General features: G+C 54.5%; 212 protein-coding genes, 8 tRNA genes, 1 other RNA gene, 1 pseudogene and 1 riboswitch (2 of these 223 cut by a window edge). Of the genes and pseudogenes, 113 read left to right on the forward strand and 109 right to left on the reverse strand.

Translation table 11 applies throughout. The features are described from left to right. From tssH to tssB, 16 genes are all read right to left on the reverse strand, one after another. Positions 1–1,711 carry the 5' portion of a type VI secretion system ATPase TssH gene (gene tssH / locus AAIE02_RS01570; protein WP_498531861.1) on the reverse strand. 815 nt of this gene lie to the left of the window's left edge, so the window shows 1,711 of its 2,526 coding nt (coding positions 1–1,711); the start codon lies at positions 1,709–1,711; its stop codon lies beyond the left edge, outside the window. A gap of 18 nt (positions 1,712–1,729) precedes the next feature. Further along, positions 1,730–3,232 (reverse strand): hypothetical protein, encoded by a 1,503-nt coding sequence (locus AAIE02_RS01575; protein ID WP_498531862.1) that lies wholly within the window; start codon positions 3,230–3,232, stop codon positions 1,730–1,732. 132 nt (positions 3,233–3,364) lie between these two features. Further along, positions 3,365–5,140, reverse strand: a complete 1,776-nt coding sequence (locus tag AAIE02_RS01580) for a type VI secretion system protein (protein WP_498531863.1) — start codon at positions 5,138–5,140, stop codon at positions 3,365–3,367. A 5-nt stretch (positions 5,141–5,145) separates the two neighbouring features. Then, positions 5,146–5,757, reverse strand: coding sequence for a DotU/TssL family secretion system protein (locus tag AAIE02_RS01585; protein WP_166994490.1), 612 nt, complete (start codon positions 5,755–5,757; stop codon positions 5,146–5,148). After that, a complete protein-coding gene (gene tssK / locus AAIE02_RS01590; protein ID WP_034808123.1) occupies positions 5,757–7,109 on the reverse strand; it encodes a type VI secretion system baseplate subunit TssK in 1,353 nt (450 codons plus the stop codon). Before tssK ends, AAIE02_RS01585 begins: the two co-directional genes overlap by 1 nt. Position 7,110: 1 nt before the next feature. Then, a complete protein-coding gene (tssJ, locus tag AAIE02_RS01595; protein WP_336818536.1) occupies positions 7,111–7,722 on the reverse strand; it encodes a type VI secretion system lipoprotein TssJ in 612 nt (203 codons plus the stop codon). Further along, positions 7,722–8,780, reverse strand: a complete 1,059-nt coding sequence (gene tssA, locus AAIE02_RS01600) for a type VI secretion system protein TssA (RefSeq protein WP_498531864.1) — start codon at positions 8,778–8,780, stop codon at positions 7,722–7,724. Before tssA ends, tssJ begins: the two co-directional genes overlap by 1 nt. A gap of 12 nt (positions 8,781–8,792) precedes the next feature. Next, positions 8,793–9,092, reverse strand: coding sequence for a PAAR domain-containing protein (locus AAIE02_RS01605; RefSeq protein WP_166875959.1), 300 nt, complete (start codon positions 9,090–9,092; stop codon positions 8,793–8,795). Beyond that, the gene (locus AAIE02_RS01610; protein WP_498531865.1) at positions 9,092–9,541 is read right to left on the reverse strand and encodes a DUF6931 family protein; all 450 of its coding nucleotides are present in this window, start codon (positions 9,539–9,541) and stop codon (positions 9,092–9,094) included. The genes AAIE02_RS01605 and AAIE02_RS01610 overlap by 1 nt, the downstream gene beginning before the upstream one ends. 9 nt (positions 9,542–9,550) lie before the next feature. Beyond that, a complete protein-coding gene (locus AAIE02_RS01615; protein ID WP_498531866.1) occupies positions 9,551–11,530 on the reverse strand; it encodes a type VI secretion system Vgr family protein in 1,980 nt (659 codons plus the stop codon). Further along, the gene (gene tssG, locus AAIE02_RS01620) at positions 11,524–12,486 is read right to left on the reverse strand and encodes a type VI secretion system baseplate subunit TssG (RefSeq protein ID WP_336982198.1); all 963 of its coding nucleotides are present in this window, start codon (positions 12,484–12,486) and stop codon (positions 11,524–11,526) included. Before tssG ends, AAIE02_RS01615 begins: the two co-directional genes overlap by 7 nt. After that, positions 12,477–14,276, reverse strand: coding sequence for a type VI secretion system baseplate subunit TssF (gene tssF / locus AAIE02_RS01625; RefSeq protein WP_498531867.1), 1,800 nt, complete (start codon positions 14,274–14,276; stop codon positions 12,477–12,479). Before tssF ends, tssG begins: the two co-directional genes overlap by 10 nt. Further along, positions 14,269–14,691, reverse strand: a complete 423-nt coding sequence (locus AAIE02_RS01630) for a GPW/gp25 family protein (protein ID WP_336708373.1) — start codon at positions 14,689–14,691, stop codon at positions 14,269–14,271. The genes tssF and AAIE02_RS01630 overlap by 8 nt, the downstream gene beginning before the upstream one ends. Positions 14,692–14,737: 46 nt before the next feature. Further along, positions 14,738–15,220 (reverse strand): hypothetical protein, encoded by a 483-nt coding sequence (locus AAIE02_RS01635; protein WP_336818541.1) that lies wholly within the window; start codon positions 15,218–15,220, stop codon positions 14,738–14,740. A 41-nt stretch (positions 15,221–15,261) separates the two neighbouring features. Continuing rightward, positions 15,262–16,725 (reverse strand): type VI secretion system contractile sheath large subunit, encoded by a 1,464-nt coding sequence (tssC, locus tag AAIE02_RS01640; protein WP_498532643.1) that lies wholly within the window; start codon positions 16,723–16,725, stop codon positions 15,262–15,264. An 11-nt stretch (positions 16,726–16,736) separates the two neighbouring features. Continuing rightward, positions 16,737–17,225, reverse strand: coding sequence for a type VI secretion system contractile sheath small subunit (gene tssB / locus AAIE02_RS01645; protein ID WP_166994513.1), 489 nt, complete (start codon positions 17,223–17,225; stop codon positions 16,737–16,739). A 549-nt stretch (positions 17,226–17,774) separates the two neighbouring features. On the opposite strand from tssB, the gene AAIE02_RS01650 reads away from it, so the two are divergent. After that, positions 17,775–18,599, forward strand: coding sequence for a winged helix-turn-helix domain-containing protein (locus tag AAIE02_RS01650; protein WP_498531868.1), 825 nt, complete (start codon positions 17,775–17,777; stop codon positions 18,597–18,599). Between the two features lie 3 nt (positions 18,600–18,602). Further along, the gene (locus AAIE02_RS01655) at positions 18,603–19,064 is read left to right on the forward strand and encodes a YqeJ family protein (RefSeq protein ID WP_498531869.1); all 462 of its coding nucleotides are present in this window, start codon (positions 18,603–18,605) and stop codon (positions 19,062–19,064) included. Positions 19,065–19,275: 211 nt separating this feature from the next. Here AAIE02_RS01655 and AAIE02_RS01660 read toward each other — a convergent pair whose 3' ends face one another. Beyond that, positions 19,276–19,977 (reverse strand): EAL domain-containing protein, encoded by a 702-nt coding sequence (locus tag AAIE02_RS01660; protein ID WP_498531870.1) that lies wholly within the window; start codon positions 19,975–19,977, stop codon positions 19,276–19,278. Positions 19,978–20,470: 493 nt separating this feature from the next. Between AAIE02_RS01660 and ebgR the strand changes: the two genes are divergently transcribed. From ebgR to AAIE02_RS01685, 5 genes are all read left to right on the forward strand, one after another. Further along, positions 20,471–21,454, forward strand: coding sequence for a transcriptional regulator EbgR (gene ebgR, locus AAIE02_RS01665; RefSeq protein WP_166994518.1), 984 nt, complete (start codon positions 20,471–20,473; stop codon positions 21,452–21,454). A 176-nt stretch (positions 21,455–21,630) separates the two neighbouring features. Further along, positions 21,631–24,723: a beta-galactosidase subunit alpha gene (ebgA, locus tag AAIE02_RS01670; RefSeq protein ID WP_498531871.1), complete on the forward strand. Its 3,093-nt coding sequence runs from the start codon at positions 21,631–21,633 to the stop codon at positions 24,721–24,723. Continuing rightward, complete coding sequence (locus AAIE02_RS01675; protein WP_166875917.1) at positions 24,720–25,169, forward strand: beta-galactosidase subunit beta; 450 nt, start codon at positions 24,720–24,722, stop codon at positions 25,167–25,169. The genes ebgA and AAIE02_RS01675 overlap by 4 nt, the downstream gene beginning before the upstream one ends. Positions 25,170–25,262: 93 nt before the next feature. Beyond that, positions 25,263–26,696, forward strand: coding sequence for an amino acid permease (locus AAIE02_RS01680; RefSeq protein ID WP_498531872.1), 1,434 nt, complete (start codon positions 25,263–25,265; stop codon positions 26,694–26,696). A 182-nt stretch (positions 26,697–26,878) separates the two neighbouring features. After that, positions 26,879–28,312: an amino acid permease gene (locus tag AAIE02_RS01685; RefSeq protein WP_498531873.1), complete on the forward strand. Its 1,434-nt coding sequence runs from the start codon at positions 26,879–26,881 to the stop codon at positions 28,310–28,312. A gap of 605 nt (positions 28,313–28,917) precedes the next feature. On the opposite strand, the gene AAIE02_RS01690 is transcribed toward AAIE02_RS01685, so the two are convergent. Continuing rightward, positions 28,918–28,994, reverse strand: a tRNA-Arg gene (locus AAIE02_RS01690). A gap of 196 nt (positions 28,995–29,190) precedes the next feature. On the opposite strand from AAIE02_RS01690, the gene folD reads away from it, so the two are divergent. The 5 genes from folD to AAIE02_RS01715 all read left to right on the forward strand — a co-directional run bounded on the left by folD (position 29,191) and on the right by AAIE02_RS01715 (position 34,332). Continuing rightward, the gene (gene folD, locus AAIE02_RS01695) at positions 29,191–30,057 is read left to right on the forward strand and encodes a bifunctional methylenetetrahydrofolate dehydrogenase/methenyltetrahydrofolate cyclohydrolase FolD (RefSeq protein ID WP_008455989.1); all 867 of its coding nucleotides are present in this window, start codon (positions 29,191–29,193) and stop codon (positions 30,055–30,057) included. A 2-nt stretch (positions 30,058–30,059) separates the two neighbouring features. Then, a complete protein-coding gene (gene ybcJ, locus AAIE02_RS01700; RefSeq protein ID WP_008455991.1) occupies positions 30,060–30,272 on the forward strand; it encodes a ribosome-associated protein YbcJ in 213 nt (70 codons plus the stop codon). Between the two features lie 298 nt (positions 30,273–30,570). Then, positions 30,571–32,070 carry a PTS transporter subunit EIIC gene (locus tag AAIE02_RS01705; RefSeq protein WP_498531874.1) on the forward strand — a complete coding sequence of 500 codons (1,500 nt, stop codon included), beginning with the start codon at positions 30,571–30,573 and terminating at the stop codon, positions 32,068–32,070. A gap of 70 nt (positions 32,071–32,140) precedes the next feature. Further along, the gene (gene malI, locus AAIE02_RS01710; protein WP_008455994.1) at positions 32,141–33,157 is read left to right on the forward strand and encodes a Mal regulon transcriptional regulator MalI; all 1,017 of its coding nucleotides are present in this window, start codon (positions 32,141–32,143) and stop codon (positions 33,155–33,157) included. Between the two features lie 182 nt (positions 33,158–33,339). Then, positions 33,340–34,332 carry a lysozyme inhibitor LprI family protein gene (locus AAIE02_RS01715; RefSeq protein WP_498531875.1) on the forward strand — a complete coding sequence of 331 codons (993 nt, stop codon included), beginning with the start codon at positions 33,340–33,342 and terminating at the stop codon, positions 34,330–34,332. Between the two features lie 91 nt (positions 34,333–34,423). On the opposite strand, the pseudogene AAIE02_RS01720 reads toward AAIE02_RS01715, so the two are convergent. After that, positions 34,424–36,133 (reverse strand): annotated as a pseudogene (locus AAIE02_RS01720) (flagellar biosynthesis protein FlhA); the annotation flags it as partial. Between AAIE02_RS01720 and AAIE02_RS01725 the strand changes: the two are divergent. Together AAIE02_RS01725 and AAIE02_RS01730 are read left to right on the forward strand one after the other, a co-directional pair. Then, complete coding sequence (locus AAIE02_RS01725) at positions 36,132–36,935, forward strand: OmpA family protein (RefSeq protein WP_336708392.1); 804 nt, start codon at positions 36,132–36,134, stop codon at positions 36,933–36,935. The pseudogene AAIE02_RS01720 and the gene AAIE02_RS01725 overlap by 2 nt on opposite strands. 17 nt (positions 36,936–36,952) lie before the next feature. After that, positions 36,953–37,789, forward strand: a complete 837-nt coding sequence (locus AAIE02_RS01730) for an NlpC/P60 family protein (RefSeq protein WP_166994522.1) — start codon at positions 36,953–36,955, stop codon at positions 37,787–37,789. An 89-nt stretch (positions 37,790–37,878) separates the two neighbouring features. On the opposite strand, the gene rnk is transcribed toward AAIE02_RS01730, so the two are convergent. The 5 genes from rnk to dcuC all read right to left on the reverse strand — a co-directional run bounded on the left by rnk (position 37,879) and on the right by dcuC (position 42,629). Continuing rightward, the gene (gene rnk / locus AAIE02_RS01735) at positions 37,879–38,289 is read right to left on the reverse strand and encodes a nucleoside diphosphate kinase regulator (RefSeq protein WP_008456004.1); all 411 of its coding nucleotides are present in this window, start codon (positions 38,287–38,289) and stop codon (positions 37,879–37,881) included. Positions 38,290–38,450: 161 nt separating this feature from the next. Next, the gene (locus tag AAIE02_RS01740) at positions 38,451–39,827 is read right to left on the reverse strand and encodes a GntP family permease (RefSeq protein WP_008456007.1); all 1,377 of its coding nucleotides are present in this window, start codon (positions 39,825–39,827) and stop codon (positions 38,451–38,453) included. A 281-nt stretch (positions 39,828–40,108) separates the two neighbouring features. Continuing rightward, positions 40,109–40,267 carry a hypothetical protein gene (locus AAIE02_RS01745; RefSeq protein WP_157141387.1) on the reverse strand — a complete coding sequence of 53 codons (159 nt, stop codon included), beginning with the start codon at positions 40,265–40,267 and terminating at the stop codon, positions 40,109–40,111. A gap of 91 nt (positions 40,268–40,358) precedes the next feature. Beyond that, positions 40,359–41,165 (reverse strand): ribonuclease I, encoded by an 807-nt coding sequence (rna, locus tag AAIE02_RS01750; protein WP_498531876.1) that lies wholly within the window; start codon positions 41,163–41,165, stop codon positions 40,359–40,361. Positions 41,166–41,252: 87 nt separating this feature from the next. Then, positions 41,253–42,629, reverse strand: coding sequence for an anaerobic C4-dicarboxylate transporter DcuC (gene dcuC, locus AAIE02_RS01755; protein ID WP_008456010.1), 1,377 nt, complete (start codon positions 42,627–42,629; stop codon positions 41,253–41,255). 407 nt (positions 42,630–43,036) lie between these two features. On the opposite strand from dcuC, the gene AAIE02_RS01760 reads away from it, so the two are divergent. The 7 genes from AAIE02_RS01760 (at position 43,037) to cspE (ending at position 50,913) form a co-directional block, all read left to right on the forward strand. Then, positions 43,037–43,450 carry a DUF2946 domain-containing protein gene (locus AAIE02_RS01760; RefSeq protein ID WP_498531877.1) on the forward strand — a complete coding sequence of 138 codons (414 nt, stop codon included), beginning with the start codon at positions 43,037–43,039 and terminating at the stop codon, positions 43,448–43,450. Between the two features lie 66 nt (positions 43,451–43,516). Beyond that, complete coding sequence (locus tag AAIE02_RS01765; protein WP_166994523.1) at positions 43,517–43,894, forward strand: copper-binding protein; 378 nt, start codon at positions 43,517–43,519, stop codon at positions 43,892–43,894. Between the two features lie 11 nt (positions 43,895–43,905). Further along, positions 43,906–45,162 carry a TolC family protein gene (locus AAIE02_RS01770; protein WP_008456017.1) on the forward strand — a complete coding sequence of 419 codons (1,257 nt, stop codon included), beginning with the start codon at positions 43,906–43,908 and terminating at the stop codon, positions 45,160–45,162. Next, positions 45,159–46,625, forward strand: a complete 1,467-nt coding sequence (locus AAIE02_RS01775) for an efflux RND transporter periplasmic adaptor subunit (RefSeq protein ID WP_336982220.1) — start codon at positions 45,159–45,161, stop codon at positions 46,623–46,625. The genes AAIE02_RS01770 and AAIE02_RS01775 overlap by 4 nt, the downstream gene beginning before the upstream one ends. Next, positions 46,622–49,741 carry an efflux RND transporter permease subunit gene (locus AAIE02_RS01780; protein WP_498531878.1) on the forward strand — a complete coding sequence of 1,040 codons (3,120 nt, stop codon included), beginning with the start codon at positions 46,622–46,624 and terminating at the stop codon, positions 49,739–49,741. The genes AAIE02_RS01775 and AAIE02_RS01780 overlap by 4 nt, the downstream gene beginning before the upstream one ends. A gap of 197 nt (positions 49,742–49,938) precedes the next feature. Next, positions 49,939–50,508 (forward strand): lipid IV(A) palmitoyltransferase PagP, encoded by a 570-nt coding sequence (pagP, locus tag AAIE02_RS01785; protein ID WP_166994526.1) that lies wholly within the window; start codon positions 49,939–49,941, stop codon positions 50,506–50,508. 195 nt (positions 50,509–50,703) lie between these two features. Further along, positions 50,704–50,913, forward strand: a complete 210-nt coding sequence (gene cspE, locus AAIE02_RS01790; protein ID WP_004100146.1) for a transcription antiterminator/RNA stability regulator CspE — start codon at positions 50,704–50,706, stop codon at positions 50,911–50,913. 215 nt (positions 50,914–51,128) lie between these two features. On the opposite strand, the gene crcB is transcribed toward cspE, so the two are convergent. After that, a complete protein-coding gene (crcB, locus tag AAIE02_RS01795) occupies positions 51,129–51,512 on the reverse strand; it encodes a fluoride efflux transporter CrcB (RefSeq protein WP_166875870.1) in 384 nt (127 codons plus the stop codon). Between the two features lie 103 nt (positions 51,513–51,615). Here crcB and AAIE02_RS01800 point away from each other — a divergent pair, with 103 nt between their 5' ends. Together AAIE02_RS01800 and tatE are read left to right on the forward strand one after the other, a co-directional pair. Further along, the gene (locus tag AAIE02_RS01800) at positions 51,616–52,404 is read left to right on the forward strand and encodes a deaminated glutathione amidase (RefSeq protein ID WP_008456033.1); all 789 of its coding nucleotides are present in this window, start codon (positions 51,616–51,618) and stop codon (positions 52,402–52,404) included. A gap of 129 nt (positions 52,405–52,533) precedes the next feature. Next, positions 52,534–52,740, forward strand: coding sequence for a twin-arginine translocase subunit TatE (gene tatE / locus AAIE02_RS01805; RefSeq protein WP_498531879.1), 207 nt, complete (start codon positions 52,534–52,536; stop codon positions 52,738–52,740). 86 nt (positions 52,741–52,826) lie between these two features. Here the strand turns inward: tatE and lipA are convergent, their stop codons facing one another. From lipA to leuS, 14 genes are all read right to left on the reverse strand, one after another. Next, on the reverse strand, positions 52,827–53,792 hold the full coding sequence (gene lipA, locus AAIE02_RS01810) for a lipoyl synthase (RefSeq protein ID WP_008456035.1): 966 nt from the start codon (positions 53,790–53,792) through the stop codon (positions 52,827–52,829). 239 nt (positions 53,793–54,031) lie between these two features. Continuing rightward, positions 54,032–54,988: a YbeF family transcriptional regulator gene (locus AAIE02_RS01815; protein ID WP_008456036.1), complete on the reverse strand. Its 957-nt coding sequence runs from the start codon at positions 54,986–54,988 to the stop codon at positions 54,032–54,034. A gap of 245 nt (positions 54,989–55,233) precedes the next feature. Continuing rightward, complete coding sequence (gene lipB, locus AAIE02_RS01820) at positions 55,234–55,878, reverse strand: lipoyl(octanoyl) transferase LipB (RefSeq protein WP_008456039.1); 645 nt, start codon at positions 55,876–55,878, stop codon at positions 55,234–55,236. A 74-nt stretch (positions 55,879–55,952) separates the two neighbouring features. Next, positions 55,953–56,216 carry a DUF493 family protein YbeD gene (gene ybeD / locus AAIE02_RS01825; RefSeq protein ID WP_008456041.1) on the reverse strand — a complete coding sequence of 88 codons (264 nt, stop codon included), beginning with the start codon at positions 56,214–56,216 and terminating at the stop codon, positions 55,953–55,955. Between the two features lie 109 nt (positions 56,217–56,325). Beyond that, the gene (dacA, locus tag AAIE02_RS01830; protein ID WP_008456045.1) at positions 56,326–57,537 is read right to left on the reverse strand and encodes a D-alanyl-D-alanine carboxypeptidase DacA; all 1,212 of its coding nucleotides are present in this window, start codon (positions 57,535–57,537) and stop codon (positions 56,326–56,328) included. Positions 57,538–57,680: 143 nt separating this feature from the next. Beyond that, positions 57,681–58,910 (reverse strand): endolytic peptidoglycan transglycosylase RlpA, encoded by a 1,230-nt coding sequence (rlpA, locus tag AAIE02_RS01835; RefSeq protein WP_498531880.1) that lies wholly within the window; start codon positions 58,908–58,910, stop codon positions 57,681–57,683. 16 nt (positions 58,911–58,926) lie between these two features. Beyond that, positions 58,927–60,039 carry a peptidoglycan glycosyltransferase MrdB gene (gene mrdB, locus AAIE02_RS01840; RefSeq protein ID WP_008456051.1) on the reverse strand — a complete coding sequence of 371 codons (1,113 nt, stop codon included), beginning with the start codon at positions 60,037–60,039 and terminating at the stop codon, positions 58,927–58,929. Positions 60,040–60,041: 2 nt separating this feature from the next. Continuing rightward, positions 60,042–61,943: a peptidoglycan DD-transpeptidase MrdA gene (gene mrdA / locus AAIE02_RS01845; protein WP_008456052.1), complete on the reverse strand. Its 1,902-nt coding sequence runs from the start codon at positions 61,941–61,943 to the stop codon at positions 60,042–60,044. A 27-nt stretch (positions 61,944–61,970) separates the two neighbouring features. Then, complete coding sequence (gene rlmH, locus AAIE02_RS01850) at positions 61,971–62,441, reverse strand: 23S rRNA (pseudouridine(1915)-N(3))-methyltransferase RlmH (RefSeq protein WP_008456055.1); 471 nt, start codon at positions 62,439–62,441, stop codon at positions 61,971–61,973. 3 nt (positions 62,442–62,444) lie between these two features. Then, positions 62,445–62,762 carry a ribosome silencing factor gene (rsfS, locus tag AAIE02_RS01855; protein WP_008456058.1) on the reverse strand — a complete coding sequence of 106 codons (318 nt, stop codon included), beginning with the start codon at positions 62,760–62,762 and terminating at the stop codon, positions 62,445–62,447. Positions 62,763–63,074: 312 nt separating this feature from the next. Further along, positions 63,075–63,722 (reverse strand): nicotinate-nucleotide adenylyltransferase, encoded by a 648-nt coding sequence (nadD, locus tag AAIE02_RS01860; protein WP_008456059.1) that lies wholly within the window; start codon positions 63,720–63,722, stop codon positions 63,075–63,077. Beyond that, positions 63,715–64,746, reverse strand: coding sequence for a DNA polymerase III subunit delta (gene holA, locus AAIE02_RS01865; RefSeq protein ID WP_498531881.1), 1,032 nt, complete (start codon positions 64,744–64,746; stop codon positions 63,715–63,717). Before holA ends, nadD begins: the two co-directional genes overlap by 8 nt. Continuing rightward, on the reverse strand, positions 64,743–65,354 hold the full coding sequence (lptE, locus tag AAIE02_RS01870) for an LPS assembly lipoprotein LptE (protein ID WP_336982224.1): 612 nt from the start codon (positions 65,352–65,354) through the stop codon (positions 64,743–64,745). The genes holA and lptE overlap by 4 nt, the downstream gene beginning before the upstream one ends. A 14-nt stretch (positions 65,355–65,368) precedes the next feature. After that, positions 65,369–67,951, reverse strand: coding sequence for a leucine--tRNA ligase (leuS, locus tag AAIE02_RS01875; RefSeq protein ID WP_336708414.1), 2,583 nt, complete (start codon positions 67,949–67,951; stop codon positions 65,369–65,371). A 264-nt stretch (positions 67,952–68,215) separates the two neighbouring features. Here leuS and AAIE02_RS01880 point away from each other — a divergent pair, with 264 nt between their 5' ends. After that, positions 68,216–68,698, forward strand: coding sequence for a zinc ribbon-containing protein (locus tag AAIE02_RS01880; RefSeq protein ID WP_008456066.1), 483 nt, complete (start codon positions 68,216–68,218; stop codon positions 68,696–68,698). Between the two features lie 208 nt (positions 68,699–68,906). Here the strand turns inward: AAIE02_RS01880 and AAIE02_RS01885 are convergent, their stop codons facing one another. The 4 genes from AAIE02_RS01885 to AAIE02_RS01900 form a co-directional block, all read right to left on the reverse strand. Next, the gene (locus AAIE02_RS01885) at positions 68,907–69,632 is read right to left on the reverse strand and encodes an amino acid ABC transporter ATP-binding protein (protein ID WP_008456069.1); all 726 of its coding nucleotides are present in this window, start codon (positions 69,630–69,632) and stop codon (positions 68,907–68,909) included. Next, positions 69,632–70,306 carry a glutamate/aspartate ABC transporter permease GltK gene (gene gltK / locus AAIE02_RS01890; protein WP_166994531.1) on the reverse strand — a complete coding sequence of 225 codons (675 nt, stop codon included), beginning with the start codon at positions 70,304–70,306 and terminating at the stop codon, positions 69,632–69,634. The genes AAIE02_RS01885 and gltK overlap by 1 nt, the downstream gene beginning before the upstream one ends. Next, the gene (locus tag AAIE02_RS01895) at positions 70,306–71,046 is read right to left on the reverse strand and encodes an amino acid ABC transporter permease (protein ID WP_008456073.1); all 741 of its coding nucleotides are present in this window, start codon (positions 71,044–71,046) and stop codon (positions 70,306–70,308) included. The genes gltK and AAIE02_RS01895 overlap by 1 nt, the downstream gene beginning before the upstream one ends. 199 nt (positions 71,047–71,245) lie before the next feature. Then, positions 71,246–72,151 (reverse strand): amino acid ABC transporter substrate-binding protein, encoded by a 906-nt coding sequence (locus AAIE02_RS01900; protein ID WP_008456075.1) that lies wholly within the window; start codon positions 72,149–72,151, stop codon positions 71,246–71,248. A gap of 46 nt (positions 72,152–72,197) precedes the next feature. Between AAIE02_RS01900 and AAIE02_RS01905 the strand changes: the two genes are divergently transcribed. Further along, positions 72,198–72,449, forward strand: coding sequence for a hypothetical protein (locus AAIE02_RS01905; protein ID WP_336982226.1), 252 nt, complete (start codon positions 72,198–72,200; stop codon positions 72,447–72,449). An 86-nt stretch (positions 72,450–72,535) separates the two neighbouring features. On the opposite strand, the gene lnt is transcribed toward AAIE02_RS01905, so the two are convergent. The 5 genes from lnt to miaB form a co-directional block, all read right to left on the reverse strand. Further along, positions 72,536–74,077 (reverse strand): apolipoprotein N-acyltransferase, encoded by a 1,542-nt coding sequence (gene lnt, locus AAIE02_RS01910; RefSeq protein WP_336708418.1) that lies wholly within the window; start codon positions 74,075–74,077, stop codon positions 72,536–72,538. Positions 74,078–74,084: 7 nt separating this feature from the next. After that, complete coding sequence (gene corC, locus AAIE02_RS01915; protein ID WP_008456079.1) at positions 74,085–74,963, reverse strand: CNNM family magnesium/cobalt transport protein CorC; 879 nt, start codon at positions 74,961–74,963, stop codon at positions 74,085–74,087. Positions 74,964–75,062: 99 nt separating this feature from the next. Next, positions 75,063–75,530 carry an rRNA maturation RNase YbeY gene (gene ybeY / locus AAIE02_RS01920; protein WP_498531882.1) on the reverse strand — a complete coding sequence of 156 codons (468 nt, stop codon included), beginning with the start codon at positions 75,528–75,530 and terminating at the stop codon, positions 75,063–75,065. After that, positions 75,527–76,588, reverse strand: coding sequence for a PhoH family protein (locus AAIE02_RS01925; RefSeq protein WP_008456082.1), 1,062 nt, complete (start codon positions 76,586–76,588; stop codon positions 75,527–75,529). The genes ybeY and AAIE02_RS01925 overlap by 4 nt, the downstream gene beginning before the upstream one ends. A gap of 210 nt (positions 76,589–76,798) precedes the next feature. Continuing rightward, entirely contained in the window at positions 76,799–78,223 is a 1,425-nt protein-coding gene (gene miaB / locus AAIE02_RS01930; RefSeq protein WP_008456083.1) for a tRNA (N6-isopentenyl adenosine(37)-C2)-methylthiotransferase MiaB, read from the reverse strand. 123 nt (positions 78,224–78,346) lie between these two features. On the opposite strand from miaB, the gene ubiF reads away from it, so the two are divergent. Beyond that, positions 78,347–79,522 (forward strand): 3-demethoxyubiquinol 3-hydroxylase, encoded by a 1,176-nt coding sequence (gene ubiF, locus AAIE02_RS01935; RefSeq protein WP_498531883.1) that lies wholly within the window; start codon positions 78,347–78,349, stop codon positions 79,520–79,522. An 88-nt stretch (positions 79,523–79,610) separates the two neighbouring features. On the opposite strand, the gene AAIE02_RS01940 is transcribed toward ubiF, so the two are convergent. From AAIE02_RS01940 to nagB, 10 genes are all read right to left on the reverse strand, one after another. Beyond that, positions 79,611–79,685, reverse strand: a tRNA-Gln gene (locus AAIE02_RS01940). 45 nt (positions 79,686–79,730) lie between these two features. Further along, positions 79,731–79,807 (reverse strand) — tRNA-Met (locus tag AAIE02_RS01945). Between the two features lie 21 nt (positions 79,808–79,828). Next, a tRNA-Gln gene (locus tag AAIE02_RS01950) sits at positions 79,829–79,903 on the reverse strand. 22 nt (positions 79,904–79,925) lie between these two features. Then, positions 79,926–80,010 (reverse strand) — tRNA-Leu (locus tag AAIE02_RS01955). Positions 80,011–80,020: 10 nt separating this feature from the next. Then, positions 80,021–80,097, reverse strand: a tRNA-Met gene (locus AAIE02_RS01960). Between the two features lie 252 nt (positions 80,098–80,349). Then, positions 80,350–82,011 (reverse strand): asparagine synthase B, encoded by a 1,662-nt coding sequence (gene asnB, locus AAIE02_RS01965; RefSeq protein ID WP_166875832.1) that lies wholly within the window; start codon positions 82,009–82,011, stop codon positions 80,350–80,352. 307 nt (positions 82,012–82,318) lie between these two features. Next, positions 82,319–83,074 carry an HAD-IIA family hydrolase gene (locus AAIE02_RS01970; RefSeq protein ID WP_008456091.1) on the reverse strand — a complete coding sequence of 252 codons (756 nt, stop codon included), beginning with the start codon at positions 83,072–83,074 and terminating at the stop codon, positions 82,319–82,321. A 62-nt stretch (positions 83,075–83,136) separates the two neighbouring features. Further along, positions 83,137–84,357 carry a DNA-binding transcriptional regulator NagC gene (gene nagC / locus AAIE02_RS01975; RefSeq protein ID WP_008456092.1) on the reverse strand — a complete coding sequence of 407 codons (1,221 nt, stop codon included), beginning with the start codon at positions 84,355–84,357 and terminating at the stop codon, positions 83,137–83,139. A gap of 5 nt (positions 84,358–84,362) precedes the next feature. Beyond that, positions 84,363–85,511, reverse strand: a complete 1,149-nt coding sequence (nagA, locus tag AAIE02_RS01980; protein WP_498531884.1) for an N-acetylglucosamine-6-phosphate deacetylase — start codon at positions 85,509–85,511, stop codon at positions 84,363–84,365. A gap of 175 nt (positions 85,512–85,686) precedes the next feature. Then, positions 85,687–86,487, reverse strand: a complete 801-nt coding sequence (nagB, locus tag AAIE02_RS01985) for a glucosamine-6-phosphate deaminase (protein WP_008456097.1) — start codon at positions 86,485–86,487, stop codon at positions 85,687–85,689. A 334-nt stretch (positions 86,488–86,821) separates the two neighbouring features. On the opposite strand from nagB, the gene nagE reads away from it, so the two are divergent. From nagE to AAIE02_RS02005, 4 genes are all read left to right on the forward strand, one after another. Next, positions 86,822–88,846, forward strand: a complete 2,025-nt coding sequence (gene nagE / locus AAIE02_RS01990) for an N-acetylglucosamine-specific PTS transporter subunit IIBC (RefSeq protein ID WP_336982233.1) — start codon at positions 86,822–86,824, stop codon at positions 88,844–88,846. Between the two features lie 177 nt (positions 88,847–89,023). Continuing rightward, positions 89,024–90,691, forward strand: a complete 1,668-nt coding sequence (gene glnS, locus AAIE02_RS01995; RefSeq protein ID WP_498531885.1) for a glutamine--tRNA ligase — start codon at positions 89,024–89,026, stop codon at positions 90,689–90,691. A 464-nt stretch (positions 90,692–91,155) separates the two neighbouring features. Next, positions 91,156–92,562, forward strand: a complete 1,407-nt coding sequence (chiP, locus tag AAIE02_RS02000) for a chitoporin ChiP (protein WP_008456102.1) — start codon at positions 91,156–91,158, stop codon at positions 92,560–92,562. Between the two features lie 47 nt (positions 92,563–92,609). Continuing rightward, entirely contained in the window at positions 92,610–92,936 is a 327-nt protein-coding gene (locus tag AAIE02_RS02005; protein WP_008456104.1) for a ChiQ/YbfN family lipoprotein, read from the forward strand. 94 nt (positions 92,937–93,030) lie between these two features. On the opposite strand, the gene fur is transcribed toward AAIE02_RS02005, so the two are convergent. From fur to ybfF, 4 genes are all read right to left on the reverse strand, one after another. Further along, the gene (fur, locus tag AAIE02_RS02010) at positions 93,031–93,477 is read right to left on the reverse strand and encodes a ferric iron uptake transcriptional regulator (RefSeq protein ID WP_008456106.1); all 447 of its coding nucleotides are present in this window, start codon (positions 93,475–93,477) and stop codon (positions 93,031–93,033) included. Positions 93,478–93,756: 279 nt separating this feature from the next. Next, positions 93,757–94,287: a flavodoxin FldA gene (gene fldA / locus AAIE02_RS02015; RefSeq protein WP_039291198.1), complete on the reverse strand. Its 531-nt coding sequence runs from the start codon at positions 94,285–94,287 to the stop codon at positions 93,757–93,759. 179 nt (positions 94,288–94,466) lie between these two features. Beyond that, the gene (ybfE, locus tag AAIE02_RS02020; protein ID WP_498531886.1) at positions 94,467–94,745 is read right to left on the reverse strand and encodes a LexA regulated protein; all 279 of its coding nucleotides are present in this window, start codon (positions 94,743–94,745) and stop codon (positions 94,467–94,469) included. 141 nt (positions 94,746–94,886) lie between these two features. Further along, complete coding sequence (ybfF, locus tag AAIE02_RS02025; RefSeq protein ID WP_498531887.1) at positions 94,887–95,654, reverse strand: esterase; 768 nt, start codon at positions 95,652–95,654, stop codon at positions 94,887–94,889. Positions 95,655–95,828: 174 nt separating this feature from the next. Between ybfF and seqA the strand changes: the two genes are divergently transcribed. Then, positions 95,829–96,377, forward strand: coding sequence for a replication initiation negative regulator SeqA (gene seqA / locus AAIE02_RS02030; protein WP_008456114.1), 549 nt, complete (start codon positions 95,829–95,831; stop codon positions 96,375–96,377). A gap of 27 nt (positions 96,378–96,404) precedes the next feature. Continuing rightward, positions 96,405–98,048, forward strand: coding sequence for a phosphoglucomutase (alpha-D-glucose-1,6-bisphosphate-dependent) (gene pgm / locus AAIE02_RS02035; RefSeq protein ID WP_498531888.1), 1,644 nt, complete (start codon positions 96,405–96,407; stop codon positions 98,046–98,048). 34 nt (positions 98,049–98,082) lie between these two features. Here the strand turns inward: pgm and AAIE02_RS02040 are convergent, their stop codons facing one another. The 7 genes from AAIE02_RS02040 to kdpF are packed head-to-tail and all read right to left on the reverse strand — an operon-like array spanning position 98,083 to position 106,346. After that, positions 98,083–98,511 (reverse strand): EamA family transporter, encoded by a 429-nt coding sequence (locus AAIE02_RS02040; RefSeq protein ID WP_008456117.1) that lies wholly within the window; start codon positions 98,509–98,511, stop codon positions 98,083–98,085. A gap of 36 nt (positions 98,512–98,547) precedes the next feature. Continuing rightward, the gene (gene kdpE / locus AAIE02_RS02045; RefSeq protein WP_498531889.1) at positions 98,548–99,225 is read right to left on the reverse strand and encodes a two-component system response regulator KdpE; all 678 of its coding nucleotides are present in this window, start codon (positions 99,223–99,225) and stop codon (positions 98,548–98,550) included. Further along, complete coding sequence (gene kdpD, locus AAIE02_RS02050) at positions 99,222–101,909, reverse strand: two-component system sensor histidine kinase KdpD (protein WP_008456121.1); 2,688 nt, start codon at positions 101,907–101,909, stop codon at positions 99,222–99,224. Before kdpD ends, kdpE begins: the two co-directional genes overlap by 4 nt. A gap of 12 nt (positions 101,910–101,921) precedes the next feature. Then, positions 101,922–102,497, reverse strand: coding sequence for a potassium-transporting ATPase subunit KdpC (kdpC, locus tag AAIE02_RS02055; RefSeq protein WP_166994551.1), 576 nt, complete (start codon positions 102,495–102,497; stop codon positions 101,922–101,924). Positions 102,498–102,509: 12 nt separating this feature from the next. Then, positions 102,510–104,558, reverse strand: a complete 2,049-nt coding sequence (kdpB, locus tag AAIE02_RS02060) for a potassium-transporting ATPase subunit KdpB (protein ID WP_498531890.1) — start codon at positions 104,556–104,558, stop codon at positions 102,510–102,512. 13 nt (positions 104,559–104,571) lie between these two features. Beyond that, entirely contained in the window at positions 104,572–106,257 is a 1,686-nt protein-coding gene (kdpA, locus tag AAIE02_RS02065) for a potassium-transporting ATPase subunit KdpA (protein WP_498531891.1), read from the reverse strand. Beyond that, on the reverse strand, positions 106,257–106,346 hold the full coding sequence (gene kdpF, locus AAIE02_RS02070; RefSeq protein ID WP_008456132.1) for a K(+)-transporting ATPase subunit F: 90 nt from the start codon (positions 106,344–106,346) through the stop codon (positions 106,257–106,259). Before kdpF ends, kdpA begins: the two co-directional genes overlap by 1 nt. Positions 106,347–106,659: 313 nt before the next feature. On the opposite strand from kdpF, the gene AAIE02_RS02075 reads away from it, so the two are divergent. The 6 genes from AAIE02_RS02075 (at position 106,660) to nei (ending at position 111,648) form a co-directional block, all read left to right on the forward strand. Further along, complete coding sequence (locus AAIE02_RS02075; RefSeq protein ID WP_498531892.1) at positions 106,660–106,866, forward strand: YbfA family protein; 207 nt, start codon at positions 106,660–106,662, stop codon at positions 106,864–106,866. Positions 106,867–107,073: 207 nt separating this feature from the next. After that, positions 107,074–108,483 (forward strand): deoxyribodipyrimidine photo-lyase, encoded by a 1,410-nt coding sequence (gene phrB / locus AAIE02_RS02080; protein WP_166994555.1) that lies wholly within the window; start codon positions 107,074–107,076, stop codon positions 108,481–108,483. Between the two features lie 15 nt (positions 108,484–108,498). Next, a complete protein-coding gene (locus tag AAIE02_RS02085; RefSeq protein WP_498532644.1) occupies positions 108,499–109,242 on the forward strand; it encodes a type 2 GTP cyclohydrolase I in 744 nt (247 codons plus the stop codon). Between the two features lie 13 nt (positions 109,243–109,255). After that, positions 109,256–109,912 (forward strand): 5-oxoprolinase subunit PxpB, encoded by a 657-nt coding sequence (gene pxpB / locus AAIE02_RS02090; RefSeq protein WP_498531893.1) that lies wholly within the window; start codon positions 109,256–109,258, stop codon positions 109,910–109,912. After that, a complete protein-coding gene (gene pxpC, locus AAIE02_RS02095) occupies positions 109,906–110,838 on the forward strand; it encodes a 5-oxoprolinase subunit PxpC (RefSeq protein WP_336818607.1) in 933 nt (310 codons plus the stop codon). Before pxpB ends, pxpC begins: the two co-directional genes overlap by 7 nt. Before the next feature lie 18 nt (positions 110,839–110,856). Beyond that, entirely contained in the window at positions 110,857–111,648 is a 792-nt protein-coding gene (gene nei, locus AAIE02_RS02100) for an endonuclease VIII (RefSeq protein WP_166994561.1), read from the forward strand. A 46-nt stretch (positions 111,649–111,694) separates the two neighbouring features. Here nei and AAIE02_RS02105 read toward each other — a convergent pair whose 3' ends face one another. Then, complete coding sequence (locus AAIE02_RS02105; RefSeq protein WP_008456139.1) at positions 111,695–112,981, reverse strand: citrate synthase; 1,287 nt, start codon at positions 112,979–112,981, stop codon at positions 111,695–111,697. A 645-nt stretch (positions 112,982–113,626) separates the two neighbouring features. Here AAIE02_RS02105 and sdhC point away from each other — a divergent pair. The 24 genes from sdhC (at position 113,627) to pnuC (ending at position 135,756) form a co-directional block, all read left to right on the forward strand. After that, positions 113,627–114,031, forward strand: a complete 405-nt coding sequence (gene sdhC, locus AAIE02_RS02110; protein WP_034808195.1) for a succinate dehydrogenase cytochrome b556 subunit — start codon at positions 113,627–113,629, stop codon at positions 114,029–114,031. Further along, entirely contained in the window at positions 114,025–114,372 is a 348-nt protein-coding gene (sdhD, locus tag AAIE02_RS02115; RefSeq protein WP_008456141.1) for a succinate dehydrogenase membrane anchor subunit, read from the forward strand. Before sdhC ends, sdhD begins: the two co-directional genes overlap by 7 nt. Beyond that, on the forward strand, positions 114,372–116,138 hold the full coding sequence (gene sdhA, locus AAIE02_RS02120) for a succinate dehydrogenase flavoprotein subunit (RefSeq protein ID WP_008456142.1): 1,767 nt from the start codon (positions 114,372–114,374) through the stop codon (positions 116,136–116,138). Before sdhD ends, sdhA begins: the two co-directional genes overlap by 1 nt. A 15-nt stretch (positions 116,139–116,153) precedes the next feature. After that, positions 116,154–116,870 carry a succinate dehydrogenase iron-sulfur subunit SdhB gene (sdhB, locus tag AAIE02_RS02125; RefSeq protein WP_085541216.1) on the forward strand — a complete coding sequence of 239 codons (717 nt, stop codon included), beginning with the start codon at positions 116,154–116,156 and terminating at the stop codon, positions 116,868–116,870. Between the two features lie 262 nt (positions 116,871–117,132). Beyond that, positions 117,133–119,940: a 2-oxoglutarate dehydrogenase E1 component gene (sucA, locus tag AAIE02_RS02130; protein WP_166875785.1), complete on the forward strand. Its 2,808-nt coding sequence runs from the start codon at positions 117,133–117,135 to the stop codon at positions 119,938–119,940. 15 nt (positions 119,941–119,955) lie between these two features. After that, positions 119,956–121,182 carry a 2-oxoglutarate dehydrogenase complex dihydrolipoyllysine-residue succinyltransferase gene (gene odhB / locus AAIE02_RS02135; RefSeq protein ID WP_008456145.1) on the forward strand — a complete coding sequence of 409 codons (1,227 nt, stop codon included), beginning with the start codon at positions 119,956–119,958 and terminating at the stop codon, positions 121,180–121,182. Between the two features lie 98 nt (positions 121,183–121,280). Next, on the forward strand, positions 121,281–122,447 hold the full coding sequence (gene sucC, locus AAIE02_RS02140; RefSeq protein ID WP_008456146.1) for an ADP-forming succinate--CoA ligase subunit beta: 1,167 nt from the start codon (positions 121,281–121,283) through the stop codon (positions 122,445–122,447). Next, positions 122,447–123,319: a succinate--CoA ligase subunit alpha gene (gene sucD, locus AAIE02_RS02145; protein ID WP_008456147.1), complete on the forward strand. Its 873-nt coding sequence runs from the start codon at positions 122,447–122,449 to the stop codon at positions 123,317–123,319. The genes sucC and sucD overlap by 1 nt, the downstream gene beginning before the upstream one ends. Positions 123,320–124,139: 820 nt before the next feature. After that, on the forward strand, positions 124,140–125,708 hold the full coding sequence (gene cydA / locus AAIE02_RS02150; protein ID WP_039291231.1) for a cytochrome ubiquinol oxidase subunit I: 1,569 nt from the start codon (positions 124,140–124,142) through the stop codon (positions 125,706–125,708). 15 nt (positions 125,709–125,723) lie between these two features. Continuing rightward, a complete protein-coding gene (gene cydB / locus AAIE02_RS02155) occupies positions 125,724–126,863 on the forward strand; it encodes a cytochrome d ubiquinol oxidase subunit II (protein ID WP_008456151.1) in 1,140 nt (379 codons plus the stop codon). A 13-nt stretch (positions 126,864–126,876) separates the two neighbouring features. Next, entirely contained in the window at positions 126,877–126,990 is a 114-nt protein-coding gene (gene cydX / locus AAIE02_RS02160; RefSeq protein WP_008456153.1) for a cytochrome bd-I oxidase subunit CydX, read from the forward strand. Then, positions 126,990–127,283, forward strand: a complete 294-nt coding sequence (gene ybgE, locus AAIE02_RS02165) for a cyd operon protein YbgE (RefSeq protein ID WP_008456154.1) — start codon at positions 126,990–126,992, stop codon at positions 127,281–127,283. The genes cydX and ybgE overlap by 1 nt, the downstream gene beginning before the upstream one ends. A 148-nt stretch (positions 127,284–127,431) precedes the next feature. Then, complete coding sequence (gene ybgC, locus AAIE02_RS02170; protein WP_008456156.1) at positions 127,432–127,836, forward strand: tol-pal system-associated acyl-CoA thioesterase; 405 nt, start codon at positions 127,432–127,434, stop codon at positions 127,834–127,836. Next, the gene (gene tolQ / locus AAIE02_RS02175) at positions 127,833–128,519 is read left to right on the forward strand and encodes a Tol-Pal system protein TolQ (RefSeq protein WP_008456164.1); all 687 of its coding nucleotides are present in this window, start codon (positions 127,833–127,835) and stop codon (positions 128,517–128,519) included. Before ybgC ends, tolQ begins: the two co-directional genes overlap by 4 nt. Before the next feature lie 13 nt (positions 128,520–128,532). Further along, positions 128,533–128,958, forward strand: a complete 426-nt coding sequence (tolR, locus tag AAIE02_RS02180) for a colicin uptake protein TolR (RefSeq protein ID WP_008456166.1) — start codon at positions 128,533–128,535, stop codon at positions 128,956–128,958. A gap of 32 nt (positions 128,959–128,990) precedes the next feature. Beyond that, positions 128,991–130,310, forward strand: a complete 1,320-nt coding sequence (gene tolA / locus AAIE02_RS02185; protein ID WP_039291240.1) for a cell envelope integrity protein TolA — start codon at positions 128,991–128,993, stop codon at positions 130,308–130,310. A gap of 131 nt (positions 130,311–130,441) precedes the next feature. Then, on the forward strand, positions 130,442–131,734 hold the full coding sequence (gene tolB, locus AAIE02_RS02190; protein ID WP_008456170.1) for a Tol-Pal system beta propeller repeat protein TolB: 1,293 nt from the start codon (positions 130,442–130,444) through the stop codon (positions 131,732–131,734). A 31-nt stretch (positions 131,735–131,765) separates the two neighbouring features. Next, on the forward strand, positions 131,766–132,287 hold the full coding sequence (gene pal, locus AAIE02_RS02195) for a peptidoglycan-associated lipoprotein Pal (protein WP_008456172.1): 522 nt from the start codon (positions 131,766–131,768) through the stop codon (positions 132,285–132,287). A 9-nt stretch (positions 132,288–132,296) separates the two neighbouring features. Continuing rightward, positions 132,297–133,082: a cell division protein CpoB gene (gene cpoB, locus AAIE02_RS02200; protein ID WP_008456174.1), complete on the forward strand. Its 786-nt coding sequence runs from the start codon at positions 132,297–132,299 to the stop codon at positions 133,080–133,082. 164 nt (positions 133,083–133,246) lie between these two features. Then, positions 133,247–133,322 (forward strand) — tRNA-Lys (locus tag AAIE02_RS02205). A gap of 13 nt (positions 133,323–133,335) precedes the next feature. Further along, positions 133,336–133,451, forward strand: a non-coding RNA gene (locus AAIE02_RS02210) — RtT sRNA. Between the two features lie 47 nt (positions 133,452–133,498). Further along, positions 133,499–133,574: transfer RNA gene (locus AAIE02_RS02215), tRNA-Lys, on the forward strand. 380 nt (positions 133,575–133,954) lie between these two features. Further along, positions 133,955–135,016, forward strand: a complete 1,062-nt coding sequence (gene nadA, locus AAIE02_RS02220) for a quinolinate synthase NadA (protein WP_498532645.1) — start codon at positions 133,955–133,957, stop codon at positions 135,014–135,016. A gap of 23 nt (positions 135,017–135,039) precedes the next feature. Beyond that, complete coding sequence (gene pnuC / locus AAIE02_RS02225; RefSeq protein ID WP_166875773.1) at positions 135,040–135,756, forward strand: nicotinamide riboside transporter PnuC; 717 nt, start codon at positions 135,040–135,042, stop codon at positions 135,754–135,756. Here pnuC and zitB read toward each other — a convergent pair whose 3' ends face one another. Next, positions 135,757–136,692, reverse strand: coding sequence for a CDF family zinc transporter ZitB (gene zitB / locus AAIE02_RS02230; protein ID WP_498531894.1), 936 nt, complete (start codon positions 136,690–136,692; stop codon positions 135,757–135,759). It lies immediately after the preceding gene. Positions 136,693–137,024: 332 nt separating this feature from the next. Between zitB and aroG the strand changes: the two genes are divergently transcribed. Next, entirely contained in the window at positions 137,025–138,077 is a 1,053-nt protein-coding gene (gene aroG / locus AAIE02_RS02235; RefSeq protein ID WP_008456184.1) for a 3-deoxy-7-phosphoheptulonate synthase AroG, read from the forward strand. 224 nt (positions 138,078–138,301) lie between these two features. Here the strand turns inward: aroG and gpmA are convergent, their stop codons facing one another. From gpmA to modE, 7 genes are all read right to left on the reverse strand, one after another. Further along, positions 138,302–139,054 carry a 2,3-diphosphoglycerate-dependent phosphoglycerate mutase gene (gpmA, locus tag AAIE02_RS02240; RefSeq protein WP_008456186.1) on the reverse strand — a complete coding sequence of 251 codons (753 nt, stop codon included), beginning with the start codon at positions 139,052–139,054 and terminating at the stop codon, positions 138,302–138,304. Positions 139,055–139,263: 209 nt separating this feature from the next. Then, positions 139,264–140,304, reverse strand: a complete 1,041-nt coding sequence (galM, locus tag AAIE02_RS02245; RefSeq protein WP_336709353.1) for a galactose-1-epimerase — start codon at positions 140,302–140,304, stop codon at positions 139,264–139,266. Continuing rightward, positions 140,298–141,446, reverse strand: coding sequence for a galactokinase (galK, locus tag AAIE02_RS02250; protein WP_336982244.1), 1,149 nt, complete (start codon positions 141,444–141,446; stop codon positions 140,298–140,300). Before galK ends, galM begins: the two co-directional genes overlap by 7 nt. Further along, positions 141,443–142,495, reverse strand: coding sequence for a galactose-1-phosphate uridylyltransferase (gene galT / locus AAIE02_RS02255; RefSeq protein ID WP_166995318.1), 1,053 nt, complete (start codon positions 142,493–142,495; stop codon positions 141,443–141,445). Before galT ends, galK begins: the two co-directional genes overlap by 4 nt. Before the next feature lie 9 nt (positions 142,496–142,504). After that, the gene (galE, locus tag AAIE02_RS02260) at positions 142,505–143,521 is read right to left on the reverse strand and encodes a UDP-glucose 4-epimerase GalE (protein ID WP_008456192.1); all 1,017 of its coding nucleotides are present in this window, start codon (positions 143,519–143,521) and stop codon (positions 142,505–142,507) included. 209 nt (positions 143,522–143,730) lie between these two features. Next, complete coding sequence (gene modF, locus AAIE02_RS02265) at positions 143,731–145,209, reverse strand: molybdate ABC transporter ATP-binding protein ModF (protein ID WP_008456204.1); 1,479 nt, start codon at positions 145,207–145,209, stop codon at positions 143,731–143,733. A gap of 77 nt (positions 145,210–145,286) precedes the next feature. Continuing rightward, positions 145,287–146,078 (reverse strand): molybdenum-dependent transcriptional regulator, encoded by a 792-nt coding sequence (modE, locus tag AAIE02_RS02270; protein WP_166995320.1) that lies wholly within the window; start codon positions 146,076–146,078, stop codon positions 145,287–145,289. A gap of 299 nt (positions 146,079–146,377) precedes the next feature. Here modE and AAIE02_RS02275 point away from each other — a divergent pair, with 299 nt between their 5' ends. From AAIE02_RS02275 to modC, 5 genes are all read left to right on the forward strand, one after another. After that, a complete protein-coding gene (locus AAIE02_RS02275) occupies positions 146,378–147,940 on the forward strand; it encodes an AbgT family transporter (RefSeq protein ID WP_498531895.1) in 1,563 nt (520 codons plus the stop codon). 91 nt (positions 147,941–148,031) lie between these two features. Continuing rightward, a complete protein-coding gene (locus AAIE02_RS02280) occupies positions 148,032–148,184 on the forward strand; it encodes an AcrZ family multidrug efflux pump-associated protein (RefSeq protein WP_008456213.1) in 153 nt (50 codons plus the stop codon). A 187-nt stretch (positions 148,185–148,371) separates the two neighbouring features. After that, positions 148,372–149,148: a molybdate ABC transporter substrate-binding protein gene (modA, locus tag AAIE02_RS02285; protein WP_166995326.1), complete on the forward strand. Its 777-nt coding sequence runs from the start codon at positions 148,372–148,374 to the stop codon at positions 149,146–149,148. After that, positions 149,145–149,837: a molybdate ABC transporter permease subunit gene (gene modB / locus AAIE02_RS02290; protein WP_008456216.1), complete on the forward strand. Its 693-nt coding sequence runs from the start codon at positions 149,145–149,147 to the stop codon at positions 149,835–149,837. The genes modA and modB overlap by 4 nt, the downstream gene beginning before the upstream one ends. Beyond that, positions 149,837–150,895 (forward strand): molybdenum ABC transporter ATP-binding protein ModC, encoded by a 1,059-nt coding sequence (gene modC / locus AAIE02_RS02295; RefSeq protein WP_336709390.1) that lies wholly within the window; start codon positions 149,837–149,839, stop codon positions 150,893–150,895. Before modB ends, modC begins: the two co-directional genes overlap by 1 nt. Here the strand turns inward: modC and AAIE02_RS02300 are convergent, their stop codons facing one another. After that, on the reverse strand, positions 150,896–151,726 hold the full coding sequence (locus AAIE02_RS02300) for a pyridoxal phosphatase (RefSeq protein ID WP_498531896.1): 831 nt from the start codon (positions 151,724–151,726) through the stop codon (positions 150,896–150,898). A gap of 128 nt (positions 151,727–151,854) precedes the next feature. On the opposite strand from AAIE02_RS02300, the gene pgl reads away from it, so the two are divergent. Continuing rightward, the gene (gene pgl, locus AAIE02_RS02305) at positions 151,855–152,853 is read left to right on the forward strand and encodes a 6-phosphogluconolactonase (RefSeq protein ID WP_498531897.1); all 999 of its coding nucleotides are present in this window, start codon (positions 151,855–151,857) and stop codon (positions 152,851–152,853) included. Between the two features lie 56 nt (positions 152,854–152,909). Here the strand turns inward: pgl and AAIE02_RS02310 are convergent, their stop codons facing one another. The 3 genes from AAIE02_RS02310 to bioA form a co-directional block, all read right to left on the reverse strand. After that, positions 152,910–154,178, reverse strand: a complete 1,269-nt coding sequence (locus tag AAIE02_RS02310) for a putative acyl-CoA thioester hydrolase (protein ID WP_008456229.1) — start codon at positions 154,176–154,178, stop codon at positions 152,910–152,912. Between the two features lie 145 nt (positions 154,179–154,323). After that, positions 154,324–154,563, reverse strand: a complete 240-nt coding sequence (locus AAIE02_RS02315) for a hypothetical protein (RefSeq protein ID WP_498531898.1) — start codon at positions 154,561–154,563, stop codon at positions 154,324–154,326. Positions 154,564–154,726: 163 nt separating this feature from the next. Then, the gene (gene bioA, locus AAIE02_RS02320; RefSeq protein WP_498531899.1) at positions 154,727–156,013 is read right to left on the reverse strand and encodes an adenosylmethionine--8-amino-7-oxononanoate transaminase; all 1,287 of its coding nucleotides are present in this window, start codon (positions 156,011–156,013) and stop codon (positions 154,727–154,729) included. Between the two features lie 89 nt (positions 156,014–156,102). On the opposite strand from bioA, the gene bioB reads away from it, so the two are divergent. The 6 genes from bioB (at position 156,103) to AAIE02_RS02350 (ending at position 160,681) form a co-directional block, all read left to right on the forward strand. Next, positions 156,103–157,143: a biotin synthase BioB gene (gene bioB / locus AAIE02_RS02325; RefSeq protein WP_008456235.1), complete on the forward strand. Its 1,041-nt coding sequence runs from the start codon at positions 156,103–156,105 to the stop codon at positions 157,141–157,143. Continuing rightward, positions 157,140–158,291 (forward strand): 8-amino-7-oxononanoate synthase, encoded by a 1,152-nt coding sequence (bioF, locus tag AAIE02_RS02330; protein WP_498531900.1) that lies wholly within the window; start codon positions 157,140–157,142, stop codon positions 158,289–158,291. Before bioB ends, bioF begins: the two co-directional genes overlap by 4 nt. Continuing rightward, positions 158,275–159,033, forward strand: a complete 759-nt coding sequence (bioC, locus tag AAIE02_RS02335) for a malonyl-ACP O-methyltransferase BioC (RefSeq protein ID WP_166875736.1) — start codon at positions 158,275–158,277, stop codon at positions 159,031–159,033. The genes bioF and bioC overlap by 17 nt, the downstream gene beginning before the upstream one ends. Then, a complete protein-coding gene (gene bioD / locus AAIE02_RS02340) occupies positions 159,026–159,709 on the forward strand; it encodes a dethiobiotin synthase (protein ID WP_008456251.1) in 684 nt (227 codons plus the stop codon). Before bioC ends, bioD begins: the two co-directional genes overlap by 8 nt. Before the next feature lie 177 nt (positions 159,710–159,886). After that, complete coding sequence (locus AAIE02_RS02345; protein WP_071530474.1) at positions 159,887–160,147, forward strand: hypothetical protein; 261 nt, start codon at positions 159,887–159,889, stop codon at positions 160,145–160,147. A gap of 15 nt (positions 160,148–160,162) precedes the next feature. Next, the gene (locus AAIE02_RS02350) at positions 160,163–160,681 is read left to right on the forward strand and encodes a helix-turn-helix domain-containing protein (RefSeq protein WP_166995342.1); all 519 of its coding nucleotides are present in this window, start codon (positions 160,163–160,165) and stop codon (positions 160,679–160,681) included. Between the two features lie 12 nt (positions 160,682–160,693). On the opposite strand, the gene AAIE02_RS02355 is transcribed toward AAIE02_RS02350, so the two are convergent. Then, positions 160,694–161,404: an ABC transporter ATP-binding protein gene (locus AAIE02_RS02355; RefSeq protein ID WP_166995344.1), complete on the reverse strand. Its 711-nt coding sequence runs from the start codon at positions 161,402–161,404 to the stop codon at positions 160,694–160,696. Positions 161,405–162,195: 791 nt separating this feature from the next. On the opposite strand from AAIE02_RS02355, the gene uvrB reads away from it, so the two are divergent. Then, a complete protein-coding gene (gene uvrB, locus AAIE02_RS02360) occupies positions 162,196–164,211 on the forward strand; it encodes an excinuclease ABC subunit UvrB (protein ID WP_166995346.1) in 2,016 nt (671 codons plus the stop codon). 10 nt (positions 164,212–164,221) lie between these two features. On the opposite strand, the gene yvcK is transcribed toward uvrB, so the two are convergent. After that, positions 164,222–165,130, reverse strand: coding sequence for a uridine diphosphate-N-acetylglucosamine-binding protein YvcK (yvcK, locus tag AAIE02_RS02365; protein ID WP_498531901.1), 909 nt, complete (start codon positions 165,128–165,130; stop codon positions 164,222–164,224). 208 nt (positions 165,131–165,338) lie between these two features. Further along, positions 165,339–165,473, forward strand: a riboswitch (molybdenum cofactor riboswitch). On the opposite strand from yvcK, the gene moaA reads away from it, so the two are divergent. The 7 genes from moaA (at position 165,429) to AAIE02_RS02400 (ending at position 169,563) form a co-directional block, all read left to right on the forward strand. Then, positions 165,429–166,451 (forward strand): GTP 3',8-cyclase MoaA, encoded by a 1,023-nt coding sequence (gene moaA, locus AAIE02_RS02370; RefSeq protein ID WP_498531902.1) that lies wholly within the window; start codon positions 165,429–165,431, stop codon positions 166,449–166,451. Its footprint overlaps the riboswitch before it by 45 nt. Positions 166,452–166,475: 24 nt before the next feature. Next, positions 166,476–166,988, forward strand: coding sequence for a molybdenum cofactor biosynthesis protein B (gene moaB, locus AAIE02_RS02375; protein ID WP_498531903.1), 513 nt, complete (start codon positions 166,476–166,478; stop codon positions 166,986–166,988). 3 nt (positions 166,989–166,991) lie between these two features. After that, positions 166,992–167,477: a cyclic pyranopterin monophosphate synthase MoaC gene (gene moaC / locus AAIE02_RS02380; RefSeq protein ID WP_498531904.1), complete on the forward strand. Its 486-nt coding sequence runs from the start codon at positions 166,992–166,994 to the stop codon at positions 167,475–167,477. Beyond that, positions 167,470–167,715 (forward strand): molybdopterin synthase sulfur carrier subunit, encoded by a 246-nt coding sequence (gene moaD, locus AAIE02_RS02385; RefSeq protein ID WP_008456269.1) that lies wholly within the window; start codon positions 167,470–167,472, stop codon positions 167,713–167,715. Before moaC ends, moaD begins: the two co-directional genes overlap by 8 nt. Further along, positions 167,716–168,168, forward strand: a complete 453-nt coding sequence (gene moaE / locus AAIE02_RS02390; protein WP_336982254.1) for a molybdopterin synthase catalytic subunit MoaE — start codon at positions 167,716–167,718, stop codon at positions 168,166–168,168. A gap of 90 nt (positions 168,169–168,258) precedes the next feature. Then, positions 168,259–168,969 carry a Bax inhibitor-1/YccA family protein gene (locus tag AAIE02_RS02395; RefSeq protein WP_498531905.1) on the forward strand — a complete coding sequence of 237 codons (711 nt, stop codon included), beginning with the start codon at positions 168,259–168,261 and terminating at the stop codon, positions 168,967–168,969. Positions 168,970–169,155: 186 nt separating this feature from the next. Then, positions 169,156–169,563, forward strand: a complete 408-nt coding sequence (locus tag AAIE02_RS02400; protein WP_008456275.1) for a YbhQ family protein — start codon at positions 169,156–169,158, stop codon at positions 169,561–169,563. On the opposite strand, the gene AAIE02_RS02405 is transcribed toward AAIE02_RS02400, so the two are convergent. Genes AAIE02_RS02405 through cecR form a run of 5 tightly spaced genes read right to left on the reverse strand, consistent with a single transcriptional unit; the run spans position 169,525 to position 175,194 of the window. Next, positions 169,525–170,631, reverse strand: a complete 1,107-nt coding sequence (locus tag AAIE02_RS02405; protein WP_166875710.1) for an ABC transporter permease — start codon at positions 170,629–170,631, stop codon at positions 169,525–169,527. The two genes, AAIE02_RS02400 and AAIE02_RS02405, sit on opposite strands and share 39 nt — an antisense overlap. Positions 170,632–170,640: 9 nt before the next feature. Next, the gene (locus AAIE02_RS02410) at positions 170,641–171,780 is read right to left on the reverse strand and encodes an ABC transporter permease (RefSeq protein ID WP_498531906.1); all 1,140 of its coding nucleotides are present in this window, start codon (positions 171,778–171,780) and stop codon (positions 170,641–170,643) included. Beyond that, positions 171,767–173,515 (reverse strand): ATP-binding cassette domain-containing protein, encoded by a 1,749-nt coding sequence (locus tag AAIE02_RS02415; RefSeq protein ID WP_336982257.1) that lies wholly within the window; start codon positions 173,513–173,515, stop codon positions 171,767–171,769. The genes AAIE02_RS02410 and AAIE02_RS02415 overlap by 14 nt, the downstream gene beginning before the upstream one ends. Beyond that, on the reverse strand, positions 173,502–174,509 hold the full coding sequence (gene hlyD, locus AAIE02_RS02420) for a secretion protein HlyD (RefSeq protein WP_166995356.1): 1,008 nt from the start codon (positions 174,507–174,509) through the stop codon (positions 173,502–173,504). The genes AAIE02_RS02415 and hlyD overlap by 14 nt, the downstream gene beginning before the upstream one ends. Continuing rightward, complete coding sequence (gene cecR, locus AAIE02_RS02425; protein WP_166995357.1) at positions 174,499–175,194, reverse strand: transcriptional regulator CecR; 696 nt, start codon at positions 175,192–175,194, stop codon at positions 174,499–174,501. Before cecR ends, hlyD begins: the two co-directional genes overlap by 11 nt. A gap of 253 nt (positions 175,195–175,447) precedes the next feature. On the opposite strand from cecR, the gene rhlE reads away from it, so the two are divergent. From rhlE to AAIE02_RS02460, 7 genes are all read left to right on the forward strand, one after another. Beyond that, positions 175,448–176,845, forward strand: coding sequence for an ATP-dependent RNA helicase RhlE (gene rhlE / locus AAIE02_RS02430; RefSeq protein WP_166995359.1), 1,398 nt, complete (start codon positions 175,448–175,450; stop codon positions 176,843–176,845). Between the two features lie 162 nt (positions 176,846–177,007). Beyond that, the gene (gene dusC, locus AAIE02_RS02435; RefSeq protein ID WP_166995361.1) at positions 177,008–177,943 is read left to right on the forward strand and encodes a tRNA dihydrouridine(16) synthase DusC; all 936 of its coding nucleotides are present in this window, start codon (positions 177,008–177,010) and stop codon (positions 177,941–177,943) included. 279 nt (positions 177,944–178,222) lie between these two features. Then, on the forward strand, positions 178,223–179,551 hold the full coding sequence (locus AAIE02_RS02440; RefSeq protein ID WP_498531907.1) for an OprD family outer membrane porin: 1,329 nt from the start codon (positions 178,223–178,225) through the stop codon (positions 179,549–179,551). A 24-nt stretch (positions 179,552–179,575) separates the two neighbouring features. After that, a complete protein-coding gene (surE, locus tag AAIE02_RS02445) occupies positions 179,576–180,466 on the forward strand; it encodes a 5'/3'-nucleotidase SurE (RefSeq protein WP_008456293.1) in 891 nt (296 codons plus the stop codon). Positions 180,467–180,627: 161 nt separating this feature from the next. Next, positions 180,628–181,467 (forward strand): BglG family transcription antiterminator LicT, encoded by an 840-nt coding sequence (gene licT, locus AAIE02_RS02450; protein ID WP_008456295.1) that lies wholly within the window; start codon positions 180,628–180,630, stop codon positions 181,465–181,467. 136 nt (positions 181,468–181,603) lie between these two features. Further along, on the forward strand, positions 181,604–183,451 hold the full coding sequence (bglF, locus tag AAIE02_RS02455; protein ID WP_498531908.1) for a PTS beta-glucoside transporter subunit IIABC: 1,848 nt from the start codon (positions 181,604–181,606) through the stop codon (positions 183,449–183,451). Between the two features lie 15 nt (positions 183,452–183,466). Then, the gene (locus AAIE02_RS02460) at positions 183,467–184,861 is read left to right on the forward strand and encodes a glycoside hydrolase family 1 protein (RefSeq protein WP_498531909.1); all 1,395 of its coding nucleotides are present in this window, start codon (positions 183,467–183,469) and stop codon (positions 184,859–184,861) included. 75 nt (positions 184,862–184,936) lie between these two features. On the opposite strand, the gene AAIE02_RS02465 is transcribed toward AAIE02_RS02460, so the two are convergent. After that, positions 184,937–185,857 carry a LysR family transcriptional regulator gene (locus AAIE02_RS02465; RefSeq protein ID WP_498532646.1) on the reverse strand — a complete coding sequence of 307 codons (921 nt, stop codon included), beginning with the start codon at positions 185,855–185,857 and terminating at the stop codon, positions 184,937–184,939. A gap of 78 nt (positions 185,858–185,935) precedes the next feature. On the opposite strand from AAIE02_RS02465, the gene AAIE02_RS02470 reads away from it, so the two are divergent. Then, positions 185,936–186,889, forward strand: a complete 954-nt coding sequence (locus AAIE02_RS02470; protein WP_336982261.1) for an MBL fold metallo-hydrolase — start codon at positions 185,936–185,938, stop codon at positions 186,887–186,889. A gap of 38 nt (positions 186,890–186,927) precedes the next feature. Here the strand turns inward: AAIE02_RS02470 and yohP are convergent, their stop codons facing one another. The 3 genes from yohP to AAIE02_RS02485 all read right to left on the reverse strand — a co-directional run bounded on the left by yohP (position 186,928) and on the right by AAIE02_RS02485 (position 188,419). After that, positions 186,928–187,011, reverse strand: a complete 84-nt coding sequence (gene yohP, locus AAIE02_RS02475) for a small membrane protein YohP (protein ID WP_498532647.1) — start codon at positions 187,009–187,011, stop codon at positions 186,928–186,930. A gap of 111 nt (positions 187,012–187,122) precedes the next feature. Further along, positions 187,123–187,860: a class I SAM-dependent methyltransferase gene (locus AAIE02_RS02480; protein ID WP_336982262.1), complete on the reverse strand. Its 738-nt coding sequence runs from the start codon at positions 187,858–187,860 to the stop codon at positions 187,123–187,125. Between the two features lie 91 nt (positions 187,861–187,951). Beyond that, entirely contained in the window at positions 187,952–188,419 is a 468-nt protein-coding gene (locus AAIE02_RS02485) for a nuclear transport factor 2 family protein (RefSeq protein ID WP_336982263.1), read from the reverse strand. 105 nt (positions 188,420–188,524) lie between these two features. Between AAIE02_RS02485 and AAIE02_RS02490 the strand changes: the two genes are divergently transcribed. Further along, positions 188,525–189,094: a TetR/AcrR family transcriptional regulator gene (locus tag AAIE02_RS02490; protein WP_498531910.1), complete on the forward strand. Its 570-nt coding sequence runs from the start codon at positions 188,525–188,527 to the stop codon at positions 189,092–189,094. Here AAIE02_RS02490 and AAIE02_RS02495 read toward each other — a convergent pair. Beyond that, the gene (locus AAIE02_RS02495) at positions 189,091–189,654 is read right to left on the reverse strand and encodes a DedA family protein (RefSeq protein ID WP_008456314.1); all 564 of its coding nucleotides are present in this window, start codon (positions 189,652–189,654) and stop codon (positions 189,091–189,093) included. The two genes, AAIE02_RS02490 and AAIE02_RS02495, sit on opposite strands and share 4 nt — an antisense overlap. A 356-nt stretch (positions 189,655–190,010) precedes the next feature. Between AAIE02_RS02495 and AAIE02_RS02500 the strand changes: the two genes are divergently transcribed. Together AAIE02_RS02500 and pbpG are read left to right on the forward strand one after the other, a co-directional pair. Next, positions 190,011–190,598 carry a Yip1 family protein gene (locus AAIE02_RS02500; protein WP_008456316.1) on the forward strand — a complete coding sequence of 196 codons (588 nt, stop codon included), beginning with the start codon at positions 190,011–190,013 and terminating at the stop codon, positions 190,596–190,598. A gap of 161 nt (positions 190,599–190,759) precedes the next feature. Continuing rightward, a complete protein-coding gene (gene pbpG / locus AAIE02_RS02505; RefSeq protein ID WP_166866045.1) occupies positions 190,760–191,701 on the forward strand; it encodes a D-alanyl-D-alanine endopeptidase in 942 nt (313 codons plus the stop codon). On the opposite strand, the gene AAIE02_RS02510 is transcribed toward pbpG, so the two are convergent. Beyond that, positions 191,702–192,256: a GNAT family N-acetyltransferase gene (locus AAIE02_RS02510; RefSeq protein ID WP_336709380.1), complete on the reverse strand. Its 555-nt coding sequence runs from the start codon at positions 192,254–192,256 to the stop codon at positions 191,702–191,704. Positions 192,257–192,369: 113 nt separating this feature from the next. Beyond that, complete coding sequence (dld, locus tag AAIE02_RS02515) at positions 192,370–194,103, reverse strand: D-lactate dehydrogenase (protein WP_498531911.1); 1,734 nt, start codon at positions 194,101–194,103, stop codon at positions 192,370–192,372. Between the two features lie 176 nt (positions 194,104–194,279). Here dld and bglX point away from each other — a divergent pair, with 176 nt between their 5' ends. After that, positions 194,280–196,577: a beta-glucosidase BglX gene (bglX, locus tag AAIE02_RS02520; RefSeq protein ID WP_498531912.1), complete on the forward strand. Its 2,298-nt coding sequence runs from the start codon at positions 194,280–194,282 to the stop codon at positions 196,575–196,577. A 75-nt stretch (positions 196,578–196,652) separates the two neighbouring features. On the opposite strand, the gene folC is transcribed toward bglX, so the two are convergent. Next, positions 196,653–197,936 carry a bifunctional tetrahydrofolate synthase/dihydrofolate synthase gene (gene folC / locus AAIE02_RS02525; RefSeq protein WP_498531913.1) on the reverse strand — a complete coding sequence of 428 codons (1,284 nt, stop codon included), beginning with the start codon at positions 197,934–197,936 and terminating at the stop codon, positions 196,653–196,655. Positions 197,937–198,215: 279 nt separating this feature from the next. Here folC and AAIE02_RS02530 point away from each other — a divergent pair, with 279 nt between their 5' ends. Further along, positions 198,216–198,782, forward strand: a complete 567-nt coding sequence (locus AAIE02_RS02530) for a YceI family protein (RefSeq protein WP_498531914.1) — start codon at positions 198,216–198,218, stop codon at positions 198,780–198,782. A 718-nt stretch (positions 198,783–199,500) separates the two neighbouring features. Here the strand turns inward: AAIE02_RS02530 and AAIE02_RS02535 are convergent. Both AAIE02_RS02535 and AAIE02_RS02540 read right to left on the reverse strand, forming a co-directional pair. Continuing rightward, complete coding sequence (locus AAIE02_RS02535; RefSeq protein WP_498531915.1) at positions 199,501–200,922, reverse strand: alpha,alpha-trehalose-phosphate synthase (UDP-forming); 1,422 nt, start codon at positions 200,920–200,922, stop codon at positions 199,501–199,503. 42 nt (positions 200,923–200,964) lie between these two features. Further along, positions 200,965–202,383: a glutamine synthetase family protein gene (locus AAIE02_RS02540; RefSeq protein WP_336708603.1), complete on the reverse strand. Its 1,419-nt coding sequence runs from the start codon at positions 202,381–202,383 to the stop codon at positions 200,965–200,967. A gap of 260 nt (positions 202,384–202,643) precedes the next feature. Between AAIE02_RS02540 and osmF the strand changes: the two genes are divergently transcribed. The 4 genes from osmF to AAIE02_RS02560 all read left to right on the forward strand — a co-directional run bounded on the left by osmF (position 202,644) and on the right by AAIE02_RS02560 (position 206,487). Continuing rightward, positions 202,644–203,555 carry a glycine betaine ABC transporter substrate-binding protein OsmF gene (osmF, locus tag AAIE02_RS02545; protein WP_166995391.1) on the forward strand — a complete coding sequence of 304 codons (912 nt, stop codon included), beginning with the start codon at positions 202,644–202,646 and terminating at the stop codon, positions 203,553–203,555. 118 nt (positions 203,556–203,673) lie between these two features. After that, entirely contained in the window at positions 203,674–204,825 is a 1,152-nt protein-coding gene (locus tag AAIE02_RS02550) for an ABC transporter permease (protein ID WP_286180333.1), read from the forward strand. Next, the gene (locus AAIE02_RS02555; protein WP_008455617.1) at positions 204,825–205,772 is read left to right on the forward strand and encodes an ABC transporter ATP-binding protein; all 948 of its coding nucleotides are present in this window, start codon (positions 204,825–204,827) and stop codon (positions 205,770–205,772) included. The genes AAIE02_RS02550 and AAIE02_RS02555 overlap by 1 nt, the downstream gene beginning before the upstream one ends. Then, the gene (locus AAIE02_RS02560) at positions 205,756–206,487 is read left to right on the forward strand and encodes an ABC transporter permease (protein WP_039291356.1); all 732 of its coding nucleotides are present in this window, start codon (positions 205,756–205,758) and stop codon (positions 206,485–206,487) included. Before AAIE02_RS02555 ends, AAIE02_RS02560 begins: the two co-directional genes overlap by 17 nt. Here AAIE02_RS02560 and AAIE02_RS02565 read toward each other — a convergent pair. The 3 genes from AAIE02_RS02565 to AAIE02_RS02575 all read right to left on the reverse strand — a co-directional run bounded on the left by AAIE02_RS02565 (position 206,468) and on the right by AAIE02_RS02575 (position 209,345). Next, positions 206,468–206,560 carry a YohO family small membrane protein gene (locus tag AAIE02_RS02565; protein WP_409335219.1) on the reverse strand — a complete coding sequence of 31 codons (93 nt, stop codon included), beginning with the start codon at positions 206,558–206,560 and terminating at the stop codon, positions 206,468–206,470. The genes AAIE02_RS02560 and AAIE02_RS02565 overlap by 20 nt on opposite strands. 122 nt (positions 206,561–206,682) lie before the next feature. Beyond that, complete coding sequence (locus tag AAIE02_RS02570) at positions 206,683–207,438, reverse strand: MerR family transcriptional regulator (RefSeq protein ID WP_498531916.1); 756 nt, start codon at positions 207,436–207,438, stop codon at positions 206,683–206,685. A 785-nt stretch (positions 207,439–208,223) separates the two neighbouring features. Next, entirely contained in the window at positions 208,224–209,345 is a 1,122-nt protein-coding gene (locus AAIE02_RS02575; RefSeq protein ID WP_008460962.1) for a ribosomal protein uL16 3-hydroxylase, read from the reverse strand. A 288-nt stretch (positions 209,346–209,633) separates the two neighbouring features. On the opposite strand from AAIE02_RS02575, the gene AAIE02_RS02580 reads away from it, so the two are divergent. Next, positions 209,634–215,120 carry an AvrE-family type 3 secretion system effector gene (locus AAIE02_RS02580; RefSeq protein WP_498531917.1) on the forward strand — a complete coding sequence of 1,829 codons (5,487 nt, stop codon included), beginning with the start codon at positions 209,634–209,636 and terminating at the stop codon, positions 215,118–215,120. A gap of 4 nt (positions 215,121–215,124) precedes the next feature. Continuing rightward, on the forward strand, positions 215,125–215,550 hold the full coding sequence (locus AAIE02_RS02585) for a type III secretion system chaperone (protein ID WP_336982274.1): 426 nt from the start codon (positions 215,125–215,127) through the stop codon (positions 215,548–215,550). Between the two features lie 39 nt (positions 215,551–215,589). Here AAIE02_RS02585 and AAIE02_RS02590 read toward each other — a convergent pair whose 3' ends face one another. Beyond that, positions 215,590–216,090: a lytic transglycosylase domain-containing protein gene (locus AAIE02_RS02590; protein ID WP_336982275.1), complete on the reverse strand. Its 501-nt coding sequence runs from the start codon at positions 216,088–216,090 to the stop codon at positions 215,590–215,592. 198 nt (positions 216,091–216,288) lie between these two features. Here AAIE02_RS02590 and AAIE02_RS02595 point away from each other — a divergent pair, with 198 nt between their 5' ends. The 11 genes from AAIE02_RS02595 to AAIE02_RS02645 all read left to right on the forward strand — a co-directional run bounded on the left by AAIE02_RS02595 (position 216,289) and on the right by AAIE02_RS02645 (position 225,782). Further along, the gene (locus AAIE02_RS02595) at positions 216,289–217,308 is read left to right on the forward strand and encodes a transglycosylase SLT domain-containing protein (RefSeq protein ID WP_498531918.1); all 1,020 of its coding nucleotides are present in this window, start codon (positions 216,289–216,291) and stop codon (positions 217,306–217,308) included. A gap of 805 nt (positions 217,309–218,113) precedes the next feature. Beyond that, entirely contained in the window at positions 218,114–219,088 is a 975-nt protein-coding gene (locus AAIE02_RS02600; RefSeq protein ID WP_498531919.1) for a sigma 54-interacting transcriptional regulator, read from the forward strand. 94 nt (positions 219,089–219,182) lie between these two features. Next, positions 219,183–219,392, forward strand: a complete 210-nt coding sequence (locus tag AAIE02_RS02605) for a hypothetical protein (protein ID WP_008460970.1) — start codon at positions 219,183–219,185, stop codon at positions 219,390–219,392. 65 nt (positions 219,393–219,457) lie between these two features. Then, positions 219,458–219,871 carry an EscF/YscF/HrpA family type III secretion system needle major subunit gene (locus AAIE02_RS02610; protein WP_498531920.1) on the forward strand — a complete coding sequence of 138 codons (414 nt, stop codon included), beginning with the start codon at positions 219,458–219,460 and terminating at the stop codon, positions 219,869–219,871. A gap of 6 nt (positions 219,872–219,877) precedes the next feature. After that, entirely contained in the window at positions 219,878–220,678 is an 801-nt protein-coding gene (gene sctJ, locus AAIE02_RS02615) for a type III secretion system inner membrane ring lipoprotein SctJ (RefSeq protein ID WP_008460974.1), read from the forward strand. A 5-nt stretch (positions 220,679–220,683) separates the two neighbouring features. Beyond that, positions 220,684–221,298 carry a type III secretion protein HrpD gene (locus AAIE02_RS02620; protein WP_498531921.1) on the forward strand — a complete coding sequence of 205 codons (615 nt, stop codon included), beginning with the start codon at positions 220,684–220,686 and terminating at the stop codon, positions 221,296–221,298. 3 nt (positions 221,299–221,301) lie between these two features. Next, the gene (locus AAIE02_RS02625) at positions 221,302–221,922 is read left to right on the forward strand and encodes an HrpE/YscL family type III secretion apparatus protein (protein ID WP_498531922.1); all 621 of its coding nucleotides are present in this window, start codon (positions 221,302–221,304) and stop codon (positions 221,920–221,922) included. Between the two features lie 103 nt (positions 221,923–222,025). After that, a complete protein-coding gene (locus AAIE02_RS02630) occupies positions 222,026–222,256 on the forward strand; it encodes a hypothetical protein (protein WP_008460979.1) in 231 nt (76 codons plus the stop codon). A 135-nt stretch (positions 222,257–222,391) separates the two neighbouring features. Then, entirely contained in the window at positions 222,392–224,461 is a 2,070-nt protein-coding gene (gene sctC, locus AAIE02_RS02635) for a type III secretion system outer membrane ring subunit SctC (protein ID WP_498532648.1), read from the forward strand. A 9-nt stretch (positions 224,462–224,470) separates the two neighbouring features. Then, the gene (gene hrpT, locus AAIE02_RS02640; RefSeq protein WP_008460981.1) at positions 224,471–224,656 is read left to right on the forward strand and encodes an HrpT family type III secretion system protein; all 186 of its coding nucleotides are present in this window, start codon (positions 224,471–224,473) and stop codon (positions 224,654–224,656) included. Positions 224,657–224,834: 178 nt separating this feature from the next. Continuing rightward, the gene (locus AAIE02_RS02645) at positions 224,835–225,782 is read left to right on the forward strand and encodes a type III secretion protein (RefSeq protein WP_498531923.1); all 948 of its coding nucleotides are present in this window, start codon (positions 224,835–224,837) and stop codon (positions 225,780–225,782) included. Positions 225,783–226,619: 837 nt separating this feature from the next. Here AAIE02_RS02645 and sctU read toward each other — a convergent pair. The 6 genes in view from sctU to AAIE02_RS02675 are tightly spaced (at most 24 nt apart) and all read right to left on the reverse strand, a layout consistent with a single transcriptional unit that may run on beyond the window. Beyond that, a complete protein-coding gene (gene sctU / locus AAIE02_RS02650) occupies positions 226,620–227,702 on the reverse strand; it encodes a type III secretion system export apparatus subunit SctU (RefSeq protein WP_166995409.1) in 1,083 nt (360 codons plus the stop codon). A gap of 24 nt (positions 227,703–227,726) precedes the next feature. After that, complete coding sequence (gene sctT, locus AAIE02_RS02655) at positions 227,727–228,536, reverse strand: type III secretion system export apparatus subunit SctT (RefSeq protein WP_008460984.1); 810 nt, start codon at positions 228,534–228,536, stop codon at positions 227,727–227,729. Then, on the reverse strand, positions 228,533–228,799 hold the full coding sequence (gene sctS, locus AAIE02_RS02660; protein WP_039291380.1) for a type III secretion system export apparatus subunit SctS: 267 nt from the start codon (positions 228,797–228,799) through the stop codon (positions 228,533–228,535). Before sctS ends, sctT begins: the two co-directional genes overlap by 4 nt. Before the next feature lie 7 nt (positions 228,800–228,806). Further along, on the reverse strand, positions 228,807–229,472 hold the full coding sequence (sctR, locus tag AAIE02_RS02665) for a type III secretion system export apparatus subunit SctR (RefSeq protein ID WP_498531924.1): 666 nt from the start codon (positions 229,470–229,472) through the stop codon (positions 228,807–228,809). Then, the gene (locus AAIE02_RS02670; protein WP_498531925.1) at positions 229,472–230,524 is read right to left on the reverse strand and encodes a FliM/FliN family flagellar motor switch protein; all 1,053 of its coding nucleotides are present in this window, start codon (positions 230,522–230,524) and stop codon (positions 229,472–229,474) included. The genes sctR and AAIE02_RS02670 overlap by 1 nt, the downstream gene beginning before the upstream one ends. Then, on the reverse strand, positions 230,521–230,686 hold the end of the coding sequence (locus tag AAIE02_RS02675) for a type III secretion system HrpP C-terminal domain-containing protein (RefSeq protein ID WP_498531926.1). 458 nt of this gene lie beyond the right edge of the window; 166 of the gene's 624 nt are visible here — the last part of the coding sequence; the start codon falls outside the window, past its right edge; it ends in the stop codon at positions 230,521–230,523. Before AAIE02_RS02675 ends, AAIE02_RS02670 begins: the two co-directional genes overlap by 4 nt.

Raw genomic sequence — 230,686 nt, forward strand, 5'->3', positions numbered from 1 at the left:
GGTCCCCCATACCTGCCCGGCTGATTCGTACCTGCTGCGCGATCTGTTTGAGAGCGTGATCCTGACCAATCACTCTTCCGGCCAGTCGCTCAAATAAAGCATCGATTTGCTGATGCTCTTTCTCCAGCATTCGCCCTAGTGGAATGCCCGTCCAGTCGGCCACTACATCTGCAATGCAGGTCGCATCGACACATTCAAATACCATGGCATGTTGCTGATGTCGGGCCGACAGTCTCTCCCGGCCGTGGGAAATAAATGCGGCATCTTTGCTGTTCAGCAATTGCTGAACCAGGTCATTTTGTTCCCTCCATTCCTTGGTAAGGGCTTCAAGCTTTTGCGTTAACTCTGTGGTTTGCCGCGTCAATATTTCAAGGCGCTTTGGCGCTGTGTCTTCTCGTCTCAGGGCTTCACATTCACTGCTAATCGCCCGTAGCTGGACGTTAATCGCTTCAATTTCTTTGGGTTCGTGGGTTTGAGACACGGCGACTCGGGCACAGGCCGTATCCAACAGACTGACGCACTTGTCCGGCATTTGCCGCCCGGCGATATAGCGATTGGAAAGAGTAACCGCCGCATGGATCGCGCTTTCTAATACGGGCACACCGTGGTGTTGCTCCATTGCCGGAGACATTGCTCTGAGCATGGTTGTCGCATTTTCGATATCAGGTTCTGCGACTTTGACAACCTGGAAGCGGCGGGTCAATGCGGCATCTTTTTCGAAGTACTTTTTATATTCAGCCCAGGTAGTGGCGGCAATCACGCGCAGTTCGCCGCGAGCCAGGGCGGGTTTCAGGAGATTGGCCGCGTCGTTCTGACCCGCCTGGCCACCGGCGCCAATCAGCATATGGGCTTCATCAATAAACAAAATAATGGGTTTGGGGGCACGCGTGATTTCTTTTAGCAATGCCTGAAGACGGTTTTCAAATTCTCCTTTTACGCTGGCTCCGGCCTGCAGCAACCCAAGATCCAGGGTCAGAACTTCCATCGCTCTCAGTTCAGGCGGCACCGTGCCCTCGGCAATCCGTAGCGCCAGCCCTTCGGCGATAGCCGTTTTACCCACGCCCGGTTCGCCCGTCAAAATCGGGTTGTTTTGCCGGCGTCGCAGCAGGATATCGACCATTTGCCTTATTTCAGATTCACGTCCGAGCACGGGATCCAGGGCACCTTTTTGGGCCAATTCGCTCAGATTGCGGGTATATTTTTTCAGTGAAGACTGCGTGACAAGGTGGTCATTATTTGGCTGGGAACTGGCTGGCGAAGAAGCACGAAGAAGTTCATTAACTTTGTCCGATTCGCAGTGCAGGGCATCCTGAACCTGTTTAGTGAAAAGCGGTTTAACTATATCGCTGAAAGCGCTGGCAATTAGCGCTTCAGGCGTTAGTGAGCCGCTTCCCCACCGTGCGCTGGCCAGCATCCACCCATTCGTTAACCACTCTACCAGCTCGGTGGAAAATACCGGCGTGGGCACCTGCGCTTTATTCGCCTGGGTCAGCGCATGTTGCAGCGCACTGAATAACTGGCTGACGGGCAAACCTGTTTGCAAACTTAGCGTTTCAAATAAGGTGCTTTGCTGCTGAATGATAGCCAGCAGCAGGTGCTCTGGCGTCACCTCCGTATGCTGCTGGGAGGCTGCATGACTAACGGCAGTATCGAGCGCGGCTCGGGTATCGGTATTAAGTCTGCTGATAATAGATTTTAAATAATGGTTCATCACTTTTTCCATCGGGTATTAATTGCACTGAGCGATATCGCCGGGCAGCGCTGAAATAGGGTTGCTAAGTTGTGTTTCTGAACGAAAGGCAAGGTCGGCAATTTGCGTGTTAAGACTGTCGATGTTTTGCGCCAGGGCATCCCAGCTTTGCCAGGCCGTTTCCAGTTGGTTCGTGTCGGAGAGGGCAAAACGCACCAGCAGGTGTTTGATTCCGGTCTGTTTGAGCAAGTCTTCATCGTCGCCAAATTCATCGCTTTGGAATAATGCTTCGCCGGAATTAAAGCGGCGAATGAAGGCCGGCCAGGCGTCTTCGCCATAAAGGCGATGGTGGACGGTGAACCCAGGGAAAATGACGCTGACAGTGACGTCGGTACACTGGCCGGGCTGCCAGCTAAAGTCATGTTTGTCGGCAAAGTTCATGCTGAGAAATTTCTGTTCACCCTTCTGGCAGCTCAGCGTTAGCTGCGTACCGGTAGGCACTAGCTGTGCGCCACCTGGCACGGAGGCTGGCATACTGGCGACATTGAGCTTCCAGATTTTTTTCGACAGCGTGGTTTGTTCGCCTTCCAGGGTGGCCACTTTTGCCACCAACGCCGCCATTTGGTCTCCGTCTCGCGTTGATTGCCGGTCCTGAACTTCCAGAAGCTTTTCTGCCGAAAAATTGTGCCTGACGAGATGAATAAACTCCTCTGTCAGAGGAGCCTGTATGCCGGTAAAACTGACTGCCCCCAGGCCGTTTTTAGCTTTTGCGAGGAAAGGGCTGGCGGGGCCACGCAAAAAATCGCCTACCAGCTGTTGGCTTAGCGCCTGCTGCTGTTCGTAGTCACGGGTTTCGTTATTTTTCCCCAGGGGCCAGATGACAGATCGTTTCCATTGTTCATTAAGCCAGCAGGCGCTCTGATGGATGGCATTCGCCGCTAAGCGGCGGGCATCATTTTGATAAAACAGCCATACGGCGTTGATTCCTGCGTCGGTATTCTGAGGTGTCAGGTGTTCCTGAAGCGCGGTGAGAGCCGGTAATAAATCGGTTAGCGGATTACCGTCACCGTTATCATTTTTTGCAAAAAGGGCTCGGGTCAGGTGTGCGTCAGGGATCCCCTGTGATACGGCCTCTTTGACGGCTTTGTTTCGAACGTCCTGCCAGTGAAGCCATGCCCGATCGGCGGGCGCGGAACTGCCGGGGATGTTGTTATCTTTTCTGCCTTGTAGCCAGGCGATAAAAGACTGGCGAACCTGCCTGTCTATTTGCCTGGTACGGCGTACCATGGCACTGGTGTTTGCATCGGCTGACAGTTGGTGAAGCTGGCGAAGCGTTTGCAGCCATGGCTGCGCCTGGGCAGCCGTTATGCCATGAAGTTCGTTCAGTGTGCGGTGCATAAATTGCATCGCCGCACTTTTATTTTGCCCCATTGCGATGAGATGCGGATGCGACACCTTTGAGGGCGTTGTAGGAGACAAATGGGCGCTCACCTCAATCAGATATCGCTGCCAGGCATCCTGTCGCCGTGCCGGCCATCGCATTTTTTCCTGCGTAAGAATAGGCAGGGGATGAGCGACCGCTTTTTCCAGGGTATTTATCCACCCGAAATAGGTTTTTTCGCCCTCGAGTGTCCAGAGACTTGAGAGCGCTATCGAATCGGAGAGCGACGGCCACTAGGCCGCTGCCTGAAGTGGGGATGGCATAGCGCCAGGTGCAACGAGCCACTGCAGAGCAGGATCGTGATTCACTAAACTCTCCAGCAGCCGTTGGGCCGTATGCAGCCACTTTTCGCCGTCCGGGCTGCGCATGAAGTGGCGTTCTATCGCCATAACAGTCAGCGGAGAGAGCGTTTGTGGGTAATCACGCTGCAGCAAGGCTTCTTTTACCGATGCGTTTTTTTGCAGTTCATCAAGCGTGGCGCCAGCCCGCATTTGCTGCCAGGTAATTACCGCATTGGCCAGGGAGAGGATAAGATCTCGCTGCTCTTCAGGGGCCGCACGTAATACCAGCCATTGATAGGCATCCAGAGCAGCCTCTGGTTGACGTTTACTGGATGGCGACTGCACTAAACGTGTTTCTGCTTTCTCTCGCCGCTGCTCAAGTAAAGGCAAAAACGGCAGATAGCGAGGGGAAAGAGAATGTCGCGCTTCATCTTTGGCTAAAAATGCTGCCAGGCTATCGGGGGACTGTTGGGGGGCTTTGGCGTTTAGATAGTCAAAGCTTAGCCACGCGCTGGCCGTGATCCAAACTGCGATAAATGCGATTGCAACGGAGCATATTTTTCTGGCATGGGAGCGCTGGAACCAGTGTTGATTGCCCCGACGCAGGCCAAGATCTTTTAAATGGTGGGCCAGTAGATGATGAATAAAAAGCCCCGTCCGGCGGCTGCGATTTTCCTCTAAAGGTTCCGTCGCACAGAACCATATGCTGCTGAGAGTTGTGTGTCGAAAATACGCGTTGGGTTCGCACAAAGACGCCACGGTATAGCAAAGTGAAGGCTCCAGCCGGGAGAACGCTTCCGGGAAGTCGAGTAGCGTGGCGTATTCAGTTGCCGTGAGACCGTCAGAGCGCCCCATGCTGAGCCTGATGTGTGACATACCCTGTCTTAACGCTGAAAACAGCGGTTGCAGGATCTGCTCATCTTGCCCATCTATATGCGGGGGTTGGCTCCATGTGTAGCCCAACGGCTGTAGGCGTTGCTCAGAGGAGAGCTGCTGAGCCCAAAGGCTGAAGCCGGGAAAACGATCGCATTGGGTGATTAAAATATGCAGCGGCAGTTGTTCACCAAAACGACGAACCAGCGGCTCGAGAAGCGCTCTTTGCTGGCGGATAAGTGAATGTAATGCGCTAATATCCTGGTTTAGCAGCGAAGTTACCGGAATCGCAATAATCACGCCTGCGGGGGCTGGCATGCTTGTGCACCATTGCACCAGCCTTTTCCATGCCTGGGCGATAGCTGGTGAACCGGAGAGAAAATTACTGGAGACGTCCAGGACGCAAAGTTGGCGGAAGAACCACCAGCGCAGCGTTCTGGTTGGTCTTATTTCGGTATCATCGGCGCTATTATAAAATGTTGGCAAACCAGCGCTGGCCAACAGCGTGCTCTTTCCGCAGCGATCGCCCAATATCAAATATAGCGGGACTGTCTCTCGCTGACGGCGTGCCCCTTTGATAATGCTGGCCCCGGTTTTCCAGTGCGCTTTCAGCACAAATTCACGGCGGGAAAGACGATATTTTTCAAAGAGGCGTCGCCCTTTTTTGCCCTTTATTATCAGAACAAGGCCATGCCCAGCGCACCATAACAAGACGGTAATGAGCAGCATTGACAGGCAAAAGACCAGTATTGAGGTTGTACTCCAGTTTTGCCATAAGCCGAGGGTAAAGCTAAATAAAACCGAGAAACAAAGAACCAGCAGCCAGCCGGTAAAACACGCTAATTTTTTAAGCATAGTATTCAGGACATATCGTAAAGGGCGAAAAAGAGAATCGAATAAAGCAGGAATACGCCCAGCGCGGCCAAAAGAAGCGGGCGCAGCCGCTGGGAGATGGAGGTGGATTTTGGCATTCGTTCCGGCATGATTTCCGCCTCATTCGGCCATTTTTGCCATTTTTCGGGCAAGCAAAGTTTTCGCTGTTCTTCGATCACGATATGAAGAGGCTGTTTGTCTTCAGACGTGCTGTACTGGCCCTGAAAACCTTGCTGCAGGCAAAAGAGAAACACTTTGCGTGCCTGGCTATACGCGGGGTTAAGCTTCTCAAGCTGAGTAAAAAAAAGTTCTCCTGCCGTTGTGATATTTAAATACTTCCGCTGCAGCAGCTCACTTCTCCAGTGATGCCGCCAGGGAATGTCAGAACTGAGAATGGCTTCATCCAGCCAGGCGATAACGGCGATACGTGCCGCTTCTTTTTCATCCCCGCAGGTATCCTGTAACGCAGCGTCCTGTTCTGCTTTTTCGAACAGCTTGATGCAGAGCTGACGGCTTTGCTCATAGTCGGTCAGCTCGTTTCCCCCCGTGATATGTAATACCTGCTTGAATACCGGAAGATAGCTGTCAAGGAGCTGCATTATTCCGCCCCCATAAAAATCACCTGAACCACAAGATCGTCGGGTGCGTCATCCCAGTAAAAAACAATATTTTTTTGATTTTCAATGCTTTTCCATAGGTCATCTTGCTTTTGTATCATGAAGTAGAAAGCATCTTTACGGTTGGGTACGCCTCGTGGGGTTGGCGTTAGCCGGGAAACTGGAATGCCCGGTAGGGCATGCTGAATCAAGGTGTGAATGGCCGATTTTGCGGCAACTTTAAAGTTTGAACTGTCCGGGTTGGACGCGGTTTCTGAACTCAGCATTAAGAGAACATTGCCGGTTTTTTCCCACGGTAATGCCTGCAAATCGCCGTAAAAAACACGCTGCTCGTCTGCGACTAACGACACCCAGGTGTTGTCTTCTAACGTCAGGTTATTCAGAAGGGCAAGAATGAATTTTCTGGCGCTGGTGAAGCAGGCGCAGAGGTTGAAATGGTCGTACGGCAGTAAAGGGGTTTCACCTTCCCACTCACCGTTGAAAGAACACTGCTCGCTAAAGCTGGAGAGCTCACCGATAAGCTGCAACAGCTGCCCATAAATGTGCCATGGATGCATGGAGGATACGCGGCAGCAATGCTGTAACAGAGGAAGAGCGCGGTTTAATGAACGCATGACCAGCAGTTGGGTCATGTCCCCCGAGCTGGCATTTTTGAGCTGATCCGAACGTTTGTACTCCGCTAGCTGGTGCGCGCGATTAGCCAGTTCAGCATACAAACCGTCCAGGAGCGTTTTTAGCGCCGGCGACCCATTCAGCGTGATTACGGGAGGCGCAAAGTTTGGATCGATGACTACCCTGTCATTTTCATAGCGAAGCCTTAATAAAGGTAAAAATTCACAGTCGACGACGGAGGCTTTTTCATCGTCACTAAGGATCTGAACATTATATAAAATTCGGGATACGCTACATTCCGGGCCGTTGAAGTAAACGTCTTTCATGACATCTTCCTGGCGAGGTTTTAGCCATCGACTGTTGGGGGAGTCCCCAACATTGGCATGGCCTGGATCGAACCGGCGTAAAGCTAGCCAAAGCGTGAAGGGCTTTTCAATTTGCTTCCAGGCTTCACGGAACATGCGAGGCTGTAAAAAGCAATTTCCGGGATATTCGAGATAATCACCGGACGGCAATATAGCCTGCAATCGGTCTATCTTGAGGGTGAAGTCCACCAGTGTTTCAGGATTGAAATCACAGTGAATAAGGCCGGTGTTCCAGGGTTGCGACAGCTGGCGATGCCGCGCCAACATATAGTTGTGGTGTAAATCGACCGACTGTAGATGCTGCGGCTGAAGGTACACGCCGGAGTACCAGTAGATCTGTTGAAGTTCTGGATACACGTTATTCTCCTGTGTCCGTTGGCGCGGTGTTATTGAGCGTGAAGGGGGCTTTTTCTGCCCCGGAGAACTGGCTAATACTGTCGCTGCCAAGCCGAATATTCAGCGTGACGGGGGTCAGATGTGCTTGCCAGCCAGGCCGCAACCAGCCTGATTTTGTGCTGGTGACGGGCACGGGTACGAGGGCCATATGCTGACTCTGTGGAAAGGGGTAATACCCCGCCACGACGGCAAAAAAGCGCGTATTCTCGCTGCGGTCTATATGCAGAGTGGCGTTTTGCCCCGGCATGGCGGCGTAGCGATCTATCTTGAGAATGTCGTTATGGCTGCCGGCGGCACGGAACAGGTTTTTCAGCGTCAGGGGCGTTGAAAATAGCTGTGTTAGCGTCTCAGCCTTGTTTGCCTGAATAATCAAAACGGTGCAGCTGTTTGCAATCCCATTCAGAGAATTGAGATCCGGATCCGCCTGAAGTTGCACCGTGATGGCCCCGGATGAAAAAGGTGCTTTAACCTGCTCTATAGCCAGTTTTTCAGATGCCTGTGAGTCGGCATCGGCAGCGCAGCCGCTTAGTAACACGACGGAGAGGAGCGCGATTAACATGGTTGCTCTGCGCATCAGTCCACTTTTCCTGTCAGTACATTATTGATTTCCCTGATACTGCCGCTGTCTTCGATCATTTCCTGCAGCCAGTCAGTTAGCGTCATGTTTGCCCAGCGTGCGGCTCTTTCCATCAGGAAGGGAACCGGGCTGGAGGGTTCTGACTGGCGAAAATAGGCCGCGATCGCCAACATTTGGCTGATGGCAAGCTCACGGCTCATTGCCTGTGGTGAATGGCGCACTGGCGCTTCTGTTGACTGCGGCGGAGAGTCTTCAAGAACTTGGGTAAGCGTGAGGGCTTCATCAGGAAGTGGGATCGCACGCTGTGTCAGGCGCTGAAGGTAGTCTCTAAGATCGCTCAGCGTTTGGCGGGTTAGGGTAAATAATTCCCCCTCCTGATCCTGGCTCAGCGAGGTATAGCGACTTTCCAGCGATTTCAATAGGGTGGTGATTTGTTCTACCCGAGCGGCCTGCTGACTGATTTCAATGGAGGAAAATGCCGCGGCCTGTTTGTCAAAGGTCGCCATCGTCAGGTCCCCTTCTTGCTCTATCAGCGCATCAAGGGACTCCGGGTTGCTATTGATTTTGTGTTCAAAGGCGAGGATTTGCCGCCATTTTGCCAAGGTGGTGTTGGTCTGGCGCAGCATCGGCTGGGTTAATAAAATTTGATTGAGCTCGCGATCCAACCGTATCAGCTTGCTACGGCGGATGGTGAGACCTTCTTCTTCCAGCGACGGCCAGCATTGATACCAAAAGCGAGCCATGAACTCACTCAGAAAATCAATACTGCCCAGCAGGCCTTCCAGCCCTTTCAGGTGGCATGTTGCTTCGACAAACCAGCACGCAAGCTGCAGGTCTTTACTTTGTTCCGCCAGCGCTTGTTCACTCAAGGATTGAACAAGATGCCAGTTCGCCTGGCGAGGCTCGCTTACGGCCCAATCACCTTGGGGAAGATCGTCCTCATCGCTTTCTCGCGCCTCGCGGATTTGGTCGAAGACGGGTTCATACTCGAGGTGTTTTCCCATAGGGTTGTCGAGCGATATTGGTGCCAGCAGAGTTGAAAAATCTGACTGCATAGAGAACCTCAATTATCCAATTAATACTTTGGGACATCCGGCCACGATGGTGCCGCCGTGGGCGCAGCTATCGCCCATACGCGCTGCTGGTTTTTTGCCGATCAGCACCTTTGTGCTGCCCATCACAATGGAGTCGACCGGGCCTACGCAGGTTGCCATTGAACCTACCGTCGCCGCGGGTAACCCACCGATCAACACGGTGGGAGCGCCGGGGGGTAAAATGGGGCCGCCTACATGAGGCAAAGGCGGGAGACCCGGAGCGACCATCGGGCAGACATGCATGTCAGAGACGCGGGCTGCAGGTTGAGCCATCAGGAAGCCTCCTTAGTCAGGCATCGCTGTATAAGGTGACGAGCGCCTTCAACGGGAGTTTCTCCCAGCTCGACGGCCAGCATAACGAGCGCGCACTCAAGCATCCGGGAGGAAAGCTGCGGCTCGGGATACACCGGGGGCAGATCGTCTGGGCTCATGCTACCGTTGGCCCAAAACAGCGAAAGTGCCAGGGCACCTGTGGGGGAGTTAAGATCCTGGCTTTGAGCCTGTTCAAAAATATGCCACCTGCGCGCGTTATCGTACTGGCTAAACTGCTGATTCATCTCGCTAAGGAGTGGATGTAAGCTCGGCGGAACGGCTTCGCGAAGCAATGCGACGAGCTGCGAACCGAGTCGATTGGCGGGCAGGGAATGTGCCCAGCATGTTAGAGCCTCCTCCCACCGACCTTCCTCCAGCAGCTTGTCTGGATTGAATTCGTTCTGTGTCATGGTTTGTTTTTATCCAATGTTGATAATGCCGCCAGAGATAGTGGTCATGCCGCTGCCAGAAACGGTGGCCATCGCGCCTTTAAGTTCGACGGTTCCACTGCCTTCAACTTTCACCATGGCGCCTTTCAATTCAGCGCCAGCGCTGCTTTCAACCTTGAATGCTGTACCGTTGATGGTGATGCCACTGGTTGAAATGGCTATCTTGTTGTTGCCGACTTTTAGTTCGATAGACTGTGTGGATTCAATGCTTAGCGCTTTCTCCACTTTGACGCTGCCACTGCCGCCTGCGACGTCCAGGATGTAGTGGCCATTTTTAATTTTGGTGGTGATGTTCCCGCTGATTTCCTGTTGCCAGTTCCCTTTTTCCAGGGTGAGGTTCAAATTTCCCTCTTTCAGCAGCAGCAGGTCATTACCTTTGGTGAGTTCGGTGCTGCGGTTGGCTGCGATGGTGCTGGTAACATCATTTTTAACGGTCAGCTCGAGATCCTTCTGAGCGACAATGGTCATTAACTCTTCGCCCTTTTTGTCGTCGAAGCTCAGGCGGTGCCCGTCTTCGACGCTGCCTTTTGTTGCACTGCGGGTCACGAATCCGCTCTGTGTTTTTTGCGCCGGCAGGTCGAAAGGTGGTTTGTTTTGACCGTTGTAGACCGTACCGGTGACCAGGGGATAATCGGGATTTCCCTGGATAAAGCTCACCAGAACTTCGCTACCGACTCTGGGAATAAACTGCGCCCCAAACTTCCCACCGGCCCAGGTTTGCGCCACGCGCACCCAACAGGAGCTGGCATCGTCGTTTTTGTTTTCTTTATCCCAGGGGAACTGGATTTTGATACGGCCATACTCATCGGTGTGGATCTCTTCCGAGTCGGGGCCGACGACGGTGGCCGTCAGAATGCCTGGGATTTGAGGCTGCTGGTGGAGAAAAGGGGGATGCCAGGGCTTGTCGGCGTGGGTGGCTTCAATCTGGCATTGGCTACTGCTGCTGCCATCAAAATCATTGCTTACCACAATGCTTATCGCGTGGATAAGGTATGCCTGGTCTCCGGCGGGATGTTCTTTAAGATCAAACGTTTCCCCTGCATTTAACCAGTGAGCCTGCACTGTTGCAGAAAAGAACTGATTATTGGCTTCATAGGCCGCAAGGGTGTTTTTGGCTTCCTGAGTAATCAGCGCGCGTTCACCCTGCGGGGTGATGTCGACAAACATGACGGACTCGTTGTTAGCCGCTTTGCCGCTGGTTTTTTGTAGATCTTCAATTGCAGCAGACTGCTGCATATTGACGCCATGCAGCGCCACGCCTCCAGGAAGCAGCGTTGCCGAGGACTCAAGTTTGGTGATGGTGCCCTCAGAAATCACATCGCCATGATGGTGCCAGAGTAACGCTTTTCCAGGCGTCGGCTTATGGCCGGCTGCGTGATCGGTCAGGACTAAGGTGTGCCCGCTTTCACTGTGTTTGAAGTAGTAGTAGATCCCTTCGTCTTGCAAAAGCCGCTGAATAAAGTCAAAGGCCGATTCGCGGTATTGCACGCAATATTCGCGTTTGTCATACGTGCCGTTGAGCTGAAGGTCTAGCTGGCTAATCTTGTGTTCATTGAGCAAGTCATGAACCAGATCCGGTACGCTGATATTTTGCCAGACGCGCATTCCCCGGCCGTGTTTCAGCTGAGAAAATGCAGGCTCCAGCGTCAGGATGCATTCGCCTTCTTCAGATGTGCGTTGGGCATAGCGAATCCGGGTCACAACGCCATGGAAAACGCGCTGGGGGAGTTCATTACCGCCGCCCCCTATCTGGCAGGAAACTTCCTGCCCGTGCCAGCGCAGTAATTCCGCTTCCTTTTTATGCGTCAACGAATGGAGTTCGTATTCATAAGGAACGAACAACGACTCCTTTCCAGCCAGAGAAACGAGGCGCAGGTCGTTGGCAATATCCCCATTCCACCGAATGAAGTGGTTTTCCTGATCCGTTTTAAGTTGATTGCTATTTAACATGAAGTACATCCTGATGAGAGGACAGGGGCAGGGAGCCGTACCAGATGCAAGTGCGACTCGTTATTTTGTCCAACGCAGAGATCTAACCCTAAGGCACTCATACCAAGCCCACGCGGCGCCAGGTTGGCGCTACTGATTACCAGAGAGACAGAGAAATCCACCACGGGACCGACATAGTCCCGGATGCAAGACCAGACGGCCTCTCTGGCCTGGCCTGAAGAGGCAAACTGGCGTGATACTTCTGGTGACATGGGGCCAAGTATCACGTCGAAATGGGAATGGACTTCGAGGCGCGCGCTTCCAATCATTGGCGCCGTGGATAATGTTTGGGTTGGGTTATTCAGTTGGCAGCGCTCTTCTTTTTTCACTTCGCGCCATCCGCCAGTGAAGGGCACGATGCTGGCCTCAACGCCAAATCTTTGGCTAAGCCAGCGCTCAAGATTCACCATTGATCTCACGGGGGATGAAAAAAGAGGGGCATGCATTGTTAGCGCCTGCGCGTTAGCTTCAGCCAGCAGGCCTGTTAGCGATAGCAGCGCAAGCTGCAGCGGTTTTTCCTCTTGAGATTCTGCCTGGGCGCAAAGGTGATGCTTTTGCCATGCCAGGTAATCAAGGCAGTAAAGGCGGTGCCCGAAGAGATCGATAAAGGCTTTAGCGCTGAGATCGCTGTAACGGTACTGGCGTTCAATCATCCATTCCGTATACGCCGTTGGAAGTGCACCCATTGCACCCGTTAATCCGTTGATCCAGGTACTAACTGCGATGGGGGCATCATGAGAGGCCTGACTCAGGGCTTCGACTTGCCCATCGGGTGCATCCATCGAAAGTGTGGATGTTATTCGCAGTTTTTCATCAAGCAGCTTTTCATCAGGAATATTGCCCTTTCTCAGCTTACGTAGCAGCAAGCGGATCTGCTGGTACCAGTTGAATTTGCTGATAACGGGGATCATAGCCATGACAGTCTCCCCGCTCTCACGGGCCAGATGCGCGTGGTTTGTGATTCTTGTTCAATGACGGTTGTCAGGCGGGTGAAGCTGTTGACCGGTGCGTAAAGCGCCAACAGGCGATCGAGTAAGCAGCAAAGCAGGTAATAATCGGGTTCTCCCAACGCATCGTGGCAAAACGTCAGGGATATTGATATTCCCCGTGCAAGCGAGTGAGGATCGTTGCTAATCAGCCTGGCCGTCACGGGTTCACAGGATAAGTGCTTTATCATATTGACCAGGCGGGCTTTTTCGGTGTCTCCTGCAATATTGTAAAGTGCCAGCATATCTTTCAGGCGTTGAGCCCCATGCGCGCCATCCAGCAACTGATGATTGAGTGAAAGCTGTGAAAGGAAACGCCAGCGCAGAGCGCTTTTTTCCAGTGGGCTTATCGGGCTGGTAGGGTGCGTGAGGCAGGTAATCTTCAATCCTGCAATAGGGGCTGAGGAGTCAAAATCGCCCTCATGATGACCATACTGCAGTTGATGTGGCAGCCCGTGGTTAGTACAGGTCGTGTTGATGGTAATAATTTCTGGGCTTTCAGAAGGTTGACGCGTTTTGTGTTCGCTAAATGCGATAAAATGTTTTAATTCCAGACTGTTTCCGGTGGGGAGTTCACGACGTAATACCTGCCAGCTAAGTCCAGCGTCCTGCTCGTTGGCGGAGGCAACGTGGCTCTCTAAGAGAGGCTGCACGGGCAGATGTTCAATAGTGTTATTCACTTTCCGCTGCAGGGAAACTTGATGCACTGCCCACACATGAATCTGATTTTGATGACGAGCATCGGGCACAATGGGATAGTCTGGCTGGCTATTGGTCAGCGTGATCGGTTCTGCTCGCTGCGGAAATAGATTAATGGCTGGCGTGCAGTTGAGGCGGAAAAAGTTTTTGTCGACTAATTCGGCCAGTTTTTCCAGACGTTCAGTTAATGCATTCCGTTTTATTACTGCCTGTAATTCAAATACCCCATTGCTCTGTACGCTGAAGCCATCAGGAAGCTGAATGTCGATAAAAGAGAACTTCTGTGGAAACCAAAAATAATCCATTAATAAGATATGAATGGGGGCGATCCGGGGATCTGGCGTGAGCAGCGCTTCACCAGCATCAAATCCCACTGAGGACAATACATGGGGCTCTAAAGATATGCTGATATCATTTTGGCGGAGAAATAACCTTTCAACCTCAGAGCAGAGTAAAGTGTAAAGCGTATTTACGGCATTAACAGGACCATGCAGATAAATACGCACTCGCTCGTTAGCCAGTTTTGCTCCAGGCCAAACCTGGAAAAGTAATTGTAGTTTCCAGCTTAACGCATCGCTGTCAAAACTAAGCTTTGCCTCGTTAACAGACAAAGGTAACAACGTTACCGGATAGATTGTTTGAAATTGATAAGGTAGCTCTGGGCTTTGTCGTGTAAAAAGAGACGTACCTGCATCAAACCTATTTTTGTCAGTAATTCCGGAACGCAAAATATCCGGCGTGATCGTTACAATACACGTTGACGGTAATGTCCGTAGAAATTGAGGTGCAAGGGTGTTGAGTAATGCATCAACAACTTCGGGGATGTCATCATCCAGCCGTTGATGGATGCGGGATGTTAATAGTGCAAAAGACTCAATGAGGCGACTGATATGAGGGTCTTCTGACTCACCTTCAACAAATCCGAGACGACGCGCGATTTTCGGAAAACGGTATGCAAAAACCTTTCCGTGTTCCTTTAAAAACCGAAGTTCTTTCTGATAATAAGAAAGTAATTTATTCATGGAGATAAAATCTTCCGTTACAGTCGTCCCATTCCAGCTCGAAGAGCACAGGGGATTGATCGTAATATCCTTGCAGCGTGAAAATAATGTTTTGGTTATTGCCCGTATGGCTTGCTACCGAAATGCTTGTCAGACGGGGTTCAAATCTGTCAATAGTATTCATTAAGCGTTTTTCTATTGTTGATTTACGCGTATTTACTTCATGTACTCTGCTGAATGATTCGTCTATGCCATAATTTAATATCGATGCGTTAACATACTGGACCGTTTCAATGTCCGGAGTGCGTGAGCGGGAAGTCAGCAGCATCATCAACTCTTTTAATAATGTATCCTCTGGCCTTTCTTCACAGTAGTAATCATCCTCAAGTTCAAAAGGATGATTATCACTGAGTCTGGAAAGAAGCGAAGGTATCATTATGGCGTTCCTGTTCCCACCCATAGGGACTATGGGCGGGAGATTTTTATTTCAGCACTTTTTCTGGAATGCTATATTTAATCGGTCCAATCTTATCGAGGCCTGATTCTGTAGCATTGGCAACGTTAAAGACAACTTCAACCATTCCTTCAAATGAGAAGGTCAGGTTAATGAAAAGTTGGTCACGCATTTCAAAGCTAAGGCTTTGAATTGTACAAGTGGAATATACGGCGCGCTGTATTTCATAGTCTGCGTCAAATTTATCAGAGCCACGGTGTACAATGGTGATCGTAACGTCTTTGTGACCTCTTTTTAGATAGTTTTCAAATATTTTGCTGGTTTCTTTCGTTACCAGAATAGACATCTGAACGGAGTCAAAATAGGTTCCATCAGGGCCAGAAAAAGTATTCAGGCCAGCAGGGGCGTAGCCCTCCATCCATTTGCTGTATTTCTTCTCTTCTGAAGAGCCTGCAATGGTTTTTCCATCAATCTTAACTTCAATAAATTGGCAGTCTTGCAATTTAGCCATAAAAAACTTCCTCTAGTGGTGATATTAACAACATGAAATAATTAGCCCGCAGCAGATGGCAATTCAGCTACCAGGCGTAGAGACATACTTAATCCCTCAAGTTGGAAATGAGGTTTTAACCATGCAATTGCTTTGTAGGTACCCGGTAATCCTGGTACTTCTACAACATTAATTTGGGCTTCACGGAGTGGAAAACGTGCTTTGGTTTCAGGGCCTGCATTATCTGAGGCGACGACATATTGCATGATCCACTTCTGCAAATATTCCTCACATTCACTGCGGGACATAAAGCTACCAACTTTGTCCCTGACGATAGATTTGAGGTAATGCGCAAAACGGGATGTCGCAAGCAAATAAGGTAGCTGGCTTGATAAGCGAGCGTTGGCATTTGCTTCATCGGAATTGTAAAGACGTGGTTTATTAAAAGACTGTACGGCAAAAAAGGCTGCATAGTCGGTGCCTTTACAATGTACTAAGGGAATAAAACCAAGATCGGACAGTTCTTTTTCGCGACGATCGGAAATGGCTACCTGCGTTGGGCACTGCAAAGTACGCTCTCCGCTTTCAGAAACATAGGTATAAGCCGGCAGTGACTTGACCAGTCCGCCGCCTTCTACACCACGAATGGATGCACACCAGCCATATTCTTCAAATGATTCAACAATACGACCCGCGAGTTCCCACGCGGAGTTAATCCAGAGGTAATCCTGTCCTGCGGCGTCTTCCTTGATGGACTCTTCAAAAGTGAAAGTTTCCGCCGGAATTGTTTTTGTACCGTAAGGGAGTCGGCCAAGGACGCGAGGCAGCGTAAGGCCAATATAGCGACTGTCGTCATTTTGACGGAAAGAACGCCAGCGGGCGTAGTCGGTGGTGTCGAACATTTTTGCAAGATCGCGCGGGCGTGGGATCTCCGAGAAATCATTCATTGACAGCATGCCAGGGGCTACGGCGCTAAGGAACGGTGCATGTGCCGCAGCGGCAACGTGCGAAATTTGCTCCAGTAAAGAGATGTCCTGAGGGGTATTGTCGAACTGGAAATCACCGACAAAGGCAGAAAAAGGTGTGCCACCAAATGTGCCATACTCACTTTCGTAAACACACTTAAAGAGCATCGACTGGTCAAAATCACTGGCGGATTTAAAATCTTTAATCAGATCCTGCTTGGTACATTGCAGCAAGCGAACCTGCGTATTTTCAGTTACGCTGGATTGGATGAGTTTATGCAAACCGCGCCAGGAAGATTCTTTTTTCTGAAACTCTGGAGCATGAATAATTTGGCTCACTTGTTCAGACAGCAGGGCGTCAATAGCGGCAATTCGCTGTTCAATACTGCCAATCAGATCGCTGGAGATAACAACTTCGCCGGAAAGGACTTCGGACAGGAAATTATTCAGCTGAGACTTCATACGGTCGCGGTCGGACTCACGACGAATAGCCTGGGTATTATCGATAACCTGATTAAGATAATCATCGTTAAACGAGGATTCTACCACTGCTTCCTGCATTTGTTCGGTGCTCATTCTTGATCGTCCCCACCTATCTCAGTTTTACCTGCTAAGGTATTTTGCTCTGTAGCCATTTCCAGGAGTTGTTCTTTTAGACGTTCATTACTTGCAGCCCGATTTTTAAGATCGCTAAGCTGCTCACGTAAATCCATGAGCTTTTTAAGCGGTTCTACCTGGCGTACAACATTGTCTGGAGAAAAATCATCAATGCTATTGAAGGTCAGCGAAACGGCCAGTTTTCCATCCGTACCTGTAAGCGTGTTATCCACCAAAAACTCAGCTTCAGGTTTCATTGAACGCATAACCTCATTAAAGTTGTCTTTATCAACATTAATGAATTTACGATCTTTCAATGTATCGGAACTTTGGGTGAAATCACCCATCACACCCACAACCAAAGGGAGTTCCTTTGCCGTTTGTGCATCACCTATTTCAACATCATAGGTAATTTGTACTCGCGGTGGGCGAGCTTTATCCAGTTTATGTTGTGTATTGCTCATGAGTTTATCCATTAAATAAAAGATTGAGTGTTAAAACATTATTTAGCAAAAAAAAAGCCATGCAGTTAGCGTCAAGGCCGTTGGAAGCCATTTCTTAAATGCGGTGTTATGAAAGAAAACACCGATGACAAACAAATATTTAACAACTCTACTGAGGTTTTTATAGCTAAATCCTCAGAATCAGAATCAGAATCAGAATCAGAATCATGAAATGATATTGCTATGATCCTTATTTATCATGTCTGTGACCGGCAAGTGTAATCGCCATTATCCGTTAGTTGGGAAATTAGACAGGAAGGTGTATTTCTTAGCAATGAAAATGTTATTAATTAATCATTATTAATCAAAACAGTAAAAATGAATGTGTAGGAAATTAAATTTCCGCTCTTAATTAAGATGGGCCTTAACTTGTTTAGCTTTTTGTCTTTGTGTTAAGATCATTATTTGGGTATGGTCCTTTCTCCGGTACTGTTGCCTATTGTGGTTTCTCATAATTGAATAGTACACGGAGTTGAATACATGCCTATTGGAGACTAAGGATAAGTGGAAATGGAGCAGTGTAGCTCAAGTGGTTCATATAACTATATGATAAATGATGAGATAATCTTCAATCCTGATAAGCGAGTTTTGTATCGTGTGGATGACGAAGCCAATGTTGAAACTCTTAATACCCCCACAACAAAATGCTTTCTTTTGCTAATATCACGCAACGGAATCGTTGACCAGGCAACTATATACTCATATGTCTGGGGTGAAAATGAGAGCATGATCACACCCAACAATCTATATCAAAATATTTCGCTCATTCGCCGCGCGCTATCAAAGTTAAGTCCAGGTCTCAATTTAATAAAAACAATCCCCAGAATAGGTTTTTCGATAGATACCGAGATAAAAGTTGAAAAAATTCCTTCGGAGAAAGTTGAGTATGATGAAAGCCATGAAAGCCATGAAAGCCATGAGCGCCATGAAAATCCGATAGAGGTAAAAAAAGAGCCAGCTCCTGGTGTTAATGTTGCTGCAAACGACGTTGTAAAAAATAAAATGCTCCATCCTATGGCCATCATTTCATTGGCTGTCTTGACTACCATTGCCTCGGCGTTATTTGTTTCCAGTACATCACGTCAGTCTTCGTACTTTCTTAGCTATCATGCGTACCTTAATAATGATGGATGCAATATATATACCTCAGTAACGACACAAAGAGATATCAAGTTTGTTACCGATAAGTTAATCAGCAAATGTGAAAGAACGCCATGGAATTATGTTTCCTACAGTAATCTATTTTCTGATATTTCTGTTATTTCATGTGCGCAGCCGCTGGGAAGCAATAAAAAAAATAGTTGCAAGTCAGCTTGTTTTTTTGTGGGGAGTTGATGTGTGAATAATAGACGATATTTAATGATGATATCATTTCTTGTTTTTTTACTTATTGTTGTCATATCGGTGGGCGGGCTACGGCGTTATCATGCCAATCACTTTAGCTGTAATGGGGTATATTCTGTATCCTACAATGACGTTGTGCTTCATGCTAATGCGCGAATGACATTTTCCGGCAGTGAAGGAACGGCTGTTCTAAGTGGAGTACTCGAAAGTGATTCAACTAAAGTCAGTAATATTGTTATTTCTACAATGTTTGATGTTAGGAGGGTTAAAGAATCATTTGTACTGACTGCAACAAAAAATACAGTTGAACTAAGTGATGAAAAAGAAAAAATTGAAAGGATTTTGCCGGAGTTTTATTATAATAAAGGGTCGAGTGTGATTTATGATATTCTTCCTCAGGGAGACGATTACCTTTTTTTAAGAGGAGGGGTTCCGGTATTTTTCTGCAAGCGATAATATAGCTCCATTCATTTATAGTTCAGGCTTTCTTAAAAAAATACGTTATGCCACCTCAAGCGTGGGGTGGTCTTTTCCTATATATTTAATTTTTATTTAATAGTGATGAAATGGTGTTGCTTAATGTTAAATTAGAATGTCATTGTTATTCAGTGAATGCCATTTTTTTGCATTGATCTATTTATTTAATTGACCTGGATGGTAGTGTCTTCTAAATTGATACCGGTGCGCCAAAATAGTATCCTTGCATATAATTTACTCCGCATTTATGAAGTAAATCTCTTTGGGTTTTTGTTTCAACACCCTCAGCAACAAGTATGGTATTGACCAGAGAGGATAAATAAACTAACGATTTTATCGTACTTTCATAAATCAGACTGTTACCATGCGTTAGAGACAATTCCCTGTCGAGTTTGAGCATATAAAACCCCATTGCTTCAATGTATTTTATGGATATGGAGTTGTTGCAAAAATTAATTGCAATATCTATATTGTTTTCTGACAGTGATTTTATTGCATCAATCATGCTATCTGTCAGTATTGCTCCATTGCCTTCCACCAGCGCCAGAACGAGTTTTATGTCTTCTCTTATCTTTTTCCTGAACGAGAGCAAATACTTCATGAAAGAGTTGGATAATAGTTGATTGGGAATAATATTGAAGCTGATGAAGCCATCAGGCGATAGCTTGTCAGTGATCTCCTCTATTCGCTCATTGACATGGCTCATTAAGCATATCGTCAAGTGGTTGTATTCTACGTTTGACTTGAAGGTGTGTACCAGTGAGTCTGGTGATAGGTATTTTTTAATGGGCGTTTCCTTCATCACCCTAAGTAATATTTCAAAGCCAATAATGCGGCCTGTGTTACAGTTTGTCACTGGCTGTGAATACGGTTCTATAATATATTTAAACACTGTAAGCCTTTATAAGTGTATTGAATCTAATAGAAACTAATACCGCATAATTTCCCTTCAGATAATTTCAGGTGAAGTTGTTATTGATTGTCTTCAGTCTTTTTGATGTTTTTTTAATGATTGGCTCCTTTTTAATGACCCTAAGCAGGGCTAAACTTTAACGATAAAATTGTTACCAGTAAATAAATACAAACTTAATTTTCCCTGTTTAGTCTTAAGCACCTGGTGGAACAACGTGAGGGTGTTAAAAATAATTCTTATTTTTTTATCATCGGAAAAAAGAGTCTTAATGGGGCGATTTATGCGCAGTAGTCCGTGAAAAAGAGAACTTCGCCGTTTGCTATGCATAAAGGCTTACCGTCGGTATTTTTTCATCGAGTTTACTAGCCGTTAGGGCTGAAAAAACGGTTATTTTTACTAAAAACAGATGCATGTCCCTTGGCTTGCTTTACACTATGTGGCAAACAAAGAGCTGCGTCCGATAGGGAAAAAGATGGCGACATTGAAAGACATTGCGGTTGAGGCGGGCGTTTCGCTGGCGACGGTTTCACGGGTGTTGAATGACGACCCCAGCCTGAATGTGAAAGAAGAGACCAAGCGGCGGATCCTTGAAATCGCGGAAAAGCTGGAATACAAAAACAGCAGTTCGCGCAGAATGCTGGCTAATCCCGTTGGACAGCATCATTTTTTGGCTCTCTACAGCTATCAGCAAGATCTGGAAATTAACGATCCCTACTATCTGGCTATTCGCCACGGTATTGAGACGCAATGTGAGAAACTCGGGATCGAACTAACGAATTGTTATCTCGGGCATTCTTTGCCTGAAATGAAAAAGGTGACCGGCGTCCTGGTGGTGGGCCAGCCTTCCGACGCGACGCGCGAAACCTTGCGCGCGATGACAGATAATCTCTGCTTTATTGACTTCCATGAACCGGGTAGCCAGTACGATGCCGTAGACATTGACCTGGTGCGCATTGCTAAAGAGGTGATCGATTTCTTTATTGCCCAGGGCATGTCGCGCATCGGTTTTATTGGCGGTCAGGATAGGCCGGGAAAAGCCGATATTCGTGAGATAGCATTTGCTGAATATGGCCGCCTGAAGGGAGTGGTGTCCGAGAGCGACATCTGGCGCGGTGGTTTCTCGAGCTCATCAGGTTACGAACTGGCAAAAACGATGCTCGCCCAGGAAGATTACCCCTCTGCGCTTTTTGTGGCATCTGATTCCATTGCGATTGGCGTATTACGTGCCATTCACGAGCGCGGACTAAAGATCCCGGACGATATTTCGCTGATCAGCGTGAACGATATCCCCACCGCACGTTTTACCTTCCCGCCGCTTTCCACGGTGCGCATCCATTCCGAAATGATGGGCAGCCAGGGCGTTAATCTGCTGGTTGAAAAGGCCCGCGATGGCCGGGCCCTGCCGCTCAATGTCTTTGTTCCCAGCGTGCTTAAACTACGCGGTACCACGCACTAGCTTACTTTCACGCCGGAGAACAATCGTTTTCCGGTGGTCTCCCTGGTCTGTCGATATCCCCCTGTCCTGAACGCTCATTTTGTGATCGAGTTAAAGCAAATGGCCTTCGCTCGTTTTATTTGGTAAAAATTTTACTAAAATTAAACGTAATTATTTAGTCAGTACAGGGAGGCGAGATGAATCGCTGGGAAAATCTGCAACTTACTCATGAAAACAGGCTGCCGCCGCGCGCCTATTTCTTCGCTTATGATTCACTGGCGAAGGCCCGCTCGTTTGTACGTGAAAACAGTAACCACTTTTTGTCCCTTAGCGGGCAGTGGAACTTCCGTTTCTTTACTAATCCGCTCTTAGTTCCAGAGGCATTTAGCACAGAGTTGATGGCGGAGTGGGGCACAATCACCGTGCCGGGAATGTGGCAGATGGAAGGCCACGGCCAGCTGCAGTACACCGACGAAGGTTTTCCTTTCCCTATTGATGTGCCGTTTGTGCCGAGCGATAACCCAACGGGGGCGTACCAGCGGATGTTTACGCTGGGCGAAAACTGGCAGGATAAACAAACGATTATCAAATTTGATGGCGTAGAAACTTACTTTGAAGTCTACGTGAATGGCCGGTACGTTGGGTTCAGCAAAGGGAGCCGCCTGACGGCCGAGTTTGATATCAGCGCGGCGGTGAAAACCGGCGATAACCTGCTGGCTGTCCGCGTCATGCAGTGGGCTGACTCGACCTATATTGAAGACCAGGATATGTGGTGGACGGCGGGGATTTTCCGCGATGTTTACCTGGTTGGGAAGCATCCCCTGCATGTTCAGGATTTCACGCTGCGTACCGATTTCAGCGACGACTACCGCAACGCGACGCTTGCCTGCCAGTTGATGCTGGAAAACCTCACAACCCAGGCTGCCGGAGCCACGCTGGAATACACCTTGTTTGATGGCGACACCGCGCTTTATCGCGGGGTGAAAGAGCATTTAACGGTTGATCGGCAGCTCAATATCGACTTTTCGATTGACGTCAAAGCACCTCAGCAGTGGTCGGCGGAAAATCCTTATCTTTACCAACTGGTGATAACGCTCAAAAATGCGATGGGTGAGGTGCTGGAAATCATTCCCCAGCGCGTGGGATTCCGCGATATCAAGGTCCGCGATGGCCTTTTCTACATCAACAATCACTATGTGATGCTGCACGGCGTTAACCGCCACGACAATGACCACCTCAAAGGCCGGGCCGTGGGGATGGATCGTGTTGAAAAAGACCTGCAGCTAATGAAGCAGTACAACATCAACTCAGTGCGAACGGCACATTATCCAAACGATCCACGTTTCTATGAGCTGTGTGACATCTATGGCCTGTTCGTCATGGCGGAAACGGATGTGGAATCGCACGGTTTTGCCAACGTCGGTGACCTGAGCCGCATCACGGACGACCCCGCCTGGGAGCACATCTACGTAGAGCGCATTGTGCGTCACGTCCATGCCCAGAAGAACCACCCGTCGATCATCATCTGGTCACTGGGAAATGAATCTGGCTACGGCTGCAATATCCGCGCGATGTATCGCGCCACAAAGGCGCTGGATGACACCCGGCTTGTGCATTACGAAGAAGATCGTGATGCGGAGGTCGTCGATATTATCTCGACCATGTATACCCGCGTTCCGCTGATGAATGAGTTTGGCGAATATCCCCATGCCAAACCACGCATTATCTGTGAATACGCCCACGCCATGGGCAATGGGCCTGGTGGGTTAACGGAGTACCAGAACGTCTTTTATCAGCACGAAAGTATCCAGGGGCATTACGTCTGGGAATGGTGCGATCATGGTATCCAGGCCACCGATGAAACTGGCGCGGTGCGGTACAACTACGGCGGTGACTATGGGGATTACCCTAACAACTATAACTTCTGCCTGGACGGGCTGATTTTCTCCGATCAAACGCCCGGGCCGGGGCTGCAGGAATACAAACAGGTTATTGCGCCGGTTAAAGTCCGGGCCGAAGATCTTTCGCGCGGCTTGCTGCACGTTGAAAATAAACTGTGGTTCTCAAGCCTGGACGATTACACCCTGAACGTCGAAGTGCGCGCCGAAGGCCAGACACTTTCCAGCCAGCGGCTAAAAGTTGAGGGGCTGGCGGCCAACAGCGGCCGCGATGTAGCCATAACATTGCCTGCGCTCGACGAACGCGAAACCTTCGTCAATATCACCGTGACCAAAGACTCCCGCACGCTCTATAGCGAAGCCAACCACCCGATTGCGGTTTATCAGTTCCCGTTAAAAGCGAGCACGTTGGCAAAAGTACCGCACTGCAATACCAGCGCGACGCCGCTGCAAATCGTTGATGACCGCCTGAGCTATCGTGTCATCGGCCACAATTTCCAGGCTGTGTTCTCAAAAGTCAGCGGCAAGCTTACGGCGTGGCTGGTCAATGGGGTCGAACAGGTGACGCGTGAGCCGAAGATTAACTTCTTCAAGCCCATGATAGATAACCACAAGCAGGAGTTCGAGGGGCTGTGGCAGCCGGCACATTTGCCGATTATGCAGGAGCATTTACGCGGATTCAGCGCTGAAATGCACGGCGATGTCGTGACGATCGTTACGCAGACTATCATCGCCCCGCCGGTGTTTGATTTTGGTATGCGCTGTACCTACCGCTGGCAGGTCACCCCGCAAGGGCATATCAACGTCGAAGTGCAGGGCGAGCGCTATGGTGATTACCCGCATATCGTGCCGTGCATTGGCTTTACGTTAGGGATTAACGGCGCCTTTGAACAGGTGGATTATTACGGCCGTGGCCCGGGCGAGAACTATGCCGACAGCCAGCAAAGCAACATCATTGACCTCTGGCATACCACCGTGGACGACATGTTCGTCAATTATCCCTTCCCACAGAATAACGGCAATCGCCAGCACGTGCGCTGGGCTTCATTGACCGATCGCCACGGCAGCGGCCTGCTGGTTGTGCCGCGCCAGCCTATCAACCTCAGTGCCTGGCATTACACCGCTGAAAATCTGCACGCCGCGCAGCACTGCAATGAGCTGCAGCGCAGCGACGACATCACGCTAAACCTTGACGTTCAACTGCTCGGACTCGGCTCCAACTCGTGGGGAAGCGAGGTGCTGGACAGCTGGCGCGTGTGGCTCCACGCCTTCAGCTACGGTTTTACGCTGTTGCCGCTGGAAGGCGGGCGTAACACCTCGCAGGCGCTGGTTAATCACGATTTCGGCACAGATTTCTTTTCTCCTGTTTCACATAGCGAGGCTGAACAATGAGAGTTCTCGAGAATTTAGAACAGTTTAAGCAGATCTATCACAGCGGCCGGAAGTGGCAGCGCTGCGTGGAAGCTATCAATAACGTCGACAACATTCGTCCCGGCGTGGCCCATTCCATTGGTGATTCCCTCTCATACCGGGTGAGTACCGACAGCTGCACCGACGCGCTGTTTGTGGGGAGTCGTCGCTATTTTGACGTGCACTACTACCTGCAGGGTCGGCAAAAAATTGAGTTTGCGCCGAAAGGGCAGTTGAAAACGGTGGCCTGCTACCGGGACGAAACCGACCGGGAATACCTGAAAGGCATCGGCGACATCGTGACGGTGACCGAAGGGCAGATGGTGATCTGCGACCCCGAGGAAGCTTACCGTTTCATCAGCGATGAGTGGGTAAAAAAAGTGGTCCTCAGAGTCACGATTGAAGACGGCTATTTCCTTAATAAATAACGCCAGTTTCGATGCGTACCACGGCCAGCGGTATACTCCGCTGGTCTTCCCTGTACCCTCCCCATGACGGGGATGTGAATTTTTGGAGGACGTATGTCCACATCCATTCGGGCAAAAATAGGCAAGTTTGCCCTGCTGTCGATGGCGTTTACGGCGGTCTTTAACGTACGAAACATCGTCAATAACAACATTGAGTTAGGGCTAAGCTCGGCGCCGATTTTCTTATTTGCGACGGTGGTGTACTTCATTCCCTTCGTCTTTATCATCGCCGAATTTGTTTCGGCGAATAAAAATTCTGAATCAGGTATGTACGCCTGGCTGAAACAGCCGCTGGGCACGCGGGCGGCCTATCTGGGGTCGTTTCTGTACTGGTTTGTGAACCTGTTCTTTTTCCTGTCGCTGCTGCCAAACGTGGTCGCCTACGCCTCCTACGCCATCATGGGCTATGCCATTCCGTTCTCACCGATGATCACGTCGTTGATTTCGATTGTGCTGTTTGCGATGGCGACGCATATCTCGACCAAAGGGGCGACGTGGCTGGGGAAAATCTCAGAGTGCGTGGCCTATGGTGTCTTTGCGCTGTTTGCTATCTACGTGGTCGGCGCATTAACGGCGTTGGGCAGCGGGCACGTTCCTGCGCAGCCGATCACGCTGGAAGCGATGGCACCAACCATCAACTGGGCCACCTTGGGCATTATGTGCTGGATTTTTCAGGCGGCAGGCGGGGCAGAAACCGTTGCGGCGTATCTGAATGACACGAAAGGGGGCCAGAAATCCTTCATCAAAGTGATCATTACCGCCGGAGTGCTGATTGGCGGCATGTACGCGCTGGGCTCGCTGTTGGTGAACGTTTTTGTCGCGCGGGAAGATCTCACCTATGCGGCCGGTATGGTAGAAATCTTCACCGGCCTGGGCGCATATTTCCATGTTTCTGAAGCATTAATGGGGCGATTTGTCGGCATTATTCTGTTTATTGCCATTTTCGGCAGCATGATGATGTGGACTGCCGCGCCGGTCAAAATCCATTTCTCGGAAATTCCGGAAGGCATTTATGGCAAGAAAACCACTGAGCTGAATGAGCACGGCGTGCCGGTACGGGCGGCCTGGTGGCAGTTTGTCTTCGTACTGTTAATGCTTATCGTCAACGGTTTTGGCTCCGCCAGCGTCCAGCAAATGATGAACACGGCCATTAACCTGACGGCGGGCACGGCCATGCTGCCGCCAATATTTATTATGGCGGCTTACTTTGTCTTCCGTTGGAAACACGATGACACGCCGCGAGATTTCCGTATGGGGTCAAGAAAAGTGGGGATGGGGGTTGTCTCCATGCTGATGCTGATCTTTGTCGTCAGCATGACCGCCTCGGCATTCCCACCGGGGGTCGATCTGGTCAACGCGTTCTTTATTAACGTCTTTATGACGGCAGTATTCTCGGGCCTGGCCTGGTGGTGGATCAGTCGCTTTGAGAATAAACAGAAGGCAAAGCGGCAGAGCAGCCCGGATTTCACCTCCCGACCATCGAAATAATTCCGCCCCTGGCCAGCCGTTTTGCGGCTGGCTAAGCCTTCACCCTCCCGCCATTTTCGCGATGGGGTTAAAGCAAACTGGCTTTGTGTTTTTTACTAAAATTTTACCAAAATAAATTATAAAAATTAACGTCCTCTTCCCTACAAAAGAACGCAGCCCTGAAGACTGCGTGGAGATGTGTTATGTCTGAGACGAAGCGTAATACTATCGGTAAATTCGGTCTGCTCTCCCTGACGTTCGCGGCCGTGTACAGTTTTAATAACGTCATTAATAACAATATCGAGCTTGGGTTAGCGTCAGCGCCGATGTTTTTCCTGGCCACGCTGCTTTATTTCATTCCGTTCTGTTTAATCATCGCCGAGTTTGTTTCGCTGAATAAAAACTCGGAGGCCGGGGTTTATGCCTGGGTTAAAAGCGCGCTGGGGGGCCGCTGGGCTTTTATTACGGCCTACACTTACTGGTTTGTTAACCTGTTCTTTTTCACTTCTCTGCTGCCGCGCGTTATCGCCTATGCATCCTACGCGTTCCTCGGGTATGAATACATGCTGACGCCGGTCGCCACCACGGTGCTGAGCATGGCGCTGTTCGCCTTATCAACGTGGGTTTCAACCAATGGGGCAAAAATGCTGGGGCCAATCACCTCGGTGACATCCTCCCTGATGCTACTGCTGACGCTCTCCTATGTCTTATTGTCAGGGGCGGCGCTGGTGGGCGGTATTCAACCGGCAGACCCCATCTCCGTAGAGGCGATGATTCCCAACTTTAACTGGGCATTTCTTGGGATCACAACCTGGATATTTATGGCGGCGGGCGGGGCCGAATCGGTGGCCGTGTACGTCAACGACGTGAAAGGCGGGTCTAAATCCTTTGTGAAAGTGATAATCCTGGCCGGAATATTTATCGGCTTACTGTATTCCGTCTCCTCGGTGCTGATTAATGTTTTTATCAGCAGTAAAGAGCTGAAATTTACCGGGGGATCGGTACAGGTTTTCCACGGCATGGCGGTCTATTTCGGTCTCCCGGAAATCGTGGTCAACCGCTTCGTGGGCCTGGTGTCATTTACCGCGATGTTTGGGTCGCTGCTGATGTGGACGGCAACGCCGGTGAAAATCTTCTTCTCGGAAATCCCCGGCGGTATTTTTGGTGAAAAAACCGTGGCGCTAAATAAAAACGGCGTGCCCGCGCGTGCCGCCTGGATTCAGTTCCTGATTGTGATCCCGCTGATGATTATCCCCATGCTGGGATCCAGCACCGTCCAGGATTTAATGAACACCATAATCAACATGACAGCCGCTGCTTCCATGTTACCCCCGCTGTTCATCATGCTGGCGTATCTCAATTTACGCCGTAAATACGATCATCTGCCGCGTGATTTTAAAATGGGATCGCAGAGAACCGGCATGGCCATCGTCTCAATGCTCATTGCGATTTTCACCGTCGGTTTTATCGCCTCCACGTTCCCAACCGGCGGCAATATATTGACGATCGTTTTCTATAACGTGGGGGGAATAGTGATTTTCCTGGGCTTTGCATGGTGGAAATACAACATATACATCAAAGGATTAACTACAGAAGAGCAAGTAAAGGAAGCCAGGCCGGTGGTGCATTCGGTCTGATCTCAACGGCACGTCATCGCAGACGCTGGTTTCCATAAAGGCTGGATGCCCCCGGCCAGAATAGCCGGGGGCAGTTTGACATACTGGGTCTGAACATCATTAATCAAAACTGACAAACCGGCAGGGCAAACAAAACGGCAACCGCCCGGCCGAAGGCTCAGTAATAGCAACGACTTTACCGGCAAGTAACTTCATAACGTTCCCCATTTCATTCATGAGATTCCGAATCTCAGTGTGAATCTTTCTGTTAATTTTCCTGATGTGTGTCGCCGGGTGATTTCAACGGGTTATCCGTAAGCCTATGCTCGGGTTGTGCAATAAAAACCCTGGTTCTTGCTTTTTAATTCAATGCCGGGTGGGTAAGAATGGAAACGTCTCACTCTCCTTCAGAACGGAAACATATAGGTTGCTCTAAGAGGAAAATCTTCGCCTTAAATAGGGGGGCAGGCTTGAGCCTTAACAAGGCCATGCAGCAGGACGTTCTGGCAAAAAAAGAATGGACAATGCGGTGGTGGCGTTGTTTCACAGTGACTTGCAACAAGGGAGCCTGAACGATAATGGGGCAGAGAAAAAAAGAATTCAGTAGAGGTGTGTTGACGTCAAAATGGTACGCCCTACAGGGTTCGAACCTGTGACCTACGGCTTAGAAGGCCGTTGCTCTATCCAGCTGAGCTAAGGGCGCACGGAGTAATGCAGAGAAACATTACGGCTTGATGCGGGGTGGATTATACGGTCAGCACCTCTTGAGTCAATGGCTTTTCAACCACCTGCGCGACAAATGAGCATAAACCTACATCAGTGCCTGACAGCGGGCCGCGCATCTGACAAAATAGCAGCAACCCCCTTCCTTTAAGTTTACAGATGGAATTCTCTCTCTGATGGCAGCAAAGATTATTGACGGTAAAACGATTGCGCAGCAGGTCCGGCTTGAAGTTGCTGAAAAAGTAAAAGCCCGAGTTGCCGCAGGAAAACGTGCCCCTGGTCTGGCCGTTGTATTGGTGGGAGCGAACCCTGCGTCCCAGATTTATGTCGCGAACAAACGCAAAGCCTGCGAAGAGGTTGGTTTTGTCTCCCGCTCTTATGATTTGCCGGAAACCACCAGCGAAGCGGAGCTGTTAGGGCTGATCGATGCGCTAAACGCGGACGCCGAGATTGACGGCATTCTGGTACAGCTGCCGCTGCCTGCCGGGATCGATAACGTCAAAGTGCTTGAGCGTATCGACCCGGACAAAGACGTGGATGGCTTCCATCCATACAACATTGGCCGCCTGTGCCAGCGTGCGCCGCGCCTGCGTCCGTGTACCCCGCGCGGTATCGTGACGCTGCTTGAGCGCTACAACATCGACACCTACGGCCTGAACGCGGTCATCATTGGCGCGTCCAACATCGTGGGTCGCCCGATGAGCATGGAACTGCTGCTGGCCGGTTGCACCACGACCGTAACGCACCGTTTCACTAAAAACCTCCGCCAGCACGTTGAGAACGCCGACCTGGTGATTGTCGCCGTGGGCAAACCTGGCTTTATTCCGGGTGAATGGATTAAAGAAGGCGCTATTGTGGTGGACGTCGGCATCAACCGTCTGGAAAGCGGGAAAGTGGTCGGGGACGTAATTTATGATGAAGCAGCCGCCAAAGCCTCGTATATTACGCCGGTTCCGGGTGGCGTAGGCCCAATGACGGTTGCCACCCTAATTCAGAATACCTTGCAGGCCTGCGAGGAATATCATGATGTTGATGGAGAGTAATAATGGCGACCTTCTCATTAGGTAAACACCCTCACGTTGAACTGTGCGACTTGCTCAAGCTGGAAGGCTGGTGTGAAAGCGGCGCGCAGGCAAAAGCGGTGATTGCCGAAGGCCTCGTGAAGGTGGACGGTGAAGTTGAAACCCGCAAGCGCTGCAAAATTGTGGCGGGGCAGACCGTCGTCTTTGAGAGCCTGAGCATTACCGTTCAGCCTTAATCGCGCGCGCCCTTTTCAGAACGAAAAGGGCTGGCATCAACTCTCCTTGCCGTTTGGGTGAAGGAGAGTTGCAGAGCCTTTCCCGCCTCAGAACCCAATTACCTTATCAATACCAGGCTTAAAAACCTGCGTCACTTCAAATATTCGATAACAATATGGCAACAGCGCAGAATTCAGTTGCGGGGCAAAAACCGTTTCGGCACTCTAGGTAGAACGTTCTACTAGAACGTTCTACCTACCATAAAAACGCGTGAACAGACAAAACGCGGTTACTGCGTCTGCACCGGGGGAAACGTCCATGAGTCTGTTGTCCAGTGTTGTTAAATCGTTATCAAAGCTTTCCATGATTGGCCGTGCGTTAATGCTGCCTATCTCTCTGCTGCCTGCCGCAGGTTTACTGCTGGCGTTCGGCGATAAGTTTCACTTACCGCTGATGATGAACGCGGGCGGGGTTATCTTCGATAACCTGCCAATGCTGTTTGCCATCGGTTCTGCCGTAGGTCTTGCTGCAGAATCGGGTATTGCCGCGCTGTCGGCGGCGGTGTCGGTGTTTATCATCAACATTACCATTGGCACCGTCATGCACATCACGCCGGAAATGGCCTCTGCGGGCGGGAAATATGCCATGGTGGTCGGCATCCCGACGCTGCAAATGGGCGTTTTTGGCGGGCTAATCTCCGGTATCCTGGCGGCGTGGTGCTACAACAAATTCCACACCATGCAATTGCCGGAATTCCTCGGCTTCTTCTCCGGCAAGCGTTTTGTCGCCATCGCGACGGCGTTTCTCTCCTTCCTGTTGGGGATGGTGTTGCCGTGGGTGTGGTCGTACATTCAGTCCGGTATTGATGCGCTGTCGGTGGTGGTTAACGGAGATAATCAGGCCGCATCAACCTTTATCTTCGGGCTGGTTGAGCGCGCTTTAATCCCGCTGGGCCTGCACCACATCTGGTATCCGTCCTTCTGGTACTCCTTCGGGGAATACACCACCCATACAGGGCAGGTGATTCACGGCGACCAGACGATTTGGTTCAAAATGCTGGAAGAGGGCGTGAAGTCCTTCAGCAGCGACAGCTACCAGAATGCGGGTAAATTCATGCAGGGCGAGTTTCCGCTGATGCTGTTCGCGCTGCCTGCGGCCTGTCTGGCGATGTACCATGAAGCCAACACCAAGAATAAGAAAATTGCCTCCGGTATTCTGTTCTCCGCGGCGCTGACCTGCTTCCTCACCGGGATCACCGAGCCCGTTGAGTTCACCTTCATCTTCGTGGCTCCGATTCTGTATGTGTTCAACGCGGTGATGGCTGGCCTGTCTTATATGTGCATGTACCTGCTACATGCCCATATCGCCAAATCGTTCTCCGCCGGGATGATCGACTACATCTCCTTCGGGATCCTGCCGTCGTTCAACGGCTACCAGACTAACTTCCTGATGGCGGTGGTCGTGGGCGTGCCGATGGCGCTGATTTACTACTTCACTTTGCGCTTCGTGATTCGCCGTTTCGACGTGAAAACGCCGGGCCGTACCGAAGTCACCGCTAACGCGGGAGACAAAACCGACACCGAACTGGCGGGCGATATCATCGGCCTGCTGGGCGGGGCACCAAACATCAACTCCGTGGGCTCCTGCATTACCCGCCTGCGCCTGGAAGTGGACGACAGTTCGATGGTCGACAAAGACGGCCTGAACAGCCTGGGCGCTCGCGGCGTGGTATTCGTCGGCGATTCGGGTATCCAGGTCATATTTGGTGCCAGAGCGCAATTTATTGCACAGACAATGTCGACGATGATCGGTAAATAATGTAATACCTTTCGGCCTCCTGTATGTTTCAGGGGGCTGAAATTTATGGATGTGCGGTTACAGGGGTGGAATGAAAAAGGTCAACATCATTGATGTCGCTGAGCTTGCGGGCGTATCGGTTTCGACGGTTTCGCTGGTGCTTCGCCAGAAGGGCAAGATCTCTGAGGCGACCATTGATAAGGTCAATGCCGCTATCAAGGAACTCGGCTATGTGCATAACGTTGCCGCCGCCAACCTTCGTTCCAGCACCTCTAACCTGATTGGCCTGATTATTCGTGACTTTAACAACTCTTTCTCCGTCAACGTCACCGCGAGCGTTGTTCAGCAGCTCGAAAAACAAGGCTACATGGTGTTTCTTGGCCAGCCGCGCGACGGAGAGCAACAGCTGCGCAACTGCCTGACCTCGTTTAGCCAGCAGGGCGTAGCCGGGGTCATTTATCTGGCCGCCGACTGCCACTCCGCTGAGGTTCCCCAGGCCATTACCGACTGCCCGCTGCCCACGGTGGTTATCTCTGAATCAACCATTACCAGCACCCGTGATGTGATTGGGCGGGATAATCGTCAGGCCGGTAACCAGGCCACGCGTTTTCTCATTGAGCGCGGCCACCGCAATATTGCCTGGCTGGGAGGCACAAAAAGCTGTCTCATCCGCGCCGAGCGGCTGTCTGGCTACCGCAGCGCCCTGCAGCAGTATGGCTTGCCGTTCAGAGAAGAGTGGGCGCCGGAATGTGCAGACGACACATCGGCTTCGGCTTTTGCCACGCGCCTGATGCTGGAAAAGAGCAACCAAATTACCGCCATGCTGTGTCATTCTCCGGCGGCGATCATCGGCGCCATCACCGGTATTCAGCAAGTGGGTCGTACCGTTGGGAAAGACGTTTTCTTAACGCAGCAGGTCTCGCTGATTGGTTTTGAGGATATGATGTACATTAATCTGACCTCGCCGAGCTTTACCTATGTTTCTGCCTCCAGTGAAGAGACCGGGCGACAAGCTGCCGCATTAATTGTCAGCAAAATTAAACAGCCGGAACTTCCTGCCCAGAGAATTATCATTTCTGGTGAACTGGTGCCGCGCGAATCTGCATAACGGGAAGTATATTATCCGTCCGTTATTATTATGCTATTAATCCCTTTCACCCACATTAATGGCATATTATTAACGCATTATTTTCATTTTTATTTCAATTAATCATGAAATCAGCCTGAGATTGCAAACCGCATATATTCTGGTCAGAATAGTCGCTTCTCTTTCAGAATTTTCTCTTAAATATGCTCAAGCGAATTATTCCCTCTCTATTATTAATGCTGGGTTTTTATACCGGAAACGCGCTGGCGGTTGATTGCCAGCGAGCGGCCAGGCCGCTGGAAAACACCATCTGCAATAACGACACCCTGCACTGGCTGGACAGCACGATGGGCGCCATTTATCGCTCTATGCTGGTGAAGGGTAATGGCGCGCAGGTGCATAAAGACTATCTTGAGTGGGAAAAATCGCTTGAAAACTGTACCACCGACGGCTGTATTGAACGAGCCTACTATGAAGGCATCAGCCGAATTTCCGGGGTGAAAGAGGGCTTTGACTGGCAGGGTACATGGTGGAACATCACGGCAGCTAATCGAAGCGGGGGCAAATTAACCTTTAGCCGTAATGCAGAATGGTCATTAACCCTTGATATCAGAGCCTGGGCTGGCATAAACCATGACGACTTCACAGCAGAGGCCCAGAAAATATACGGCATGGTGATAGTGGAGAAAGTACAAAGCACCAGTAACTGTAAACTGCTGCTTATCCCGAGGCAGAATGGCTCGGTCCAGGTGCACAGTAATGGCGAATGGGGCTGTAAATTGTCGATGCCGGTGGGGGTATTTGTTGACGGACGCTATGTGAAAAGCGCCAAGGACCCACGTCCGAAAGCCACGTTGCTGTCCATTGGTATATTCCCGGATGTTGAAACCGACAATCGCTTCAGAGAGATGGTGGGCAATGACTACCAGAATTTTGTGGATGCCGCAAATGTCTATATCTATCAGGATGATATAGACAATATTGGCGCGAAGGTGATTGCCATGTGGGTACGGGGTGAAGCCAATCGCCATACGGCAATTATCATGTACACCCCGGAAGGTAAAATGTGGGCGGCGCGAACGTCGCCGGGTAAAAAAGGGGGGCAGGAAGCCAAGTTTTACCGCTCGAAGAGCAATGAGGCAGACCCGCTGCCGCGCACTATCCGGGGCTGGAAGCTGCGGTTTTTAGATAAGTAGCTTTGCTCAAGCCGCCACTTCTTTCAAACTTAACGTCGCTTCAGGTCGTTACCCTCACCCTGGAAGGGAGAGGGCCGGGGTGAGGGGGAAATCACGCCAATGTCCCGACAATCTTCAAATCACTGTCGTCCGGCACCTCGTTATAAGACAACACATGCAGCCCGGTGCTAAACAGGCGGCCATAGCGCGCCAGAATCGGGCGAAGCTGTGGGGTAACCAGCAGCAAAGGCGGCAGGCTTTTCGCCCTCATCTGCTCGTAAATCATCGGCATGGTATTTTGCAGCTGCGACAGAATATTGGGGTCAACCGGGAAGCTGTCCAGTGCCACTTTCCCGGCCTGTTGGGCCTGATTCAGGGCGTTCAGCAGCAGGTTTTCCAGCTCGTTATCCATGGTGTAGGCGGCAAGCTGACCGCGGTCGCCGTTGATGTTATGCAAAATAGCGCGCCGCAGGGCGTAACGCACATCGGCACACAGCAGCTGCGGATCTTTGGTCACCGCGGCGCTTTCCAGCAGCGTGGCGGCAATGGTGACAATGTCTTTCAGCGACACCTGTTCCAGCAGAAGCTGCCGGTACACTTTCAGCAACTGGCTGAAATTCAGCGCAGCATTTAAGTCTTCCGCAAGCTTGGGAGCCTGCAGCGCCAGGCGCGCATGGAGATGCGTGATATCGTCATAATTAAACAGATCGGGCAAATGCTGGCGCGCCACTTTGTTGACGTGCGTGGCCACCACGCTGGCGCAATCCACCACCTGATAGCCAAGATTTAACGCCCGCGCTTTTTGGTCGGGATCAATCCAGACGATAGCCATGCCGTAAGCCGGATCGGTATCCAGCACGCCGTCAATCTCGCCGTACAGTTCGCTGCCGGGGATCGCCATCAGTTTTTCCGAGTTCACTTCCCCCAGCGCCACTCGAATACCATTGATGTGGATGGCGTACTGGGCGGGTTTGAGGCGGAAGTTCTCACGGATGCGGATCTCTGGCAACAGCACGCCGCAGGTCTCAGAGATAACCTGTCGCGCCCCTCGAATACGCTGCGAAAGCGGGCTGCCTTTGGCCGTATCCACCAGCGAAACCAGCTTGTAGCCAAGGTTCAGACCAATCGGCTCGACCAGCGGAATGCTGTCCCAACTGACGGTAGGTTCCGTGTCGGGGCTGAGCGCCTCCTGAATCGCCAGAATGTCATCATCCTGCTGCTGCGCAGGCTGTACCACTTTGCTCTGCCGCCAGGCGGCAAACAGCAGCAGAGCGGTAAAGCTCAGGAAGGCGATATGCGGCATACCCGGCACGATGGCCAGAATAAACATCACGAACGCAGCGGTATAAAGTACGTTCGGGCGGGCGAGCAATTGCGTTTTAATTTCGTGGCTAACGTCGGCGTCGTCGCTTACTCGGGTCACGATAATAGCGGCCGCAGTCGCCAGCAGCAGGGATGGGATCTGCGCGACCAGGCCATCACCAATCGTCAGCAACACGTACTGCTGGAAGGCGTGGCTGGCATCAAGATCGTATTTAAAAATACCAATACAAATCCCGCCGATCACGTTGATGATAAGCACCATGATCCCGGCAATGGCGTCGCCGCGCACGAACTTTGAGGCCCCGTCCATCGCGCCGTAGAAATCGGCTTCGTTGGCAACGTCTTTACGCCGGGTTTTGGCCTGTTGCTGATTAATTAATCCGGCATTCAGGTCGGCATCGATCGCCATCTGTTTGCCGGGCAGGGCGTCAAGGGTAAAGCGGGCGGACACTTCAGAAATACGTTCTGCGCCTTTGGTGACCACCACGAAGTTAATTATGGGGGCGGTCACCGAAGAAGAGCGGAAAGAGATTGTCTCTTTGCTTAACAGCGACTCGCTGTTTGACGGCATGTCCGGGATGCCGATTACCCAGCTAAACGGCTCCGGAGGCAGCGTTACTGTTCTGGCCGGGAAGCCAAAGCCGGATGATGCCAGCCAGGCTATTCAGCAGGATGTTGCTGCGCTACAGGCATTGACCAATGCGGCAAGCCATGGGGAAAGTCTGGAAGACGTGAACCGCCGCTCAGAGCAGGAAATTGAAGATTTGGCCCGGGTGATCATGAAGATCACTTCAGCCTATGAGGCGCAGTCTAATCTGCAAATCGAGATCGTGCCGCAGGGGCTGCGTATTCTGGTGCAGGATGATCAAAAACGAGAAATGTTCCAGCGCAGCAGCGCCATTCTGACTCCCTTTTTTAACCGCCTGCTGACGGAGTTTGCTACGGCGCTGAACGCCATTGACAACAAAATTATTATTACCGGACACACCGATGCGACGCGTTTTCGTGACCAGGAGCTTTACAACAACTGGAACCTTTCCGGCGAGCGTGCCATGCAGGCGCGCAAAGCGCTGGCGAAGGGCGGGCTGGATACCGGAAAAGTGCTGCAGGTTAGCGGGATGGCTGACCAGATGTTGCTCGATCCTGACCATCCGCTCAGTTCGGCCAACCGCCGTATTGAAATCATGGTGTTGACCCATTCCGCTAGCGCTTCGCTGTATCAATTCTTTGGTCAGCATGGCGAAAAAGTGCTTAAGCCGCTGGCCGAGCGCGTGGCGCAGCAGCCCTCCGCGGCACGCTAAGTTTTCAGGTATTTGTGTTGCTTATGTCTATTTCCACCTCAATTGTCTCCACTTTTTCGCCTGCGTCCGAACTCTCCCGGCGTAGGGCGGGATTTTTTTTTCTGCTGCTATTCGTCCTGTTTTCGTCCCAGGCCTGGGCTTCACCCGCGAAAAAGTCTAAAGCAAGCGTGAAGCGCACACAGATCGCGCAGCCGCAGAGTAAAGAAGCCCGTGAACGGATGAAAAATCGTGCAAGGCTGCTTACCCGTGCCAAAAATCGCCTTGCAGTTGTCCCGCCTACGCCCGAACAGAAAAAGCGTCAGGCTGCTGAAAAACTGGTCGCTCGTGCCCTGAACCGTGAGCAGCTCGCCATGCACACTCGCTGGCGTCCTGGGCTGATGGGGGGCTCAGAAGGTCTGTGGCCGTTGGCGACCGAAGCGCTTATGGCTGAGATGGTAAGCCCGCGTGTGGAAGCCACTCTCCACAAAGTGATAGCGCGGCTCAAGCAACAGTTGGGCAAACCCTATGTCTGGGGTGGACAGACGCCCGAGCAGGGCTTCGACTGCAGCGGGCTAATCTATTACGCCTATAACAAGCTGCTTAGCCAAAAGCTGCCGCGTACCGCCAACGGTATGTTTCAGGATCGGCGATTAAAGCGAATAAGTCAGCGCCAGCTTCAGCGTGGCGATCTGGTGTTTTTCAGTATCAAAAGCCAGGATCGCGCCGATCACGTCGGGGTTTATTTGGGAGAAGGGCAGTTTATCGAGGCGCCCAGAACCGGGCTGAATATCCGCATCAGCCAACTGGCAGACAATTACTGGCAGGATCATTACCTGGGGGCGAAGCGTATTTTGACCGAGGAGGCGGTTCTGTGAGGTCAGACCCCTCACCCCGGCCCTCTCCCTTTTAGGGAGAGGATAAGAAGCCGTCCCTCCCGAAAGAGAGACCGCCGCCGCGAATTGAATTAGCGGTGAAATTCACCGGCAGATTCAGGCTGGTAGTGCAAAGCGAGCACTTCAAGGTGAGTCTGACTGCCGTTTGGCAACGTCCAGTTGATACTATCGCCAACCCGCAGGCCGAGCAGCGCGGCACCGACTGGAGCCATAACAGAAAGCTGGTTATCGCTGTCGGTCAGGTTCGCCGGGTAAACCAGCGTGCGTACGTGGACTTCCTGAGTGCTTAAATCGCGAAACTCTACGCGGCTGTTCATGGACACCACATCCGACGGCATCTTCTCCGGGCTGCACATCTCCGCGCGATCCAGTTCGGCGTTGAGCGCCTCTGCCACCGGGGCTTTGGCGTACTGCGGCTGTTCCAGCAGGCGGTCAAGGCGTTCGGCGTCTAGTTCGTTAATGATGATGGCAGGTCTGGACATAGTTCTCTCCGTGTAAAAAAGCAGGGCACTCATGTGCTGAAATCGTACAAAGAAAAACCCCCACCGAAACCGGCGAGGGTTGTTCACGTAGGACCGATGATACTGAGCTTAGCCCGGAGTTGAAAGCGAGATCAGTCACATTTTGGCTTCCCCCGAGTCCCTTACAGAATCACGCTCCCCAGCGCCGCCAGCAGGAAGGCGATGGTGCCGATCAGCGTTTCCATCACGGTCCAGGTTTTCAGCGTCGTTTTCTCATCCATTTCCAGGAAACGCCCCACCAGCCAGAAGCCGGAGTCATTCACGTGAGACAGGACGGTAGCGCCCCCGGCAATCGCGATAACGATAAAGCACAGGTCAAACTGGCTCAGGCCCGTGGTGGCTTCGACCATCGGTGAGACCAGCGCGGCGGTAGTAGTCAGGGCAACGGTGGCTGACCCTTGAGCAACGCGAAGCGCAGTCGAGATAACAAAGGCGGCAACGATAACCGGCATGCCGGTGTCTGAGAGGACGCCAGCCAGCGCGTCACCAATGCCGCTTGCGCGTAGCACGCCGCCGAACATACCGCCCGCTCCGGTCACCAGGATAATGCCGCAAATCGGGCCGAGTGCGCCGTCACATACCTTTTCAAGATGCTGGCGGCTATGTTTGCCGCTGAAGACCATCAGGGCAAAAAAGACGGTAATCAGCAGCGCAATAGGCGTTTTGCCCAGCATGCGCAAGAAGTTCACCAGCGTATTGTCGGCGCTGACCCAGCCGAGCACAGTGGCGGTGTTGAGGCCGGTATCGAGGAAGATCAGCACCAGCGGCATCAGTAAAATTGTCATGACCATGCCGAATGACGGCGGCTGGTGATTCTGATCCACTTCGACTTTACCGAGGAAAGAACTCGGCAGAGGAATATCGAATTTCTTCCCGGCATACAGCCCGAAGAGATAGGCCCCGAGATACCAGGTCGGGATGGCGATAATCAGCCCTACCACAACCAGCAGACCGATGTTCGCCCCCAGCAGTTCGCTGGCGGCCACCGGGCCTGGATGCGGCGGCAGAAGCGCGTGCATCACCGCAAAAGCACCGGCCGCCGGGAGCGCATATTTCAGCGTTGAGCCGCCGAATTGCTTGGCGACGCTGAAGATGATCGGCAGCATCACCACCAGACCCGCGTCAAAGAAGATCGGGAAGCCAAAAAGCAGTGACGCGACGCCAAGGGCAAAAGGTGCCCGGTGAGCGCCAAAGGTCCCAACCAGGGTGTCCGCCAGCACCTTTGCGCCGCCGGAAATTTCCAACAGGCGGCCAATCATGGCGCCGAGTCCAACTAATAAAGCGACGCCTGCCAGGGTGCTGCCAAAGCCACCCAGGATCGTGGGTACAATTTTGTCGAACGGCACGCCTGTGACGAGTGCCACAATGACGCTGACCAGGGTCAGCGCCAGGAAGGCATGTACGCGAAAGCGCATGATCAATACGAGCAGGAGCACGACGGAACAGGCGGCAATACCCAGCAGGCTTCCTGCGCCTAAACTTGTTGTTATTTCGGTCATTTTATTTCCCCAGTGGCAAATTCTCAGATGAATGCACCAAAAGCGTGTTATTGGGTGATGCTGATACCGGTAACATGATATCGGTAACATCCGGTTGCCTGTAAATGAACTCTGTAATGTTTGTTAACATTCTGGGACGAAGTTCAAACAATCAAAATAATCAGTGCGAAAGGTGAGCGGGGGAATTGTTTGGCTGGGAAAAGTCTGACACGCGCCTGACTTACACCATCAGGGAGCGAAATACTGCGGGGGCCACCGTGTAGCACGGGGCCCGGCGGCTTTTAACGAGCAGGGTGTTCCGCTATCGGCAACAAGAGCTCTTTGAGAATTTCATAGCGCTGCTGCGGCGAGAGCCAGATAAACCCCAGCAGTTTTTGCTGGCTGCCTTCACGCTCGAACTGCGCCCTTAGCTGCAGTAAGTACCGTTTTGTTCTGTTCATGGTCACCTCCAGGTTCGTTACCTGAAGGCTATAACCAAAAAACCGGAACAAATAGTGATGCGATTAATTTTTGACTTCAGTATTTATTCTGTCAGTAGCCAACTGCGTCCAGGCGGAAGCTCTTCCCGCAGTTGCCGGGGTGTTTTTGCGGGGCAAAGGAGGCAGTTTGCAGCGGTTGGTTAATCTTGTCTGCCAGCAGGGAGATCTGCATTTCCGTGAGGTAGGCGGGATTACCGTCACAGGTTAGCTTGATAGCATTCACCGCATCGCTGCCCCAGGTTTGCTTCACGGCTTGGTTAAACGCCTTACGCGTCACCACCTGGCCGTAGTGCTGAGCCAGGAACTGGCCAAAAGCGCTGTGTTTCACTTCTCCATTCAGGCGCACCATCGTGCCGAAGTAATCGTCGGGGTTAAAGCCAAAGCAAACGCCGTGCTTGGCGTATTCGTAGCGCTCCAGGCAGGATTGCTCCCCGGCGCCGGGCATCACGCCCGCCAGCTTTGAGGTCATTTCAACGGAAAGCCCGGTATCCGGCGCGGCGCATTTGTTTGAAGCCCTGGCTTCGGCCATATTCGGCACCGGGCGAGTGGCGCAGCCGTAGCGCATCCAGCGTTTTTCATCGACGCCGCGTGACGCGACAGATTTTGGCAGACCGGGCCAGAGGCCGTGAACGGTCAGGAAGGCACTTTTATCCGCCTGTTCCTGCTGGGCTTTACACTCCGCGGGTTCGTTGCGATTGCGGTCGTGCATGCTCTGACAGAAGCCGGTTTGCCAGGAGAGCGCCAGCACGTAGCGATCAAAATCCCCGTACTGGCTGGGCTGCAGGGCGTCGGCAAACGCAAGTGGACTAAGTAAAAGCGGCGTGCAAAGCAGTAAATGTCGCGGTGTGAAATTCATCATTATTCTCTTATCTGTCCTGGAGGCGGGCTTATTATAGGCATAAAAAAAGCGCCTGATGCAGGCGCTTGAAACAATGATGGCTGCGGGTTAGTGAACGATCGCTGCAGCAGGAACCAGAATCTCCGTGGCGATAATCACCACAATAAGACCGACGGCGACCGGCACAGAGGTACGCTTCACCACCTCGAAAGGTGAGATTTTTGCCATCCCGGCAACGGCCACTACCACGCCGGAAACTGGAGAAATGGTGCGGCCCAGGTTGGAAGCCTGCAGCATCGGAATGGTCAGGTATGCCGGGTTAATCCCGGAAGAGTGAGCCAGTTTCGGGATCATTTCGACGAAGGCATAGAACGGTGCGTTACCGGAGCCGGTGGTCATGGCCGCCAGCATGGTCAGCACCACCAGCACCAGCATCAGAATAATGCTTGCGGAACCAAACGAGGTGGCAATGGAGATCAGGCTTTGAATAAAGCCGATGGTGCTTAAGCCCTGGGCAAAAACGCCGGCGGCAACCAGCAGCATCACCACGTTGGCAAAGGCGTCTGCCATGCCGCGATAGCAAACTTCCATCCCGGAGAAGACGTGCTGCGTATTGAAGCTGCGGAAAAACTCAATCAGCGCGGCAATCAGAATACATATCACCAGGATAGTAATGATATGCAGCTGCGGGCCCCATTTGCCGTCGAAAATCAGTACCCCGACAATCGGCGTAAACGGCAGGATGGCGTAGAAAGCGGGCGCGGAAGTCTGAATTTCACTCACGTCCAGCATTTCGTGGTTGATGTGCTCTTTCTTGTCGAGATAGCGCTGCCAGAAGAAATGCGCGATGGCCATGCTGATGATGGCGGCGATGGAGATAGGAATGGTCGTTTTAAAGGCAAAGTCGACCAGCGACATTTCAGAAGCCTGAGCGGCCAGCACCACGTCTCCGGACGTTGGAGCCAGAATAATCGCCGCCGGAGAAGCGCAAATGGCTGCGGCAGCTCCGCGGCTGATACCGACATTGACCATGACCGGGAACAGCGTAGCCATTAACAGCACCCCAAGCCCGGTTGCGGAAGAGACCGCCAGCGACATCAGGCAGGCGACGAAGTAGGCGGCAATCATCAGTAAGTAAGGCGAGTTGATGAATTTCAGCGGCTTAGAGGCCAGTTTGACCACCACATCGTTGGCGCCGATATGGGTCATGTAGGCGGCAAACCCGCAGAGCATCATGATCATCATGCCAAGATCGCCGCCACGGCTCATCAGCAGGATTTTGACGTATTCAAAGATGTCCGTGGCGGTGTAGCCGGTGCTTTCCGCGCTGGCGGGCAACACTTTATGCCCCATCAACGCGCTGACGATAAGTAACAATAACCCGCCGACGAACAGCACGCCGGTGGCGGAATAGCCTTTGATGATGTAGCGGGCAACGCCCACAATCACCACGACCCCGATAATAAGTTCCAGAATGGTAAGCATGATATCCCCTGATACGCTAAGGCGCTCTTCGGCGTCCTTACGCTTGCGGCTGTAAGTGGTTTTCTCTCAGAAATTAAAATAGTGATTTTTTACAGGCGACTGTAAAGGGCTAAGAATTTGCCTCAGAACCCGTTTGGAGTTTCTGATAAGCGTCAACTTTCGTTGCAACGGATCAACTTTAGGCAAAGCTTTTGTTGGCTGCATTACATTTATCGACGTGGTCGATAAAAAATAAGGCATAAAAATTGTGCGAGTTTTGGCGGTATAACCGACGATCGGTTATGTAAAAACAATGATTGTTTTGCCTGATTGTTAACGAATGGCTTTTTCGTAAACCAGTTAAAAAAAACTTTAAAACGCGACAGGCTGCCGCCTATACTGCCGATCTCTTTTATGTCGGGGTTTTTATGCTGCACACCTCCCTCTGGTCGACAAGCCGCTGGCGCTTTATCAGGAAGCATCTTTTGATGCTGCTGTTGGCGTTGGGCTGGTTTTTTGTCAACAGTCAGGTGGCGATAGCGTCCTACGATTGCCCGGTTGATATGACCGCTGGCCCCATGGTAGCCCCGCATGCCGACACCATGCAGATGCCTGACAAGGCGATGCAGGCGAAACTCAGTAACCCGCTGTGTGAAAAACACTGCGTGCCTGACGTAATGCAAAAAGACAACGGGCACAGCTCGCTGGTGGCGTTACCGGTTGCAGATACCCTTGCGCTGGTTGAGCCTCAGTGTTCAACGGTCGTTGAATCCGCCCCTTATGTTACCCCTCCCGCAACAGGACCTCCGGCAACCATTCGTTTTTGCCGCTTTAGAGAATAACTCCAGCACCGTCAATGTTTTGGGGCTTTGCCCATTCCCTTTTTGACTGTGTTTTGGAGATAAATCATGTTTAACGCTATTCGTTCTGCTGCGGCCGGTGCGCTGCTTGTTGTTGCCGCTTTCCCTGCTTTTTCCGCTGAAACTTCCCACGATATGTCCTCTATGAAGGGGATGTCTGACATGCCTGGCATGACGATGTCTTCTGATGCGACTTCGGCGATCAAGGTCTACAAAACCGAAGGCGTGGTGAAGACCATCACCGCCGATAGCGTGTCTATTGCCCATCATCCCGTCGCCGAGCTTGGCTGGCCAGCCATGACGATGACGTTCACTTTGCCGAAAGACGGTTCGCTGCCGGCGTTTAAGGTGGGGGAGAAGATTGCCTTCTCTTTCACCCAGCATGCGGCCGGGTATCAGCTGGCTTCCGCAACCCCGCTTAACTAACCGAGGTTGCTATGAAACAACACACCCTGAGCCTCTGGCTTGGTGGAGTGCTGTTGGCTACGTCTGTCTCCGCCGCTCAGGCGGCGGAGCTCAGCCTGCAACAGACTCTGCTGGCCGCCGAGCACTATTCTGCGGCGCTATCCGCCAACCGTAATCAGAGCGATGCGCTGAACGCCATGGCTGACTCTGCTCGGCAATTGCCCGATCCAAAGCTGAAGTTTGGTATCGAAAACGTGCCGGTGGGGGGAAGTAATAACCATCGCTTTAGCCGTGACGGCATGACCATGCAGCGTATCGGCATCATGCAGGACTACGTCAGCGAAGATAAACGCGACCGTAAAGCGGACACTATTCTGGCGCAGTCGGCCAGTAGCCAGGCCAAAGCGGAGGTGATTCGCGCCAACCTTCAGCGCGATACCGCGCAGGCGTGGCTGGATCTTGCTTTATCTGAGCGAGTGCTGACGGCTGCCCGTAAGCTGGTGAGCGAAACCGAGCGGCAGATTGGCGTCCAGAAAGCCACCGTGGCCAGCGGCAGCTCGCCCGCTTCCGGCGTGGTAGATATTCGTATGACGCTGCTCTCCATGCAGGACAAAGTCACGCTTGCCGAGCGGGATGTCACCCTGGCGCAGACCCGGCTTCTGCAACTGACCGGGCAGACGGTCGATAGCGTGGTGGGGACATTGCCCCGCTACCAGCGGTTACCGGCCGATCCGGCAGTGCTTGAAGAAGGCGTGATGCAGCATCCGGAGGTGATTGAAGCCGCCCGTGAAGCCGACGTTGCTCGTGCGAAATCAGCCCAGTCCGCCGTAGCCGCTAAACCTGATGTTGGGATTGAGGTGTATTACGGACGCCGCGCTGAAGGTTATGACGATATGGCGGGCGTGATGTTCACCGTCGATCTGCCTCTGTTTAAGCCTCAGCGGCAGGATAAAGATTACTCTGCCGACGTTTCCCGTGCGATGGAAGCGAACGATCAACTGGCACTGGCTCGTCGGGAGCGTGTTGCGCTGGTTCACTCGCTGGTGGCTAATTACCAGGCTGCGCAAAGCGTCTGGCAGCGGCAGCAGGATCAGGCTTTACCGCTTCAGCGCCAACGCCTGTCTCTGCTGGCGTCGCAGTACCGCGCCGGACAATCCTCTCTGACTGAGCTGCTGGCCGCTCGCCGGGATCTTCTGGACACCGAGCTGACCGCCAGCAGTGCGGAAAAAGCCGTGGCCACCAACTGGGCGGCGATCCGCTACCTTACGCCTCAGGATGTTAACCAATGAAAAAATCACTCACTTTTTCCCTGTTGGCAGGGGCGGTTGTTGCCGCGCTGGCCGCGGGATATTACGCCGGGAAGCAGCCAACCTTTCACCAACATGCCGAAGCTCAGCCCCAGCAGGAAAGCGGCCGCAAAGTGCTGTATTGGTACGATCCTATGGTGCCCGGTCAGCGGTTCGACAAGCCGGGGAAATCGCCGTTTATGGATATGGCGCTGGTCCCGCGCTATGCCGATGAAGTGGCCAACGATGGCGGCGTGACGGTCAGCAACCGCCAGCAGCAAAACCTGGGCATTAAGACTGCCGCCGTTGAGCGCAAGGCTCTGAGCGTGCCGTTCGCCGCTTTTGCCACCGTAACGCTGGACGAACGCAGCGTACAAATCATCCCGGCCAGCGCTAACGGTATTGTGGAAACGCTGTATGTCAAAGCCCCTCAGCAGTACGTGAAAGCCGGGGAACCGTTGGCGCAGCTGTGGTTCCCGGAATGGACCGCCGCACAGCAGGAGTTTCTGGCGGTGCGCAAGCTGGGAGACAGCGCTTTAACCGCGGCGGCCAGAGAACGGCTGCAGCTGCAGTTTATGCCCACGGAAGTGATTCGCCAGGTTGAGCGCAGCGGCAAGCCACAAACCCGCGTTACCATTCGCGCAAAGCTTGCCGGGTATGTAAATAAACTGGAGGCGCGGGAAGGGCAGCAGGTGACCGCGAATGCCCCGCTGTTCGAAGTGGCAAGCCTTGATTCCGTCTGGATTGTGGTGGATTACCCGCAGTCTCAGGCTCAGGCATTGCAGCCGGGAAGCGAGATTGTGGCGACCGCCGACAGCTGGCCTGGAGAGGTATTCCACGGGCGAGTAAGCGAACTGCTGCCGAACCTCGAAACCACCACCCGCACGCTGAAGGCGCGCATTGTGCTGGATAATCCGCAAATGAAGCTCAAGCCCGGCATGTACCTCAGTGTGCATCTGGCAAATCAGCAGCCCCGCGCCGCGGTTCTGGCCGTGCCGGAGGAGTCGCTGATTGAAACCGGAAGCCAAAGCCGGGTGCTGGTTGCCGAAGACGGCGGCCATTTCCGCCCGGTGAACGTGGTGCCGGGCATCAGCGACAAGGGCTGGGTGGAGATTCGTTCCGGGTTGAATGAGGGCGAGAAAGTGGTCACTTCCGGCCAGTTCCTTATCGACTCAGAGGCGAGCCTGCGCAGCGCGTTGCCTGAAACAGACGCTCAGCCAAAAGCGCCGCCTGCAGCAAAGACCTACGACGGCGAAGGCGTGGTCAAAGCGGTGAGCGCGGACGCTATTACTATTGCCCATCATCCTATCCCCGCGCTGAACTGGGGCGCTATGGTGATGCCTTTCGCGCTGACATCGCCGACCAGCCTGAAACCGGGTGATGCAGTCATGTTCAGCTTTACAATGGACGATGAAAAAGGGGCCGTTATTACTCACCTGATGCCGATGGCGGGGGCGCACAAATGATTGCCGCCGTTATTCGCTGGTCGCTTAAAAATCGTCTGCTGGTGGTGCTGGCCGCCATCATTATGGCGGCGTGGGGGCTTTGGTCGCTGCAGAGAGCGCCGCTGGATGCATTGCCGGATCTCTCCGACGTGCAGGTGATTGTGCGGGTCAGCTACCCGGGCAAAGCGCCACAAATCGTGGAGGATCAGGTCACCTATCCGCTGACCACCACCATGCTGTCCGTTCCGGGAGCCAAAACGGTGCGTGGCTTCTCCATGTTTGGCGATTCTTATGTCTACATTCTGTTCGACGATGGGACCGATCCTTACTGGGCTCGCTCCAGGGTACTTGAATACCTGAGCCAGGTGCAGTCTCAGCTGCCGCCGGAGGCTAAAGCCTCGCTGGGGCCAGATGCTACCGGGGTTGGCTGGGTATACGAATATGCGTTGGTGGACAGAACCGGCAAGCACAGCCTGGCGGATCTGCGAGCTCTTCAGGACTGGACGCTGACGTTTGAGTTGAAAACTGTGCCCAACGTCTCTGAGGTGGCAAGCGTCGGCGGCATGGTGCGTCAGTATCAGATTGTGCTCGATCCGGAGCGCATGAAGGCGCTGAATGTTACCCATGAGCAGATCATTAACGCGGTGAAAAGCGCCAACCAGGAAGGCGGCGGTTCGGTGATCGAGATGGGCGAAGCCGAGTATATGGTGCGGACCTCTGGCTATCTCAAAAATCTGGATGACTTCAAGCAGGTGGTTATCACCAGCCGGGACGGCGTGCCGGTGCTGCTTTCCGATGTCGCTTCCGTGAGGCTTGGGCCTGAAATTCGTCGGGGCGTGGCGGAGTTTAACGGTGAAGGCGAAGTCGCGGGCGGTATTATCGTGATGCGCTACGGCAAAAACGCCCTTGAAACGATTAACGCGGTAAAAGCAAAGCTGGCTCAGCTGCAGAAGAGTTTGCCCGCCGGCGTTGAAATTGTGCCGGTGTACGACCGCTCGCACCTGATTGAAAGCGCGATTGAAACGCTCTCCCACAAGCTGCTGGAAGAGTTTATCGTGGTCGCCATTATTTGTTCGCTGTTCCTGTTCCACTTCCGCTCTGCGCTGGTGGCGATTATTACTTTGCCGCTGGGGATTTTAGGGGCGTTTATCGTCATGCATTACCAGGGCGTGAACGCCAATATCATGTCGCTGGGCGGGATAGCAATTGCCATTGGCGCGATGGTCGACGCGGCGATAGTAATGATTGAAAACATGCACAAAGTGCTTGAGCAGTGGCGGCACGATCATCCGGGAGAGCAGCCGCGCAGCGAAGATTACTGGCAAATTTCCCAGCAGGCGGCGGTAGAAGTGGGGCCGGCATTATTTTGCAGCCTGCTGATTATTACCCTGTCGTTTATCCCGGTGTTCTCTCTTGAAGCGCAGGAGGGAAGGATGTTTTCGCCGCTGGCCTTCACCAAGACTTATTCTATGGCGGTGGCGGCGGGGCTGGGAATTACGCTAGTACCGGTGCTGATGGGCTGGTTTATTCGCGGCAAGATCCCCGATGAAAAGGCCAACCCGATTAACCGCTGGCTGATTGCGGCCTACGAGCCTGTACTGGAAAAGGTGCTCGACAGGCCGAAAACCACGCTTGCGGTAGCCGGTGTGTTGCTGGTCGCCACGCTTTGGCCGCTGAGCAAACTGGGCAGCGAATTTATGCCGCCGCTGGATGAGGGGGATTTACTGTATATGCCTTCCACGTTGCCAGGTATTTCGGCGCGTGAGGCAGGACGATTGCTGCAGCAGACCGATCGGCTGATCAAAACGGTGCCGGAAGTTGAAACCGTTTTTGGCAAAGCGGGACGCGCCGAAACGGCCACCGACCCTGCGCCGCTAACAATGATTGAAACCACCATTCGCTTTAAGCCACGCGACCAGTGGCGGCCGGGAATGACGATGGACAAGCTGGTGAATGAGCTGGACAGCGTGGTGAAGGTGCCGGGCATTGCCAACGTGTGGGTGCCGCCTATTCGTAACCGACTGGACATGCTGGCCACCGGGATTAAAAGTCCGGTAGGGATAAAGGTGAACGGCAATAATATTGCCGCCATTGAGTCGGTTGCCGAGCAGATTGAACATGTGGTCAAGCAGGTGCCGGGTGTGACGTCCGCGTTGGCTGAGCGCCTGGGCGGCGGGCGCTATGTGGACATTGACATCGACAGGCGTAAAGCGGCGCGCTATGGCGTTTCGGTTAAAGAACTGCAGTCGCTGGTTGCCACGGTTATCGGGGGGGAAAACATGGGTGAAACTATCGAAGGGCGTGAGCGTTTCCCAATAAATGTGCGCTACCCGCGTGAACTGCGCGATAACCTGCAGAAACTGCGTGATTTACCGGTTATTACCTCCAACGGCAGCCAGGTGGCGCTTTCTGAGCTGGCAAATATTGCGATTACAGAAGGGCCGCCGATGCTGAAAAGCGAAAATGCGCGTCTTTCAAACTGGATCTATGTCGATCTGCGTGGCCGTGATTTGAAGTCCGCCGTGGAGGATATGCAGCGTGCGGTGGCCGAGCAGGTGAAATTGCCTGAAGGCGTTTCTCTTTCATGGTCAGGGCAGTTTGAATACCTGGAACGTGCGACGGCGAAATTAAAAGTTGTTCTGCCTTTTACCTTGTTAATCATATTTGTACTGTTATATGTCACCTTCTCGCGAGTGAAGGATGCGCTATTAATTATGGGGACTTTACCGTTCTCGCTAATTGGCGGCGTGTGGCTGCTTTACCTGTTGGGATATAACCTGTCGGTGGCCGGAGCCGTAGGCTTTATTGCCCTGGCGGGAGTTGCCGCTGAATTTGGCGTGATCATGGTACTTTATTTAAACCAGGCACTGACTAAGCATCAAAAAGCCGATGAGGTACAGGATGACGGTATGCTGCGGCGCGCCATTCACGAGGGGGCTGTCCTGCGCGTCAGGCCAAAGGTGATGACGGTGGCCACTATTATGGCAGGTTTACTGCCGATTATGTGGGGCAACGGGACTGGATCGGAAGTGATGCGACGTATTGTCGCCCCGATGATTGGGGGGATGGTGACGGCGCCATTGCTGTCGATGCTGGTTATCCCTGCGGTATATATGCTGATTAAAAAACGGAAATAAGTGTTGTTCGCCGGAGCGGATATAGTTATGCGCTCCGGCTTGCAATTTTATTCAACGTTGTCTGACATCTGTTTGGGAATTCAGCGTATTGACAACAGGCAGTGGACAATTTTCTTTACAAGTCATGTGCTGATTTAGCCTTCATTGAGATATAATTCAGTAAGGTACCTGTCGAATTTTAATATGGTAATAAAGACGTGACTTACGCAAATAAACTGTTCTCAATTTTGATTTTTGTTTGCACGCTTGGGTTGAGCGCTTCTGCTGCTGCGGAAGGCGGCTTTTTCAGCAATGCATGGGAAACTTTCTCGGGCCAGGTGTCTGAAACCTGGAGTGAGCCAGAACACTACGATCTTTACGTGCCGGCGATTACCTGGCACGCCCGCTTTGCCTATGACAAAGAAAAAACGGATCGCTACAACGAGCGGCCGTGGGGTGCAGGTTTTGGCCAGTCCCGCTGGGATGAAAATGGTAACTGGAACGGCATCTATTTGATGGCGTTCAAGGACTCCTTCAATAAGTGGGAGCCAATCGGCGGCTATGGTTGGGAGAAAACCTGGCGCCCGCTGAGCGATGATAATTTCCATTTAGGGTTGGGGTACACCGTCGGGGTTACTGCTCGCGACAACTGGAAATACATCCCAATCCCGGTAGTGCTGCCGCTGGCGTCTATTGGCTACGGCCCGGCAACCTTCCAGATGACCTACATTCCAGGCACCTATAACAACGGTAACGTCTACTTCGCGTGGATGCGTTTCCAGTTCTGATTTTGTCGGCCTGAAGCCGGTGAAAATTGAGGGTTTTTATACCCCTTAAAAAACAAGGTGTAATGCGCAAGCTAGTAAAAAGTTAGCGACTTTTATCACTTTTTAGCAATTCTGGACTGGACAAAAGCCACCACAATTGTTGTACTGATGCCCGACACAGCATTTGTGTCGTTTTTTCATGTAAAGGTAATTTTGATGTCTAAGATTAAAGGTAACGTTAAGTGGTTTAATGAATCCAAAGGCTTCGGCTTCATTACTCCGGAAGATGGCAGCAAAGACGTGTTCGTACACTTCTCTGCAATCCAGAGCAATGGTTTCAAAACCCTGGCTGAAGGCCAGCGCGTTGAGTTTGAAATCACTAACGGTGCCAAAGGCCCTTCTGCTGCAAACGTAATGCCTATCTAAGTCATTACCAGTAGAATATAAAAACCCGCCAAGGCGGGTTTTTTTTTGCCTGTGATTTTAGGCAAACAGATAGGTTTTCAAAAACAGCCCAACGATAACGACGCTTATCAGCACGCTCGCCCAGCCGGTTATTTGCTCTTTCATTGCCCGCTCCGCCAAAGATATGACTGGGATAGTGGCAGAGAAAAATTAAGCTAACATTAACGCTTCAGGGCTTATTGGGTCACGAAGAGAGAAACCAGCCAAAATGCGAGCGCGGTCATGATAAACGAGCCGGCCAGGTTGAGCAGGACGTTCATGCTGGCCCACATCAATCGCCCATCCTGCAGCAGCAAAACCACTTCCGCAGAAAACGTCGAAAACGTGGTCAGGCCGCCGCAGAAACCGGTGGTTATCAGCAACTTCCACATCGGATCGACGTTGCTGAAGCGGCTGAACAGCGCCAGCCCAAGGCCGATGATAAACGCCCCGGTCAGGTTAGCGATTAGCGTCCCGATGGGGATCCCCATATGCAGGGGATTGAACTTCATACTAAGAAACCAGCGTGCTACGCTGCCCATCCCGCCGCCGATAAAGACGGCGAATAGCATCTGAATCACGGTTAATCCTTATTAAACATCAACAATGGGAAAAGTGTAGCGTTCAGGTCGGGAGATTTATACCCAATGTGCTGTAATTAATCCTTTGAACGGCGAGGCGAATATGAAGGTGGCGGTCGGGCAGTTTGTGGTGGGGCCAGTCTGGCAGGAAAATGCGACGACCTGTGTCAGTCTTATGGCGCAAGCGGCGGCCAAAGAGGCCGATTTGTTAGTCTTACCCGAAGCGGTGCTAGCCCGGAGTGATACTGACCCGGATATGTCAGTCAAGTCCGCGCAGAAGCTGGATGACGGCTATGTACAACAGCTGCGGGCTGAAAGCCGGAAGAACGAGATGACAACGGTGCTAACGCTGCATGTCCCTACCCGTGATGGACGGGCGGCAAACACTTTGCTGGCCATTCGTGGCGGTGAGATTGTGGCGAGCTACCAGAAGGTTCATCTGTATGACGCTTTCAGCGTGCAGGAATCTAAGCAGGTGGATGCCGGAGCAAGCCTGGCCCCCTTGATTAAGGTTGCCGGCATGAACGTCGGGCTGATGACCTGCTACGATCTTCGTTTTCCTGACATGGCGTTGAGCCTGGCGCTTAGCGGAGCAGAAGTGCTGGTTTTGCCTGCAGCGTGGCTAAAAGGGCCGCATAAAGAGGCTCACTGGGCGACACTGCTCGCCGCTCGCGCGCTGGATTCAACCTGCTACATGGTTGCTTCCGGGGAGTGCGGCAATAAAAATATCGGCCAGAGCCGAATCATTGACCCGCTGGGCGTGACCGTCGCGGCAGCAGCCGAGGTGCCTGCGCTGATTTTTGCCGAGATGACAGCAGAGCGAGTGCTGGACGTAAGGCAAATGCTGCCGGTGCTGCGTAACCGCCGGTTTGCGCCACCGCAAATGTTATGATGTTTTTTTAATCAAATCTTGATTCACCTTGTTACAGATTGCTATTGTGTCGCGCGGACAAATGTCCGTTAATGCAATCAGGTCTTTTATTCGCCGTTGCCACGGCACGCATCACAAAAGAAGGTAGGTATGGGAGAGATTAGTATTACTAAGCTGCTGGTTGTCGGCGCGCTGATCGTATTGCTGTTTGGTACCAAGAAGCTGCGCACGCTGGGCGGCGATCTCGGTTCTGCCATCAAAGGCTTTAAGAAAGCGATGGCTGAAGACGACAATGGCAAAAAGCCCGATACCGAAGCTGAAGCCGCTGCAGAGCAACGCCTCGTTCATAAAGACTGAACGACGACGGCAAAATAAAAAAACCGGCTCAGAATGGCCGGTTTTTTTATGAATGTCAGTTTATAAGTAACAAGATGTAACCAGTCTTACTTCACTTCCATCCCTTTTGCCTGCAGGTCCGCATGGTAAGAGGAGCGAACAAACGGGCCACAGGCGGCGTGGGTGAAGCCCATTGCCAGCGCTTCGGCTTTCATCTCTTCAAACTCATCCGGGCTAACGTAACGCTGTACCGGCAAGTGGTGACGACTTGGCTGGAGATACTGGCCCAGCGTCAGCATGGTTACGCCGTGACGACGCAGGTCGCGCATCACTTCGATGATCTCTTCGTTCGTTTCACCCAGGCCCACCATCAGGCCGGACTTGGTTGGAATATTCGGATGAGCTTCTTTAAAGCGCTCAAGCAGCTTCAGAGACCAGTTGTAGTCAGCACCTGGGCGGACGTTGCGGTAGACGCGCGGTACGTTTTCCAGGTTGTGGTTGAACACGTCCGGCGGCGTTGCGGTCAGAATATCCAGCGCACGGTCCATACGCCCACGGAAGTCAGGCACCAGCGTCTCGATTTTGATGGTCGGGTTCTTTTCGCGAATAGCGCGGATGCAGTCAGCAAAGTGCTGGGCACCGCCGTCGCGAAGATCGTCCCGGTCAACGGAGGTAATTACGACGTAACGCAGACCCATATCGGCGATGGTCTGTGCCAGTTTTTCAGGCTCGTTAGCATCTGGCGCAACAGGGCGACCGTGTGCGACGTCGCAGAATGGGCAGCGGCGGGTACAAATGGCGCCCAAAATCATGAAGGTCGCGGTGCCGTGGTTAAAACATTCAGCGAGGTTAGGGCAGGAAGCTTCTTCGCAAACGGAGTGCAGACCATTTTTGCGCATCGCCGCTTTAATGCCCTGGATACGGGTTGAGTCAGACGGGAGTTTGATTTTCATCCATTCTGGTTTTCTCAACAGCTCCTGGCGCTCTGTCGCCACGTTTTTAACCGGGATCAGAGCCATTTTATCGGCGTCGCGGTATTTAACGCCGCGTTCCATCACAATGGGTTTGCTCATAGGGTGCGTGTTCCAGTTGCGGATAATGAAGTCAGGCTAATTCAAGCTAAGTTAGGATCTATCAACTATTTTTGAATTAATGGCCGGAAGTATATCATCACGGCCAGGGAGAATCAGTATACCCCAACGTGAAATGGAGAAAGAATTGTAAATGGGTTGTTGTTTTGTGCTAAATACGAGGTTAACGGGCATGGTGTTCACCTCTGAAACGTCCGGCAAGAGGTGAAAACCACTGAGGATCAAGCGAACTCGGTGTGAATGGCTTTGATTATCTCCTGCAGAACCGTGTCCCGGATGCTTAGCTTGTTAAAATGCATGCTGGTTTCCATTGTTTTATCAGCAAACAGATCGCAGTCAACGGCTCGCAGGTTCCAGGTCTCTTTGAACATTTCGTACAGCCGCCAGGGCATGAAGCCCAGCAAATCGCTGCTGCCAAGTAATGAAGACAGGGTGACATAGTTGTAGCTGCTAAACGCTATCTGCCTGTTGGGCAGCCGCTCGCTGATCTCCTGGCGTAGGTCGCGCAGCAAATCATCCTGCATGATCAGGAAGGTGTGCTCCATATTTTGCAGATCTTCGCGAGTGAGCCGCTGTTCAAGACAGGGATGACCTTCCCGGCAGACCACGGCGATACTTTCCTGATACAGCGGCACGCTGGTGATGGTTCGTGCATAGTGGCGACTGGTGTCAATAATCAAATCGGTTTGAAACTGGCTGAGCTGGGACTCACCATCGTTAATGGGCACATTGCGAATAAGCAGATTTGGATTGACCTTGCGGATCGCCGAATAGACTTTAGGGATAACTAAAGCCCCAATAGACGGCTGGGTGGCAATGGTGATGGTGCGCTGCTGGTCATTGCTGTTGTTGAAATCCAACGCGCCGAGAATGGATTCCAGGCCCTGGCTGATATATTCGTGCAGGTGTGCCGCATACGCCGTCGGCGTGACGCCCTGGCCTTTGCGAATGAATAAAGGATCGGGAAAAATATAGCGCAACTTTTGGATAGACTGGCTGATAGCCGAGGGCGTGAGATTTAGCACTCTGGCTGCATTGACGATGCCTTTATGAATGTAGACAGCTTCAAAAATGGTCAGCAAGTTTAAATCTATGTTGCGTAATGTCTTGAATACGGGATAGTTGTTTTCACCATCGCGATCCACGATTTTTTTCTCAGACAGTGGGTTTTGCCCCATGTCAGGTCTCCGCTAAAAAATAAAGAATATTATATTTATAGATACAAATAGACCGTTTGGGGGAATTAGCATAGTTATTTTGCCAACCCAAGCACGAATGAGAAAAATTAAGCCTCAGAAGCTATTCCCAGCTGTCATATTATTTAAATAATGGCGTTGCTGAATTATCCAATTAGTGATTATAACCGATGGGTGAAAAAGTGATAAAAAGACAATATCAGGCCTGCGGGAGGCAGGCCTGACGTTTACTCCACTTCGCGGTATTCGTATGGCGGATGGTTTAGCAGTGAGATAAAGTTTTCTACCAGCCGGGGCTGGATATCCGCTACGGTGATGCCTTCTGCAAAATGGCTGACCTGGGTCATCTCCAGCCCGGCGTAGCCGCAGGGGTTAATCCGCAGAAAAGGGGATAAATCCATGTTGATGTTTAACGCCAGACCGTGGAAGGAACATCCCCTCCGAATACGAAGCCCCAGAGAGCAAATTTTGCGTCCGTCGACATACACGCCCGGCGCGTCGGCGCGGGGGTAAGCCTCAATATCATATTCTGCCAGCGTGTTCACCACGGTCTGTTCCAGCATGGTGACCAGTTCCCGTACGCCCAGCTTGCGTCGTTTTAAGTTCAGCAGGAAATACATAACCTGCTGGCCAGGGCCGTGAAAGGTCACCTGGCCGCCGCGATCGCTTTGCACAACGGGAATATCGCCCGGCATCAGGACGTGCTCGGCTTTACCGGCCTGGCCCTGGGTGAAAACCTGAGGATGCTCAACCAGCCAGATCTCGTCGGCCGTCGTCTCATCACGGGTGTCGGTAAAGTCATGCATTGCCTGCGAGACAGGTTCATAAGGCTGCAGGCCAAGGGTGCGGATCAGGATAGTGTCTTGAGACAAAACAACGTCTCCGGGAGAAAAGGGTGGCGGGAAGTATATCACAGCTAAAACCCGGCCTGAGCCGGGTTATCAGATTACAGCACCATACGAACGATTTCGATGTTGCCTAATTCTTCATACAGGGTTTCAACCTGCTCAATGTGGGTGGCATTGATGGTAATAGAAACTGAGTGGTAGTTCCCTTTGCTGCTCGGTTTAACCTGCGGCGTGTAGTCACCAGGGGCGTGGCGCTGCACCACCTCAACGACCAGATCAACCAGCTCCGGTTTCGCCAGGCCCATTACTTTGTAAGTAAAAGAGGTGGGGAATTCGAGCAGTTCGTTCAGTTTGGTTTTCATGGTAGCTCCAGCGTTACGGCAATAAAAATAATAACTCCCGCCGGCGGGCGGGAGTTGCTTTGATGCTAAGTATATGGGGTCAGGTTCGACACTTTCAAGTGTTCAATAATTAACCGAACCAGTGGTGGAACATCAGCTTGATGTAATCAATGATTCGGCTGAAGAAATTCCCTTCCGGCATCTCCTGCAGCACAACTAACGGACGCTGCTCGATGGTTTTACCGTCCAACTGGAAGTTGATGGTGCCCACAACCTGGTTTTTCTGCAGCGGGGCATGCAGTTCAGTGGTGGTCAGCACGTAGCTGGCTTTCAGATCTTTCATGCGGCCGCGAGGAATGGTCAGGTAAACGTCTTTATCCACGCCGAGAGAAACACGGTCGTTATCGCCAAACCAGGCTGGCTCAGAAGCAAACTCTTTGCCGGCTTTCAGCGGAGAAACCGTTTCAAAGAAGCGGAAGCCCCAGGTCAGCAGCTTTTTGCTTTCTGTTTCACGGCCTTTGTAAGTGTGCCCGCCAAGAACCGCGGAGATCAGGCGCATCTGGCCTTCGGTAGCGGAAGCCACGAGGTTATAGCCTGCGGCATCGGTGTGGCCGGTTTTAATGCCGTCAACGTTGAGGCTGGTATCCCACAGCAGGCCGTTACGGTTGGTCTGACGAATGTTGTTGAAGGTGAACTCTTTTTCTTTGTAGATAGCGTATTCGTTCGGCACATCGCGGATCAGCGCCTGGCCGATCAGCGCCATATCACGCGCGGAGCTGTACTGACCTTCAGCGTCCAGGCCGTGCACGGTCTGGAAGTGGGTGTTTTTCAGGCCCAGGGCAGAAACGTAGCCGTTCATCAGGCTTACGAAAGCATCCTGGCTGCCGGCGACGAAGTCGGCCATCGCCACACAGGCGTCGTTACCTGACTGCAGGTTAATACCGCGAACCAGTTTGTTGACCGGTACCTGCATACCCGGCTGCAGGAACATCAGCGAGGAGCCTTTAAACACCGGGTTACCGGTGGCCCAGGCATCTTTGCCGATGGTGACCATCGCATTGTCGTCGAATTTACCGGCTTTCATCGCCTGGCCAATGACATAGCTGGTCATCATCTTGGTGAGGCTGGCCGGGTCGCGGCGTGCGTCAGCATTTGATTCGGCCAGCACTTTGCCTGAGTTGTAGTCAATCAGGATATACGCTTCTGCATCAATCTGCGGGACGCCCGGGATCATAGTTTTAATGTTGAGGTCGTCAGCTTGAGCAGAGGCCATAGTCGCAAGAGCGAAAGCCGAGGTGAGCGCCAGGCGCTTAACAAAACGTGCAGAAGGAGCTGTATTCATGATGGAACTACGACGTCCGTGATGGAATTAAAAAAAGTGCCTTACTATAGCAAAAGCATTTTTGACTGGCATCTGACTTTGCGCGTGAGTTTGTTAATGGTCTTTACACAAATTTACGGGCAAGAAACAGGCCAGTCATAGCTTTACATAGCGGGAGCGTTGGTCACAAATGACTGCTGTTGCGCTTCCGACATCAGGCGCTGCTGCAGGGCGGTGGCTTCAGCGCGGCTGCTGAACGGGCCAAGCTGAACGCGATACACGGTGCCGTTATGAGACACTGCGCCCGGCACGCCAAACTGCTGGCTTAACTTTTGCTGCCACTGGCTGGCGCGTGCGCCGTCGCTCACGGCACCGACCTGAACAACGTAACGGCCGCTGCTGGCGGGTACGCTTGCTGTAGCTACACTGCGCTGAACGTGACCTTGAGTTGAACCAGGTGCGGTGACTGGCGCAGAAACGGCAGGCGCTGGCTGCTCAACGATCGGCGCTGGCTGTGGGGCTACTGGCGGAGTAGGCGCCACGGCTGGTGCTGCTGTTGCTGCGACAGGTTGCTGCGTCCCGGGGGCTGCTGCAGCCGTGGCCGGAGCATCAGGTGTTTCTATCACGCCTGCCGCAAGTGGCGTAGGAGCACCGAGAAAACCGCTGCTCTGAACAGGTGCGCCGGTGGTATCTGCGCTTTGCAGCGTCGAGTTGCTGATGGCGCGCACATCGCCCTGTGGTGCCGCTGGCTGAGCAGGGGAGGAGGCGCTTCCCATGCCGCCGCTAAGATCCGGACGGGCCGGCAGCGCATAGGTCTGTTTGGCGATAGTCGTACAGGCCGTACCTGGACCGGACATGGTGCCATCCTGTGCAACGATAATAGGGTCGATACGGACTTTAGTATTGTTTGAGGTGTTCAGCCTGTCTGCTGCCGCGCGAGACAGCGAGATCACCCGATCGTTGCCGTAAGGGCCGCGATCGTTGATGCGAACCACAATCATGCGGCCATTCGCGAGGTTAGTGATTCGCGCATAGCTTGGAATAGGCAGCGTTGGGTGTGCTGCGGTCAGCGCATTAGGATCGAACGCTTCGCCAGAGGCGGTCAGGTTGCTGCCCGGTTCGGCGTCGTAGATAGCCGCGAAGCCTGCCTGGCTGAAGTTTGCCGGATTCTGAACAATTTTGTAGCTTTTGCCGTTGTTCTGGTAATCCTGGTTAACTGACGTATTCAGCGGCTCGTAACGTGGCTCGGCGCCGCTGATTTCCACGACTGGACCGTTGCACACGGCCGGCTGTGGCGCCTGATTAACCGGCTGCTGACTCTCATCATTTGACGAACATGCTGCCAGTAACGCTGCTGCGATGCAGACGCCAGCCCACCGTTTTTGCTTACCCATTGCGCACCTCATCCAGTTACACGCTTTTTGATAACATTTTTCTGTGAGTATGTATCGACATGACGATACCAAACCCGGCCATCAGCACGATTAGCGCCGACCCCCCGTAGCTGACGAGCGGCAGCGGTACGCCGACCACCGGTAAGATACCACTAACCATGCCAATATTTACAAATACATAGACGAACAGGATCAGCATCAGCCCGCCGGCCATTACGCGGCCAAAGGTGGTCTGTGCCCGAGCGGCAATAAACAGGCCGCGCATGATCAGCAGTAGATAGAGCGCCAGCAGCACCAGAATGCCGACTAAGCCTAGCTCTTCCGCAAGCACCGCGAAGATAAAGTCCGTATGACGTTCGGGCAAGAACTCTAGCTGCGACTGCGTGCCATGCAGCCAGCCCTTGCCGCGCAGGCCCCCGGAGCCGATGGCGATTTTGGACTGAATTATATGATAGCCCGCGCCGAGCGGATCGCTTTCTGGATCTAACAGCATCATCACGCGCGCGCGCTGGTAGTCATGCATCAGGAAGAACCACAGGATCGGCACGAAGGCGGCTACCAGCAGAACGGCAACCAGAATAAGTCGCCAGCTCATGCCGGAAAGGAACAGCACAAACAGGCCCGATGCGGCGACCAGAATGGAGGTGCCCAGGTCCGGCTGGGCGGCGACCAGCAGGGTCGGCATGAAGATCAGGACGAGCGCAATGCCGGTGTTTTTCAGCGTGGGCGGGCAAACGTCGCGGTTAATAAAGCGGGCAACCATTAGCGGAACGGCAATCTTGGCGATTTCCGAAGGCTGGAAACGCACGAAGCCCAGATCGAGCCAGCGCTGGGCCCCTTTTGAAATGGCCCCGAAGGCATCAACCGCCACCAACAGAATAATACAGAAGATATAGAGATAGGGCGCCCAGCCTTCGTAGACGCGAGGCGGAATTTGCGCCATGACGACCATGATCACCAGCCCCATCAGGATCTGGCCGATTTTACGCTCCATCATGCCCATATCCTGGCCGCTGGCGCTCCATACCACCAGGGCGCTGAACACCAGCAGCGCGAGGATGGTCACCAGGAAGGTCGGGTCGAGGTGAACCTTATCCCAAATTGTTTTTTTATTAGGATTGTCAGTCATGCTTATTGATCCTCTGCGGCCGAGGCGGCCGGTGCTTCCGACGGCAGTACCGTGTTGTTATCCCCTAACATGACGTGGTCGAGGATCTGACGCATGATGCTCCCGACGGCCGGGCCTGCGCCGCCGTTCTCCAGAATCATGGTCACGGCGTACTGTGGGTTGTCATACGGCGCAAATGCTGTCATCAGCTTGTGGTCACGTAGGCGTTCGGCAATTTTATGCGCGTTATACGTTTCGTTGGCTTTCAGGCCAAAGACCTGCGCAGTACCTGATTTTGCTGCCACTTTATAAGGCGCATTCGCGAAGTATTTATGCGCAGTACCGTTAGGCCTGTTGGCTACGCCATACATCCCGTCTTTGGCAATTTCCCAATAGCCCGAGTGGATGTCGCCCACCGGCGCTTCAGTCGGCTGCTGCCAGGGAACCTGTTTACCGTTTTCGGTGGTGCTCATCAGCAGGTGCGGAACGCGAACGATGCCGTCGTTGATCAGGATCATCATCGCCTTGCTCATCTGGATTGGCGTGGCCGTCCAGTAACCCTGGCCGATACCGACCGGAATGGTGTCACCCTGATACCACGGTTTTTTAAAGCGCTTCAGCTTCCACTCGCGCGTCGGCATGTTGCCCGCGCGCTCTTCTGAAAGGTCGATGCCCGTCAGGTGACCGTAGCCAAACTTACTCATCCATTCGCCAATGCGGTCGATCCCCATGTCATAGGCGACCTGGTAGAAGAAGGTATCCGCCGATTCTTCCAGGGATTTTGTGACGTTCAGGCGGCCGTGGCCCCATTTTTTCCAGTCGCGGTAGCGTTTTTCCGAGCCGGGCAGTTGCCACCAGCCGGGGTCAAACAGCGAGGTGTTGCGGGTGATCACTCCGGCGCTCAATGCAGAAACTGCCATATAAGGCTTCACGGTAGAGGCCGGTGGATACACACCCTGAGTCGCACGGTTAATTAACGGCGTGTTCGGGTCGTTTAGCAGGCCAGAGTAGTCTTTGCTGGAGATACCGTCGACGAACAGGTTCGGGTTATAGCTTGGCATAGAAACCAGCGCCAGAATGCCGCCCGTACGCGGATCGGTAACGACCACCGCAGCACGACTCCCTGCGAGCAGGGTTTCGATGTAGGTTTGCAGCTTCAGATCGAGGGTCAGATAAATGTCATGCCCGGCCTGAGGCGGCACTTCTTTAAGCTGGCGGATGACGCGGCCACGGTTGTTAACCTCAACCTCTTCGTAGCCCGTTTGCCCGTGCAGGACATCTTCGTAATAGCGCTCGATACCGAGCTTGCCGATGTCGTGGGTCGAGGCGTAGTTGGCCAGCTTGCCTTCTTTATCCAGGCGCTCAACGTCTTTGTCGTTGATTTTAGAAACATAGCCAATGACGTGGGTTAGCGCGGAGCCATAAGGATAGAAGCGGCGTTTGTAGCCTTTCACTTCCACACCCGGGAAGCGGTACTGGTTTACGGCAAAGCGGGCAACCTGAACTTCCGTCAGGTTAGTTTTGACCGCAATGGAGGTGAAGCGGTGCGAGCGGGCACGCTCTTTCTTGAAATTCGCGATGTCGTCATCGGTCAGGTCAACCACCGGGCGCAGCGCCTCCAGCGTATCCTGAACGTTATCGACTTTCTCCGGCATCATCTCGATTTGATAGATGGTGCGGTTTAGCGCCAGCGGGGTGCCGTTACGATCGTAAATAATGCCGCGGCTGGGCGGGATGGGCACCAGCTTGATGCGGTTTTCATTGGATCGCGTCTGATAGTCGTTAAAGCGAACGATTTGCAGATTATAAAGGTTGGCGATCAGCACGCCGGTAAGCAGCAAAATGCCGATAAAAGCGACCAGCGCCCGGCGCACAAAGAGCGCAGACTCAGCAGTATAGTCGCGAAAAGAATTCTGTAATTTCATTCGCTGCTTAGTATTACCCGCTCAGGTTTACTCACGATGGTAAGGGTGGTTGGTGGTAATGCTCCACGCCCGATAGAGACTTTCCGCCACCAGCACTCTGACCAGCGGATGAGGCATGGTTAGCGTGGAGAGCGACCAGCTTTGCTCGGCAGCGGCCTTACAGGCTGGTGCTAATCCTTCGGGGCCACCGATTAACAGGCTGACATCGCGGCCATCCTGCTTCCAGCGCTCGAGCTGCGTGGCAAGCTGGGGGGTATCCCACGGTTGACCGGGAATATCCAGCGTCACGATTCGATTACCTTTGCCCGCGGCGGCCAGCATCATTTCACCCTCTTTTTCGAGGATACGTTTGATATCGGCATTTTTGCCGCGTTTTCCAGCCGGAATTTCTACCAGCTCAAAAGGCATATCTTTCGGGAAGCGACGCAGGTACTCGGTAAAGCCTGTCTGCACCCAGTCAGGCATTTTGGTTCCAACGGCCACCAGTTGCAGCTTCACCCGTTAGCTCCAGAGTTTTTCCAGTTCGTACAGCTGGCGGCTCTCTTCCTGCATGACGTGAACGATAATTTCGCCCAGATCGACAACAACCCAGTCGGAAGCGTTGATGCCTTTCACGCCCATCGGCGACAGGCCAACTTCGCGGGAGGACTGCACAACGTGTTCAGCAATTGACATGACGTGGCGGTTAGATGTCCCGGTGCAGATAACCATGCAATCGGTGATGCTGGATTTGCCTTTAACATCGATTGCGATGATGTCCTGGGCTTTGAGGTCGTCGATTTTATCGACAATGAAATCCTGAAGTGCTTTACCCTGCAAGTGTTCCCCCTGAGAGAATGAGAGTGTTTGGTTTAGCCCGTAATAACCCTGGACCAGCAGGGCAGGCGGCTTTGGCTGAAAAATTGGCCGACCAGCGCGAATCGCGGGCTATCATCCCATTGCGCGCCGGAGTTTGCATTGCCATTTTTGTAAAACTATTTCAGAAAAGCCGGATTACGGGCAGGAAATTATGGCAGCGGAGCATAACAGCCTGAGAAGTGGTGTCAATGGCTGGCTTTCCCGGTGAATCATAATAGCGTAATCCAGTGCGCTTCACTGTTCTCCTCCCGTAATTTAGACGAGCCCCAACGCTTAGCGATAAAGCCCGTGCTGGAGAATAAAAGCCAGTACATCAGGCGGGAGCAGATCGTCGCAGGGCTGATTGCTCTCAAGCCGATGGCGAATGGTGGTTGCGGAGATATCGTAGAGCGGGGTTGGGGCTAGAAAGACTTTCCCGGCGGGCTGCTGGTGCAGCGTTACGACTGAATCAGTGACGTTTTGCGCGAGCCACGTTTGCTGTTCGGGCGTTTCCATGGTTAGCGGATAGCCGGGCCGCTGGGTGACCAACAGGTGGCACAGCGTGAGCAGCGTTTCCCAGCGGTGCCAGCGGTGCAGGCTGAGCAATGAGTCCTGGCCAATAATAAAGGCCAGCGGCTGTTTTGGCCCCAGCTCGGCGCGAATCTGCTCCAGCGTTTCCACGGTCCATGAAGGTGTCGACCGGCTCAGCTCCCGGTCATCCAGCGTGAAAAGCGGGTTGCCTGCTATTGCTAGCTCAATCATCTCTTTGCGCTGGGCGCTGCTCGCTTCCGGCTGTGGGCGATGCGGCGGCACATTATTGGGCATGATGGTGACGCTTTTCAGCTTCACCAGCCTGGCAAGGGCTTCAACGGATTTCAGATGACCGTAGTGGATAGGATCAAAGGTGCCGCCATACAGCGCCAGAAGAGATGAATCAGGCATCAATAAAGATTTCCGGTAAGGCTTTATGGCAGATCAGCAGAGAAAGGCCTTCGAGTTCGTCCCAGACTGACTGCCCGTAGTCCTGCTTCAGCGTCAGTTCGATACGCGTCAGTAAACGAACGGCCTGATAAAGCTGTTCCGGAGAAACGCGATTGAGCGCTTCAGTAACCAACTGGCGACGGTTTTGCCACACGCGTTGCTGATCGAACAGCGTCCGTAAGGGCGTAGTTGCCGACTGACGTTTGAGATTGACCAGTTGCAGCAGTTCCCGCTGCAGGGTTCGCAGCAGAATGACCGGCTCGCTGGCTTCCAGACGAAGCTGCTGCAATATATGCAGTGCTCGTTTGCTCTTTCCGGCAAGCAGCGCATCTACCCAGTGAAAAGGCGTGAAATGGGCGGCATCGTTTACGGCTTGCTCAACGCGCGGTAGCGTCAATTTACCGTCTGTCCAGATGAGCGATAGCCTCTCTAATGCCTGAGAAAGCGCCAGCAAATTGCCCTCATAGCAGTAGCAGAGCAGCTGATTAGCAGCCTCGTCCAGCGTCAGATTCATCTGTTTTGCGCGCTGAGATACCCAGCGGGGCAGATTGGCCTGTTCTGGCGTCTGGCAGGTCACCAGCACGGAGCGGTTTGCCAGTTGGGTAAACCAGGCGGCATTTTCCTGCGCTTTGGTCAGTTTGTTGCCGCGAACCAGGAGCAAAATATCGTCGTGGAGCAGGCTCACCAGCGTTTCTAGCTGAGCGTTAATGGCGGCATTTGGGCCGTTTTCCGGCAGCAATAAGAGCAGCGTCTGGCGGCTGGCAAACAGACTGAGCGCCTGGCAAATAGCAAACAGAGCCTGCCAGTCAGTGGAGGCATCTATCTGAACGGCGTGATGTTCTTCAAAGCCGTTTTGCTGGGCGTGTTTGCGCACCGCATCCTGGCTTTCCTGTAATAAGAGAGGATCGTTACCTAACAGCAGATACGCCGCGCGCAGCCCTTCATTGAGCTGCGCGTGGAGTTGTTCCGGATACACTCGGATCATTTGCTACCAGAGGTTGCCGGCAGAGTGGTGGACACCCGGCCTGCAGCTACGGCTGGTTTCTCTGCGCTAACGGGCTTTACTTCGTCTTTCGTTGCTGCAAGATCGGCCGCGTGTACTGCCATCAGTTTACGGATCAGCTGTTGGGCAACGTTGGTGTACATCTCTTTGATAATCAAATCCTGCTCGGCGTCTTTTGCCAGGGCAGTCAGTGGGTTATCAAAGAACGAACGGTAGGTCTTCGCGCTGATCGGATAAATGTCGTGCCCTGGGATCAGGACCTGAGCATTAACAACCATCACCATCTGGTATTCCGCGGTCTGGCCGTTCTGGAATACTGAAGCGGTGTCCTGGCTAAGACCGTAGGCGCCCACGCGCAGGGACGGAATATCCTTACGCACGCCAGTGCCGGTATCGTCAACAATCGTGACGCCGTTTAAGCGCAACTGTTTACGAATTTCACGCGTTAGCGGACCGTTAGGATCGCCAGAGTTGAGGATCAGCGTCTTCATCTCTGAAGGGACCTGCGTGTTGCCACGCAGGTGAAAACCACATCCAGCGGTGACCAGCACCGCCAGGGTTACTAACAGGGTGATAAAGGGATGTCGCACGCTTCCTCCTGCGCTTAGCCCACAACCAGGTTGAGCAGTTTACCCGGAACGTAAATCACTTTACGTACGGTTACACCCTCAAGATATTTCGCGACCAGATGTTCCTGACCGGCGCGCTCGCGCACTTGTTCTTCAGTGGCATCGGCAGGCACGGTGACTTTACCGCGTACTTTACCGTTAACCTGAACGACCACCAGGCGAGAGTCTTCGACCATTGCCTTTTCGTCAGCCTGCGGCCACGGTGCGTTATCCACATCACCTTCACCGCCCAGCGACTGCCACATATCGAAACAAACGTGCGGGGTGAACGGATACAGCATACGTACAACGGCCAGCAGCGCTTCGTTCAGCAACGCACGATCCTGTTCGCCGTCCTGCGGTGCTTTTGCCAGTTTGTTCATCAGCTCCATGATGGCAGCGATGGCGGTGTTGAAGGTCTGACGGCGGCCGATATCGTCGGTCACTTTAGCAATGGTTTTATGCACATCGCGACGCAGGGCTTTTTGATCTTCGCCCAGGGCAGCAATGTCCAGCGCTGGCGCAGCACCACGGTTGGTGTGTTCGTAGACCAGTTTCCAGACGCGTTTCAGGAAGCGGTTGGCGCCTTCAACGCCGGATTCTTGCCACTCAAGCGTCATGTCTGCAGGTGAAGCAAACATCATAAACAGACGCACGGTATCCGCGCCGTAGCGTTCAACCATGACCTGTGGGTCGATGCCGTTGTTTTTCGACTTCGACATTTTGCTCATGCCAGCATAGACCAGTTCACGGCCTTCTGCGTCACGGGCTTTGACAATGCGGCCTTTATCATCGCGCTCAACGATAGCGTCGACTGGGGAAACCCAGTTACGCTCGCCGTTAACGCCGGTGTAATAGAAGGCGTCCGCCAGCACCATGCCCTGGCAAAGCAGCTGTTTGGCTGGTTCGTTGGACGTCACCATGCCCGCATCGCGCATCAGCTTGTGGAAGAAGCGGAAGTAAAGCAGGTGCATGATGGCGTGTTCAATCCCGCCGATGTAGATATCCACCGGCAGCCAGTAGTTAGCAGCTTTGGAATCCAGCATGCCTTTGTCGTACTGAGGGCAGGTGTAGCGCGCGTAGTACCAGGAGGACTCCATAAAGGTGTCGAAGGTGTCGGTTTCACGCAGCGCAGGCATGCCGTTGACGGTGGTTTTCGCCCACTCAGGATCGGCTTTAATCGGACTGGTGATACCGTCCATGACCACATCTTCCGGCAGAATAACCGGCAGCTGATCTTCCGGGGTTGGCATCACTGTGCCGTCTTCCAGGGTGACCATTGGGATGGGGGCGCCCCAGTAACGCTGACGGGAAACGCCCCAGTCGCGCAGACGGAAGTTCACTTTACGCTCGCCCACGCCTTTAGCGGCCAGCTTGTCGGCAATGGCGTTAAACGCCTGCTGGAAGTCCAGACCGTCGAACTCGCCAGAGTTAAACAGCGCGCCTTTTTCGGTCATTGCGGAGGCGGAAAGATCCGGCTCGCTGCCGTCGGCATTCAGAATTACCGGCTTGATTGGCAGGCTGTATTTTGTGGCGAATTCCCAGTCACGCTGATCGTGGCCTGGAACGGCCATCACGGCACCTGTGCCATATTCCATCAGCACGAAGTTGGCCACCCAAACCGGAACGCTTTCGCCGGTCAGCGGATGAATGGCGTTAATGCCGGTGGCGACGCCTTTCTTCTCCATGGTCGCCATGTCGGCTTCGGCCACTTTGGTGTTACGGCATTCTTCAATGAATTCGGTAAGGGTAGGGTTATTGACTGCAGCCTGCTGCGCCAGAGGGTGACCGGCGGCAACGGCCAGATAAGTCACACCCATAAAGGTATCAGGGCGAGTTGTGTAAACGGTCAGCTTCTCGGCGCTGTTTTGTACGTCGAAGGTGATTTCCACGCCTTCGGAACGGCCAATCCAGTTGCGCTGCATGGTTTTAACCTGATCCGGCCAGTGATCCAGGGTATCCAGGTCGTTCAGCAGTTCGTCGGCGTAGGCGGTGATTTTGATGAACCACTGCGGGATCTCTTTGCGCTCAACTTTGGTGTCGCAGCGCCAGCAGCAGCCGTCGATAACCTGCTCATTCGCCAGCACGGTCTGATCGTTCGGGCACCAGTTAACCGCGGAGGTTTTTTTGTAAACCAGACCTTTGTTGTACAGCTGAGTGAAGAACTGTTGTTCCCAGCGATAGTATTCAGGCGTACAGGTAGCCAGTTCACGGCTCCAGTCGTAACCGAAGCCCAGCGTTTTCAGCTGGTTCTTCATGTAATTGATGTTGTCGTAGGTCCACGGGGCTGGCGCGGTGTTGTTTTTTACCGCGGCGCCTTCAGCCGGCAGGCCGAAGGCATCCCAGCCGATCGGCTGCAGGACGTTTTTACCCAGCATACGCTGGTAGCGTGCGATAACGTCGCCGATGGTGTAGTTACGGACATGGCCCATATGTAGTCGGCCGGAAGGATAGGGCAACATGGAGAGGCAGTAGTATTTCTCTTTGCCTTCGTCTTCGGTCACTTCAAAAGTACGGTTCTCTTGCCAGTGTTGCTGGACATTGGATTCTATCTCTTCCGGGCGGTATTGCTCTTGCATGGCAGCCAGTAGTCCTGTGTATGAAAGACGGCTACGAAACGTAGCCTTTAATGAATTCGAGTTTAGATCGCCATAGCATAGCCGATTCGACAGCGGCAAAACAGCCTTTCAACGCCCTCAGTAACCATTTCACCGTTCCGTAACGCTTGCAGTTTTTTACCCGGGGTGTGGCTAATCTAACAAAGCGTTGCCGGATTAACGTCTACTATTAGAGTCAGTTACCACGCCGCAAACGCGGGAATCCTTCAAGGAGGCAGGCTAACGATGAACAAGGTTGCTCAATTTTATCGGGAACTGGTCGAATCGCTAAGTGAACGGCTACGCAAGGGTGAGCGCGATATTGATGCGCTGGTTGCCAGCGCCCGTAAGCAGATGAATGATACAGGCGAACTGACCCGAACGGAGATAGAAGAGGTAACGCGTGCGGTGCGCCGTGACCTTGAAGAGTTTGCTCGTAGCTACGGGGAAAGTCAGGAAGAGTTCACCGACAGCGTTTTTATGCGGGTGATTAAAGAGAGTTTATGGCAGGAGCTGGCGGACATTACCGACAAAACGCAGCTTGAGTGGCGGGAAGTGTTTAAAGATCTCAGCCATCACGGGGTGTATCACAGCGGGGAAGTTGTTGGGTTAGGCAATCTGGTGTGTGAAAACTGTCATCATCACATTGCGATTTACACGCCTGATGTGCTGCCGGTTTGCCCGAAATGCGGCCATAATCAGTTTCATCGTCGGCCGTTTGAGCCTTAAAAAAAAGCCTTCCGCAGGGAAGGCTTTCAGACGGATAGCAAACCTCTGGCGAGAAAAGAAAAGCCCGGCGGCTCGTTAACCAACTGGAAAATCAATTCATTGATTTTCGGCTGATAACCACAAAGAGGGAAAAACCACGCTTTTTTCCTCTTTGTCATCAACATGAAAGCCTTCCGCAAGGAAGGCTTTTTACTGTGGTGCGTTACGTTTAGTGCAGGATTTTCGCCAGGAAGTCTTTGGCACGTTCAGACTGAGGGTTATTGAAGAAGTCGTCTTTGTTTGAGTCTTCGACAATTTTCCCCTCATCCATAAAGATCACGCGGTTTGCCACTTTGCGGGCAAAGCCCATTTCGTGGGTCACCACCATCATGGTCATGCCCTCATTGGCCAGCTCAACCATAACGTCCAGTACTTCGTTGATCATTTCCGGATCGAGCGCTGAGGTTGGTTCGTCAAACAGCATTGCAATCGGATCCATGCACAGGGCGCGGGCAATCGCCACACGCTGCTGCTGGCCGCCGGAAAGCTGCGCCGGATATTTATCGGCGTGTGCGGCCAGCCCTACGCGCTCGAGTAATTTTAACCCTTTGGCGCGGGAAGCGGCTTTATCACGTTTCAGCACTTTGACCTGGGCAAGCGTCAGGTTTTCGATAATCGACAGGTGAGGGAACAGCTCGAAGTGCTGGAACACCATGCCAACGTGGGAGCGGAGCTGCGCCAGATTGGTTTTCTTGTCGTTCACCTGGGTGCCGTTCACCAGGATTTCGCCTTTCTGTACGGGCTCAAGGCCGTTGACGGTTTTAATCAGCGTGGATTTGCCAGAACCAGAAGGCCCGCACACGACGACAACTTCGCCTTTCTTCACTTCGGTGGAGCACTCGGTCAGCACCTGAAAGTGACCATACCATTTAGAAACATTTTTCAGGGTAATCATTACACAGTCCTTTTCTTCAAGTAGCTGACCAACAGCGATGCACTGAGGCTAATCACAAAATAGACCAGGCCGGCAAACAGGATCATCTCGACCTGTGTACCGTCACGCTCGCCAATGGTGGAGGCGGTGCGGAAGAAGTCTGCCAGGCTTAAAACGTACACCAGCGAGGTATCCTGGAACAAAACGATGCCCTGGGTTAACAGCAGCGGCACCATCGCGCGGAAGGCCTGCGGCAGGATGATGAGTTTCATCGACTGCCAGTGGGTCATACCCAGCGCCAGGGCGGCATTTGACTGCCCTCTGGAAATACTCTGAATACCGGCGCGAATAATTTCCGAATAGTAGGCGGCTTCAAACATGGAGAAGGCGACCATCGCGGAAATCAGGCGGATATCGGTTTTTGGCGACAGGCCAAGCACCGACTGCAGGAAGCCAGGCACCACCAGATAGAACCACAGCAGTACCATCACCAGCGGCACGGAGCGGAAAACGTTCACGTAAGCGGTAGCAAACCACGCGATCGGCTTGAAGCTCGACAGGCGCATGACGGCCAGCAGCGTGCCCCAGACAATACCGATCACCACGGCGGTAACGGTGATTTTGAGCGTAATGACCAGCCCCTGCATTAAGTAAGGCAGGGCAGGAAGAATAGAACTCCAGTCAAGATTGAGCATTATTTGCCCCCCATATTGCCAGGCAGGCGAATTTTACGTTCTACCACATACATCACGCCCATGATGACGGCGTTGATCAGTACATAGGCAAGGGTAATCGCCGTAAAGGATTCATAGGCGTGTGCCGAGTAATCCAGCAGCTTGCCAGCCTGCGCCGCCATATCCACCAGACCAATGGTTGAAGCGATGGCCGAGTTCTTCACCAGGTTCATCATTTCGGAGGTCATCGGCGGCACAATAACGCGATAGGCATTAGGCAACAGCACGTAGCGATAGGCCTGAGGCAGCGTCAGTCCCATTGCCAGAGCCGCGTTCTTCTGGCCGCGAGGCAGGGATTGAATAGCGGCTCGTACCTGTTCACAAACGCGAGCGGCGGTAAACAGCCCGAGGCAAATCATTGACGAGAGGAAGAACTGAATATTGGGATCCAGCTCGGACTTAAACCACATGCCAATGTTTTCCGGCAGCAGTTCAGGCACCACCAGATACCAGGTAAAGAATTGGACGATCAGGGGAACGTTGCGAAAGAGTTCAACGTAGAGCGTACCTAGCCCGGACAGGAATTTGTTAGGGACCGTACGCAAAATACCAAACAGAGACCCCACCAGGAAAGCAATGATCCATGCGGTTATTGACAGGGCGACGGTGACCTGGAAGCCATTCCAAATCCAGCCCAGATAGGTTGTGTTGCCGAACGGGGCGGGCTGTAAAAAGATTCCCCAGTTCCAGTCTATAGACATAACTTACTCCGAGATAAAAAAAGAGGGTAGCGTAGGCTACCCTCGAAGATTGATGAGAAGCCGGTGCCCTGAAGCAGATCTTTGTCTGCATTTTTGGGCACCTTCACGCTGGTGGGGGAACGACCCACCAACGCATAGTCTGTCCTGGCTTCAGTTCGTCAATCGGGAGGGCGGATTTTTCCGGCCCCTGTGTTTCTAATTAGTTGAGAGCTTTGTCGTTTGGTTCCTTGAACAGCGCTTTCATTTCGTCAGAAAGGTCGAAGTTCATGTTGAGGTTTTTCGGTGGAATTGGCTGTTTAAACCATTTATCGAACCATTTCGCGGCTTCACCGGAGGTTTGTGCCTGCGCAATGGTGGTATCCATCAGCTTTTTAAACTCTGGGTCATTTTTACGCAGCATACAGCCGTAGGCTTCCTGGGACTGTGGCTTGCCGACGATCTCCCAGTTATCCGGCTGTTTAGCTTTCGCACGTTCGCCGGCCAGCAGGGCATCATCCATCATAAAGGCAACGGCACGGCCGCTTTCCAGGGTACGGAAGGAGTCACCGTGGTCTTTGGCGCTGATAATACGCATGCCCATTTTCTGCTCGTCGTTCAGCTTGTTGAGCAGGATTTCGGAAGTGGTGCCAGAGGTCACAACAACGGTTTTCCCTTTCAGGTCAGGGAAGTCTTTAATTGGGCCGCCTTTTTTCACCAGCAAACGGGTGCCGACAACGAAGATGGTGTCGGAGAATGCGGCTTGTTTTTGACGTTCTACGTTGTTGGTGGTGGAACCACATTCAAAATCGAAAGTGCCGTTTTGCAGCAGCGGAATACGGTTCTGAGAGGTGATAGGAATGAGTTTTACCTGCAGATCGGGCTTATTCAGCTGCTTTTTCACCGCTTCTACGATGGCATTAGAGTAGTCCTGAGAGTAGCCAACCACTTTTTGCTGATTGTCGTAGTAAGAGAAAGGTACAGATGATTCACGGTGGCCGACCACGATAACGCCGTTGGCTTTGATTTTATCCAGCGTTGACTGCTGAGGCGTCGCGTCTTCTGCATGAACCATTGTGGCGCTCATGCCCATCACCAGCATTGCCGTGGCCAGTTTACGTAGTTGCATATCCAACTCCTTAATCTTAGTGCCAGAGGAGGCACCGGTATCCGATGTGAGTGTTGTGTTTTGTTGTTTTTTCATGCTGCTAAAAGCGTCATGCAATGCCCTTTTGTTAGCATCTAACCTAGCTGAATGTAAAGAAATTGCTAATAAGATGTTTATTTTTGCGAAGCGCGCCGCACCATTTAAAGGCAAAGATATGCCAGCGCACTATAACGGTGCTTGCGATGTCGCTTTTTGGTGCATGCATTTTTCACTGCCCGATACAGCCAGGCCACAGGGCGTCTTTGCGCCAGCTATTTGATTTCAACTGTTTATATCTAGCAAAGGTTGTGCCAGAAATGAAAAAGGCCAGCAAATTTGCCGGCCTCTATGAGCGAGAAGGGTGTGCTACTTTTTGCTGCGGTTACGCAGGCTTATCACCAGTGCGGTGAAACCGAATAAAGCGGTCACCACCCACAGCGGCCAGAAGCCGAAGCGTGCATAAGGCGTTAAGCCAGTGGTCGGTGTGACTTTCGCTTCCAGCACTTCGCGAGTGAACTGCGGGATGATGTTAGTGATCTCACCTTCGGCGTTGACCACGGCAGTTACGCCATTGTTAGTGCTGCGCAGCAAAGGCCGCCCCAGCTCCAGCGAGCGCATACGCGCCATTTGCAGGTGCTGCCATGGGCCGATGGATTTACCGAACCAGGCATCGTTGGAGATAGTCAGCAGGAAGTCAGTGTCTGGCCGGAAATTGTCCCGAACTTGTTCACCCAGGATAATTTCGTAGCAGATTGCCGCCGTCAGCTTGACGCCGTTAGAGAGCAATTGCGGCTGAACATAGGGCCCACGGCTGAACGATGACATGGGTAGATCGAAGAACGGGGCCAGTGGGCGCAGAATCGATTCAAGCGGCACAAACTCACCGAATGGCACAAGGTGGTTTTTGTTGTAGCGATTACTGCTGGTGTAGCTGTAAGGGCTACCTTCACCGAGCGTGATAATGGTGTTGTAGGTATCGTACCTGTTTTGCTTATTCAGACGCGCATCGACGATACCGGTGATTAATGAGCTGTGTTTTGCCCGCAGCAGGTCATCCATCATGGTGAGGAACTGCTGCTGATTAATTTCCAGATCGGAGATAGCCGATTCCGGCCAGATGATAAGCTTGGCTTTGCCCATCTCCGGCTCTGTTTTATCCAGATAAATTTTCAGCGTGTCCAGCAGCTGGCTTTCATTCCACTTCAGAGACTGGGGAATGTTGCCTTGTACCATCGCTACGTCAACGGAACGCTCTGGCAGAGGCTGGAACCATTGAATGTTGCGCAGTGGCCAGGGTAATAACAGTAAAGCCGCAGAAACCACCGCAGGAGCCCATTTCCGTGCCTGCAGGGCGTACACCAGAAGGCCACTGATAATCATCAGTAGGAAGGTAATGGTGTCGACGCCCAAAATCGGCGCGATGCCTTTTAGTGGGCCATCGATCTGGCTGTAGCCAAACTGCAGCCAGGGGAAGCCGGTCAGCACCCAGCCACGCAGGAATTCGGTAATTTGCCAGACGACCGGCGCGGCAATAGCTACGCGCCACCACGTTGTTTTTGGCCACAACCTGCTGAGAATACCGGCGAACAAACCTGTGTAGAGCGACAAATAAGCGGCCAGCAGAACCACCAGGAACACGTTCACCGGGCCCGGCATGCCGCCAAACTGTGCGATGCTGACATAGACCCAGTTGACCCCGCTGCCGAACAGCCCAAGCCCCCAGAAGAAGCCAATCGCGGCGCTTTGTACCGGGCGACGGTTAAGCGTCAGGCCCTGCAAGCCAGCAAGAGAAACAATAGCTGCAGGCCAGAAATCATAAGGGGAAAAAGCCAGCGTTCCGCAGGCCCCAAAGAAAAGCGCCAGCAGCAGGCGAACGCGCTGGCGTTGAAGAAGTTGAGCTATAGCCATAGCTGAGTTATTCGTCCAGTTTAGGTTGCGGCGAGTCGTCCGGAATTCTGACATGAACCTGAATAATACGACGGCTATCGGCCATGGCGACTTTGAACTGGTAACCATCTATTTCAATGGTTTCGCCACGGGCTGGCAGGTGTCCAAAGGCTTGCATCACCAGACCACCGATGGTGTCGACTTCTTCATCGCTAAAGTGCGTGTCGAAGGTTTCGTTGAAGTCTTCAATAGAGGCGAGGGCGCGCACCGTCCACGTATGGCGGCTCAGCTGACGGAAATCACCGTCTTCCTCGTCGTCGTACTCATCTTCAATTTCCCCGACAATCAGTTCGAGAATATCTTCGATCGTCACGAGACCTGAAACGCCGCCAAATTCATCAATGACAATCGCCATATGATAGCGCTGCTGACGAAACTCTTTCAGCATGCGGTCAACCCGCTTGCTTTCAGGCACGACAACCACCTGACGTAACACTTTTTCCATGCTGAAAGGCTCAGAGTCGCTGCGCATGAACGGCAGCAGATCTTTCGCCATCAGAATCCCTTCGATGTGATCTTTGTCTTCGCTTATCACCGGGAAACGGGAGTGAGCGGAATCGATAATGACATCGAGGCACTCGTCCAGCGTCTGGTTGTGTTTGAGCGTCACCATCTGCGAACGCGGGATCATGATATCGCGGACGCGCTGGTCGGCGATATCCATCACCCCTTCGAGCATGTCGCGGGTGTCCTGGTCTATCAGAGAGTTTTGCTCAGAATCACGAATAAGCGTCAGCAGATCGTCACGGTTTTTCGGTTCACCGTGAAACAGCTGGTTGAGAATGAGGGAGAAGAATCCCTTTTTGGCTTCCGGCGTGTCACTATTCTGTGAATTGTCGTCGCTCATGGCGTTAGGTTTTAGGCCTCATATAAATCAAAAACTAACAGGCAGCCTGATGGTGCACTGCCTGCGCGTGACGGCGGCAAAGGGAAAGCCCTGAGCCGACTACTCTTTCTCGGCAATGTACGGATCGGCATACCCAAGAGCAAGCATTATCTCTGTTTCCAGCGCTTCCATCTCTTCGGCTTCATCGTCTTCGATGTGGTCGTAACCGAGCAGATGCAGGCTGCCGTGTACAACCATATGTGCCCAGTGGGCCTCCAGCGGCTTCTCTTGTTCTTTGGCTTCCTGCTCAACCACCTGACGGCAGATGATCAGATCGCCGAGCAGCGGAAGCTCGATCCCAGGTGGGGCTTCAAACGGAAAAGAAAGCACGTTGGTGGACTTATCTTTCCCGCGATAGGTCAGGTTCAGGTCGTGGCTTTCGGCTTCGTCTACCAGACGAACGGTGACCTCAGACTCTGGCTGAAACTGAGGAATAACCGCATCCAGCCAGCGCTGAATTTGTGCTTCATCCGGCAGGCCGCTTTCTGTTTCGCAGGCAACCTGTAAATCTAAAATAACCTGACTCATTTGCTCTCCTGAGCGGTAGCCTGCAGGGCAAGGGCTTCGCGTTTGCGCTCGGCGGCAAGCTCGTCTTTGCGTTTTTGATCGGCGGCTTCCCAGGCTTCATAGGCGTTAACAATGCGGGCCACAACCGGGTGGCGTACCACGTCTTCGCTGTTAAGGAAGTTGAAGCTGATTTCATCCACCTCGGACAGGACGTCGATAGCATGACGTAAGCCGGACTTGAGGTTACGTGGCAGGTCTATCTGCGTCACATCGCCGGTAATCACCGCCTTGGAGTTGAAGCCTATACGGGTCAGGAACATTTTCATCTGTTCGGTGGTGGTGTTCTGACTTTCATCGAGAATGACAAAGGCATCGTTCAGGGTTCGGCCACGCATGTAGGCGAGCGGGGCCACTTCGATAACGTTGCGCTCAATCAGCTTTTCGACTTTCTCGAAGCCCAGCATTTCAAACAGCGCGTCGTACAGCGGGCGCAGGTATGGGTCAACCTTCTGGCTTAAATCGCCGGGCAGGAAGCCCAGCTTTTCGCCCGCTTCAACCGCCGGGCGGGTCAGCAGAATGCGGCGGATCTCCTGGCGCTCCAGCGCATCAACCGCGGCGGCAACGGCAAGATAGGTTTTACCTGTCCCTGCCGGCCCTATGCCGAATGTGATGTCGTGGTCGAGAATATTCGCGATGTACTGCGCCTGATTAGGCGTACGCGGCTTAATGACGCCACGCTTAGTTTTAATATGGATAGCTTTACCGTAATCCGGCACGCTGTCGGCCGTTTGCTCCAGCACCCGGCTTTCTTTAATAGCCAGATGAATTTGTTCCGGGTCGATATCCTGGCTTTGGCCGCGCATTGGCGCGGTGTCTACGTACAGATGTCGCAGAATATCCGCCGCGGCGTTAACGGAAAGCTCACGACCGGTGAGCCTGAAGTGATTGTCACGGCGGTTGATTTCAATCCCCAGTCGGCGTTCCAGCTGTTTGATGTTGTCATCAAAAGGGCCGCACAGACTAAGCAGACGGGCGTTATCCGCCGGTTCCAGCGTTAATTCACGTGTTTCGATATTCAAACTTATCCTCTGGGTCACTCGGGGCCAGTTAGAGTAAACGGTCTCGCGTAGCCGAAAATACGGTTCGGCTACAGGGAAATTATTTATCCCGCAGCGTGATGGCGCAAGCGTCACAATTGATATTTGGGTGATGCCTTCAGAATGCAAGTGCAAACAATGAGACAGCCTGCCGGGACGTGGAATTAGCGTTCCGGCAGGCCGTGGAGAGAATTAAGGCTGGTAAGTCCCAACGCCAATGTCATTCTCTTTGCGGGTACGAGCGATAACGGAAGCCGGGGTTTCAGCAATACGCAGGCCCATTTCGCTTTCTGTGCGCACCAGCTTCGCGCGCAGGGAGTTAGTCAGGACTTCGGTGATTTCGACATCCACGAATTTCCCTACCATATCCGGCGTCCCTTCGAAGTTCACCACACGGTTATTTTCGGTACGGCCGGACAGCTGCATAATGCTTTTACGCGAAGTCCCTTCCACCAGAATACGCTGTACCGTACCCAGCATTTTACGGCTCCATTCCATTACCTGCTGGTTAATACGATCCTGCAGGATATAAAGGCGCTGTTTTTTCTCTTCTTCCGGCACGTCATCAACCAGGTCGGCCGCCGGGGTGCCCGGACGAGCGGAGAAAATAAAGCTAAAGCTGGTGTCAAAGTTGACGTCAGCAATCAGCTTCATGGTTTGCTCGAAGTCCTGGCTGGTTTCGCCTGGGAAGCCGACGATAAAGTCTGAGCTGATCTGAATGTCCGGGCGCGCAGCGCGCAGCTTGCGGATAGTCGATTTATACTCCAGCGCGGTATGCGTGCGCCCCATCATATTCAGCACACGGTCGGCGCCGCTTTGAATCGGCAGGTGCAGGAAACTCACCAGTTCCGGCGTGTCGCGGTAGACTTCGATAATGTCATCGGTAAATTCAATCGGGTGGCTGGTGGTGAAGCGAATGCGGTCGATACCGTCAATCGCGGCAACCAGGCGCAGGAGTTCGGCAAACGAGCAGATGCCGCCGTCGTAAGCCGCGCCGCGGTATGCGTTAACGTTTTGACCCAGCAGGTTTACTTCACGCACACCCTGTTCCGCCAGTTGAGCGATTTCAAACAGAATATCGTCGCAAGGGCGGCTCACTTCTTCGCCACGGGTATAAGGCACCACGCAATAGGTGCAATATTTGTTGCAGCCTTCCATGATGGAGACGTAGGCGGTCGGGCCGTCGGCCTTTGGCTCCGGCAGGCGGTCAAATTTTTCGATTTCCGGGAAGCTGACGTCCACCACCGGGCTGCGGGTGCCGCGAACCTGGTTGATCATTTCCGGCAGGCGGTGCAGGGTTTGTGGCCCAAAGACGATATCTACATAGTGCGCCCGCTGGCGAATTTTTTTTCCTTCCTGAGAGGCAACGCAGCCGCCGACGCCAATGATCACGTCCGGACGTTTGGCTTTGATATGCTTCCAGCGCCCCAGCAGGTGAAACACCTTTTCCTGGGCTTTTTCGCGAATAGAACAAGTGTTCAGCAGCAGAACGTCCGCTTCATTCGCGTTATCGGTCAGCGTAAAGCCGTGGGTGCTGTCCAGCAGGTCGGCCATCTTCGATGAATCGTATTCGTTCATCTGGCAGCCCCAGGTTTTTATATGGAGTTTTTTTGTCATCGACTTGCCATTGCTCAAGGTGAAGTCAGGAATTAAGCCGGATAGTGTAATGCTTTGCTATGGATGTGACCAGCCTGGGAAAAGCCAGTAGAATCAGCAAAGATGAATGAAGGAAAGAGACTTATGGTAAATCAACCAATTGAAGTAGCCATTGTTGGTGGCGGTATGGTCGGCGCGGCGGCAGCGCTGGGGCTGGCACAGCATGGTTTCCGTGTGGCGGTGATTGAACATCATGCCCCTGAGGCTTTTGTTCCAGGTAGCCAGCCTGACGTCCGCATTTCGGCCATCAGCAGCGCATCGGTTGGCCTGCTCAAGTCTCTTGGCGTCTGGGACAGTGTTTTAGCGATGCGCGCACATCCTTATCGCCGGCTGGAAACCTGGGAATGGGAGAGCGCACACGTTAGCTTTAATGCCGAAGAACTGGGCTTACCCGAGCTGGGCTTCATGGTCGAGAATAACGTGCTGCAGCGCGTGCTTTGGCAAGCGCTTGAGGCGCATCCGAATATCTCTTTACGCTGCCCGGCGAGGCTGCGGCAAATCCATCGCCAGGCAGCAGGTTGGACGCTCGAGTTTGATGACGGCGCTTCACTCAATGCTGAAATGGTGATTGGTGCGGATGGCGCGAATTCCCAGGTCAGAAAATGGGCGGGGATTGGCGTACATGCCTGGCAGTATCGCCAGGCCTGTATGCTGATTACCGTTAAATGCGAGTTTGAGCCGGGGGACAGCACCTGGCAGCATTTCACGCCGACAGGGCCGCACGCTTTCCTGCCGCTGTTCGATAACTGGGCCTCTCTGGTTTGGTATGACACCCCGGCACGTATTCGGCAGCTGCAGGGAATGAACATACCCCAGCTGCAAAAAGCGATTACGGCCGCTTTCCCTCAGCGACTCGGGGCGGTTACGCCGGTTGCCAGTGGGGCATTTCCGCTGACTCGTCGACACGCTTTGCAGTACGTCCAGCCAGGGCTGGCGCTGATAGGGGACGCAGCGCATACGATTCATCCTTTGGCCGGGCAGGGCGTTAATCTGGGATATCGTGACGTGGATGCTTTGCTTGATGTCCTGATCGGTGCCCGTAGCCATGCGGAAGCCTGGGCGAGCGAGGCTATCCTGAAACGTTATCAGAGGCGCCGTCAGGCGGATAATTTCCTGATGCAGAGTGGAATGGATCTGTTCTATGCGGGATTCAGCAATAACCTGGGGCCGCTGCGCGTGGTGCGAAATATTGGGCTGATGGCGGCGGAAAGAGCCGGTGGACTGAAGCGTAAAGCGCTGAAATACGCCCTGGGATTATAATGAAGACGAGCAGGGCGGTTTCCCGCTCTGCTCGTGCTAACTAAATGCCAGATAGCAAAAAGCCCGCTTGCGCGGGCTTTTCAGTGTGTGGCTGGGGTACGAGGATTCGAACCTCGGAATGCTGGTATCAGAAACCAGAGCCTTACCGCTTGGCGATACCCCAACAATTTTTTTGGATTTATCGAAGTTTATCAATAATTCCTTTGTATGGTGGCTACGACGGGATTCGAACCTGTGACCCCATCATTATGAGTGATGTGCTCTAACCAGCTGAGCTACGTAGCCAAACTCTATCATATTTTTCGATGGCTGGGGTACCTGGATTCGAACCAGGGAATGCCGGTATCAAAAACCGGTGCCTTACCGCTTGGCGATACCCCATCCGTGCAACGCGAGAGATAAATGGTGCGGGAGGCGAGACTTGAACTCGCACACCTTGCGGCGCCAGAACCTAAATCTGGTGCGTCTACCAATTTCGCCACTCCCGCATAAAAAAGATGGTGGCTACGACGGGATTCGAACCTGTGACCCCATCATTATGAGTGATGTGCTCTAACCAGCTGAGCTACGTAGCCATCTTTTTACGCGCTACCTTATCGGCGTTGCGGGGCGCATTATGCTGAGTTGACTCTACAGCGTCAACTAGTTTTTTCCCGAAAACCCGCTCAGAATGCTCGTTTGAATGACTTGCGAACAGCTTGCTTGAAATATCGACAATAACGCACGTTTTTGTTTTTAATTCCGCTTAAAAACAGGGATAAAGCCTCGACAGGAATACAGAAACGACAACGGGCCATAAGGCCCGTTGTTTTAAGCTAAATCAGCGATTAATAGGCGGCCTGGTGCACACCTACCGCGCGTCCTGATGGATCGTTCATGGTTTTGAACGACTCATCCCATTCGATTGCTTTTGCGGAAGAACAGGCCACTGACGGGCCGCCAGGTACGCATTCTGCCGCGCTTTGCAGCGGGAATAGCTCTTCAAAGATTTCGCGGTACAAATAGGCTTCTTTCGAGCCCGGTGTGTTGTACGGGAAGCGGTAGGCGGCGGTGGCCAACTGCTGGTCGCTAATCTGTTCAGCGGCCACTTCTTTCAGCGTATCAATCCAGCTGTAGCCCACGCCGTCAGAGAACTGCTCTTTCTGGCGCCACGCCACGCTTGCCGGCAGGTAGGATTCGAAGCACTCGCGCAGGACATGCTTCTCCATTTTGCCGTTGCCGCACATTTTGTCCTGCGGGTTGATGCGCATTGCCACGTCGAGGAATTTTTTATCCAGGAACGGGACGCGGGCTTCAACGCCCCAGGCAGACATCGCCTTGTTCGCTCGGGCACAGTCAAACATGTGCAGAGCCTGCAGTTTACGTACGGTTTCTTCATGCAGTTCTTTGGCATTTGGCGCTTTGTGGAAGTACAGGTAACCGCCGAATACCTCATCAGAGCCTTCCCCGGACAACACCATTTTGATGCCCATCGCTTTAATCTTACGCGACATCAGGTACATCGGTGTTGAAGCGCGGATCGTTGTCACATCATAAGTTTCGATGTGATAAATAACATCGCGGATCGCATCCAGACCTTCCTGCACGGTGAAGTGGATCTCGTGGTGAACCGTGCCCAGGTGGTTAGCGACTTCCTGCGCGGCTTTCAGGTCAGGAGAACCTTCGAGGCCGACGGCGAAGGAGTGCAGCTGCGGCCACCACGCTTCGCTGCGCTCTTCATCTTCTACGCGACGTGCGGCAAATTTCTTGGTGATCGCGGAAATCACCGAAGAGTCCAGCCCGCCGGACAGCAGAACGCCATAAGGCACGTCGGACATCAGGTGGCTCTTCACGGAATCTTCCAGCGCCTGGCGCAGCGCGTTTTTGTCCGTGACGTTGTCTTTTACTTCTTCGTAGCTGAACCAGTCGCGCTGGTAGTAGCTGCGAATTTCGCCGTCTTTGCTCCAAAGGTAGCTGCCCGCCGGGAACTCTTTGATGGTGCGGCAAACAGGCACAAGGGCTTTCATTTCTGAAGCGACGTACAGGTTGCCGTGTTCATCGTGGCCCATATACAGCGGGATAATACCGATGTGGTCACGGCCAATCAGGTAAGCGTCTTTCTCGCTGTCGTAAAGTGCGAAGGCGAACATCCCCTGCAGCTCATCAAGGAAGTCAGGGCCTTTTTCCTGATACAGCGCCAGGATGACTTCACAGTCTGAACCGGTCTGGAAGGTATAACGGTCGCCGTATTCGGCGCGCAGAGCCTGGTGGTTGTAGATTTCGCCGTTAACCGCCAGGGCATGAGTTTTTTCGGTGTTGTACAGCGGCTGAGCGCCCGCGTTGACGTCAACGATGGACAGACGTTCGTGCACAAGAATCGCTTTATCGCTGGCGTAAACACCCGACCAGTCCGGGCCACGATGGCGCATCAGGCGCGATAATTCCAGCGCTTTTTTGCGCAATTCAACTGCATCAGTTTTGATATCCAGAACGCCAAAGATAGAACACATATAACTTCTCCGTACACTTGCCTGAGCGATTTGAGTTGTGGTGCTGCGTTGCCGATTTTTGCTTTTACTGCGGCTTTGCTGCGTTGCTTAGTAATGAAAATGCTCAATCGCTGAAGGGAATGCAAGGCTTTTAGCTTTCAGCTAATAAATAGTGCAGTGAGGATTGCTGATTGATGAAAAATGATGATGTTTTGGGCGTTAAAATTAACGGATCGTCAATTTTTAACAATTTGCACTGAGGTTTGCTTCTGCTACGCGGCAATTTTTTATCGATATAAAAATGCCGGCTCTGGGCCGGCATTCTGAATTAGAAGATATCGATTTCAGCCACAGAGGGGTAAATCCAGCTCGGCCTGAAGGGCATATCGTCAACGTTGTTCAGGCTGGAGACGCCAGACAGCACAAGGATGGTTTCAAGGCCGGCCTGGAAGCCCGCGAGAATATCCGTCCGCAGGTTATCGCCGACGATAACGGTTTGCTCGGAATGCGCCTGCATTTTGTTAAGCGCCGCGCGAATAATCCACGGGCTTGGTTTGCCGACATAAAACGGCTCGCGCCCGGAGATTTTCTCAATGCCAGCGCAAAGCGCGCCGCAGGCCGGACTAAATCCGTGGCCGTGGCTGTCAGGGTTGGTGGCAATAAAACGCGCCCCGTTTGCCACAAAGTAAGCGGCTTTATGCATCATCTCCCAGTTAAAAGAGCGGGTTTCACCGACGATGACAAAGTCGGGATTGATGTCGGTAATGGTAAATCCAGCTTTATAGAGCTCGTGAATCAGCGCCCCTTCACCGACGACATAGGCTTTCTTACCTTCCTGACGACGGAGGAAATCAGCCGTGGCCATGGCCGAGGTGTAAAACACGCTCTCCGGCACGTCGATGCCCGCGGAGGCAAAGCGGTTGGCAAGATCCTGGCTGGTCTGGGAAGGGTAGTTGGTTAGCAGCACCAGCGGCATTTCTTTTTCAAGAATACGTGCCAGAAATTCATTAGCGCCCGGCACGGCGACGTTGTCGTGCATCAGCACGCCGTCGATATCACAAATTACGTTCTGGATGGTGGTCATTAACAACTCTGGCTCACGGAATGAAGTCGGTAACTATAGCGTAAAATGCTGCCTGGGCAGCATTAACTTTCCAGCAAATGCTGAAGCAAGACGCCGTTTAGCATTGAGCGCTTAACCAGCGCAAAGGCGCCAATTGCCGAGCGGTCGTCCAGCTTTGAGCAGACGATAGGCAAGTTTTTACGGAAGGCATTCAATACCTGGGTGTTGATGCAGCCTTCGATGGCAGGCAGCAGCACTTTTTCGGCTTCGATTATCTCGCCGGCAAGGACAACTTTTTGCGGGTTAAACAGGTTAATGGCGATGGAGATGGCTTTCCCCAGATGGCGGCCAACATGTTCCAGCACTTCACAGGCCAGCGCATCGCCTTTATTGGCCGCTTTGCAGATGGCCTGAATACTACAATCATCCAGCGTCAGGCGGCTGTTGTAGCCTTGCTCCAGCAAATGGCGGACGCGTTTTTCAATGGCGGCGTTCGCGGCAATGGTTTCCAGGCAGCCAAAATTACCGCAGTGGCAGCGCTCGCCCAGCGGATCGACCTGAATGTGGCCAATCTCACCCACGTTCCCATTGCGGCCGATAAAAATCCGCCCGTTTGACAGGATGCCCGCCCCGGTGCCGCGGTGAACCCGCACCAAAATAGAGTCTTCGCAGTCGTGGGTTGCACCGAAGTAGTGCTCGGCCAGCGCCAGGCTGCGAATATCATGGCCGACAAAACAGGTCACCTTGAAACGTTTTTCCAGGCTGTCGACCAGCGCCCAGTTGTTGACGGCGATGTGCGGCATGTAGCGGATCACGCCGCTTTCGGGGTCAACCAGCCCTGGCAGGATGACGGAAATAGCGATAAGTTCGCGGGTTTTACGCTGCCAGGTTTCGATGAAGTGGCTAATGGCGTTAAGCAGCGCATGCTCGAGCGTTTCCTGCGTGCGTTCCGGCAGCGGATAGTGCTCTTCGGCGATGGATTTCGCGCTCAGGTCGAACAGGGTGATAGTGGCGTCGTGGCGCCCGAGGCGCACGCCAATAGCGTGAAAGTTACGTGTTTCGGTAGTGATAGAGATAGCGCGGCGGCCGCCGGTGGAGGCCTGCTGATCGACTTCTTTTATCAGGCCGCGCTCAATAAGCTGGCGAGTAATTTTTGTGACGCTGGCGGGCGCAAGCTGGCTTTGTTCGGCAATCTGGATGCGCGAGATGGGACCGTGCTGATCAATCAGGCGGTAGACCGCCGCGCTATTCAGCTGTTTTACCAGGTCAACGTTACCAATTTGGGCTTGTCCGCCAGTCGTCATGCTATTTACTCAGTTACGACCTCGTTACCATTAACGATGGTCTTGATAATTTTATAGTCGCGGTTAAACACGGTGAGGTTGGCCACTTTACCGGCTTCGATTGCGCCCAGGTGTTTATCCACGCCCATGGCGCGAGCAGGGTAGAGGGTTGCCATTCGCAGAACTTCATCCAGTGCGATGGCCGCGTGCTCCACCAAATTGCGAACGCCTTGAATCATGGTCAATGCAGACCCACTCAGCGTACCGTTCTCATCTACGCACAGACCGTCACGGTAGTATATTGTTTTGCCAGCAAAAATGAACTGATCGATGTTGGCACCTGCCGGCGCGGTTGCGTCGGTAACCAGGCACAGTTTATCGCCCTTCACACGTTTTGCGGTGCGGATGTTCGCATAATCCACATGTAAACCATCAGCAATGATGCCACAGTAAACGTCGGCTTCATCAAAAATTGCGCCCGCAAGGCCAGGTTCACGGCCGGTAATATAAGGCATCGCGTTGAAAAGGTGGGTTGCGAAGGTGATCCCTGCGCGGAAGCCAATTTTGGCTTCTTTAATCGTTGCATTGGAATGACCGGCAGAAACGATGATGCCTGCTGCCACCAGTTTCTGAATGACTAATGGCTCAACCATTTCAGGTGCGAGGGTGATTTTGGTGATCACATCGGCATTCTGGCAGAGGAAATCAACCAGCTTCGCATCCGGCTTGCGGACGAAGCCTGGGTTGTGCGTCCCTTTTTTCACGATGTTGAGCCACGGCCCTTCAAGGTGCAAGCCCAGCGCCTGATGGCTGTATTTCGCCAGATAGTCGCGCATGACTTTCACGCCCTGCATCATCAGCTCGTCGCTGGTGGTGATAAGCGTTGGCAGGTAGCTGGTGCAGCCTGAGCGTTCGTTTGCTTTCTGCATGATTTCCAGCGTTTCAACGGAAACGGCTTCTGCTGTGTCGTTAAACTGCACGCCGCCGCAGCCGTTCAGCTGTACATCAATAAAACCGGGGGCAATGACGGCTCCGCCCACATCGCGCGTTTCGATACCTGCCGGCAGTGCATCAACAGGGCAAACGCGCTCAATCAGGCCATCGGCAATAACTACCGCGTGGTCATCCAAAATTTCGTGGCCGGTATAAATCCGACCGTGGATTAATGCATACATATCCTACCCCCGGTAATAACGTCGTGCTTTAAGACTGTAAGATCGCTAATAAAGAGGAAAAGCCGAAACACCTTCCTCTTTATGACTGACTTTAGAAAACCAATGCATTGATTTTCCAGAACTATTGACGCCCTCAGCGGTTGCCGTTTGAGGCGCATCAGTGGCCGACCAGGCCTTAAAGGCCTTTAATGTTTTCTGCTTCCAGCTCGTTGAAATATTTCAACGTTTTCACCTTCAGCTCCATGGTGGACGGCTCGTCACACACGATTACCGCCTTCGGATGCAGCTGCAGGCAGGTGATAGTCCACATATGGTTAACGTTGCCTTCCACGGCCGCCTGCAGCGCCAGCGCTTTGACGCCACCCAGCACCAGGATCATCACTTCTTCTGCATCCAGCAGGGTGCCCACGCCAACGGTCAGCGCGTATTTAGGTACCTGAGTCACGTCGCCGCCGAAGAAGCGGGAGTTTGCCACGCGTGTGTCATGGGTCAGGGTTTTAATACGGGTGCGGGAAGCCAGAGAAGACGCTGGTTCGTTGAACGCGATATGACCGTCGTTACCTACGCCGCCCATGAACAGGTGAATTTTGCCGTAGGAGCGAATTTTCTCTTCGTAGCGGCGGCACTCTGCATCAACGTCTTCCGCATTGCCGTTCAGCAGGTTGATATTTTCTGCAGGGATATCAACGTGATCAAAGAAGTTGCGGTGCATGAAAGTATAATAACTTTCCGGGTGTTCTTTCGGCAGGCCGACGTATTCATCCATGTTGAAGGTAACGACGTTCTTAAAGCTAACCTGGCCTGCTTTATGCATCTCAACCAGAGCTTTGTAAGCTTCCAGCGGCGTGCCGCCGGTTGGCAGACCCAGAACAAAAGGACGGTCCGCGGTCGGTTTGAATGCATTGATGCGATTTACAATATGGCGAGCTGCCCATTTGCCGACTTGTGCCGGGGTAGCCAGGGGAATCAGTCTCATCATTCACCTCGTAGTTTAAGAGTAAAAATAGGGTTAGCTGAATCGATCTCGATAAGCATAAGGGTAAACCACTTTTATACTGAACCGACAGGGATCAATCCGTCTTGATTTTTTGAATCATAAAATAAGTTTTCGGAGATAGCCAGTGAAGGGGGAGGGTTGAAGCGATATTTGGTGATAAATATCACAAAAAAGGTGCGTTTAATTTGCGGTACGAATTAATTTTTTTCACACTTCACCGTGTGATGTGAATCGTCGCCGTGTATTCAATGTAAGTAAGACAATAAAAACACTGCTTGAGCGAGCCTTAACGGGGTCTCATAGGGGGAATAAAGTGAGTATTCTAGGTTATCTACAGCGCGTGGGCCGGGCACTTATGGTGCCGGTGGCTACACTGCCAGCAGCAGCAATATTAATGGGGGTTGGTTACTGGATTGACCCAGTCAGTTGGGGTGGAGACAACGCGTTAGCGGCGCTCTTCATTAAATCCGGTTCCGCCATTATCGATCACATGTCCGTGTTGTTCGCCATCGGCGTCGCTTACGGTATGTCCAAAGACAAAGACGGTGCCGCGGCACTGACCGGCTTTGTTGGCTTCCTGGTTCTGACCACCCTCTGCTCACCGGCAGCGGTTGCTATGATCCAGAAAATTCCGGTGGATCAGGTTCCGGCGGCATTTGGTAAAATTGAAAACCAGTTCGTAGGTATTCTGGTCGGTATTATCTCTGCGGAATTGTACAATCGCTTCAGCGGTGTTGAGCTGCCGAAAGCGCTTTCGTTCTTCAGCGGTCGCCGTTTGGTTCCTATCCTCACCTCCTTCCTGATGATCGTTGTTGCCTTCATCATGATGTACGTCTGGCCGATGATCTTCGACGGTCTGGTGAACTTCGGGGAGCACATTCAGAAGCTGGGTTCTGCGGGCGCAGGTATCTACGCCTTCTTCAACCGTCTGCTGATCCCGGTTGGCCTGCACCACGCTCTGAACTCCGTGTTCTGGTTTGACGTGGCAGGGATTAACGACATCCCTAACTTCCTGGGTGGCGCTCAGTCCATCGAAGCAGGTAAAGCGGTTGTCGGTATCACCGGTCGCTACCAGGCGGGCTTCTTCCCAATCATGATGTTCGGTCTGCCGGGTGCAGCGCTGGCCATCTACCACTGTGCACGTCCTGAAAACAAAGCAAAAGTTGCCGGTATCATGATGGCCGCTGCTTTCGCTGCGTTCTTCACCGGTATCACCGAACCGCTGGAGTTCTCCTTCATGTTCGTTGCGCCGGTACTGTACGTGATTCACGCAGTGCTGACCGGTATCTCCGTATTTATCGCAGCAAGCATGCACTGGATTGCGGGCTTTGGCTTCTCCGCGGGCCTGGTGGATATGGTGCTTTCTTCCCGTAACCCGCTGGCAACCCACTGGTGGATGCTGATCCCTCAGGGTCTGGTGTTCTTCGTTCTCTACTACGTGGTGTTCCGTTTCACTATCACCAAATTCAACCTGCTGACGCCAGGCCGTGAACTGGCTGTAGCCGGTGACGAAGCTGATGGTCAGGACGTGAACGTGAGCGGTGACGCAAACCAGGACGTTTCTGGTCTGGCTCGTCAGTACATCTCTGCGGTAGGTGGCTCTGCAAACCTGACCGGTATTGATGCCTGTATCACTCGTCTGCGCCTGAGCGTGAAAGACTCTTCCGTTGTTAACGAAGCGCTGGCTAAGCGTCTCGGTGCGACAGGCGTTATTCGCCTGAACAAAACCAGCGTGCAAATCATCGTTGGCTTTGCGGCAGAAAAAATTGCTAACGCAATGAAAACAGCTGGCACTGTAGAAGCAGCGGCGCCTGTTGCTGCTGCGGCACCGGCTGCTGCGGCTAAACCACAGGCTGTTCCAAACGCGACCAGCACAACTATTGCCGCTTTGGTTTCTCCAGTCACTGGCGACGTGGTTGAGCTGGATCAGGTGCCTGACGAAGCTTTCGCCAGCAAAGCAGTCGGTGATGGCGTAGCCGTTAAGCCAACGGACAAAACCGTGGTTTCTCCTGCCGCCGGGACCATCGTGAAAATCTTCAACACCAACCACGCGTTCTGCCTTGAAACAGAAAAAGGTGCAGAGATTGTGGTTCACATGGGCATCGATACCGTTGCTCTGGGTGGCAAAGGCTTCACGCGTCTGGTGGAAGAAGGGGCCGAAGTGGTTGCCGGCCAGCCGATTCTGGAAATGGATCTCGATTTCCTGAACGCCAACGCGCGCTCCATGATTAGCCCGGTAGTTTGCAGCAACATCGACGACTTCAGCGGTCTGGTTATCCAGGCTAAAGGTCAGGTGGTTGCAGGCCAAACGCCACTGTATGAGATTAAAGGCAAATAATCGCTCCTGAGTAAGCATTTGTGCCTTAAGCGGCTGACGTAAATCGTCAGCCGCTTTTTTATTGCGTGCCGTTAGCCGACATGGATAACCCTAATTTATGCAACTAAAGGTTGTTTCCCGAGGCCGCTTATTAGATCATACGCCGTTAACTAAGGTACACGCTTTGAGGAACCCGCGATGAGTGAGGCTGAAGCCCGCCCAACTAACTTTATTCGTCAGATTATTGATGAAGACCTGGCGAACGGTAAGCACACCAGTATTTGCACCCGTTTTCCGCCTGAGCCAAATGGCTATCTGCATATTGGTCACGCCAAGTCTATTTGCCTGAACTTTGGCATCGCCCAGGATTACCAGGGGCAATGCAACCTGCGCTTCGATGACACAAACCCGGTAAAAGAAGACATCGAATACGTAGAGTCCATCAAGCACGACGTTGAATGGCTGGGCTTCCACTGGTCCGGCAGCGTGCGTTATTCGTCTGACTATTTTGACCAGCTTTTTAATTATGCCGTTGAGCTGATAAATAAAGGACTGGCGTATGTTGATGAGCTGAGTCCGGAACAAATTCGTGAATACCGTGGCTCTCTGACTGCGCCCGGTAAAAATAGCCCGTTCCGCGATCGTAGCGTTGAGGAAAACCTCGCGCTGTTCGAGAAAATGCGCAACGGGGAGTTTGCCGAGGGTACCGCCTGCCTGCGTGCCAAAATCGATATGGCCTCGCCGTTCATCGTTATGCGCGACCCGGTGCTGTACCGCATTAAATTTGCCGATCACCACCAGACCGGCAACAAGTGGTGCATCTACCCGATGTACGACTTCACCCACTGTATTTCCGATGCGCTGGAAGGCATTACGCACTCGCTGTGTACCCTGGAGTTCCAGGACAACCGCCGTCTGTATGATTGGGTGCTGGATAACATCACCATTCCTGCTCACCCGCGTCAGTACGAATTTTCTCGCCTGAATCTCGAATACGCCATCATGTCCAAGCGTAAGCTGAACCTGCTGGTGACCGAGAAGATTGTAGAAGGCTGGGACGACCCGCGTATGCCGACTATCTCCGGCCTGCGTCGCCGCGGCTATACCGCAGCATCCATTCGCGAGTTCTGTAAGCGCATTGGCGTAACCAAGCAGGACAACACCGTTGAAATGGCTTCTCTGGAATCCTGCATCCGTGACGATCTTAACGAGAATGCGCCGCGTGCAATGGCCGTGCTGGATCCGGTAAAAGTTATTATCACTAACTACCCTGAAGGTGAAGAAGAGACGGTTACCATGCCGAATCATCCTAACAAACCTGAAATGGGTAGCCGTGAAGTGCCGTTCAGCCGCGAGATCTATATCGATCGCGCTGACTTCCGCGAAGAAGCAAACAAGCAGTACAAGCGCCTGGTGCTGGGTAAAGAAGTTCGCCTGCGTAATGCCTATGTGATCAAAGCCGAACGCGTAGAAAAAGACGCAGAAGGTAATATCACCGAACTTTACTGCACCTACGATCCGGAAACCCTGAGCAAGGATCCGGCGGACGGTCGCAAGGTGAAGGGTGTTATTCATTGGGTGAGCGCGGCACACGCGCTGCCGGTTGAAATTCGTCTGTACGACCGCTTGTTTAGCGTCGCGAATCCAGGGGCTGCGGAAGACTTCCTGTCTACCATTAATGCGGATTCCCTGATCATTCGCCAGGGCTTCGCTGAGCCTAGTCTGCAGAACGCGGAAAAAAGTAAGGCATATCAGTTCGAGCGTGAAGGTTACTTCTGCCTGGACAGCCGCTATGCGACGGCGGAAAAACTGGTGTTTAACCGCACCGTTGGCCTGCGTGATACCTGGGCTAAGATCGGCGAATAATTGCCGTTTATTGCCTGATGAAAACGCCGCTAAATGCGGCGTTTTTTCTTTTTGATTACCAGTCATTAACCTTATATGCACATTCGCGATGCGAATTAATTCTCATTCACATTTCTGTGAAAATTTCCTCACAGGAAGTCATGCCTTCCCCGTAATCTCCTGATGCTTATAATGAAAGCGCTCTCAATGAAGTTTTATTCTTAAAATCAATCGTAATCAGGGTTAATAATCTGCTGCGCAATTTTGTTACAAATGCACATAGATTATGTGCTCTCTGTCATACTCCAGGAAATCTCTGATACAAAGTCATTGATAATTCGCGTCGCGAAAAATAGTCTATGAGCAGCAGTAATGCGGGTGTGTTAGGCAAAAACCGCTTTTAGCCGTCAGGCAATTTTACTTTTTTTCGTCATTGGCGCTTTTCACGTCAGACGATGATTTTTACGTCAAAGAGGAATTTAACTATGCGTACGTTTAGTGGCAAACGTAGTGCGCTTGCTCTTGCTATTGCAAGCGTTACCGCTCTTTCAGGTTTTGTCGTGGCTCCGCAGGCTAGCGCCGCGGGCTTTGTTGATGACTCCACGCTGACCGGCGGCATCTATTACTGGCAGCGTGAACGTGACCGTAAAGACGTCTCCGACGGTAAGTACAAAACTAACCTGTCGCACTCAACCTGGAACGCCAACCTCGACTTCCAGTCTGGCTATGCGGCCGATATGTTTGGTTTTGATATTGCCGCTTTCACCGCCATTGAAATGGCCGAAGACAGCGCCAGCGGTCACCCGAACGAAATCGCATTCTCCTCTAAAAATAAAACCTACGACGAAGACTACTCCGGCGATAAAGGTGGCATCAGCCTTTATAAAGCGGCGGCCAAATTCAAATACGGCCCGGTTTGGGCTCGCGCAGGTTACATTCAGCCAACCGGTCAAACGCTGTTAGCACCACACTGGAGCTTCATGCCTGGTACTTATCAGGGGGCTGAAGCGGGAGCCGCATTTGACTACGGTGATGCCGGTGCGCTGAGCTTCTCCTACATGTGGACTAACGAGTACAAGGCGCCATGGCACCTTGAAACCGACAAGTTCTACCAGAACGATAAAAAGACCAAAGTTGACTATCTGCACTCCATCGGCGCGAAGTATGACTTCAAAAACGATCTGATTCTGGAAGCCGCATTCGGTCAGGCTCAGGGCTTTGTTGATCAGTACTTTGCTAAAGCCAGCTACAAATTCGACGTTGCAGGCAGCCCGCTGAGCACCAGCTACCAGTTCTACGGCACCCGTGATAAAGCCGCGAACAACACCATCAATGATATCTACGATGGCACCGCATGGCTCCAGGCGCTGACATTTGGCTATAAAATTGGCCAGGTCGACCTGCGTCTGGAAGGGACCATGGTGAAGGCAGAAGGCCAGCAGGGTTACTTCCTGCAGCGTATGACGCCAACCTACGCGTCTTCCAACGGTCGTCTGGATGTGTGGTGGGATAACCGCTCTGACTTCAACGCCAACGGTGAAAAAGCCGTGTTCTTCGGTGCAATGTATGACCTGAGCAACTGGAACCTGCCGGGTTGGGCAGTGGGTGCTTCTTACGTTTATGCATGGGACGCAAAACCATCTACATGGGCGCTTGATGCTTCCGGTAACCGCCAGGATCTCGCTTCCAACAAGATCAAAGAGTCTTCTTACAGCCTCGACGCCATGTATACCGTACAGGAAGGCCGTGCGAAAGGCACGCTGTTCAAACTGCACTTCACTCAGTACGACAACCACTCCGACATCCCAAGCTGGGGCGGTGGGTACGGCAACATCTTCCAGGATGAGCGTGACGTGAAATTCATCGTGATTGCTCCGTTCACCATCTTCTGATGTGAAACCGGGCGCGCAAGCGCCCGTTTTTTTATAAGGAACCGAACATGAAAAAGATTCTGCTGATTACCGCCGCTGTATTCACGCTGTCTGCCTGCGTTCAACCTCCTGCACCTCCGGAAGATTCACGCCTGAAGCAGGCCTATAGCGCCTGTATCAATACGGCGGAAGGCAATCCGGATAAAATTGAAGCCTGCCAAAGCGTGCTGAACGTACTGCGCCAGGAAAAACAGCATAAAGCGTTTGTTGAGAAAGAAACGGTGAACGTGCTGGATTACCAGAAATGTATCCAGGCAAGAAAGAGCGGCAATGATGAAGCCGCGAAGGTACGCTGCGATAAGATTTGGCAGGAGATTCGCGCCAATAACAGCTGATAGCCTTTTTCAGTCAATAAAAAAACCGGCAAGGGAAACCTGCCGGTTTTTGCTTTTAAACGCCACCGAAGCAGCGTTTGTTAATGCGGATTACTTATTTAGGATCGTGGGCCGTGTCGTCTTCGCGGCAGTCACCTTCAGCACAGTGTCCGTACAGATAGAGGCTGTGGTTAGTCAGGCGGATGCCGTGGCGAGTGGCAATTTCACGCTGGCGGGATTCAATAGAATCATCGCTGAACTCGATCACTTTACCGCAGTCGAGGCAGATCAGGTGGTCGTGGTGATGCTGCTGGGTCAACTCAAAAACGGACTTGCCGCCTTCAAAATTATGGCGGGTCACGATCCCTGCATCATCAAACTGGTTCAGCACGCGATAGACGGTCGCCAGGCCGATTTCTTCGCCCATGTCGATCAGACGTTTATATAAGTCTTCCGCGCTGACGTGATGATTTACCGGCTCTTGCAGCACTTCGAGGATTTTTAATCGAGGAAGCGTGACTTTCAAGCCGGCCTTCTTTAATGCGGTATTGTTGTCAGTCATGCGGAAAGTGTCCTGTTGCTTAACGATTCGCTCAAACTGCAGTGAGCGTAAAGAGTAATGCGTCTCATTATAGAACTGCTACTTCTAAATGGGAACCGCAAGTATGGTGCAAAATAAGGCTGAAAAATCGTGGCGGCGTCGCCATTTACAGTAATTATCAGCCAAGCTATCAGGAAGACATTGTACAGGGATGTACGAGAAAGTTACAAACTTGTAGCAATTATTTTCATTGCTAAAAGCTATCAAGATGGCGCAAATGCTGTATTTGCGCCAGAGAAATCAGGCGTTAATGATATCCGCCAGATTCAGTTCTTCAGAAACCTGTTTAACCCACTTCTCAACGCGCTCAGCGGTCAGTTCCGGCTGGCGATCTTCATCGATGGCCAGGCCGACAAAATTGTCGTCATCCGCCAGGCCTTTGGAGGCTTCAAAGTGGTAGCCCGCGGTTGGCCAGTGGCCCACAATCGCCGCGCCGCGCGGTTCGATAATGTCGCGAATGGTGCCCAGCGCATCACAGAAGTATTCCGCGTAGTCTTCCTGGTCGCCGCAGCCGAACAGCGCCACCAGTTTACCGTTGAAATCGACTTCTTCAAGCGTAGGGAAGAAGTCATCCCAGTCACACTGGGCTTCGCCGTAGTACCAGGTCGGGATGCCGAGCAAGAGAATGTCGAAACCTTCGAGATCTTCTTTGCTGCTTTTAGCAATGTCATGCACCTCAGCAACGTCTTTACCGAGCTGTTTTTGAATCATTTTCGCGATATTTTCGGTGTTACCGGTGTCGCTGCCGAAAAAAATGCCTACGATTGCCATGAGTAAAATAACCTCTTGAAACTTAATAGTATGCTGGCCGTTCAATGCCCACGTATAGGGCAATCATAGCAGAACAGCTCCAGCAGCGGAAACAGCTATCACGCCCGGGTGCACAGTCTGCAACATGGTTTTGCTCACCCTTTTGAGATTTCAGATAACCCGCAGGGTGGCTGAAGGCGTTACCCGAGATTTTTAAGCTGCTCGAACAGCATCTCTTCGATCAGTTCGCTGCGGCTGATGTTACGGGCGTCAGCCAGCTGGTTGAGGGCATCGACCGCCTCATTGTTCAGTTTTAGCTCAACCCGCTTCAAACCACGCACTTTATCGCGCTTCAGCTGATTGCGCTTATTGATACGCAATTGCTCATCGCGCGAGAGCGGATTAGTTTTCGGCCGCCCGGGGCGACGCTCGTCCGCGAACAGATCTAATGTAGTACGGTCCGTTTGTTCTTTTGCCATGATTAGAATACTGACAGGAAATTCTGGCTGCAGGGGCAGGGTGCCGGTGCAATTAAGCGCGCCATCATACATCAGCGCGCCATTCGCGCCAACGCGTTAGCGACTTCAGCTGCCCGGTCGGTCTGTTTTTAATCAGTTTTTCTACTCTGCGTCGATATAACGGTGGATCGCCCGTAGAACGGCATCCGGTTTTTCCGCATGAACCCAATGACCCGCTCCAGCGATGACGTGAGCACGGGCCTGTGGGAACTGACTTAGCAGCGCCTCGCGGTGGCTTTCATCAACATATGGAGAATTCCCGCCGCGAATAAATAGTGCAGGATATGGCCAGGCCGGAACAGGCCGCCAGCCAACGATAGTTTCGTATTGCTGCCAAAGCACGGGCACGTTGAACTTCCACTCGCCGTCAGCAAAGGATTTCAGCAGAAACTGAATGACGCCTTCCTCAGCTACGTGGTCGCGCATGATTTGCGCCGCCTGCTGGCGAGTTTTTACGCCCGCTTCGGTGACCGCGCGAATAGCCGCGAAAATTTCGTCGTGACGGCGAACCTGATAGTTAACCGGCGCAATATCTATCATCACAATCTTATCAATACGCTGAGGGGCTATTGCGGTAAGCGCCATCACCACTTTGCCGCCCATGGAATGGCCAATAAATGTGGCCTTCTCGATGCCGTATTCGTCCAGCGTGTCCAGAACGTCCCCGGCCATTGCGGCATAGCTCATATCATCACTGCGCGGTGACAGCCCGTGATTGCGCAGATCGATCTGCAGCAACGCATGATCTTTACCCAGATCACGTGCCAGGACACCCAGGTTATCCAGGCTGCCGAACAGGCCGTGGATCAGTACGATAGGGGAATTGCTATTCAATTGTTGCGCAGTTTGCAGGCGAGCATTTAATTTCATGGCAAAGTTCTTTATTTTGGTTCGTTTGGTTAGGGTATCATGTTGGCATTCTCGCGGGCGTGCGGCAAATATTCAGTTTACTCTGACTTTGAGTCGCCTCTCCTGTTCGCTGTTGGGATTTGACCCTATAATCCCAACGACTTGTATTCAGAAAAGATATCGCACTGGATTAAGATGAAAACAATCGAAGTTGATGACGAGCTTTACCGCTATATTGCCAGCCAGACTAAACACATCGGCGAGAGCGCGTCAGACATTTTACGGCGTATGCTTAAATTTACCGCCGGGCAAACACCAGCAGCCACTTCTACGCCCGCTGCGCCTGAGCGCGCTGCGGCTCCCGTTGTTGAAGAAAAACCTGCGAACACCGCTCGTAATCGCGTGCGTGCCGTTCGTGAGCTGCTGCTTTCCGACGAGTACGCTGCCCAGAATAAAGCCGTAAACCGCTTTATGATGGTGCTGTCCACGCTGTATATGCTGGATGCAAAAACCTTTGGCGAAGCCACTGAATCGCTGCATGGCCGCACCCGCGTCTATTTTGCTGGCGATGAGCAAACTCTGCTGGCAAACGGCAATCAAACCAAGCCGAAACATGTTCCGGGCACCCCATACTGGGTGATCACCAATACGAATACTGGTCGTAAATGCAGCATGATCGAACACATCATGCAGTCAATGCAGTTCCCTGCGGAGCTGATTGAAAAGGTTTGCGGCACTATTTAAAAACCTGGCGTCAGTAAGGAAGAGCCAATGGCTAACCACGATCGTGCGGGTCAACCTGCACAACAGAGCGACTTGATTAACGTAGCCCAGCTTACGGCGCAGTATTACGTGCTTAAGCCAGTGGTGGGGAATAGCGAACACGCGGTGAAATTCGGGACCTCCGGCCACCGCGGCAGTGCAGCACGGCATAGCTTTAACGAACCTCATATTCTGGCGATTGCGCAAGCTATCGCTGAAGAACGCGCAAAGAATGGGATCACCGGTCCATGCTATGTGGGCAAAGACACCCACGCGCTGTCCGAACCTGCGTTTATCTCCGTGCTGGAAGTGCTGGCCGCTAACGGCGTGGACGTCATTGTGCAGCAGGATAACGGCTATACGCCGACGCCTGCGATTTCTAACGCCATCCTGGTGCATAACCAAAAGGGCGGCCCTCAGGCGGACGGGATTGTTATCACGCCATCCCACAACCCACCGGACGACGGCGGCATCAAGTACAACCCGCCAAACGGTGGCCCGGCTGATACTAACGTCACCAAAGTCGTTGAAGATCGCGCTAACGCGTTGCTGGCCGACGGCCTGAAAGGCGTGAAGCGCATTACGCTGGATAAAGCCTGGGAAAGCGGTCACGTTCAGGCGCAGGATCTGATTCAGCCGTTCATCGAAGGGCTGGTGGATATCGTCGACATGGCCGCGATTCAAAAAGCGGGCCTGAAGCTGGGGGTTGATCCTCTCGGCGGTTCCGGGATCGAATACTGGCACCGTATCGCGAAGCATTACAACCTCGATCTGACCATCGTGAACGATCAGGTCGACCAGACCTTCCGCTTTATGCACCTGGATAAAGACGGCGCAATTCGCATGGACTGCTCCTCCGAATGTGCGATGGCGGGCCTGCTGGCGCTGCGCGACAAATTCGATCTGGCGTTTGCCAACGACCCGGATTACGACCGCCACGGCATCGTCACGCCAGCGGGCCTGATGAACCCGAACCATTACCTGGCTGTGGCTATTAACTATCTGTTCCAGCACCGTCCGCAGTGGGGCAAAGATGTGGCCGTCGGTAAAACCCTGGTTTCCTCCGCGATGATTGACCGCGTGGTAGAAGATCTGGGCCGCAAGCTGGTGGAAGTCCCGGTTGGCTTTAAGTGGTTCGTTGACGGCCTGTTCGACGGCAGCTTCGGCTTCGGGGGCGAAGAGAGCGCCGGGGCATCGTTCCTGCGCTTCAACGGCACCCCATGGTCGACCGACAAAGACGGTATCATCATGTGCCTGCTGGCGGCAGAAATCACCGCCGTGACGGGCAAAAATCCGCAGCAGCATTACGATGAGTTAGCCGCGCGCTTTGGCGCACCGAGCTATAACCGTATTCAGGCCCCAGCCACTTCTGCACAGAAAGCCGCGCTGTCCAAGCTGTCGCCAGAAATGGTGAGTGCAGACACGCTGGCAGGTGACCCGATTACCGCGCGTCTGACGGCGGCACCGGGCAACGGCGCTTCCATTGGCGGCCTGAAGGTGATGACCAAGAACGGCTGGTTTGCCGCTCGTCCGTCCGGCACCGAAGACGCCTACAAGATTTACTGTGAAAGCTTCCTCGGCGCAGAGCACCGCGAGCAGATCGAGAAAGAAGCGGTAGAGATTGTCAGCGAAGTGCTGAAAAGCGCGAAGTAATATGCAAAAAGGCTCCCCAGGGAGCCTTTCTCTTTTAACCCAAAGCCACCATCAGTGCGCCGCAGGTGATAAGCGCCACGCCTATCCCGGCAATCAGCGACACTTTCTCACCAAACAGAATCACCGCCAGAATCACCGCGAACACCACGCTCAGCTTATCGATAGGGGCGACCTTCGACACGTCACCACTTTTGATCGCCATAAAATAGAACAGCCAGGACAGCGCCCCGGCCACGCCGCTTAACAAAATAAACAGCAGCGCTTTTTTATCGGCAAACACCGTACTAACAAGATTCAGTTTTCCCTGAACGACGACCACCCCAACTAAAAATAACGCCATGACCACAGCGCGAACGGCTGTGGCGGTATTGGCATCCAGATGCTGCAAACCAACTTTGCCAAAAATAGCGACCAGCGCTGCCGTAGCGGCAGACAACAGGGCGTAGACTAACCATGCGCTCATAACGGGCTCCTCTTGAACGAGCCAGAGATTACTCCTTCAGAGCATAAAACGGTAGCCGATCCCGGTTTCGGTGAGCAGATGGCGAGGGCGAGCGGGGTCGCTCTCCAGCTTCTGGCGCAGGTGGCCCATATAAATGCGCAGATAGTGGCTGTGTTCCACGGCATTCGGGCCCCAAACCTGATTAAGCAACTGGCGCTGGGTCAGGACTTTGCCGTGATTATTCAGCAGGGTTGCCAGCAGGCGGAACTCAATGGGGGTCAGGTGAATTTCCTCTTCGCCGCGGGTAATACGGCGCGAGGCGAGGTCGACCCGAATTTCGGAAAACTGATAAACCGGATCGGGCTGAACGGTGCTGACGTGGCGGCGCAGGGCGACGCGAAGCCTGGCCTGCAGTTCACCGATGCCAAACGGCTTGCTGAGAAAATCGTCTGCGCCAGCATCCAGGGCGGCAATCTTCGCCTGCTCGTCACTCCGGGCCGACAGGACGATGACCGGCGTCTGGCTCCACTGGCGAAAGTCACCAATAAAATCGATGCCGTCGCCGTCCGGCAGGCCGAGATCCAGAATCACCAGATCCGGCTTGCGGGTGGCGGCTTCAATCAGGCCGCGCTGCAGGGTTTCGGCATCAAACACGCGCAACGATTCATCTTCCAGCGCGGTGCGCAGAAAGCGGCGGATCTCTTTTTCATCCTCAATTATCAGAACCGTTGTCACAGCACCTCAATCATTTCAGGGAGTTCGGGGGGAGGCGATAAAGGTAGCACAACGTGGAAGCTGGCACCGCCTTCCGGGCGGTTAAGCGCATAAATTGTGCCGCCGTGAACTTCAACAATCGCCCGGCAGATAGCCAGCCCAAGCCCAACGCCTGGAATAGCTGACTCTTTGTTACCGCGGGCAAATTTATCAAAAATCAGCAGCTCTTTACCAGCGGGAACCCCCGGGCCGCTGTCCCAAACTTCCAGGTCCAGTTTGTCTGCTGTCGAGGTCGCTTTTATACCGATGTTGGCTTTATAACCGGCATATTTCACCGCATTCTCCAGCAGGTTGATCAGCACGCGTTCGAACAGCGGGCCGTCGACTTCAATCAGCATCAGCGGATCAGGCAAATTAAGGGCGATATGGCGGCCGCCGAGGCCCGGTTCGAGCATCTTCAGCGCGCTGCCGACGACTTCCTCTAGCGTCAGCCACTCTTTACGAAGATTAAAACCGCCCGACTGAATGCGGGCCATATCCAGCAGATTATTCACCAGCCGGGTGGTGTTCAGCACATGCTGACGGATTTCGTTGGCCTGCGGGGCATGTTTTGATCCTTCACTGGCGAGATCCAGCGTGAGGATTTCTGCCTGGCCAAACAGCACGGTCAGCGGCGTGCGCAGGTCGTGCGAAAGCGCGGCCAGCAGCGAGTTGCGGATTTGCTCCCGTTCGCTGGAAAGCCGGGCCTGTTCTTCGCTGGCGGTGAGCAGCAGCCTGTCGAGCGCGGTGGCCACCAGCAGGGTAAAGGTTTCCAGCAGGCGCTGCTGTTCGGGGATCATCAGCTGGCGCAGATTCTCCGGCTCAACGACCAGCAGACCCAGGGTCCTTTCCGTGGTGCTAAGCGGCAGGATGCGGTAGGGCACGCCCGGCAGCGTGTCCGTTCCGGCACCGGCGGGCTGGCCTTTATCAAAGCTCCAGCGGGCAATCGCTTCATCCCACTGAGCGGGTTCCCCTTCGGCTGCGATACGGCTGAGTTTCCCGTGATCGTCCGGCAGCAGCAGCAGGCTGCGGGCCTGGAAGGTGTTGTTAATAAACTGCACGCTGGTGGCGGCGACGTCCTGCGGCGTGCGGTCATCGGCCAGTGCTTTAGACATTTCATACAGATGACGGGTGCGCTGTTCCCGGTAGCGGGCGATGCGTGCCTGATAACGTACTCCGGCGGTCAGATTACCGATCACCAGCCCGACGGTGAGCATTACGCCGAAGGTCAGCAGATACTGAACATCCGACACGGCGAGCGTGCCTCGCGGCGCAATAAAGAACAGGTCGAAGCTAATCACGTTGATGACCGTCGCGAGGACGGACGGCCAGCGGCCATAAAACAGCGCGACCATCACCACGCCAAGCAGGTAGATCATCACCAGGTTGGCGGCATCAAAGGCCACCAGCCACTGATTGGCGATAAAGGTAATAAACGCACAGAGCACCACCGCCACGGCGCAGCCGCGCAGTTGAATGCGCCATTTCTCGCTTAGCGTTCTGGTGTCCGGTGCTCTGGTCGGGGAGGGGAGAGGTTTTTCATCCAGCGCAACAATCACCAGATCGAGGTCCGGAGCGCGTTTGGCTAACCGGTCGGCGAAAGACGTACGGTGCCACCAGCGGCGCGTGGTATGACGGCCAATAATGATTTTGCCGAGATTGTGTTCGCGGGCGTAGCGCAGCACCGCTTTTTCTTCATTGGGATCGGCAAGCGTGGCGGTTTCGGCTCCCAGCTCCTGGGCGAGCCGCAGAGCGCTTAAAATGGTCCGGCGCTGATGTTCCGGCAGGCGGTGAAGCTGCGGCGTTTCGACGTAGACGGCGTGCCAGACGCTGCCGAGCTTGGCGGCAAGGCGAGCGGCGGTGCGAACCAGTTTTTCATTGCCGTTGCTATGGCCGATGCACAGCAGAATGGCGTCCCGCGTGTGCCAGACTTTTTCCTGTCCCTGGTTGTCCCGCCAGGCGCGCATCTGATCGTCAACGCGGTCGGCTGTGCGTCGCAAGGCCAGCTCTCGCAGCGCTATCAGGTTGCCTTTACGGAAGAAGTGCTCGATGGCGCGTTCGGCCTGGCCGGAGATATAAACTTTGCCTTCGTGCAGGCGCTGGCGGAGGTCGTCCGGCGGCAGGTCAACCAGCACGACTTCGTCGGCGGCGTCGAAAATAGGGTCGGGGACGGTTTCGCGTACCTGAATCCCGGTGACTCCGCCTACTACGTCATTCAGGCTTTCCAGATGCTGAACGTTAACGGAGGTCAGGACGTCGATCCCGGCTTCCAGCAGCTCTTCCACGTCCTGCCAGCGTTTGGGGTGGCGCGAGCCTGGCGCGTTACTGTGCGCCAGTTCGTCCATCAGAATCAGGGCAGGGTTGCGGGCGAGGGCGGCGTCCAGGTCAAACTCCTGGACCAGACGCCCCCGGTGGTGAATACGACGAGGGGGCTGAATCGTCAGCCCCTTTAACAGTTCGGCAGTTTCCTGGCGGCCGTGGGTTTCCACCACGCCCACCAGCACATCGAGGCCCTGCGCCCGCAGGCGCTGCGCCTCCTGAAGCATCGCGTAGGTTTTCCCGACGCCTGCACAGGCGCCGAAGAAGATTTTCAGTTTCCCACGCGGCTGGCGGTTGACTTTCTCCAGCAGCTTATCGGGGTTGGGGCGCAGCGGCTCCTCGGTCATAACACGTCCTTTTTACTTCGCCTGGAGATGGTCCAGCGCCAGGTTCAGCTTAACGATATTCACTACCGGCATGCCGATAAAATTCACCAGCGGCGTGGTGGTGTTCTCCGCCACCAGGCGAGCGATTTGCTCCACCGGCAGATTTCTGGCTTTCGCTACCCGTGGGATTTGCCACGCGGTCGCTTCAGGAGAAAGCTGCCCGTCCAGGCCGCTGGCGGAGGTGGTGACTAAGTCAACGGGTACCGCTGGATTAGCCTCCGGGTTAGCCGCACGCAGCGCACTAACGCGAGCCTTAACCTCTTTGTCCAGCTCCGGGTTGCTGGCCGCAAGGTTGCTGCCGCCGGATGCCATTGGATTATAGGGGCTATCCGAGGTGGCAGAGGGGCGGCCCTGGAAATATTTTGCGTTAGTGAAGTCCTGACCAATCAGTTCTGAACCGCGAACCTTGCCGTCTTCAACGATTAACGAGCCGTTGGCCTGAGCCGGGAACCACCATTGCCCCAGCAGCGTGGCGAGGAGAGGATAAACCCCTCCGGTAATCAGCGTCAGGATAATCAGCAGTAATAAAGCGGGGCGTAACGTAGCCATGTTCTTTTCCTCTTAGACCAGACCGAGTACGGTCAGGATCACGTCAATCACTTTGATACCAATAAACGGCACGACGATACCGCCCAGGCCATAGATCCACAGGTTGCGGCGCAGCATCGCGGCCGCGCTCAGCGGCTTGTAGCTAATGCCTTTTAGCGCCAGCGGAATGAGGCAGATGATGATCAGCGCATTGAAGATCACCGCGCTCAAGATGGCCGAAGCAGGGGAGTGCAGGTGCATCACGTTCAGCGCGTTCAGCTGCGGGTAAGTCACCGCAAACGCCGCCGGGATAATGGCGAAGTATTTCGCCACGTCGTTAGCGATACTGAAGGTGGTCAGTGACCCGCGAGTCATCAGCATTTGCTTCCCGATGTGGACCACTTCAATCAGCTTGGTTGGGTTAGAGTCCAGGTCAACCATGTTCCCGGCCTCCTTCGCTGCCTGAGTCCCGGAGTTCATGGCTACCGCTACGTCTGCCTGCGCAAGGGCCGGGGCGTCGTTGGTGCCGTCGCCGGTCATCGCCACCAAACGTCCTTCGGCTTGATACTGGCGAATCAGCGCCAGCTTGGCTTCCGGTGTGGCTTCAGAAAGGAAGTCATCCACCCCGGCTTCGGCGGCAATCGCCGCGGCGGTCAGGCGGTTATCCCCGGTGATCATCACCGTTTTGATGCCCATCTGGCGCAGCTGTGCGAAACGCTCTTTAATGCCGCCTTTCACTATGTCTTTCAGCGCGATTACGCCCAGCACGTTAGCGCCTTCGGCAACCACCAGCGGCGTACCGCCCTGGCGAGCCACGCCTTCAACCAGCGTGTCGACCTGGGCCGGGAAGTGGCCGTTGTTCACTTCTACGTGGCGGCGGATGGCATCCACAGAACCTTTGCGGATCATGCGGTCCTGAATATTGATGCCGCTCATACGGGTTTGCGCGGTAAACGGCACAAACGTTGCCTGCAGGTTCTGCACGTCGCGTTCACGCAGGTTAAAGCGCTGTTTTGCCAGCACCACGATACTGCGGCCTTCTGGCGTTTCATCCGCCAGTGAGGCCAGCTGCGCGGCATCGGCCAGCTCTTTTTCATCCACGCCAGGGGCAGGGAGGAAGGCGGAGGCCTGGCGGTTACCGAGCGTGATGGTGCCGGTTTTATCCAGCAGCAGGACGTCGATATCCCCGGCAGCTTCTACCGCCCGGCCGCTGGTAGCGATCACGTTCGCACCCAGCATGCGGCTCATCCCGGCCACACCGATGGCGGAAAGCAGGCCGCCGATGGTGGTTGGGATCAGGCAGACCAGCAGGGCTACCAGCACGGTTACGCTAGCCGCCTGGCCGCCGTAGGCAGAGAACGGCCACAGGGTTGCGGTCGCCAGCATCAGGACGATTGTCAGCGCTACCAGCAGGATAGTCAGGGCGATTTCGTTCGGCGTTTTACGACGCTGGGCGCTTTCTACCATGGCAATCATGCGGTCGAGGAAGGTTTCCCCTGGGTTAACGCTGCACTGGATGACCAGCCAGTCGGACAGAATGCGCGTCCCGCCGGTCACCGAGGCAAAGTCGCCGCCGGACTCACGGATAACCGGGGCGGATTCCCCAGTGATGGCGCTTTCATCCACCGATGCACCGCCCTCAAGGACTTCGCCATCGCAAGGGATGATGTCCCCGGCTTCCACCAGCACGACGTCGCCTTTACGCAGATCGGCCGCCGGAATGTGGTCCACCTGCGCATCATGCTGTGGGCTGCGCAGTTTGCGTGCCCAACTGGTTTTTTTCACCCCTTTCAGGCTGTTCGCCTGGGCCTTGCTGCGGCCTTCTGCCAGCGCTTCAGCAAAGTTGGCGAACAGCACGGTAAACCACAGCCACAGGCTGATGGCGAGCGTGAAGAGGGCATCCCCCTGCTGCAGGCCGGTGAACATCGCTATCCCGAGCAGGGTAGTGATGATGCTCCCCACCCAGACGATAAACATCACCGGGTTGCGCCACTGCACCTGCGGGGCGAGCTTTTTAAAAGAATCAATTAGCGCCTGACGGATCAGACCAGGTTCAAACAGCGCCTGTTGCTTGCGACTCATGGAAGCCTCGTAATTAGAAATTAACCAGAGAAAGGTGTTCCGCAACCGGGCCTAAAGCGAGGGCGGGGATAAAGGTCAGGGCGCCAACCAGCAGCACTGTCCCAATCAGTAAACCGATAAACAGCGGGCCGTGCGTTGGCAGCGTACCGATGCTGACGGCCTGGGATTTTTTCGCGGCCAGGGAACCGGCAATAGCCATTACCGGGATAATCACCCCAAAGCGACCAAACCACATGCATACAGCCAGCAGAACGTTCCAGAACGGCGTGTTGGTGCTCAGGCCGGCGAAGGCGCTACCGTTATTGTTTGCGGCGGAAGAAATCGCATACAGCACCTCGCTGAAGCCGTGGATCCCTGGGTTTGCCATGCCGCTGCGGCCTGCATCCGTCATCATCGCCAGCGCGGTGCCGAGCAGCACCAGGGCAGGGGTGATAAGAATGGCCAGCGAAGTCATCTTCATTTCCGGCACGTCAATTTTCTTACCCAGGTATTCCGGGGTACGCCCAATCATCAGCCCGGCGATAAACACGGCCAGCAGGACGAACAGCAGCATGCCGTACAGGCCAGCGCCTACGCCGCCGAAGACCACTTCACCAATCTGCATCAGCCACATTGGCACCATGCCGCCCAGCGCCGTAAAGGAGTCATGCATGGCGTTGACCGCCCCGCAGGATGCGGCGGTAGTAATCACCGCGAACAGGCTGCTATTCAGAATGCCGAAGCGGCTCTCTTTGCCTTCCATGTTGATGCTGCTGTTGGCGCCCAACTGGATAAAGTGCGGGTTGCCCTGCAGCTCGGCCCACATCACTACCACCACGCAGACCACGAAGATAATGGTCATCGCCCAAAGCAGCGCGCGGCCCTGACGGCGGTCACCCACGGCTTCACCAAAGGCGAAGCAGAGCGCGGCCGGGATCAGGAAGATGGAAACCATCTGCACGAAGTTGGTCAGCGCCGTAGGGTTCTCAAACGGGTGAGAGGAGTTAGCGTTGAAGAAGCCCCCGCCGTTGGTTCCCAGCATTTTAATCGCTTCCTGAGAAGCCACCGGCCCCATCGGCAGCAGGTGCTGAACGCCTTCAATGGTGGTGTAAGGCTGGTAAGCAGAGAAGTTCTGCAGCGAACCCTGGCTGATAAAGAACAGCGCCATCACCAGCGAGATTGGCAGCAGGATGTACAGCGTAACGCGGGTTAAATCGACCCAGGCGTTGCCCAGCGTGCTGGTGGAATGGCGAGAGAAACCACGGATCAGCGCAAACACTACGGCAATGCCGGTGGCGGCAGAAACGAAGTTCTGTACCGTCAGGCCCATCATCTGGCTGAAGTAGCTCAGCGTGGTTTCGCCGCCGTAAGACTGCCAGTTAGTGTTGGAGACAAAACTGACGGCAGTGTTCAGCGCCAGATGCCAGGAGAGGCCCGGCAGATGCTGAGGGTTAAGCGGCAAACTGTCCTGGAACAGCAGCATCGCGAACAGCAGGATCAGCCCAAAAACGTTAAATGCCAGAATCGCCATCAGATAGCGTTTCCAGCCCATTTCTTCACCTTTGCTGCCCATCAGGGACCACAAAATGGGCTCAATGCGGCCCACGATCGGCAGCGGTTCGCCGTCGATCAGTCGTGCCAGCACGGCGCCCAGCGGTTTCGCAAGGGCAAAGAGCACCAGCAGGAAGCTGGCGATCAGTAAAAATCCGGACGCAGCCATTAAAACGCCTCCGCTTTAATCAGGGCATAAACCAGGTAACCCAACAGCAAGAAGACCAGCACGATGCCGGTTATGACGCCTGCACTCACAATCCACCTCCAACGGTGCGTTAAGCATTTCGCGGCAGAATAGGATTTCGGGTGAAAAGATGTCGTAAAAGTCCGGGGGCGGGGTGTAAAAAAAGTATAAAAATGGCAAAAGCCATTAGTTAACTAATGGTTAGTATTTATTTAACTATTTTGTAACTTAATTACAGGTGAAAAGATAAATAGCGCACAAAAAAGTGCATTTATCTGGTCGGAGGAGTAGTAAACTTTCAAACAATGAGATAGTATTTTGACCAGATAACAAGTTTCGATTTTCCGACATGCGGTGTCGGTCACACATTATGAGGAGAAGCCTATGTCTTTATACAAAGAATACCCTGCGCATCAGGTCATCCTGCGTCGCATTTTCGCAATCGCTGCCGGTGTGCTGGCGCTGCCTGTAATGCTGTTCTGGAAAGATCGCGCGCGTTTTTACAGCTACCTGCACCGCGTCTGGTCCAAAACCAGCGACAAGCCGGTGTGGATGGCGCAATCTGAAGCCGCCGCCTTCGATTATTACTAAAAGCTGAATCGATTTGACGAAAGCTACCTCCGGGTAGCTTTTTTGTTGCCTGCGTCTTGCTACACTGAATTAACAACTGAGACGCGGGCAGCCAGCGATGTCGCTTAGTCTGGCATTGGTATGCTTCTGCTGTCCGGAATAACTTCCAATATTGAACCGTCGCCAACGCGCAATGGCGGCGGTCAGGTAATGAATCCAGGGAGAGTTATGCCTACCCATCTGGTCTGGTTCCGCAACGATCTACGTATTCACGATAACTACGCCTTACACGCCGCCTGCCGTAATCCCGATGCAAAAGTCATCGGATTTTTTGTCGTGACGCCCGAACAATGGCGGCAGCACGTCATGGCACCCAAACAGGCCGAATTTATCTTTGAGCATTTACGGGCATTGGGTCATGCCCTGGCCGGGCGTGGGATTGAACTTCATATCCAACAGGCTGCGGATTTTGCCGCGTCGATAGAGTGTATAAAAGCGTTCTGCGTTGAACAAAAAGTCGATGCGCTTTTTTACAACTACCAGTATGAAGTTAACGAGCGTGCCCGTGACGCCGCGCTGGAAAAAGCTCTGGATGTGGACGTTACCGTGCAGGGATTTGATGACAGCCTGCTGCTTGCACCGGGCAGCGTCACTACCGGCAACCACGAGATGTACAAAGTCTTTACCCCGTTCAGCAAGGCGTTTATTCGGCGCTTGCAGGAAGGGCTGCCGGAATGCGTGCCTGCGCCAAAAGCCCGTGGAGAGTGCGACTTCAATGAAAGCTTTGCGTTTGATATGCCCCGTGAGGCGTTTGACCGCGAACTCTTCCCGGTGGGTGAGCCGGAGGCCATTGGCATGCTGCGTAAATTTTGCCTGCAGCCCGCTGCCGACTACCCGGAACAACGTGATTTCCCGGCGATAGAAGGCACCAGCCGGCTGTCACCTTATCTGGCCACCGGCGTTTTGTCTCCGCGCCAGTGCCTGCATCGTCTGCTAAAAGAGCACCCTAAAGCGCTGGAGGGCGAAGCCGGAGCTACCTGGCTCAACGAACTCATCTGGCGCGAGTTTTACCGCCATCTGATGGTTGCGTACCCAAAACTTTGCCGTCACCAGCCGTTTATTGCCTGGACAGATAAAGTTCGCTGGAGCGGAAATAATGCATGGCTTGAAGCCTGGCAGCAGGGTAAAACGGGTTACCCCATTGTCGATGCGGCGATGCGGCAGCTGAACCAAACGGGCTGGATGCATAACCGTTTACGCATGGTCGTGGCGAGTTTTCTGGTGAAGGATTTGCTGATCGACTGGCGGCAGGGCGAGCGCTATTTTATGTCACAGCTGATTGACGGAGATCTGGCGGCGAACAACGGCGGCTGGCAGTGGGCGGCTTCTACGGGCACCGACGCCGCGCCTTATTTTCGCATTTTTAACCCGACAACTCAGGGTGAACGCTTTGATGCTGAAGGGGATTTTATTCGCCACTGGCTACCTGAACTGAAAACTGTGCCAGGGAAACAGATTCATTCGCCGTGGGACTGGGCTGATAAACAAAAGCAAACGCTGGACTACCCGCGCCCGATTGTTGACCATAGGCAGGCCCGACTGAATACGCTTGCGGCTTATGAAGCGGCAAGAAAATAACCAAAGAGAATAATGATGAAAAACAGTGAACTGGAACGCCTGATTAATGACAAGCTGAACAGCGCGGCAATCAGTGATTACGCCCCGAATGGCCTGCAGGTTGAAGGCCGGGAAGCGATACGCAAGATTGTCACTGGGGTTACTGCCAGCCAGGCGCTGCTGGACGAAGCTGTGCGCCAGCAGGCCGATGCGGTGATCGTCCACCACGGTTATTTCTGGAAAAATGAATCGCCGGTGATCCGCGGCATGAAGCGCAACCGCCTGAAAACGCTGCTGGCGAACGACATCAACCTTTACGGCTGGCATTTGCCGCTTGATGCCCATCCGCAGTTGGGGAATAACGCCCAACTTGGCGCGCTGCTGGGGATTGAAACGAAAGGGGAAGTTGAGCCGCTGGTCCCGTGGGGCGAGTTCCCGACGCCGCTTTCCGGCGTAGAGCTGGCTTCCTGGATTGAAATGCGCTTAGGCCGCACGCCGCTGTGGTGTGGAGACACAGGCCCGGATCAGATCCGCCGCGTGGCGTGGTGCACGGGCGGTGGGCAGGGCTTTATCGATAGCGCGGCGCGCTTTGGTGTGGATGCGTTTATTACCGGCGAAGTTTCCGAGCAGACGATTCATTCCGCCCGCGAACAGGGGCTGCATTTCTACGCCGCGGGTCACCATGCCACCGAGCGGGGTGGGATCCAGGCGCTTAGCGACTGGCTAAACAGCGAAACCGATCTCGACGTTATCTTTATCGATATCCCTAATCCAGCCTGATACCGGAGGAGCTGTGCAACGAGCTCGCTGTTATTTATTGGGTGAAAAAGCGGTGGTTCTGGAGCTGGATCCTCCTGTCAGGCTTGCCAGCCAGCAGCGCATTTGGGGACTGCTGCAGCGCCTGAATGCCTCTGACGAGGTGAGCGAGGCCATTCCGGGCATGAATAACATCACCGTGGTGCTGAAAGATCCTCCGCGGCTGGCGCTGGATGGCATTGAATGGCTCCAGCGCTGGTGGGAAGAAAGTGAGGCTGTGATCCCTCCGCCTCGTAAGATTGATATTCCGGTCGTATACGGCGGCGAGGTGGGGCCCGATCTTGATGTCGTGGCTCGCCACAATAACTTAACGCCCGAACAGGTAGTTGCCCTGCATTCTGGAGCGGAGTACATCGTCTACTTCCTTGGCTTCCAGCCGGGCTTTGCTTATCTGGGGGGACTGCCTGAAGTCCTCGCTACGCCCCGCCGGGCAGAACCCCGGCTGCAGGTTGCCGCTGGCTCTGTAGGCATTGGTGGCAGTCAAACCGGCATTTATCCGCTGGTGACGCCGGGAGGCTGGCAAATCATCGGCCGCACCTCACTCGATTTGTTTAACCCCAACGGCTCATCACCCACTTTATTGTTGCCGGGTGATACCGTGCGTTTCGTCCCGCAGCAGGGGGGCATATGCTGAATATTATTCGCGCCGGGATACAAACCAGCGTGCAGGATACGGGCCGGGAAGGGCAGCGTCATTTGGGCGTGAGCCGCTGCGGCGCGCTCGATACCCCCGCCATCTCCGTCGCCAATTTACTGGTTGGGAATGCGCCAGATGCCCCCGCGCTGGAAATCACCCTTGGACAGTGCGTGATTGAATTCGGGCGTAGCGGCTGGTTTGCGCTTACCGGGGCGGGCTGCCATGCGGAGCTGGATGGCAACGCCGTGTGGACGGGCTGGCGACTGCCTGTCAAAAAAGGCCAAAGGCTGACGCTGAAAAAACCTACGCACGGTATGCGCAGCTACCTTGCCGTCGACGGTGGCCTGGATGTGCCGGAAGTGATGGGGTCTTACAGCACCGATCTTAAAGCCGGGATCGGCGGTCATCATGGCCGTTTGCTGCGGGATGGTGACCGTTTAGCTTTGCGTAAACCTCAACGTAAATTTCAGCATCCCCGCGGTGTAAAACAACTGCTTTGGGGAAATCGCATTCGCGCCGTGACCGGGCCGGAGTATCAGGAATTCAGCCAGGCATCTCAGGAGAGTTTCTGGCGATTGGCCTGGCAAATTAGCCCGCAGAGTAACCGGATGGGCTACAGGCTTCAGGGGCCAGAGCTGGAGCGGACGACCCAGCGAGAAATGCTGTCTCATGGCCTGCTGCCGGGCGTGATTCAGGTACCGCATAACGGCCAGCCGATTGTGTTAATGAACGATGCCCAGACAACCGGGGGCTATCCTCGCATTGCCTGCGTGATTGAGGCCGATCTTTATCATCTGGCTCAGGTCAGGCTGGGGGAACCCATTCATTTTGTGCCGTGTACGCTGGCGGAGGCGCTCAAAGCGCGCCGCGAACAGGCTATTTATCTCGAGCAGATTGCCTGGCAACTGGCACAGGAAGCATAACGTTTCAGGGAGTTTAGTATGCCGGAAGGACCGGAGATTCGCCGCGCGGCGGACAAGCTGGAAGCCGCCGTGGGCGGGGAGCCGTTAACCGAAGCCTGGTTTGCTTTTGAAGAGCTTAAGCCGTTTGAAGCGATGCTGGTGGGGAAAACCATCGATCGTATCGAAACCCGGGGAAAAGCAATGCTGACGCATTTTTCCAACGGCTTAACCTTGTACAGTCATAATCAGCTTTACGGCGTATGGCGAGTGACTGACGTAGGTAAAGTAGCAGAAACGAACCGTGTGCTGCGTGTCAGGCTGCAAACGGCTGAAAAAGCCATTCTTCTTTACAGCGCCTCGGACATCGAAATCCTCGATCAGGGGCAGCTTGAACAACAGCCTTTCTTGCAGCGCGTGGGGCCGGATGTGCTGGATGAAACGCTGACGGTGGATCTGGTCAAAGCACGTTTGCTGTCGCCAAAGTTTCGCCGCCGGCAGTTCAGCGGGTTACTGCTCGACCAGGCTTTTCTTGCCGGCTTGGGGAATTACCTGCGAGTGGAAATCCTTTGGGAAGCGGAACTTGCGCCGCAGCACCGCGCGGAGGATTTAAGCGAAGAGCAGATTGAGCGGTTAGCGACTGCTTTGCTGGCGATTCCACGGCTTTCTTATCAGACGCGAGGCCAGGGAGATGAGAACAAACATCACGGGGCTGTTTTCAGCTTTAGGGTGTTTCACCGGGCGGGTGAACCGTGCGAACGATGTGGAGGGATTATTGAAAGAACCAACCTCTCTTCAAGACCGTTTTACTGGTGCCCTCGCTGCCAGAAATAAAAAAAACGCGCCACAGGGCGCGTTTTTACTCATCAAGTAAGAAATGTTACTTTTTGAGATCGGATTTGAAATCACGTTTGTCGTAGCCGGTGTACAGCTGACGTGGACGGGCAATTTTAATGCCGTCGTCGTGCATTTCGTTCCAGTGTGCAATCCAGCCCACGGTACGCGCCATCGCGAAGATAACGGTAAACATGGATGAAGGAATGCCCATCGCCTTCAGGATGATGCCGGAGTAGAAGTCTACGTTCGGGTAGAGTTTCTTCTCGATGAAGTACGGGTCGTTCAGCGCGATGTGTTCCAGCTCCATCGCCACTTCCAGCAGGTTGTTATCCTTCAGGTTCAGCTCTTTCAGCACTTCGTGACAGGTTTCACGCATCACGGTGGCGCGCGGGTCGTAGTTTTTGTACACGCGGTGGCCGAAGCCCATCAGGCGGAACGAGTCGTTCTTGTCTTTGGCACGACGGATAAATTCTGGAATGTGCTCCACGGTGCTGATTTCTTCCAGCATCTTCAGCGCAGCTTCGTTCGCGCCGCCGTGAGCCGGTCCCCACAGGGAAGCGATCCCCGCCGCGATACACGCAAATGGGTTAGCGCCGGAAGAACCTGCGGTACGTACGGTTGACGTCGATGCGTTCTGCTCGTGGTCAGCGTGCAGGATCAGAATACGATCCATTGCTCGCTCCAGAATTGGGTTAACTTTGTACTCTTCGCACGGCGTGGAGAACATCATGTTCAGGAAGTTAGCCGAGTAGGAGAGGTCGTTGCGTGGGTAAACAAACGGCTGGCCAATCGAATACTTGTAACACATTGCCGCTACGGTTGGCATTTTGGAGAGCAGACGGAACGCCGCGATTTCACGGTGACGTGGGTTATTCACGTCAAGGGAGTCGTGGTAGAAGGCCGCCAGCGCGCCGGTTACGCCGCACAGCACGGCCATCGGATGTGAGTCGCGACGGAAGCCGTGGAACAGACGGGTGATCTGCTCGTGAATCATGGTGTGGCGGGTAACGGTAGTTTTGAATTCGTCGAACTGCTCCTGCGTCGGTTTTTCGCCGTTCAGCAGGATGTAGCACACTTCCAGGTAGCTGGATTCGGTGGCCAGTTGGTCAATCGGGAAACCGCGGTGCAACAGAATGCCTTCGTCACCGTCGATATAAGTGATTTTGGATTCGCAGGATGCGGTAGAGGTGAAACCTGGGTCAAAAGTAAATACACCTTTAGAACCAAGACTACGGATATCAATTACATCCTGACCTAGCGTGCCCTTTAGCACATCAAGTTCGAGAGCATCGTCACCATTAAGGGTGAGGTTTGCTTTAGTATCAGCCATTTACGGTCTCCTTAGCGCCTTATTTCATAAGACTGCCGGGCGTCCGATTTGCATTCGAACCCACAATGGTTGGTTACCAGTTTTTTAATTGGCTCGCGGCTCTGTTTAGAGGAGTACAACCAGGGTACAGAGCGATGGGCGCTTGCAGGTAACACTCGCTTTGGGGGCGAAACTACAGCAAATCAGCGTCTTAGCAATCAGTATCATTCAAACCTGTATATCACTAATAACTGTCCTGATCTCTCGGGTCAATACCCATCCACTGTTACATAACTATTACTCAGGTGAAAGGCTGACCCTATAACTTTTACGAATTATACGGCTTTTCTGGCCCTGTTTGTAACAAGAATGTTTAACTTTTGTCAAATCAGATGATTAAAATTTAAAATAATGTTGTTATCGTGATCCTGCTCACTGTTCCGAGCAAAACCCTTCAAACATTATGTGGGTTAATTGTAATGATTTTGTGAAGAGCCTATACTGCCGCCAGGTCTCCGGAACACCCTGCTACCGGGAGCCACCCAGCGTTGTAGCCAGATCCCTGGCCTCTGGATGTAGCTGTTTTTTGCATGACGCACAGTTATAGAAAGTTAGCGCTGTCTGACCCCGAATGCAGATCCGGAGGAAGGAAACAATAAGAAGAGCATGTGGGCGCTATTCATGATAAGAAACGTGAAAAAACAACGACCTGTCAATCTGGATCTGAAAACGATCCGGTTCCCCGTCACTGCAATCGCTTCCATCCTCCACCGCGTTTCCGGCGTGATCACATTTGTGGCGGTCGGCATTCTGCTTTGGTTGCTGGGACTGTCACTCTCCTCCCCGGAAGGTTTTCTGACCGCGTCCGCCGTGATGAGCAGCTTTATCGTTAAATTTATAATGTGGGGCATTCTGACGGCTCTGGCCTATCACGTGGTGGTGGGTATTCGCCATCTGCTGATGGACTTTGGCTATCTGGAAGAGACCTTTGTAGCGGGCAAACGATCCGCACATATCGCCTTTGTTATTACTGTCGTGCTTTCAATTCTTGCAGGAGTCCTCGTATGGTAAGCAATGCCTCCGCATTGGGTCGCAATGGCGTGCACGATTATGTGCTGGTTCGCGCTACCGCCATCGTACTCACCCTGTACATCATCTACATGATTGGCTTCTTCGCTGTCACCGGCGAGCTGACCTACGACGTCTGGCACGGCTTCTTTGCCTCTGCCTTCACCAAAGTTTTCACCCTGCTGGCACTGTTCTCTATTTTGATCCATGCCTGGATTGGCATGTGGCAGGTGTTGACCGACTACGTTAAACCACTGGCGATTCGCCTTCCTTTACAGCTGCTGATTGTTGTCGCGCTGTTGGTTTACGTCATTTATGGATTCGTTGTGGTGTGGGGTGTGTAATGAAACTGCCAGTCAGAGAATTTGATGCTGTAGTGATTGGTGCCGGCGGCGCAGGTATGCGCGCGGCGCTACAGATTTCCCAGAGCGGCCAAACCTGTGCGCTGCTTTCTAAAGTGTTCCCAACTCGTTCCCATACCGTATCTGCGCAGGGTGGTATCACCGTGGCGCTGGGTAATACCCATGAAGATAACTGGGAATGGCACATGTATGACACGGTAAAAGGTTCCGATTATATCGGTGACCAGGACGCCATCGAATATATGTGTAAAACCGGCCCGGAAGCGATTCTGGAACTGGACCACATGGGCCTGCCTTTCTCCCGTCTGGAAAACGGCACCATTTATCAACGTCCGTTCGGCGGCCAGTCGAAAGACTTCGGCGGCGAGCAGGCGGCGCGTACTGCGGCAGCGGCTGACCGTACCGGCCACGCTTTACTGCACACGCTGTATCAGCAGAACCTGAAAAACCACACCACCATCTTCTCCGAGTGGTATGCGCTGGATCTGGTGAAAAACGCCGATGGCGCAGTGGTTGGCTGTACCGCACTGTGCATCGAAACCGGTGAAGTCGTTTACTTCAAAGCCCGCGCAACCGTGCTGGCAACCGGCGGCGCAGGCCGTATTTATCAATCCACCACCAACGCCCACATCAATACCGGTGACGGCGTTGGTATGGCTATCCGCGCTGGCGTGCCGGTGCAGGATATGGAAATGTGGCAGTTCCACCCAACCGGCATTGCCGGGGCAGGGGTTCTGGTCACAGAAGGCTGCCGTGGTGAAGGCGGTTACCTGCTGAATAAACACGGCGAACGCTTCATGGAGCGTTATGCCCCGAACGCGAAAGACCTGGCAGGTCGTGACGTGGTGGCGCGCTCCATCATGATCGAAATCCGTGAAGGCCGCGGCTGTGATGGTCCGTGGGGGCCACACGCCAAACTGAAACTCGACCACCTGGGTAAAGAAGTGCTGGAATCCCGCCTGCCGGGCATTCTGGAACTGTCCCGTACCTTCGCCCACGTCGATCCGGTGAAAGAGCCGATCCCGGTTATCCCAACCTGCCACTATATGATGGGCGGTATTCCAACCAAAGTGACCGGCCAGGCGCTGACCGTGAACGAGCAGGGCGAAGATGTGGTTATCCCTGGTTTGTTCGCCGTGGGCGAAATTGCCTGTGTTTCCGTACACGGTGCGAACCGTCTGGGCGGCAACTCCCTGCTTGACCTGGTGGTGTTCGGGCGTGCTGTTGGCCTGCACCTGCAGGAATCCATTGCCGAGCAGGGCGATCTGCTTGACGCAACCGACGCTGAAATCGACGCCTCCCTTGAGCGCCTTAACCGCTGGAATGGCAACCGTAACGGTGAAGATCCGGTGGAAATCCGCAAAGCGCTGCAGGAATGTATGCAGCACAACTTCTCGGTATTCCGCGAAGGTGACGCGATGGCCAAAGGGCTTGAGCAGCTGAAAGCAATCCGCGAGCGCCTGAAAAATGCCCGTCTGGACGACACTTCCAGCGAGTTCAACACCCAGCGCGTTGAGTGCCTGGAGCTGGATAACCTGATGGAAACCGCTTACGCCACGGCGGTGTCGGCAAACTTCCGTACCGAGAGCCGTGGCGCGCATAGCCGCTTCGACTTCCCGGAGCGTGATGACGAAAACTGGCTGTGCCATTCCCTGTATCTGCCAGAGACGGAATCCATGACGCGTCGTAGCGTTAACATGGAACCGAAACTGCGTCCGGCGTTCCCGCCGAAGATTCGTACTTATTAATGCGGAGACAGGACAATGAAACTCGAATTCTCAGTTTATCGTTATAACCCGGATGTAGACGACGCTCCGCGCATGCAGGATTACACCCTGGAAGCGGAAGAGGGTCGCGACATGATGCTGCTTGACGCTTTAATGCAGCTGAAAGAAAAAGATCCTAGTCTGTCATTCCGTCGCTCTTGCCGTGAAGGCGTTTGTGGCTCCGACGGCCTGAACATGAACGGCAAAAACGGGCTGGCCTGTATCACGCCAATCTCGGCGCTCGGCAACGGTAAGCAGAAGATAGTCATCCGTCCTCTGCCTGGCCTGCCGGTGATCCGCGATCTGGTGGTAGACATGGGGCAATTCTATGCTCAATATGAGAAGATTAAGCCTTACTTGTTGAATAATGGGCAAAATCCACCCGCTCGTGAGCATTTGCAGTCGCCTGAACAGCGTGAAAAGCTGGATGGTCTGTACGAGTGCATTCTTTGCGCTTGCTGCTCGACTTCTTGTCCGTCGTTCTGGTGGAACCCGGACAAGTTTATCGGCCCGGCCGGTTTGCTGGCTGCGTATCGCTTCCTGATCGACAGCCGCGACACCGAAACGGACGCGCGTCTGGACGGCCTGAGCGATGCTTTCAGCGTATTCCGCTGCCACAGCATTATGAACTGCGTCAGCGTTTGCCCTAAGGGGCTGAACCCGACGAAAGCTATCGGCCATATTAAGTCGATGCTGTTGCAAAAAAGCGCTTAAGTCAGAAAAGTACCCTCTCCTTGCAGGGGAGAGGGTGCAAATTGCAGGAAATCTTTAAAAACTGCCGACGATCTTCCCTCTCTATATAAGGGGAAGGGGTGAGGGGAAACCCTTAAGACAGTTTCTAAAGGTTCCTTCGCGGGCCGCCCTCCACGGCAACAGGCTCGAAGAAAGTGAACCCTGGAACGTATACCTGTATACCCTACGGTGTGCGTTATAGTTATCCACGGCGAAATAAGCATAAAATGCTTAAGGGATCACGATGCAGAACGGCGCGATGAAGCCCTGGCTGGACTCTTCCTGGCTGGCGGGCGCAAACCAGTCCTACATAGAGCAGCTCTATGAAGACTTCTTAACCGATCCTGACTCTGTTGATGCGCACTGGCGCACGATGTTCCAGCAGTTACCTGGCACCGGAGCCAGACCGGATCAATTCCATTCAAAAACGCGTGATTATTTCCGTCGTCTGGCGAAGGATGCCTCACGTTACTCCACCGCAGTTACCGATCCTGACACCGATGCCAAACAGGTAAAAGTGTTGCAGCTGATCAACGCCTGGCGTTTCCGCGGCCATCAGGCTGCTAATCTCGATCCGCTCGGGCTTTGGCAGCAGGAAACGGTTGCCGATCTGGATCCGGCGTTCCATAACCTGACCGAAGAAGATTTGCAGCAGAGTTTCAATGTGGGTTCGTTTGCCATCGGCAAAGAGACCATGAAGCTTGCCGACCTGATCGCTGCGCTGAAGCAAACCTACGGTGGGTCGATCGGTGCGGAATACATGCACATCACCAATACCGAAGAAAAACGCTGGATCCAGCAGCGCATCGAATCGGTAGCCGGGCGTTCAAGCTTTACTCAGGAAGAGAAAAAACGTTTCCTGAGCGAGCTGACTGCGGCGGAAGGGCTGGAGCGCTACCTGGGGGCTAAATTCCCTGGGGCGAAACGCTTCTCGCTGGAAGGCGGCGACGCGCTGGTACCGATGCTCAAAGAGATGATTCGCCACGCCGGTAAGAGCGGCACGCGCGAAGTGGTGCTGGGTATGGCGCACCGCGGTCGTCTTAACGTGCTGATCAACGTGCTGGGTAAAAAACCGCAGGATCTGTTTGACGAATTTGCGGGCAAACATAAAGAACATCTCGGCACCGGCGACGTGAAGTACCACATGGGCTTCTCTTCCGATGTTGAAACCGAAGGCGGCCTGGTTCACCTGGCGCTGGCGTTTAACCCGTCTCACCTGGAAATCGTTAGCCCGGTGGTTATCGGTTCCGTGCGTGCGCGTCTGGATCGTCTGGATAAGCCAGGCAGCAACCAGGTACTGCCGATCACCATTCATGGTGATGCCGCGGTAGCCGGGCAGGGCGTGGTTCAGGAAACCCTGAACATGTCCAAAGCGCGTGGTTACGAAGTGGGCGGTACCGTGCGTATCGTGATCAACAACCAGATTGGTTTCACCACCTCTAACCCGCTGGATGCGCGCTCCACGCCATACTGTACCGACATCGGTAAGATGGTCATGGCGCCGATTTTCCACGTTAATGCGGATGACCCGGAAGCCGTAGCTTTCGTTACCCGTCTGGCGCTGGACTTCCGTAATACCTTCAAGCGTGATGTGTTTATCGACCTGGTTTGCTACCGTCGCCACGGCCATAACGAAGCTGACGAGCCAAGCGCAACGCAGCCGGTGATGTACCAGAAAATCAAAAAACATCCGACCCCGCGTAAGATCTATGCTGACAAGCTGGAGCAGGACAAACTGGCCACGCTGGAAGATGCCACCGAAATGGTGAATCTGTACCGCGATGCGCTGGATGCCGGCGAATGTGTCGTGCAAGAGTGGCGTCCGATGAACATGCACTCCTTTACCTGGTCGCCGTACCTCAACCACGAGTGGGACGAAAGCTACCCGAACAAGGTTGAGATGAAGCGCGTTCAGGAACTGGCTAAGCGCATCAGCACCGTGCCGGAAGCCGTAGAAATGCAGTCCCGCGTGGCGAAAATCTACAGCGACCGTCAGGACATGGCGAACGGCAACAAACTGTTCGACTGGGGTGCAGCGGAAAACCTGGCTTATGCAACGCTGGTAGATGAAGGCGTGTCCGTTCGTCTGTCCGGTGAAGATGCTGGCCGTGGGACCTTCTTCCACCGCCACGCCGTGATCCACAACCAAACCAACGGCTCTACCTATACGCCGCTGGCGCACGTCCACAACAGCCAGGGCATCTTCAAAGTCTGGGATTCCGTGTTATCTGAAGAAGCGGTTCTGGCCTTTGAGTACGGCTATGCCACGGCAGAACCTCGCACCCTGACCATTTGGGAAGCGCAGTTCGGCGACTTCGCCAACGGGGCACAGGTTGTGATTGACCAGTTCATCAGCTCCGGCGAGCAGAAATGGGGCCGTATGTGTGGCCTGGTCATGCTGCTGCCACACGGCTATGAAGGCCAGGGCCCAGAGCACTCCTCCGCGCGTCTGGAGCGTTACCTCCAGCTGTGCGCCGAGCAGAACATGCAGGTTTGCGTGCCGTCGACTCCGGCTCAGGTTTATCACATGCTGCGTCGTCAGGCGCTGCGCGGGATGCGCCGTCCACTGGTCGTCATGTCGCCGAAATCTCTGCTGCGCCATCCGCTGGCGGTATCCAGCCTCGACGAACTGGCCAACGGCACGTTCCAGCCGGCAATTGGTGAGATTGACGAACTGGATCCGAAAGGCGTGAAGCGCGTTGTTCTGTGTTCCGGTAAGGTGTACTACGACCTGCTTGAGCAGCGCCGTAAGAATGAGCAGAAGGATGTGGCGATTGTGCGTATTGAGCAGCTCTATCCGTTCCCGCACCAGGCGGTACAGGAAGCGCTGAAGCCGTTCGCACACGTACACGACTTCGTCTGGTGCCAGGAAGAGCCGCTGAACCAGGGCGCCTGGTACTGCAGCCAGCACCACTTCCGCGAAGTGATTCCGTTTGGGTCCGCTCTGCGTTATGCAGGTCGCCCGGCCTCCGCCTCTCCGGCGGTAGGGTATATGTCCGTTCACCAGAAGCAACAGCAAGATCTGGTTAATGACGCGCTGAACGTCGAATAAATTAAAGGATAAATAATGAGTAGCGTAGATATTCTAGTTCCTGACCTGCCTGAGTCCGTAGCCGACGCGACAGTGGCAACCTGGCATAAAAAACCGGGCGACAGCGTCAAACGTGACGAAGTACTGGTTGAAATCGAAACTGACAAAGTGGTACTGGAAGTCCCCGCGTCTGCGGACGGCGTTCTGGATGCGGTACTGGAAGACGAAGGCACGACCGTGACCTCTCGTCAGATTCTGGGCCGTCTGCGTGAAGGCAACAGCGGCGGGAAAGAAACCTCCGCAAAAGCTGACAGCAAAGAGTCTACTCCGGCTCAGCGTCAGCAGGCTTCTCTGGAAGAGCAGAGCAATGATGCCCTCAGCCCGGCTATCCGCCGCCTGATCGCAGAGAACGACCTCGACGCCAGCGCTATTAAAGGCAGCGGCGTAGGTGGCCGTCTCACTCGTGAAGATGTTGAAAAACACCTGAGCGAAGCGAAAGCGAAACAACCTGCGCAGGCGAAAGCTGCCGAAGCCACTCAGGCGCCGGTTGCGCCACTGGCTGGCCGCAGCGAAAAACGCGTGCCGATGACCCGTCTGCGCAAGCGCGTGGCCGAACGTCTGCTGGAAGCGAAAAACTCTACCGCCATGCTCACTACGTTCAACGAAGTGAACATGAAGCCAATCATGGAACTGCGTAAGCAGTACGGTGAAGCGTTTGAAAAACGCCACGGCGTGCGTCTGGGCTTCATGTCCTTCTACATTAAAGCGGTTGTTGAAGCGCTGAAACGCTATCCGGAAGTGAATGCTTCCATCGACGGCGAAGACGTGGTTTACCACAACTACTTCGATGTCAGCATCGCGGTTTCTACCCCGCGTGGCCTGGTGACCCCAGTGCTGAAAGACGTTGATACCCTGGGCATGGCCGACATCGAAAAACGCATCAAAGAGCTGGCGGTGAAAGGCCGTGACGGCAAACTGACCGTGGAAGAGCTGACCGGCGGTAACTTCACCATCACCAACGGTGGCGTCTTCGGCTCCCTGATGTCTACGCCAATCATCAACCCACCGCAGAGTGCGATCCTGGGTATGCACGCCATCAAAGACCGCCCAATGGCGGTGGACGGTAAAGTTGAGATCCTGCCGATGATGTACCTGGCGCTCTCTTACGATCACCGTCTGATCGATGGCCGCGAGTCCGTGGGTTATCTGGTAGCCATTAAAGAGCTGCTGGAAGATCCAACTCGTCTGCTGCTGGACGTGTAGTCGAACAAGACTCTGGCGGGTGCTATGACACCCGCCCCTACAACCAAATCTAACCTTACCCCGAGCATTAATGCTCTTTATCTGGATGGATAGAACTCATGAACTTACACGAATATCAGGCGAAACAGTTGTTTGCTCGGTATGGTTTGCCGGCACCCGTCGGTTACGCCTGCACCACACCGCGTGAAGCGGAAGAAGCCGCCTCTAAAATTGGCGCGGGTCCTTGGGTGGTGAAATGTCAGGTTCATGCCGGTGGCCGCGGTAAAGCGGGCGGTGTGAAAGTGGTTAACAGCAAAGAAGACATTCGTGCTTTTGCCGAGCACTGGCTGGGCAAACGTCTGGTGACTTACCAAACGGACGCTACTGGCCAGCCTGTACACCAGATTCTGGTTGAAGCTGCAACCGACATCGACAAAGAGCTGTATCTGGGCGCGGTAGTTGACCGTAGCTCTCGCCGCGTGGTCTTCATGGCCTCCACCGAAGGCGGCGTGGAAATCGAAAAAGTAGCGGAAGAAACGCCGCACCTGATCCACAAAGTTGCGCTGGATCCGCTGGCGGGACCAATGCCTTACCAGGGACGTGAGCTGGCGTTCAAACTGGGTCTGGAAGGTAAACAGGTTCAGCAGTTCACCAAGATCTTTATGGGGCTGGCGACTATCTTCCTCGAGCGCGACCTGGCGCTGATCGAAATCAACCCGCTGGTGATCACTAAGCAGGGCGACCTGATCTGCCTCGACGGCAAACTGGGCGCTGACGGTAACGCGCTTTTCCGCCAGCCGGATCTGCGTGAAATGCGCGACCAGTCTCAGGAAGACCCGCGTGAAGCTCAGGCTGCACAGTGGGAACTGAACTACGTGGCGCTGGACGGCAACATCGGCTGTATGGTTAACGGTGCGGGCCTGGCAATGGGCACCATGGACATTGTTAAGCTGCACGGCGGCGAGCCGGCTAACTTCCTCGACGTGGGCGGCGGTGCGACCAAAGAGCGCGTTACCGAAGCGTTCAAAATCATCCTGTCCGACGACAAAGTCAAAGCCGTTCTGGTGAACATCTTCGGCGGTATTGTCCGTTGCGACCTGATTGCCGACGGCATCATTGGTGCGGTAGCTGAAGTGGGCGTTAACGTGCCGGTGGTGGTGCGTCTGGAAGGTAACAACGCCGAACTGGGCGCGAAAAAACTGGCAGATAGCGGCCTGAACATCATTGCAGCGAAAAGTCTGACGGACGCAGCACAGCAGGTTGTTGCTGCCGTGGAGGGGAAATAATGTCCATTTTGATCGATAAAAACACCAAGGTAATTTGCCAGGGCTTTACCGGCAGCCAGGGGACTTTCCACTCCGAACAGGCGATTGCCTACGGTACGCAAATGGTTGGCGGCGTGACGCCAGGCAAAGGCGGTACTGAACATCTGGGTCTGCCGGTATTCAATACCGTGCGTGAAGCCGTTGAAGCTACCGGCGCGACTGCTTCCGTTATCTACGTTCCAGCCCCGTTCTGCAAAGACTCTATCCTGGAAGCGATTGATGCGGGCATTAAGCTGATTATCACCATCACTGAAGGTATCCCTACGCTGGATATGCTGACCGTGAAAGTGGCGCTGGATGAAGCTGGCGTGCGCATGATCGGGCCAAACTGCCCGGGCGTTATCACCCCAGGCGAATGCAAAATCGGCATCATGCCGGGCCACATTCACCTGCCGGGCAAAGTAGGCATCGTTTCCCGTTCCGGGACGCTGACCTATGAAGCCGTTAAGCAGACAACTGACATCGGCCTCGGCCAGTCAACCTGCGTTGGTATCGGCGGTGACCCGATTCCTGGCTCCAACTTCATTGATATCCTGAAGATGTTCCAGGCAGACCCGAAAACCGAGGCCATTGTGATGATCGGTGAAATCGGCGGGAGCGCAGAAGAAGAAGCTGCGGCCTATATCAAAGAGCACGTGACCAAACCTGTTGTGGGCTACATTGCCGGCGTTACCGCGCCAAAAGGCAAGCGTATGGGCCACGCGGGCGCCATCATCGCGGGCGGGAAAGGGACGGCGGATGAGAAATTCGCTGCTCTGGAAGCCGCTGGCGTGAAAACCGTTCGCAGCCTCGCCGACATTGGCGATGCGCTGAAAGCTATTCTGCCGCAGTAAGCAGATGCCCCCGCGCAAGCGGGGGAAACAGTAATAATAAGTGTTCGACATGGTTGGCCACCCTGGGTGGCCTTTTTTTATGTTTCGGCTTTGATAACCCTGCCTCGTCTTACGTTGTATCGCGCATGCCCACGCACTTATTCTTTTCCTGAATAATTTCTCTCTGCAATATTTTCTTGATGTAACCTTATAAAAAATAATGATTTGTTAATTTAGTTTATATCAAAAGTGAATTATTTGTGAATATTAAAAGGAGGGAGCCAAAACTACGGAAAAAGATGCCCGATAAATAGTGTAAAGATGACCTGGCGTGCATGGGAGAAATTTAATCTTCAGCTTTAAATATCGGCTTTATGTTGAGAATAAGCGTCATGAAATTAACCTCAAACGAAGCGTTGGAACATATCATTAACAACAAATTCACGATTAATTCTCTATTGAAAAATAATTAACATTGCCAATGTAAATTGTTTTGGATCAATGTTTAAAGCTGGCGTTGCGGGGTATAAAGGGGCAAAATTGCTGCAGATCAAACTGGCCGAATAACGGTGTTTTAGCTATAAATTGATCGCCGTCGTAAAACGTAAAAAACATTAAGCAAAGACCTGTTTATTGTAAGGGAATTGCAGGGTAATATAATTACGGGTTATTTTTGATTTAATTAACGTGTTTGTAACCTTTCACCTTTTGATTTCACATTTGAATAAAGTGGGCGAGAAAAAGGGGACTGGAAGCGAATGTATTTGTATTAGGGCATGCTTGTGGTGAACCTCCCGGTGAACCACAGTCGAAGTCTTCATGCGAAGAGCAAGGAGTCAAGATGTTTGATATTGTCGAACTGTCGCGCTTACAGTTTGCCTTGACCGCGATGTACCACTTCCTGTTTGTGCCGCTGACGCTAGGTATGGCGTTCTTGCTGGCCATCATGGAAACGGTCTATGTGCTGTCAGGTAAGCAGATTTATAAAGATATGACCAAATTCTGGGGCAAGTTGTTTGCAATCAACTTTGCGCTGGGGGTGGCAACCGGTTTGACCATGGAGTTCCAGTTCGGGACTAACTGGTCTTACTATTCTCACTATGTAGGGGATATCTTCGGTGCGCCGCTGGCGATCGAAGGCCTGATGGCATTCTTCCTCGAATCTACCTTTGTTGGTCTGTTCTTCTTTGGCTGGGATCGCCTCGGCAAAGTTCAACATATGGCCGTCACCTGGCTGGTGGCATTGGGCTCCAACCTCTCCGCGCTGTGGATTCTGGTCGCTAACGGCTGGATGCAAAACCCTATCGCTTCCGATTTCAACTTCGAAACCATGCGTATGGAAATGGTCAGCTTTGCCGAGCTGGTCCTGAACCCGGTTGCGCAGGTTAAATTCGTACACACCGTAGCGTCCGGCTATGTTTGTGGCGCGATGTTCGTGCTCGGTATCAGCTCCTACTACCTGCTGAAAGGCCGCGACGTCGCTTTTGCGAAGCGTTCCTTCGCGATTGCCGCGAGCTTCGGTATGGCCGCTATTCTCTCCGTTATCGTACTGGGCGATGAGTCTGGCTACGAAATGGGTGACGTGCAGAAAACCAAACTGGCCGCGATTGAAGCCGAATGGGAAACTCAGCCAGCGCCGGCGGCGTTTACCCTGTTTGGTATTCCTGACCAGGATAAACAAGAAAACCGCTTCGCCATTCAAATTCCTTACGCGCTGGGCATCATCGCTACCCGCTCGGTAGATAAGCCGGTCACGGGCCTGAAAGAGCTGATGGTGCAGCACGAAGAGCGTATCCGTAACGGGATGAAGGCTTACAGTCTGCTGGAGCAACTGCGCAGTGGTTCAACCGATCAAAGCGTGCGTGATAGCTTCAACCACGTGAAAAAAGACCTGGGCTATGGTCTGTTGCTGAAGCGCTACACGGAAAACGTCACTGACGCGACCGAAGAGCAGATTCAGAAAGCAACCAAAGACTCTATTCCTCGCGTAGCACCGCTGTACTTCGCGTTCCGTATTATGGTGGCCTGTGGCTTCCTGATGCTGTTCATTATTGCTGTGTCCTTCTGGACCGTGACCCGTAACGCCATTGGTTCGAAAAAATGGCTGCTGCGTGCCGCGCTGTACGGTATTCCACTGCCTTGGATCGCTATCGAATCCGGCTGGTTTGTCGCGGAATACGGGCGTCAGCCTTGGGCGGTGGGTGAGGTTCTGCCGACGGCAGTGGCAAACTCGTCATTGAGCGTGGGCGACCTGCTGTTCTCCATGATACTGATTTGCGGCCTTTACACGCTGTTTATGGTGGCGGAACTGTTCCTGATGTTCAAATTTGCTCGCCTTGGGCCGAGCAGTCTGAAAACAGGGCGCTATCACTTTGAGCAGTCCAACGTGGCTTCTCAGCCGGCACGCTAAGACAGGAGTCGTCAAATGATCGATTATGAAGTATTGCGTTTTATCTGGTGGCTGCTGGTCGGCGTTCTGCTGATTGGCTTTGCCGTCACCGACGGCTTCGATATGGGCGTGGGCATGCTGTCGCGCGTGATTGGCCGTACTGACGTTGAACGCCGCATCATGGTTAACTCCATCGCGCCGCACTGGGACGGGAACCAGGTTTGGCTGATCACCGCGGGCGGGGCTCTGTTTGCTGCCTGGCCAATGGTTTATGCCGCTGCCTTCTCCGGCTTCTATGTCGCGATGATTCTGGTGCTGGCTTCTTTGTTCTTCCGTCCGGTAGGGTTCGACTACCGCTCGAAGATCGAAGATACCCGCTGGCGCAACATGTGGGACTGGGGCATTTTCATTGGTAGCTTCGTACCACCTCTGGTGATAGGTGTCGCTTTCGGCAACCTGCTGCAGGGCGTTCCGTTCCACGTTGATGACTACCTGCGCCTTTACTACACCGGTAACTTCTTCCAACTGCTAAATCCGTTTGGCCTGTTGGCAGGCGTTGTTAGCGTGTCGATGATCGTGGCCCAGGGCGCAACCTATCTGCAGATGCGTACCGTAGGTGAGTTACATCTGCGTGCTAAAGCGGCGGCTCAGATTGCTGCGCTGGTGATGATGGTTTGCTTCGCGCTGGCCGGTGTCTGGGTGATCTACGGCATTGATGGCTATGTGGTGACTTCTGCTCTGGATCATCATGCTGCATCTAACCCGCTGACCAAAGAAGTCGCGCGTCAGGCGGGTGCCTGGCTGGTGAACTTCAACAATACGCCAGCGCTGTGGTTGATTCCTGCTCTGGGTGTTGTGCTGCCGCTGCTGACCATCCTCATGTCTCGTCTGGAGAAAGGCGCTCTGGCGTTTATCTTCTCTTCGCTGACGTTGGCCTGTGTGATCCTGACGGCCGGTATCGCGATGTTCCCGTTCGTGATGCCTTCCAGCACCATGATGAACGCTAGCCTGACCATGTGGGATGCGACATCCAGCCAGCTGACGCTGAATGTGATGACCTATGTTGCCATCGTGTTCGTGCCAATCATTCTTCTCTACACCACCTGGTGTTACTGGAAAATGTTCGGTCGTATCACGAAAGAGCACATCGAAAGCAACTCCACCTCTCTGTACTAATAAGGAGCTGATTATGTGGTACTTTGCATGGATTCTGGGCACGCTTCTGGCGTGTGCATTCGGGATTATTACCGCGCTGGCTCTCGAGCACGTTGAGGCGAGCAAAGCCGGAAAAGAAGAGCACTGATGGAATACGTTATCGCGAAACTGTACGCGGTAATGGACAAGAGCCCCTTGCGGGCTCTTTCCTTAGTGATGGCGCTGGTGCTGGCTGGGTGTATTTTTTGGGACCCGTCTCGTTTTGCCGCCAAAACGAGTGAGCTGGAGATTTGGCATGGCTTCCTGCTGATGTGGGGCGTTTGTGCTGGGATCATTCACGGCGTGGGTTTCCGCCCAACCAAAGTGCTCTGGCAGGGCATTTTCTGCCCGCTGGTTGCCGATTTAGTGCTCATCGCTGGCCTGCTGTTTTTCTTCTTCTGAATGTCTGCGTACATTCCCCCGCCTGAAGCAGAAATTATGGGCTTTAACAAGCCCATAAAAATTTACTTAACGTTTAAAACAATCCATTCCAAACCCTCATTCTCTTGCGTATAGTAAGCAGCGTTTAATTGCATTACCGGGATGTAAAGTGAGTACAACGCTGTTTCGATGGCCGGTCCGTGTTTACTACGAAGACACAGACGCCGGTGGTATGGTTTACCATGCCAGTTATGTTGCTTTTTATGAAAGAGCACGCACAGAGATGCTGCGCCAGCACAACTTTAATCAGCATTCCTTGTTGGCGGAGCGTGTCGCCTTTGTCGTACGCAGGATGACGGTTGATTATCTTGCGCCTGCCCGACTCGACGATTTACTCGAAATCCAAAGTGAAATTACATCGATGCGCGGCACTTCTATGGTGTTTACGCAGCGAATAGTCAACGCTGAAAATCAGTTGCTTAACCAAGCTGAAGTGCTGATTGTTTGCGTTGATCCACACCTAATGAAGCCTCGTGCGCTTCCCAAGTCTATTGTCGCGGAGTTCAAGCAGTGACTGACATGAATATCCTTGATTTGTTCCTGAAGGCAAGCCTTCTGGTCAAATTTATCATGTTGATTTTGATTGGTTTTTCCATCGCATCATGGGCAATCATCATTCAGCGAACGCGTATCCTTAATGCCGCCAGCCGTGAAGCTGAGGCGTTTGAAGACAAGTTCTGGTCCGGTATCGAACTGTCTCGCCTGTATCAGGAGAGCCAGGGCCGCCGCGACAGCTTGAGCGGTTCTGAGCAGATCTTCTATTCCGGTTTTAAAGAGTTCGCGCGACTGCATCGCGCCAATACCCATGCGCCAGAAGCTGTGGTTGAGGGGGCATCTCGTGCGATGCGTATCTCGATGAGCCGCGAGCTGGAAACGCTGGAAACCCATATTCCTTTCCTCGGCACCGTTGGTTCCATCAGCCCGTATATCGGCCTGTTTGGTACGGTGTGGGGGATCATGCATGCGTTTATCGCCCTGGGCGCGGTGAAGCAGGCGACGCTGCAGATGGTTGCGCCAGGGATTGCCGAAGCGCTGATCGCGACTGCGATTGGTCTTTTTGCTGCTATTCCGGCCGTTATGGCGTACAACCGCCTTAACCAACGCGTGAACAAACTGGAATTGAATTACGACAACTTCATGGAAGAGTTCACGGCTATCCTGCACCGTCAGGCTTTTACCAGCAGCGAAAAGCAGTAACAAGGGGTAAGTCATGGCCAGACGCGGACGTGGTCGTCGTGAGCTGAAGTCAGAAATTAACATCGTTCCATTGCTGGACGTGCTGCTGGTGCTGCTGCTGATATTTATGGCAACAGCGCCGATCATCACCCAGAGCGTCGAGGTGGATCTGCCGGATGCGACAGATTCTCAGACCGTCAGCAGTAACGATGAACCGCCGGTCATTATTGAAGTGTCCGGGGTAGGGCAGTACAGCGTAGTGGTTGAAAAAGATCGCATGGATCAGCTGCCGTCAGAGCAGGTTGTTGCCGAAGCGCAGCGCCGTCTGCAGGCGAATCCAAAAACGGTCTTTTTGATCGGCGGCGCAAAAGATGTTCCGTATGACGAGATCATCAAGGCGCTGAATCTGTTGCATCAGGCGGGCGTGAAGTCCGTTGGTTTGATGACACAGCCAATCTGATCCATTTCGCTTAAACCGTTTGGGAACCGAGAGTGTCAAAGGCAACCGAAGAGAACGCTAAATTAAAACGGGCGATCATCGTTTCAGTGGTGCTGCATATCATTTTGATTGCCATCCTGATCTGGAGCTCGTTTGATGAGCACATTGATGCATCCGCTGGCGGTGGCGGTGGTTCTTCTATTGACGCGGTGATGGTTGACCCGGGTGCGGTAGTGGAAAACTACAATCGCCAACAGCAGCAGCAGGCAAGCAGCAAGCGCGCCGCTGAACAGCGCGAAAAACAGGCGCAGCAGCAGGCAGAAGAGCTTCAGCAAAAACAGGCGGCGGAACAACAGCGCCTGAAAGAGCTGGAGAAGGAGCGTTTAGCCGCCCAGGAGCAGGCAAAAGCGCAGGCCGAACAGCAGAAACAGGCTGAAGCGGCCGCGAAGCAGGCTCAAGAGCAGCAAAAACAGGCCGAAGCTGCGGCCGCAGCGGCGAAGGCAAAAGCGGACGCTCAGGCGAAAGCGCAGGCTGACGCGCAGGCAAAAGCTCAGGCTGATGCCCAGGCCAAAGCTGCGGAAGAAGCCGCGAAGAAAGCGGCTGCGGATGCTCAGAAGAAAGCCACTGAAGAAGCTGCTAAGAAAGCAGCTGACGCTGAGAAAAAAGCCGCCGCTGACGCTGCTGCTGCAGCGAAAAAAGCTCAGCAGGATGCTGAGAAGAAAGCTGCAGATGCTGCCGCTAAGAAGGCTGCGCAGGATGCGGAGAAGAAAGCTGCCGCTGAAGCAGCTAAGCAGGCTGCTGCTGAAAAAGCTGAAGCTGCGAAACAGGCTGCTGCAGAAAAGGCAGCGGCAGAAAAAGCTGCCGAGAAGGCCGCTGCTGACAAGGCTGCCGCAGCGAAAGCCGCCGCAGATAAGAAAGCGGCCGCCGACGCGAAGAAAAAGGCTGCTGCTGAGAAAGCTGCTTCTGACAAGGCCGCAGCGCAGGGCGTCGACGATTTATTCGGTGATTTAAGCTCAGGTAAGAATGCACCGAAAACGGGCGGTGGGGCGAAAGGTAATGCCGCAGCTGCCGCTGGAAAAGGGAATAATAAGAACAACGGCGCTAGTGGCGCGGAGATCAACGGCTATGCTGGTCAGATAAAGGCAGCGATCGAGAGTAAGTTCTATAACGATCCTTCGTTTGCCGGTAAGACCTGTTCGCTGCGGATCAAGTTGGCACCAGACGGCCTTCTGCTTGATATCAAGCCAGAAGGCGGTGATCCAGCACTTTGTCAGGCTGCCGTTGCGGCAGCGCGTCTGGCGAAGATTCCGAAGCCGCCAAGTGAAGCTGTTTATGAAGTCTTCAAGAACGCACCGATCGACTTTAAGCCTTAACGCGGTTTTCCCCGTCACGACGGGGAAAGCACACTAAGCTGAGTTACAGGGTTTTGGTAGTTTTGTGTATTTGGGTTTGTTAACATTCTGCTAAATTATCGTGGGCTTTTCGCCCGGATAAGGGAGATATGATGAAGCAGGCATTTCGTGTAGCGTTAAGTTTCTTAATGCTGTGGGCAGCAGTGCTGCACGCAGAAGTTCGTATCGAGATCACCCAGGGTGTGGATTCTGCTCGTCCAATCGGTGTGGTTCCGTTCACCTGGGCAGGCCCTGGCGCCGCGCCTGAAGATATCGGTGGTATTGTTGCCGCTGACCTGCGTAACAGCGGTAAATTCAACCCGCTCGACAGATCTCGCCTGCCACAGCAGCCGGGTTCTGCTCAGGAAGTTCAGCCTGCTGCCTGGACCGCGCTCGGCATTGACGCCGTCGTGGTAGGTCAGGTTACGCCAAACGGCGACGGCAGTTACACCGTGGCTTACCAGCTGGTTGACACCTCTGGTGCACCGGGCACGGTGCTGGCGCAGAACTCCTATAAAGTGAACAAACAGTGGCTGCGCTATGCCGGCCATACCGCCAGCGATGAAGTGTTTGAGAAGCTGACCGGCATTAAAGGCGCATTCCGTACCCGTATTGCTTACGTTGTACAGACCAATGGCGGCCAGTTCCCGTATGAGCTTCGCGTGTCTGATTACGATGGCTACAACCAGTTTGTGGTACACCGTTCTCCGCAGCCGCTGATGTCTCCAGCCTGGTCTCCGGACGGCAGTAAACTGGCTTATGTGACCTTCGAAAGCGGCCGTTCTGCGCTGGTTGTGCAGACGCTGGCTAACGGTGCAGTACGTCAGATTGCTTCGTTCCCGCAGCACAACGGTGCACCGGCGTTCTCTCCGGACGGTTCTAAGCTGGCGTTCGCGCTGTCTAAAACCGGCAGCCTGCAGCTGTACGTGATGGACCTGGGCTCTGGCCAGATTCGTCAGGTAACTGAAGGTCGCAGCAACAACACCGAACCGACCTGGTTCCCGGACAACCAAACCCTGGCCTATACCTCTGACCAGGCGGGTCGTCCACAGATTTATAAAGTCAGTATTAGTGGCGGTGCTCCGCAGCGTCTGTCCTGGGAAGGTTCTCAGAACCAGGATGCCGATGTCAGTGCCGACGGTAAAATTATGGTAATGGTCAGCTCCGCAAGCGGTCAGCAGCACATTGCCAAACAGGATCTGGTAGCGGGTGGCGTAACAACTTTATCGTCAACGTTCCTGGATGAAACGCCAAGTCTGGCACCTAACGGCACTATGGTAATCTACAGCTCTTCTCAGGGGATGGGATCCGTGCTGAATTTGGTTTCAACAGATGGGCGTTTCAAAGCGCGTCTTCCGGCAACTGATGGACAGGTCAAATTCCCTGCCTGGTCGCCGTATCTGTGATAACAATATTGATTATTAAAGGATCAAAGAAATGCAACTGAACAAAGTGCTGAAAGGGCTGATGATTGCTCTGCCGGTTATGGCTATCGCGGCGTGTTCTTCTAACAAGAGCGCCAACAATGGTCAGAGCGGTGAAGGTATGCTGGGTGCCGGCACTGGTATGGACGCTAACGGCCACGGCAACATGTCTTCTGAAGAGCAGGCTCGTCTGCAGATGCAACAGCTGCAGCAGAACAACATCGTTTACTTCGGTCTGGACAAATACGATGTTAGCTCTGAATTCGCTGCAATGCTGGATGCACACGCTAACTTCCTGCGTAGCAACCCGTCTTACAAAGTGACCGTAGAAGGTCATGCGGATGAGCGCGGTACCCCAGAGTACAACATCGCACTGGGCGAACGTCGTGCTAACGCTGTTAAAATGTACCTGCAAGGTAAAGGCGTTTCTGCAGACCAGATCTCCATCGTTTCTTACGGTAAAGAAAAACCTGCAGTACTGGGTCATGACGAAGCGGCTTACGCTAAAAACCGTCGTGCCGTACTGGTTTACTAAGAGAATCGCATGAGCAGTAACTTCAGACATCACTTGTTGAGTCTGTCGTTACTGGTTGGCATAGCGGCCCCATGGGCCGCTACTGCTCAGGCGCCAATCAGTAGTGTCGGCTCAGGCTCGGTCGAAGACCGTGTCACTCAACTCGAGCGTATTTCTAACGCTCACAGTCAGCTTTTGACCCAACTCCAGCAGCAACTCTCCGATAACCAGAATGACATTGATTCCCTGCGTGGTCAGATCCAGGAAAGTCAGTATCAGCTGAATCAGGTTGTGGAACGTCAAAAGCAAATTTTGCTGCAGATGGATAGCCTTAGCGGCGCTGCGGCGGGAGCAGGGCAACAGCCTGCTGCCGGTGCATCCCAGACTGCCACGCCGGACGCAGGGGCCTCTAACGCGGCGCCTGCTGCCCCAGTGCAAGGCGGTGATGCTAATAGCGATTACAACGCTGCTATCGCGCTGGTGCAGGATAAATCGCGCCAGGACGATGCTATCAATGCGTTTCAGTCCTTTGTGAAGAAGTATCCGGATTCAACTTATCTGCCTAACGCCAATTACTGGCTGGGTCAGTTGAATTACAACAAAGGGAAAAAGGACGATGCGGCGTTTTATTTTGCCTCCGTGGTGAAAAACTACCCGAAATCCCCTAAAGCGCCGGACGCCATGTTTAAGGTTGGCGTGATCATGCAGGACAAAGGCGACGCTGCAAAAGCGAAAGCCGTCTACCAGCAGGTCGTTAAACAGTATCCCAATACTGACGGTGCAAAGCAGGCTCAAAAACGTCTGAATGCGCAATAATGCGTGCGGCCTGACCAGATATCGTCGCTTTTCTGGTCTTGCCGTGCGAAACATAAGCAGTTGAGCGATCTGCGTCAAAATTATTGTTGCGTCAAAATCTTAAATCAGTAATATATGCCGCCGTTGCCAAGGGATACTAAACAAACCCAAAGTGACGCAAAAGTGGGTCGTTAGCTCAGTTGGTAGAGCAGTTGACTTTTAATCAATTGGTCGCAGGTTCGAATCCTGCACGACCCACCACTTTAAAGTAGTAAGCAGTAGCAAGGCGTGAAGGGTTAGAACCTGCAGCAGGTTTGAGTTGAGCGAAAGCGAAACAACGTTGTGATAACAACTGCCCGAAGGGTGATAGTCATCCTGCACGACCCACCACTTTAAAGTAGTAAGCAGTAAAGAAGTTAGTAGTAACCGCATAAAGCGGGTCGTTAGCTCAGTTGGTAGAGCAGTTGACTTTTAATCAATTGGTCGCAGGTTCGAATCCTGCACGACCCACCAGTGTAGAAAGGCGCCCTAAAGGCGCCTTTTTGCTATTCTGAATTCGGGCAGGGTTCGAGCCTGCAGCAGGTTCGACAAAATCGCTTTTTGATTTTGCATGTCGCTTGCGACGACCCCCAGGGTGAAATCATCCTGCACGACCCACCAGTGTAGAAAGGCGCCCTAAAGGCGCCTTTTTGCTATCTGCGATTTGAAAACACTGTTATTCCTGGCACTCATTCCCCACTGCTCTGTTTCTCTCTGCGCATCGAGCAATAACCCACGACATTTCGACTAAATTTCGCTATCTTGTTTAGCATATAAAACAATGAATGCCAAAGATGGCGTAAATTACGCTTTATTTGGCCTGTAATGTTAAGTCAGTAAAACGAGATTGCATGATGAGCGTAATGTTTGACCCGGAAACTGCGATTTATCCCTTCCCACCGAAACCCACGCCTTTGAGCAGGGATGAAAAAGAATTTTATCGTGAAAAAATCAAGCGCCTGCTTAAAGAGCGGGATGCGGTGATGGTGGCACACTACTACACCGACCCGGAAATCCAGTCTCTTGCGGAAGAGACCGGCGGGTGTATTTCTGACTCGCTCGAGATGGCTCGCTTTGGCGCTAACCACCCGGCGTCCACGTTACTGGTCGCAGGGGTTCGTTTTATGGGCGAAACGGCGAAAATCCTTAGCCCCGAAAAAACCATTTTAATGCCTACCCTCAATGCCGAATGCTCACTGGATCTCGGCTGTCCGATTGAGGCGTTCAACGCTTTCTGCGACCAGCACCCGGATCGCACGGTGGTCGTCTATGCTAATACCTCTGCCGCGGTAAAAGCCCGGGCGGACTGGGTCGTGACGTCCAGTATTGCGGTAGAACTGATTGAACATCTCGACAGCCTGGGTGAGAAAATCATTTGGGCACCGGATCGCCACCTTGGCAGCTACGTGCAAAAGCAGACCGGTGCCGATGTGCTGTGCTGGCAGGGTGCCTGCATAGTGCACGATGAATTTAAAACTCAGGCGCTGGCGCGGATGAAGGCGCTGTACCCGAATGCAGCGGTGCTGGTTCATCCTGAATCACCGCAGGCCGTGGTGGATATGGCCGATGCTGTAGGCTCGACCAGCCAACTGATCAATGCGGCTAAAACTCTGCCTCACCAGCAGCTTATTGTGGCTACAGATCGCGGGATATTTTATAAAATGCAGCAGGCGTGTCCGGACAAAGAGCTACTGGAGGCGCCAACCGCAGGAGAAGGGGCAACCTGCCGCAGCTGTGCACATTGCCCGTGGATGGCAATGAACGGGCTTAAAGCGATTGCTGAGGGGCTGGAGCAGGGCGGGGCCGCACACACGATTGAAGTGGATGCGGCGCTGCGTGAAGGCGCGCTGGTTCCACTTAATCGCATGCTCGACTTTGCGGCAGAATTGCGTCGAACGATTAAAGGCAACGCGTAACAGTATTACGCTCTGGGGAGTTCATGGATTTTTTTAGCACGCAGAACATTCTCGTCCACATCCCCATTGGGGCGGGCGGGTATGACTTATCATGGATTGAAGCCGTGGGAACGCTGGCGGGATTGCTATGTATCTGGCTTGCCAGCCTGGAGAAGATAGGCAACTATGCCTTCGGGTTAATTAACGTCACGCTGTTTGCCATCATTTTCTTTCAGATTCAGCTCTACGCCAGCCTTCTTTTGCAGCTGTTCTTTTTTGTGGCGAACATTTACGGCTGGTACGCCTGGTCGCGGCAAAGCAGTAACCATCAATCCCTGCTGCAAATTCGCTGGCTACCTTTGCCTAAGGCAATTGCATGGCTGGTGATTATCGTCGCAGCGATTGGGTTGATGACGCTGTTTATCGATCCGGTCTTTGCCTTCCTGACCCGGGTTGCGGTGTCTGTGATGCAGAGTCTGGGGCTGAACGTCACCTTGCCGGAACTACAGCCAGACGCCTATCCGTTCTGGGACTCGTGCATGATGGTGCTGTCGATTGTGGCGATGATTCTTATGACCCGGAAATACGTGGAAAACTGGCTGCTGTGGACGGTCATTAACGTCATCAGCGTGGTTATCTTTGCCCTGCAGGGCGTTTACGCGATGTCGCTGGAATACCTCATTCTGACGTTCATTGCGCTGAATGGCAGCCGGATGTGGATTAACAGCGCGCGGCAGTCCGGCTCGCGCGCCTTCTCCTGATCAATGGTGATGATGGGCATGACCAGCGCTGTGGTCATGCTCATTCAGGTCGCAGTCAGGGCCGTGACAAACCTGATACTCCATCTGTACCGTGGCATGCTCTATCTGATACTCGTGCTCGAGGAAGTGATGTATGCGCGCCAGCAAAGCATCATGATCGTGGGGCGGTACAACCTGAACATGCAGCGTCATCAGCGGTTTTTCACCTACCAGCCAGATATGGACATGATGCACGTTACGCACTTCTGGTATCGAGCGGGAAAGATTGCGCTTCAGGGCTGCAATGTCGATGGCGCCCGGCGCACCTTCTAAAAGCTCATTGACGCTCTCTTTCAACAAACTCCAGGCGCTGCGTAGCACCAGGCAGGACACCAGCACCGACAGGATTGGGTCAATCGGCGTCCAGCCGGTCCAGAGGATCACCAGCGCGGCCACAATTGCCCCCACTGAACCCAGCAAATCACCCAGAACATGCAGCGCTGCCGCACGGACGTTGAGGTTTTTCTCTCCGCTGCCGCTGTGCAGGATCCAGAAAGAGACCAGGTTCGCCAGCAGCCCGGCGATCGCAATGGTCAGCATTGCCCAGCCTGCAATAGGCTGAGGATTTGAGAAGCGCTGAATCGCTTCCCAGACGATAAGTATGGTGATAACCACCAAAGCGATAGCGTTTACAAAAGCGGCAAGCGTCGTCAGGCGCAGCCAGCCAAAGGTATGCCGGGCGTTGGGCGGCCGACGAGCAAAATGCACGGCCAACAAAGCAAACAGCAGCGCCGCTGCGTCGGTGAGCATATGGCCGGCATCGGCCAGCAGAGCCAGCGAGCCGGAAAGCAGGCCGCCGATAACTTCGGCAACCATAAAAATTGCCGTGATGAGAAAGGCAAACAGCAGGCGTTTTACGTTGCTATCAGCAGAGGTATGTTGGTGTGAATGCGCCATGATCTCTCGCAAAAAATTAATCCCGGTGGGCTAATTATAACTGCTCCATGGTTTCAACTGGTTGAAAGAGGCTGAAAAATCCTGCGAGTCAAAAATGGGAATGGGACCTTAATTTTCAAAATAGCATTCAATATTGAAAATTTAACATCCTTCAGTGGTAAGCATTGAAACATGGCGTTAATCCATCGATTCTCATTATGTTTTCACTGTTTTTTTCGAGTTTTCAGGATTAATTTATGAGAAGTGTAAAAGCCCGTTTACACTTGTGGTTATGCGAGTTAGATTGAAAGGATTGCAACGAAGAAAAATATCAGGATGACCCCGGAAATATCATGAATTATCAGAACGACGACTTAAGAATTAAAGAGATTAACGAGCTTCTCCCCCCTGTAGCGCTGTTGGAAAAATTCCCCGCCACTGAAAAAGCCGCCCACACTGTCTCTCAGGCGCGTAAAGCGATCCATAAAATCCTTAAAGGCAGCGACGATCGCCTGCTGGTGGTGATCGGGCCTTGCTCCATCCACGACACCAAAGCCGCCAAAGAGTACGGCGCGCGCCTGCTGGCATTGCGTGAAGAGCTTCAGGGCGAACTGGAAGTGGTGATGCGCGTCTATTTCGAAAAGCCGCGCACCACCGTGGGCTGGAAAGGTCTGATTAACGATCCGCACATGGACAGCAGCTACCAGATTAACGACGGTCTGCGTATTGCGCGTAAACTGCTGCTGGATATCAACGATTCCGGCCTGCCAGCGGCGGGGGAATTCCTCGATATGATCACGCCTCAGTATCTGGCGGATCTGATGAGCTGGGGCGCTATCGGCGCGCGTACCACTGAATCACAGGTACACCGCGAACTGGCTTCCGGCCTCTCTTGCCCGGTTGGCTTTAAAAACGGCACCGACGGCACGATCAAAGTTGCGATTGATGCCATCAACGCTGCTGGAGCGCCGCACTGCTTCCTGTCCGTAACCAAGTGGGGCCATTCAGCTATCGTTAACACTAGCGGGAACGGTGACTGCCACATTATTCTGCGTGGCGGCAAAGAGCCTAACTACAGCGCGAAGCATGTGGAAGAGGTCAAAGCTGGCCTGGTTAAAGCGGGGCTTGAGCCACAGGTGATGATCGATTTCAGCCACGCCAACAGCAGCAAACAGTTTAAAAAGCAGATGGATGTTTCTGCCGACGTTTGCGGCCAGATTGCCGGCGGCGAAAAGGCTATCATCGGCGTGATGATTGAAAGCCATCTGGTAGAAGGCAACCAAAGCCTGGAGAGCGGCGAGCCGCTGGTCTACGGCAAAAGCGTTACCGACGCCTGCATTGGCTGGGATGATACAGAAGTGGCGCTGCGTCAGCTTGCTGCTGCGGTAAAAGCTCGTCGCGGCTAATGGCCTGATTTGAGCAATAAAAAAGGCGTGGTGCTTACCACGCCTTTTGTTTGCTGACAAAGAGGGAAAAATCGTGGTTTTTCCCTCTTTGTGGTTATCAGCCGAAAATCAATGAATTGATTTTCCTGTTTTTCAACAAGCCTTCTGATATTTCTTCTATAACCATAGGTTTGTCAGCAGTCTTGGGGCGTGGTGCTTACCACGCCTTTTTTATGGGCGGAGAATTACTTCGCTTTGCCCTGGTTGGCTACTGCGGCGGCTTTCGCTGCGATTTCGTCAGCGTTGCCCAGGTAGTAACGTTTCAGCGGTTTGAAGTTCTCATCGAACTCATAAACCAGCGGTACGCCGGTAGGGATGTTCAGCTCGAGGATCTCATCTTCGCTCAGGTTATCCAGGTATTTAACCAGTGCGCGCAGGGAGTTACCGTGAGCCGCAACGATAACGCGCTCGCCGGATTTCATGCGTGGCAGAATAGACTCATTCCAGAAAGGCGTTACGCGGTCGATGGTCAGCGCCAGGCTTTCGGTAGTTGGCAGTTCGCTGTCGGTCAGTTTAGCGTAACGTGGATCGTGGCCAGGGAAGCGCTCGTCGTCTTTAGACAGCTCTGGTGGGGTGATCGCGAAGCCGCGACGCCACTGTTTAACCTGCTCGTCACCGTATTTTTCAGCGGTTTCCGCTTTGTTCAGACCCTGCAGGGCGCCGTAGTGACGCTCGTTCAGTTTCCAGGATTTCTCGACCGGCAGCCAGGCCTGGTCCAGTTCATCGAGGATGTTCCACAGTGTGTGGATGGCACGTTTCAGCACAGAGGTGTAAGCGAAGTCGAAAGTGAAGCCTTCATCCTTCAGAAGCTTACCGGCAGCCTTAGCTTCGGTACGACCTTTATCAGACAGATCAACATCATACCAACCAGTGAAGCGGTTTTCGTTGTTCCACTGGCTTTCGCCGTGACGAACCAGTACCAGCTTAGTAACAGCCATGATTTACTCCTTAATGAGCCTGGGATTAATGATAACAATTATCATTATATTGCCGCGCCATAAGCCACGGCAATGATAAACGTTTAACATAGCGAAAAAGCGCGTGGAGTGTAAGGTGGTTGTAAAAGGTTGTTATATTTTTGGCTCGATCTGGCGGGAAAGTCAGCGATTTGGTGAGAAATTGCCCTTAATGAAAAGGGCAATGGGTTTTAATGGGGCTGAAACTGGTATTCCGTAATGCTGAGATACGTCTCATCCGGTTTTAACCAGCAGTCCGGCTGCGGCCATTCCGGGTTATTTGGGCTGTCCGGCAGGAAGCCGCTCTCCAGCGCCAGACCGTTCCAGTCGCTGTAGCTTTCTTGATCGCGTGCAGGGGTGCCCGCCAGATAGTTTCCGCTATAGACCTGTAGCGCGGGCGCCGTCGTAAACACGTTCATTTCCAGCGCACCGTCGGTGGACCAGAGTCGTGCCACGGGTTGACTGAGATCGCCTTTGGCCTGCAGCAGGAAAGCATGGTCGTAGCCTTTGGTGATTTGCTGATCGGCGTCGGCCAGAAAATCTTGTGCAAGCGTTTTAGGTTCACGAAAGTCAAAGCTGGTGTCGACTACTTCTTTCAGGTCTCCAGCAGGCAAGCCGCTGGCGTTGACCGGTAAATAGCTGTCGGCCAGCAATTGAAGTTTATGCTGCCGCACATCGCTTTGAACGCGGTCAAGATTGAAGTAGGCGTGGTTGGTGAGACCGACCGGGCACGGCTTATCGACGGTGGCACGAAGCTCGATGCTGATGCGGTTATCTTCCGTTAAGGCATAGCGCGCCGTGGTGTGTAATTTACCGGGGAAACCCTGATCGCCGTCGCAGGAATCCAGCGCGTACGTCACAGCCTGCTCATTTTGCACGGCAATGCGCCAGCGGCGTTTGTCGAAGCCTTCCGGCCCGCCGTGAAGCTGATTTTCGCCCTGGTTAATCTCAAGCTGGAGCATTTCACCGCCGACGGTAAGCTTCCCTCCGGCAATACGGTTAGCGTAGCGCCCGACGGTCGCACCCATAAAGGCACTTTGCTGTAAATACTGCTCAGGCGAAGCGCAGCCCAGCAGCGTTTCCCGCACGCTACCGTCTTTGAGCGGCACCCGACAGGAAAGCAAGGTCGCGCCCCAGTCCATCAGGGTGACAACCATCCCCGCGCTATTGCGCAGGGTGGTAAGCCGAAACGGCTGGCCGTCCGGCGCCAGCTGCGGCGTCTCTTTTAGCATTGACCTGCTCCTTCGGAGGCTTTGCAAACGTAGAAGGTTTCTTTAATCCCGGTTTTGCTCTCGTACTGTTCTTCCACAGCCTGTTTCACGGCCGGGACGAGATCTTCAGGCACCAGGGCGACAATACAGCCCCCAAAACCACCGCCGGTCATACGTACGCCACCTTTCTCGCCAATCGTCGCTTTGACGATCTCTACCAGAGTATCGATTTGTGGCACGGTGATTTCGAAATCATCGCGCATGGAGGCGTGAGATTCGGCCATCAGCTGGCCCATGCGAACCAGGTCACCTTTGGCAAGTGCATCTGCGGCTTCCACGGTACGGATATTTTCGGTCAGCACATGACGAACGCGTTTGGCAACAATTGGATCCAGCTCGTGCGCTACGGCATTGAATTTTGCCAGCTCAACGTCGCGCAGGGCTTTCTGGCTAAAGAAACGGGCACCGGTTTCACACTGTTCGCGGCGGGTGTTGTATTCGCTCCCCACCAGCGTGCGCTTGAAGTTACTGTTGATGATGACTACTGCAGCGCCTTTTGGCATGGAGACCGCTTTCGTTCCGAGGGAGCGGCAATCAATCAGCAGGGCGTGGTCTTTCTTGCCAAGGGCGGAAATCAGCTGATCCATAATGCCGCAGTTGCAGCCGACAAACTGGTTCTCTGCTTCCTGGCCATTGAGGGCCAGCTGAGCGCCATCCAGAGGCAGGTGGTACAGATGCTGGAAGACTTTGCCGACCGCGACTTCCAGCGAAGCTGACGAGCTTAACCCTGCGCCCTGCGGCACATTCCCGCCGATCACCATATCCACGCCGGAAAAGTTTTTATCTCGCTTTTGCAGATGCTTCACTACGCCGCGAACATAGTTAGCCCACTGTTGCGTGTTATGCGAGACGATAGGGGCATCAAGGGAGAAGCTGTCCTGTTGATTGTCATAATCGGCGGCAACAACTCGCACGATACGGTCGTCTCGTTTGGCACAGCTGATAACCGTCTGGTAATCAATGGCGCAGGGCAGCACGAAACCATCGTTGTAATCGGTGTGTTCACCAATCAGGTTTACACGGCCAGGGGCCTGAATAGCATGGGTGGCCGGGTAGCCAAATTGTTCAGCGAACAGACGCTGGGTTTTCTCTTTCAGACTCATAATGACGCTCCTGACTGGCGGAAATGGATATCACTGACGGCACGCAAGCGTTCTGCGGCTTGCTCTGCGGTTAAATCTCGTTGGGTTTCGGCCAGCATTTCATAGCCGACCATAAATTTACGTACCGTGGCGCTGCGCAGCAGCGGCGGGTAGAAATGCGCGTGAAGCTGCCAGTGCTGATTGCTTTCACCGTTGAACGGCGCGCCGTGCCAGCCCATTGAGTAGGGGAAGGAGCACTGGAAGAGATTGTCATAGCGGCTGGTGAGTTTTTTCAGCGCTAACGCCAGGTCAGCACCTTGTTCTGCGCTGAGGTCGGTGATACGCAGGACGTGGGTTTTGGGCAGCAGCAGCGTTTCGAACGGCCAGGCTGCCCAGTAAGGGACGACGGCCAGCCAGTGTTCGGTTTCAACCACGGTGCGGCTACCGTCCGACCGTTCACGCTGCACGTAGTCCAGCAGCATTGGGGTGCCCTGGTGGGCGAAATATTCACGTTGTAGGGCATCTTCACGGGCGACCTCATTAGGCAAAAAGCTGTTTGCCCAAACCTGTCCGTGAGGATGTGGGTTGGAGCAGCCCATGGCCGCGCCTTTGTTTTCAAATACCTGAACCCACGGGTATGTCTGCCCCAGCTCAGCGGTCTGCTGTTGCCAGGTTTGTACGACTTCTTCCAGAGCGGGAAGCGTAAGCTCTGGCAATGTTTTACTGTGGTCGGGAGAGAAGCAGATAACCCGGCTGGTACCGCGCGCGCTTTCGCAACGCATCAAGGGATCGTGGTTCACTGGGGCATCGGGCGTGTTCGTCATCAGCGCCGCAAAATCGTTGGTAAAAACGAAAGTGCCGGTGTACTCGGGATTTTTATCCCCGGTAACGCGCGTATTCCCTGGGCAAAGAAAACAGTCCGGATCGTGTGCCGGAAGTTTTTCTTGCGCAGGGGTTTCCTGCGCGCCCTGCCAGGGGCGTTTCGCCCGATGTGGCGAAACTAAAATCCATTGACCCGTTAGCGGGTTATAGCGGCGATGCGGGTGATCGACCGGGTTAAACTGCTCCATCACATATCCTTAATCTTCATAACCTTGGGGATGGCGTGACTGCCAGCGCCAGGTATCGTCTGCCATTTCCTGCAGCGAACGGCTGACACGCCAGTTGAGTTCTTTGTCGGCTTTGGTGGCGTCGGCCCAGTAGGCCGGCAGATCGCCATCACGACGAGGGGCAAAGTGGTAGTTCACCGGTTTACCGCAGGCTTTGCTGAAGGCGTTCACCACGTCGAGCACGCTGCTGCCGACGCCTGCGCCCAGGTTGTAAATATGGACGCCTGGTTTACCGTTCAGTGCCTGCATAGCGGCGACGTGGCCGTCGGCGAGATCCATCACGTGGATGTAATCACGCACGCCGGTGCCATCTTCGGTTGGGTAATCGTTACCAAAGATAGCTAGCGAGTCACGGCGGCCTACGGCAACCTGCGCGATGTACGGCATCAGGTTATTTGGGATGCCCTGAGGATCTTCACCCATATCGCCCGACGGATGGGCGCCAACCGGGTTGAAGTAGCGCAGCAGCGCAACGCTCCAGTTTGGCTGGGCTTTTTGCAGATCGGTAAGAATTTGCTCAACCATCAGCTTGCTTTGGCCGTAAGGGCTGGCGGGTTTACCGGTAGGGAAACTTTCTACATAAGGGATTTGAGGCTGGTCGCCGTAAACGGTAGCGGAAGAGCTGAAGATAAAGTTAGTGACATTTGCCGCGCGCATGGCGGCGATAAGCTTCAGGGTGCCGGTCACGTTGTTATCGTAATACTCCAGCGGCTTATTCACCGATTCGCCGACGGCTTTCAGACCGGCAAAATGGATTACGGCGTCAATACGATGATCGTGGAAAATTTCTGCCAGCAGGGCTTCGTCGCGGATATCACCGTTGATAAACAGCGGATGCTTGCCGCCCAGACGTTCAATTTCAGGCAGTACGCTGCGTTTGCTGTTGCAGAGGTTATCGAGGATCACCACGTCATGACCGTTTTGCAGCAATTGTACGCAGGTATGACTTCCAATGTAACCGCTACCACCTGTGACCAAAACTCTCATTTTTCGCTCCATATAGCTTATGGGTTAAGATAACCATAGCATAACAGATGGCTGAAAAATGTGATATGCACCAGATTAGTGGTATCGTTTACACTGCGTCAATAATATGGCTAAAGCAGTATACAAGGCATTGTAAAACAGACAGGTAGAATAAAAGCGTACGGCTATTCCGAAAGTCAGGTCAGGAATAGCCGCCGCGTGTTGCGAGATTATGCGGGAAGAATTTTTTCCAGCTGGTAGCCGTATTTGTCGCCGTCGGGTATGAACGTCAGCCGATGGGTAATGCACTGCGGCGCATCTTCGGCGTGGTGGGACACAAACAGCAGCTGCGTTTCTCCCTCGCCAATCAAAATATCGACAAAGCGGCGTATCAGCTGCCGGTTGAGCGGATCCAGCCCTTGCAGAGGCTCATCGAGGATCAGCAATGTGGGGTGCTTAACCAGCGCGCGGGCGATTAACGCCAGGCGCTGCTGCCCCCAGGACAAACTATGGAATGGCGCATCGGCGGTGGCGTTATCCATCCCTAACATATGCAGCCATTCGCGGGTCAGCTTCTGTTGACGATCTGAAACGGCCTGGTAGATCCCAATGGAGTCAAAATAGCCCGACAAAATAACGTTTCGCACGGTGGTGCTCACGCGGTAATCCAGATGCAGGCTGCTGCTGACGTACCCAATGTGCTTTTTGATATCCCAGATTGTCTCGCCGCTGCCCCGGCGGCGGCCAAACAGCGTCAGATCGTTGCTGTAGCCCTGCGGATGATCCCCTGTGATCAGGCTGAGTAGCGTTGATTTTCCTGCGCCGTTAGGGCCGACAATTTGCCAGTGCTCGCCGGGATTCACTGACCAGCTAAGTTTGTGCAGGATAGGGCGATCGTTGTATTCCACCACGCCATCGTTAAGCACAATACGAGGCTGGTTTTCCGGCAGCGTATAGCGAGCGGACGGATCGTCAGCTTCCGGGAGCGCCACGCCCGCCAGCTTCTCGCTGTGGGCCAACTGAGCGATGAGCGCCTGCTCAAGTAGCGCCTGCTTTTTACCACTTTCTGTCAGCGTGCAGTCCGCCAGCACGCCGGCAAATTGCACAAAATCCGGGATTTCATCGAATCGGTTCAGGACCAGAACCAGGGTGTAGCCCTGGGCGCTAAGCTGCTCGAGAAGGCTTGCCAACTGCTGGCGGGATTTCACGTCCAGCCCGTCGAACGGCTCATCCAGGATCAGCAGTTCTGGCTCTGACATCAACGCCTGGCAAAGCAGCGTTTTGCGCGTTTCCCCCGTCGACAGGTATTTAAAGCGGCGAGTGAGCAAATGTTCAATGCCAAACAGCGCGGCCAGTTCGCCGCAACGAGCCTCATCGACCACCTCTTCCTGTATAATTTCTGCGGTGGTGCGACCGGTGTCGTCTTCGTCGGCGCTTAGCATATCGGTGTTATTACGCTGCCATTCGTCGCTGACCAGCTTTTGCAACTGTTCAAAAGAGAGATGAGCAATGCGGGTGAAGCCGCAGTGGCGTTCGCCCTTCATGATGGGCAGGCTACCGGCCAGCGCACGGGCAAGAGCGGATTTGCCGCTGCCGTTCGCCCCAACAAAGGCCCAGCTTTCTCCGGCGCGAAGGGTAAGGTCGTTCAGGGTAAGGGTTTTTATGTCGCTAAGGTGAAACGTACCTTGCGAAATTTGCAACGCAGACATGTTTTATCCCATTTTTTGCAGCGATGAGGCTACAGAAATACGGCGTGTCTGCGCTGATGTCAATGAGAAGCGGACTTTTAGCAGAGTGTCGCGACAATCACCCTGTCTGCATTGAAATATGCTGTGACCTTAGCACCTTCTGCCAGCGCCTGTTGTTCTACGTGGATATTCGGCAGGGTGGCGCACAGCGTCTGGCCATCCGCCAACTGAACCAGCACTTCACTTTGTTCTTTGCCCTGCTCAATGCTGCTGATTTTGCCCGGCAACTGGTTATCGGCATTGCCCGCCGCATTAGCATCAGTGGTGACGTCTATCCACGGCGCTTTGATAAGCACCAATACTTCTTTGCCTTCGTCCAGCCCAAGCCGCTCTGCGCTTTGGCGGGTAATCGCCGCTTTCAGACGAGTTTCACCGTCAGCCAGCAGAATATCGACGTGCTGCTGAACCTGTTCGTCATCGCGTTTAAGTACCGTACCAAACAGCTGATTGCGGGCGCTTGTTTGCAGCGAAAAGCGGGAAATGGCGGCGAGCAGACTGTCTAAAGGCAGGGCATCATCCTGCAGAACATCAAAGGCCTTTTGTTGAATTTGCGCGAGCAGATCGTAAAGCTGAATAAGGCGCTCGCCGTATCGTGTCAGGACGGCACCGCCGCCGCCTTTGCCGCCGGTGGCGCGATCAACCAGGTTTGATTCTGCCAACTGGTTCATTTCGTTAATGGCATCCCAGGCGCTTTTGTAACTGATACCCGCCAGTTTTGCACCCTGGCTAATGGAGCCCGTGTGGCGAATTTGTTTAAGCAGCGCAATGCGTCGCGGGTCGGCGAACAGCCGTTGCTGGAGTTTCAGCGTTAATAAAATTTCAGCCTGCATAGTTTCTCCGCGCCGCAAACCGGCTCAGCGTTTCCCTTTGTAATCATGGGGAAAATTATATCAGCTCGCCGCCAGGGGACAAATCGTTCCTGATTGAGCACAGCAATTTCAGGGTTACTGTTCGATTATATCGAATTAATAACCAGTTTTTGTCTGTTTATTAGATTTTAATTTTTATTAACCCGGTCTTATTCAGAGATTAATTTCATTAAAAGAATAGTTTCATCGTGTCATTACCTTTATTATCCCTGCCGTACATTGGATGACAGCACAGACATTTGTCGGGATTGGGGGCAACTATGAGTACGTCGACAACAAAAGGAAATGAGGCAAAAGATAACCGCTTACTGAACGGTTTTCTTAACGCCATCGAAAAAGCTGGTAACCGACTGCCGGAACCCGCGCTGATTTTCTTCTATTTTTTACTGGTTGTGATGGGGCTATCCGCCGTGCTGTCACAGCTGGAGTTTGACATCGTTAATCCGGTAACGCAGCAGGCCGTGCAGGTCAATAACCTGCTTTCCGCCGAGGCGTTAACGCTTACGCTTTCTACGATGGTGACCACTTTTACCAGCTTTGCTCCTTTAGGCATTGTTCTGGTGGCGATGCTGGGCGTCGGCGTTGCCGAAAGCTCCGGCTTTATTAACGTTGCGCTGAAAAAAATGCTGCGCGTTACGCCGAAAAAACTGCTGACGCCGATGCTGATTTTTGTCGCTATGTTTAGCCACGTCGCGGCGGATGCGGGATATGTGCTGGTGATCCCTCTCGGTGCCATTATTTTTATGTCTGCCGGACGCCATCCTTTGGTGGGGATCGCGGCGGCATTTTCCGGCGTATCCGGTGGCTTTGCGGCCAATATGGTGCCAACCGGGAACGACGCGCTGCTGCAAGGTTTCACCCAGGCCGCGGCTCAACTGCTCGACTCAACGTATACCGTGAACACGCTGTGTAATCTGTTCTTCGGGATCGGCTCAACAATATTGATTACTCTCGTTGGCTGGTGGGTGACGGAGAAAATCGTCGAGCCCCGGGTCAGTAAAATGGCGGTTGATGGCGACTTTAAGCATGATGAAGATATGTCCAGCGTCACGCCAGAAGAGAGCCGGGCATTCCGTCGTGCGGGGCTGGTGATGCTCCTTAGTTTGCTGGGGCTTGCCGCTGTTGCCTGGCCTGAAAGCTCAACGCTGCGCAGCCCTGAAGGCGCGTTAACCGACTTCGGCGCGCCTATCATGAAGTCAATCGTGCCGCTTATCTTCCTTATTTTTATCCTGCCGGGCATTGTCTATGGTTTTGCGGCAGGTACCTTTAAATCGGGGAAAGACGTCATTGGGGCAATGAACGACTCAATGAGCAAAATGGGTTCTTATATGGTGATGGCGTTTTTCTGTGCGCTGTTTATCAAAGCCTTCAGCGATTCGAATATTGGTACGCTGGTGGCGCTGGCGGGGGCGGACGGCCTGAAAGCCATGGCGCTGCCGGGAGAGGCGACAATCATCGGTATGGTGCTGCTGACGGCGCTGGTTAATCTGCTGATTGGTTCGGCTTCGGCAAAATGGGCGCTGCTGTCGCCTATTATGGTACCGATGCTTATGGCCATTGGGATATCGCCAGAGCTTACGCAGGCGGCATTCCGCATCGGTGATTCTTCCACAAACATTATCACGCCGATGATGGTGTTCTTCCCGCTGATCGTGATTTACTGCCAGCGCTATGTGAAAGGCGCTGGCGTGGGCACGCTGGTGTCGATGATGATGCCTTATTCTATCGCCTTCCTGGTGAGCTGGAGCCTCTTCCTGCTGGTATGGTGGGGGCTTGAAATGCCGCTTGGTATTGCGGCACCTTATACCTGGTCAGCCGGATAAGCCGAGGCGGGCGGGCAAATGGCACAAAAGGAGAGTGCGTTTTTCTCAACTGACGCTAGAATAATCACTCTCGCTTTTGCCGGAGGCAACTATGTTCGAGTTATTGAAAAGCCTGGTGTTTGCCGTGGTCATGGTGCCGGTTGTGATGGCAGTGATCCTCGGTCTCATCTACGGATTGGGTGAAGTGTTTAACGTCTTTTCAAAAGTCGGTCATCGCGACCAACAGCCGAAACAGCATCACTGATTCCCTGAAGGCCCGGCATTTGCCGGGTTTTCTCTTTCTGCCGCCTTAGTGCCCTCTACATACGCTCTTTCCGTTGATCTCCGTCAAGAACTTTAAAGCCCTTCTTCTTTCTGCCGATAAATTCTGTATCTTCCGCATTGCAATCGTTATATTTCACGTTACATAACGAAACAAACGGAGTGAAAACATGAATCAACGTTGGGTTCGCCTCGCCCTGGGTGCGGCATTATCTGTTTCTCTGGCAGGCCAGGCACTGGCTGAAAGTAGTAAAATTACCGTCTTTGCGGCGGCGTCGTTAACCAATGCGATGCAGGATATTGCCACGCAATATCAGAAAGAGAAGAAAGTTGAGATTGCTTCTTCTTTTGCCTCTTCTTCCACGCTCGCTCGCCAGATTGAAGCGGGGGCGCCGGCAGATCTGTTTATTTCTGCCGATCAGAAATGGATGGATTATGCTGTTGAGAAAGACACCATCAAAACGGACACTCGCGAAACGCTACTGGGTAACAGCCTGGTTGTCGTCGCGCCAACCGCCAGCAAGCAGGGCGACATCACCATTGATGCGAAAACCGACTGGGCATCGCTGCTGAAAGGTGGCCGTCTGGCCGTGGGCGATCCCGATCATGTTCCTGCGGGGATTTACGCCAAAGAGGCGCTGCAAAAGCTGGGCGCATGGGACAGTTTATCCAGTAAACTTGCTCCGGCGGAAGATGTCCGTGGTGCGCTGGCGCTGGTTGAGCGCGACGAAGCGCCGCTGGGCATCGTTTACGGTTCTGACGCCGTCGCTGGAAAAGGCGTAAAAGTCGTGGGCACCTTCCCGGAAGATTCCCACAAGAAAGTGGAATACCCGATTGCGATTGTGAAAGGCCACGATAACCCGTCAGTGACCGCGTTCTATAGCTATCTGAAAGGACCGGAAGCGGCGAAAGTCTTCCAAAAATACGGATTTACGACGAAACAATGATATTGAGCGATCCCGAGTGGCAGGCGGTACTGCTAAGCCTAAAAGTCTCATCTATTGCGGTACTCTTCAGCCTTCCTGTCGGGATCTTCTTTGCCTGGGTGCTGGTTCGTTGCCGCTTCCCGGGCAAAGCCTTGCTCGATAGCCTGATTCATCTTCCCTTAGTCCTGCCGCCGGTGGTGGTGGGCTATTTGCTCTTGGTGGCTTTTGGCCGCCGCGGTTTTATTGGTGCCTGGCTGTATGACTGGTTTGGCATTACCTTCGCCTTTAGCTGGCGAGGGGCGGTGCTGGCGGCGGCGGTTATGTCTTTCCCGCTGATGGTCAGGGCAATCCGCCTTGCGCTGGAAGGGGTTGATCTCCGTCTTGAGCAGGCCGCCAGAACGCTGGGCGCAGGGCGCTGGCGTGTCTTTTGCACCATTACTTTGCCGTTAACGTTGCCGGGTATTATTGCGGGTACCGTGCTGGCCTTTGCCCGCTCGCTGGGCGAGTTTGGCGCGACAATTACTTTTGTGTCCAACATTCCCGGTGAAACCCGAACGCTGCCTTCGGCCATGTATACCCTGATTCAAACCCCCGGCGGAGAAAGCGCCGCCGCACGTTTGTGCCTGATTGCTATCGCGCTGGCGATGGCCTCGCTGCTGGTGGCCGAATGGCTGGCGAGAGTCAGCCGCAAGCGTATGGGGGCAAACTGATGCTGGAACTTAACTTCGTTCAGACGCTGGGTACGCACCGGCTGGAAATCAACGAAACCCTGCCGGGCCAGGGCATCACGGCTGTTTTTGGCGTTTCTGGGGCAGGGAAAACCTCATTAATCAATGCGATTAGCGGCCTGACTAAGCCGGAGAAGGGGCGTATCGTGCTGAACGATCGCGTTCTGAGCGATGCCGAAAAACAGCTTTATCTGCCGCCGGAAAAACGCCGGGTGGGCTATGTCTTCCAGGATGCGCGCCTGTTCCCGCACTACCGAGTTCGCGGCAATTTAAAATACGGCATGGCAAAAAGCATGGCCGGCCAGTTTGATAAGCTGGTGGCATTGCTCGGCATCGAAGAGTTGCTGGAGCGTTTTCCCTGGAGCCTTTCCGGCGGTGAAAAGCAGCGTGTTGCCATTGGACGGGCACTTCTGACCGCGCCGGAACTGCTGCTGCTGGACGAGCCGCTAGCCTCTCTGGATATTCCCCGTAAACGTGAATTGTTGCCTTATCTCCAGCGGCTCGCCCGCGAGATCAATATTCCCATGCTGTACGTGAGCCACTCGCTGGAGGAAATCTTACATCTGGCGGATAAAGTGCTGGTGCTGGATGCGGGAAATGTTAAAGCGTTTGGTAACCTTGAAGAGGTTTGGGGCAGCAGCGTGATGCATCCGTGGCTGCCTAAAGAGCAGCAAAGCAGCGTGCTGAAAGTGACCGTGCTTGAGCATCATCCTCATTACGCTATGACGGCGCTGGCGCTTGGCGATCAGCACCTGTGGGTGAACAAAATCGACAAACCGGTGCAGGCCCCACTGCGCATTCGCATCCAGGCTTCTGACGTCTCGCTGGTGCTTCAGCCGCCGGTTAACAGTAGTATTCGTAACGTGCTGCGGGCAAGGGTTGCCCAGTGCTTTGACGACGAAGGGCAGGTGGAGGTTCAGCTCGAAGTGGGCTCCCGCACGCTGTGGGCGCGCATCAGCCCCTGGGCCCGGGACGAACTGGCGGTAAAACCCGGCCAGTGGCTGTATGCGCAAGTGAAAAGCGTGTCGATCGCAACCTGATTACAGCACGTACTTATAAAGCGTTTCGGCGATTCCGGTTTCCAGATTCGTGCCGATAGTCATATCGGCGCGGGATTTAATTGCGTCGTCAGCATTGCCCATGGACACACCCATCCCGGCGCTTTCCAGCATGCTCAGATCGTTGTAGTTGTCACCGAACGCAATCACCTGATCCATGGCCAGACCCTGAGACGCTACCCACTGAGCCAGACGGGCGCCTTTACTGTTGCCTCGCTGGGCGACGTCAACCTGATCGTGCCACGACCACTCGCAGGAGAGAGCCAGTTCGCGCTCTACCTCAACGGTAAACTGCTTGAGCTTAGGAATATCTGAATCCGTCAGGGCGAATTTCCAGATAGCCTCCACATCCTGAGCCGCCTCTTTGAGTGAAGGCACGCTACGGAAAACCGGCCGCTGCTGTTCAGGTAATGATTGCGCCCAGGTCTGGGTGCGGGCGACGTGGGCTTTGACGTGTTCTGAGCTTTCGAGATAAAGCATCGCATCGTCGACGTACATCAGGCCATGTACCCGGTGAGCGGCCAGTAAATCCACCATTTGTGCGGCCTGCTCCGGGCGAAGAGGATCGGACGCCAGAACCTTTTTTGCATGATAATCATACAAATAAGTGCCATTGCAGCAAATTGCAGGTGTATCCAAAGCCAGTGCCTGATAAAAAGGATGTATGGCGACATGATGGCGACCCGTTACGATAACCACTTTCACGCCCGCTTCGCGAGCTTGCTGAAGGGCCGTAATGGACTCCGGGAGAATGGTTTTTTGCGGGGTCAGTAGGGTGCCATCGAGATCGAGAGCAATTACGCGATAACTCATTTAGGGTTCCAGTCATTATTCATAAGGTTCGTTCCGATGGTACACCGCTCACGCTATAGCGCAAAATAGCTCGCGCCGTGAGCCGGCCTTATGATGCTTACTTACGACGTCAGGAGGAAAGTAAAGTCATGAAACAGACAGTTTATACCGCCAGCCCGGAAAGCCAGCAGATCCACGTCTGGACGCTGCATGCCAGCGGTGAAATGACCCTTGTGCAGGTGGTTGATGCCCCAGGGCAAGTTCAGCCGATGGTTATCAGCCCGGATAAACGCTTCCTTTACGTTGGCGTGCGCCCCGAGTTTCGCGTAGTGGCTTACCGCATTACGCCGGATGATGGCTCTCTGACAGAAGCTGGCGTGGCACCTCTGCCGGGCAGCCCAACCCACATTTCTACCGATCGCAAAGGCCGCTTCCTGTTCAGCGCGTCATACAACGCGGCAAACGTGGCGGTGATTAGCCTTGAAAACGATGGCCTGCCGGGCGAAACCGTCGATGTGGTTGAAGGGCTGGACGGCTGCCACTCGGCGAATATTTCCCCGGATAACCGCACGCTCTGGACGCCTGCGCTGAAGCAGGATCGTATCTGCCTGTTCACGCTGTCCGATGACGGCAAGCTGGTGGCGCAAACGCCTGCTGAGGTCACGACGGTTGAGGGCGCAGGCCCGCGCCACATGGCATTTCACCCGAAACAGCAGTATGTGTATTGCGTGAACGAGCTGAACAGCACCGTTGATGTCTGGGAACTGCGCGACCCGCACGGTAAAATTGAATGCGTGCAGACGCTGGACTTTATGCCGCCTGGTTTCACCGGTACCCGCTGGGCTGCCGATATCCACATCACCCCGGACGGTCGCCATCTTTATGCCTGTGACCGCACCGCCAGCATCATTACCGTCTTCAGCGTTTCCGAAGATGGCAGCGTGCTGAATATCGAAGGCTACCAGCCTACGGAAGAGCAGCCTCGCGGCTTCAACGTTGACCACAGCGGTAAGTACCTGGTTGCCGTTGGGCAGAAATCCCATCATGCCGCCGTGTACAAAATTAACGGCGAGCAGGGGCTGCTGGAAGAAAAAGGCCGCTACGCCGTCGGGCAGGGCCCAATGTGGGTTGTGATTAACGCGCACTGATTGTCAGCCATAAAAAAACCTCGCCGCGGCGAGGTTTTTTCTTACTGAACTAAAAATTACTTCTCTTCGACGACCGGGCTGCCTACACCACGATTATTGAACTCCCACATGCGGTTGAAGCTCGGGTCATTCAGATCGCGTTTGATCGCGCCTTTATCGTCTTTGGTGCCAATGTTGCCCGCGAACGGACGCTTGGACTCCAGCGCATCGCCCCACGGTTTAGCCGTGTTGAAACCTTCGTTGATCACGCTGTCGCGGATTACAACCTGGCCATTTGCGGCCTGGCCTAAATCCCATGAGCGACCCAACTGAGCGTCACCGGCTGCGGTGAAGCGGCTGTTGATTGCCAGGAAGCCGTAGTAGATGTTTGGCAGCGTGGCTGGTGCGAACACGGAACCTTCTTTGGTGCGGCTGTTCACCAGGCGGAAATCAGTGTTATCAAACACCACGGCACCGCGGCCTGCGACCACATCCACATCACCTTCAATGTAGCTGTTGGTTACCAGCGTACGCGGCTGACGATTGGTCAACATGCGGTTCTGAACATCGCTGTTGGTGACGAAGAAGGTGTTCTGGCGGCCCAGCAGGTGAACGTTATTCAGCTGTACTTTATCGCCATCGCTGCGCAGCGCCACGGCCTGGTGATTGCCGGCGTCCACGCTGTCACCCAGGGTGTTCTGGATGGTCAGGTTCTGGAGCTGCAGGCCATTATTCTGTGACCAAACGGCAGCGGAACACATCACGCCCACGGTCGCGCCGCGGCGGCTCTGGCAGTTATCGAACATGTACCAGGCGGGTTTCCCTGGCATGTATTTCCCGCCCGGGTTAACGGTGCGACGCCAGGTTGTCGGGTCGATTTCAGAGTCCAGCGTCAGGCCGATTTTGACATCATCTGCGTTGCCGGAAGTACCGTACAGCGTCACGCTACCGGAAGCCGCAGGAATATACACCGTACCTTCATATTGACCCGGCATGATGGCGATATACAGGCGAGAGCTGCTGTGCTTGATAATAGCAGCGTCCACCGCGGCCTGGACTGACGTGTGGGTGACGCCAGGCGTACCGGCAGGGCCAACCACGAAATCAGGCTGCTGAGGCGTGCGAATCGAGGACGGCGTCCATGGGGCTTCATTTGGGTTCATCGCGGTGAAGTAGCGCGCTGCCACAAAATTCTGTGCTTCGTCAGCCGCCAGGATCGGGCGGGACTGGGTTCCCGGCGCCACCTGAGTAGACGGTTTGTCCTGGGGTGGGGTTGAGCTACATGCACTCAGCGCCACGGCGAAAGCCAGGGCTGCGGCGCGACGAGAAACCGATAATGTGTTCAAGGTTGCTCCTTGCTGTACGGTGGAATAGAGGGTTATTTCAAAACCTGCTTTTTATACTAAGTTGAGCGAAACGGGAAGCCGATTTGTGCAAATCGGCTTCAGAAAGGGGGGTGAGGGTATTTTTCGGCGATGAAAAAGCGATTTGTTATTCTTTTTCTACTTCGTACTGACCGTTTTTTTTGCGAATAACATATTTGTGGTCATCATCGCAGGAGACCGTAAGTGAACCTCCGAATGCGGCGGGGTACACGCTGTTCACGGTATCGCACTGATAACCCGCCTGGCGAATCACTGACTGTGTCTCCGCCTTTAGCTGGGGCGAGCCGGTATCGGCCAGGGCGTTGCCTGCCATCAGGCAGAAGCTGAGTACAACGGTTCTCTTCATTTCTGTCTCTCTGTGATGTGAATCTGGTGAAAGGTTAATCGGCAGCGAGACGGGAAGGGATTAATAACTTAACTGGATTTATTTGAGTAAATTCATTCCAGAAATCGATTAGCGGAAGGGCAGACCAGGCCGGCAAGCGATACCGACCCGGTTGAAACAGAAACTAGTGGAAAAACTCAGGATTTTTTACCGCCTGCGCGACGGCCACAATTAATTTATCCAGCTGTTCAGGGCCGATGATATAAGGCGGCATCAGGTAGATCAGGCGGCCAAACGGCCGGATCCACACGCCCTGTTCGACAAAGAAACGCTGCAAAGCGGCCATATCTACAGGCCGGCGTGTTTCCACCACGCCAATAGCACCCAGTACGCGCACGTCGGCTACGTTTTCGTTCGCCGTCAGCGGCAGCAAACCTTCCCGAAGCTGCTGCTCAATCGCCAGAACCTGCTGCCGCCAGTCTCCTTCCGCCAGGAGCGCCAGGCTTTCACTGGCAACCGCGCAGGCGAGCGGGTTCCCCATAAAAGTAGGGCCGTGCATAAAACAGCCGGCTTCACCCTCGCTGATGGTTTCTGCGACATGGCGGGTGGCAAGTGTTGCGGAGAGCGTCATTGTGCCGCCGGTTAGCGCTTTGCCGAGACACATGATATCCGGTGAAATATCCGCGTGGTCGCAGGCAAACAGTTTCCCGGTGCGGCCAAAACCTGTCGCGATCTCGTCGGCGATCAGCAGAATCCCCTCCCGGTCGCACATGCGGCGGAGGCGGCGCAGCCATTCAGGGTGGTAAAAACGCATGCCCCCCGCGCCCTGGACGACAGGCTCCAGAATAACGGCGGCAATCTCTTCGCGATGAGCAGCCATCAGGCGGGCAAACGGCACGATATCCATCTCGTTCCATTCATCACCAAAGCCGCACTGCGGAGCAGGGGCAAAAAGATGCTCAGGCAAATAGCCCTGCCACAGGCTGTGCATCGAGTTATCAGGATCGCAGACTGACATCGCACCAAACGTATCGCCGTGATAGCCATTGCGGAAGGTCAGAAAACGCTGGCGAGGCTGTCCCCTGGCGTGCCAGTACTGCAGCGCCATTTTCATGGCGACCTCAACGGCGACGGAACCGGAGTCCGCCAGAAACACGCATTCCAGCAGGGCAGGTGTCATCGCGACCAGATTGCGGCACAGCTCAACGGCAGGTGGGTGCGTAATACCACCGAACATCACGTGTGACATGCTATCAATCTGGCGCTTCATGGCCTGATTCAGTCGCGGGTGGTTGTAGCCATGAATAGCCGCCCACCAGGAGGACATGCCGTCGACGAGCATGCGTCCGTCAGCCAACTGCAGCTCACAGCCCGCCGCGGCCACAACGGGATAAACCGGGAGCGGCTGGCTCATCGAGGTGTACGGGTGCCAGATATGTCGCTGGTCGAACGCTAAATCATCAGGGGTCATAGGGTGACTTGTAAACCATTTGAAAAACATTTAGGTTTACGAGTATAACGTCAATCGAATTCCCATAACACCCCTTTTGGAGAGGCCCCATGGCTCACCACGCACGCTGGACAATGTCGCAGGTCACTGCTTTATTTCAAAAACCTTTGTTGGATCTGTTGTTTGAAGCGCAGCAGACGCATCGCCAGCATTTCGATCCCCGACAGGTACAGGTCAGCACCTTGCTGTCTATAAAAACCGGTGCTTGCCCGGAAGACTGTAAATATTGCCCACAAAGCGCCAGATATAAAACAGGCCTGGAGTCTGAACGCCTGATGGAAGTTGAGCAGGTGCTGGACTCCGCCCGCAAGGCTAAAAACGCAGGTTCGACACGTTTTTGTATGGGGGCCGCCTGGAAGAACCCGCATGAGCGCGATATGCCTTACCTTGAGCAGATGGTGCAGGGCGTTCGCGCTATGGGGCTGGAAACCTGTATGACGCTCGGTACGTTAACCAATGAACAGGCGCAGCGCCTGGCCTCCGCTGGGCTGGACTATTACAACCACAATCTGGACACCTCCCCGGAATTTTACGGCAACATCATCACGACCCGAACCTATCAGGAACGTCTGGACACGCTGGATAAAGTTCGTGATGCAGGGATCAAAGTTTGCTCCGGTGGGATTGTCGGCCTGGGTGAAACCGTCACCGACCGCGCCGGACTGCTGCTGCAATTAGCGAATTTGCCAACGCCACCAGAAAGCGTCCCTATCAACATGCTGGTGAAAGTGAAAGGCACGCCTCTGGCGGATAACGAAGACGTGGATGCCTTTGATTTTATTCGTACCATCGCGGTGGCCCGGATCATGATGCCAACCTCCTACGTGCGCCTTTCCGCAGGCCGCGAGCAGATGAGCGAGCAGACGCAGGCAATGTGTTTTATGGCCGGTGCAAACTCTATTTTCTACGGCTGCAAACTGCTGACGACGCCGAACCCAGAAGAGGACAAAGATCTGCAGCTGTTCCGCAAGCTGGGGCTTAATCCGCAGCAAACCACCACCGAAATGGGTGACAACGAACAGCAGGAGCAGCTCGCCGGGCAGATCCTGAACGCCGATACCGACAATTACTACAACGCGGCGGCGGTATGAGCTGGCCACAGCGAATCTCCGGGGCTTTAAGCGAACGGCGGACCAGCGCCAGCCTTCGCACCCGACAGGCCAATACGCTCGGTAACGGGCGTATTTTTTCGGCCAACGGTCGGGAATATTTGAATTTTTCCAGCAACGATTATCTGGGACTGAGTCATCACCCGCAGATTACGGAGGCCTGGCAAAAAGGCGCGACGCAGTTCGGCGTTGGCAGCGGCGGGTCTGGTCACGTCACGGGGTATAGCCGTGCACATCAGGCGTTTGAGGAACAGCTGGCGGATTGGCTCGGCTTTGAGCGAGCGCTGTTGTTTATCTCCGGCTACAGCGCAAACCAGGCGGTGATCTCCGCGCTGGCGCAAAAAACGGACACACTTATCGCCGATAAACTTTGCCATGCCTCAATGATGGAAGCGGCGATGCAAAGTCCGGCTCAGCTACGCAGATTTCATCACAACGACGTTCAGGCCCTTGCCACGCAGCTCGGTAAACCGCATGAAGGTGAACGGCTTGTCCTGACCGAAGGCATATTCAGCATGGACGGGGACAGCGCGCCGCTGGCTGAAATAGCACAGGCAACAAGACAAGCAGACGGTTGGCTAATGGTCGACGACGCGCACGGTATTGGTGTCCTCGGCAAAGAGGGGCGTGGCAGTTGCTATCGGCAAAAAATCAAACCGGATATTCTTGTCGTCACCTTTGGCAAAGCGTTTGGCGGCAGCGGTGCGGCGGTATTGTGCGACGAAGACGTTGCAACTTACCTGCTGCAGTTTGCCCGCCACTTGATATACAGCACCGCGATGCCACCGGCGCAGGCCGTGTCGCTTCAGGCCGCGTTAAAGGTGGTTCAGCATGGCGATGAGTACAGAGCAAGGCTTGCTGAAAATATTCTGCGTTTTCGGCAGGGTGCTGCCCGACTCTCGCTGAATCTGGCGGATTCAGGTAGCGCGATACAACCTCTGATTGTGGGGGAGAATCAGCGCACGCTGGATCTCGCCTCCCGCCTGAAAGAGCGGGGCTTCTGGTTAACAGCCATTCGCCCGCCTACCGTTCCCCCCGGCAGCGCCCGCCTGCGCATCACCCTTACGGCCGCGCATACTTCTGGCGACATAGACGCATTGCTGGAGGCGCTTTATGACGCAGCTTGTTGATAAAGCCGCCGTCGCGGCAGCGTTTAGCCGGGCGGCAGGCAGCTACGAGCGTTTCGCCGAGCTGCAGCGTATCTGCGGTGATAACCTGCTGGCCGAGCTGGAAAACCGCCGTGCCGTAAGCGTGCTGGATGCAGGCTGCGGTACCGGCTGGTACAGCCGAATTTGGCGGGACAAAGGAAGCGAAGTGCTGGCGCTGGACATCTCGAAAGCGATGCTTGAGCGGTGCCAGCAAACCCAGTCGGCGCATCGCTTTCTTGAGGGGGATATCGAGTCTATTCCGCTGGCGGATGACCAGGTGGATCTGGCCTGGAGTAATCTTGCCGTTCAGTGGTGCAGCGATCTGCAGCAAGGCTTATCCGAGCTTTATCGCGTGACGAAACCGGGTGGATGCATTGCGTTCAGCACGCTTGCGGCAGGTTCACTGCCTGAACTGCACGAGGCCTGGCGCGGGGTAGACGAACGGGCGCATGCCAACCAGTTTTTATCCCTGGCCGAAATTGACCAGGCGTGTCGCCCATGGCGTTACGTATTAACCAGCCGCACCGTCAGCCAGCGTTTTCCTGACGTCATGAGCGCCATGCGTTCGCTAAAAGGCGTTGGGGCAACACACCTGCACGATGGCCGCAAAAACACTCTGCTGACGCGTGGGCAACTGCAGCGGCTCAGCGAAGCGTGGCCCCGGCAAGACGGGCAGTTCTCTCTTAGCTGGCAGATAATTTTTGGAGTAATTGAACGTGATTAAAAAATGGTTTGTGACCGGCACCGACACTGAAGTTGGGAAGACCATCGCCAGCTGCGCGCTGCTTCAGGCGGCGAATACTGCGGGGTATCGCTCTGTGGGCTATAAGCCTGTGGCCTCTGGCAGTGAAATGACCCCTGAAGGCATTCGCAACAGTGATGCGTTAGCGCTGCAGCGCAATAGTTCGGTTAAATTGCCGTATGAGGAGATCAATCCGTTGGCTTTTCTTGAGCCGACCTCCCCGCACATCATTAGTGCTGAAGAGCAGCGCCCCATTACTTTTTCTGCTATGTCTGAAGGTCTAAAGAATCTTACCGGAAAAGCCGACTGGGTTCAGGTTGAAGGGGCTGGAGGCTGGTTTACCCCGCTGTCTGACACCACGACATTTGCCGAATGGGCCATCAGCGAGCAACTGCCGGTTATTTTAGTGGTGGGCGTGAAACTTGGCTGCATTAATCATGCAATGCTCACGGTACAGGCGGTGCTGGCCGCTGGTTTACCGCTGGCGGGCTGGGTAGCAAACGGTGTTCAACCCGCAGGAAAAAGGCATGCGGAATATCTTGCCACGCTCAAACAGCGGCTGCCGGCCCCGCTGTTGGGGGAAATTCCCTGGCTTAAGGGTATCAGCGATCAAACCGAGCTTGGTCACTACCTCGATCTCTCCGTTATTACGATCTAAGCCGCAAGGCGACTGCAACAAAAGCCAGGCCCGCAGCAAAGCCTCGGGCTGGCTCCCGCTTTAACCTTTTCCCCACTGACAAAGATTCATTCCAGGCTGCAACGTCTATAGAGTATTTCATACTTTGAGTTGTCATATGACAACCTTTTATGAGATGCTTTTTTAGCCGGAGGAGATATGGCCAGAAAACGGCACCCGCAAAAAGAGATAGAGGCGGCATTAAGCTACGCAGAATGCCAGGGTTGGCGGGTCAAAGAGGGCGGTTCGCATTGCTGGGGAAAAATGTATTGCCCCTGGAACGATAAAACATGCCGGTGCGGCGAGTTTTGTATCAGCTGTGTCTGGAGCACGCCTCGCAACGCAGAGAACCATGCCAGACAAATTCGCAGGCTTGTGGATGGATGCGCCAATAGGGCATCACGTAGCGTCCTGCATTAACAAGGAGAAGGCTCCATGGCGGAATACACGTTCACGCTTGTTTTTACTCTACCAGAAGGGAAAAAAGATCCGGAGAAGTGGATTGCTGCGCTGGGCGCAGGAGGGTGTGATGATGCCCTCGTTGGCATCGGTGTGACGGGGCGTATTGCTCTGAATTTCATCCGCGAGGCCGACACAGCAGAAGAAGCCTTACTGAGCGCGCTGAAGGACGTTTCAGGCATTATTCAAGGCGCGTTATTGGTTGAAGCTGCCCCTGATTTAGTGGGATTGAGTGACGTAGCGGAACTGCTAGGCGTGTCCCGGCAGTATATTCGCAAAGTTATGGTTTCCCGGGAGGCGTTTCCAGCGCCGGTACATGACGGGAAAACTGCACTATGGAATCTCGACGCGGTTTTACGCTGGATGAACAGCTCTGGCGTGAAGTCCATACCTTCGCCTTTGCTGGATATCGCGAAAGTGACGCGGCAGTGCAACCTGCATCGGGCGATGACGGAGCTCAACCCGGTTTTTCAGGAAAAATTGAAAAATTTGTAGTAGGGACTGCGTTCAGGGATCTAACCAGCCCGCCACGAGCTTGTCGTCCAGCTGGGAGACATTCCCTTGCGCGACATTTCGGCCTTTATGCAACAGGCAAAACTTGTCTGCAACCCGGCGTATAAAAGTCAGCCGCTGTTCGACCAGTAAAATGGTCAGGCCGAAGTCGCGGTTTAAGCGCCGGATGAGGTTGCCCATTTCTGTGATAAAGCGGTGCCCTCCGCCGAGAGTGGGTTCATCCAGTATCAGCAATCTGGGCTCTAAAACCAGTGCCCGGGCAAGCGCTAACTGTTGCTGCATATCCCCGCTAAGTTCGCCGCTTTTTACCTGCCGAAGGCTATAGAGCTCGGGAAAAAGGTCATCAATCAGCGCAGGAATGACCCGGGGTCGATGATGTCCCGCCATCATCGCTATCTGAAGATTTTCCTCAACGCTAAGCTGGGAGAAGATGCGCCTGTCCTGGGGAACGTAGCCGATTCCAAGCGCAGTTCTGCGCTCCACGGGTTTATTCACCAGGTCTTCAGGCGGCTGTCCCGCCTGTTGCCACAGCATACTGCCGCTTTGTACTGGCAAATAGCCGGTAATGCAGTTTACGAGCGTGGTTTTGCCCTGCCCTGGCGCGCCAAGCACGCAGGTGCATTCTCCCGGGGTCAGCTCGAGGTCGAGGTTCCACAGTATGTGGTGGTCACCGTAAAACTGATTAACAGCACGTAAGCTAAGCATGGCTCATCTCCTGGGTTGGGGAGTCGTTTCCCTCCTGGATATGCTGCAATTAGCTTGCCAGCTTGGTGATAATGCCTGAAAGCATCACGCTATTCAGGATAAAACTGAGTATCGGTTTCCTGAAAGGATAAAGCCGATGCGCAAGATGAGATCTCGCTGCACTCGACGGGTGCTAAAAAGTACGAATTTGGTGCAATAAAATGCCTTTTAACCTCAGGATATATCTCGATTTCGGGATCTTGCTCAATATGGCCGGGTATAGCGAAATCGAATGAATAAAAGCAAAAAAATTAGCGAAATTTTTTTTTCGCCCCTGGCACAGGAAGATCAGGGATTTTTCCGAGTGGCTAAGCAAAAGGGCTTGCTGCAGTTATCCACCATTCCTGTGGATAACCTTGTGCATTAGAGTTAGAAAACTTGACGAAAGCGAGAGCGGGCGCGGCCTGCGGCCAAATTGGCGCGAAACCGGTCTTTGTGAAATATTCATTTGAATTCAAGTTGTTAAATAAAAGCAACAGTTGCAATAAAACTGTCAAACATTCGGCCCGAGGTATCCTTACCTCCCTTGACAAATGTTAAAAGGCGAAAAAATTTGGGGATAACCGGTCGTGGCTGGAGATTTATCTGGTGAAGGGGCAAATTCTGGGCAAACAAAGTGGCAAAAAGCAGTCGTTAGCAGGCGTAGTAAAAATGAGAACTGGTGTTTTATACAGTTTTTATACTGGCAAAAATCCTGCTGCCGGGTAAAATTACTCTCCGGCCCGCTCGTTTCTTCATCAGGTAGCCCGTTCATGAGTAAAGCGTTCAAACTGAATTCCGCATTTAAACCTTCTGGCGACCAGCCTGAAGCAATCCTTCGCCTGAAAGACGGGCTTGAAAACGGGCTGGCGCACCAGACGCTGCTGGGCGTAACGGGATCGGGTAAAACCTTCACGGTAGCAAACGTGATAGCCGACCTTCAGCGCCCCACGATGGTACTGGCGCCAAATAAAACGCTGGCGGCGCAGCTTTACGGTGAAATGAAAGAGTTCTTCCCGGACAACGCCGTTGAGTTTTTTGTCTCTTACTACGATTACTATCAGCCTGAAGCTTATGTGCCAAGCTCGGACACCTTCATTGAAAAAGATGCGTCGGTGAACGAACACATTGAGCAGATGCGTCTGTCGGCGACCAAAGCGTTGCTTGAGCGGCGGGACGTCATCGTGGTGGCATCCGTGTCGGCGATCTACGGTCTGGGTGACCCGGACCTGTACCTGAAGATGATGCTTCACCTGACGAAGGGTATGATCATCGATCAGCGGGCGATCCTGCGCCGTCTTACGGAGTTACAATACACCCGCAACGATCAGGCATTCCAGCGCGGTACGTTCCGCGTAAGAGGGGAGGTGGTCGATATCTTCCCGGCTGAATCAGACGATCTTGCGCTGCGTGTAGAGTTGTTCGACGAAGAGGTTGAGAGGCTGTCGCTGTTCGATCCACTGACCGGGCAAATCGATCAAACTATTCAGCGTTTTACTATTTACCCTAAATCGCACTACGTTACGCCGCGCGAGCGTATTGTGCAGGCGATGGAAGATATCAAAGTTGAGCTGGCCGAGCGCCGCAAGTTCCTGCTGGAAAATAATAAACTGCTGGAAGAGCAGCGTATTGCCCAGCGTACCCAGTTTGATCTCGAGATGATGAACGAGCTGGGTTATTGTTCGGGCATTGAAAACTACTCGCGCTTCCTCTCCGGGCGAGGGCCTGGCGAACCGCCCCCAACGCTTTTTGACTATCTTCCGGCAGATGGCCTGCTGGTGGTGGATGAATCCCACGTCACCATTCCGCAAATTGGCGGCATGTATCGCGGCGACCGCGCCCGTAAAGAAACGCTGGTGGAATATGGCTTCCGCCTGCCGTCGGCGCTGGACAACCGACCGTTAAAATTTGAAGAGTTTGAAGCGCTGGCCCCGCAGACCATCTACGTTTCAGCGACGCCGGGCAACTATGAGCTGGAAAAATCTGGCGAGGACATCGTTGACCAGGTTGTTCGTCCTACGGGGCTGCTCGATCCGGTGATTGAAGTGCGTCCGGTGGCAACGCAGGTAGACGATTTGCTTTCTGAAATTCGTAAACGTGTGGCCATCAATGAACGCGTGCTGGTGACGACATTAACCAAGCGGATGGCGGAAGACCTGACCGAATATTTAGAGGAGCATGGTGAACGCGTACGCTACCTACACTCGGATATCGACACCGTGGAACGCATGGAGATTATCCGTGATTTGCGCCTCGGTGAATTTGACGTTCTGGTGGGGATCAACCTGCTGCGAGAAGGTCTTGATATGCCGGAAGTGTCGCTGGTTGCCATTCTGGATGCGGACAAAGAAGGTTTTCTGCGTTCCGAGCGCTCGCTTATTCAGACCATCGGCCGTGCGGCGCGTAACGTTAACGGTAAGGCGATTCTCTACGGCGATAAAATCACGCCGTCAATGGCCAAAGCGATTGGTGAAACCGAACGCCGCCGTGAGAAGCAGCAGCGCTACAACGAAGAAAATGGCATTACGCCGCAGGGCCTGAACAAACGAGTCGTGGACGTTCTGCAGCTTGGCGAAGGCATGGCGAAGACCAAAGGGCGGGTTAAAACCAAAGCACGCAGCGTGATTGAAGATGATGAAGTTGTGCTGACGCCGAAAGCGCTGCAGCAGAAAATTCATCAGCTTGAAGCGAATATGCTGGAACACGCGCAAAATCTGGAGTTTGAAGAAGCGGCGCAGATTCGCGACCAGCTTCACAAGCTGCGCGAACTCTTTATCGCCGCCTCATAAGCGGCGAGGTTTACCCGAGCTGCTGCACGGCCTGTTCGAGGGCTGCCCGCAGCAGCTGGCGGTCGTGGCGATACCGAATGTCACTGGCTTCCAGCGGCTGTTGAATAACCAACCTGTCGCCCACTTCGCTGGCCTCAACGTGTGGGCCAACCAGCACGGCATCGATAACGCGTTTTCCGATATGCTGTTCCATCAATTCAAGCTTTTGGCGCAGGGAAAGGCTGGCTGCGGCAGGGCTTAGCTCTTTGCCCAGGTTGCCGATATACACCATCGGCGCTGGCGTGCGGCGCAGCGCCTGATCCATCTCTTCAAGCAGCAAAATCGGCATCAGGCTGGTGTAAAAGCTGCCGGGGCCAATCAAAATTAAATCGGCTTCAGCGATGGCTTCTAAGGCTTCACGCGTGGCCGGGACTTTCGGGTAGACCGCCAGATCCTGCGGTGGATTGAGCAACTGGTCGATACTCACTTCGCCATACACGGCGTTGCCCTGGTCGTCGGTAGCCATTAAATCGATCGGATGCTCCGACATCGGAATCAGCTGCGCATCGACCTTTAGCAGGTTGCGAATTAAATTGATTGCCTCCAGCGGGCGCACGCTGAGGTGATCCAGCGCCTTTAACATTAGATTTCCGAGGTTATGGCCTGAAAGTTCGCCGTTACCGCCAAAACGATACTCAAACATTGTTGATGCCACGCTTGGTTCAGTGATCAGCTGATTCAGGCAGTTGCGCATATCTCCCCAGGCAATCCCGCCCTCAGAGCGTCGAATACGTCCGGTTGAGCCGCCGTTGTCGGTGGTGGTGACGATGCCGGTTAAACGTGAGCCGAGGGATGAAAGGGATGACATGACGCGACCCAGGCCGTGCCCACCGCCCAGCGCGACAACCCGATCAAGATCTGCAAGCGTGCGATTACGCATAGAAAAGATAATCCTTAAGAGGCATACAGGCGCTTAAGGTAGCGTAAAAGCGCCAAAAAGACGATTCTTGCTCTGTGGATAATGATACATATCAAAGTAAAAGTTAGCTTTTTAAGTACTCTGTAGCGAAATTAAGCAATTATCTCGTTATGTATAGATTTATATAGCGAAAACTGATATAGCGCGAAGCCAGATGTCGCGCTACTATCGCAGTAACACACACTCAAGCCATGGTACCTAAGTCACAAGATAAGGTGCCCTGGCCGCAGCCCCTGAGGTTGCCAGGGTGCAGGAAGAAATGACTGCATCTCCCGTATTTGGAAAGGTGTATTCAGTGTCCCAGCTTACCGATGCTTTTGCGCGTAAGTTCTATTACTTGCGCTTATCAATTACCGACGTCTGCAACTTTCGCTGCAGCTATTGCCTGCCCGACGGCTATAAGCCGCACGGCGTGGCCAATAAAAGCTTCCTCAACGTCGATGAAATCCGTCGCGTTACCCGGGCTTTTGCTGCTCTGGGTACCGAAAAGGTGCGCCTGACGGGCGGGGAACCTTCTTTGCGCCGCGACTTTACCGAAATCATCGCCGCGGTGCGTGAAAACACGTCTATTCGCCAGCTTGCGGTGACGACCAACGGCTATCGCCTGGCCCGGGATGTTAACGCCTGGCGTGATGCGGGGCTGACTGCCCTGAACGTTAGCGTCGACAGCCTGGACGCTCGTCAGTTTCATGCCATTACCGGCCAGGATAAATTTCGGCAGGTGATGGATGGCATTGACGCGGCTTTCAACGCGGGGTTTGAGCGAGTAAAAGTGAACACCGTGCTGATGCGCGACGTAAACCACAATCAGCTCGAGACCTTCCTTGCCTGGATCAAACCCCGCCCCATCCAGCTCCGCTTTATTGAGCTGATGGAAACCGGCGACGGCGGCTCGCTTTTCCGCAAACACCATATTTCCGGTAAAACCATTCGCGACCAGCTGCTTGAGCGAGGCTGGGTTCACCAATTGCGTCAGCGCAGCGATGGCCCTGCCCAGGTGTTCTACCATCCCGACTACAAAGGCGAAATCGGGCTCATCATGCCGTATGAGAAAGATTTCTGTGCCAGCTGCAACCGGCTGCGAGTTTCGTCCGTCGGTAACCTGCACCTCTGCCTGTTTGGCGAGCAGGGAATTGCGCTGCGGGATCTGTTGGCGGATGACGCCCAGCAAAGCGAACTGGAGGGACGTATCTCTTCCGCGCTGGCGCAGAAAAAGCAAACCCATTTCCTGCATGACGGTAACACCGGCATCACCCAAAATCTGTCGTATATCGGCGGCTAGAGCCTGCCCACAAGGAGAATATCGATGAGTCAGGTAAGCGCAGAGTTTATCCCGGCACGTATTGCTATTTTGACGGTGTCCAGCCGTCGTGGTGAAGATGACGACACTTCGGGTCATTATCTGAGTGAAGTCGCCACGGAAGCGGGGCATCAGGTGGTAGACAAAGCTATCGTCAAAGAAAACCGTTATGCCATCAGGGCCGCAGTTTCGCAGTGGATTGCCGATGAGCAGGTTCAGCTGGTGTTGATCAACGGCGGCACCGGGTTTACCGACGGAGACCAGACGCCGGAGGCGCTTCTCCCGCTGTTTGACCGGGAAGTTGAAGGTTTCGGCGAGCTGTTTCGTATGCTCTCCTTTGAAGAGATTGGCACCTCTACGCTGCAGTCACGCGCCGTTGCGGGCATGGCGAACAAAACGCTGATTTTCGCCATGCCGGGCTCAACGAAGGCCTGCCGAACCGCCTGGGAAAATATCATTCAGCCTCAACTGGATGCCCGTCAGCGCCCGTGCAATTTCCACCCACATATTAAGAAGTAAGTTATGTCGCATTTGACCCATATTAACGCCGCCGGGGAAGCACATATGGTGGACGTGTCCGCCAAGGCTGAGACGGTTCGTGAGGCCCGCGCCGAAGCGTTTGTGACCATGCAGCCGGCAACGCTGGCGATGATTGTTGACGGCAGCCACCACAAAGGTGACGTTTTTGCCACCGCACGTATCGCGGGGATCCAGGCCGCTAAACGCACCTGGGAACTGATTCCGCTGTGCCATCCGCTTTTACTGAGCAAAGTAGAAGTGCAGCTTGAGGCTCAGACTGAGCAAAACCGAGTTCGCATCGAGTCCGTGTGCCGCCTGACGGGAAAAACCGGCGTAGAAATGGAGGCATTGACTGCGGCCTCCGTCGCCGCGTTGACCATTTATGACATGTGCAAAGCCGTACAAAAAGACATGGTCATCGGCCCTGTCCGTCTGCTGGAAAAGAGCGGCGGAAAATCCGGCGATTTTAAGGTGGCAAACCATGCTTAATGTTCTGTTTTTTGCCCAGGTACGCGAACTGGTCGGCTGCGACAGCCTGGCGCTGGATGAAGCCTACGGCGATGTGGAGCAACTGCGTGCGGCATTGGCCGACAGAGGCAGCCGGTGGGCGCTGGCGCTGGAGTCCGGCAAGCTGCTGGCCGCGGTCAATCAAACGCTGGTGAGCTTTGATCATCCGCTGGCGAAGGGCGACGAAGTGGCCTTTTTCCCACCGGTGACCGGAGGTTAAGTGGACAACACCCGTATTATTGTTGGCCGCGAGAATTTCAACGTCGGCGAAGAGTATCAGTGGCTTTCTCAGTGCGATGAAGACGGTGCGGTCGTGACCTTCACCGGTAAAGTTCGCAATCACAACCTTGGCGACAGCGTTAGCGCCCTGATGCTTGAACATTATCCGGGCATGACCGAAAAAGCGCTGGCTGAAATTGTCGCCGAGGCCAGAAGCCGTTGGCCGCTGCAGCGCGTGACGGTGATTCACCGCATCGGCGAACTGTGGCCAGGCGATGAAATTGTCTTTGTCGGCGTGACGGGCGCCCACCGCAGCTCAGCGTTTGAAGCCGCCCAGTTCATCATGGATTACCTGAAAACTCGCGCCCCGTTCTGGAAACGTGAAGCGACCGCCGAAGGCGACCGCTGGGTCGAAGCCCGGGACAGCGATAAGCAGGCGGCTAAACGCTGGTAGGCTACGCGGTCTGCGGGATGTGTTAATCTTAAAGCGGGTGAGCCAAACAGCTCGCGTCAGAAGTTTAATTCACAACACAGAGGAAGCATCATGGACCGATTCCCGCGTCCCAATGAGACTATCGTGCAGCGTGCCAATACGGGCCTTCAGACCTTTATGGCGCAAGTTTACGGCTGGATGACCTGCGGTCTACTTTTAACCGCCTTTATCGCGTGGTACGCGGCGAATACCCCGGCGGTGATGGAGTTTGTCTTCTCCAGTAAAATCACTTTCTTTGGTCTGATCATCGTTCAACTGGGGCTGGTCTTTGTGCTCTCCGGCATGGTGCACAAGCTGAGCGCTGGCGTGGCGACGTCGCTGTTTATGCTTTACTCGGCGCTGACCGGGTTGACCATGGCGAGCATTTTCCTGGTTTATACCTATTCGTCCATCGCCAGCACATTTGTGGTGGCAGGCGGGATGTTTGGTGCCATGAGCCTCTATGGCTATACCACCAAACGTGACCTGAGCGGCTTCGGCAACATGCTTTTTATGGCGCTGATCGGGATTGTACTGGCTTCGCTGGTTAATTTCTGGCTGAAAAGCGATGCGCTCATGTGGGCCATCACCTACATCGGCGTGGTGGTTTTTGTGGGCCTGACCGCATACGACACGCAAAAACTGAAAAACATCGGCGAGCAAATTGATACCCGCGACGCGCAAATGCTGCGTAAATACTCAATTCTGGGTGCCCTGAGGCTGTATCTGGACTTCATCAACCTGTTCCTGATGCTGCTGCGTATCTTCGGTAACCGCCGCTAATCTACATATTCCCTCCCCTTCGCGGGGAGGGAGTTTTCCCCGCAGTTTTGCTTTTCCTCGCGCGACTTTTACCTGCCTGAACGGAAATAAATTGCAATATCTGTCACAAAAAGGGGGCGTATTGAGGAAATTTCCGTACACTTGCGTACTCTGATTAACAGGAAGAAATACTCCAGGAGATAAAACATGAAGTGGCAACAACGTGTAAGAGTGAGAACCGGGCTGGGTTGCTGGCAGATTATGCTGCATCTTGCGGTGGTCGCTGCGCTGCTCGTTGGCTGGAAAACCGCGACCCTGATCCCCGTGGGCGTAGGGCTGTGCCTGCTTTATGTCGCCACCGTGGTGCTGATGTTTATCTTCCAGCGTTTTCACACCGGTTTGCTGCGCGATATCGGTGATTTTCTTGAAGAGCTGACTACTACATGGTATTTCGGCAACGCAATGATTGCGCTGTGGCTACTGTCTCGAGTGGTACAGAGTCACCTTCTTCTGGCGCTCGCCGGCCTGGCAATGCTCGCCGGGCCAGCTATCTTCTCTCTGCTCGCGAAAGACAAATCACGCAATCTTACGCCTAAACATCCAGTACGCCGCTGAACCCGTCGTGGCCGCAATCACCAGCAGCGGCCACAAACTCTGCCAGACAATCCCAAAGCTCGCATCCTTCAGGTAAATCTGCTTGGTGATATCGGTAAAATGACGAATCGGGTTTATCCACGTCAAATCCTGCAGCCACACCGGCATGTTTTCCACCGGTGAGACATAGCCGGAGAGCAGGATCGCCGGCATCATAAAGACAAACACGCCAATAAACGCCTGCTGCTGGGTTGAGCAGAGGGCGGAAATCAGCAGCCCGAACCCCACCAGAGACAGCCCGTAGATAATCATCGTGAAGTAAAACAGCAGCAGCGAGCCGGAGAAGGGGATGTGGTAGCCCCAAATTCCTACCGCCAGCACAATGGTGGCCTGCACCAACGCGACAATCTGCGCGGGAACAGCTTTGCCAATAAAGATTTGCCAGGTGGCCAGGGGCGAAACCAACAGCTGATCGAGCGTGCCTTGCTCGCGTTCCCGGGCCACGGAGAGGGACGTTACAATCATCACGCCGATGGTGGTAATCATCGCAATCAGCGACGGCACCACAAACCATTTGTAATCGAGGTTAGGGTTATACCAGTTGCGAATAGTCAGCTCGCTGTTGTTGGGTTTGGGCAGGCCGGTCATCAGCTCTTGCTGATAGTTATTGACGATTTGCTGGAGGTAATTCGCGGCAATCTGCGCGCTGTTTGAGTTACGCCCGTCGAGCAGAATCTGCAGCTTCGCCGGATTCTGACTGGCAATATCGCGCGAAAAATTTGCCGGGAAACGAATCAGCAGCAGGGCTTTTTGGTTGTCTATCGTCGGCTGTATTTCCTGCGGGCTTTTCAGCAGTAGCACGTGGCTGAAGGCGCTGGCACGGGCAAAGCGCTGGGTCAGCTCAATCGAATGGTTACCGTTGTCTTCGTTATAAATAGCGATGGTGGCATTGGTGACCTCAAGCGTGGCGGCAAACGGGAACAAAAGCACCTGCAGCAGCACCGGCAAAATCAGGATGGCGCGGGTCTGCGGCTCGCGTAACAGCGACTGCAGCTCTTTGCGAATCAACGTCCATAAACGATAAAACATGCTTTCTCCCTAATCGAGCCGACGTTTGGTTTTCAGCGCCGTCAGGCCGATAAACATCACCGCCGAGGCAATCAAAAACAGCGTGTTGACGATCAACACCGAGGTGATATTCCCCGCCAGGAACAGGCTTTGCAGGGTGCTGACGAAGTAGCGCGCCGGGATGACGTAGGTCACCGCCCTGATAATCGCCGGCATACTGTCTATCTGGAAAATAAAGCCGGACAGCATGATGGACGGTAAAAATGCGGCGTTCAGCGCGACCTGCGCGGCGTTAAACTGGTTGCGTGTAATGGTGGAGATCAGCAGCCCCATGCCCAGCGTGCTAAGTAAAAACAGGCTGCTGATCAGAAACAGCAGTAACAGCGAGCCGCGCCACGGTACGCCGAGAATAAACACCGTCACCAGCATACAAAGCAGCATGGCTAGCATCCCCAAAACATAATAGGGCACCAGCTTGCAGAGCAGCAGTTCGGTCTTCGTCACCTGCGTGGAAAGCAGAGCCTCCATGGTGCCGCGCTCCCATTCCCGGGCCACGACCAGAGAGGTCAGGATAGCGCCAATGACCGTCATGATGATGGTCACCGCGCCGGGAATTATAAAGTGCTGGCTGATGGCGGCGGGGTTAAACCAATAGCGCAGCTGCACTTCGATTAAGGGCTCAAAGTGCTCCCCGCGATCTTCCGCCCGCTGTTGCTGCCAAAGCTGCCAGATCCCCTGCATATAGCCCTGAACAAAGTTAGCCGTATTGGGCTCGCTGCCGTCGGTGATCACCTGAATCGGGGCCGTTGCGCCGGGGCGGGCCATGTTCTGCGCAAAATCGGGCGGAATCGTCACCATGCCGCGAATTTTCCCGGCCTGCATGAGCTGAATCAGCTGCTCGCGGTTATCGCTGATGGTGGGCTCAATAAACGGCGAGGCGCTAATGGCGTGGGTGAAATCCAGCGCGTCTTCGCTCTGCTGCTCGATCAGCACGCCGACGTGGAGGCGGCTGGAATCGAGATTAATGCCGTAGCCGAAGATAAACAGCAGCAGAAGCGGGATAGCTACGGCGATTAACCAACTGCTGGGGTCGCGCACGATTTGCCGGGTTTCTTTCACGCACAGGGCGCGGACGCGGCGCCACGATATCCTTTGGCTATGTTCGCTCATCGCTGTGCTCCTTATCCCACTCGTGAATCAGCCCGATAAACGCCTGCTCCATGGTGGGGTCGGGCGTGTCGTCATCCGCTATCTGCTGTTTTAGGTCGTCCGGCGTGCCGCTGGCAATCAGCTTGCCTCGGTAGACCAGCCCGATGCGGTCGCAGTATTCGGCCTCATCCATAAAGTGAGTGGTCACCATCACCGTCACGCCTTTCTCTACCATGCTGTTGATATGCAGCCAGAACTCACGGCGGGTAATAGGATCCACGCCGGATGTCGGTTCGTCGAGAAACAGAATATCCGGTTCGTGCATCAGCGAGCAGGCAAGCGCCAGCCGCTGCTTAAAACCCAGAGGCAGAGAATCTGTCGTGCTATTGGCGATAGGCTGCAGCGCAAATGCTTCGCTCATGCGGGCAATTTTGTCCTGCTGAACGCGCCCGCGAAGGCCATAAACACCGGAGAAGAAACGGAGATTTTGTGCCACGGTCAGGTTGCCATAGAGGGAGAATTTTTGCGCCATGTAGCCCAGGTGCTGGCGTGCTTTGCCGGAGCTGGTTTTCAAATCCATGTCCAGCACCAGTGCTTTGCCCGAAGTGGGGACTAACAAACCACACATCATCTTGAAGGTGGTGGACTTGCCGGCGCCGTTAGGGCCAAGCAGCCCGAAGATTTCACCGCGCTTAACGGCAAAGTTAACGTGGTCGGTGGCGGCAAAGTCGCCGAATTTTTTGGTTAGCTCTTCGGCCTGAATCACCGTCTCACCTGACTCGCCGTCAACGGTATGAAGAATATCGCCCAGCGGAGATTCGTTCGCGGCGGCGCCACCCAGTAAATCAATAAACGCGTCTTCAAAGCGCGGGTCAGTTTCTTTCAGGCTGGACTCGGGCACGTGCAGGGCATTTGCCAGATCGTTCACTTTTGCCTCTTTGGCAAGGATCAGCCGCACAGAGCGCCCCTGAATCACGCCGTCGCTGACCTGCGGCAGCTTCAGCGCGCGCTGAAGTAGCTGGCGATTATTCTCCTGATCGTGGCTGACCAGTAGTGAACGCCCGGCCATCTTTTGCGTCAGCGCTTTCGGCGCACCGTGATAAAGCAGCTCGCCTTCGTTCATCAGCAGGATTTCTCGGCACTGCTCGGCCTCATCGAGATACGATGTGCTCCAGAGGATCAGCATGCCTTCGCCCGCCAGCTCGTGCACCATTTGCCACAGTTCACGCCGGGATATGGGGTCTACGCCTACGCCAGGTTCATCTAGCAAAAGGACTTTCGGCTGGCCGACGAGCGTACAGGCGAGACCAAGCTTTTGCTTCATCCCGCCTGAGAGTTTGCCCGCCAGCCGCTCGGTAAACGGCCCGAGAGAGGTGAATTCCAGCAGTCGGGCAAAGGTGCTTTTACGCTGCTCCCCGGTCACGCCGCGCAGGTCGGCATAAAGCTTCAGGTTTTCCATTACCGTCAAATCTTCATACAGGCCAAATTTCTGCGGCATGTAGCCCAGTTCAGCGTGCAAAGCGCGATCGTCTTTAATCGGGTCGAGGCCGATCACCGAGGCTGCGCCTTCGCTTGGCTGCAGCAATCCAGCCAGCATCCTCATGAGCGTGGTTTTCCCCGCGCCGTCCGGGCCGACCAGGCCGGTGACGGCCCCGGCATGAATTTCGCAATCCAGGCTGGCGACGGCCGGTTTTTCAAGGCCAGGGAAACGCTTCACCAGCCCCTGCAGATGAATGACCGCGTCATTGCTGCTCATGCTGAGTTCCACCGTTGAATTTCACCGTAACGGGCATGCCCTGACGCAGCGCGTCATCTGCATCGGTCACGATAATGCGTAAGCGGTAGACTAAATCCGTGCGCAAATCGGGAGTTTCAACCGTTTTTGGCGTGAACTCCGCCGTTGGAGACACAAATCCCACTTTGCCGTGGTATGGCTTGTCCGGGCGGCCATCGGTGTAAATCAGCAGTTCGCTGCCGGGTTTGGCCTGCCCGAGGTTGGTTTCGTCGATATAGGCGCGAACCCACACCGGGCGAGTGAGCGACAGGGTGAGTACCGTGCTGCCTGCGTTAAGCATGCTGCCGGGTTCAACGGCACGGGTCAGCAACGTGCCGTCAGAAGGCGCAATCAGAGTGGTGTCCTGCAGATCTAGCTGCGACTGAGCCAGCTGTGCTTTGGCTTGCTGAAGGCTGGCCTGCGCCTGAGCGATTTCCTGCGGGCGGTTGCCGCTGCGGTACTGACTGAGCTTATCCTTGGCCGCTTTCAGCGTGGCTTTTGCCTGGTCGCTGGACGAGCGGGCGTTGGCTAAATCATTCGCCGAGATGGTTTTGGTCGCCCACAACCCCTGCTGGCGCTGGTAGAAGTTTTGCGCGTAATCATAGGCCGCCTGCGCCTGGTTAACCTGCGCTGCAGCCTGGGCTATTTCTTCGTCACGGTAGCCCGCAATAATCAAATCGTACTTAGCCTGGGCGGCCGCAACGTTGGCTTCGGCCTGGCGCAAAGCGTTTTCATACGGTGCTTTATCTATCAGCCCCAGCGGTTCACCGGTTTTGATTGCATCGCCTTCATCTACCTCAAGCGCCGCGAGTCGCCCTCCCACGCGGAAGCTAAGGTTAACGGTGCGGATATCCACGTTGCCGTAAAGCGTTAGCTCGCTGTTTTGCTGGCTCTGATACCATTTCCAGCCGCCAAACGCCGCGGCCACGAGCACTAGAATCACAATGACGGCAATCACCGGCTTCTTATTGTTCATCACAAGCTTTTCCTCTGTTTACGGATAATCCCTGCAGGATGAAATCAACGTGGCTCAGCACCACGCGGCTTATTTGCTGCACTTTGGCCTGGTCAAACTGAGGCCAGCCGGTGCGCAACAGAATCGTTTCTCGCCCAAGCCGGAAGGCCAGCACCTGGCCGAGCAGCGTGTGGGTATGCAAAATAGTGTCGGTATCAAAAGGATCTCGCCCGGTGTAATGCGCCACCAGCGTGGTCAGCAGAGTGTGCATCGGGTCGATAACCTGCTGGTGAATAAGCTGATAAGCGGCGGTCGGGGAAAGCTGCTCGCGGGAGATAAATTTGCTCAGGTTGAGCGTGTCGTCGGCGGTCAGCAGGGCGATCATTTGCCCGAGCGCGGTATGAATAAGATGCCGTATTTTCTCTTTGTCCGGTTCGGGCTGGCAAAGAAGGGCTTCTGCGTGGGCAACATGCTCGTGAAAGTTACCGCTGATGAAATCGGCAATCCACTGAGCGGAAGCCATATACAGCGCTTCTTTGGAGCCAAAGTAGTAGGTGATCGCGGCAATATTTTGCCCAGCCTGGGCGGCGATATCTCGCGTGGTGGCATGCATGCCATATTCAGCGAATTGCGCGATGGCGGCGGTGATGAGCGTATTTTTAGCCTGCTCTCCGCGGCTGGTGACCGGCGTCGGCGAAGGTGTCATACCGACCTCTTAAAATGTTAATCAATCGATTGATTAAGAGTAAGCAAAGTTATCAATCCTGTCCAGTGCAAGGCTTTATTCTGCTTGCGGAGAGGAAAATGAGAATTTATGCGGAAGATCACAAAAACTGCTACACTGCACGCGAACGGCGCCGTGGTTTGCGCCTCCTCTCTTCGCCAGCTTAGCGCTGGCGCGTGATGTTCCCCCTGGAAACTACACCGCACAATGCGGTCAGGGCGGTTCTGGAGTTCCTATGTCTTTTGATTCTCTCGGCCTGAATGCCGATATTTTGCGTGCGGTGGAAGAGCAGGGCTATCGTGAGCCTACCCCAATTCAGCGCCAGGCAATCCCGGTAGTCTTATCAGGCCGTGACCTGATGGCCAGTGCCCAAACCGGCACCGGCAAAACCGCAGGCTTTACCCTGCCGCTGTTACAGCGTCTGACCGACAGCGCGCCTCACCTGAAGGGCCGTCGCCCGGTGCGTGCGCTGATCCTCACTCCAACCCGCGAACTGGCGGCGCAGATTGGTGAGAACGTCCGCGACTACAGCAAATATTTAAATATCCGCTCGCTGGTTGTCTTTGGCGGCGTGAGCATTAACCCGCAGATGATGAAGCTGCGCGGCGGCGTGGATGTGCTGGTAGCAACCCCAGGCCGTCTGCTGGATCTTGAGCATCAGAATGCGGTGAAACTCGATCAGATCGAGATTCTGGTGCTGGACGAAGCCGACCGCATGCTGGATATGGGCTTCATTCATGACATTCGTCGCGTGCTGGCTAAACTGCCTGCACGCCGCCAGAACCTGCTGTTCTCCGCAACCTTCTCCGACGACATTAAAGCGCTGGCTGAGAAGCTGCTGCACAACCCGGAAGAAGTGGAAGTGGCTCGCCGCAACACGGCGTCTGAGCAGGTCACGCAGCACGTTCACTTTGTGGACAAAAAGCGCAAGCGGGAACTGCTGTCGCAGATGATTGGCGAAGGCAACTGGCAGCAAGTGCTGGTGTTCACCCGCACCAAACACGGCGCTAACCATCTGGCAGAGCAGCTGCAAAAAGACGGTATCACCGCGGCGGCAATCCACGGCAACAAGAGCCAGGGCGCTCGTACACGCGCGCTGGCGGACTTCAAAAGCGGTGGTATTCGCGTGCTGGTGGCGACTGATATCGCGGCTCGCGGCCTGGACATTGAAGAACTGCCGCACGTTGTTAACTATGAGTTGCCGAACGTGCCGGAAGACTACGTGCACCGTATTGGCCGTACCGGTCGTGCGGCAGCCACCGGTGAAGCACTTTCTCTGGTGTGCGTGGACGAGCATAAGCTGCTGCGCGACATCGAGCGTCTGCTGAAGCGCGAGATCCCACGTATCGCATTGCCAGGTTTTGATGTTGATCCATCCATTCCGGCCGAGCCAATCGTCAACGGTCGTCAGCAGCGTGGCGGCGGTGGTCGTGGCGGCCAGGGCGGTCGCGGTGGTCAAAGCCAGGGTCAGGGCCAGCGTCGCAGTGGCAACGGCGGAAACGCGAATGCTTCCGGTGAGCGTAACAACGGCCCGCGTCGCAGCGGTAAACCGCAGGGCGAAGGTGCTGCGAAGCCGGCAGGGGATAATACCCGTCGCCGTCGCCCACCGCGTAAACCAGCGGCAGCGCAGTAAGTTTCATACCCTCACCCTTAAAGGGAGAGGGTATTAAAGACCCCCGCATTTCTTCTGCTTCTTTGAAGGTGGGAACTAGCGGAATCCCAGGTTTTCCGCCTCTCCCCTCTGGGGAGAGAGTCGGGGCGAGGGGAAAACTCCACACATATTATCGGATGCGTCATGCGTGTTCTTCTTGCCCCGATGGAAGGCGTTCTCGACTCGTTAGTTCGCGAACTTCTTACCGAGGTTAACGACTACGATCTCTGTATCACCGAATTTCTTCGCGTGGTCGATCAGCTGTTGCCGGTTAAATCTTTCCTCAAACTTTGCCCCGAACTCGATCATGCCAGCCGCACGCCATCCGGTACGCTGGTTCGCGTCCAGCTTCTTGGGCAATACCCGCAGTGGCTGGCTGAGAACGCAGCTCGTGCGGTCGAACTCGGCTCCTGGGGCGTGGACTTAAACTGCGGCTGTCCGTCAAAGCTGGTTAACGGCAGCGGCGGCGGGGCGACTTTGCTCAAAGATCCCGAGCTCATTTACCGCGGCGCGAAAGCCATGCGTGAGGCTGTGCCAGCGCATTTGCCGGTTACGGTAAAAATTCGCCTCGGCTGGGACAGCGGTGCGCGTCAGTTTGAAATTGCTGATGCCGTGCAGCAGGCGGGGGCGACAGAGTTGGTGGTTCACGGACGTACTAAAGAAGACGGCTACAAAGCCGAGCTGATCAACTGGGGTGCCATCGGTGAGATTCGTCAGCGGCTGTCGATCCCGGTCATCGCTAACGGCGAAATCTGGGACTGGCAAAGCGCACAGGATTGCCTTGCGGCTACGGGATGTGATTCGGTGATGATTGGGCGCGGGGCGCTGAATGTGCCAAACCTGAGCCGGGTTATCAAATACAACGAAGCGCGAATGCCGTGGGCCGAGGTTGTTACGCTGTTGCAAAAATACAGCCGTCTCGAAAAGCAGGGCGATACCGGGCTGTATCACGTGGCAAGGATTAAACAGTGGCTTGGTTATTTGCGTAAAGAATACGCCGAAGCAACGGAGCTGTTTACCCTCATTCGCACGTTAAAAACGTCCGGTGAAATCGCCAATGTTATTGGCGCGTTAAAATAATTTCTTTTAGATAACCCGTTAATTGAACTTTTAATTGGCGGGCATTTTCTCTAAATTAATTTATCTTCTTTCATTATTTCCTGAATAGAGTTCACAAAATTTCATTTTTATTTTATTTAGTGCTGGAGCTGGTTTCAGCATGATGCCACTATAGCCCCGAAAATTACACCAAGGATTGCTACTGTTTAACAGGCAAAACCTAAATTCATTCTCCGCGTGTCGGGAAATGAATTTAGGTTTTTTTTTGCTTTTTTTTTATTAAAACAAGGGACGTTTATCATGTACTCACGCACAAAAATAACCGGTGGCATGATGCTGCTGTTTGCCTTGGGAGGTATGCCCGATGCGTTGGCGAGCTATGCTCACTATGACGGTGGCCTGCTGACGAACAGCCATCTCGATGCCACCTTAAAAAATGTCTGGATGTTGAATACCACCGATGCAATGGCGGACCAGGGGATTGGCGATCAGAACGCCTGGGCTCAGGCGGTGCATCTGGACTGGCAAAGCGGCTGGCTGTGGGATCACGTAGGGGTCGATGCCTCGTGGTATGGCGTAGAGAAGCTGTACGCCAACGATGCCTTCTATGGCAGAGACTTGTTGCGGGACAAAAACGGCAAAGCGCAAGGCTTCAATAAGCTTGGGCAACTGTACGCCAAAGCGCGATGGGGCGACGCTGAGCGGCATCTCTCTCTTTGGGCTGGCTGGCGTCAACTCTATAAATTCGGCGCGTTAAACGTCACCCGCAGCCGTGCCGCCCCCAGTACCTGGGAAGGCGTTAGCGCCGAGTTTGCGTGGGACGATTTTAGCGCAAAGGCCGCCGTTGTGAACCGCTTTTCTGAGCGCGATGAGCCAGAAAAACGCCGCTTTCGTACCCTCAAAACTAACAAGCAAATTGACTACATTGCGACCAGCGAACTGAGCTGGTCTCCGGAAAAAGGTAGTAAAATCAGCTATATTGCCGCCGAGAGCGACAGCTATCTTCTCCGCCACGGGCTTGAAGCGAATGCCGTGGTGCCGCTTAGTAAAGATTTCAATCTCCTGGCACGAAGCACTTACTACTATGCTCGGGGCCTCAGCGATTGGGAGGGGGCTCGAGGGTTCAGCCGCAGCGCACAACATCTTTTTGCCCTTGTCGGCTATCAATACGGACGAGCGGAATCTGGCCTCGGTTGGTCATACACCCGAGCGCCGCTGGATAACGGTTTAGGCCATTTTTATTGGCACTTTGGTAAAAACACCCGGGGTGCCTTTAATAGCAAAGCCGATGGCGAGGGCAATGACTACATTAATGACGGTGAACAAATGCTGTATTTATACAGCCAGTATCAGATCTTGCCTGAATTATTAGTGGGCATCTACGGCAATTACGGTTTTGGCATGCAATACAAAGGTGTTGATTTAAAAGAGTGGGAGTATGGGGGTTATTTTCTCTGGCATAGCCCGCAGGTTAAAGGTCTGAACGTATTCGCCGGGTTTGGGCCGAGCTATAGCTGGAAATTAACGCCCGGCAGAATGCCATCCCTGGACGAAAACAATCATAGTTTCCGCCGTGCGAAAGGCGTAGGGGGAAGCGTACGCGTTGAATATCGGTTTAATTTATTTTGATTACGTCATAAATAAGGAGTGAATATGAAAAAGAACATCATCGCCGGTCTGGTGCTCACGTTAGTTGCAGGTTCCGCTTTTGCCGCTGAGCGCCCCCTGCGTATTCTGGTCGTCAATGATGATGGCTGTGAGTCGGTTGGGACAACCTCACTGCAGGAGAAGCTGGCGGCCAAAGGATATGACGTCTGGATGGTGGCACCGTCCACCAATCAAAGTGGTATTGGTTCGGCCATTACCTTTAAGCCGAATAAAATATTCGACGTTAAAAAGGTGGCCGACAAGCGCTACTGCTTCCCTGGCACCCCCGCCGACGCCCTTGACTTCGGCGTGCTGGGCGTGATGAAAGATACGCCGCCGGACCTGGTTATCTCCGGCGTGAACGACGGTCCCAATACCGGCGTTGCGCAGCTGAACTCTGGCACCATCGGTGCCGCAGCCCGCGCGGTTCGGTATGGTTATCCGTCGATTGCCGCCAGTATTGGCTATATTCTCAACGAGCAGGAGATGAAGGCCGGGTGGCCAAGTACGCATAAATTCTGGCCGGACTCAGTCGACTACGTGGTTGGCCTTGTGGATACGCTCGCGAAAACCTGGCAACCGGGTCAGCCGCTGCTACCCGCCGGTTCGGGGTTAAGCATTAACTATCCGCCGTTAGAAAAGCAGGCCATTAAGGGCATGAAATTTGTTGAAAATGAGCAAAATCCGGTGCCTCAGCACTACTACAAACTGTTGCCTGACGGTAAAGCACAGCAAATCATGAGTGAGAAAGTGTTGACGCCGGTGGACGCTGATACCGATACCGGCTGGCTAAACCGTGGATATATTACCTGGACCGTCTTTGACGGAGAGTGGAATGCGCCGCAGTTTGACGAACAGTATCGCAAACTGTTTGCAGCAGAAACCGCGGCTAACTAGTCAGGCAGTGTCGCGATCGCTATCACGGTTTTCGCCCTACGAGCTTGAGCGATATATCCTCCGTGATAGAGTGCATATGTTGGATTGTTACTGCGCTTAGCAGGCAAAACCTGATCATCTGGCTCTGCCAGAGGTCAGGTTTTTTTGTTTCTGGGGTAACCATGGAAATCGCCAAGATACTGAACAATAACGTAGTGGTTATTCTCGACGAGCACCAGCGCGAACAGGTGGTGATGGGGAAGGGGCTGGGCTTCCAAAAAAAGCCCGGAGATAACCTCGATCGCAGCCAAATAGAAAAAGTGTTTGCCCTGCAAAGCGATGAGCTGGTGGCGAGATTAAGCGAGCTGCTAAACCAGATCCCGCTGGAGGTGATGACCGCCTGCGATCGTATTATTCAACTGGCACGCGAACGCCTCGGTAAGCTACAGGAAAGTCTCTATATTTCGCTGACGGATCACTGCCACTTCGCGATTGAGCGGCAGAAAAAAGGCATGGCGATACGCAACGTGCTGTTGTGGGAAATCAAGCGGTTATATCCCAAAGAGTTTGCTCTGGGGCTGGAAGCCATTGGCATTATTCACCGGCGTCTCGGCGTACTGCTTGCTGAAGATGAAGCGGGGTTTATCGCGCTGCATCTGGTGACCGCCCAGCTTGAAGGCGAAATGCCGGAGGTGATGGATATCACCCGCGTAATGCAGGAGATCCTGCATATCGTGAAGTACCAGCTGCAAATTGAATACCAGACCGAGAGTCTGAGCTACCAGCGCTTTGTCACGCATTTGAAGTTTTTTGCTCAAAGAATGCTGAACCGCACCACCGTGGCGGATGATGATGAAGCTCTGCATGCGGCGGTGAAAGATAACTACCCGTTGGCGTGGCGCTGTGCAGAGAAACTTCAGCGGCATCTGGCCAAAAGCTACCAGCGCGAGCTGACCAACGAAGAAATTATGTTCCTCGCTATCCACATTGAGCGAGTGCGCAAAGAGAGCCGCAAGGCTTAAATAACAAAACGGATTGTGACTGTTTCGGCAGGCAAAACCTGAGCGTTAGCTTCCCTGTGGGGCGGCTGGCTCAGGTTTTTTTTTAACTTTACTCAGCAGACACCGCCCGCGGGCGGGACGTAAAAGGAACAGGGTTATGGACTATCAAGGGCTGGCGCAGGCTATCCTGAAACATGTCGGTGGCAAGGAAAACATCGTCAGTCTGGTGCACTGTGCGACCAGGCTGCGTTTCAAACTGAATGATTCCTCGCTCGCAGAGCCTCAGGCGCTGAAGAGCAACCCGGGTGTTATCACGGTGGTGGAGAGCGGGGGGCAATTCCAGGTTGTGATTGGCAACCACGTTCACGATGTTTATACGGCGGTCTGTGCTGCGGCGGGCATCAGTGAAGAGGCCGTAACAAAAGAAATCCAGGGCGAAAAAAGCAACTTATTGAACCGGCTTATCGATATCGTTTCGGCAATTTTTACTCCTTTCCTGGGCGTGATGGCCGCCTCAGGTATCCTGAAAGGGATGCTGGCGCTCAGCGTCGTTTGCGGCTGGCTAAATGCCGAGTCTGCGACCTATAAAATCTGGTTCGCTGCCAGCGATTCGCTGTTTTACTTCTTCCCGTTGGTACTCGGTTACACGGCCGGGAAAAAATTTGGTGGCAGTCCCTTTTTGACCATGGCCATCGGGGGCGCACTTACGCATCCGCTGATTATGCAGGCTTTCGAATCTGCCTCTCAGTCTGAACGTTTTCTTGGTCTGCCCGTCACCTTTATCAACTACAGCTCCTCGGTGATCCCAATTATCTTTGCCGCCTGGGTGAGTTGCTGGCTGGAAAAACGTTGCAATAAGGTATTCCCGGCAGCCATGAAGAACTTTTTCACGCCTCTGGTTTGCCTGGGCGCCGTAGTGCCGCTGACTTTCCTGATTATTGGGCCGGCAGCAACCTGGCTGAGCCAAATGCTGGCCCACGGCTATCAGGCCATTTATGCCTTTGCGCCGTGGCTGGCGGGCACCGTCATGGGGGCTATCTGGCAGGTCTGCGTGATCTTTGGCCTGCACTGGGGCCTGGTCCCTATCATGATCAACAACCTCAGCGTACTGGGGCAGGACACGCTGATGCCGCTCCTGCTGCCGGCGGTAATGGGGCAGGTCGGTGCCGCGCTGGGGGTCTTTCTCTCTACGCGTGATGCAAAGCTCAAAGTTCTGTCGGGCTCAGCGGTGACCGCGGGGATCTTCGGTATCACTGAACCAGCGGTGTATGGCGTGACGCTGCCTAACCGCCGTCCCTTTATTTTTGGCTGCATCGCCGGGGGCATTGGCGGGGCCATTGTCGGCTTTAGCCAAAGCCATCTTTATTCCTTCGGGCTGGCGAGTATTTTCAGTCTGGCGCAGATGCTTCCACCGGGCGGCATGGACAGCACCGTGTGGGGGGCCATCATCGGTACTCTGTTATCACTGCTGCTGGCCTGCGCGCTGACCTGGGCTTTTGGTCTGCCGCGCAGCGCGCCAGCTTCATCATCACCCACGGCCATTGCCAGAGATGAAGACATTCTGGCACCGATGAGCGGCACGGTACTGGCGATGGACCAGGTCCCTGATGCTACGTTTGCCGAGGGGCTGTTGGGTAAGGGCGCGGCCATTATTCCACTGACAAACGAAGTCCGCGCGCCGTTTTACGGCGAAGTCGCCTCGCTATTTCAGACCCGGCATGCCATTGGCTTGCTGAGCGACAGAGGCATTGAAGTCTTAATCCATATTGGCATCGACACGGTGAAGCTGGAGGGGCAGCACTTCACTGCCCACGTCCAGCCGGGAGACAAAATTAAACCCGGCGATCTGCTCATTACCTTTGACCGCGAGGCCATCCTCGCCGCCGGGTACGACCTCGCTACGCCGATAATTGTCAGCAATAGCGAGGATTACCGGGCAGTCACACGTGTGACGCAGCAGTCCAGCATCAATTCAGGTATGCCGTTCCTGACGGTAGAACGTTAAGCAAAGGAGAGTGACATGACAGCATTTCCGAAGACATTTCTGTGGGGCGGGGCTATCGCCGCAAACCAGGTTGAAGGCGCGTGGCAGGAGGGCGGAAAGGGCATTTCTACCTCGGATGTCATGCAGCAGGGGGTATTTGGCCCATTGAAGGAGCGCGTGCCGGGAGACAGCGGCATTAAAGATATCGCCATCGATTTTTACCACCGCTACCCGCAGGACATTGCGCTGTTTGCCGAAATGGGGTTTAGCTGCCTGCGTATTTCCATCGCCTGGACGCGCATTTTTCCGCAGGGCGACGAGTCTGAGCCAAATGAAGCCGGGCTGGCGTATTACGACAAACTGTTTGATGAGCTGGCGCAGCACGGGATTCAGCCGATGGTGACCTTGTCTCACTACGAAATGCCGTGGTGGCTGGTGAAGCAATACGGTGGCTGGGGCAATCGCAAAGTCATTGACTACTTTGAGCGTTACGCCCGCTGTGTTTTCACCCGCTATGAGCATAAAGTGAAGCTGTGGCTGACCTTCAATGAAATCAACATGTCGCTTCATGCGCCGCTGACCGGCGTCGGGCTGGAAGGCGAGCCGAACAAAGGCGAAATTTATCAGGCTATCCATCATCAGCTGGTTGCCAGCAGCCTGGCGGTGAAAGCCTGCCACGAAATTATCCCGGAGGCGAAAATCGGCAATATGCTGCTGGGCGGCCTGATGTACCCGCTCACCTGTAAACCGGAAGACGTGCTGGAAACGCTGCAGGAAAACCGCAGCTGGCTGTTCTTCGGCGACGTCCAGTGTCGGGGCCGTTATCCTGGCTATATGCAGCGCTATTTCCGCGATAACGGTATTCAGCTTGAAATCAGCGAGAACGACCGCGAGCTTCTGAAAAACACCGTCGATTTTATCTCATTCAGCTATTACATGACCGGCTGCGTGACGGCAGATGCAGAACTTAACGCGAAATCCCGCAGCAATATTCTCAGCATGGTGCCAAACCCGCATTTGCCAGCGTCTGAATGGGGCTGGCAAATTGACCCGACCGGCATGCGCATCCTGCTCAATATGCTGTGGGATCGCTACCAGAAACCGCTGTTTATTGTCGAAAACGGCCTGGGGGCGAAAGATAAGCCCGAAGCTGACGGCACGATCAACGACGATTACCGCATCAGCTATTTGAACGATCATCTGGTGCAGGTGGGTGAGGCGATTGAGGACGGCGTAGACGTGATGGGCTACACCAGCTGGGGGCCAATCGATCTGGTTAGTGCGTCGAAAGCCGAACTGTCGAAACGCTACGGGTTTATCTACGTTGATCGCGATGACCAGGGGGACGGCACGCTTGCGCGATCGAGAAAGAAAAGCTTCCACTGGTATAAAGAGGTGATTGCCACGAATGGCGGCAGCCTGAAGCGCTAAGCCGCGGAAATAAAGCCAGTTTGTCGTCAGACTAAAAGAGGGAAAATACGTTTTCCCTCTTCCCTTTCTGCTCTATTACGCCACATTCACCAGCCGCTGAATAAACCCGCGCAGCCACATCAGCGCGGCATAGCTGTTATGGCGCTGATGCCACAATAAAGCAACCTCAAACGGCGGAACGTCTACCGGAACCGGGCTTGCAGCCAAACCCCAGGTTTTCTGCCAACTGGCTGATAATCCTGCCGGCACGGTAGCCAGCGCGGGCATTTGCATCAGCAATCCCGGCAGCGCAGCAAAATGCGGGGTGGTGTAGCTGATATGGCGCGTCTGCCCGAGCTTTGCCAGCAGGGTGTCTATCTGGCTGCTGTTGGCTTCACGATAGCTGACCAGCACGTGCTGATGGGCAACATATTCTCCCAGCGGCAGCGGTGCACTGGCCTCGATGTGCTGTGGGTGCCAGAGCGTCACAAAATTCATGCTGGTCAACACTTCACGCTCCAGCCAGCGGGCGCTTTGGTTCGCCACGCTGATCGCCATATCCAGCTCGCCACCTTCCAGCCTTTGGGCGTCGGTAAACGGGTCGCTGGCGACAACGTTAATGCGCATCCCCGGCGCGTCCTGCTTCAGCGCGGGAATGAGTTTTGGCATCAGCCACATTTCCACCCAGTCGGTCATGCCGATGGTCACGGTCGCTTTGGCGCTGGCCGGGCAAAACTCAGCCTGCTGGAAAAGAGCACTTTGCAGCTGCTCCAGCAGAGGCATCAGCTCGGTGTGCAGTTCGCTTGCGCGCGCGGTGGGCTGCATGCGGTGGCCACTGCGAATAAACAGCGGGTCGTCGAACATATCCCGCAATCTTGCCAGCGCGCCGCTGACCGCAGGCTGCCCGAGGTGCAGCTTGTCGGCCGCCAGCGAGACGCTTTGCTCGCGGAACAGCACGGCAAAAGCGATCAGCAGGTTGAGATCGATTTTGCGGAAATCATTTTCTTTGATAGTCATCATTTCTCCAATCAATTGGCGTGATGATACGCCCGACGGGATACTGGCGGCAAGTTGAACACCTGCCTGGAGAATAAAATGAAAACTTTCCTCATGTTGCTAACGCTTTTAGGCGGCACAATATCCGTTTCTGTCCTTGCCACGCCGCAGGCTATAACGCAGCAGCAATCGCCTGGATATTACCGCATGATGCTGGGGGACTGGCAAATTACGGCGGTGTCGGACGGCACAGTAGTCGTACCGCTGGATAAATTACTGACGCATATCACGCCGCAGAAGTTACGCGAGCGTATGGCGGAGGACGCAATGACGCCCGCCGCAGAAACGTCGATCAATGCCTTTGTTATCAATACGGGGAGCGAACTGATTCTGGTTGATACGGGAGCCGGGGAATTATTTGGCTCTGCGGGTGGGCACCTGCTGGAGAATTTACGGGCGGCAGGTATTGCCCCTGAAGATATTTCTCTGGTGCTGCTGACCCATATTCATGCCGATCATTCCGGCGGGGTGGAATACCGCGGCAAGCCTGCTTTCCCCAACGCGACGGTTCGCGTGGAGCAGAAAGATGTCGATTTCTGGCTCAACCCCGCACACCTCAGCGACGTAGAGCCGGGCCAGCGGCATACCTTTGCTGAATCTGAACGTTCGCTTCGCCCGGTCATTGACGCCGGTAAGCTCACCACTTTTCATGCACCCACAGAAATCCTTCCGGGCATCGAAGCCATTCCTGCCGCAGGGCACACGCCGGGTAGCGTGATTTACCGTGTTAGCCGCGGCGGCCAAAACATGCTGATGTGGGGCGATATTATTCATGCTAAAGCGGTGCAGATGCCCGATCCGGAAGTGGCGATTCATTTCGATGTTAACCAGCAGCAGGCAGTTGCCACGCGCGAGAAGGTGTTAAAACTGGCGGCTCAGGAAGGCGACTGGGTCGCGGCGGCGCACATTGCTTTCCCGGGAATTGGTCATGTGAAGCAAGAAGGCAAAGCCTGGCGCTGGGTGCCGGTAAACTACAGCAGCAGATCGGATTGATAGCTAAAGGCGCCACAACAACGTGGCGCCACGCGTTTTTACAAGATCATTTTGAATACGCCGGTCACCACCAGCAGCCCGATGAGGAAGATAATCAGAATGGCCCATAAAATAATTTTCATTAGCGCTCCTTACCTTTTAGTTGGTTCTTTTTGAGTATAGGCAAGGATACGAAGACGGGGGAGTTGCCTCCCCGTAGACGGAATAATCGAAAAAAAGGGTACGACTGAGCTTTAGCGTTGGGGTTTACCTGCCGCGAGCAGGAAGATCATTGGCCGTTCGGCCTCTTCTGCCAGCCCGGGGTTGAGGGCAATTTGTTCGGCCTCCGGGCCCCATTCGTCGAGCTTTTCAATCACAAAGCCGCTTTCAATCAGGGCGTTAATCCAGGTGGCCAGCTTGCGGTGCTGCTTCTTCACGCCTTCGGCAAACCAGTTGCTGAGACGCTCGCCTTCCTGCTGATAATGATTCACCGGCCAGCTGCGTTGCCCGTCCCGACCCTGCAGCCAGGTCTGCGTCGCGGGGGCGGTATAGATCGGGTGCTCGGCGGTAAAGACCAGCTTGCCGCCCGGCACCAGCGCCTGTTCAAGCGTGGCAAACAGCGGGCGAATGTCTTCCAGGTAGTGAAGCGCCAGCGAACTGTAGGCCAGATCGAGACTGTTTGCCGGCAGTTGCAGGGCGGAAAGATCCTCCAGGCGATATTCGATCCCGGGGCCTTCGGTCATTTCACGGGCTTTGGCGAGCATGAGCGTCGATACATCCAGCCCGACCGTTTTTGCCGCGCCGGCATCTCTTGCATAGCGGCAAAACCATCCGTAGCCGCAGCCTAAATCCAGCACCAGCTTGCCCGCCAGTGGCGGCAGCATCGCCTGAACTTTTGCCCATTCAGGCGCGCCATCCAGACCTTTAACAGAGCGGTCCAGCGTGGCATAGCCGGCAAAAAAGGCCGGGTCGTCATAGATATTTTGCGTCATAAATCCTCTTAATCACTGAGGCCATCATTGGCCAGCAGGAATTTTAGACGCGACGCCGCCGGAAAGAAAACCGGCTCCGGCGGCAAAACCGTTAAAAACCGAAATGACTGAGCTCAGGATGATCGTCCGGGCGGCGGCCCAGCGGCCAGAAAAAGGCACGCTCGCTCTCTTTGATTGGCGTGTCGTTGATACAGGCGTGGCGGTTAATCATCAGGCCCTGTTCATCAAATTCCCAGTTTTCGTTGCCAAAGCTGCGGAACCAGTTGCCGGAATCATCGTGCCATTCGTAGGCGAAGCGCACCGCAATGCGGTTCCCGTCGTGTGCCCAGATCTCTTTGATCAGCCGGTAGTCCAGCTCCCGCTGCCATTTGCGGGTTAAAAAACCGACGACGGCTTTACGGCCAGCAACAAACTCGGCGCGGTTGCGCCAGTGGGTATTCAGGGCGTAAACCTGCGAGACGCGTTCAGGATCCCGGCTGTTCCAGGCGTCCTCCGCCAGGCGAACTTTTTGTTTTGCCGTCTCGAGCGTAAACGGGGGAACCGGGGGTTTTACTGTCATGGTCTGCTCCTGTGAAATGTAGACAGGTCTGTCTACTCTTCCAGGTTACCCTGGGTAGACAGATTTGTCTACATACGTCATGATAGATTTTTAACAGGAGAAATCATGCCTACTGCTGCGACCCCCGGCGCCCGCGACCGTATTTTGCACACCGCGCACGACTTGTTTTACCGCGACGGTATTCGTGCCACCGGCATAGACCGAATCATCAAAGAAGCTAGCGTCACCAAAGTGACCTTCTACCGGCATTTTCCGGCCAAAGACGACCTGATCCGTGCCTTTCTGGACTATCGCCATCAGCGCTGGATGACGTGGTTTAGCCGCACGCTGGAAGCGCAAACCGGAGAAGGGAAAGGGTTGATGGAAGCGTTAGCGGCCACCTTGCAAAACTGGTTTGACGACGAGGCATTTCGCGGCTGTGCGTTTATCAACTCGGCGGTGGAAATGGCCGAGGCGCTGCCGGACACGCTGCCGATTGCCCGGGCCCACAAGCAGGCGATGGTGGAATGTCTGGCGGGTTATTTGCCCGATAATGCCGAGGGCAGGGAGCAGGCAGCAATGCTGGCGCTGGTGATTGACGGGGCGATAGTCAAAGCCCAGCGCGATGGCCGCGGCGAAGAGGCGCTTCTGCTGCTGCGGGCGTGGCTGGCGCTGCTGCCCGCAGCAGAGGGTTAATCCTCTTTTTGCCGGTACTTGAACCACAGGCGGACGGCCACGACCAGCACCACGGCAACAATAAGCCAAATCCAGTGGCGCAGGTGCGTATCCAGGCTGTGCAGCCACGGGCCGACGACTTCACCGCCGAGATAGCCAAGCGTCGTAAACAGCGTGGCCCACAGGATAGCCCCGCAGATATTCAGCGGGATAAACAGCTTTGGCGGCAGCTTACTGGCGCCGATGATAATCGGCCCGACGATGCGAAACCCGTACATAAAGCGGCTGCCAATCACGAACAAATAGGGATGGCGGTTGATCAGCGCCTGCGCCTTGGCCACTTTCTTTTGATGCTTCTTAAAGCGAGCCAGCAGGGCGCTGCCGAAATGCCTGCCGACCAGGAACAGCACCTGATCGCCAATCATGCCGCCCAGTGCGACAGACAGGACGACTAATGGGAAGGTTAAAAGCCCCTGATGCGCGGCCACGCCGCCTAGCAGGGTAATGGTTTCCCCCTCTGCCATACTGCCGATAATCAGCGCGGCGTAGCCATACTGTTCTATTAAGCCATTGATATCCATTAAGCTGGACTCTCCTCCATGTATACCCGTCATACTTCAAGTGGCAGGTGCGTTGGCTGCATCCGCTCACCTCAGTCACATAGTTAGCTATGCTCCTGAGGATTCCCGGCCTTGCCGTGTTACTCGGCAAGCCTGGCCCCTCCGGAGTCAGCGTAGACGCTGTTCAAAAAGACCTGAAAGTCTTTTTGTCCTGCAACTCGAATTATTTAGGGTATGAAATTTTCCCTAAAGCATACAACTCATCGCCGCCAGGCTTGTACAGAATCGGAGATATTTTTCGTCTGGTTAAATAATAACCTGATGGTGAATTATACTTGGAGTATCGCAAGCATTTGCGCCGCAGGTCCGGAGGTTGTATGAGCCATGTCTGGGGATTGTTTTCCCATCCTAATCGGGAAATGCAGGAAATTAAGCGCGAGAACGAATCCGTCTCGCATCACTACACTCACCATGTGCTGTTGATGGCGGCCATTCCCGTCATCTGCGCGTTTATCGGCACCACGCAAATTGGCTGGAACTTCGGGGACGGCACCTATGTCCAGCTCTCTATGTTTACCGGCCTGTATCTGGGCATTCTTTTCTACGCCCTGATGCTGGGCGGCGTCGCGGTGATGGGGCGGGTTATCTGGTGGATGGCGCGTAACTATCCGCAGCGTCCGTCGCTTGCCCGTTGTATGGTTTTCGCAGGGTACGTGGCCACGCCGCTGTTCTTAAGCGGGATTGTGGCACTTTATCCGCTGGTCTGGCTGTGCGTGGCGGTAGGCGCCCTGGCGCTGGTCTACACCGGCTATCTGCTCTACGTTGGCGTGCCGGACTTCCTCGGCATCGACAAAGAAGAGGGGATGAGTTTTTCCAGTTCAACCCTGGCCATTGGCGTGCTGGTGCTGGAAGTACTGCTGGCCGTCGCGGTGATTCTGTGGGGTTATGGCTACCGTTTGTTCTGACGGGGCGAATTAACAGAAAGTTTTGATATAACGTTACGATTCTTAACTGGCAGTCAAGCGGGGCGGCGGAGTATGATTCCGGCGCCCCGCACGTTTATGTCATCCCGATGACGCTTAGCGGTGAGCCTCTACTTTTCCGGAATCATTACAGAAGTGTCACCATGCCGACAAAAATCCGTTTATCGTTGTTCAGCCTTGCGCTGATGATGACTGTGCCTTTTGCCCCGCAGGCAGAGGCCAGTAAGGTCGCCACCCACGCGGCCAGCGCCGGTCAGGAGATTGCCTCCGGCAGCGCCATGATTGTCGATCTGCAAACTAACAAGATTCTCTATTCCAGCCATCCGGATCTGGTTCGTCCTATTGCCTCCATCACCAAGCTGATGACCGCGATGGTGGTGCTGGACGCCCATCTGCCGATGGATGAAATGCTGAAAGTGGACATCAGCCACACGCCTGAAATGAAGGGCGTTTACTCTCGCGTTCGCCTGAACAGCGAAATCAGCCGCAAAAACATGATGCTGCTGGCGCTGATGTCGTCAGAAAACCGTGCGGCGGCGAGCCTGGCACATCACTACCCTGGCGGCTACGACGCGTTTATTCGCGCGATGAATGCGAAGGCGAAGTCCCTCGGCATGACCCACACCCGCTATGTGGAGCCGACCGGCCTGTCGATTGAAAACGTCTCAACCGCGAGCGATCTGACCAAACTGCTGGTGGCGACGCAGAAATACCCTCTGCTGGGCCAGCTCAGCACCACGCATGAAGATATGGCCACCTTCCGCAACCCGGCTTATACGCTGCCGTTCCGCAACACCAACCATCTGGTGTACCGTGAAAACTGGAATATTCAGCTGACGAAGACTGGCTTTACCAATAACGCAGGCCACTGCCTGGTCATGCGCACGGTCATCAACGGCCGCCCAGTGGCGCTGGTGGTGCTGGACGCGTTCGGGAAATACACCCACTTCGCCGACGCCAACCGCCTGCGTTCCTTCCTGGAAACCGGCAAAGTAACCCCTGTTCCGGCGGCGGCGTTAAGCTACAAGCGCTCTAAAGCGGCGCAAATGGCCAGCAACACCGCAGCAGGTTCAGAAGAAGAGTAATCAGTCCGGCAGCGTCCCGTCTCCACCGTTGAGGGGGCGCTGCATCATCACCGTGTCCCGCCAGTCTCCCAGCTTAAAGCCAACGCTTCGCAAACATCCGACGGTTTCAAACCCGTGCTGACTGTGTAATTTGCAGGATCCGGTATTATTTTCCCCGTCGCCAATCACCGCAATCATCTGCCGCCAGGGTCCTTTTTCACACAGCGCGATGAGCTGGCTCAACAGGGCTTTGCCAATGCCGCGTCCGGTCATTGCGGCGTCGATATACACCGAATCTTCTACCGTGTAGCGGTAGCCGGGGCGAGGGCGGTACACCGTAGCGTAGCAGTAGCCCACCACTTGATTGTCAATCACTGCAACCAGCCAGGGCAGGCCATGAGCGCGAACCGCCGCCAGCCGCTCGGTCATCTGTTTTCCATCAGGCGGGGTTTCTTCAAACGATCCTTTGCCGTGCAGCACGTGCCAGGCATAAATCGTTGTTATCGCGGGGATATCGTCGGGGATGGCTTCCCTGATGAGTACGGCAGGGAAAGGCAGAGTTTCTACTGCGGACATCTTTCGCTCCTTGGGCAGAAAAAGGGTGAAGATAGCCTTCACCCTGCTTCATTAATCTATGCCCAAAAAAGCGTGAAACATAGTTTGCCCGTCATAGGAGAAACTTATCTCTGTCAGCCGTGCTCCTGCACGCTGTCGTCTTCGGCCCAGCTTTTACGCCGGGTTGTTTTGCCAATTCCAGGATTCATGCTGTTGGTCGGGTCGTTGGCCTTGTAGAACTGCTTCAGCGTTTCCGGCGCTTTGTAGAGATGGCCTACGTTATGCTCGGCGGGGTACTGCGCCCCGCGTTCGTGCAACAGCGCCAGCATCTGCTCTTTCAGCTCGTACACGTCCACGCCTTTTTTGACGATGTAATCCTGATGGAAGACATGGCACATAAAGTGGCCGTAATAGAGACGGTGGATCAGCTTATCGCCGATCTCCGGCGGCAGCTCTTCGAACCAGTCTTCGTCGTTGCGGCGCAGCGCGATATCCAGCGCCAGAATATCTTCCACTTCATCCGCATGCACGGCGTGATAGCGGATGGCGGCCCCGGCGGCGGCAAAGCGGTGCAGGAAGGCTTTGCTGCCTTCTTCCGCAGTACAAACGAAGAAGTCGCCTTCGGCGGTTTTAAAATATTCGCTCAGCCATGCTTTGGCTTCATCGATCCCGTCCCCGGCCATTTTCAGCAGCAGGTGGTGAGGATATTTATCCCGCCAGGTTTTCATCCGTTCCGGCAGGTGCGCCGGGAAAACGCCGCCGAGCTTCTGCATAAAGCGGTCGGTAAAGTGCGGCTTAAACAGCGACACCTTATCGAGCATCGCATCGGTGCGTCCTTTCATGGTGAAGAAGAACGGCATTTTGTCGGTGCCGAGCTTGTCGATCATCAGGAACGTGTCTTTGCCGTACTTCTCCGCGATGTCGTAAATATCGCGGTGCATATACTCCCCGGCAACCGGCAGATTTTCGAAGTTGGCCAGAATATGGCGGCGGATTTCGCCCAGCACGCGGGGCTGGTTGGTGCCGATGTAAAACACCTGCTGGCGCTTTTCCGCCCGGAAGGTGTCGAGGCGGACGGCGAAGACCGCCAGTTTGCCCGCGCAGCCGGAGGATTCAAACAGGCGGTCCGGATCTGCGTTATAACGCGCGGGCGTGTCGGCCTCCACGTCGCGCACGCGGGTGACATAATCGTGGTCGTGAGCGTGGCGGCCATCGTGCTGCACGTCGCTGTCTTTCACGCGCTGATCGTCGAGCGCGCCAAGAATTTGTTCCGGCGTGGTGCCAAGGTTAATCCCCAGGTGGTTTACCAACTGCAGCTTGCCGCTTTCATCAATGCGCGCGAAAAGCGACATCTCGGTGTATGCCGGGCCGCGCTGTACCAGCGACCCGCCGGAGTTGTTGCAAATCCCGCCGATGACCGAAGCGCCAATACAGGATGATCCAATCACCGAGTGCGGCTCGCGCCCGAGCGGTTTCAGCGCTTTTTCCAGCGAGTAAAGCGTGGTGCCTGGGTAGGCTAGCACCTGCTCGCCCTTATCCAGCAGATGCAGCTTGTCGAGGCGCAGCGTGCTGATAATCACAATATCGCGATCGTAATCGCTGCCGCTGGGCGTTGAGCCTTCGGTCAGGCCGGTATTAGCGGCCTGCATAATAATGATTTTATCCGCCGCGACGCAGGCGCTTAATACGCGCCACAGCTCCAGCAGAGAGCCGGGGAAGACCACGGCCAGCGCTTCCCCCTGGCCGGAACGGAAGCCTTTGCGGTAGCGGGCCGTTTTGGCCGGGTCGGTTAAAACATGGTGCGAGCCAACGTGGCGAGAGAGTTCGTTTATCAGCGTTTTATTATCGGAAGTCATCAAAACAGACATGGATCCACTCCTTGTGATGGCATCAAAAAGCCTGTCGTTAAGCATAGCGCCGAAAAACGTGAGCGTAACGAGGAAATCTCCACGAAATCAGCAGCCAGGTTTGGCTACGCTCTTCTTACCGTGATGGCGATGTGGCAAACTGCACGCCTTAACAAAAGCTTGTGAGAGTGAATCCGATGAAATGGCTCTGTTCTGTAGGGATTGCCGTAAGCCTGGCGCTGCAGCCTGCGCTGGCCGACGAAATGTTTGGCCCGCACCCTTTAACGCCGGAAGCGCGTGATGCCTACGTCACCGACCTGCTGAAAAAAATGACCACCGATGAAAAAATCGGTCAGCTGCGTTTGATAAGCGTCGGCCCGGATAACCCGAAAGAAGCCATCCGCGAAATGATCAAAGCCGGGCAGGTGGGAGCCATTTTCAACACCGTCACCCGCGAAGACATTCGCATCATGCAGGACCAGGTGATGCAGCTCAGCCGCCTGAAAATTCCTCTCTTCTTCGCCTACGATGTGGTGCACGGCCAGCGTACCGTTTTCCCGATAAGCCTCGGCCTGGCGTCCTCGTTCAACCTTGATGCGGTCAAAACCGTGGGCCGGATTTCCGCCTATGAAGCCGCCGACGACGGCCTGAACATGACCTGGGCGCCAATGGTGGACGTCTCGCGCGATCCGCGCTGGGGCCGCGTGTCCGAAGGCTTTGGTGAAGACACCTACCTGACCTCGATGATGGGGCGCACCATGGTGGAAGCGATGCAGGGCAAAAGCCCGGCGGATCGCTACTCGGTGATGACCAGCGTGAAACACTTCGCCGCCTATGGCGCGGTCGAGGGCGGGAAAGAGTACAACACCGTCGACATGAGCCCTCAGCGCCTGTTCAACGACTACATGCCGCCGTACAAAGCCGCGCTGGACGCGGGCAGCGGCGGCGTGATGGTGGCATTGAACTCTCTGAACGGTACGCCGGCTTCCGCCGACAGCTGGTTGCTGAAGGATTTGCTGCGCGACGAATGGAAATTCAAAGGCATCACCATCTCCGATCACGGCGCGATTAAAGAGCTTATCAAGCACGGCGTAGCCAGCGACCCGAAAGACGCGGTGCGCATTGCGCTCAATTCCGGCATCAACATGAGCATGAGCGACGAGTATTACAGCAAGTACTTGCCGGAGCTGGTGAAAAGCGGTGCGGTGCCGATGAAAGAGCTGGATGACGCCGCTCGCCACGTGCTGAACGTCAAATACGACATGGGGCTGTTCAACGATCCGTACAGTCACCTGGGGCCGAAGGATTCTGACCCGGTCGATACCAACGCGGAAAGCCGCCTGCACCGCAAAGAAGCGCGTGAAGTGGCGCGTGAGAGCATGGTGCTGCTGAAAAACCGCCTGCAGACTCTGCCGCTGAAAAAGACCTCCACCATTGCGGTGATTGGTCCCCTGGCGGACAGCAAGCGTGACGCGATGGGCAGCTGGTCTGCCGCAGGCGTGGCCGCGCAGTCTGTCACCCCGCTGGAGGGCATCAAAAATGCCGTCGGCCAGCAGGGCAAAGTGGTGTTTGCGAAAGGCGCGAACGTTACTGATGAAAAAGATATCGTCGAGTTCCTGAACCAGTACGAACCGGCGGTCACCGTTGACCCGCGCACGCCGCAGGCGATGATCGACGAAGCGGTGAAGACGGCGAAAAACGCCGATGCAGTCGTGGCCGTGGTCGGTGAAGCCCAGGGCATGGCGCACGAAGCGTCCAGCCGCACCAACCTGACGTTGCCGCAGAGCCAGCGTGACCTGATTGCCGCCCTGAAGGCTACCGGTAAACCGCTGGTGCTGGTGCTGATGAACGGTCGTCCTCTGGCGCTGGTGAAAGAAGATCAGCAGGCGGACGCAATGCTGGAAGCCTGGTACGGCGGCACAGAAGGCGGTAACGCCGTCGCTGATATTCTGTTCGGCGACTACAACCCGTCCGGCAAACTGCCTATGTCCTTCCCACGCTCCGTGGGGCAAATTCCAACGTACTACAGCCACCTGAATACCGGCCGCCCGTACGATCCGGAAAAACCGAACAAATATACCTCCCGCTACTTCGATGAAGCCAACGGGCCGCTGTATCCGTTTGGCTACGGCCTGAGCTACACCACCTTTAAAGTCGGTGATGTGAAGCTTTCCGCCCCAAGCATGAAGCGCGACGGCAAAGTTGAAGCGTCGGTTACCGTTACCAACACCGGCGACCGCGCAGGGGAAACCGTGGTGCAGATGTACCTGCAGGACGTGACCGCTTCCATGAGCCGCCCGGTAAAAGAGCTGAAAGGCTTTAAGAAAGTGGCGCTGAAAGCGGGTGAAAGCCAGACGGTCAGCTTCCCAATCGACATCAGCGCCCTGAAGTTCTGGAACGCGAAGATGAAGTACGATGCGGAGCCGGGCAAGTTCAACGTGTTTATCGGCCTCGATTCTGCCCGCGTGCAGCAGGGTGAATTTGAGCTGAAATAAAGCAGAGCATTATTAGAATGTAGCCACCTTTAAAGGTGGCTGTTTTTTTAGGTGTAATCAATGCTTCGCTGAAAATTAGCGTATTCCCTGATTATTTTCGCTGGCAAGATTTAGCTCGTTTAATACTGGCGCAACAGAATAGAATGAGCCGCAAACGACAATCACATCGTCGATACTGGCGTCAGCTTTAGCCGCTTCCCAGCCGGATAAAATATCCGGGAAGCTTTTTGCCTTCGGTAAATACTGAGCAATATCTTCAGCTTTAGAGCTTCTGGGGCCCGCCTGAATACCACAGCAATACCACTCTCCGTTGAGATCTTTTAACTGTTCAATAGTGCCGTTGATATCTTTATTAATAAGCATACCGATTACAAAAAGGTACTTTCCCTTTATGGGGAAGTTACGCAATCTTTCCGCTAAATATGCCGCAGCATGCGGATTATGCGCCACATCTAAAATCACCGTCGGTTGATGGCTAATGACTTGAAAACGGCCCGGCAAATTGGCTTTATCAATGACGTCACTCAGCGCGGTAAGATCAAATTTAAGCCCGCTGACGCGCAGAGCCGCTAGTGCGGTAGCCACGTTATCGCGTGGCATTTTAGGCTGGCTCAGCGGCGCAATTTCGCCGAGGTTATCGCTAAACGCCCATGCATCTCCACGGTCTGTTACTTGCCAGTTGACGCCACGCTGATGGGGAATCGCGCCAATCTGTTCCGCATAGCGGAGCAATGATGCCGGTGCCTGAACTTGCCCAATCACCGCCGGACGTCCACTACGGAAGATGCCCGCTTTGATTTCGCCGATGGCTTCGGTGCCTTTCCCCAGCCAGTCTTCATGATCCAGTGCCACGTTGGTAATCACAGAGACATCCGGCGTGAGAATGTTGGTCGCATCGTCCCGGCCGCCCATGCCGACCTCAATGATGGCGACATCAACCTGAGCCCATTTCATCAGGCAAAATGCGCCTAGCGTATTGAACTCGAAAGGCGTGAGCGTCGTGGCCTCGCGCGCTTTTTCAATTTCAACAAAAGCAGCAATGTGGGCGGCGTCCGACAGCTCCTGGCCCTGAATGCGCACGGTCTCTTTATAATGCATCATGTGGGGGGAGCTGAAGACGCCCACTTTGTGTCCTGACAGCATCAGCACTTTTTCAAGGGTATGGCAGGTGGTGCCTTTGCCGTTGGTCCCGCCGACCAAAAAGACAAAAGGGGCGGGCCGTAAGACATTCAGTTTGGCTGCCACGTCCCTGATTCTGTCCAGGCCCATATCAATGACCTGTGAATGAAGGCTGTCGATGTAAGCCAGCCAGCGGGGTAAGTCTGCGGTGAGATCGGGTATGTTGGCGCGGTTGCTCATCAAATATTCCTTGGTTAAGCATCATCACTTTCTGGGACGAAAACTGAGGCAGGGCCATATTATCCAGATAAAGAAAAAATAGGATCCGGCAGTTGTAAGCAATAAATAATGAGTTTTTGAAGCTATCTTGAATATTTAATCCACCGACAATTTAAGCGGGTTTGTACCGGCACAGCATCTTGTTTAGCATTTCACACCAACAAAAAACTCATAAAATAAAGATGAATAAAATGCGACAGTGAAACGTTAGCTGAGTATGTCCGCTACCGGAAATACTCCATGCTTCGTATTCTTCTCAAAATAATCCTCGGTCTGTCGATTAGCCCCTGGCTTTATGCCGCGCCGGAAAGCTACAGCGTCCTTACGCCGCAAACGGCGATAGCACTTTCATGGCGCGCGTTTGGCGAGACTTCTCAGGCGCACCTCGACGGCGTCACTGGCTCACTTTTGCTGGATGCAGGGAACGACATGCACGACAGCATCAGCGTACGCATCCCGGCCGCAACGCTGCAGGCTTCAAACAGCCTGCTGACTTATCAACTGCAGAGCGGGCTATTCTTTGATACCGCACATTACCCAACGCTCTCGTTTAGCAGCACCAGGGTTGTGGCCCAGGGGGCCGGGCGTTACCGGATTTTCGGCCTGCTGCAGGTAAAAAATGTTCAGCGTCCGGTGGTTTTGGAGGCGAGTCTGGATAACGCCCCCGCATTAACTTCAGGCCAAAATGCCCTCTCATTACGTGCCACAACGGTTATCTCCCGCGCCGCCTTTAATATGGATAAATTTGAGGCCGTGGTGGATGACAGTATTGCGATTGAGATTAAAATCCGCGCGAGGATTGGCTAGGTTTTTTAATGTAAGTATTTGTTTTATGTGTATTTAATTGCTTATTCTTTGAGGTGGTCGGTGTCCCTATTTAAACCTTTCAATTTTCCGTTCACCCGTAGATCGATTTCCCATATACGCTCAGATCACGGTGAACGTGCCAGGGGGCATTACGCCATGCCCCCTGACAACCCCCGGCGCCCGGCGAGCTCATCGCCGCTGAAGCGGTAAACCCACCGGTTATCACCCAAACATTCGGGGTCGTTCGCGATTCGTTCCCGACGATCGCTCTCTTTCGCTGTTCCCGACAGCTCAACCCCGCCTGAGTTGGGTCATAACCGGGGGTGCTGAGAGCCGGGAACAAGGGCGTGGCTTTGAGACCTGAAGCAACGTTAACGTTCCGTGTGGCTGCGGGTATAAAGCGAGGCACGGTTCCGGCTTAAATCGCCTCCGTTTTCTCTCCGACTGGCCAGGGTCCGGACGTCGGGAACGGCCGGAGGCTGAGAGCGTCGGGAACGCGTCTCAGCCGACCCAGGACTGGGAGATAAAACGGAGGTCTGCCGCTCACGCGGTCGATTTATTTGGCCGGGAGTCCGGGGGCTCGGGGGAGTGACGGTGGCTCCCCCGAGCCGTTCACCGTCTCTGTGATGGCATATCAAACCGAACTGGAAGTGAACGGGACCTTAGCCGACCCTGCATAATCACGGGTATTTGCTGCCATAAGCCTGACCGGAAACCATCAATACAAATTCTGCGGCGTAAAAATCCCGTGGTGGGAAGTGCGTAAAGGAATCACTGTGGCAGGCGCTGGGGCAGGCGCAGCGCTGAGCGAATCAATGAAAGCTCTGGCCCACCACTGGCTGTCGTACCTTTCCACTTTGGCCAGCAGCTGCTGGTGGCGACGTTTCCGCTCGTGCAGCGGCATCGTCAGCGCGGAATAAAGCGCATGGCTTGCTTCGTTGGCATCGTAGGGGTTGATCAACACCGCATCCGTCAGCTGTTCCGCCGTGCCGGTCAGGGCCGACAGCATCAGTACGCCGGGGTCTTCGGCATCCTGCGCGAGAACAAAAGCTTTCGCCTCCAGGCTCATCCCCTCAGAAAGTGGGGTGAACATCGCCACGTGGGCGTTACGGTAAAACGCGTGAATCAAATCGGAGTGGCAAAGATGGTTGCGAATATAGTTGATGGGGTACCAGGTCGCATCCCCAAAGCGAGCGTTAATTTCTGCGCACTGGTGTTCCAGCTGGTCGCAGAGATCCCGCGCCGACCACGAATAGCCCCTTGAAGCGTCAGAGATTTGCAACAGGCTGACGTCACGCAGGTACTCCGGGTGCGAACTTAGAAACGTTTCCATCGTATTCAGGTGGCAGTGCACGCCGCTGATATCGCTGATCGTGTCGTTGCTGATCACAATCTGGCGAGGGTAGTTCCGCACCGCTTCGGCGTTGGTGTGCGAAAGCGGTGGCAGAGTTTTATCCACGCCGCAGGGGAAAATCCCCAGCCGGATAATCTGCCCGTTGAGCTGAATAAGATTATCCGCCAGCCGCTCCACGCGGTAAAACCGCAGCGCATAGGCGAGGAAATTATTCACATCTCCGCTCGACTGAAAGCCGAGCAGATCGTAGCTGAACAGCGCCTGCATCAGGCTGTCGTGTTCAGGTACCGAACGCAGCACATCGCCTGGCGGGAAGGGCTGATGCAGGAAAAAGCCGCAGCGGTTGGTGTAGCCATCCTCTTTGAGCATCTTGCCGGTGAACAACAGATGGTAGTCCTGCACCCAGACGAGATCGTCAGGCTCGATTTTGGCGGCCACCCGCGCTTTCACGTCATGGTTATAGTTTTTCCAGGTGGTGAAATACTCTTTTTTATAGTGGATCAAATCCGGGCGATTGTGGAAAACCGGCCACAGCACCTGATGAATATAGCCCTGGTAAAAGTTGTCATACTCGTTGGGGGTCAGCACCCAGCTGTATTGCTGGTAGCCCGACTGACTGAAAAAACGCTCTTTTCTCTGCTTGTTCCCTGCGGCTATTTCACCGTTCCAGCCAAACCACAGGCCCGAATGTTTCTTCAGAACGGCATGAAGTACCGGAAGCAGAGGATCGCCGCGCTGCCCGCGTTCTGGTTCGCAGCGATTAGACAGCATGATAAGACGAGACATACATCACCTCAGGTTAGCATTCAGGTTAAGAGCACACGGGTGTTAGCGGGACAGCACCGCTTCTTCCTGGGTCACAATAGTTTCAAACCACGCCAGTTCCGCCAGCTTGTGGGTCACCCACTGGCGGGAGAACGCTTCCCCCAGGCTTTCGGCCATGTAATGACTTTGCTGAAACTCATCGATTGCGACGTGCTGGAACAGCGGCAGCTCAGGGGCAAACAGGGCTGAATTTTTCAGGGTATCGCTGTCGATATTTTCCAGGCCGTAAAGCATGCCGGTCAGAATGGCGGCCATCGCCAGATACGGGTTCACGTCGGCCCCGGCGAGGCGGTACTCAATGCGGCGGTTGCCGTCGTCAGAGCAGGGAATGCGCAGGGCGGCGCTGCGTTTGTTGTAGCCCCAGGAACTGAACAGCGGCTCGGTAAGGTTTTTGCGAAGCCGCCTGAAAGAGTTGACGTGTGGGGCAATAATGGCCACGGCGGCGGGCATTGTTTGTAGCATCCCCGCCAGGCAGAGCTGGGTCATTTCGTTCAGGTTTTCCGCCGGGGAGGCAAAAACGTTGTCGCCTTTGCGGTCGTTCAGGCTGATATGAAAATGCAGGCCGTTTCCGGCCAGGTGCGAAAACGGCTTCGCCATAAAGTTGGCCTGATAGCCAAACTTATCGGCCACGATGCTGGTCAGGCGGCGTAGCGCCAGCACGCTTTCGCACACGCCGACGATGTCTTTGCCATGCTTCAGGTTCAGCTCAAACTGCCCGGCTTCCGCTTCGCAGACGATACCGCTCAGCGGCAGCTTTTGATCGGCGGCGGCCTGCTCCAGCGCTTCAATAAAAGCGGTGTAATCGGAAGGGACGGGCATATAAAAGCAGCCCTGGGCCGGCACGTCCTGTTGGGCTTTGCTGACCAGGTAAAACTCTATTTCCGGCGCAGCGACCGGGTAGAGGCCGTGGTAATGAAACTTCTGCAGGACATTTTCCAGCACCACTCTGGGTTCTAGCGCGTAGCCGCTGCCGTCGCTCTGCTTCATGGTTAACAGCAGCTGCGCGTTGTGCTTCGGGTCGTGGGCGCAGGGCCGCAGCGTCCCCGCCACTGGCAGGCAAAGCCCGTCGGGCTCGTCGTATTCCACGCTGGCTGATGCCTGGCTAAAAGGTTTACCCTCGTGATCCATCGCGTAAACGGACTGCGGGAAATAGCAGCCGGCAGAGAGCGACAGCAGGCTGTCTACCGCGATGCGCTTGCCGCGAAAAGCCCCGTTGACGTCATTGAGGTAAATATCAACGTGCTTTGTGTCGGGGTGACGCTGCAGGTAGCGCTGTACCTCTTCGGCAAACTCTTTAGCTCGCTCCGCCGCTGGCTTTTGCCGCACTGACTGGCCGACGGATTCTTCATTGGATGAAGCCTGCGGCAAAGCGAAAAGCGTAAAAATGTTTTTAACGAGTGAGTGGTGAATGAGTGAGTTCATGGCGGTCTTTTTCTAAGCCTCTCGGCGACGAAAAGAGCATATTCACTGGCGTATAAAAAGAAGGTAAAAAAGCCCAGGCGGTGGGTAAAAAAAGTATAAATGGCAATAAGTGTGGGGATGTAGCCCGGCACCTGCGGCTGTCCGCCTGTCCAAACGAGTTCGCATATCATATACCGCTTAGTGCTTTCCCCAGCCGATTCAAACTCGGCTATTCTTTGTTTACTGCATGATTTTTAAGTAAAGAACAACGAGGAATAACTATGAACATATCAACACGTTGGGGTTTGGCAGGGTTAGTGATGTTGGCAACAGGCGCGCAGGCGGCGGAACCGGTGAAAGTCGGCTCTAAAATTGACACCGAAGGCTCTTTGCTCGGCAATATTATTTTGCAGGTTCTGGAAAGCCACGATGTAAAAACCGTGAATAAAGTCCAGCTCGGCACCACCCCGGTTGTGCGCGGGGCGATTACCTCCGGCGAGCTGGATATTTACCCGGAATACACAGGCAACGGCGCGTTCTTCTTTAAAACTGAAAACGATCCGGCCTGGAAAGATGCCCAGAAGGGCTATGAAAAAGTTAAGCAACTGGATTACGACAAAAATCACCTGGTCTGGCTGACGCCGGCCCCGGCCAACAACACTTACACCATCGCGGTACGTAAGGACCTGGCGGAGAAAAACCACCTGGTTTCCCTGGCGGATCTTAGCGAATACCTGAAAAAGGGCGGCACCTTTAAGCTGGCGGCTTCCGCCGAGTTTATCGAGCGCTCCGACGCGCTGCCGGCCTTCGAAAAAGCCTACGGCTTTAAGCTGGAACAAAGCCAGCTGCTTTCCCTGGCCGGGGGCGACACCGCAGTAACCATTAAAGCAGCGGCACAGCAAACCTCCGGCGTTAATGCCGCGATGGCCTACGGCACCGATGGCCCGGTTGCGGCCCTGGGCCTGGAAACGCTCACCGACCCGAAAGGCGTGCAGGCCGTTTCTGCGCCAACCGCCGTAGTGCGTGAGGCCGTGCTGAAAGAGTACCCGCAAATTGGCGACTGGCTGAAACCGGTCTTTATTTCCCTCGACCAGAAAACGCTGCAGCAGCTGAATGCTAAGATTGCCGTGGAAGGTCAGGATGCCAAAAAAGTGGCCGCTGATTATTTAAAGCAAAAAGGCTTTGTTAAATAGCCTGCTGGCGGCGTGCATTGTGCTTCAAAGCCCGAAATGCACGTCGTTATTTGGTCTGCCTCAAACAGTCGACAACGCCGGTTGTCGGCTGTTTGTCATCAATCTGCTGGAATGACGTTTGCTAAAAATTCATAACAGGGTACTGCTGCTGCTGGTGTTACTGCTGGCGGCCGCCTTGATGTTACTCCCGATCATCAACAACGCGCCTAACCGCCTGGTTTCCGGCGAGCCGCTGGGCGTCACCCAGTTGCCCGGCACGCTGTATTACTGGCTGGCGATTCCTTTTCTGATGCTGGCTGGCCTGACGCTGGCCCCCGCCCGCGCCCTCACTCAGCTGGTGATTATTGCCACCGGCGAGCTGCTGTTTATCGGCCTGCTGTTACTGCTGGGACACACCGCGAGCCAGCTTGCCCTGGAGGGCAGTTCCCTCGCGCGTACTTCCCCCGGCAGCGGGCTGTGGCTGATGCTGGCGGTTTGCCTGCTGCTTTGCGCCGATGCCGCTAACAGACTCACGGCCAGCCCTTTGTGGCGGCTCTTGCTGAATCTCCAGGTCTGGGTCGTCCCCGTCGCGCTGCTGGCAACCGGCTACTTCAGCGATCTTTCGCTGATGAAGGAGTACGTCAACCGCCAGGACGTGTTTGACGATGCCCTGAGCCGCCACCTGGCCCTGCTGGCCGGTACGCTGGCTCCGGCGCTGCTGATTGGCGTCCCGCTGGGGCTCCTTTGCTATCGCCGCCCGGCCTGGCAATCCGGCGTGTTTTCTCTGCTCAACGTGATCCAGACGGTGCCTTCCGTGGCGCTGTTTGGCCTGCTTATTGCGCCGCTGGCGGGTCTTGCCGCCTGGCTGCCGTGGCTGGGGAAAATGGGCGTGAGTGGGATTGGCGTCGCGCCTGCGCTGATTGCGCTGGTGCTTTATGCGCTCTTGCCGCTGGTGCGTGGCGTGGTGGCGGGTTTGCAGCAGGTACCGCGCAACATCGTGGAAAGCGCGCTGGGCATGGGTATGTCGCGGGCACAAATTTTCTGGCGAGCGGAAGTGCCGCTGGCGTTGCCGGTGCTGCTCCGCAGCCTGCGTGTGGTCTGCGTGCAGACTATCGGCATGGCGGTTATCGCCGCGCTGATTGGCGCAGGTGGATTTGGCTCGATTATTTTCCAGGGGCTGTTGAGCAGCGCGCTGGATCTGGTTCTGCTTGGCGTGATGCCGGTTATCGCCCTGGCGGTGATCGTCGACGCGCTGTTTAAGCTGTTTATTTCTCTGCTGGAGGCAAAATAATGATCGAGTTCGATCGCGTCAGCAAATACTTCCACGGCGAAGCGGCGGTCAGTGATTTGACGCTGAACATCCTTGAAGGGCAATTCACCGTGCTGATCGGCACCTCCGGCTCAGGCAAGTCCACCACGCTGAAGATGATCAACCGCCTGGTAGAGCACGACGAAGGGCGCATTCGCTTTGCCGGGGAAGAAATCCGCAGCTTTGACCCGAAGGCGCTTCGCCGCCGCATGGGCTACGCCATTCAGTCCATCGGCCTGTTCCCGCACTGGACGGTGGCGCAGAACATCGCCACGGTGCCTGAGCTGCTGAAGTGGCCGAAGGCGAGAGTGGCCGAACGTATTGACGAGCTGCTGGAGCTGTTAGGCCTGGACGCCGCGCAGTTCCGCGACCGCTATCCACACCAGCTTTCCGGCGGGCAGCAGCAGCGCGTGGGCGTGGCACGTGCGCTGGCGGCCGACCCGGAGGTGCTGCTGATGGACGAGCCTTTTGGTGCGCTGGACCCGGTCACCCGCGCGACGCTGCAGCAGGAGATGATCCGCATTCATCAACTGCTGGGGCGCACCATCGTGCTGGTGACCCACGACATTGACGAGGCCTTAACGCTTGCCGACAACATCGTGCTGATGGACGGCGGCAAAGTTATCCAGCAGGGAACGCCGCTGGAGCTGCTGACCAACCCGGCCAACGACTTTGTGCGTGATTTCTTTGGCCGCAGCGAGCTTGGCGTCCGGCTGCTTTCACTGCGCCACGTCGCGGACAGCATTCGCGCCGATGAACGTCTGGAAGGGGAACCTATCCGGGCAGACATGACGCTGCGCGAAGCGCTCTCGCTGTTTATCGACCGCCAGTGCGAAAAACTGCCGGTGGTGGATGCCCAGAATCAGCCCTGCGGCGTGCTGCACTTTAGCGACCTGGTCAGGAGGAGAGAACATGCGCCTGCTGCGTGACCCTTTGCTGTGGCTTATCGCGCTTTTTGCTGCGCTGCTGGTGCTGCTGCCCTACACCAGCGGGCTGTTTAGCTGGCTGTTCCCGCAGCTGACCAGGCCGATGTACCAGCAGGACAGCTTTGTCTCTCTGGCGCTGGCGCACTTAACGCTGGTGGGCATTTCCAGCGTGGTTGCTGTGGTGATTGGCGTGGGGCTGGGGATTCTGGTCACGCGTCCGGCGGGGGAAGAGTTTCGTTCGCTGGTGGAGACCATTACCGCCGCCGGGCAAACTTTTCCGCCGGTGGCCGTCTTAGCCGTGGCGGTGCCGGTGATGGGGTTCGGGCAAGAGCCGGCGATCATCGCGCTGGTGATTTACGGCCTGCTACCGATTTTACAGGGGACGCTGGCGGGAATTGGCGCTGTGCCTGAATCCGCGCGCGAGATTGCGCTTGGCATCGGCATGAGCCGCGGGCAAATGCTGCGGAAAGTGGAACTGCCGCTCGCCGCGCCGGTTATTCTGGCGGGCATCAGGACGTCGGTGATTATTAATATCGGCACCGCAACGATCGCGTCTACCGTGGGCGCTAACACGCTCGGGTCACCGATTATTATCGGGCTAAGCGGCTTTAATACCGCCTATGTGATTCAGGGCGCGGTGCTGGTGGCGCTGGCGGCAATTGTTACTGACCGCCTGTTTGAGCGCCTGGAAAGTTACGTCACGCGCCATGCAAAATAACGATGTAGCCGACCAGCATCACGCCGCCAATGCCGCCGATCGCCATAACCAGCATTCCGCCCACAAGGGCCATTTTTGACAGTTTCATCCGTTGCTCCGTTTGTTAACGAAGCGATTATAAAGGGAAGCGGGGTTGTTAATGAACCTTTGATTGTGACGAAGAGGGAAAAAGGCCATTTTCCCTCTTTATTGTCGTCAGTCCGTGGGCTGTCTGCGCTCAACGTTACCCAGCACAAAAACGGGCAGCCCTGCGCTGCGCCACGATTCAATCTGGTCTATTTGCCGTTCTCCGGGGCAGTCACCGCACCAGACCAGCAGCGTTTGCCGGTCAAAAATCTCCGGTTTCAGGCTGCTCAGCGAATTAGCCAGCACGTCGACCCGCCAGCCTTGCTGGCTGGCAATCCACGCCGCCATCCACAGCCGCGTTGTGTCCTGCACGTTCCAGCCCACGACTAAAGCATCTCTGCCATTTTGCTTGCGCGCGGTGGCAATACACATCGCGATATAGTTGATCAGAGCGCCGTCCAGCAGGCTAAGCAGCGCGCAGAGCGCAATTTGCTGCCCGTAAAGGCGGCGACGCAGCGGAAGATAGAGATATTGCACCAGCGTGTGCGCCGGATAGATACGCCCAATGTCGGCTATCCAGGCGCGGAGCAGGTTGGGGTTGCCGCTTTGCAGATGGCGGAGCAGCGTTTCCTGCCGCTCTCCCCAGGCGTGTTCTTTTTCCCGGTGTTCACCGCTGAGTAGGCCTTTGACTTTGCTGACCTGCACGCCTTGCTCGATCCAGGTTTGGATCTCGCGAATCCGCTCGATGTCGGCGGAGTCAAACAGGCGATGCCCGCCGTCGCTTCGCTTAGGTTTGAGCAACCCGTAACGCCGCTGCCAGGCCCGGAGGGTTACCGGATTAATATTGCAAAGCGCAGCCACTTCTCCGATGGAATAAAGCGCCATAATGTCACCTGATACCTTAAGGGGAGGCCCTTACTAACTGTAGTAAGTTCTGGTGAGTTTGGCTTCATTGGGCGAGATTTCTTGGGGGATTGGCGTTGTTGCTTAATCACATTTCTCTTTCAAATCTTCCACAGATATCTTTCGCTCCGCAGTTATGCCGTTCACCGATAATTCAGTTTCCCTTGTACTTTCAGAGCACGTGAACGTGTCAGGGGGCATTACGCCATGCCCCCTGACAACCCCCGGCGCCCGGCGAGCTCATCGCCGCTGAAGCGGTAAACCCACCGGCTATCACCCAAACATTCGGGGTCGTTCGCGATTCGTTCCCGACGATCGCTCTCTTTCGCTGCTCCCGGCAGCTCAACCCCGTCTGAGTTGGGTCATAGCCGGGGGCGATGAGAGTCGGGGACAAGGGCGTGGCTGTGAGACTTACAGCTACCCAAACGTTCAGAGTGGCTGCGGGATTGAAGCGAGGCACGGTTCCGGCTTAAATCGCCTGCGTTTTCTCTCCGACTGGCCAGGGTCCGGGCGTCGGGAACGACCGGAGGCTGAGAGCGTCGGGAACGCATCTCAGCCGACCCAGGACTGGGAGATAAAACGGAGGTCTGCCGCTCACGCGGTCGATTTATTTTGCCGGGAGTCCGGGTTCTTAGGGGAGTGACGGTGACTCCCCTAAGACGTTCACCGGTGCGGGGGCTGCATATAAAACAGGACTCAAATTGAACGGAATATTAGCCAGTCTTTCATAACGCCTATTTATGACTAAGAGACAGCTCTGGACCGGCTTAATCCTCGAAGTACCAGTACCCCTGGTTAATCAGCGCCGTCAGCTGGCGGATAAATTCGTCATCCTCCACGGCGGCACCCAGCTCCGTTTTGGTCAGCCGGGTATAGCGGCACATTGACACGGCGGCGGCCTGATGGCTAACGTCCAGCGGTTCACTGTTGACGAAGAAACCCTCGCCAACCTGCAATACCCGCAGCCCGCTCAGGCGAATCAGCTCTTCTCCGCCAGCCAGCGCGGCGGCCACTTCTTCGGGCTCGTAAGGCGGCTCTGCAGATGCAATATCCAGCTCGTGCCGCGGCGTGGTCACAAAGCTGCCGAACCACTGGTTGAACGCTTCCGGCTGGCTAATCAACGCCGTCATCATGTCGCGCAGGCGTTCCAGCTCGTAGTTTTCTACTTTGCCAGGGTTTACGCGGCAGGTGAGATCCGGGTCGCTGTAGTGATCGCCGCCGAGGTCATTTTCCAGCACGTAATCGGCAAAGCTGCTGATTAAGTCGCGGCTGTTTGGCCCGCGGAAGCCAACCGAATAGTTCAGCGCCGTTTCATGGGTAAAGCCGTCGTGCGGGAAGCCAGGCGGAATGTAGAGGATATCGCCGGGGGCTAAATCTTCATCGATGATCGGCGTGAACGGCTCAACGTGCAGCAGCGCTGGGTGCGGGCAAAACTGCTTCAGCGGCAGCTTATCGCCCACGCGCCAGCGGCGGCTGCCCATCCCCTGGATAATAAACACGTCATAGTTGTCGATATGCGGGCCAACGCCGCCGCCCGGTACGGAAAACGAAATCATCAAATCATCCAGCCGCCAGTCCGGCAACACGCGGAAAGGGCGCACCAGCGCGGCGGCGGGTTCGTGCCAGTGATTAACGGCCTGGGCCAGCAGCGACCAGCCGGTCTCGCCGAGATTATCAAAGTGTTCAAAGGGGCCATTGCTGGCGTGCCATTTTCCCTCTTTAAAACTGACCAGCCTGCTGTCGACTTCATTTTCCATTGCAAGGCCGGCAAGTTCGTCGGGCGTTATAGGGTCGACAAAATTAGGCAGTGCGTTTTTGAGCACCACCGGCTTTTTCTGCCAGTACGTTTCCATAAACGCTGGCCAGTTGAAATTAAGTTGATAATCCACGGTTATTTACCCCTGTGCGGAAGGAGGCCGATTATAGAGAGCGGCGTCCGCCGCCGACCTTGTCATGGGTCAATCTGCCGCTACATTCCCGCTTTTTCTCCGGCCAGAAAACGCCGGGGCTATCGGTTTTTTCTGATTTTATTTTAACATTCAACCGGGCTGCAGCCCTTGCTGTGGCTGGTTTTTTCTGGTTTTACACAGAGTTAAAGAAAATTTAGCCTGGAACCGGAACTGAATTCTTACCACTGACTAAGCGGAGAACGTGTTTGACTGTTAAGGGGTAACAGCATGGGATTAGGAATATCGGCTTTTATCAAGCCAGGGCGAGCCATTAGCGACCGTGAAATTACCGATTTACAGCAGGGGCGGTCATGCGCCTCAGCGATAAAACAAAGCAAAGCGCCACCCACGCAAATCGCGTCGGGGTCACTGCACGCCGAGGCCGGAGCTACGCTGCCCCCCGGTGGACTAAGGCAGAGTGCGGCAAATACGCAGACGCCGCAAAAAGGAATGTTCAGCCGTTTTTTAGGACGGCATCGCAGCGGACAAGATGCCGCGCAAATTACGATTCCCGCCACGGCAAGCGCTTCTCGCGCCAGCAGCCCAAGTCTCTATAGCCAGGCCAGCGCTTCTCGTGCCACTAGCCCAAGCCTTTACAGCCAGCCCAGTGCCAGTTCCGCCAGCGTTTATAGTCAGCCGGATGTGTCCGACCCGAACGCCATCCCCAGTAATGAAGTCGGAACGCCCGGCAGCCACTTTGCCGAGCTGCCGCTGGAGATTGAGCCTGAAAAAAACATGCTGCTGGAAACCCGGCTATCGCTCGATAAAAAAGGGCGGCTGGAGATCGATACGCCCGCAACCTCTGCGCCTCTACATGCCCTGATGGAAAAAACCATCGGCCATGACCGCCTGCGTTATCAAAATCACCTGGCCAGCGACGACGGCCATCAGCATGTTTTGCTGGATAAAGAAGGGCGGTTGATGACGCTGCGCAGCCAGCCCGGCGCGTTTATTGCCCTCAGCCACAGTCAGCAAAAAGTGGAGTGGCGGGAAGTACATCCTCCCCATCGGGGATTTATGCGCCGCCAAAGCCTGGCGCCCGCCGGGCAGCATCTTTCCTGGCACGACCGCCAGACCGTCGAGATTGGCGGTGAGAAAGTGCGTCTGCCGGAAACGGGCATCCGCGACCGCCTGACGGACAGCGTTACCGACGGCGACGGCACGCGCTACCGCCTGCACGACAAAAAACTCTTTAGCTTTGACAGCGCCGCCAACGCCTGGCAATCGCTCTCCGGCGAGGACGATAAACTCTCCTCCCTGTCGCGCCAGAGCGACGGCATGCTGTGGCGAGTGAACGACGACAAACAGCTTGGCAGCGCCGTGGGTGACACGATCAAGGTCAATTTTGAGCACAAAATCGATCACTATGCGGTAGGTCCGAAGCGCGATGCTCTGGTGCTGCTGAGCGACGACGAGAAGAAGCCGCAGGTGGCCTATCTGGCCAACCTGGCGGCGACCGATCCTCAGCCTAAAATGCTGACGCTGCCCGAGAACATGACGCTGAAGAAAACGGCGCTGCACGGCCCGCTGCTGTTTGCGCTGGACAACAATGGCCGGCTGCACTGCGGCGACAAACCTGATGCACAAAGCACGGCGCTGACCTTTGGGGAAGCCCGGCACAAGCCGCTGCTGGATAACATCACGCAATACGTGGCCGCGACCGTTGAAGATGGCGCGCGAATCGAAGATATGCTGGCCGATGAAACCGATCGCCTGCACCTTATCGTGAAGGATAAGTACGACCAGAAGCACGCCATTACCTTCCACTGGCACGGCGGCGATCTCAAGCCGCAGAGCAGCTGGAACCTCAGCGACAGCCTGGTGCTCGACTACCAAAAAGGGCTGCCGCAGGTCACGCCTGCCGCCCATGATGTGGTGGATCTCGGGCGGCTCGGCAAGCTGGCTTTGCACGACGGCAAAGTGCACTACTTCAACGAAACTACCGGCCTGTGGGCCGCTTCCGACGAAAAAGCGGACAAGCTGCAGTGCGGCCTGGACGGCCAGCCGTGGCTGATGAAAGACGGCGAGCTGAAGCGCCTCAAGGTCAACCTGAGCAGTAACAAAGTTGACCACGGCAGCAACGTTTTTGCGCTGCCGCAGGTGACCAAAAGCGTAAGCGCCGATCTGGCCACGGCCGGGTTGGACAAAGCCGAGAAAGCGCAGGCATTCACGGCGATCGACAGCCGCCGCTATCTGGCGGTGAACGAAAAAGGCGATATCGGCTTCCACCACATAGACACCACCACTCGCCGCAATCAGCGTGCCACCCAGACGCTCAGTCAGGCGGCTCTGCAGCAGCAAATTGAGAAGCTGGTCCCCGGCAGCGCGGGGAAAGAGGATGCGGCAAAAGTCAGCGATCTCGCCCTCGATGAAGACAAGCAGCTTTGGCTGTTAAGCAAAGAGGGGAGCCTGTTCAGCCTGCCGGAAAACGGCTGGAGCAGCGGCAAAGCTGACGGGTTAGCGAAAGCCACTCTGCCGGCAAACGAGGACGGCAGCCAGCCTGAACTCACCGCGCTGCAAACCTCGGCTAAGGGGCAAGTCAGCGCCCTCGACAAGCAGGGCAATTCGTTTGTCTTCAAAACCGGAGCCTGGGAAAAAGGCGACCCGGCGACCGCGCCGGTGGCGGAACCCAACATGGCTCGCCAGCACTACGAGCGCCTGACGAAAGCTTCAAAAGACTGGCGCCTGCCGGGTACCGGGATCACCTTCAAACGCGAGGTAAACTTCCTCGGCCAGACCGGGCAGGACGGCAAGCAGGTTCGGACCTCGTTCCGCACTCGTCTCAGCACGTTTGTCTTCCGTCCGTCGCTGGAATGGCCGCGCCCGATAAAAACCGCCGCCTATTCTATTCAGCACCGCTACGCCGGGCGTGAAGGGCTGAAAGACGTCTACCAGCAGCAGGGGGATTTGACCCAGCGGCTGAAGGCGCTCTCGCAGCAGCCGGGCAAAGCGGCTCCGCGCCCAGGCTTAAGCCAGCGTCTCGAAATCATGAGCGGGGAAACGGCGCGCCAGTGGCAGCCGCAGGAAAAAGCGCTGCTGGAAGAAATGAGCAGCTTTGCACGCCAGCTTTCCGACAGCAGCACGCATTACTGCGAGCAAATTGGCCAGCACTATGGCGTGCGTGACGAACGCCGCCAGGAGGCCACGCCTTCTCGTTTTGGGCTGAACCATAGCCAAAGCGGGGCGCTGAACCCGTCGAGCAGCCGCCAGGATAATTTGACCGGGCAACTGAACGAATTGCTGCGGCGCTATCCGGCCGATAAAAGCAACCACGCCGGGGCGATTATTGCCGAGCTGGAAGCGCGGCAAATAACCCTTAACCACCAGAAAGAACAGGTCCCGATGGGGCGCCAGCGCGATATCCATGACGACATCGGGCTGGTGAAATCCAGGGTAATGCTGGACGTGCTGGCGCTGAAATCCCTGCATGATTCGGTGGATGAGCTGCAGCAGGCCTCGCTGCTGGGCGAACCTCAGCGTTCAGCCAAAATGACGGAAATTGCCGCCAACGTGGCCCGGCTAAGGGACAGCGAATGGGGCGGGAACGTGATTAAAACGGTCACCACTCAGGGCTTCGGCAACCACAAGTCGCTGGAGGCCAACTATGACGCCATCAAGGCAATGACCAAGGCGTTCAGCAAAGAAAACCACGGCGTTAACATCAATACCAAAACCGTGATGCAGGCGGAAAACCAGCGCGAAATGCAGGACAAAATGGTCTCCACCGTGCTCTCGCTGGAGAGCGGCGAAAACCTGGCGTTCAGCCGCACCTATGGGGCGTCTGCCACCGCCACGGTGGCACCGGGCACTCAGGTTGTGGCGGGCGTTGGCGGCAAAGTGGGTGCAGATCGTGGCTACACTATGAGCTTTTCACGCGGCGACACGGGAATTAACGTCAGCTTCGGGCGCACCGGTGCCGTGTCGGCAACCGGCATCGTGGGCGTCGGCTACAACGTGCTGACCGACTACAACAAAACCCACAAAGTTTACCTCGACGGTGACCATAAGCACCCGCTGTCGCAGGGCGTTCGCCTGGGCGGCGGCGTCACGCTGGGCGGGCAGCTTCAGTCCCAGCACGGTGTCTCGTTTGAACTGGCGGAGCACGAAATCCCCGGTTTTATCGAACAGCTGAGCAGCGGCACGCTGGATCCGCTGGAGTTTTTGAACCGGGGTGCCAACCACAGCGTGAAAAGTGGCGCAACCCAGAGCTTCAGCGTGGACATCAACGCCGCCGCGCTGGCGAGCGTTGGCTTCCCGTTTACCGACAGCCACGAGAAAGATTTCCCGACCAGCGCCCGCCTCGGCGGCGGCGTCTATGCCAACACTAACCTGCTGGCGGGCAGCCGCGAACGAACGGACTCACGCAACGCCGAAGGGCAGGGCGTCAGCCACAGCGACCACCGCCTGAGGGCATTTAACCAGATGAGCGCCGGGGCTAACATCGCCATTCCGGTCAGCACCACCCTTCAGCCGAAGCACAAAGATCCCTTCTCGGTGGGCGTCGGCGTCGGGGCCAGCGTGCAGCTGTCAATCAACAACCGGACGACGCACAGCCTCACCGTAGACTTAAAAAATGCCCAGCCGGTGGAGGGCGTTCACCTGGAAAAACTGATGACCACGCTGGGCAAGCAGTTTACCGACAGCGCCTCCACGCAGCTGCTGGCCAAACTGAAAGAGGAGCCGAAAGAAGGGGAGCTGCCGATCTCCGTGGCCGATAAGCTCAGCCAGCTGGATGCCCATTTTACACGCTGGTATCCGCCTGCCGATAACGCGAAGGCGCGCCGTCCGCTGCTCGACACGCTGCAGCAGCTGACCGCCCGGCAGCAGCAGGCCGACTCGCTTTCCGTGCAGAATACGCAGCCGGAACCGACCAATGCCGAGGTGGATGCGCTTATCACCGGGCTACGCGGCGAGTTTACCGACCTCGCCAGCCGCCAACTTCTGGATGAACTCACGCCGGCGGAAGGGGCTCCACGCCTGCCGATGTCAGCCGGAGAGCGGCTGGGCAAGCTGGAAACCCACTTTGCCCGCTTTATTCCGCCGTCGCGGCACCACGAGCTGACGGGCAACGGCCCGCAGGCGGCGCTACAGTCGCTGCAGCAAACCGTGCGCCAGCAAAATGCGGTGCTCAACCAGCAGCAGCTGGTGAACAAGGCGGAATACCAGTCCACCTATAAGAACCTTTCGCGCATCGACAACAACGGCTTGTTCCACTTTATGCGCCACTTTATGGAAGGTGAGTTTTCGCCGAGTAACGCCGACCGCATTACCCAGATGATGGGCGAGGATTACCGGCTGAAAGCGCTCCTGCGCGGGCTGCAGGATAACAGCAGTTCCCAGGCGGTGGTCTCCCTTGAGCTGAAAACCAAGCCGCGTGAAAAGCTGGCCGACCAGTGGGCAAACCATACGGTCACCCAGGACTCGATTGTCGATCTGTTAAAAGATCGAGACAAACTGCGACTGAAATCTATCGCGTTTACAAAAACGCAGAGCAAATCCGATGGGTTCTCGACGCCGTCATTTTTACTCGGCGGCTCTAACGGCGTGTCGCTGTCGATGAACGAAAATCTGGGCACCATCAACTTTAGCTACGGCGATGACGACAGCGCGCCGCTCAGCTACACCGTGGACGGTGGCGTGGCCCAGGCAGAAAAAGAAGTGAAATCGGCGCTGCAAGACGCCGCCGAGGCGGGATTTATGGTGAAAGGAGGATAAGGAAATGACGATGCAACAGCAGCTTCAACAGTGGCTTGATGCCTGGGGAAAACAGCACAAGATCTCGCTGCGTCTGGAAGACGGCGTATGCCTGCTGACGGATGCGCAGCAGCAAGAGGCGGCGGTGATTGAACTGCCGCCGGACAGCAGCGCGGCGGTGCTGCACTGCCGGGTAGGGGAATTAACCGGGCAGGATGCGGCGCTGCTGCCGAACCTGCTGGCGATGAACTTTGAAATGAACGCGATGCGTGGCTGCTGGCTGGCGCTCGATGGGGAAAATGCCATTCGGCTTTGCACTCAGTGCGAAATGTTTGTCCTGGACGCCGAGCGGTTTGCGGGTTGGTTAAACGCCTTTATCAGCCAGAGCGGCGAGGTCAGAGCATTTATTGCCGAGCTGCCTTCGCTGCTGGAGGCCGCCGCGCCGCGCTGATATTGATAGAAATAAAAAACCGGGAAATATCCCGGTTTTTTATTGGCCTGCAGCCACGTTGCTGGCAAACAGATCCTCTTCACGCCGCGCGGGCTGCTGCTTTTGCAGGATCTTGTAAATACGCTGGACGTCATCAGCATAGCGGCTTCGAAGCTGGCGGCGCTTTTCCGACGGGCCGGTATTGTACATGCCGACGGTATTCCAGGAGCGGCCATACTGGCGGAACAGCCCGTGTAACACCCACGCGCCGGTGGCGATGCAGGTACAGGGATCGTGCAGCAGGTTGTCACGCGTCACGCCCAGCTGCTTCAACCGGCCAAAATGCACGCTGTTCACCTGCATCATGCACACGTCTTCGGTGTGGTTCGAGTTGGCGGCGTTCACCGACGAGAGACTAAATTTCGACTCTTTCCAGGCGATGGCCTCCAGCAATGCGGGAGCAATCCCAAAGGCATGCCCCACGCGGGTAAAGCATTCGGCCTGGGCGAGGGCCGGCAGGCTAAGCAGTAAAAGTCCCCAGCGCCATTGTTTAGTCTGCATCGCGTTATCTCCTCTAATTCTTACAGGCAATGTGTGGCGAAAAGCGCACTTGGGTTCCCATTTTTTGCCATGTAAGGAACTCTTTACCCCTGCTTCTCACTCAGTTGAACATTCCGGGCGTGGGTAAAACTAAGCGTCATTGCGCGGTTAAGCGGCGGCCGGTTATTGCTACTGGGTATCACTTAGGGAGTGTGTTGTATGCAGATATCATCAGGACCGGGCGGGTTCTCACCGCTTTTGCCGGAAAACCATTTTCCAGGCCTGGACGGGGCATCACCTGACTCACAGAACGGCAGTAACAGCATTACCGCCAAACTGCTGCTGAATAACGGCGGGAACACGCTGGCGATCCCGCTGGCGCTGAACTTTGCCAACACGGGTGCAGCGGACAAGCCTTCGGCGATTAACTTCGGCGACTCACCGGCCAGTAATAACAGCCCGGCAACGAACCCGGCGAATGCTTCGTCAAGCAGCAGCAGCGGTTCCGCCGACAGCATGATGCAGGAACTCCAGCAGATGCTGCAGCAGTTCCTGAAAGAGCTGATGCAGCTCTTCCACATGAACACCGGGCAAAGTAAGGGGGACGACGATTCCTCTTCACCGGCGAGCGGCATTGGTTCCGGCTCCGGTTCTGGCATGGACAGCGGCAGCAGCGATGGCGCCGGGGATGCAGGCCGCCCGCTGAATAACCTCGCGGCCGCGCCTTCTGGTGGTCCATCCGGTGCGTCCGGGCCGTCTGCGGATAGCCTGCCGCCGGGCGACACCAGCCTGAAAACCAGCGATCCAACGCTGCAAAAAATTGTTTCCCAGTTCGGGGGAGAATATGAAAAAGCCTCCGCTGAAACCGGCGTTCCGGCCAAGCTTTTAGCCGCGCTGACGATGCAGGAATCCGGTGGGGACGTAAATGCCAAATCCACCAACCCGGGTAACGGCCTGACCGACAGCGGCATGAACCAGATCAACCCGGACACTTACCGGGAGATGCAAAGCAAATACCCGGACAAGCTCGGCAGCGACATGAACTCTCCGGCCAACCAGATCATGTGTTCGGCGTTGATGCTTAAAGAAGGCAAAGAGAAATTCGGCAGCTATGATGCCGCGCTGCGCGCCTATAACTCCGGCGACGATCAGGTGAACCTGCACAACCTGTCCAGCGTCTCTTTAGGCGACCCTAACTACGTGAACGAAGTGAACAGCCACATGGCGAAATTCGCCTGATTGTGGAGCGGTAATTTTTGCCTGTTTCTTTACAAAATGGGGTAATTCAGTGGCCACGTCTCCAAAGAGGGTGGCTGCTTTTTTTAGTTACAAAGCAGTTTATTTCTTTGACAAGCTAAAATAGCGTGATTAATCGCAGTAAATGCGTCCAGGAATGTTCCCAATTAAACATAAATACTAAAAGTGAAATATATTTCAAAAAGAAAAGGGTGTTTCCATAGCGACCTCTCAATGTAAATAATCGTAAATATATATTATCGGCTTTGCGGATTGTGAGGAAATCCTGTCGGAGAATCCGTCGGGCTTCATACGTGAGTCGGGCAAAAATTCATTTTTTGGTCGCAACAGGGTAAAAAATTAACGGCCTGTCTGTTTTTATTTAATTTATTCATTAAAATCATTTATTTAGTTTAATTGTGATAAATTTAGATTCTTATTAATACATTTGGAAATATTCAGCGAATCTCACATTTTTTTTCAGTCGGCTTCACGAAATGAATCTCAGCAAACGCTATCGGCTGACGATTTTATTCCGCTCAAAACAACCTGCTATCCAGACATCGGAACAGTTAAACCTGAATTCTTATGTAGGGATATTCCTACATGAGGCTAAAATTTTGTCTGATTGTGAAACCGCGGCTCGGTGATAGGTTGTTCCTGCTTCTCATAAACAAAACTCATTTATTTTGCGTGCTACCGTATTTTATTCACGGCAGCAGGCGGCAATTATTTTGTGGTTCACGTTTATGGTTCATAAGTGGGACTCATACGCCAGACCTTGAATAAGCCAGGCAGCGGGGGATTTATGAAAGAAAACAGTTCGAATCATTGGGAGATAAAACATATTCCGGTCGATATCGACTTGAATATGCCGCGGTCCGCAGCCGCATTACCCGCGTCTGAAAATGTGCACGATGGGCTGGATATCTGGCTGCAAACGTTAGCCCCTCTGAAGGTTGATTTGGTGCTGGAGGGCGAAACGGGCACCGGGAAAGACACCTTTGCACGCCGTATCTACGACCATTCCGGCTGTCGTGGCGCTTTTGTGCCAATTAACTGCGCGGCGATCCCCGAAACGCTGGCAGAAAGTGAACTGTTTGGCGTGACGGCGGGGGCCTACACCGGCGCGACACATTCGCGTGCTGGCTACATTGAAAGCGCCAATAATGGTGTCCTGTTTCTGGATGAAATTGACAGTATGTCCCTGAGCCTGCAGGCCAAGCTGCTGCGGGTGTTAGAAACCCGCACCGTGGGGCGCCTGGGCAGCACGCAGTCTATTTCGCTTAATCTGCGGGTGATTGTGGCCTCGCAAAAGCCCCTTGCCCAGCTCATGGAGCAAAAGCTGTTCCGCCAGGATCTCTTCTTCCGCCTGACGACGGTCAAAATCTCGCTTCCGGCGCTGCGTGAGCGCGTGGAATGCATTATTCCCCTGTTCCGCCGTTTTGCGCACGAGTCTGCTATTCGGCTGAATCGCCCAATGCCGCCGATGCCGCAACACCTCAGCGAAGCACTATTGATGCACCGCTGGCCGGGGAATATTCGTGAACTGAAAGGCGCTGCCGAAAGGTTTGTGCTGGGGCTGCCGGCCCTGGGGCAGGTGGCGCACCCGGAGATGCGTTCCGTTCGGCTGCGCGAACGCCTGCGGCGGATAGAATACAGCCTGATAGAAGATTGCCTTTCGCGGCATGAAAATCGGGTTGTCAGCGCCGCACATGAATTGGGTATTCCAAGAAGAACGCTGTACCAGAGAATTAAATCTTTGACTGAAAAGGAAAATTAATTTTTTAAATTTCTTTGGAACTGCCGCTTACGCCGCGCCACTTAATCCGTGAATGACACAACATTTGCTGTTTAATTAACGAGGAGTAAACATCATGGCATCAGTAAACACCGGTAACAACGCGGGCGCAAGCAGCAGCCTGGCAGATAGCTTCCAGTCCCAGATGGACTCTATCGAAAACAAATCCATGCAGGACTCTCTTGACAAAGCTGAACGTGACCGTAAGAACGCCTACGTGTCCGGCTACCAGAACTCCGCCACCACCATGATCAGTTCTCTGGCACAGAACAAAATTTCCTTCTAATGCTAATCAGGGATTCGCCCCGGCGTGAATCCCTGATCTTCTCTTCTGCTGGCGGAAACTCTCTTATGCACATTCTTAATCCTGCGACAGGTATGCCTTTGCCAGAACCCGAGTCTCTGGGCGCTGCATCCAGCCCGGCCACTCAGTCTTCCATCCCATTCGGCAACAGCGTCGCGAATCAAAGCGATGCCGCTTTCTTTTCAGCCGCGCTGCAGCAGCCGGAAGCGGCCTCGGCGATGGGCGGCGTGGGCGGGAAACCTGCCGCAATGTATGAAAAAGCCTCCGGCATGTTCAAGCAGATGGAAGGCGACCAGAAACAGATGAATAACGTGCTGCGTAAAGCCGCACGCTCCACCGATCCGCTGGTGCTTAACCAGGTGGACGACCAGCTCTCTAACTATTACCTGGAGAGCATGATGAACGCCAAGATCGTCTCGAAGAGCATTTCGGGGCTCGATAAACTGACCAACCTGCAGTAATCCATCATGCAACGACGCTGGCGAAAAATCCTGCAGCCCTGGCTGCTGGTCCTGCTGCTGGCAGGCTGCGACTCACAGGTCATTCTGAACACCGGCCTGACGGAAAACGATGCCAATGACATCATTTCCGAACTCTCGAAATACAAGATTGAAGCCGACAAGCAAATTGATAAAACCGGCGTCACCGTGCTGGTGGCTCAGGACAATATTGAACGCTCCGTCCGCATTCTCAACGCCAACGGGTTGCCGCACAAAGCGCGGACCAACCTGGGCGAGGTGTTCCAGAAAAACGGCATTATTTCCAGCCCGCTCGAAGAGCGCGCCCGCTATATCTATGCGCTTTCCCAGGAGCTGGAGTCCACGCTTTCACAGATTGACGGCGTGGTGGTGGCTCGGGTGAACGTTGTCCTGCCTGAGCGCGTGGCGCCCGGCGAGCCGGTGCAGCCCGCATCGGCATCGGTGTTTATTAAATACACCCCGGAGATGGACCCCGACAGCATTGAGCCCAGGATCCGTCGACTGGTCGCCGCGAGTATTCCGGGGCTTTCCGGGAAAAATGACGGGGCGCTTTCCGTGGTGTTTGTGCCCGCTGCGGCCTATCACGACCGCGTGGAACTGGTGACCTTAGGGCCTTTCCAGCTGACGCTTTCGCAGTATGCCACGGTCAGGACGCTGTTCTTCTCGCTGATGGGCCTGTTGCTGCTGCTCGGCGGGATCTTCACCCTTTTACCGAAGCTAAAGGCGATGAAGCGCGGTAAAAACTCAGGCTCGACTGGACTGGCCGTTGTGCCCTCAGAGCGGCGGTAACGCCAGTGGTTGCCTGGGACTACGCGCTCGCGGCGAACTGGCTTCGCTGGTGGCAGGAGGGGTTCTGGCGGCAGGCGGATGCCAGCTGGTTCGGGCTGCCCTGGTTCAGCCTGGACGAGGCGCGACGCCAGAGCCTGATGCTTAAATCGCCGCAGGCCGTGCCGGCTATGCTGGCGCTGGAGGAGTCTCTGCCGGATACGCCCGACGCCCGCCTGCTGGCGCTGGTTTCGCTTGACTTAGCCCAGCGCGAAACGCTTTTTGCGCTGGTGGCTGAGGTTTGTCAGCGCGGGAGCGGGGCGGGGCAGCTCACCGAATCTCAGCGGATCTGGTGCGAACGTCTAACCCGGGGGCTACGCCCCGGCGTCTGGCTGCCCGCAAGTCTTAGTTTTAGCGAAGAGCCGAGTTTCGCCGTGCTCTGCCTGCTGCGCCCGATTCTGACGCCTGCGGCTTGGCTGCGGCTGCGGCTCAGTTTCCCTCAGCCTGTGATTGTGCGATGTGAAGCGTGGCTGGCGGATGAACCTGCGCCGCTAAATCGCCTGCAGGCGCTGTGGGATGGCGCGATCTGGCAGGCTCAACGTTCGGCGATGCCAGCGCTGAATGATTTTTCACGGGAGCAATAAACCATGTGGGTCGGCCGTAAACTTGCCTTAGAAGAGAACGACCAGGTGATTGAAAGCGTACTGTTGCCGCACTCCGCTTTACAGGAGCAGCAACAGGCTCAAAGCCTGGTAGAACAGGCCATGCGCAAGAGTGAAGCCCTGCTGGAGGAGGCTCGTCAACAGGCTGAGCAGATGCTCGCCGAGGCGCAGGTCGATGCTGAACGGCTGGTCATCACACGCTGTGAAGAGGCAGAGCGGGAATTCTGGCTGCGGGTTGAGCCCTTTTTTAGTGAATGGCGGGCCGAGCGGGACGCGCAAAGTGCCGAAATCGTCGGCCAGGCGCAGGCGCTCATTGCGGCCGCGTTTGAACAGCTGTTTGGCGGCCTGAGCGACCATCAAAAGCTCACGGCGCTGCTGACTCAGCTTCAGAGTTCAAGCGCTCGGGCAACGGACGTCACTCTGTATCACCCCTCACAGTATGAAGCGCCGCTGGCAAGCTGGCTGGCCGCGCGCCCTCAGCTAGGCTGGACGCGCTGCATCGACGACGCGCTGGCGGCCGAAACGCTGCTGCTGCAAACCGCCCAGGGCGAGTTCAGCATTAGCTGGGCTTCGCTCCAGCAGCATTTGCTGCGCCTCGCCAGCTAACCCACTGCCAAAAACGTCCCGCCGGGAAGTTAATTTTCCCGCGTCGGGAACTGCCGCCTTTCTGCCGCCACTTATCATGCGATTTCAACGCGAGGAGAAACGTATGAGCAATTCCTTTGATATTCAGCGCAATCTTGACAGCCAGCTGTCCCGTCTGCACCACTCGGTTGCCGAGCTGGCGCAGAGCACGCTTGGCCAGCCCGCGCCAAGCATGGGCGACATGGTGGAATTCAAAAACGCCCTGATGAAAGAGGCGGCGGCGACCTTCACCGACAGCCAGCTGGGGTCGCTCAAGCATAGCCTGAGCAAGGAGATTATCGACTCTATCAACTAGTTATGCCGTCAACGGCTTATTCGTATCGATAAGCCGTTGTTTAACGCAGTTTGCACCCCGGATGGCTACCGTTTTATGCCGTCGATTACAGGAGAAGAGTCGTTGAATCAGCACGTTCGTTTACTGCGCTCAGCCATGTTTGCTTTGGCCGCTACCGCTGGTTGCTTCAGCGCAACTGTTAGCGCTCAAACGCCTGCCGACTGGCAAAATGGCGCCTATGCCTATTCTGCCCAGGGCACGCCGCTGCGCACCGTCTTGCAGGATTTCGCCAGCAGCCACGGCGTGAATCTGCGTTTAGGGGATGTGCCCGACAGCGTGGTGGATGGACGCCTGCGTTCCGACAGCGGCGTGGCCTTCCTCGATCGCCTGGCGCTGCAGTACCGCTTCCAGTGGTTTGTCTATAACGGCTCGCTGTTCGTCAGCCCGCAGTCGGCAGAAACCTCAAAGCGCATCAGCGTGTCAGCCGATGCCGCGCCGGATCTCAAGCAGGCGCTGCGTGATGTCGGGCTGCTGGAAGACAAATTCGGCTACGGCGAGCTGCCGGACGACGGCGTGGTGATTGTCACCGGGCCGCCGGAGTACGTCGCGCTGGTGGCGGACTTTAGCGCCAAAGACAAAGACAAAAAGCAGAACAAAGAGATGATGGCGTTCCCGCTGAAGTACGCCTCGGTGGCTGACCGCGAGATTAAATATCGCGAGAAAACGCTGCTGGTGCCCGGCGTGGCAACCATCCTTAACGAATTGCTGGGTAAAAAGAGCACCCGCTCTTCGCAGGGCATTGTACCCGGCGGAGAAGGCAGCTCGCGTGAAGCCCTCAACAAGTCATTCCAGGAACAATCGGACAATATTCTCTCCGGGCTGATTCAGGGCCAGGACAGCCGTCTGCGCGGCGCAGGCGGTGATGACGAAGGGGAAATGAACCCGCTGGTGTCTGCCGATGTGCGCAACAACGCCCTGCTGGTGCGGGACGATCCTAAACGCCGCGAGCAGTATCAGGCGCTGATTTCCCAGATCGACGTGCCGCAAAAGCTGGTGGAAATTGACGCCATGATCATTGATGTCGATCGCCACGCGTTTTCGAAGTTCTCCAGCAACCTCAGCGGCACGTTCGGCAACATTACCGCCGGTTCTTCCATGCTGCAGGGGGCAGGCACGTTATTCGTGACCGACTACAGCCGCTTCTTTGCCCAGATCCAGGCGATGGAAGGCGAGGGCAACGCCTCTATCGTGGCTAACCCGTCGATTCTGACGCTGGAAAACCAGCCCGCAGTGATCGACATGAGCGACACCGCTTTCATTACCGCGACCGGCGAGCGCGTGGCGACCATTGAACCGGTGACCGCCGGAACCAGCCTGCAGGTAGTCCCGCGCGCCATCGGCAACGGGCCAACCAGCACGGTGCAGTTAGTTGTGGATGTGGAAGACGGCAAAGTCCAGGTCAACGATGACGGCGTGGCAACCGGCGCGAAGCGTGCCACGGTCAGCACTCAGGCGCTGGTGCAGCAGAACGGTTCACTGGTGATGGGCGGCTTCCATTCCCGTGAAACCGGTGACACCGACCACCGTATTCCGCTGCTGGGCGACATTCCTTACCTGGGGAAATTCTTCTCATATACCAGCCACGAAACGTCGCAGCGCGAGCGGCTGTTCATCATCACGCCGCATCTGGTGGGCGATCAGGTGGACCCGACGCGCTACATCGACGAGCAGGATCGCCAGCAGCTCTCTTCGGCGATGAATGAAGTACAGCTCCGCCAGCGCTACAGCTCGATGAAAGGCGACATCGAAAACGCCATGCGGGATCTGGCGGAAGACAAAGTCCCGACCGGGTTCCAGGCAGGCGGTGAAGGCGTGGGTATTGGCCAGCTGTGCAACGTGGGGCCAGGGCTGTCATCGGACAGCTCCCACAGCCAGTGGTACAGCAATTCATCGGTGCAAATCAGCGTCGGGCTGATCCGCAATATCAGCGGCAAGCCGCAGCGTTTTGACGAATCCAACTGCCGCGATGATGACGTGCTTGCCGTGGCCGCCTGGCCGGGCGGAAACCTTGCCCCAGGCCAGTCGGCAGAAGTGTATATCGCCTACCGCACTCGGGGAGAAGGGCGCCGTAGCCGCCAGTCGCTGCTGAGCTCTGCCTCGTCATTGCCGGTGAATTCATCCAGGTCGCGCAGCTATCTTCTGCCGCCGCGCCCCGTACTGCATTAAGGAGCCACGATGAAACCTTCAATTTTGATACTGATGGCGCTGGCGTTTGTGCTTAGCGGCTGTGCCACCCGCAATGACAACGGCTGTGACAACGTGACGTGTCGTCCCCTGTCAGACAGCCACCACCTGACCATCTGGTGGCCGAACGATATGCGTAACGGCGTGCAGGATTACACGCAGATGCCGGTGCGCTGAGTGCGAGAGCGGGCGTGGCTGTTTTCACGCCTGTTTTTAAAAAATCATTTTTTTTCCTGATGTTAGGCAGTTTTGTGGAACCGAAGCCGGTTTCTTTTCACTTAACAGGCGTCTTAATACTGCGACCCAGCAGGACTGGTCGCCTGTATCAACCCCGTTGTCATGGTGAGGTAATCGAATGAGTACGATTGGAAATATGCTGAATCTGGCCACTGCATTACCGCAGCTGGCGCTGAACGCAACCCCAGAAGGTATGGCCGCTAATCTGTTGAAAAACGTTGGCGATCAGATGGTGAACGACATTGCCTCCAAGCTGACCAACCTGCTTTTCTCCGGCGGCATGAACGGTAACAATAACAACACCTTTATGTCTCCGCAGAGTCAGGGCGGCGCGAGCATGGGCAACACGCTGGCAATGAGCAACATGCAGCAGATGCTGCAGCAAGTGATCCAGCAGATGGGCGTGAATTCCCAGAACACGCCGTTCAACAGCCAGGCGGGGGCGGGCAACATGAACGCCTTCAACAGCGGCATGAGCAACGGCCTGCAGTCACCGTCTACCGGCATTGGCCTGGTCCAGCTGCCGCTGTCCACCACCAGCGCCAACAGCGCGAACAGCTTTAACCAGCTGGGTAACAGCATGGGCAGCCAACTGGGCAGCAAAATGGGCCTGCAGGCGCTGGACGACGTGAAGTCGGACACCAGTGGCCTGTGTGGCGCGCTGGGCGGCGGCGGTAAAGTTGACGGCGGCTCAAAAGAGACTCGTGCTGAAATCGGTAAATTTATGGATCAGCACCCGGAAATCTACGGCAAGCCGCAGAGCGCGGGCGCCGGTATACCGGGCCTGGTGCACGTTGGTAAAGGCCCATCCAGCTGGGAAGACGCGCTGAAAAACAGCAAGCCGCTGAGCGGCGATTCGCTGAAAGCCTTCCAGTCCGCGAAAAACGATCTGAAAACCTCCATGGTGGGTGGCTCTATCCCGGGTTCCGCCACGGCACCGGGCAACGGCTCTTCCAGCCTGCTGATGAATGCTGACGCACAGCTGTTTAACGGCAATATCATCAAAGATGCCCTGAAGCACCACCACGGCGCGCTGATGGGCCTGGCCAGCGCCGTGCTGGCCTAAGAGATTGGGTTGTAATCCACAGATGTTCTTTTGACGCGTGGTGCGAGGTAACTTCGCCACGCGTGTTTCGCGAAACTCTTCTTCGCCCTCTATTTGACCGGTTTTTCTGCGCTAATCGCGTGGGATACCGGTCTTTTTTTGTCTCGATCATGCCCGTGTATTTCCAGTACAGAATAATTATTCGACTCTCTCCCTAAGAGCTGTCTCTTAATCAAAAATCTCTGCGATTATGTAGGAGCGGCGAATATTCCGTTCACTTCCAGTTCTGTTTTATATGTCACCACTGAACTCGTGAACGGCTCGGGGGAGTCACCGTCACTCCCCCGAGACCCCGGACTCCCGGCCAAATAAATCGACCGCGTGAGCGGCAGACCTCCGTTTTATCTCCCAGTCCTGGGTCGGCTGAGACGCGTTCCCGACGCTCTCAGCCTCCGGCCGTTCCCGACGTCCGGACCCTGGCCAGTCGGAGAGAAAACGGAGGCGATTTAAGCCGGAACCATGCCTCGCTTTACGACTAACATTTGCCTTAGCTACAAAGTCGCTGGTTGTTTTACCCTCACCCTAACCCTCTCCCTAAAAGGGAGAGGGAATAAAAAAATGCCTCCCCTCACATGTTTTCTCCCTCGCCCCTTTGGGGAGAGGACCGGGGTGAGGGGCCGAATTGTTCACTAATATTTAGGTGATAGCCGGTGGGCTTGCTGCTTAGCGTTTCTGAACATGCGGGGAAAAAAGATCTATAGGTGAACGGAATAACTGCAGAATGACAGATATCTCCTGGAGGATTCGCAAGTAAAATGTGGTTAAGAAAGAACCCAGAGTAAGGGAAAATCCTCCCCGTTACTCCTCAAACTCAATCGTCTCGCCCTTCAGGCGGCCCTCGAGCTTGCGCAGCAGGCGGTAAATAGCGGCCACCGCTTTTAGCGTGTCGCGTGGGATATAGGCACCTTCTTCGGTGGTGCGGTAAAGATTGCGGGTAAGCCAGACGTAGCGCACCACCGGGATATTGGCGGCATGCGCCAGTTTAATCAGCGCTTTGGCGTCTTCGTCCTGTGCTTTAAACAGCAGCACCGGCAGCGGCGTTTCGTCCGGGAGATAGCGCAGCCCCACGGCGTAGTGCGTCGGGTTCACCAGCAGCACGTCGGCTTTTTCCATCTCCTGCGGGGTGACTTTTTTTGCCGGTGCGTTGAGGATTTCGTGGGCGACGTGTTTGCGGTGGCCTTTGGTGTGCGGGTCACCTTCCATCTGCTTGTACTCGTTTTTCACGTCCTCGTGGCTCATGCGATTCTGCTTGAGGAAGAAGTATTTCTGCAGCGCGAAGTCGGCTACCGAAAACACCAGCATCACGCCAACGATGGTGTGGGCGAGAGTTTCCAGAATCGCCACGCCCGCATGCCAGAAGCCGTCCAGCGTGCCGCCTGAAAGGTTGGCCATTTGCGACAGACGGGGTTTGATCAGCAGCCAGAATACCACTGAAAGGGTGATGGCCTTCAGCAGGCTGTTGAGGATCTGGATAAACTGCTTTACCGAAAACATCTCTTTGAATTTATTCAGCGGGTTGAGCGCCTCAAGCTTTGGGGCCAGCGCGGCGATGGCAAACAGCGGACCAAACTGGATCCAGCCTGCGGCAATGCGCAGCAGGATTACGGTGCCCACCGTCATCATAAAAAACACCCCGATGGTCAGCAGCGCGGCACCGCCAACTTCCCCTAACGCCTGGTTGAAAGGGCTGCTGAGGCGCATCAGCGGCAGGAGCATCAGCGCCTGCAGCTTTGCCATGCTGGCCTCCATCATGGAAAAGATCAGCTGCAGGACGCCGAACATGATCAGCAGTTTGGGGATGTCCTGACTCTGGCTCACCTGGCCCTTTTTGCGGGCCTCCTGAAGTTTATGGGGGCTGGCCTTCTCTGTTTTTTCACTCACGGCTTGGCACCCTCCGAAGCGGCATTACCAGGTGGTTTGACGGGCGGGCAGAATATCCGCCAGGTGCGGGATCATATCGCGCAGGCTGCTGAACTGGTGGCCGGCGAAATACTCCAGCGTGGGCAGGTAAAAGATAAAGAACAGCAGCCCGGCGATGCATTTTAGCGGCACGGTCAGTACCGTGGCCTGCAGCTGCGGACTGTAGATGCTGAGCACGCCAACGGCGAAATCGAGGAACAGCAGGAGCAGCACCAGCGGGCCAGCGTACAGAATGGTGTCGATAAACATCTGCTTTACCTGGCCGAGAAACACCAGGAACCCCTGCTCGCGGAAGTCGGGCAGCCAGCTGTCCACCGGCCACAGCCGGTAGCTGTCCCAGATAACCTGGGTGGCGAGGGACAGGCCAAAGTTGACGATCAGCACCATCATCGACCACTGCAAAAGCATGTAGCCGAGCGGCGTTTCGTCTGCGCCCAGGGCCGGATTAAGCTGGCCGCCGCTGAGTGCTCCACGCTGGTTATCAAACAGCACGCCCACCGATTCAAACAGCCAGAAGGGTAGCGCCAGCAGGTAGCCAAGAAAAATCCCCAGCACCACTTCTTTCAGCATCATGGCGACAATGCCCCACGGCGTGTGCGGGGCGTGGGTCAACATCGGGACAATAGTCGGCGTGACAAAAAGCGCCAGCGGCACGACAACCGCCGTGCGGATCATGCCTTTCAGGGCAGAGAACGCAAACAGCGGCGTCAGCAGCACGCACGGGTAAATGCGGGCGATTGCCAGCCCCAGCCCCAGCATGCCGTTGAAAATGGGCGTCAGTTCGGCGGCGATCATCGCAGGGTTCCGGACGCGGCCATCATGTTGAAGGCGGACTGCGCCAGCTCCACCATTTGCAGGCCAATCCAGCGGCCGCTCAGCGCCAGCGTGGTACCCACGGCCACCAGCTTGATGGCGAAGGGCAGGGTCTGATCCTGGAGCTGAAACACCGCCTGTAGCAGGGACACCACAATGCCCACCAGCACGGCCACCACCAGCGGTGGCGCGGAGAGCACAACCACCATCAGCACCGCCTGCTTAAACATGTAGATCATGTCCATAACGTCCTCACATATAGCTGTAGAACAGGCCGTCCAGCAGGCGCGTCCAGCCGCTCACCATGACAAAAAGCAGAATTTTGAGCGGCAAAGAGATGGTCATCGGCGACACCATCTGCATCCCCAGCGCCAGCAGCACGTTGGAGATAATCAGGTCCACCACCAGGAAAGGGATAAATATTAAAAAGGCAATTTTGAAGCCGTTTTGCAGCTCGGACAGCACGAATGCCGGGATCAGGATCAGCAGGTTGTCGCGCTGGTGGACGACCTTCTCCGACAGATCTTTCGGCCACATGCGCTGGCTGTTTTCCATCAGGTGTGTTTCAAGGTCCGGGTCGCTGTTGCGCAGCATAAAGTCGGTCAGCGGCTTAATGCCGTACTGTAAGCTGTTCTCTAAGCGCTCTGCGCTGGTGGTATCGAGAGGCTTCTCTTTGAAGCGGGTTTGCATCCCGTCGAATACCGGCGCCATCACGAACAGCGTGGCGGCCAGTGCAATGCCGTAAAGCGCCATGTTGGGCGGCGTTTGCTGCACCCCGATGGCGTTTCGCGTCAGCATCAGCACCATCGAAATCTTGAGAAAGCTGGTGGTGATCATCAGCAGCAGGGGCAGCAGCGAAATGGCTCCCAGCAGGATGGCCAGCGCCAGCGGATTGAATGAGCTGATATTCTCGGCCATCACACGGGTTCCATGGCCGTACTCGTCTGGCGCAGCATGCGGGTGACCTGGAAGCCGAGCGTGCCATTAACGTCCACCAGTTCACCTTTTGCCAGCAGGCTGTTGCCGTGACACAGCAGCGCCTCGCCCGGCGTGACGTGCTGAACCAATACCGTTGACCCCGCATCCAATTGCTGGAGTTCGCCAAGCGTCAGCTGTAGGTTGCCGCAGCGGATGGTTAAATCCAGCGACAAGTCGTCGAAACTCCCCCGTGTTGTTTGCCATTCCCCGGCGGGTACCACTTCTTCGCCGTCCTGCTGATCGTCGTACTCCAGGGGGGCGTTCGGGTAAGTCATGGTTAGCTCCTCGCTAAACGTAATGTGTAGTAAGTCTCTGTGAGTGGTTTCGCTCGCCAGTTCCAGGTGAACCTGAAATTGTCGCCTCGCCAGCGGCATAACGCCGTGTCCTTCCGGCGAGAAGAACGTCTCTGAGGGCAAAAGCAAATCTCCGCTAACCAGGCGGCGGGCGGCACCGGCGGAAAGCTGGAGCTTGCCAACGGTCAGCGGTAACTGGAGTGGGAGTTCAGGGTTTAGCGGGGCCATCAGCCGCTGCCAGGCCGGATGCTGAGCAAGCCGATGCAGCGTGGCCCAGGAGAGCGACAGCAGCGTGCAGGCCTGGGCTTCGCCGAGAAAAACCTCAAGGCGCAGCGTGACGTCAGGTTTTTGCCGTTCTTCTGCGGGCTGCAGAAACTCAAAGAGTTCGGCCAGTTCAGGGCTGAGCTGTTGACTGAAATAGCGCCAGTACCAGGCATTGTCCTCGGTGGAGACGCCTGGAAGCGCCGGGCAATCGGCCAGCAGCCCCAGCACCGGCAGCGGGTCGTTAAAAAGCAGCGTGCCAGCCGCGCAGTGAAAAGCTTCACCCGGCATATCTGGCTGGATCAGCGCTCGGGAGGGCAGGAGGCGAAGTTCTCCGGCTATTGCTTCCCGGACGAAAGGGAGCCGCCAGCCGCTGCCGGTCCAGCGCCGCAGGCGGGCTTCATCCGGTGACTGAGCGGCAAGCATCAGGCGTTTCATACCGCCTCCCGCCGCTTAAAGCGCAGGCGAACTTTTTTCCCCAGACGGCCGCTGAGCGAGCCTTGTCCATCCTGTTCAAAGCCGCGAACTTTGTCCCAGGCCTCGGCGGAAAAGCCGAGGGCAATATCCAGCCCATCGCCATTGGCCGGGGTAACCTGCGCC

The organism is Cedecea sp. Ae19-4, from assembly GCF_059801165.1.

Excerpts from the sequence above, each read along its gene's own strand:
- AAIE02_RS01575 (WP_498531862.1), bottom strand. The coding sequence starts at position 3,232 with ATGCGATGGCCGGCACGGCGACAGGATGCCTGGCAGCGATATCTGATT.
- AAIE02_RS01580 (WP_498531863.1), bottom strand. The coding sequence starts at position 5,140 with ATGCTTAAAAAATTAGCGTGTTTTACCGGCTGGCTGCTGGTTCTTTGT.
- AAIE02_RS01585 (WP_166994490.1), bottom strand. The coding sequence starts at position 5,757 with ATGCAGCTCCTTGACAGCTATCTTCCGGTATTCAAGCAGGTATTACAT.
- tssJ (WP_336818536.1), bottom strand. The coding sequence starts at position 7,722 with ATGCGCAGAGCAACCATGTTAATCGCGCTCCTCTCCGTCGTGTTACTA.
- tssA (WP_498531864.1), bottom strand. The coding sequence starts at position 8,780 with ATGCAGTCAGATTTTTCAACTCTGCTGGCACCAATATCGCTCGACAAC.
- AAIE02_RS01605 (WP_166875959.1), bottom strand. The coding sequence starts at position 9,092 with ATGGCTCAACCTGCAGCCCGCGTCTCTGACATGCATGTCTGCCCGATG.
- AAIE02_RS01610 (WP_498531865.1), bottom strand. The coding sequence starts at position 9,541 with ATGACACAGAACGAATTCAATCCAGACAAGCTGCTGGAGGAAGGTCGG.
- AAIE02_RS01615 (WP_498531866.1), bottom strand. The coding sequence starts at position 11,530 with ATGTTAAATAGCAATCAACTTAAAACGGATCAGGAAAACCACTTCATT.
- tssG (WP_336982198.1), bottom strand. The coding sequence starts at position 12,486 with ATGGCTATGATCCCCGTTATCAGCAAATTCAACTGGTACCAGCAGATC.
- tssF (WP_498531867.1), bottom strand. The coding sequence starts at position 14,276 with ATGAATAAATTACTTTCTTATTATCAGAAAGAACTTCGGTTTTTAAAG.
- AAIE02_RS01630 (WP_336708373.1), bottom strand. The coding sequence starts at position 14,691 with ATGATACCTTCGCTTCTTTCCAGACTCAGTGATAATCATCCTTTTGAA.
- AAIE02_RS01635 (WP_336818541.1), bottom strand. The coding sequence starts at position 15,220 with ATGGCTAAATTGCAAGACTGCCAATTTATTGAAGTTAAGATTGATGGA.
- tssC (WP_498532643.1), bottom strand. The coding sequence starts at position 16,725 with ATGCAGGAAGCAGTGGTAGAATCCTCGTTTAACGATGATTATCTTAAT.
- tssB (WP_166994513.1), bottom strand. The coding sequence starts at position 17,225 with ATGAGCAATACACAACATAAACTGGATAAAGCTCGCCCACCGCGAGTA.
- AAIE02_RS01650 (WP_498531868.1), top strand. The coding sequence starts at position 17,775 with ATGGAGCAGTGTAGCTCAAGTGGTTCATATAACTATATGATAAATGAT.
- ebgR (WP_166994518.1), top strand. The coding sequence starts at position 20,471 with ATGGCGACATTGAAAGACATTGCGGTTGAGGCGGGCGTTTCGCTGGCG.
- ebgA (WP_498531871.1), top strand. The coding sequence starts at position 21,631 with ATGAATCGCTGGGAAAATCTGCAACTTACTCATGAAAACAGGCTGCCG.
- AAIE02_RS01675 (WP_166875917.1), top strand. The coding sequence starts at position 24,720 with ATGAGAGTTCTCGAGAATTTAGAACAGTTTAAGCAGATCTATCACAGC.
- AAIE02_RS01680 (WP_498531872.1), top strand. The coding sequence starts at position 25,263 with ATGTCCACATCCATTCGGGCAAAAATAGGCAAGTTTGCCCTGCTGTCG.
- AAIE02_RS01685 (WP_498531873.1), top strand. The coding sequence starts at position 26,879 with ATGTCTGAGACGAAGCGTAATACTATCGGTAAATTCGGTCTGCTCTCC.
- folD (WP_008455989.1), top strand. The coding sequence starts at position 29,191 with ATGGCAGCAAAGATTATTGACGGTAAAACGATTGCGCAGCAGGTCCGG.
- ybcJ (WP_008455991.1), top strand. The coding sequence starts at position 30,060 with ATGGCGACCTTCTCATTAGGTAAACACCCTCACGTTGAACTGTGCGAC.
- AAIE02_RS01705 (WP_498531874.1), top strand. The coding sequence starts at position 30,571 with ATGAGTCTGTTGTCCAGTGTTGTTAAATCGTTATCAAAGCTTTCCATG.
- malI (WP_008455994.1), top strand. The coding sequence starts at position 32,141 with ATGAAAAAGGTCAACATCATTGATGTCGCTGAGCTTGCGGGCGTATCG.
- AAIE02_RS01715 (WP_498531875.1), top strand. The coding sequence starts at position 33,340 with ATGCTCAAGCGAATTATTCCCTCTCTATTATTAATGCTGGGTTTTTAT.
- AAIE02_RS01725 (WP_336708392.1), top strand. The coding sequence starts at position 36,132 with ATGGGGGCGGTCACCGAAGAAGAGCGGAAAGAGATTGTCTCTTTGCTT.
- rnk (WP_008456004.1), bottom strand. The coding sequence starts at position 38,289 with ATGTCCAGACCTGCCATCATCATTAACGAACTAGACGCCGAACGCCTT.
- AAIE02_RS01740 (WP_008456007.1), bottom strand. The coding sequence starts at position 39,827 with ATGACCGAAATAACAACAAGTTTAGGCGCAGGAAGCCTGCTGGGTATT.
- AAIE02_RS01745 (WP_157141387.1), bottom strand. The coding sequence starts at position 40,267 with ATGAACAGAACAAAACGGTACTTACTGCAGCTAAGGGCGCAGTTCGAG.
- rna (WP_498531876.1), bottom strand. The coding sequence starts at position 41,165 with ATGATGAATTTCACACCGCGACATTTACTGCTTTGCACGCCGCTTTTA.
- dcuC (WP_008456010.1), bottom strand. The coding sequence starts at position 42,629 with ATGCTTACCATTCTGGAACTTATTATCGGGGTCGTGGTGATTGTGGGC.
- AAIE02_RS01760 (WP_498531877.1), top strand. The coding sequence starts at position 43,037 with ATGCTGCACACCTCCCTCTGGTCGACAAGCCGCTGGCGCTTTATCAGG.
- AAIE02_RS01765 (WP_166994523.1), top strand. The coding sequence starts at position 43,517 with ATGTTTAACGCTATTCGTTCTGCTGCGGCCGGTGCGCTGCTTGTTGTT.
- AAIE02_RS01770 (WP_008456017.1), top strand. The coding sequence starts at position 43,906 with ATGAAACAACACACCCTGAGCCTCTGGCTTGGTGGAGTGCTGTTGGCT.
- AAIE02_RS01775 (WP_336982220.1), top strand. The coding sequence starts at position 45,159 with ATGAAAAAATCACTCACTTTTTCCCTGTTGGCAGGGGCGGTTGTTGCC.
- AAIE02_RS01780 (WP_498531878.1), top strand. The coding sequence starts at position 46,622 with ATGATTGCCGCCGTTATTCGCTGGTCGCTTAAAAATCGTCTGCTGGTG.
- cspE (WP_004100146.1), top strand. The coding sequence starts at position 50,704 with ATGTCTAAGATTAAAGGTAACGTTAAGTGGTTTAATGAATCCAAAGGC.
- AAIE02_RS01800 (WP_008456033.1), top strand. The coding sequence starts at position 51,616 with ATGAAGGTGGCGGTCGGGCAGTTTGTGGTGGGGCCAGTCTGGCAGGAA.
- tatE (WP_498531879.1), top strand. The coding sequence starts at position 52,534 with ATGGGAGAGATTAGTATTACTAAGCTGCTGGTTGTCGGCGCGCTGATC.
- lipA (WP_008456035.1), bottom strand. The coding sequence starts at position 53,792 with ATGAGCAAACCCATTGTGATGGAACGCGGCGTTAAATACCGCGACGCC.
- AAIE02_RS01815 (WP_008456036.1), bottom strand. The coding sequence starts at position 54,988 with ATGGGGCAAAACCCACTGTCTGAGAAAAAAATCGTGGATCGCGATGGT.
- ybeD (WP_008456041.1), bottom strand. The coding sequence starts at position 56,216 with ATGAAAACCAAACTGAACGAACTGCTCGAATTCCCCACCTCTTTTACT.
- dacA (WP_008456045.1), bottom strand. The coding sequence starts at position 57,537 with ATGAATACAGCTCCTTCTGCACGTTTTGTTAAGCGCCTGGCGCTCACC.
- rlpA (WP_498531880.1), bottom strand. The coding sequence starts at position 58,910 with ATGGGTAAGCAAAAACGGTGGGCTGGCGTCTGCATCGCAGCAGCGTTA.
- mrdB (WP_008456051.1), bottom strand. The coding sequence starts at position 60,039 with ATGACTGACAATCCTAATAAAAAAACAATTTGGGATAAGGTTCACCTC.
- mrdA (WP_008456052.1), bottom strand. The coding sequence starts at position 61,943 with ATGAAATTACAGAATTCTTTTCGCGACTATACTGCTGAGTCTGCGCTC.
- nadD (WP_008456059.1), bottom strand. The coding sequence starts at position 63,722 with ATGCCTGATTCATCTCTTCTGGCGCTGTATGGCGGCACCTTTGATCCT.
- holA (WP_498531881.1), bottom strand. The coding sequence starts at position 64,746 with ATGATCCGAGTGTATCCGGAACAACTCCACGCGCAGCTCAATGAAGGG.
- leuS (WP_336708414.1), bottom strand. The coding sequence starts at position 67,951 with ATGCAAGAGCAATACCGCCCGGAAGAGATAGAATCCAATGTCCAGCAA.
- AAIE02_RS01880 (WP_008456066.1), top strand. The coding sequence starts at position 68,216 with ATGAACAAGGTTGCTCAATTTTATCGGGAACTGGTCGAATCGCTAAGT.
- AAIE02_RS01885 (WP_008456069.1), bottom strand. The coding sequence starts at position 69,632 with ATGATTACCCTGAAAAATGTTTCTAAATGGTATGGTCACTTTCAGGTG.
- gltK (WP_166994531.1), bottom strand. The coding sequence starts at position 70,306 with ATGCTCAATCTTGACTGGAGTTCTATTCTTCCTGCCCTGCCTTACTTA.
- AAIE02_RS01895 (WP_008456073.1), bottom strand. The coding sequence starts at position 71,046 with ATGTCTATAGACTGGAACTGGGGAATCTTTTTACAGCCCGCCCCGTTC.
- AAIE02_RS01900 (WP_008456075.1), bottom strand. The coding sequence starts at position 72,151 with ATGCAACTACGTAAACTGGCCACGGCAATGCTGGTGATGGGCATGAGC.
- lnt (WP_336708418.1), bottom strand. The coding sequence starts at position 74,077 with ATGGCTATAGCTCAACTTCTTCAACGCCAGCGCGTTCGCCTGCTGCTG.
- corC (WP_008456079.1), bottom strand. The coding sequence starts at position 74,963 with ATGAGCGACGACAATTCACAGAATAGTGACACGCCGGAAGCCAAAAAG.
- ybeY (WP_498531882.1), bottom strand. The coding sequence starts at position 75,530 with ATGAGTCAGGTTATTTTAGATTTACAGGTTGCCTGCGAAACAGAAAGC.
- miaB (WP_008456083.1), bottom strand. The coding sequence starts at position 78,223 with ATGACAAAAAAACTCCATATAAAAACCTGGGGCTGCCAGATGAACGAA.
- ubiF (WP_498531883.1), top strand. The coding sequence starts at position 78,347 with ATGGTAAATCAACCAATTGAAGTAGCCATTGTTGGTGGCGGTATGGTC.
- asnB (WP_166875832.1), bottom strand. The coding sequence starts at position 82,011 with ATGTGTTCTATCTTTGGCGTTCTGGATATCAAAACTGATGCAGTTGAA.
- AAIE02_RS01970 (WP_008456091.1), bottom strand. The coding sequence starts at position 83,074 with ATGACCACCATCCAGAACGTAATTTGTGATATCGACGGCGTGCTGATG.
- nagC (WP_008456092.1), bottom strand. The coding sequence starts at position 84,357 with ATGACGACTGGCGGACAAGCCCAAATTGGTAACGTTGACCTGGTAAAA.
- nagA (WP_498531884.1), bottom strand. The coding sequence starts at position 85,511 with ATGTATGCATTAATCCACGGTCGGATTTATACCGGCCACGAAATTTTG.
- nagB (WP_008456097.1), bottom strand. The coding sequence starts at position 86,487 with ATGAGACTGATTCCCCTGGCTACCCCGGCACAAGTCGGCAAATGGGCA.
- glnS (WP_498531885.1), top strand. The coding sequence starts at position 89,024 with ATGAGTGAGGCTGAAGCCCGCCCAACTAACTTTATTCGTCAGATTATT.
- chiP (WP_008456102.1), top strand. The coding sequence starts at position 91,156 with ATGCGTACGTTTAGTGGCAAACGTAGTGCGCTTGCTCTTGCTATTGCA.
- AAIE02_RS02005 (WP_008456104.1), top strand. The coding sequence starts at position 92,610 with ATGAAAAAGATTCTGCTGATTACCGCCGCTGTATTCACGCTGTCTGCC.
- fur (WP_008456106.1), bottom strand. The coding sequence starts at position 93,477 with ATGACTGACAACAATACCGCATTAAAGAAGGCCGGCTTGAAAGTCACG.
- fldA (WP_039291198.1), bottom strand. The coding sequence starts at position 94,287 with ATGGCAATCGTAGGCATTTTTTTCGGCAGCGACACCGGTAACACCGAA.
- ybfE (WP_498531886.1), bottom strand. The coding sequence starts at position 94,745 with ATGGCAAAAGAACAAACGGACCGTACTACATTAGATCTGTTCGCGGAC.
- ybfF (WP_498531887.1), bottom strand. The coding sequence starts at position 95,654 with ATGAAATTAAATGCTCGCCTGCAAACTGCGCAACAATTGAATAGCAAT.
- seqA (WP_008456114.1), top strand. The coding sequence starts at position 95,829 with ATGAAAACAATCGAAGTTGATGACGAGCTTTACCGCTATATTGCCAGC.
- pgm (WP_498531888.1), top strand. The coding sequence starts at position 96,405 with ATGGCTAACCACGATCGTGCGGGTCAACCTGCACAACAGAGCGACTTG.
- AAIE02_RS02040 (WP_008456117.1), bottom strand. The coding sequence starts at position 98,511 with ATGAGCGCATGGTTAGTCTACGCCCTGTTGTCTGCCGCTACGGCAGCG.
- kdpD (WP_008456121.1), bottom strand. The coding sequence starts at position 101,909 with ATGACCGAGGAGCCGCTGCGCCCCAACCCCGATAAGCTGCTGGAGAAA.
- kdpC (WP_166994551.1), bottom strand. The coding sequence starts at position 102,497 with ATGGCTACGTTACGCCCCGCTTTATTACTGCTGATTATCCTGACGCTG.
- kdpB (WP_498531890.1), bottom strand. The coding sequence starts at position 104,558 with ATGAGTCGCAAGCAACAGGCGCTGTTTGAACCTGGTCTGATCCGTCAG.
- kdpA (WP_498531891.1), bottom strand. The coding sequence starts at position 106,257 with ATGGCTGCGTCCGGATTTTTACTGATCGCCAGCTTCCTGCTGGTGCTC.
- AAIE02_RS02075 (WP_498531892.1), top strand. The coding sequence starts at position 106,660 with ATGTCTTTATACAAAGAATACCCTGCGCATCAGGTCATCCTGCGTCGC.
- phrB (WP_166994555.1), top strand. The coding sequence starts at position 107,074 with ATGCCTACCCATCTGGTCTGGTTCCGCAACGATCTACGTATTCACGAT.
- AAIE02_RS02085 (WP_498532644.1), top strand. The coding sequence starts at position 108,499 with ATGAAAAACAGTGAACTGGAACGCCTGATTAATGACAAGCTGAACAGC.
- pxpC (WP_336818607.1), top strand. The coding sequence starts at position 109,906 with ATGCTGAATATTATTCGCGCCGGGATACAAACCAGCGTGCAGGATACG.
- nei (WP_166994561.1), top strand. The coding sequence starts at position 110,857 with ATGCCGGAAGGACCGGAGATTCGCCGCGCGGCGGACAAGCTGGAAGCC.
- AAIE02_RS02105 (WP_008456139.1), bottom strand. The coding sequence starts at position 112,981 with ATGGCTGATACTAAAGCAAACCTCACCCTTAATGGTGACGATGCTCTC.
- sdhC (WP_034808195.1), top strand. The coding sequence starts at position 113,627 with ATGTGGGCGCTATTCATGATAAGAAACGTGAAAAAACAACGACCTGTC.
- sdhD (WP_008456141.1), top strand. The coding sequence starts at position 114,025 with ATGGTAAGCAATGCCTCCGCATTGGGTCGCAATGGCGTGCACGATTAT.
- sdhA (WP_008456142.1), top strand. The coding sequence starts at position 114,372 with ATGAAACTGCCAGTCAGAGAATTTGATGCTGTAGTGATTGGTGCCGGC.
- sdhB (WP_085541216.1), top strand. The coding sequence starts at position 116,154 with ATGAAACTCGAATTCTCAGTTTATCGTTATAACCCGGATGTAGACGAC.
- sucA (WP_166875785.1), top strand. The coding sequence starts at position 117,133 with ATGCAGAACGGCGCGATGAAGCCCTGGCTGGACTCTTCCTGGCTGGCG.
- odhB (WP_008456145.1), top strand. The coding sequence starts at position 119,956 with ATGAGTAGCGTAGATATTCTAGTTCCTGACCTGCCTGAGTCCGTAGCC.
- sucC (WP_008456146.1), top strand. The coding sequence starts at position 121,281 with ATGAACTTACACGAATATCAGGCGAAACAGTTGTTTGCTCGGTATGGT.
- sucD (WP_008456147.1), top strand. The coding sequence starts at position 122,447 with ATGTCCATTTTGATCGATAAAAACACCAAGGTAATTTGCCAGGGCTTT.
- cydA (WP_039291231.1), top strand. The coding sequence starts at position 124,140 with ATGTTTGATATTGTCGAACTGTCGCGCTTACAGTTTGCCTTGACCGCG.
- cydB (WP_008456151.1), top strand. The coding sequence starts at position 125,724 with ATGATCGATTATGAAGTATTGCGTTTTATCTGGTGGCTGCTGGTCGGC.
- cydX (WP_008456153.1), top strand. The coding sequence starts at position 126,877 with ATGTGGTACTTTGCATGGATTCTGGGCACGCTTCTGGCGTGTGCATTC.
- ybgE (WP_008456154.1), top strand. The coding sequence starts at position 126,990 with ATGGAATACGTTATCGCGAAACTGTACGCGGTAATGGACAAGAGCCCC.
- tolR (WP_008456166.1), top strand. The coding sequence starts at position 128,533 with ATGGCCAGACGCGGACGTGGTCGTCGTGAGCTGAAGTCAGAAATTAAC.
- tolB (WP_008456170.1), top strand. The coding sequence starts at position 130,442 with ATGAAGCAGGCATTTCGTGTAGCGTTAAGTTTCTTAATGCTGTGGGCA.
- pal (WP_008456172.1), top strand. The coding sequence starts at position 131,766 with ATGCAACTGAACAAAGTGCTGAAAGGGCTGATGATTGCTCTGCCGGTT.
- cpoB (WP_008456174.1), top strand. The coding sequence starts at position 132,297 with ATGAGCAGTAACTTCAGACATCACTTGTTGAGTCTGTCGTTACTGGTT.
- nadA (WP_498532645.1), top strand. The coding sequence starts at position 133,955 with ATGAGCGTAATGTTTGACCCGGAAACTGCGATTTATCCCTTCCCACCG.
- pnuC (WP_166875773.1), top strand. The coding sequence starts at position 135,040 with ATGGATTTTTTTAGCACGCAGAACATTCTCGTCCACATCCCCATTGGG.
- zitB (WP_498531894.1), bottom strand. The coding sequence starts at position 136,692 with ATGGCGCATTCACACCAACATACCTCTGCTGATAGCAACGTAAAACGC.
- aroG (WP_008456184.1), top strand. The coding sequence starts at position 137,025 with ATGAATTATCAGAACGACGACTTAAGAATTAAAGAGATTAACGAGCTT.
- gpmA (WP_008456186.1), bottom strand. The coding sequence starts at position 139,054 with ATGGCTGTTACTAAGCTGGTACTGGTTCGTCACGGCGAAAGCCAGTGG.
- galM (WP_336709353.1), bottom strand. The coding sequence starts at position 140,304 with ATGCTAAAAGAGACGCCGCAGCTGGCGCCGGACGGCCAGCCGTTTCGG.
- galK (WP_336982244.1), bottom strand. The coding sequence starts at position 141,446 with ATGAGTCTGAAAGAGAAAACCCAGCGTCTGTTCGCTGAACAATTTGGC.
- galT (WP_166995318.1), bottom strand. The coding sequence starts at position 142,495 with ATGGAGCAGTTTAACCCGGTCGATCACCCGCATCGCCGCTATAACCCG.
- galE (WP_008456192.1), bottom strand. The coding sequence starts at position 143,521 with ATGAGAGTTTTGGTCACAGGTGGTAGCGGTTACATTGGAAGTCATACC.
- modF (WP_008456204.1), bottom strand. The coding sequence starts at position 145,209 with ATGTCTGCGTTGCAAATTTCGCAAGGTACGTTTCACCTTAGCGACATA.
- modE (WP_166995320.1), bottom strand. The coding sequence starts at position 146,078 with ATGCAGGCTGAAATTTTATTAACGCTGAAACTCCAGCAACGGCTGTTC.
- AAIE02_RS02275 (WP_498531895.1), top strand. The coding sequence starts at position 146,378 with ATGAGTACGTCGACAACAAAAGGAAATGAGGCAAAAGATAACCGCTTA.
- AAIE02_RS02280 (WP_008456213.1), top strand. The coding sequence starts at position 148,032 with ATGTTCGAGTTATTGAAAAGCCTGGTGTTTGCCGTGGTCATGGTGCCG.
- modA (WP_166995326.1), top strand. The coding sequence starts at position 148,372 with ATGAATCAACGTTGGGTTCGCCTCGCCCTGGGTGCGGCATTATCTGTT.
- modB (WP_008456216.1), top strand. The coding sequence starts at position 149,145 with ATGATATTGAGCGATCCCGAGTGGCAGGCGGTACTGCTAAGCCTAAAA.
- modC (WP_336709390.1), top strand. The coding sequence starts at position 149,837 with ATGCTGGAACTTAACTTCGTTCAGACGCTGGGTACGCACCGGCTGGAA.
- AAIE02_RS02300 (WP_498531896.1), bottom strand. The coding sequence starts at position 151,726 with ATGAGTTATCGCGTAATTGCTCTCGATCTCGATGGCACCCTACTGACC.
- pgl (WP_498531897.1), top strand. The coding sequence starts at position 151,855 with ATGAAACAGACAGTTTATACCGCCAGCCCGGAAAGCCAGCAGATCCAC.
- AAIE02_RS02315 (WP_498531898.1), bottom strand. The coding sequence starts at position 154,563 with ATGAAGAGAACCGTTGTACTCAGCTTCTGCCTGATGGCAGGCAACGCC.
- bioA (WP_498531899.1), bottom strand. The coding sequence starts at position 156,013 with ATGACCCCTGATGATTTAGCGTTCGACCAGCGACATATCTGGCACCCG.
- bioB (WP_008456235.1), top strand. The coding sequence starts at position 156,103 with ATGGCTCACCACGCACGCTGGACAATGTCGCAGGTCACTGCTTTATTT.
- bioF (WP_498531900.1), top strand. The coding sequence starts at position 157,140 with ATGAGCTGGCCACAGCGAATCTCCGGGGCTTTAAGCGAACGGCGGACC.
- bioC (WP_166875736.1), top strand. The coding sequence starts at position 158,275 with ATGACGCAGCTTGTTGATAAAGCCGCCGTCGCGGCAGCGTTTAGCCGG.
- AAIE02_RS02345 (WP_071530474.1), top strand. The coding sequence starts at position 159,887 with ATGGCCAGAAAACGGCACCCGCAAAAAGAGATAGAGGCGGCATTAAGC.
- AAIE02_RS02350 (WP_166995342.1), top strand. The coding sequence starts at position 160,163 with ATGGCGGAATACACGTTCACGCTTGTTTTTACTCTACCAGAAGGGAAA.
- AAIE02_RS02355 (WP_166995344.1), bottom strand. The coding sequence starts at position 161,404 with ATGCTTAGCTTACGTGCTGTTAATCAGTTTTACGGTGACCACCACATA.
- uvrB (WP_166995346.1), top strand. The coding sequence starts at position 162,196 with ATGAGTAAAGCGTTCAAACTGAATTCCGCATTTAAACCTTCTGGCGAC.
- yvcK (WP_498531901.1), bottom strand. The coding sequence starts at position 165,130 with ATGCGTAATCGCACGCTTGCAGATCTTGATCGGGTTGTCGCGCTGGGC.
- moaA (WP_498531902.1), top strand. The coding sequence starts at position 165,429 with ATGACTGCATCTCCCGTATTTGGAAAGGTGTATTCAGTGTCCCAGCTT.
- moaB (WP_498531903.1), top strand. The coding sequence starts at position 166,476 with ATGAGTCAGGTAAGCGCAGAGTTTATCCCGGCACGTATTGCTATTTTG.
- moaC (WP_498531904.1), top strand. The coding sequence starts at position 166,992 with ATGTCGCATTTGACCCATATTAACGCCGCCGGGGAAGCACATATGGTG.
- moaD (WP_008456269.1), top strand. The coding sequence starts at position 167,470 with ATGCTTAATGTTCTGTTTTTTGCCCAGGTACGCGAACTGGTCGGCTGC.
- AAIE02_RS02395 (WP_498531905.1), top strand. The coding sequence starts at position 168,259 with ATGGACCGATTCCCGCGTCCCAATGAGACTATCGTGCAGCGTGCCAAT.
- AAIE02_RS02400 (WP_008456275.1), top strand. The coding sequence starts at position 169,156 with ATGAAGTGGCAACAACGTGTAAGAGTGAGAACCGGGCTGGGTTGCTGG.
- AAIE02_RS02405 (WP_166875710.1), bottom strand. The coding sequence starts at position 170,631 with ATGTTTTATCGTTTATGGACGTTGATTCGCAAAGAGCTGCAGTCGCTG.
- AAIE02_RS02410 (WP_498531906.1), bottom strand. The coding sequence starts at position 171,780 with ATGAGCGAACATAGCCAAAGGATATCGTGGCGCCGCGTCCGCGCCCTG.
- AAIE02_RS02415 (WP_336982257.1), bottom strand. The coding sequence starts at position 173,515 with ATGAGCAGCAATGACGCGGTCATTCATCTGCAGGGGCTGGTGAAGCGT.
- hlyD (WP_166995356.1), bottom strand. The coding sequence starts at position 174,509 with ATGAACAATAAGAAGCCGGTGATTGCCGTCATTGTGATTCTAGTGCTC.
- cecR (WP_166995357.1), bottom strand. The coding sequence starts at position 175,194 with ATGACACCTTCGCCGACGCCGGTCACCAGCCGCGGAGAGCAGGCTAAA.
- rhlE (WP_166995359.1), top strand. The coding sequence starts at position 175,448 with ATGTCTTTTGATTCTCTCGGCCTGAATGCCGATATTTTGCGTGCGGTG.
- dusC (WP_166995361.1), top strand. The coding sequence starts at position 177,008 with ATGCGTGTTCTTCTTGCCCCGATGGAAGGCGTTCTCGACTCGTTAGTT.
- AAIE02_RS02440 (WP_498531907.1), top strand. The coding sequence starts at position 178,223 with ATGTACTCACGCACAAAAATAACCGGTGGCATGATGCTGCTGTTTGCC.
- surE (WP_008456293.1), top strand. The coding sequence starts at position 179,576 with ATGAAAAAGAACATCATCGCCGGTCTGGTGCTCACGTTAGTTGCAGGT.
- licT (WP_008456295.1), top strand. The coding sequence starts at position 180,628 with ATGGAAATCGCCAAGATACTGAACAATAACGTAGTGGTTATTCTCGAC.
- bglF (WP_498531908.1), top strand. The coding sequence starts at position 181,604 with ATGGACTATCAAGGGCTGGCGCAGGCTATCCTGAAACATGTCGGTGGC.
- AAIE02_RS02460 (WP_498531909.1), top strand. The coding sequence starts at position 183,467 with ATGACAGCATTTCCGAAGACATTTCTGTGGGGCGGGGCTATCGCCGCA.
- AAIE02_RS02465 (WP_498532646.1), bottom strand. The coding sequence starts at position 185,857 with ATGACTATCAAAGAAAATGATTTCCGCAAAATCGATCTCAACCTGCTG.
- AAIE02_RS02470 (WP_336982261.1), top strand. The coding sequence starts at position 185,936 with ATGAAAACTTTCCTCATGTTGCTAACGCTTTTAGGCGGCACAATATCC.
- yohP (WP_498532647.1), bottom strand. The coding sequence starts at position 187,011 with ATGAAAATTATTTTATGGGCCATTCTGATTATCTTCCTCATCGGGCTG.
- AAIE02_RS02480 (WP_336982262.1), bottom strand. The coding sequence starts at position 187,860 with ATGACGCAAAATATCTATGACGACCCGGCCTTTTTTGCCGGCTATGCC.
- AAIE02_RS02485 (WP_336982263.1), bottom strand. The coding sequence starts at position 188,419 with ATGACAGTAAAACCCCCGGTTCCCCCGTTTACGCTCGAGACGGCAAAA.
- AAIE02_RS02490 (WP_498531910.1), top strand. The coding sequence starts at position 188,525 with ATGCCTACTGCTGCGACCCCCGGCGCCCGCGACCGTATTTTGCACACC.
- AAIE02_RS02495 (WP_008456314.1), bottom strand. The coding sequence starts at position 189,654 with ATGGATATCAATGGCTTAATAGAACAGTATGGCTACGCCGCGCTGATT.
- AAIE02_RS02500 (WP_008456316.1), top strand. The coding sequence starts at position 190,011 with ATGAGCCATGTCTGGGGATTGTTTTCCCATCCTAATCGGGAAATGCAG.
- pbpG (WP_166866045.1), top strand. The coding sequence starts at position 190,760 with ATGCCGACAAAAATCCGTTTATCGTTGTTCAGCCTTGCGCTGATGATG.
- AAIE02_RS02510 (WP_336709380.1), bottom strand. The coding sequence starts at position 192,256 with ATGTCCGCAGTAGAAACTCTGCCTTTCCCTGCCGTACTCATCAGGGAA.
- dld (WP_498531911.1), bottom strand. The coding sequence starts at position 194,103 with ATGTCTGTTTTGATGACTTCCGATAATAAAACGCTGATAAACGAACTC.
- bglX (WP_498531912.1), top strand. The coding sequence starts at position 194,280 with ATGAAATGGCTCTGTTCTGTAGGGATTGCCGTAAGCCTGGCGCTGCAG.
- folC (WP_498531913.1), bottom strand. The coding sequence starts at position 197,936 with ATGAGCAACCGCGCCAACATACCCGATCTCACCGCAGACTTACCCCGC.
- AAIE02_RS02530 (WP_498531914.1), top strand. The coding sequence starts at position 198,216 with ATGCTTCGTATTCTTCTCAAAATAATCCTCGGTCTGTCGATTAGCCCC.
- AAIE02_RS02535 (WP_498531915.1), bottom strand. The coding sequence starts at position 200,922 with ATGTCTCGTCTTATCATGCTGTCTAATCGCTGCGAACCAGAACGCGGG.
- AAIE02_RS02540 (WP_336708603.1), bottom strand. The coding sequence starts at position 202,383 with ATGAACTCACTCATTCACCACTCACTCGTTAAAAACATTTTTACGCTT.
- osmF (WP_166995391.1), top strand. The coding sequence starts at position 202,644 with ATGAACATATCAACACGTTGGGGTTTGGCAGGGTTAGTGATGTTGGCA.
- AAIE02_RS02555 (WP_008455617.1), top strand. The coding sequence starts at position 204,825 with ATGATCGAGTTCGATCGCGTCAGCAAATACTTCCACGGCGAAGCGGCG.
- AAIE02_RS02560 (WP_039291356.1), top strand. The coding sequence starts at position 205,756 with ATGCGCCTGCTGCGTGACCCTTTGCTGTGGCTTATCGCGCTTTTTGCT.
- AAIE02_RS02565 (WP_409335219.1), bottom strand. The coding sequence starts at position 206,560 with ATGGCCCTTGTGGGCGGAATGCTGGTTATGGCGATCGGCGGCATTGGC.
- AAIE02_RS02570 (WP_498531916.1), bottom strand. The coding sequence starts at position 207,438 with ATGGCGCTTTATTCCATCGGAGAAGTGGCTGCGCTTTGCAATATTAAT.
- AAIE02_RS02580 (WP_498531917.1), top strand. The coding sequence starts at position 209,634 with ATGGGATTAGGAATATCGGCTTTTATCAAGCCAGGGCGAGCCATTAGC.
- AAIE02_RS02585 (WP_336982274.1), top strand. The coding sequence starts at position 215,125 with ATGACGATGCAACAGCAGCTTCAACAGTGGCTTGATGCCTGGGGAAAA.
- AAIE02_RS02590 (WP_336982275.1), bottom strand. The coding sequence starts at position 216,090 with ATGCAGACTAAACAATGGCGCTGGGGACTTTTACTGCTTAGCCTGCCG.
- AAIE02_RS02595 (WP_498531918.1), top strand. The coding sequence starts at position 216,289 with ATGCAGATATCATCAGGACCGGGCGGGTTCTCACCGCTTTTGCCGGAA.
- AAIE02_RS02600 (WP_498531919.1), top strand. The coding sequence starts at position 218,114 with ATGAAAGAAAACAGTTCGAATCATTGGGAGATAAAACATATTCCGGTC.
- AAIE02_RS02605 (WP_008460970.1), top strand. The coding sequence starts at position 219,183 with ATGGCATCAGTAAACACCGGTAACAACGCGGGCGCAAGCAGCAGCCTG.
- AAIE02_RS02610 (WP_498531920.1), top strand. The coding sequence starts at position 219,458 with ATGCACATTCTTAATCCTGCGACAGGTATGCCTTTGCCAGAACCCGAG.
- sctJ (WP_008460974.1), top strand. The coding sequence starts at position 219,878 with ATGCAACGACGCTGGCGAAAAATCCTGCAGCCCTGGCTGCTGGTCCTG.
- AAIE02_RS02625 (WP_498531922.1), top strand. The coding sequence starts at position 221,302 with ATGTGGGTCGGCCGTAAACTTGCCTTAGAAGAGAACGACCAGGTGATT.
- AAIE02_RS02630 (WP_008460979.1), top strand. The coding sequence starts at position 222,026 with ATGAGCAATTCCTTTGATATTCAGCGCAATCTTGACAGCCAGCTGTCC.
- sctC (WP_498532648.1), top strand. The coding sequence starts at position 222,392 with ATGTTTGCTTTGGCCGCTACCGCTGGTTGCTTCAGCGCAACTGTTAGC.
- hrpT (WP_008460981.1), top strand. The coding sequence starts at position 224,471 with ATGAAACCTTCAATTTTGATACTGATGGCGCTGGCGTTTGTGCTTAGC.
- AAIE02_RS02645 (WP_498531923.1), top strand. The coding sequence starts at position 224,835 with ATGAGTACGATTGGAAATATGCTGAATCTGGCCACTGCATTACCGCAG.
- sctT (WP_008460984.1), bottom strand. The coding sequence starts at position 228,536 with ATGATCGCCGCCGAACTGACGCCCATTTTCAACGGCATGCTGGGGCTG.
- sctS (WP_039291380.1), bottom strand. The coding sequence starts at position 228,799 with ATGGACATGATCTACATGTTTAAGCAGGCGGTGCTGATGGTGGTTGTG.
- sctR (WP_498531924.1), bottom strand. The coding sequence starts at position 229,472 with ATGGCCGAGAATATCAGCTCATTCAATCCGCTGGCGCTGGCCATCCTG.
- AAIE02_RS02670 (WP_498531925.1), bottom strand. The coding sequence starts at position 230,524 with ATGAAACGCCTGATGCTTGCCGCTCAGTCACCGGATGAAGCCCGCCTG.